Annotated in this window: 211 protein-coding genes, 1 pseudogene and 1 riboswitch (2 of these 213 cut by a window edge); of the genes and pseudogenes, 127 read left to right on the forward strand and 85 right to left on the reverse strand. The window is 68.1% G+C overall.

The features are described 5' to 3' along the window. On the forward strand, positions 1–688 hold the end of the coding sequence (locus tag ACQ1RG_RS10405) for a cytochrome P450 (RefSeq protein ID WP_131248385.1). It extends 2,381 nt beyond the left edge of the window; 688 of the gene's 3,069 nt are visible here — the last part of the coding sequence; the start codon falls outside the window, past its left edge; it ends in the stop codon at positions 686–688. 115 nt (positions 689–803) lie between these two features. Beyond that, positions 804–2,153, forward strand: a complete 1,350-nt coding sequence (locus ACQ1RG_RS10410) for an MFS transporter (RefSeq protein WP_430600096.1) — start codon at positions 804–806, stop codon at positions 2,151–2,153. Between the two features lie 181 nt (positions 2,154–2,334). Here the strand turns inward: ACQ1RG_RS10410 and ACQ1RG_RS10415 are convergent, their stop codons facing one another. Beyond that, positions 2,335–3,027, reverse strand: a complete 693-nt coding sequence (locus tag ACQ1RG_RS10415) for a response regulator transcription factor (protein WP_009374749.1) — start codon at positions 3,025–3,027, stop codon at positions 2,335–2,337. A gap of 67 nt (positions 3,028–3,094) precedes the next feature. After that, a complete protein-coding gene (locus ACQ1RG_RS10420) occupies positions 3,095–4,654 on the reverse strand; it encodes a sensor histidine kinase (protein WP_430600097.1) in 1,560 nt (519 codons plus the stop codon). A 310-nt stretch (positions 4,655–4,964) separates the two neighbouring features. On the opposite strand from ACQ1RG_RS10420, the gene ACQ1RG_RS10425 reads away from it, so the two are divergent. Continuing rightward, on the forward strand, positions 4,965–5,843 hold the full coding sequence (locus ACQ1RG_RS10425; RefSeq protein ID WP_227007308.1) for a DUF4352 domain-containing protein: 879 nt from the start codon (positions 4,965–4,967) through the stop codon (positions 5,841–5,843). A 119-nt stretch (positions 5,844–5,962) separates the two neighbouring features. On the opposite strand, the gene ACQ1RG_RS10430 is transcribed toward ACQ1RG_RS10425, so the two are convergent. Then, complete coding sequence (locus ACQ1RG_RS10430; protein ID WP_430600099.1) at positions 5,963–6,751, reverse strand: fructosamine kinase family protein; 789 nt, start codon at positions 6,749–6,751, stop codon at positions 5,963–5,965. Positions 6,752–6,809: 58 nt separating this feature from the next. Here ACQ1RG_RS10430 and ACQ1RG_RS10435 point away from each other — a divergent pair, with 58 nt between their 5' ends. After that, complete coding sequence (locus tag ACQ1RG_RS10435; protein ID WP_009374753.1) at positions 6,810–7,529, forward strand: DUF429 domain-containing protein; 720 nt, start codon at positions 6,810–6,812, stop codon at positions 7,527–7,529. Between the two features lie 21 nt (positions 7,530–7,550). Here ACQ1RG_RS10435 and ACQ1RG_RS10440 read toward each other — a convergent pair whose 3' ends face one another. After that, the gene (locus ACQ1RG_RS10440; protein ID WP_009374754.1) at positions 7,551–8,456 is read right to left on the reverse strand and encodes a macrolide 2'-phosphotransferase; all 906 of its coding nucleotides are present in this window, start codon (positions 8,454–8,456) and stop codon (positions 7,551–7,553) included. Positions 8,457–8,658: 202 nt separating this feature from the next. Between ACQ1RG_RS10440 and ACQ1RG_RS10445 the strand changes: the two genes are divergently transcribed. Together ACQ1RG_RS10445 and ACQ1RG_RS10450 are read left to right on the forward strand one after the other, a co-directional pair. Further along, the gene (locus tag ACQ1RG_RS10445) at positions 8,659–9,870 is read left to right on the forward strand and encodes a hypothetical protein (protein WP_144658367.1); all 1,212 of its coding nucleotides are present in this window, start codon (positions 8,659–8,661) and stop codon (positions 9,868–9,870) included. A 33-nt stretch (positions 9,871–9,903) separates the two neighbouring features. Beyond that, positions 9,904–10,050 (forward strand): GPGG-motif small membrane protein, encoded by a 147-nt coding sequence (locus ACQ1RG_RS10450; RefSeq protein WP_009374756.1) that lies wholly within the window; start codon positions 9,904–9,906, stop codon positions 10,048–10,050. Between the two features lie 13 nt (positions 10,051–10,063). Here ACQ1RG_RS10450 and ACQ1RG_RS10455 read toward each other — a convergent pair whose 3' ends face one another. Together ACQ1RG_RS10455 and ACQ1RG_RS10460 are read right to left on the reverse strand one after the other, a co-directional pair. After that, a complete protein-coding gene (locus ACQ1RG_RS10455; RefSeq protein WP_205772075.1) occupies positions 10,064–10,771 on the reverse strand; it encodes a DUF998 domain-containing protein in 708 nt (235 codons plus the stop codon). A 30-nt stretch (positions 10,772–10,801) separates the two neighbouring features. Then, positions 10,802–12,652, reverse strand: coding sequence for an FAD-dependent oxidoreductase (locus ACQ1RG_RS10460; protein ID WP_009374758.1), 1,851 nt, complete (start codon positions 12,650–12,652; stop codon positions 10,802–10,804). A 190-nt stretch (positions 12,653–12,842) separates the two neighbouring features. On the opposite strand from ACQ1RG_RS10460, the gene ACQ1RG_RS10465 reads away from it, so the two are divergent. From ACQ1RG_RS10465 to ACQ1RG_RS10485, 5 genes are all read left to right on the forward strand, one after another. Beyond that, complete coding sequence (locus ACQ1RG_RS10465; RefSeq protein ID WP_009374762.1) at positions 12,843–13,532, forward strand: FadR/GntR family transcriptional regulator; 690 nt, start codon at positions 12,843–12,845, stop codon at positions 13,530–13,532. Positions 13,533–13,633: 101 nt separating this feature from the next. Beyond that, positions 13,634–15,139, forward strand: a complete 1,506-nt coding sequence (locus ACQ1RG_RS10470) for an acetyl-CoA hydrolase/transferase family protein (protein ID WP_144587946.1) — start codon at positions 13,634–13,636, stop codon at positions 15,137–15,139. Positions 15,140–15,338: 199 nt separating this feature from the next. Then, positions 15,339–15,968, forward strand: coding sequence for a YybH family protein (locus ACQ1RG_RS10475; RefSeq protein WP_144587944.1), 630 nt, complete (start codon positions 15,339–15,341; stop codon positions 15,966–15,968). Beyond that, on the forward strand, positions 15,965–17,314 hold the full coding sequence (locus ACQ1RG_RS10480; protein WP_144587942.1) for a purine-cytosine permease family protein: 1,350 nt from the start codon (positions 15,965–15,967) through the stop codon (positions 17,312–17,314). Before ACQ1RG_RS10475 ends, ACQ1RG_RS10480 begins: the two co-directional genes overlap by 4 nt. A gap of 737 nt (positions 17,315–18,051) precedes the next feature. Further along, a complete protein-coding gene (locus ACQ1RG_RS10485; protein ID WP_201671332.1) occupies positions 18,052–20,919 on the forward strand; it encodes an HNH endonuclease signature motif containing protein in 2,868 nt (955 codons plus the stop codon). 82 nt (positions 20,920–21,001) lie between these two features. On the opposite strand, the gene ACQ1RG_RS10490 is transcribed toward ACQ1RG_RS10485, so the two are convergent. Further along, on the reverse strand, positions 21,002–21,979 hold the full coding sequence (locus tag ACQ1RG_RS10490) for a hydrolase (protein WP_430600100.1): 978 nt from the start codon (positions 21,977–21,979) through the stop codon (positions 21,002–21,004). A gap of 217 nt (positions 21,980–22,196) precedes the next feature. Between ACQ1RG_RS10490 and ACQ1RG_RS10495 the strand changes: the two genes are divergently transcribed. The 3 genes from ACQ1RG_RS10495 (at position 22,197) to ACQ1RG_RS10505 (ending at position 25,435) form a co-directional block, all read left to right on the forward strand. Then, the gene (locus ACQ1RG_RS10495; RefSeq protein WP_119296569.1) at positions 22,197–22,817 is read left to right on the forward strand and encodes a TetR-like C-terminal domain-containing protein; all 621 of its coding nucleotides are present in this window, start codon (positions 22,197–22,199) and stop codon (positions 22,815–22,817) included. A gap of 51 nt (positions 22,818–22,868) precedes the next feature. Beyond that, positions 22,869–24,170, forward strand: coding sequence for a metal-dependent hydrolase family protein (locus ACQ1RG_RS10500; RefSeq protein ID WP_186372580.1), 1,302 nt, complete (start codon positions 22,869–22,871; stop codon positions 24,168–24,170). 74 nt (positions 24,171–24,244) lie between these two features. Then, positions 24,245–25,435, forward strand: a complete 1,191-nt coding sequence (locus ACQ1RG_RS10505; protein WP_082834997.1) for a M20 metallopeptidase family protein — start codon at positions 24,245–24,247, stop codon at positions 25,433–25,435. Between the two features lie 24 nt (positions 25,436–25,459). Here the strand turns inward: ACQ1RG_RS10505 and ACQ1RG_RS10510 are convergent, their stop codons facing one another. From ACQ1RG_RS10510 to ACQ1RG_RS10525, 4 genes are all read right to left on the reverse strand, one after another. Next, complete coding sequence (locus ACQ1RG_RS10510; protein ID WP_009374787.1) at positions 25,460–26,197, reverse strand: MgtC/SapB family protein; 738 nt, start codon at positions 26,195–26,197, stop codon at positions 25,460–25,462. 146 nt (positions 26,198–26,343) lie between these two features. After that, the gene (locus ACQ1RG_RS10515) at positions 26,344–26,916 is read right to left on the reverse strand and encodes an NADPH-dependent FMN reductase (protein ID WP_144587940.1); all 573 of its coding nucleotides are present in this window, start codon (positions 26,914–26,916) and stop codon (positions 26,344–26,346) included. A 73-nt stretch (positions 26,917–26,989) separates the two neighbouring features. Then, positions 26,990–27,727 (reverse strand): DsbA family oxidoreductase, encoded by a 738-nt coding sequence (locus ACQ1RG_RS10520; RefSeq protein WP_095375678.1) that lies wholly within the window; start codon positions 27,725–27,727, stop codon positions 26,990–26,992. Positions 27,728–27,874: 147 nt separating this feature from the next. Further along, a complete protein-coding gene (locus tag ACQ1RG_RS10525; RefSeq protein WP_186372579.1) occupies positions 27,875–28,927 on the reverse strand; it encodes an Rv2578c family radical SAM protein in 1,053 nt (350 codons plus the stop codon). A 344-nt stretch (positions 28,928–29,271) separates the two neighbouring features. Between ACQ1RG_RS10525 and ACQ1RG_RS10530 the strand changes: the two genes are divergently transcribed. After that, positions 29,272–30,789, forward strand: a complete 1,518-nt coding sequence (locus ACQ1RG_RS10530; protein ID WP_101624552.1) for an NCS1 family nucleobase:cation symporter-1 — start codon at positions 29,272–29,274, stop codon at positions 30,787–30,789. A 32-nt stretch (positions 30,790–30,821) separates the two neighbouring features. Continuing rightward, the gene (locus ACQ1RG_RS10535) at positions 30,822–31,682 is read left to right on the forward strand and encodes an aspartate/glutamate racemase family protein (RefSeq protein ID WP_119296564.1); all 861 of its coding nucleotides are present in this window, start codon (positions 30,822–30,824) and stop codon (positions 31,680–31,682) included. A 14-nt stretch (positions 31,683–31,696) separates the two neighbouring features. On the opposite strand, the gene ACQ1RG_RS10540 is transcribed toward ACQ1RG_RS10535, so the two are convergent. Next, positions 31,697–32,389 carry a GntR family transcriptional regulator gene (locus ACQ1RG_RS10540; RefSeq protein WP_063249452.1) on the reverse strand — a complete coding sequence of 231 codons (693 nt, stop codon included), beginning with the start codon at positions 32,387–32,389 and terminating at the stop codon, positions 31,697–31,699. 98 nt (positions 32,390–32,487) lie between these two features. Beyond that, complete coding sequence (locus tag ACQ1RG_RS10545) at positions 32,488–34,167, reverse strand: DUF885 domain-containing protein (RefSeq protein WP_119296563.1); 1,680 nt, start codon at positions 34,165–34,167, stop codon at positions 32,488–32,490. A 175-nt stretch (positions 34,168–34,342) separates the two neighbouring features. Between ACQ1RG_RS10545 and ACQ1RG_RS10550 the strand changes: the two genes are divergently transcribed. The 3 genes from ACQ1RG_RS10550 (at position 34,343) to ACQ1RG_RS10560 (ending at position 37,327) form a co-directional block, all read left to right on the forward strand. Further along, complete coding sequence (locus ACQ1RG_RS10550) at positions 34,343–35,539, forward strand: MFS transporter (RefSeq protein WP_063249449.1); 1,197 nt, start codon at positions 34,343–34,345, stop codon at positions 35,537–35,539. Between the two features lie 131 nt (positions 35,540–35,670). Continuing rightward, on the forward strand, positions 35,671–36,468 hold the full coding sequence (locus ACQ1RG_RS10555; RefSeq protein WP_119296562.1) for a carbon-nitrogen hydrolase family protein: 798 nt from the start codon (positions 35,671–35,673) through the stop codon (positions 36,466–36,468). Between the two features lie 64 nt (positions 36,469–36,532). Further along, the gene (locus tag ACQ1RG_RS10560; RefSeq protein WP_119296561.1) at positions 36,533–37,327 is read left to right on the forward strand and encodes a TetR/AcrR family transcriptional regulator; all 795 of its coding nucleotides are present in this window, start codon (positions 36,533–36,535) and stop codon (positions 37,325–37,327) included. A gap of 17 nt (positions 37,328–37,344) precedes the next feature. On the opposite strand, the gene ACQ1RG_RS10565 is transcribed toward ACQ1RG_RS10560, so the two are convergent. Both ACQ1RG_RS10565 and ACQ1RG_RS10570 read right to left on the reverse strand, forming a co-directional pair. Then, entirely contained in the window at positions 37,345–37,680 is a 336-nt protein-coding gene (locus ACQ1RG_RS10565) for a hypothetical protein (protein WP_009374804.1), read from the reverse strand. Then, entirely contained in the window at positions 37,677–39,257 is a 1,581-nt protein-coding gene (locus ACQ1RG_RS10570) for an acyl-CoA carboxylase subunit beta (protein ID WP_009374805.1), read from the reverse strand. The genes ACQ1RG_RS10565 and ACQ1RG_RS10570 overlap by 4 nt, the downstream gene beginning before the upstream one ends. Positions 39,258–39,324: 67 nt before the next feature. Here ACQ1RG_RS10570 and ACQ1RG_RS10575 point away from each other — a divergent pair, with 67 nt between their 5' ends. Then, positions 39,325–40,278 (forward strand): biotin--[acetyl-CoA-carboxylase] ligase, encoded by a 954-nt coding sequence (locus ACQ1RG_RS10575; protein WP_119296560.1) that lies wholly within the window; start codon positions 39,325–39,327, stop codon positions 40,276–40,278. Positions 40,279–40,697: 419 nt separating this feature from the next. Beyond that, positions 40,698–42,101 (forward strand): adenylate/guanylate cyclase domain-containing protein, encoded by a 1,404-nt coding sequence (locus tag ACQ1RG_RS10580; protein WP_430600103.1) that lies wholly within the window; start codon positions 40,698–40,700, stop codon positions 42,099–42,101. 443 nt (positions 42,102–42,544) lie between these two features. Here ACQ1RG_RS10580 and ACQ1RG_RS10585 read toward each other — a convergent pair whose 3' ends face one another. From ACQ1RG_RS10585 to ACQ1RG_RS10595, 3 genes are all read right to left on the reverse strand, one after another. After that, complete coding sequence (locus ACQ1RG_RS10585) at positions 42,545–45,280, reverse strand: DNA gyrase/topoisomerase IV subunit A (protein WP_144587937.1); 2,736 nt, start codon at positions 45,278–45,280, stop codon at positions 42,545–42,547. Positions 45,281–45,435: 155 nt separating this feature from the next. After that, positions 45,436–45,987, reverse strand: coding sequence for a TetR/AcrR family transcriptional regulator (locus tag ACQ1RG_RS10590; protein ID WP_009374809.1), 552 nt, complete (start codon positions 45,985–45,987; stop codon positions 45,436–45,438). A gap of 380 nt (positions 45,988–46,367) precedes the next feature. Continuing rightward, entirely contained in the window at positions 46,368–49,040 is a 2,673-nt protein-coding gene (locus ACQ1RG_RS10595; protein WP_430600104.1) for a GNAT family N-acetyltransferase, read from the reverse strand. Positions 49,041–49,101: 61 nt separating this feature from the next. Between ACQ1RG_RS10595 and ACQ1RG_RS10600 the strand changes: the two genes are divergently transcribed. Both ACQ1RG_RS10600 and ACQ1RG_RS10605 read left to right on the forward strand, forming a co-directional pair. Continuing rightward, positions 49,102–49,689: a DUF5998 family protein gene (locus ACQ1RG_RS10600; RefSeq protein WP_119296556.1), complete on the forward strand. Its 588-nt coding sequence runs from the start codon at positions 49,102–49,104 to the stop codon at positions 49,687–49,689. Further along, positions 49,689–50,867, forward strand: coding sequence for an alkaline phosphatase family protein (locus ACQ1RG_RS10605; RefSeq protein ID WP_009374812.1), 1,179 nt, complete (start codon positions 49,689–49,691; stop codon positions 50,865–50,867). The genes ACQ1RG_RS10600 and ACQ1RG_RS10605 overlap by 1 nt, the downstream gene beginning before the upstream one ends. 42 nt (positions 50,868–50,909) lie before the next feature. Here ACQ1RG_RS10605 and ACQ1RG_RS10610 read toward each other — a convergent pair whose 3' ends face one another. Then, positions 50,910–51,404 carry a GtrA family protein gene (locus ACQ1RG_RS10610; protein ID WP_430600106.1) on the reverse strand — a complete coding sequence of 165 codons (495 nt, stop codon included), beginning with the start codon at positions 51,402–51,404 and terminating at the stop codon, positions 50,910–50,912. 143 nt (positions 51,405–51,547) lie between these two features. On the opposite strand from ACQ1RG_RS10610, the gene ACQ1RG_RS10615 reads away from it, so the two are divergent. The 6 genes from ACQ1RG_RS10615 (at position 51,548) to manA (ending at position 60,943) form a co-directional block, all read left to right on the forward strand. Continuing rightward, complete coding sequence (locus tag ACQ1RG_RS10615; RefSeq protein WP_430600868.1) at positions 51,548–52,717, forward strand: 5-(carboxyamino)imidazole ribonucleotide synthase; 1,170 nt, start codon at positions 51,548–51,550, stop codon at positions 52,715–52,717. 1 nt (position 52,718) lies between these two features. Continuing rightward, a complete protein-coding gene (gene purE, locus ACQ1RG_RS10620) occupies positions 52,719–53,258 on the forward strand; it encodes a 5-(carboxyamino)imidazole ribonucleotide mutase (RefSeq protein WP_430600107.1) in 540 nt (179 codons plus the stop codon). 36 nt (positions 53,259–53,294) lie between these two features. After that, entirely contained in the window at positions 53,295–54,443 is a 1,149-nt protein-coding gene (locus ACQ1RG_RS10625) for an acyl-CoA dehydrogenase family protein (RefSeq protein WP_430600108.1), read from the forward strand. 297 nt (positions 54,444–54,740) lie between these two features. Continuing rightward, on the forward strand, positions 54,741–56,240 hold the full coding sequence (locus tag ACQ1RG_RS10630; RefSeq protein ID WP_095375693.1) for an LCP family protein: 1,500 nt from the start codon (positions 54,741–54,743) through the stop codon (positions 56,238–56,240). Positions 56,241–56,599: 359 nt separating this feature from the next. Further along, entirely contained in the window at positions 56,600–59,197 is a 2,598-nt protein-coding gene (locus ACQ1RG_RS10635) for an NlpC/P60 family protein (protein WP_430600109.1), read from the forward strand. A gap of 429 nt (positions 59,198–59,626) precedes the next feature. Then, positions 59,627–60,943 (forward strand): mannose-6-phosphate isomerase, class I, encoded by a 1,317-nt coding sequence (gene manA, locus ACQ1RG_RS10640; RefSeq protein WP_095375695.1) that lies wholly within the window; start codon positions 59,627–59,629, stop codon positions 60,941–60,943. A gap of 450 nt (positions 60,944–61,393) precedes the next feature. Here the strand turns inward: manA and ACQ1RG_RS10645 are convergent, their stop codons facing one another. From ACQ1RG_RS10645 to ACQ1RG_RS10660, 4 genes are all read right to left on the reverse strand, one after another. Continuing rightward, complete coding sequence (locus ACQ1RG_RS10645; RefSeq protein WP_009374820.1) at positions 61,394–62,059, reverse strand: CoA transferase subunit B; 666 nt, start codon at positions 62,057–62,059, stop codon at positions 61,394–61,396. Between the two features lie 11 nt (positions 62,060–62,070). Next, positions 62,071–62,853: a CoA transferase subunit A gene (locus ACQ1RG_RS10650; protein ID WP_040340918.1), complete on the reverse strand. Its 783-nt coding sequence runs from the start codon at positions 62,851–62,853 to the stop codon at positions 62,071–62,073. Then, on the reverse strand, positions 62,841–63,395 hold the full coding sequence (locus ACQ1RG_RS10655; protein ID WP_232252567.1) for a hypothetical protein: 555 nt from the start codon (positions 63,393–63,395) through the stop codon (positions 62,841–62,843). The genes ACQ1RG_RS10650 and ACQ1RG_RS10655 overlap by 13 nt, the downstream gene beginning before the upstream one ends. Before the next feature lie 271 nt (positions 63,396–63,666). Then, positions 63,667–64,794 (reverse strand): coenzyme F420-0:L-glutamate ligase, encoded by a 1,128-nt coding sequence (locus ACQ1RG_RS10660; protein WP_040340920.1) that lies wholly within the window; start codon positions 64,792–64,794, stop codon positions 63,667–63,669. 318 nt (positions 64,795–65,112) lie between these two features. Here ACQ1RG_RS10660 and ACQ1RG_RS10665 point away from each other — a divergent pair, with 318 nt between their 5' ends. Genes ACQ1RG_RS10665 through ACQ1RG_RS10675 form a run of 3 tightly spaced genes read left to right on the forward strand, consistent with a single transcriptional unit; the run spans position 65,113 to position 70,270 of the window. Continuing rightward, on the forward strand, positions 65,113–65,553 hold the full coding sequence (locus ACQ1RG_RS10665; protein WP_269447355.1) for a WhiB family transcriptional regulator: 441 nt from the start codon (positions 65,113–65,115) through the stop codon (positions 65,551–65,553). Beyond that, positions 65,550–68,816 (forward strand): glycosyl transferase family 2, encoded by a 3,267-nt coding sequence (locus tag ACQ1RG_RS10670; protein WP_009374825.1) that lies wholly within the window; start codon positions 65,550–65,552, stop codon positions 68,814–68,816. The genes ACQ1RG_RS10665 and ACQ1RG_RS10670 overlap by 4 nt, the downstream gene beginning before the upstream one ends. Further along, positions 68,813–70,270: a DUF5719 family protein gene (locus tag ACQ1RG_RS10675; protein ID WP_259824206.1), complete on the forward strand. Its 1,458-nt coding sequence runs from the start codon at positions 68,813–68,815 to the stop codon at positions 70,268–70,270. The genes ACQ1RG_RS10670 and ACQ1RG_RS10675 overlap by 4 nt, the downstream gene beginning before the upstream one ends. Positions 70,271–70,280: 10 nt before the next feature. Here the strand turns inward: ACQ1RG_RS10675 and ACQ1RG_RS10680 are convergent, their stop codons facing one another. Beyond that, the gene (locus ACQ1RG_RS10680; protein ID WP_009374829.1) at positions 70,281–70,643 is read right to left on the reverse strand and encodes a metallopeptidase family protein; all 363 of its coding nucleotides are present in this window, start codon (positions 70,641–70,643) and stop codon (positions 70,281–70,283) included. Positions 70,644–70,790: 147 nt separating this feature from the next. On the opposite strand from ACQ1RG_RS10680, the gene ACQ1RG_RS10685 reads away from it, so the two are divergent. Genes ACQ1RG_RS10685 through ahcY form a run of 3 tightly spaced genes read left to right on the forward strand, consistent with a single transcriptional unit; the run spans position 70,791 to position 74,068 of the window. Then, entirely contained in the window at positions 70,791–71,096 is a 306-nt protein-coding gene (locus tag ACQ1RG_RS10685) for a DUF3499 family protein (RefSeq protein WP_197907842.1), read from the forward strand. A gap of 30 nt (positions 71,097–71,126) precedes the next feature. Continuing rightward, positions 71,127–72,569, forward strand: coding sequence for a phosphomannomutase/phosphoglucomutase (manB, locus tag ACQ1RG_RS10690; protein ID WP_101624564.1), 1,443 nt, complete (start codon positions 71,127–71,129; stop codon positions 72,567–72,569). Between the two features lie 38 nt (positions 72,570–72,607). Continuing rightward, on the forward strand, positions 72,608–74,068 hold the full coding sequence (gene ahcY, locus ACQ1RG_RS10695; protein ID WP_101624565.1) for an adenosylhomocysteinase: 1,461 nt from the start codon (positions 72,608–72,610) through the stop codon (positions 74,066–74,068). A 6-nt stretch (positions 74,069–74,074) separates the two neighbouring features. Here the strand turns inward: ahcY and ACQ1RG_RS10700 are convergent, their stop codons facing one another. Continuing rightward, the gene (locus tag ACQ1RG_RS10700; RefSeq protein ID WP_063249429.1) at positions 74,075–74,908 is read right to left on the reverse strand and encodes an RDD family protein; all 834 of its coding nucleotides are present in this window, start codon (positions 74,906–74,908) and stop codon (positions 74,075–74,077) included. 67 nt (positions 74,909–74,975) lie between these two features. On the opposite strand from ACQ1RG_RS10700, the gene ACQ1RG_RS10705 reads away from it, so the two are divergent. Next, positions 74,976–75,974, forward strand: a complete 999-nt coding sequence (locus tag ACQ1RG_RS10705) for a stage II sporulation protein M (protein WP_063249427.1) — start codon at positions 74,976–74,978, stop codon at positions 75,972–75,974. Between the two features lie 2 nt (positions 75,975–75,976). Here the strand turns inward: ACQ1RG_RS10705 and ACQ1RG_RS10710 are convergent, their stop codons facing one another. From ACQ1RG_RS10710 to ACQ1RG_RS10730, 5 genes are read right to left on the reverse strand one after another with little or no spacing between them, the layout of a single operon-like run. Further along, positions 75,977–77,263, reverse strand: a complete 1,287-nt coding sequence (locus tag ACQ1RG_RS10710; protein WP_430600111.1) for a DUF58 domain-containing protein — start codon at positions 77,261–77,263, stop codon at positions 75,977–75,979. Further along, positions 77,264–78,337, reverse strand: coding sequence for an AAA family ATPase (locus tag ACQ1RG_RS10715; protein WP_009374843.1), 1,074 nt, complete (start codon positions 78,335–78,337; stop codon positions 77,264–77,266). Continuing rightward, entirely contained in the window at positions 78,334–79,554 is a 1,221-nt protein-coding gene (locus ACQ1RG_RS10720) for a DUF4350 domain-containing protein (protein ID WP_009374845.1), read from the reverse strand. The genes ACQ1RG_RS10715 and ACQ1RG_RS10720 overlap by 4 nt, the downstream gene beginning before the upstream one ends. After that, positions 79,551–80,219: a DUF4129 domain-containing protein gene (locus tag ACQ1RG_RS10725; RefSeq protein ID WP_009374847.1), complete on the reverse strand. Its 669-nt coding sequence runs from the start codon at positions 80,217–80,219 to the stop codon at positions 79,551–79,553. The genes ACQ1RG_RS10720 and ACQ1RG_RS10725 overlap by 4 nt, the downstream gene beginning before the upstream one ends. Continuing rightward, on the reverse strand, positions 80,216–81,271 hold the full coding sequence (locus ACQ1RG_RS10730; RefSeq protein WP_131248369.1) for a hypothetical protein: 1,056 nt from the start codon (positions 81,269–81,271) through the stop codon (positions 80,216–80,218). The genes ACQ1RG_RS10725 and ACQ1RG_RS10730 overlap by 4 nt, the downstream gene beginning before the upstream one ends. A 79-nt stretch (positions 81,272–81,350) precedes the next feature. Here ACQ1RG_RS10730 and mtrA point away from each other — a divergent pair, with 79 nt between their 5' ends. The 5 genes from mtrA to hpf all read left to right on the forward strand — a co-directional run bounded on the left by mtrA (position 81,351) and on the right by hpf (position 87,074). Beyond that, positions 81,351–82,031 (forward strand): MtrAB system response regulator MtrA, encoded by a 681-nt coding sequence (mtrA, locus tag ACQ1RG_RS10735; protein WP_009374854.1) that lies wholly within the window; start codon positions 81,351–81,353, stop codon positions 82,029–82,031. Next, the gene (mtrB, locus tag ACQ1RG_RS10740) at positions 82,028–83,905 is read left to right on the forward strand and encodes an MtrAB system histidine kinase MtrB (RefSeq protein ID WP_131248368.1); all 1,878 of its coding nucleotides are present in this window, start codon (positions 82,028–82,030) and stop codon (positions 83,903–83,905) included. The genes mtrA and mtrB overlap by 4 nt, the downstream gene beginning before the upstream one ends. Beyond that, entirely contained in the window at positions 83,902–85,626 is a 1,725-nt protein-coding gene (locus tag ACQ1RG_RS10745) for an LpqB family beta-propeller domain-containing protein (protein ID WP_009374856.1), read from the forward strand. Before mtrB ends, ACQ1RG_RS10745 begins: the two co-directional genes overlap by 4 nt. Positions 85,627–85,634: 8 nt before the next feature. Next, a complete protein-coding gene (locus ACQ1RG_RS10750; RefSeq protein ID WP_095375709.1) occupies positions 85,635–86,333 on the forward strand; it encodes a ComF family protein in 699 nt (232 codons plus the stop codon). A 66-nt stretch (positions 86,334–86,399) separates the two neighbouring features. After that, complete coding sequence (gene hpf / locus ACQ1RG_RS10755; protein WP_009374858.1) at positions 86,400–87,074, forward strand: ribosome hibernation-promoting factor, HPF/YfiA family; 675 nt, start codon at positions 86,400–86,402, stop codon at positions 87,072–87,074. Positions 87,075–87,170: 96 nt separating this feature from the next. Here the strand turns inward: hpf and ACQ1RG_RS10760 are convergent, their stop codons facing one another. From ACQ1RG_RS10760 to ACQ1RG_RS10775, 4 genes are read right to left on the reverse strand one after another with little or no spacing between them, the layout of a single operon-like run. Further along, positions 87,171–88,220, reverse strand: a complete 1,050-nt coding sequence (locus ACQ1RG_RS10760) for a DUF418 domain-containing protein (RefSeq protein ID WP_259824210.1) — start codon at positions 88,218–88,220, stop codon at positions 87,171–87,173. A gap of 57 nt (positions 88,221–88,277) precedes the next feature. After that, positions 88,278–88,919, reverse strand: coding sequence for a response regulator (locus ACQ1RG_RS10765; RefSeq protein ID WP_095375711.1), 642 nt, complete (start codon positions 88,917–88,919; stop codon positions 88,278–88,280). After that, positions 88,916–90,115, reverse strand: a complete 1,200-nt coding sequence (locus ACQ1RG_RS10770) for a sensor histidine kinase (RefSeq protein WP_162909067.1) — start codon at positions 90,113–90,115, stop codon at positions 88,916–88,918. Before ACQ1RG_RS10770 ends, ACQ1RG_RS10765 begins: the two co-directional genes overlap by 4 nt. A gap of 29 nt (positions 90,116–90,144) precedes the next feature. Continuing rightward, positions 90,145–90,744: a hypothetical protein gene (locus ACQ1RG_RS10775; protein WP_119296551.1), complete on the reverse strand. Its 600-nt coding sequence runs from the start codon at positions 90,742–90,744 to the stop codon at positions 90,145–90,147. Between the two features lie 381 nt (positions 90,745–91,125). Here ACQ1RG_RS10775 and ACQ1RG_RS10780 point away from each other — a divergent pair, with 381 nt between their 5' ends. Both ACQ1RG_RS10780 and secA read left to right on the forward strand, forming a co-directional pair. Continuing rightward, entirely contained in the window at positions 91,126–92,154 is a 1,029-nt protein-coding gene (locus ACQ1RG_RS10780) for a DNA glycosylase AlkZ-like family protein (protein WP_430600113.1), read from the forward strand. A 55-nt stretch (positions 92,155–92,209) separates the two neighbouring features. After that, positions 92,210–94,906, forward strand: coding sequence for a preprotein translocase subunit SecA (secA, locus tag ACQ1RG_RS10785; protein WP_009374864.1), 2,697 nt, complete (start codon positions 92,210–92,212; stop codon positions 94,904–94,906). A gap of 49 nt (positions 94,907–94,955) precedes the next feature. Here secA and ACQ1RG_RS10790 read toward each other — a convergent pair whose 3' ends face one another. After that, positions 94,956–95,399 (reverse strand): Rv3235 family protein, encoded by a 444-nt coding sequence (locus ACQ1RG_RS10790; RefSeq protein WP_119296548.1) that lies wholly within the window; start codon positions 95,397–95,399, stop codon positions 94,956–94,958. Next, entirely contained in the window at positions 95,396–96,142 is a 747-nt protein-coding gene (locus ACQ1RG_RS10795) for a LysM peptidoglycan-binding domain-containing protein (protein ID WP_119296547.1), read from the reverse strand. The genes ACQ1RG_RS10790 and ACQ1RG_RS10795 overlap by 4 nt, the downstream gene beginning before the upstream one ends. A gap of 140 nt (positions 96,143–96,282) precedes the next feature. On the opposite strand from ACQ1RG_RS10795, the gene ACQ1RG_RS10800 reads away from it, so the two are divergent. Then, positions 96,283–96,798 (forward strand): hypothetical protein, encoded by a 516-nt coding sequence (locus ACQ1RG_RS10800; RefSeq protein WP_009374867.1) that lies wholly within the window; start codon positions 96,283–96,285, stop codon positions 96,796–96,798. A 121-nt stretch (positions 96,799–96,919) separates the two neighbouring features. Here the strand turns inward: ACQ1RG_RS10800 and ACQ1RG_RS10805 are convergent, their stop codons facing one another. After that, entirely contained in the window at positions 96,920–97,141 is a 222-nt protein-coding gene (locus ACQ1RG_RS10805; RefSeq protein WP_430600870.1) for a helix-turn-helix domain-containing protein, read from the reverse strand. A gap of 128 nt (positions 97,142–97,269) precedes the next feature. Here ACQ1RG_RS10805 and ACQ1RG_RS10810 point away from each other — a divergent pair, with 128 nt between their 5' ends. Genes ACQ1RG_RS10810 through ACQ1RG_RS10820 form a run of 3 tightly spaced genes read left to right on the forward strand, consistent with a single transcriptional unit; the run spans position 97,270 to position 99,569 of the window. After that, a complete protein-coding gene (locus ACQ1RG_RS10810; RefSeq protein ID WP_009374869.1) occupies positions 97,270–97,908 on the forward strand; it encodes a hypothetical protein in 639 nt (212 codons plus the stop codon). Then, complete coding sequence (locus tag ACQ1RG_RS10815) at positions 97,905–99,116, forward strand: AAA family ATPase (RefSeq protein ID WP_009374870.1); 1,212 nt, start codon at positions 97,905–97,907, stop codon at positions 99,114–99,116. Before ACQ1RG_RS10810 ends, ACQ1RG_RS10815 begins: the two co-directional genes overlap by 4 nt. A gap of 9 nt (positions 99,117–99,125) precedes the next feature. After that, positions 99,126–99,569: a DUF6912 family protein gene (locus ACQ1RG_RS10820; protein WP_009374871.1), complete on the forward strand. Its 444-nt coding sequence runs from the start codon at positions 99,126–99,128 to the stop codon at positions 99,567–99,569. 26 nt (positions 99,570–99,595) lie between these two features. On the opposite strand, the gene ACQ1RG_RS10825 is transcribed toward ACQ1RG_RS10820, so the two are convergent. Then, positions 99,596–100,060 (reverse strand): DUF2505 domain-containing protein, encoded by a 465-nt coding sequence (locus ACQ1RG_RS10825; protein WP_009374872.1) that lies wholly within the window; start codon positions 100,058–100,060, stop codon positions 99,596–99,598. 143 nt (positions 100,061–100,203) lie between these two features. On the opposite strand from ACQ1RG_RS10825, the gene ACQ1RG_RS10830 reads away from it, so the two are divergent. Together ACQ1RG_RS10830 and ACQ1RG_RS10835 are read left to right on the forward strand one after the other, a co-directional pair. Continuing rightward, positions 100,204–105,090 carry an NAD-glutamate dehydrogenase gene (locus ACQ1RG_RS10830; RefSeq protein ID WP_342474327.1) on the forward strand — a complete coding sequence of 1,629 codons (4,887 nt, stop codon included), beginning with the start codon at positions 100,204–100,206 and terminating at the stop codon, positions 105,088–105,090. A 91-nt stretch (positions 105,091–105,181) separates the two neighbouring features. After that, the gene (locus ACQ1RG_RS10835) at positions 105,182–106,696 is read left to right on the forward strand and encodes a sensor histidine kinase (RefSeq protein ID WP_009374874.1); all 1,515 of its coding nucleotides are present in this window, start codon (positions 105,182–105,184) and stop codon (positions 106,694–106,696) included. Positions 106,697–107,041: 345 nt separating this feature from the next. On the opposite strand, the gene ACQ1RG_RS10840 is transcribed toward ACQ1RG_RS10835, so the two are convergent. Beyond that, entirely contained in the window at positions 107,042–107,290 is a 249-nt protein-coding gene (locus ACQ1RG_RS10840; RefSeq protein ID WP_009374875.1) for a WhiB family transcriptional regulator, read from the reverse strand. A gap of 471 nt (positions 107,291–107,761) precedes the next feature. Here ACQ1RG_RS10840 and ACQ1RG_RS10845 point away from each other — a divergent pair, with 471 nt between their 5' ends. The 4 genes from ACQ1RG_RS10845 (at position 107,762) to ACQ1RG_RS10860 (ending at position 111,618) form a co-directional block, all read left to right on the forward strand. Continuing rightward, positions 107,762–108,370 (forward strand): gamma carbonic anhydrase family protein, encoded by a 609-nt coding sequence (locus tag ACQ1RG_RS10845; RefSeq protein WP_063249416.1) that lies wholly within the window; start codon positions 107,762–107,764, stop codon positions 108,368–108,370. Between the two features lie 89 nt (positions 108,371–108,459). Continuing rightward, on the forward strand, positions 108,460–109,893 hold the full coding sequence (locus tag ACQ1RG_RS10850) for an NAD(P)H-quinone dehydrogenase (RefSeq protein ID WP_009374877.1): 1,434 nt from the start codon (positions 108,460–108,462) through the stop codon (positions 109,891–109,893). A 118-nt stretch (positions 109,894–110,011) separates the two neighbouring features. Next, positions 110,012–110,341 (forward strand): YciI family protein, encoded by a 330-nt coding sequence (locus tag ACQ1RG_RS10855; RefSeq protein WP_009374878.1) that lies wholly within the window; start codon positions 110,012–110,014, stop codon positions 110,339–110,341. Then, positions 110,341–111,618, forward strand: coding sequence for an RNA polymerase sigma factor (locus ACQ1RG_RS10860; protein WP_430600115.1), 1,278 nt, complete (start codon positions 110,341–110,343; stop codon positions 111,616–111,618). The genes ACQ1RG_RS10855 and ACQ1RG_RS10860 overlap by 1 nt, the downstream gene beginning before the upstream one ends. A gap of 27 nt (positions 111,619–111,645) precedes the next feature. Here ACQ1RG_RS10860 and ACQ1RG_RS10865 read toward each other — a convergent pair whose 3' ends face one another. The 3 genes from ACQ1RG_RS10865 to ACQ1RG_RS10875 all read right to left on the reverse strand — a co-directional run bounded on the left by ACQ1RG_RS10865 (position 111,646) and on the right by ACQ1RG_RS10875 (position 115,257). Continuing rightward, a complete protein-coding gene (locus ACQ1RG_RS10865) occupies positions 111,646–113,454 on the reverse strand; it encodes an acetyl/propionyl/methylcrotonyl-CoA carboxylase subunit alpha (protein ID WP_009374880.1) in 1,809 nt (602 codons plus the stop codon). Between the two features lie 124 nt (positions 113,455–113,578). Continuing rightward, entirely contained in the window at positions 113,579–114,256 is a 678-nt protein-coding gene (locus tag ACQ1RG_RS10870) for a Maf family protein (protein WP_009374881.1), read from the reverse strand. Further along, on the reverse strand, positions 114,253–115,257 hold the full coding sequence (locus ACQ1RG_RS10875) for an SGNH/GDSL hydrolase family protein (protein WP_430600117.1): 1,005 nt from the start codon (positions 115,255–115,257) through the stop codon (positions 114,253–114,255). The genes ACQ1RG_RS10870 and ACQ1RG_RS10875 overlap by 4 nt, the downstream gene beginning before the upstream one ends. A 58-nt stretch (positions 115,258–115,315) precedes the next feature. Between ACQ1RG_RS10875 and ACQ1RG_RS10880 the strand changes: the two genes are divergently transcribed. Further along, complete coding sequence (locus tag ACQ1RG_RS10880) at positions 115,316–116,749, forward strand: AI-2E family transporter (RefSeq protein ID WP_063249414.1); 1,434 nt, start codon at positions 115,316–115,318, stop codon at positions 116,747–116,749. A 222-nt stretch (positions 116,750–116,971) separates the two neighbouring features. On the opposite strand, the gene greA is transcribed toward ACQ1RG_RS10880, so the two are convergent. Together greA and ACQ1RG_RS10890 are read right to left on the reverse strand one after the other, a co-directional pair. Then, positions 116,972–117,466, reverse strand: a complete 495-nt coding sequence (gene greA, locus ACQ1RG_RS10885) for a transcription elongation factor GreA (RefSeq protein WP_009374884.1) — start codon at positions 117,464–117,466, stop codon at positions 116,972–116,974. Positions 117,467–117,792: 326 nt separating this feature from the next. After that, entirely contained in the window at positions 117,793–118,215 is a 423-nt protein-coding gene (locus ACQ1RG_RS10890; protein WP_009374885.1) for a DUF4307 domain-containing protein, read from the reverse strand. A 125-nt stretch (positions 118,216–118,340) separates the two neighbouring features. Here ACQ1RG_RS10890 and mca point away from each other — a divergent pair, with 125 nt between their 5' ends. Next, positions 118,341–119,324 (forward strand): mycothiol conjugate amidase Mca, encoded by a 984-nt coding sequence (gene mca, locus ACQ1RG_RS10895; protein WP_095375728.1) that lies wholly within the window; start codon positions 118,341–118,343, stop codon positions 119,322–119,324. Next, the gene (locus ACQ1RG_RS10900; RefSeq protein ID WP_009374887.1) at positions 119,321–119,746 is read left to right on the forward strand and encodes a hypothetical protein; all 426 of its coding nucleotides are present in this window, start codon (positions 119,321–119,323) and stop codon (positions 119,744–119,746) included. The genes mca and ACQ1RG_RS10900 overlap by 4 nt, the downstream gene beginning before the upstream one ends. A 107-nt stretch (positions 119,747–119,853) precedes the next feature. Here the strand turns inward: ACQ1RG_RS10900 and trhA are convergent, their stop codons facing one another. Further along, positions 119,854–120,615 (reverse strand): PAQR family membrane homeostasis protein TrhA, encoded by a 762-nt coding sequence (gene trhA, locus ACQ1RG_RS10905; protein WP_009374888.1) that lies wholly within the window; start codon positions 120,613–120,615, stop codon positions 119,854–119,856. 163 nt (positions 120,616–120,778) lie between these two features. On the opposite strand from trhA, the gene ACQ1RG_RS10910 reads away from it, so the two are divergent. Next, entirely contained in the window at positions 120,779–121,540 is a 762-nt protein-coding gene (locus ACQ1RG_RS10910; RefSeq protein ID WP_009374889.1) for an isoprenyl transferase, read from the forward strand. A 73-nt stretch (positions 121,541–121,613) separates the two neighbouring features. Here the strand turns inward: ACQ1RG_RS10910 and ACQ1RG_RS10915 are convergent, their stop codons facing one another. After that, on the reverse strand, positions 121,614–122,342 hold the full coding sequence (locus ACQ1RG_RS10915; protein WP_259864616.1) for a class I SAM-dependent methyltransferase: 729 nt from the start codon (positions 122,340–122,342) through the stop codon (positions 121,614–121,616). 201 nt (positions 122,343–122,543) lie between these two features. Between ACQ1RG_RS10915 and ACQ1RG_RS10920 the strand changes: the two genes are divergently transcribed. Beyond that, positions 122,544–123,851, forward strand: coding sequence for a PhoH family protein (locus ACQ1RG_RS10920; protein WP_009374891.1), 1,308 nt, complete (start codon positions 122,544–122,546; stop codon positions 123,849–123,851). 197 nt (positions 123,852–124,048) lie between these two features. On the opposite strand, the gene ACQ1RG_RS10925 is transcribed toward ACQ1RG_RS10920, so the two are convergent. From ACQ1RG_RS10925 to glpX, 3 genes are all read right to left on the reverse strand, one after another. After that, positions 124,049–125,452, reverse strand: coding sequence for a class II fumarate hydratase (locus ACQ1RG_RS10925; RefSeq protein ID WP_095375731.1), 1,404 nt, complete (start codon positions 125,450–125,452; stop codon positions 124,049–124,051). A 75-nt stretch (positions 125,453–125,527) separates the two neighbouring features. After that, entirely contained in the window at positions 125,528–126,154 is a 627-nt protein-coding gene (locus ACQ1RG_RS10930; RefSeq protein ID WP_095375732.1) for a carbonic anhydrase, read from the reverse strand. Between the two features lie 41 nt (positions 126,155–126,195). After that, positions 126,196–127,320: a class II fructose-bisphosphatase gene (glpX, locus tag ACQ1RG_RS10935; RefSeq protein ID WP_063249405.1), complete on the reverse strand. Its 1,125-nt coding sequence runs from the start codon at positions 127,318–127,320 to the stop codon at positions 126,196–126,198. Between the two features lie 201 nt (positions 127,321–127,521). Between glpX and ACQ1RG_RS10940 the strand changes: the two genes are divergently transcribed. Further along, entirely contained in the window at positions 127,522–128,091 is a 570-nt protein-coding gene (locus ACQ1RG_RS10940; protein WP_144587906.1) for a DUF4245 domain-containing protein, read from the forward strand. 7 nt (positions 128,092–128,098) lie between these two features. Here ACQ1RG_RS10940 and ACQ1RG_RS10945 read toward each other — a convergent pair whose 3' ends face one another. Further along, positions 128,099–128,335 carry an exodeoxyribonuclease VII small subunit gene (locus tag ACQ1RG_RS10945; RefSeq protein WP_063249403.1) on the reverse strand — a complete coding sequence of 79 codons (237 nt, stop codon included), beginning with the start codon at positions 128,333–128,335 and terminating at the stop codon, positions 128,099–128,101. Between the two features lie 2 nt (positions 128,336–128,337). After that, positions 128,338–129,639, reverse strand: a complete 1,302-nt coding sequence (gene xseA / locus ACQ1RG_RS10950; protein WP_144587904.1) for an exodeoxyribonuclease VII large subunit — start codon at positions 129,637–129,639, stop codon at positions 128,338–128,340. A gap of 154 nt (positions 129,640–129,793) precedes the next feature. Here xseA and ACQ1RG_RS10955 point away from each other — a divergent pair, with 154 nt between their 5' ends. Further along, on the forward strand, positions 129,794–130,852 hold the full coding sequence (locus ACQ1RG_RS10955; protein ID WP_430600871.1) for a 4-hydroxy-3-methylbut-2-enyl diphosphate reductase: 1,059 nt from the start codon (positions 129,794–129,796) through the stop codon (positions 130,850–130,852). A 10-nt stretch (positions 130,853–130,862) separates the two neighbouring features. Here ACQ1RG_RS10955 and ACQ1RG_RS10960 read toward each other — a convergent pair whose 3' ends face one another. After that, on the reverse strand, positions 130,863–132,026 hold the full coding sequence (locus tag ACQ1RG_RS10960; protein WP_430600119.1) for a DNA recombination protein RmuC: 1,164 nt from the start codon (positions 132,024–132,026) through the stop codon (positions 130,863–130,865). A gap of 73 nt (positions 132,027–132,099) precedes the next feature. Between ACQ1RG_RS10960 and ychF the strand changes: the two genes are divergently transcribed. The 4 genes from ychF to ACQ1RG_RS10980 all read left to right on the forward strand — a co-directional run bounded on the left by ychF (position 132,100) and on the right by ACQ1RG_RS10980 (position 138,836). Then, complete coding sequence (ychF, locus tag ACQ1RG_RS10965; RefSeq protein ID WP_063249398.1) at positions 132,100–133,185, forward strand: redox-regulated ATPase YchF; 1,086 nt, start codon at positions 132,100–132,102, stop codon at positions 133,183–133,185. A 109-nt stretch (positions 133,186–133,294) separates the two neighbouring features. Then, positions 133,295–135,406, forward strand: coding sequence for a site-specific DNA-methyltransferase (locus ACQ1RG_RS10970; protein ID WP_009374919.1), 2,112 nt, complete (start codon positions 133,295–133,297; stop codon positions 135,404–135,406). Next, a complete protein-coding gene (locus ACQ1RG_RS10975) occupies positions 135,406–137,961 on the forward strand; it encodes a DEAD/DEAH box helicase family protein (RefSeq protein WP_063249396.1) in 2,556 nt (851 codons plus the stop codon). Before ACQ1RG_RS10970 ends, ACQ1RG_RS10975 begins: the two co-directional genes overlap by 1 nt. Before the next feature lie 65 nt (positions 137,962–138,026). Continuing rightward, positions 138,027–138,836, forward strand: coding sequence for a hypothetical protein (locus tag ACQ1RG_RS10980; protein ID WP_009374923.1), 810 nt, complete (start codon positions 138,027–138,029; stop codon positions 138,834–138,836). A 170-nt stretch (positions 138,837–139,006) separates the two neighbouring features. Here the strand turns inward: ACQ1RG_RS10980 and ACQ1RG_RS10985 are convergent, their stop codons facing one another. Then, entirely contained in the window at positions 139,007–139,216 is a 210-nt protein-coding gene (locus ACQ1RG_RS10985; RefSeq protein WP_040340933.1) for a hypothetical protein, read from the reverse strand. A 117-nt stretch (positions 139,217–139,333) separates the two neighbouring features. Here ACQ1RG_RS10985 and ACQ1RG_RS10990 point away from each other — a divergent pair, with 117 nt between their 5' ends. From ACQ1RG_RS10990 to ACQ1RG_RS11010, 5 genes are all read left to right on the forward strand, one after another. After that, complete coding sequence (locus ACQ1RG_RS10990; protein ID WP_009374925.1) at positions 139,334–139,615, forward strand: type II toxin-antitoxin system RelE/ParE family toxin; 282 nt, start codon at positions 139,334–139,336, stop codon at positions 139,613–139,615. Further along, positions 139,602–139,904 (forward strand): HigA family addiction module antitoxin, encoded by a 303-nt coding sequence (locus tag ACQ1RG_RS10995; protein ID WP_009374927.1) that lies wholly within the window; start codon positions 139,602–139,604, stop codon positions 139,902–139,904. The genes ACQ1RG_RS10990 and ACQ1RG_RS10995 overlap by 14 nt, the downstream gene beginning before the upstream one ends. 3 nt (positions 139,905–139,907) lie before the next feature. Further along, positions 139,908–140,351 (forward strand): GNAT family N-acetyltransferase, encoded by a 444-nt coding sequence (locus tag ACQ1RG_RS11000; protein WP_009374929.1) that lies wholly within the window; start codon positions 139,908–139,910, stop codon positions 140,349–140,351. 168 nt (positions 140,352–140,519) lie between these two features. After that, entirely contained in the window at positions 140,520–141,026 is a 507-nt protein-coding gene (locus tag ACQ1RG_RS11005; RefSeq protein WP_009374931.1) for a DUF6998 domain-containing protein, read from the forward strand. A 236-nt stretch (positions 141,027–141,262) separates the two neighbouring features. Further along, positions 141,263–141,559 carry a hypothetical protein gene (locus tag ACQ1RG_RS11010; RefSeq protein ID WP_009374933.1) on the forward strand — a complete coding sequence of 99 codons (297 nt, stop codon included), beginning with the start codon at positions 141,263–141,265 and terminating at the stop codon, positions 141,557–141,559. Between the two features lie 59 nt (positions 141,560–141,618). Here ACQ1RG_RS11010 and ACQ1RG_RS11015 read toward each other — a convergent pair whose 3' ends face one another. Together ACQ1RG_RS11015 and ACQ1RG_RS11020 are read right to left on the reverse strand one after the other, a co-directional pair. Next, the gene (locus ACQ1RG_RS11015) at positions 141,619–141,888 is read right to left on the reverse strand and encodes a DUF3263 domain-containing protein (RefSeq protein WP_040340935.1); all 270 of its coding nucleotides are present in this window, start codon (positions 141,886–141,888) and stop codon (positions 141,619–141,621) included. 158 nt (positions 141,889–142,046) lie between these two features. Further along, positions 142,047–143,192 (reverse strand): glycerol dehydrogenase, encoded by a 1,146-nt coding sequence (locus tag ACQ1RG_RS11020; RefSeq protein WP_009374936.1) that lies wholly within the window; start codon positions 143,190–143,192, stop codon positions 142,047–142,049. Between the two features lie 335 nt (positions 143,193–143,527). Here ACQ1RG_RS11020 and ACQ1RG_RS11025 point away from each other — a divergent pair, with 335 nt between their 5' ends. Further along, a complete protein-coding gene (locus tag ACQ1RG_RS11025; RefSeq protein ID WP_223289849.1) occupies positions 143,528–144,748 on the forward strand; it encodes a low temperature requirement protein A in 1,221 nt (406 codons plus the stop codon). Between the two features lie 93 nt (positions 144,749–144,841). Here the strand turns inward: ACQ1RG_RS11025 and hchA are convergent, their stop codons facing one another. Continuing rightward, positions 144,842–145,720 (reverse strand): glyoxalase III HchA, encoded by an 879-nt coding sequence (gene hchA, locus ACQ1RG_RS11030; RefSeq protein WP_342474330.1) that lies wholly within the window; start codon positions 145,718–145,720, stop codon positions 144,842–144,844. A 162-nt stretch (positions 145,721–145,882) separates the two neighbouring features. Here hchA and ACQ1RG_RS11035 point away from each other — a divergent pair, with 162 nt between their 5' ends. The 4 genes from ACQ1RG_RS11035 to ACQ1RG_RS11050 all read left to right on the forward strand — a co-directional run bounded on the left by ACQ1RG_RS11035 (position 145,883) and on the right by ACQ1RG_RS11050 (position 149,698). Beyond that, complete coding sequence (locus ACQ1RG_RS11035) at positions 145,883–146,431, forward strand: GNAT family N-acetyltransferase (RefSeq protein ID WP_201670735.1); 549 nt, start codon at positions 145,883–145,885, stop codon at positions 146,429–146,431. 20 nt (positions 146,432–146,451) lie between these two features. Then, the gene (locus ACQ1RG_RS11040; protein ID WP_342474331.1) at positions 146,452–147,177 is read left to right on the forward strand and encodes a class I SAM-dependent methyltransferase; all 726 of its coding nucleotides are present in this window, start codon (positions 146,452–146,454) and stop codon (positions 147,175–147,177) included. Between the two features lie 143 nt (positions 147,178–147,320). Next, positions 147,321–149,216: a potassium transporter Kup gene (locus ACQ1RG_RS11045; RefSeq protein ID WP_342474332.1), complete on the forward strand. Its 1,896-nt coding sequence runs from the start codon at positions 147,321–147,323 to the stop codon at positions 149,214–149,216. A gap of 83 nt (positions 149,217–149,299) precedes the next feature. Beyond that, on the forward strand, positions 149,300–149,698 hold the full coding sequence (locus ACQ1RG_RS11050; protein ID WP_063251000.1) for a DoxX family protein: 399 nt from the start codon (positions 149,300–149,302) through the stop codon (positions 149,696–149,698). Positions 149,699–149,731: 33 nt separating this feature from the next. Here the strand turns inward: ACQ1RG_RS11050 and ACQ1RG_RS11055 are convergent, their stop codons facing one another. Then, the gene (locus ACQ1RG_RS11055) at positions 149,732–150,226 is read right to left on the reverse strand and encodes a mycothiol transferase (RefSeq protein ID WP_095375746.1); all 495 of its coding nucleotides are present in this window, start codon (positions 150,224–150,226) and stop codon (positions 149,732–149,734) included. A 184-nt stretch (positions 150,227–150,410) separates the two neighbouring features. On the opposite strand from ACQ1RG_RS11055, the gene ACQ1RG_RS11060 reads away from it, so the two are divergent. After that, the gene (locus ACQ1RG_RS11060; protein ID WP_201670737.1) at positions 150,411–151,097 is read left to right on the forward strand and encodes an SDR family oxidoreductase; all 687 of its coding nucleotides are present in this window, start codon (positions 150,411–150,413) and stop codon (positions 151,095–151,097) included. Here the strand turns inward: ACQ1RG_RS11060 and ACQ1RG_RS11065 are convergent. Next, a complete protein-coding gene (locus ACQ1RG_RS11065) occupies positions 151,090–151,731 on the reverse strand; it encodes a dihydrofolate reductase family protein (protein WP_119296574.1) in 642 nt (213 codons plus the stop codon). The two genes, ACQ1RG_RS11060 and ACQ1RG_RS11065, sit on opposite strands and share 8 nt — an antisense overlap. Positions 151,732–151,816: 85 nt before the next feature. Here ACQ1RG_RS11065 and ACQ1RG_RS11070 point away from each other — a divergent pair, with 85 nt between their 5' ends. Then, the gene (locus ACQ1RG_RS11070) at positions 151,817–152,305 is read left to right on the forward strand and encodes a winged helix-turn-helix transcriptional regulator (protein WP_201670739.1); all 489 of its coding nucleotides are present in this window, start codon (positions 151,817–151,819) and stop codon (positions 152,303–152,305) included. Between the two features lie 9 nt (positions 152,306–152,314). Here ACQ1RG_RS11070 and ACQ1RG_RS11075 read toward each other — a convergent pair whose 3' ends face one another. Then, complete coding sequence (locus ACQ1RG_RS11075) at positions 152,315–153,223, reverse strand: carbohydrate kinase family protein (RefSeq protein ID WP_201670741.1); 909 nt, start codon at positions 153,221–153,223, stop codon at positions 152,315–152,317. Positions 153,224–153,340: 117 nt separating this feature from the next. Between ACQ1RG_RS11075 and ACQ1RG_RS11080 the strand changes: the two are divergent. The 7 genes and pseudogenes from ACQ1RG_RS11080 to ACQ1RG_RS11110 form a co-directional block, all read left to right on the forward strand. Further along, positions 153,341–153,529: pseudogene (locus ACQ1RG_RS11080) on the forward strand (DUF2695 domain-containing protein); the annotation flags it as partial. Positions 153,530–153,577: 48 nt separating this feature from the next. Then, positions 153,578–153,805 carry a hypothetical protein gene (locus ACQ1RG_RS11085; protein ID WP_236586846.1) on the forward strand — a complete coding sequence of 76 codons (228 nt, stop codon included), beginning with the start codon at positions 153,578–153,580 and terminating at the stop codon, positions 153,803–153,805. A 64-nt stretch (positions 153,806–153,869) separates the two neighbouring features. Beyond that, positions 153,870–155,009 (forward strand): nucleoside hydrolase, encoded by a 1,140-nt coding sequence (locus ACQ1RG_RS11090; protein ID WP_201670743.1) that lies wholly within the window; start codon positions 153,870–153,872, stop codon positions 155,007–155,009. Continuing rightward, the gene (locus ACQ1RG_RS11095) at positions 154,984–155,835 is read left to right on the forward strand and encodes a hypothetical protein (RefSeq protein WP_009374999.1); all 852 of its coding nucleotides are present in this window, start codon (positions 154,984–154,986) and stop codon (positions 155,833–155,835) included. The genes ACQ1RG_RS11090 and ACQ1RG_RS11095 overlap by 26 nt, the downstream gene beginning before the upstream one ends. Next, complete coding sequence (locus tag ACQ1RG_RS11100; protein ID WP_430600121.1) at positions 155,836–156,648, forward strand: energy-coupling factor transporter transmembrane component T family protein; 813 nt, start codon at positions 155,836–155,838, stop codon at positions 156,646–156,648. Further along, the gene (locus tag ACQ1RG_RS11105) at positions 156,645–158,180 is read left to right on the forward strand and encodes an ATP-binding cassette domain-containing protein (RefSeq protein ID WP_063250991.1); all 1,536 of its coding nucleotides are present in this window, start codon (positions 156,645–156,647) and stop codon (positions 158,178–158,180) included. The genes ACQ1RG_RS11100 and ACQ1RG_RS11105 overlap by 4 nt, the downstream gene beginning before the upstream one ends. A 34-nt stretch (positions 158,181–158,214) precedes the next feature. Next, positions 158,215–158,667: an HXXEE domain-containing protein gene (locus ACQ1RG_RS11110; protein WP_430600122.1), complete on the forward strand. Its 453-nt coding sequence runs from the start codon at positions 158,215–158,217 to the stop codon at positions 158,665–158,667. Here the strand turns inward: ACQ1RG_RS11110 and ACQ1RG_RS11115 are convergent. Then, a complete protein-coding gene (locus ACQ1RG_RS11115; RefSeq protein WP_009375007.1) occupies positions 158,661–158,951 on the reverse strand; it encodes a YrhK family protein in 291 nt (96 codons plus the stop codon). The two genes, ACQ1RG_RS11110 and ACQ1RG_RS11115, sit on opposite strands and share 7 nt — an antisense overlap. A gap of 188 nt (positions 158,952–159,139) precedes the next feature. Between ACQ1RG_RS11115 and ACQ1RG_RS11120 the strand changes: the two genes are divergently transcribed. The 4 genes from ACQ1RG_RS11120 to ACQ1RG_RS11135 all read left to right on the forward strand — a co-directional run bounded on the left by ACQ1RG_RS11120 (position 159,140) and on the right by ACQ1RG_RS11135 (position 161,025). Then, positions 159,140–159,601: a VOC family protein gene (locus ACQ1RG_RS11120; RefSeq protein WP_009375009.1), complete on the forward strand. Its 462-nt coding sequence runs from the start codon at positions 159,140–159,142 to the stop codon at positions 159,599–159,601. Between the two features lie 155 nt (positions 159,602–159,756). Further along, a complete protein-coding gene (locus tag ACQ1RG_RS11125; protein WP_430600123.1) occupies positions 159,757–160,005 on the forward strand; it encodes a hypothetical protein in 249 nt (82 codons plus the stop codon). Further along, the gene (locus ACQ1RG_RS11130) at positions 160,002–160,409 is read left to right on the forward strand and encodes a PepSY domain-containing protein (protein ID WP_430600124.1); all 408 of its coding nucleotides are present in this window, start codon (positions 160,002–160,004) and stop codon (positions 160,407–160,409) included. The genes ACQ1RG_RS11125 and ACQ1RG_RS11130 overlap by 4 nt, the downstream gene beginning before the upstream one ends. A 19-nt stretch (positions 160,410–160,428) precedes the next feature. After that, positions 160,429–161,025: a thymidine kinase gene (locus ACQ1RG_RS11135; RefSeq protein ID WP_009375013.1), complete on the forward strand. Its 597-nt coding sequence runs from the start codon at positions 160,429–160,431 to the stop codon at positions 161,023–161,025. A 16-nt stretch (positions 161,026–161,041) separates the two neighbouring features. On the opposite strand, the gene ACQ1RG_RS11140 is transcribed toward ACQ1RG_RS11135, so the two are convergent. Continuing rightward, on the reverse strand, positions 161,042–161,683 hold the full coding sequence (locus tag ACQ1RG_RS11140; protein WP_009375015.1) for a mismatch-specific DNA-glycosylase: 642 nt from the start codon (positions 161,681–161,683) through the stop codon (positions 161,042–161,044). Positions 161,684–161,731: 48 nt separating this feature from the next. Here ACQ1RG_RS11140 and ACQ1RG_RS11145 point away from each other — a divergent pair, with 48 nt between their 5' ends. Next, positions 161,732–162,211: an SRPBCC family protein gene (locus ACQ1RG_RS11145; protein ID WP_009375017.1), complete on the forward strand. Its 480-nt coding sequence runs from the start codon at positions 161,732–161,734 to the stop codon at positions 162,209–162,211. Here ACQ1RG_RS11145 and moeB read toward each other — a convergent pair. From moeB to thiO, 4 genes are all read right to left on the reverse strand, one after another. Then, positions 162,195–163,361 (reverse strand): molybdopterin-synthase adenylyltransferase MoeB, encoded by a 1,167-nt coding sequence (moeB, locus tag ACQ1RG_RS11150; protein WP_101624926.1) that lies wholly within the window; start codon positions 163,359–163,361, stop codon positions 162,195–162,197. The genes ACQ1RG_RS11145 and moeB overlap by 17 nt on opposite strands. Beyond that, complete coding sequence (locus ACQ1RG_RS11155; RefSeq protein WP_009375022.1) at positions 163,358–164,143, reverse strand: thiazole synthase; 786 nt, start codon at positions 164,141–164,143, stop codon at positions 163,358–163,360. Before ACQ1RG_RS11155 ends, moeB begins: the two co-directional genes overlap by 4 nt. A 1-nt stretch (position 164,144) precedes the next feature. Next, positions 164,145–164,381, reverse strand: coding sequence for a sulfur carrier protein ThiS (gene thiS / locus ACQ1RG_RS11160; RefSeq protein ID WP_009375023.1), 237 nt, complete (start codon positions 164,379–164,381; stop codon positions 164,145–164,147). Then, positions 164,378–165,559, reverse strand: coding sequence for a glycine oxidase ThiO (thiO, locus tag ACQ1RG_RS11165; protein WP_430600126.1), 1,182 nt, complete (start codon positions 165,557–165,559; stop codon positions 164,378–164,380). Before thiO ends, thiS begins: the two co-directional genes overlap by 4 nt. Beyond that, positions 165,550–165,652: riboswitch (TPP riboswitch) on the reverse strand. It overlaps the preceding gene by 10 nt. A gap of 23 nt (positions 165,653–165,675) precedes the next feature. Between thiO and thiE the strand changes: the two genes are divergently transcribed. After that, on the forward strand, positions 165,676–166,353 hold the full coding sequence (thiE, locus tag ACQ1RG_RS11170) for a thiamine phosphate synthase (protein WP_095375756.1): 678 nt from the start codon (positions 165,676–165,678) through the stop codon (positions 166,351–166,353). After that, positions 166,350–167,264, forward strand: coding sequence for a ketopantoate reductase family protein (locus ACQ1RG_RS11175; protein WP_063250988.1), 915 nt, complete (start codon positions 166,350–166,352; stop codon positions 167,262–167,264). The genes thiE and ACQ1RG_RS11175 overlap by 4 nt, the downstream gene beginning before the upstream one ends. A gap of 125 nt (positions 167,265–167,389) precedes the next feature. Here the strand turns inward: ACQ1RG_RS11175 and arsM are convergent, their stop codons facing one another. Next, complete coding sequence (arsM, locus tag ACQ1RG_RS11180) at positions 167,390–168,160, reverse strand: arsenite methyltransferase (RefSeq protein WP_063250987.1); 771 nt, start codon at positions 168,158–168,160, stop codon at positions 167,390–167,392. 184 nt (positions 168,161–168,344) lie between these two features. On the opposite strand from arsM, the gene ACQ1RG_RS11185 reads away from it, so the two are divergent. Together ACQ1RG_RS11185 and ACQ1RG_RS11190 are read left to right on the forward strand one after the other, a co-directional pair. Further along, positions 168,345–169,826: an amino acid permease gene (locus ACQ1RG_RS11185; RefSeq protein ID WP_095375757.1), complete on the forward strand. Its 1,482-nt coding sequence runs from the start codon at positions 168,345–168,347 to the stop codon at positions 169,824–169,826. 94 nt (positions 169,827–169,920) lie between these two features. Further along, a complete protein-coding gene (locus tag ACQ1RG_RS11190; RefSeq protein WP_063250985.1) occupies positions 169,921–170,880 on the forward strand; it encodes an iron-siderophore ABC transporter substrate-binding protein in 960 nt (319 codons plus the stop codon). Positions 170,881–170,970: 90 nt separating this feature from the next. Here the strand turns inward: ACQ1RG_RS11190 and ACQ1RG_RS11195 are convergent, their stop codons facing one another. Beyond that, a complete protein-coding gene (locus tag ACQ1RG_RS11195; protein WP_063250984.1) occupies positions 170,971–171,429 on the reverse strand; it encodes an NUDIX hydrolase in 459 nt (152 codons plus the stop codon). Between the two features lie 61 nt (positions 171,430–171,490). On the opposite strand from ACQ1RG_RS11195, the gene ACQ1RG_RS11200 reads away from it, so the two are divergent. The 7 genes from ACQ1RG_RS11200 to ACQ1RG_RS11230 all read left to right on the forward strand — a co-directional run bounded on the left by ACQ1RG_RS11200 (position 171,491) and on the right by ACQ1RG_RS11230 (position 177,425). After that, the gene (locus ACQ1RG_RS11200) at positions 171,491–171,997 is read left to right on the forward strand and encodes an SRPBCC family protein (protein ID WP_009375039.1); all 507 of its coding nucleotides are present in this window, start codon (positions 171,491–171,493) and stop codon (positions 171,995–171,997) included. 16 nt (positions 171,998–172,013) lie between these two features. Further along, positions 172,014–172,838 (forward strand): alpha/beta fold hydrolase, encoded by an 825-nt coding sequence (locus tag ACQ1RG_RS11205; RefSeq protein ID WP_095375759.1) that lies wholly within the window; start codon positions 172,014–172,016, stop codon positions 172,836–172,838. 45 nt (positions 172,839–172,883) lie between these two features. Continuing rightward, positions 172,884–173,786 carry a sulfurtransferase gene (locus ACQ1RG_RS11210; RefSeq protein ID WP_063250982.1) on the forward strand — a complete coding sequence of 301 codons (903 nt, stop codon included), beginning with the start codon at positions 172,884–172,886 and terminating at the stop codon, positions 173,784–173,786. Further along, on the forward strand, positions 173,786–174,265 hold the full coding sequence (locus ACQ1RG_RS11215) for a SufE family protein (RefSeq protein WP_063250981.1): 480 nt from the start codon (positions 173,786–173,788) through the stop codon (positions 174,263–174,265). Before ACQ1RG_RS11210 ends, ACQ1RG_RS11215 begins: the two co-directional genes overlap by 1 nt. Positions 174,266–174,349: 84 nt before the next feature. Next, positions 174,350–175,435: an iron chelate uptake ABC transporter family permease subunit gene (locus ACQ1RG_RS11220; protein WP_082835041.1), complete on the forward strand. Its 1,086-nt coding sequence runs from the start codon at positions 174,350–174,352 to the stop codon at positions 175,433–175,435. Then, positions 175,432–176,526 carry a FecCD family ABC transporter permease gene (locus tag ACQ1RG_RS11225; RefSeq protein WP_082835040.1) on the forward strand — a complete coding sequence of 365 codons (1,095 nt, stop codon included), beginning with the start codon at positions 175,432–175,434 and terminating at the stop codon, positions 176,524–176,526. The genes ACQ1RG_RS11220 and ACQ1RG_RS11225 overlap by 4 nt, the downstream gene beginning before the upstream one ends. After that, the gene (locus ACQ1RG_RS11230) at positions 176,523–177,425 is read left to right on the forward strand and encodes an ABC transporter ATP-binding protein (RefSeq protein ID WP_095375760.1); all 903 of its coding nucleotides are present in this window, start codon (positions 176,523–176,525) and stop codon (positions 177,423–177,425) included. Before ACQ1RG_RS11225 ends, ACQ1RG_RS11230 begins: the two co-directional genes overlap by 4 nt. A gap of 119 nt (positions 177,426–177,544) precedes the next feature. On the opposite strand, the gene ACQ1RG_RS11235 is transcribed toward ACQ1RG_RS11230, so the two are convergent. Genes ACQ1RG_RS11235 through ACQ1RG_RS11245 form a run of 3 tightly spaced genes read right to left on the reverse strand, consistent with a single transcriptional unit; the run spans position 177,545 to position 179,460 of the window. Then, complete coding sequence (locus ACQ1RG_RS11235) at positions 177,545–178,705, reverse strand: DUF808 domain-containing protein (protein WP_063250980.1); 1,161 nt, start codon at positions 178,703–178,705, stop codon at positions 177,545–177,547. After that, positions 178,706–179,011 (reverse strand): META domain-containing protein, encoded by a 306-nt coding sequence (locus tag ACQ1RG_RS11240; RefSeq protein ID WP_063250979.1) that lies wholly within the window; start codon positions 179,009–179,011, stop codon positions 178,706–178,708. Then, positions 179,011–179,460, reverse strand: a complete 450-nt coding sequence (locus ACQ1RG_RS11245) for an META domain-containing protein (protein WP_063250978.1) — start codon at positions 179,458–179,460, stop codon at positions 179,011–179,013. Before ACQ1RG_RS11245 ends, ACQ1RG_RS11240 begins: the two co-directional genes overlap by 1 nt. 242 nt (positions 179,461–179,702) lie before the next feature. Here ACQ1RG_RS11245 and ACQ1RG_RS11250 point away from each other — a divergent pair, with 242 nt between their 5' ends. Both ACQ1RG_RS11250 and ACQ1RG_RS11255 read left to right on the forward strand, forming a co-directional pair. Further along, positions 179,703–181,598: a S1 family peptidase gene (locus tag ACQ1RG_RS11250; RefSeq protein WP_063250977.1), complete on the forward strand. Its 1,896-nt coding sequence runs from the start codon at positions 179,703–179,705 to the stop codon at positions 181,596–181,598. A 277-nt stretch (positions 181,599–181,875) separates the two neighbouring features. Further along, positions 181,876–184,173, forward strand: coding sequence for a S1 family peptidase (locus ACQ1RG_RS11255; protein ID WP_063250976.1), 2,298 nt, complete (start codon positions 181,876–181,878; stop codon positions 184,171–184,173). A gap of 70 nt (positions 184,174–184,243) precedes the next feature. Here ACQ1RG_RS11255 and ACQ1RG_RS11260 read toward each other — a convergent pair whose 3' ends face one another. After that, positions 184,244–184,792 (reverse strand): GNAT family N-acetyltransferase, encoded by a 549-nt coding sequence (locus ACQ1RG_RS11260; protein ID WP_063250975.1) that lies wholly within the window; start codon positions 184,790–184,792, stop codon positions 184,244–184,246. A 41-nt stretch (positions 184,793–184,833) separates the two neighbouring features. Between ACQ1RG_RS11260 and ACQ1RG_RS11265 the strand changes: the two genes are divergently transcribed. From ACQ1RG_RS11265 to tpx, 6 genes are all read left to right on the forward strand, one after another. Next, positions 184,834–185,052, forward strand: a complete 219-nt coding sequence (locus tag ACQ1RG_RS11265; protein ID WP_063250974.1) for a hypothetical protein — start codon at positions 184,834–184,836, stop codon at positions 185,050–185,052. A 36-nt stretch (positions 185,053–185,088) separates the two neighbouring features. Next, positions 185,089–185,907 (forward strand): thioesterase family protein, encoded by an 819-nt coding sequence (locus tag ACQ1RG_RS11270; protein WP_063250973.1) that lies wholly within the window; start codon positions 185,089–185,091, stop codon positions 185,905–185,907. 207 nt (positions 185,908–186,114) lie between these two features. After that, positions 186,115–186,486: a VOC family protein gene (locus tag ACQ1RG_RS11275; RefSeq protein ID WP_167559828.1), complete on the forward strand. Its 372-nt coding sequence runs from the start codon at positions 186,115–186,117 to the stop codon at positions 186,484–186,486. A 13-nt stretch (positions 186,487–186,499) separates the two neighbouring features. Continuing rightward, positions 186,500–187,015, forward strand: a complete 516-nt coding sequence (locus ACQ1RG_RS11280; protein WP_009375076.1) for a DinB family protein — start codon at positions 186,500–186,502, stop codon at positions 187,013–187,015. A 99-nt stretch (positions 187,016–187,114) separates the two neighbouring features. Beyond that, a complete protein-coding gene (locus tag ACQ1RG_RS11285; RefSeq protein WP_223289852.1) occupies positions 187,115–188,122 on the forward strand; it encodes a DUF368 domain-containing protein in 1,008 nt (335 codons plus the stop codon). Between the two features lie 51 nt (positions 188,123–188,173). Continuing rightward, complete coding sequence (gene tpx / locus ACQ1RG_RS11290; protein WP_009375080.1) at positions 188,174–188,674, forward strand: thiol peroxidase; 501 nt, start codon at positions 188,174–188,176, stop codon at positions 188,672–188,674. A gap of 195 nt (positions 188,675–188,869) precedes the next feature. Here the strand turns inward: tpx and ACQ1RG_RS11295 are convergent, their stop codons facing one another. Beyond that, positions 188,870–189,586, reverse strand: a complete 717-nt coding sequence (locus ACQ1RG_RS11295; RefSeq protein WP_009375083.1) for a PIG-L deacetylase family protein — start codon at positions 189,584–189,586, stop codon at positions 188,870–188,872. A 62-nt stretch (positions 189,587–189,648) separates the two neighbouring features. On the opposite strand from ACQ1RG_RS11295, the gene ACQ1RG_RS11300 reads away from it, so the two are divergent. Beyond that, positions 189,649–190,344, forward strand: coding sequence for a hypothetical protein (locus ACQ1RG_RS11300; protein WP_205772082.1), 696 nt, complete (start codon positions 189,649–189,651; stop codon positions 190,342–190,344). Here the strand turns inward: ACQ1RG_RS11300 and ACQ1RG_RS11305 are convergent. Further along, positions 190,319–191,662, reverse strand: coding sequence for an FAD-dependent oxidoreductase (locus ACQ1RG_RS11305; RefSeq protein WP_063250970.1), 1,344 nt, complete (start codon positions 191,660–191,662; stop codon positions 190,319–190,321). The genes ACQ1RG_RS11300 and ACQ1RG_RS11305 overlap by 26 nt on opposite strands. A gap of 76 nt (positions 191,663–191,738) precedes the next feature. On the opposite strand from ACQ1RG_RS11305, the gene ACQ1RG_RS11310 reads away from it, so the two are divergent. Continuing rightward, positions 191,739–193,313, forward strand: coding sequence for a DHA2 family efflux MFS transporter permease subunit (locus tag ACQ1RG_RS11310; RefSeq protein WP_131248597.1), 1,575 nt, complete (start codon positions 191,739–191,741; stop codon positions 193,311–193,313). Positions 193,314–193,380: 67 nt separating this feature from the next. Here ACQ1RG_RS11310 and ACQ1RG_RS11315 read toward each other — a convergent pair whose 3' ends face one another. The 3 genes from ACQ1RG_RS11315 to ACQ1RG_RS11325 form a co-directional block, all read right to left on the reverse strand. Then, positions 193,381–193,947, reverse strand: coding sequence for a hypothetical protein (locus tag ACQ1RG_RS11315; protein WP_009375091.1), 567 nt, complete (start codon positions 193,945–193,947; stop codon positions 193,381–193,383). A gap of 275 nt (positions 193,948–194,222) precedes the next feature. Then, the gene (locus tag ACQ1RG_RS11320; RefSeq protein WP_063250967.1) at positions 194,223–194,750 is read right to left on the reverse strand and encodes a hypothetical protein; all 528 of its coding nucleotides are present in this window, start codon (positions 194,748–194,750) and stop codon (positions 194,223–194,225) included. Positions 194,751–194,804: 54 nt separating this feature from the next. Beyond that, on the reverse strand, positions 194,805–195,839 hold the full coding sequence (locus tag ACQ1RG_RS11325) for an IS30 family transposase (protein WP_009381402.1): 1,035 nt from the start codon (positions 195,837–195,839) through the stop codon (positions 194,805–194,807). A gap of 465 nt (positions 195,840–196,304) precedes the next feature. Between ACQ1RG_RS11325 and ACQ1RG_RS11330 the strand changes: the two genes are divergently transcribed. Then, positions 196,305–197,258, forward strand: a complete 954-nt coding sequence (locus tag ACQ1RG_RS11330; RefSeq protein WP_009375094.1) for a cytochrome c oxidase assembly protein — start codon at positions 196,305–196,307, stop codon at positions 197,256–197,258. Between the two features lie 355 nt (positions 197,259–197,613). Beyond that, positions 197,614–200,148 (forward strand): DUF222 domain-containing protein, encoded by a 2,535-nt coding sequence (locus tag ACQ1RG_RS11335; protein ID WP_430600127.1) that lies wholly within the window; start codon positions 197,614–197,616, stop codon positions 200,146–200,148. 72 nt (positions 200,149–200,220) lie between these two features. On the opposite strand, the gene ACQ1RG_RS11340 is transcribed toward ACQ1RG_RS11335, so the two are convergent. After that, a complete protein-coding gene (locus tag ACQ1RG_RS11340) occupies positions 200,221–200,799 on the reverse strand; it encodes an HhH-GPD-type base excision DNA repair protein (protein ID WP_009375099.1) in 579 nt (192 codons plus the stop codon). Positions 200,800–201,016: 217 nt separating this feature from the next. Here ACQ1RG_RS11340 and ACQ1RG_RS11345 point away from each other — a divergent pair, with 217 nt between their 5' ends. The 11 genes from ACQ1RG_RS11345 to ACQ1RG_RS11395 all read left to right on the forward strand — a co-directional run bounded on the left by ACQ1RG_RS11345 (position 201,017) and on the right by ACQ1RG_RS11395 (position 210,636). Beyond that, positions 201,017–201,352, forward strand: a complete 336-nt coding sequence (locus ACQ1RG_RS11345) for a hypothetical protein (protein WP_009375101.1) — start codon at positions 201,017–201,019, stop codon at positions 201,350–201,352. Positions 201,353–201,441: 89 nt separating this feature from the next. Next, complete coding sequence (locus ACQ1RG_RS11350; RefSeq protein ID WP_144587878.1) at positions 201,442–201,750, forward strand: YchJ family protein; 309 nt, start codon at positions 201,442–201,444, stop codon at positions 201,748–201,750. A gap of 193 nt (positions 201,751–201,943) precedes the next feature. Beyond that, positions 201,944–202,414 (forward strand): DUF2087 domain-containing protein, encoded by a 471-nt coding sequence (locus ACQ1RG_RS11355; protein WP_119297227.1) that lies wholly within the window; start codon positions 201,944–201,946, stop codon positions 202,412–202,414. A 313-nt stretch (positions 202,415–202,727) separates the two neighbouring features. Further along, positions 202,728–203,237, forward strand: coding sequence for a phosphoribosyltransferase (locus ACQ1RG_RS11360; protein WP_167560804.1), 510 nt, complete (start codon positions 202,728–202,730; stop codon positions 203,235–203,237). Positions 203,238–203,247: 10 nt separating this feature from the next. Then, positions 203,248–204,558 carry a carboxylesterase family protein gene (locus tag ACQ1RG_RS11365; RefSeq protein ID WP_063250964.1) on the forward strand — a complete coding sequence of 437 codons (1,311 nt, stop codon included), beginning with the start codon at positions 203,248–203,250 and terminating at the stop codon, positions 204,556–204,558. A gap of 427 nt (positions 204,559–204,985) precedes the next feature. Next, complete coding sequence (locus ACQ1RG_RS11370) at positions 204,986–207,127, forward strand: DUF7507 domain-containing protein (RefSeq protein ID WP_430600128.1); 2,142 nt, start codon at positions 204,986–204,988, stop codon at positions 207,125–207,127. Between the two features lie 28 nt (positions 207,128–207,155). Next, the gene (locus tag ACQ1RG_RS11375; protein ID WP_430600129.1) at positions 207,156–207,758 is read left to right on the forward strand and encodes an alternate-type signal peptide domain-containing protein; all 603 of its coding nucleotides are present in this window, start codon (positions 207,156–207,158) and stop codon (positions 207,756–207,758) included. Positions 207,759–207,804: 46 nt separating this feature from the next. After that, positions 207,805–208,458 carry a signal peptidase I gene (locus ACQ1RG_RS11380; RefSeq protein WP_430600130.1) on the forward strand — a complete coding sequence of 218 codons (654 nt, stop codon included), beginning with the start codon at positions 207,805–207,807 and terminating at the stop codon, positions 208,456–208,458. Further along, a complete protein-coding gene (locus tag ACQ1RG_RS11385; RefSeq protein WP_009375118.1) occupies positions 208,455–209,060 on the forward strand; it encodes an alternate-type signal peptide domain-containing protein in 606 nt (201 codons plus the stop codon). Before ACQ1RG_RS11380 ends, ACQ1RG_RS11385 begins: the two co-directional genes overlap by 4 nt. Beyond that, the gene (locus ACQ1RG_RS11390; protein WP_430600131.1) at positions 209,057–209,752 is read left to right on the forward strand and encodes a SipW-dependent-type signal peptide-containing protein; all 696 of its coding nucleotides are present in this window, start codon (positions 209,057–209,059) and stop codon (positions 209,750–209,752) included. The genes ACQ1RG_RS11385 and ACQ1RG_RS11390 overlap by 4 nt, the downstream gene beginning before the upstream one ends. Beyond that, the gene (locus tag ACQ1RG_RS11395) at positions 209,749–210,636 is read left to right on the forward strand and encodes a hypothetical protein (protein WP_430600132.1); all 888 of its coding nucleotides are present in this window, start codon (positions 209,749–209,751) and stop codon (positions 210,634–210,636) included. Before ACQ1RG_RS11390 ends, ACQ1RG_RS11395 begins: the two co-directional genes overlap by 4 nt. A gap of 156 nt (positions 210,637–210,792) precedes the next feature. On the opposite strand, the gene ACQ1RG_RS11400 is transcribed toward ACQ1RG_RS11395, so the two are convergent. Further along, complete coding sequence (locus ACQ1RG_RS11400; protein ID WP_430600133.1) at positions 210,793–211,665, reverse strand: response regulator transcription factor; 873 nt, start codon at positions 211,663–211,665, stop codon at positions 210,793–210,795. After that, positions 211,666–213,570 carry a hypothetical protein gene (locus ACQ1RG_RS11405; RefSeq protein ID WP_430600134.1) on the reverse strand — a complete coding sequence of 635 codons (1,905 nt, stop codon included), beginning with the start codon at positions 213,568–213,570 and terminating at the stop codon, positions 211,666–211,668. Positions 213,571–213,771: 201 nt separating this feature from the next. Between ACQ1RG_RS11405 and ACQ1RG_RS11410 the strand changes: the two genes are divergently transcribed. Continuing rightward, positions 213,772–214,854 (forward strand): winged helix DNA-binding domain-containing protein, encoded by a 1,083-nt coding sequence (locus ACQ1RG_RS11410; protein ID WP_430600135.1) that lies wholly within the window; start codon positions 213,772–213,774, stop codon positions 214,852–214,854. Between the two features lie 50 nt (positions 214,855–214,904). Beyond that, the gene (locus ACQ1RG_RS11415) at positions 214,905–215,828 is read left to right on the forward strand and encodes a diacylglycerol/lipid kinase family protein (protein ID WP_009375129.1); all 924 of its coding nucleotides are present in this window, start codon (positions 214,905–214,907) and stop codon (positions 215,826–215,828) included. Between the two features lie 171 nt (positions 215,829–215,999). Here the strand turns inward: ACQ1RG_RS11415 and ACQ1RG_RS11420 are convergent, their stop codons facing one another. The 3 genes from ACQ1RG_RS11420 to pdxS are packed head-to-tail and all read right to left on the reverse strand — an operon-like array spanning position 216,000 to position 219,074. After that, on the reverse strand, positions 216,000–217,628 hold the full coding sequence (locus tag ACQ1RG_RS11420) for a helicase HerA-like domain-containing protein (RefSeq protein WP_009375131.1): 1,629 nt from the start codon (positions 217,626–217,628) through the stop codon (positions 216,000–216,002). Then, positions 217,618–218,199, reverse strand: coding sequence for a pyridoxal 5'-phosphate synthase glutaminase subunit PdxT (gene pdxT / locus ACQ1RG_RS11425; RefSeq protein ID WP_009375133.1), 582 nt, complete (start codon positions 218,197–218,199; stop codon positions 217,618–217,620). The genes ACQ1RG_RS11420 and pdxT overlap by 11 nt, the downstream gene beginning before the upstream one ends. Further along, positions 218,193–219,074, reverse strand: a complete 882-nt coding sequence (pdxS, locus tag ACQ1RG_RS11430) for a pyridoxal 5'-phosphate synthase lyase subunit PdxS (protein WP_009375135.1) — start codon at positions 219,072–219,074, stop codon at positions 218,193–218,195. The genes pdxT and pdxS overlap by 7 nt, the downstream gene beginning before the upstream one ends. 188 nt (positions 219,075–219,262) lie before the next feature. Between pdxS and ACQ1RG_RS11435 the strand changes: the two genes are divergently transcribed. Beyond that, positions 219,263–220,657 carry a PLP-dependent aminotransferase family protein gene (locus ACQ1RG_RS11435; RefSeq protein WP_259864158.1) on the forward strand — a complete coding sequence of 465 codons (1,395 nt, stop codon included), beginning with the start codon at positions 219,263–219,265 and terminating at the stop codon, positions 220,655–220,657. A 121-nt stretch (positions 220,658–220,778) separates the two neighbouring features. Further along, the gene (locus ACQ1RG_RS11440) at positions 220,779–221,156 is read left to right on the forward strand and encodes a hypothetical protein (RefSeq protein ID WP_009375140.1); all 378 of its coding nucleotides are present in this window, start codon (positions 220,779–220,781) and stop codon (positions 221,154–221,156) included. Positions 221,157–221,665: 509 nt separating this feature from the next. On the opposite strand, the gene ACQ1RG_RS11445 is transcribed toward ACQ1RG_RS11440, so the two are convergent. The 3 genes from ACQ1RG_RS11445 to ACQ1RG_RS11455 all read right to left on the reverse strand — a co-directional run bounded on the left by ACQ1RG_RS11445 (position 221,666) and on the right by ACQ1RG_RS11455 (position 225,104). Then, the gene (locus ACQ1RG_RS11445) at positions 221,666–222,313 is read right to left on the reverse strand and encodes a 4'-phosphopantetheinyl transferase family protein (protein ID WP_430600136.1); all 648 of its coding nucleotides are present in this window, start codon (positions 222,311–222,313) and stop codon (positions 221,666–221,668) included. A gap of 8 nt (positions 222,314–222,321) precedes the next feature. Further along, complete coding sequence (locus ACQ1RG_RS11450) at positions 222,322–222,783, reverse strand: LapA family protein (RefSeq protein ID WP_430600137.1); 462 nt, start codon at positions 222,781–222,783, stop codon at positions 222,322–222,324. 92 nt (positions 222,784–222,875) lie between these two features. Beyond that, a complete protein-coding gene (locus ACQ1RG_RS11455) occupies positions 222,876–225,104 on the reverse strand; it encodes an NADP-dependent isocitrate dehydrogenase (protein ID WP_144587864.1) in 2,229 nt (742 codons plus the stop codon). A 367-nt stretch (positions 225,105–225,471) separates the two neighbouring features. Between ACQ1RG_RS11455 and ACQ1RG_RS11460 the strand changes: the two genes are divergently transcribed. Next, positions 225,472–225,539: the 5' end (the start) of a thymidine kinase gene (locus tag ACQ1RG_RS11460; RefSeq protein ID WP_197932415.1), read on the forward strand. 565 nt of this gene lie beyond the right edge of the window; only the first 68 of its 633 coding nucleotides appear in the window; its start codon is at positions 225,472–225,474; the stop codon falls past the right edge of the window.

The following is a 225,539-nucleotide window of genomic DNA, read 5'->3' on the forward strand; positions in this document are numbered from 1 at the left end:
GACGATCTCGACCGGCGCTGCGGGGCTCGACCCCGGTGCGCAGTCCACGGACTTCGACGGCTGGCGTCGCATCGACCTCCGCGAGCGCCTCGGCGCGGGTGTCGGGCGCTGCCGGTCGAAGATCACCGACCGACAGGAACTGCTCTCCGCCGCGCGGGATGAGAGCCTCGACGCGCAGCTCGAGACCTCCTCGGGCAGCGTCGGCCACGACCTTGCCCCCGACGTTCCGCTGACGATCCTCTTCGGCACCGAGTCGGGCAATGCGGAGCTCGTCTCCGAGGAGCTAGGGGCGTTCATCGGAGAGCGCGACGACCTCGTCATCGCCGACCTCGCGACGCTCAGCCCCGCCGACCTCGACCCGAACCGCTTCCACCTCGTCGTGTGCTCGACCTACGGCGACGGGGAGGTCCCGAGCTCGGCGAGGGAGTTCTACGCCCAGCTGCAGGAGGGCGACGTCGACCTCACCGGGGTGCGGTTCGCGGTGTTCGGGATGGGCGATGCGAGCTATACGAAGACGTACTCGCGCGGCAGCGAGCTCCTCACCGAGGCCCTCGAGGCCCGAGGCGCGACTCGGGTGGGCGAGTACGGTCGCCACGATGCCAGCGGCACCGTCCCCGCGGGGGAGGCCGCATGCGAATGGGCGGAAGGAGTGCTCTCGAATCTGACGACAGAACACTCTCCTGCCTGACCCGCGCCACGGGCAGGGCTCACTCCACGACCGCGTTCCACGAGCCCTGCCCGCCGGCGCTGTGCTCCACTCCACGGCCACAGCACTGCAATCACGATCGAACAAGGACGTTCTCATGACTGTCACTCACGGAACCACGCCGCAGGCGAAGCGGACTCAGCGGAAGGTCGCCTTCGCCACCGTCATCGGCACGACGATCGAGTGGTACGACTACTTCACGTACTCGACCGCCGCTGCCCTCGTCTTCGCCCAGCTCTACTTCGCGCCCGCCGGCGAGGCGGGCGCCCAGATGCTCTCCTTCGCGACGATCGGCATCTCGTTCCTCTTCCGGCCCCTCGGCGCGTTCCTCGCCGGGCACTTCGGTGACCGGCTCGGGCGCCGTTTCATCCTCGTCGTCACGCTTGTGACGATGGGTGTGGCGACCGCGCTCATCGGCCTCATCCCCACCTATGCGGCCATCGGCGTCGCCGCTCCGATCATCCTCATCCTGCTCCGCATCATCCAGGGGCTGTCCGCGGGCGGCGAATGGGGCGGTGCCGCGCTGCTCGCCGTAGAACACGCCGAGGTGACCCGGCGCGGCCGAGCCGGGTGCTACCCGCAGCTCGGCGTGCCCTTGGGCATGCTGCTCTCCTCGGGCGTCATCGCGCTCATGACCGGCGTCATCTCGCCCGGGGATGCGTTCCTCGAATGGGGATGGAGGATTCCGTTCCTCCTCTCCGTCGTCCTCATCGGCGTCGGCTACTGGGTGCGCCGCACGGTCGAGGACACGCCGGTGTTCCAGGAGATCCAGGAGGAGTCGGCCAAGCGCAAGGCGCCGATCCTCGTCCTCTTCAAGAAGCACCTTCCCCTCGTCATCGTTGCGGCCCTCATCTTCGCCGGCAACAACGCGAGCGGCTACATGACGACCGGCGGCTTCGTCACGAAGTACGCGACCGACCCCGTCGGCTTCGCCCCCATCGATGTGCTCCTGGCGATCACCTTCGGGTCGTTCGTGTGGCTGCTCTCGACGGCCGTCTCGGGTTACCTCGCCGACGCCATCGGGCGGGTGAAGACCTACGTCTTGGGCTTCATCATCCTCATCGTCGCCGCGTTCCCGCTGTTCTGGCTCATCAACACCGGCAACCTCGGGCTCATGTACCTTGCGCTCGGTGTCTTCTCCATCGGGCTCGGCCTCTCGTACGGGCCGCAGGCGGCCCTCTACGTCGAGCTGTTCCCCGCCTCGATCCGCTTCAGCGGCGTCGCGATCTCCTATGCCCTCGGTGCGGTCATCGGCGGAGCGTTCGCCCCGACGATCGCTCAGGCTCTGCTCGAGGCGACCGGGACGACCGCTTCGGTGTCGCTCTACCTCGTCATCATGGCCGGCATCGCGCTGTTCGCCGTCTCCCTGGTCAAGGACCGGCGCGGCATCGATCTGTCAGTGAACAACGAAGACGCCCAGACTGTGGGGGTGTGGCGCCGGGGCTGACCTCGCCGAGGCGGCCGTCGGACATCGACGGTCGCCTCGCCGGTCAGTTCGGAGGCCTCGTCGGTGCCCTGGGCCGGTTGCTCGGGGCATCGATCCGTGCGCAGAATCAACGACTTGCGTGTCGCCAGTCGGGGGTCCGCGCCATGACGAGGAATCAGGGGCCTGCTGCCGGCGGAGGGGCTCAGCCGGTCGACGGCGGTCGCATCGCCGGCAGCTGAGCGCGTTCGACGATGACGGCGATGTGGACGCGGTTGCTCGTGTCGAGCTTGATGTTGATCCGATTGAGATGCGTCTTCACGGTCGCCTGACTCATGAACATCGTGTCGGCGATCTCCTGGTTCGACAGGCCCTGCGCGACGTAGACGGCGATCTCGAGCTCACGTTCGGTGAGGTCGGCGAGCAGCTCCTCGGCTTCGCGCTGCATCGTGCGCGCTGAGCGGGACGTGGCGTTTCCGATCAGTCGTCTGAGGGCGACAGGGGAGACGAACGGCTCATCGGCGTGGACTCTGCGGATCGCCTCGGCGAGGGCGGAGGGGCCGATGTCCTTGACGAGGTATCCGGCGGCTCCGGCCTCCAGAGCGCGATAGAGGTAATCGTCGCTGTCGAAGCTCGTGAGCGCGACGACCTTGGGCGGGCGGACGCTGTTGGTGAGCCGTTCGATCGCCTCGATCCCGCCGATGCCGGGCATCCGGATGTCCATGAGGACGATGTCGGGGAAGTGGAGGGCGACCTGGTCGAGGGCGTCCTCACCGCTGAGCGCCGACCCGACCGTCTCGATGTCGTCCGTCGTGCTGAGGATCCCCTTGATCCCGGTGACGACCATCGGGTCGTCGTCGACGACGATGACGCGGATGGGATCGGCGGTCTGGGTCATGGACGACAGACTACCGGAGGGTGATGACACCGGTGACGACTGCGGTATCAGGCCGGGTCGGTCGGTTTCAGCCTCGGCGGGGGAAGGGCGGGAGGATCACCTCGACGACGAAGTCGCCGTCACGAATACCGATGTGCGCCTCGCCGTCGAGCATGACGGCCCGCTCGCGGATGCCCTCGAGGCCGGATCCCGAACCGGACGTGGACAGTGGACGGCTCGCCGGGGCACCGCCGCGGGAGAACGGCGGGGCCGACGGCCGGGCAGGAAGCACCTCGGCGCCGGTGTCGCGATGGCCGTGACGCGGACTCGGCACAGGCGCGGGATTGACGATGATGAGATGGCCCCCGCGGTCGGCGGAGACCGAGACCTCGACCGTCACAGGCGCTCCGGGGGCGTGCTTCATCGCGTTCGTCAGGGACTCCTGGACGATCCGGTACACAGCTCGGTCGAAGCTCGTCGATGCGCTCTCGACGTCCTGGATGATGATCGAGGGGCGCACGATCGTGCCGGTGGCCTGCACCGACGTGATGAGCTGGGGGATCGAGCGCATCGAGGCCAGGCTCGGGGGAGTCGACTGCTCCTTGTGCGGGCCGGCGCCGGCCAGCGTGCCCTCACGGACTCCGCCGACGAGCTCGCGCAGATCCTCGAGGGAGGCGTGCGCCTCCTGCCGAAGCGCCGAGGCGGTCGACGCGACATCGGCGCCGTCCTTGCTGCCGAGTTCGAGGGCACCGCTGTGGAGGGAGATGACGGAGAGGCGGTGGGAGAGCGTGTCGTGGAGTTCGCGCGCGAGCAGTTCGCGTTCGGACTGGCGCGCGAGTTCGGCCGAGAGCGATTCGTTGCGCTGTGCCTCTCGATCCGCGCGGGCTTCGACCGCTCTCATCCGCTGGGTGCGCCGGATGAGATACCCCAGTCCGAGGCTGAGACCGAGAGCTATGGTGCCGATGCCGATGGTCACGACGTTGACGGCGAGGACGGTGTCTTCCGGAGGTGTGGGGAGCGCGGGATTGCCCGGCTGCACCGCTGAGGAGATGACGAAGAAGCTGAACGGATTGAGTGCCGTCGGGGAAAGGCAGTGTCGCACTATCGAACCGATGACGACGACGGAGCCGGTCACTGCGGCGATGACCGCACTGCGGCGGGACCCCCGGATGATGAGGTGGAACAGTCCGATGAGCATGAGGAGGCAGTCTCCCCACGCCAGTGCCGGGACGAGCCCGACGAGGAAGGGCACCCACGGCCATCTGCGGCGCATGAACACGGTGCCCCACATCGGCAGGAGCAGGATGACGAGGAGGACGCCGATGACGCTGAGAATGCCGTCGCCGAATGCCAGTGTGTTCGCCGTCAGAGCCATCATCGAGGTGAGATAGCCGGAGACGAAGATGACGATCCCGATGAGGATGCTCCCGGTGATCCGCAGCCAGCGCGGGGTCGAGCCGCGCCGACCCGACGCCGAGTGGGTCGCCGATCGGCCGTGCTCAGCCGCCGACCGACTGGTCACGTTGCCTGCAGGAGGCGACCACTGGAGCTGCTGTCCGCTCGTCGCCGCGGGACCGTGCCCCATGGGTGTCGACTGGACGGGATGGCGGGGAGGTCGCGGAGGGATGTTGAGCGCAGGTCGGCGCACGTCCGAACCGTGGCGGCCCGGGGGTGCGCCGTCGCGATCATGCGGCAGCATGCTGCCGGGGTGCTGAGGAGCGCGCGGAGCCCGGGCCGGCTGCGGCGACTGAGCCGGCTGCGGCCGGTGCTGCTCCGGCGGGGGTGGTTGACCTGACACGGATGAATCGTATCGGCAGGGTCTGACACGCGTAGTCCACCGATCGGGTGAAGAGCATCAACCGATCGGCTCGCCTGTTCGATCCGATGGGCGGACGCGCAATCCTGAGAATTCCCCGAGGCTGAACGGGTCAGAATTATTCGCCCCTGCAAGGAGCATCATGTCGAATCCGCCCGACCCATATCCCCAGCAGTCCGGTCCTCAGCAGAACTCTCCCCAGCCGCCCGGTCCCCAGCATCCGGCAGGTCCCCAGCCATCAGGTCAGACTCAGTGGTCGCCGCAGTACGCGGCACCGCAGTACGCCGGTCAGCCGCAGCCCGGTCAGCCTCAGCCCGGTCAGCCTCCCCAGTGGGGCCTGCAGCCGCCGGCCGGCCCCGGCGGCTATCCGGGAATGCACCCGGGGCAGAAGCCTCCGAAGCAGAAGAAGCCCCTGCTCAAGCGCTGGTGGTTCTGGCTCCTCGTCGTCCTCGTCGTCATCATCTTCTTCAGTGCGATCTCCGGAGGCGGCGGAGACGAGACCGAGGACACAGGCTCGACCTCGTCGCAGGGTGGCTCCGACGGTGGTGCGGCAGAGGAGCAGGACACCGGTGTGAAGCCTGCGGAGGACAAGCCCGCCGAAGAGAAGGCCGAGGCCGCCCCCGAGTACGGCATCGGCGATGCCGTCACCGCCGATGGGTGGGAGATCACCGTGAACAAGGTCGAGGACGGAGTCTCGAGCGTCGGTTCGGAGTATCTGAACACTGAGGCGCAGGGCCAGTTCGTCACGGTCTCCCTGTCGGTGAAGAACACTAAGAGCTCACCCGAGTACTTCTTCGAGGACAACATCAAACTCGGTGACGACAAGGGCAACACGTACTCCTCTGACTCGGAGGCGGGCATCTACGCCGACGAGGACTCGATCCTCTTCCTCGAGGAGATCAACCCGGGCAACACCGCTGAGGGCGTGCTCGTCTTCGACGTCCCTGAGGACGTCACCCCGGACCGACTCACCTTCGAAGGCGGCATCTTCTCCGATCCCGTGGAGATCTCGCTCAAGTAGTCAGGCGGATCGGCTGCCGTGGGAGCTCGCAGTGGTGCCCGGTCCGATCGGGCCGGGCACTGCTGTTCTCCGTCGGTTCTCAACGGTGACAATCTGACCCGTGGTGAGGGCAGCTGTGCTCACGCCCCCAGTTCCACGCCACGATCGGTGACCTCCCTGGCCGCCCCGAGTGTCTGACCGAGGAAGCCGCGGCCGAAGAGCCTGACATGGGCGAGCAGAGCGAAGAGGTTGTGGGCCGGAAGGTCCGCGCGCCACGATTCGGGCATCGGATGGACTGTTTCGTACCCGGCGAAGATCTCGTCGAGGAACGGAGTGCCGAAGAGCGCGAGCATCGCGAGATCCTCGAGACGGTGCCCACCGTGGGCCGCCGGGTCGATGAGCGTCCCGCCGGCCGGCGTCCACATGAGGTTGCCCGACCAGAGGTCGCCGTGGACTCGAGAGGGGGATTCCGCGCCGGAGCCGGCGATGCCGTCGAAGGCTCCTGTCCCGACTGCTGTGATCGCCGAGGCGACCGTGGCATTCTCCTCGGGCGTGAGCTGATCGGCGATGTCGTCGGCCACCGGCTGCAGGCGCTGGTCCACCCAGAAGTCGGAGAACGACGACGTCGGCTTCACCGGCACCTCGAAGGGGGAGTCCAGGGGTCCGAACCATGCGGGTTCCGCCGGTGCCCACCCGAACGCCGGTGCGCCGGAGTCATGGAGGTGGGCGAGTCTGCGTCCGAACTCCGCAGCAGCCTCGGGGCTGGGCGGGACGGAGGTGAGCCGTTCGAGCCGGAGGACGTCCTCACCGACGTCGATGACGTCGACGACAGGGATGACCTCGGGTGCGGAGAGCCACTTCAGGCCGGCCGCCTCGGCGGCGAAGAACCCGTGCGGGGCACCTGAACGCTGTTTGAGGAAATCACTCATGGCCCCAGGCTAACGGGACGTGCCGGACGACCTGCACGGGTCCGGGTAGTCTGGCTGAATGTCCTACGCTGGCATCGATCTGGCTGCCGATCCTCGGCGCACAGGCGTCGCCGTCATCAGCTCGGGATCGCCGATCCGCGTTGAGTCCGTGATCGTCGGCGCTGACGACGACGATGTTCTCCACGTCATCGACTCAGCCGAGAAGGCCGGGGTCGACGTGCCCGTAGGCTGGCCAGACCCCTTCGTGCAACTGATCAGCGACCATGCCGAGCACGGACTTACGGTACCGTCCTCGACGGGTCCCGACTGGCGTCGGAACCTCGCAATGAGGACGACCGACATCAAGGTTCGTGAGCGAACCGGCCGAGTTCCGCTGAGCGTGTCGACGGATCGCATCGCCTACCCGGCTCTTCGCTGGGTCGGAATCGAAGCACGCCTGCGCGCGGAGGGAGTCGACGCAGCCAGGGACGGCTCCGGTCGGGTCTGCGAAGTCTACCCGGCAGCAGCACTGAGCTGCTGGACCCTGCCGAGCAGAGGATACAAGGGGACGGGCAGTGAGCATCGTCGCACGGAGATCGTCGATCGACTTTCTGTGTTGTTTCCCGAACTCTCATGGAACGGCCACGACCATGAGTGCATCCGCGATGACAACGCCCTTGATGCCGTCGTGTCGGCCCTCATGGCACGAGCCGTCGCGACCGGCAAGGCTGTGGGGCCACCGGAGGGTATCAGCGAAATCGTCCGCCGAGAGGGCTGGATCTGGCTGCCGATGCCGTGACAGTCGTCCGGTACCGCGCTCTCATCCTCTCGGTCCGGTGCCCAACTGCTCCCGCGCCGCCGCCAGATGCTCCTCATCGTCCGTCTCGAGCGCGAAGAGTCCGAGGTCGACGGCCGCCGTCGAGAACAGGTGCGCGCAGTGTTCGGCGAGCTTCGGCCACACCTTCCCGCCGTTCTCGACGTAGCGGTCGACCGTGAGGTCGAAGGCCTCCGGCGACACGCTGGCCTGGTGGAAGGCGAAATCGCGGGCGGGGTCGCCGACGGCCGCCGTCGTCCAATCGAGGAGTCCGAGGATCGTCGGGCCCTCCATGACCTGGTGTGCGGGATAGATCTCACCGTGAGTCACGGTCGTCCACGTCGGCCAGTACCGGTCGTCGGCGAGCCAGGCCCTCCACCTGTCGAGGAGTTCTTGCGAGACCTCGAACTCGGCGGCGACGGCGGCGATCTCCTCGCGTTTGCGGGCCCTCACCTCGGCGGGGGATTCGATGGGGATGCCGGAATCGGCCACGATCTCCTCATCGACGGCGTGGAGTTCGGCGAGGACGTCGCCGAGGGAGCGTGCATAGTCCGCGGATTCGAGGTCGAAATGCCACCGAGGCTGTCCCGCGTCATCGATCGACAGCCCCGGAGAACCCGGGAGCAGGGGATAGGCGATGAGGTCATCGGTGTGGATCTTCCAATCCGGGACCGAGAAGCTCAGCTCAGGGCCGATGGCAGCGAGCAGGCGTCCTTCGACGCGGGCGCGGTCGGCGGCATCCGAACGGCGGGGGATCCGCATCACCCACGAACGGCCGTCGGCCGCCTCGGCGATGGCGACACGGAAGTCGAGGCCGAGTTCGCTGACGACGATCGTCGACGGGTCGATCTCGAGGCCGTGGGCGGCGGCCAGGTCGCTGATGGGGATGGTGGGGGCGGGGCTGGGGTGCATCCCACCACTGTCGCTGACCCGCGACACGAAGTACAGCAGACTGGCGGAAAGATGCCTGGCTGTGACGAAGTTGTGTCATACGGCAAGACATATTCGCAAATACACTTGCCGGTATGGAGGTGCCGTGCAACGATGAGAGGAGCACCGATGTAGTAGTCGAGCCGGCCGAAGAGGGTCGACCGCACTGAAAGGAATTGGGCGCATGAATGGATCCACCATCCTCTGGATCGTCGTCGCAGCTGTCGTCGTCATCGTCGCCATCATCGTCATCGTCGCGGTGAGCCGGAGGGCGGCGGCGAAGAAGCGCGAAGCTCAGCGTCAGGAGGCAGCGCAGATCCGCCAGAATGTCGCCGAGTCCAGCCCGCGCACCGAGGCCTACGAAGCTGAAGCCGGAACCGCCCGCTCCCGCGCCGACCAGGCATACGCGGAGGCCGAGGCGAAGGCGGCGGAGGCCCGTCAGCGCGAAGCCGAGGCACAGGAGGCCGCGGCCAAGGCCGAGCAGTACGACGTCTCGGCCAGCCACCTCGAACAGTCCGCAGAGAAGTCGCGGCTCGAGCAGGAGCGCGACCTCCGCCGCGCCGACGAGCTCGACCCCGATGTCGATGAGCGCACAGGAGAGCGCAGGACCGACCGCGACGCCGACGCTCGCGACTGGGACGTCGATGACCGCGATCAGGACGGTCGCAATCTCAATGACCGCGACGGCCGCGGCTGGGACGACCAGAGCACCCGTGACCGGGACGGCCGCGGCTGGGATGACCAGAGCACCCGTGACCGGGACGGCCGCGGCTGGGATGACCAGAGCACCCGTGACCGGGACGGCCGCGGCTGGGATGACCAGAGCACCCGTGACCGGGACGGCCGCGGCTGGGACGACCAGAGCACCCGTGACCGCGACGGCCGCGGCTGGGACGATCGTGATCAGGACGGCCGCGACGGACGCGGCTGGGGCGACCGCGATCGCGACGGCCGCGGCGTCGGAGCTGCCGGTGTGAGCGATCGCGACGACCAGTACGACCGCGACGCGGGCGGTGCCGGCAGGTACGACCGCAACGCCGGTTACGGCAGCACCGACGGCCTCGCCGCCGACGGCGTCGATGGTCGTGATCCCCGCGCAGCACAGGGCGTCGGATCCGATCGTTACGATGGCCGCGACCCGCGCGGTGCCGACCCGTACGAGTCGAACCGATACACCGGTGATCAGGACCCCGACCGCCGGTTCGCCCCGAATCAGGGCGATGTCAACGGAGACGGACGGTACGCCGGGCACCAGGGCGACCCGAACCAGGCCGACCCGTACGCGGCCGACCCGGACCAGGGCGACCTGAACGCAGTCGACCCGACCCGTCCGCGCCGTCTCGACCCGAATCAGCCCGACGTCGACGGCCGCAACCCGAACGCCCCCAGGCACTGAGACCCCCGCGCACCACAACGAAAGGAAGTCATCATGCTCGCCACAATCCTCTGGATCATCGCCGCGATCCTCGTCATCTCAGGAATCTTCGCCATCTTCCGGAAGCAGATCCTCTGGGGTGTCATCCTCATCGTCGTCGGACTCCTTGTCGGACCGGGTGGGGTGAGCATCTTCGCCTAGCCGGGCCCTCCGCTCACGGCGCCCCGATTCCCCTCGGATCGGGGCGCCGTGCTGTGAGCGCGACACCGATGAGCAGCTCCCACGCGATGATCGCGTAGAACCCGATCCGCTCCCACACCCCGTCGGCGAGGATCGTGCCCGCCACCACCCGCACGTCGATCTCGAGCATGACGATCCCGAGGAATCCGACGACTCCGAGCGCGATGCTCACCGCGCCGAGGCGGACGTCGGTGGAGGTCCGCCCGCGACGGCGGAGAAGTGCTGCGCCGGCGACGATCACCGCTGCCTGACCGCCGAGAAGCGCGAGCCCGGCGCCGAGGAGGTGGACCCACCCGAGCCCGGCCGCGATGGTCGCCTGACCGCCATGGACGGCGGCGATGACGACCATCCCGAGCCCATGGACGAGCGCGAAGACGACGAACACACGACCCAGCGGCTGTCGGGAACTGCGGACGGCGAGCACCGCCCCGAGCGCGAAGAGCACGCCCTGGACGCCGAAGCCGAGCGTCATCACCGGCCAGAGCGGGGAGTCGATGCGGCGACCGGCGAGGACCTCGACATCGGGGACGCCGAGGTCGCTGACGTAGTTGACCGCGTACGAATAGTTCGGGAAGGCCGACGCTGCGGCCGCCTCGGCGAGGAGATAGACCAGACCCGCCCCCGCCCAGCAGATTCCGGCGATCCGCAGTTGGCGTTCCGGCACAAGGAGACTTTCCCTCATGCCGACCATGGTAGACCTGCCGGCGCGCCCCTATCGTGTGGCTGCGGCCAGGGTCTCCGGATCCGCCGAGGCGGTCGGACGACTGCGCCCTGTCGCCGTCATCATCGCCGTCCGCAGGGCTGCCGCCGGATCCACCGGGCGGACTGCGCAGTTCCACGCGATGATCCGGTCGGGTCGGACGAGGAGGGCGCCGGAGTCCGTGAGGTCGCTGATCGCCGCCCACCGGTGGAGGACGTCGTTGCACTCACCGCCCATGCTCACCTGCGCGGTGCGCAGGGAGACTTCGAGCTCGCCGGCGACCGTCTCGGCAGCCTCTGCCCAGCCGGAGTCGTCGTGGCCGGTGATGAGCGTCCACCCGCCGGAGCCGACGAGATCGAGCGTCGAGAGCCGCTGCCGGTCGCGATCGACCCAGGCGTGGGGCAGCGGCGACCCGGGTCGGGTCGAGGGTACGTGGTCGAGGTCAGGGTCGGGAGCTGCGGCTGAGGAACGAGCCCCCGCCGAGGCGGTCGTTGGCTCGGAGTCGGACCGGCCCCGTTCATCGTCGTCGGCTTCGGCGGGCACGATGCCATCGGAGACGTAATACTGGCCGAGTTCGATGCCGAGGGCGTTGAACTGGTAGTTCTGCAGTTCGACGGCTTCGATGAGCTCGCGGCGCCGAGCCGGGTCGTCGAAAAGTCCGTTGAGGCTCGCCCACCCCTCCTCGGCGGTCTGACCCGGCGCGAAGCCGAGCGCCTGCGCGATCGGTCCCATGTCGACGACGCTCTTCATCGCCCGGTCGACGACGCGCCGCCCGACGGGCTGACGCTCCTGACTGTAGGTCTCGAGCAGTCCCATCTCGGCCTCCCCGCGCAGCTCCGCCGAGAGCTTCCACCCGAGGTTGTACGCGTCCTGGATCGAGGTGTTCGTTCCCAGGCCGTTGGCCGGCGGGTGCCGGTGGGCGGCGTCGCCGGCGAGGAAGGCCCGGCCCTTCCGGTACTCGTCGGCGACGACGTGGTTGATCTGCCACTTCGAGACCTGCTTGATGCTCACCTCGACGTCGGGGTCGCCGATCGTCGACTGGGCGAGCGCGACGAGCGCCTCGTCGCTCGTGTCAGGTTCGCCCTCGGCGGGGTCGTACATGCACAGGAGGACCCACTCGGTGAAGGGCCTGACGTTGATCCACGTCCCCGAGCCCACCCAGTAGTCGTTGCCCGGCTGCGCCATCCAGTAGAGGGTGCCGGGCCGGTAGTCGCAGTACTGCGTGAGGTCGGCGTCGAGCCAGATATTCAGCGCCGCGCCGAGCCCCGACTCCCCGGTGAAGGAGAAGTCGAACTCCTCGGCGACCGTCGAGCGACCGCCGTCGGCGCCGACGATGTACTGCGCGAGGATGAGCGACTCCTCCCCGGTGTCGCGGTTGCGCACGGTCGCCTCGACGCCCTCGGGCGTCTCGACCGCGGAGACGAGCTCCGTGGAGAACCGCAGGTCGGCCCCGAAACTGCGGGCCGCCTCGGCGATGACGGGTTCGAGGATGTGCTGAGGGATGTTGCACATCGCGCTGGGACTGGCGATCTCGTAGTCACCCGAGCGGGCGCTGCCGGTGCCCCACGTCTCGAGACGGGCGATCTCCTGCCCGGCGAAGCTCGTCGCCCAGACGTTGTTGCGCATGAACGCGTTCGGGGTGGCCACGGCGATGACGTCGTCCTCGATGCCGAGATCGCGGAAGACCTCCATCGTGCGCTGGTTGGTGATGTGCGCCCGGGGCGAGTGCGCGGTCGTCGGATAGCGGGTGATGGTGATCGCGTCGATGCCGTCGCGGGCGAGGATCGCCGCGAGCGTGAGTCCGGTCGGGCCGGCCCCGACGACGAGGACATCGGTGCGGGAGGGAGCGGGAGGAGGGGTCATTGCTCGTTCTCCTTCGGACGAGAATGCGGACGGGGCGACCGCCTCGGCGAGGGCGGGACACCGTCGCGCCGATTCGGTATAATTAATCATGATGAATTTGTGGCTTCAAGAGTGCCCGGTCAGGGACCGTGATGTCAAGCACGTCGGGTAACCTCGTGCCAGGCACTGTCGAGCAGAGGGGAGAAGGACGATGACGAGCGAGACCAGAGCCCTGACGACCTCGCCGGTGGACAGGGCCGTCGCGCTGGTCTCGGACCGCGCGAGTCGCCTCGAGCCGGGACAGCGACTGGGGACGAAGGGCGCCCTCCAGGTCGAGTGCGGCGTCTCGAAGGGGACATTCAACGAGGCCCTGCGCCTGCTCCAGCATCGGGGGATCATCACCCTGCGCCCCGGGCCCGGAGGCGGACTCTTCGCCGCCGAGCCGACGCCGATGGCCAGACTGGGCAACTCGCTGCTCGCCCTCGACGCCGACTCGACGACCGTCGAGGACGCGATGCGGGTGCGCGACTCGCTCGAACCCCTGCTCGCCTCAGATGCCGTCGACCACGGCTCGCTCAAGGACGTCCGGGATCTCTGGGAGCACATCGGGCAGATGCGCGCTGCCGTCGAGGCCGAGGACGCCAACCGGTTCCTCGAGGCGAACTGGGGACTGCACCGGCGCATCGCCGAGATCACTCCGAACCAGTTGCTGCGCTCGATCTACCTCAACCTCATGGCGATCATCGACGACCACACGCTCGACGTCCTGCCCGTCGCCGACACTCCGCTCGAGTCATTCATCGCCGAGCGCCTGCAGCTGCACATCGACATCGTCGAGGCCATCGAGGCCCGCGACCATGACCGAACCGCCGAGCTCATGCGGGTGCACGCGGGAGGCTGAGCGCCACCGCACCGGGCGCACCGGTCGCGACCGGGGCCGACCAGCGGTCCTGACCGGGGCTGAAGGCGGACCGGGACGGACCCCTCGATAGACTGGCTGGCATGTCGAGGATCTCCTGTCCGACCCTCTCCACTCGGGTCGTCACCGCCGCCGAGGCGGCCGCGTACATCACCGACGGCGACCGCGTCGCCATGAGCGGGTTCACCGGCTCCGGCTACCCCAAGGCCGTGCCCGGCGCGCTCGCCGAGCACGCGCGGGCCGAGCATGGCGCCGGGCGCGACTTCCGCGTCGAACTGTGGACCGGGGCATCGACGGCACCGGAGCTCGACGGGGTCCTCGCCGAGGCGGGGGCGGTGAGCAAGCGCCTTCCCTTCCAATCCGACCCGGCGATGCGGCAGTCGATCAACGACGGGAAGACCGAGTACATCGACACCCACCTCAGCCATTCCGCGCAGCAGGCGTGGTTCGGCTTCTACGGCAACCTCGACGTCGCCGTCGTCGAGGTCGCAGCGATCCTGCCCGGCGGTCTGCTCGTGCCCGGCAGCTCTGTGGGCAACTCGAAGACGTGGCTCGACCTCGCCGACAAGGTCATCCTCGAGGTCAACTCGTGGCACCCGCGTGCGTATGAGGGATTCCACGACGTCTACTACGGCACGAGGCGACCGCCCGAGCGCCTGCCGATCCAGCTGCTCGAGCCCATGCAGCGCATCGGCGATCCGTATCTGCGGGTCGACCCGGCCAAGGTCGTCGCCGTCGTCGAGACGCACAGCCCGGACCGGAACCTCCCGTTCAAGCCCGTCGACGAGGACTCGAAGGCGATCGCCGCCCACCTCGTCGACTTCCTCCGCCATGAGATCCGCGCCGACCGTCTGCCGCCCTCCCTGCTGCCGCTGCAGTCGGGGGTCGGCAATGTCGCCAACGCCGTCATGGCCGATCTCGCCGACAGCGAGTTCGAGGGGATGCGCGCCTACACCGAAGTGATCCAGGACGGGATGCTCGATCTCATCGACTCCGGCAAGCTCACCTCGGTCTCGGCGACGGCGTTCTCGCTCTCGGCCGAGCGGGCGGCGGACTTCAACGCGAACATCGAGGCGTACAAGGGACGGATCCTCCTGCGCACCCAGGAGATGTCGAACCATCCCGAAGCCGTCCGCCGCCTCGGCGTGGTGGCGATCAACGGGATGGTCGAGGCCGACATCTACGGCAACGTCAACTCGACCCACGTCATGGGGTCGTCGATCATCAACGGCATCGGCGGGTCCGGGGACTTCGCCCGGAACTCCTACCTCAACTTCTTCGTCTCGAACTCGCTGGCCAAGGGCGGGGCGATCTCCTCGATCGTGCCGTTCGCCAGCCACATCGACCACACCGAGCACGACACGCAGATCCTCGTCACCGAGCAGGGACTCGCGGACCTGCGCGGCATCTCCCCGGTGGCCAGGGCGAGGCGAATCATCGCGAACTGCGCCCACCCGGACTACCGCGACCGGCTCGAGGACTACCTCGAGCGGGCGATCGCAGCGAACCCGCACGGGAGGCACACGCCGCACCTCCTCGGCGAGGCCCTGTCGTGGCACGAGAGGTTCCAGGCGACCGGGCACATGTGAGTGCGCCTGGACGGGGATGCCGGGCGAGCGGGGTCGCCGTGTTTGGCATCGCCTCGGCGGGAGTCGCTTCGAAGGGGGACCGGGAACCCTCCACTCTGTAATACTGCGCCGCAAACCTGTCCACCATGGATAGTGCGGATGGGACGAGCGTCACTAGAGTGTCTGAGCAGGCCGGACCGAAGAAGGGTGCCTGAAGACCATGACAGAGAAGTCGAACCAGCCGGACTCCGCTTCCCGCGGAGCTGCTTCCGATCCCGCGACCCCGGCGAGCACCACCCCCTCGGTGAGTGCCACAATCTCGGCGGGCACCACCGCCGACCTCACAGATGAGGCCCTCACCCCGACGGTCGACGCCGTCACGCAGGCGGCCGTCGCAATCGTCGAGGCTTTCGCAGCGACCGACACCGATGCGTACTTCGCCGGTTTCGCCGAGGACGCCTCCTTCATCTTCCACCCCGAGGACCACCGCCTGAACTCCCGAGCCGAGTACGAAGAGACGTGGCAAGGCTGGCTCGCCGACGGTTGGTCGGTCGTCTCGTGCGCCTCGTCCGACCCGCTCGTCCAGACGTTCCCCGGCGGTGCGGTCTTCTCCCACACCGTCGATACGACAGTCGAGACCGGGAGCGGCCGGGAGTCGTATCGGGAACGGGAGAGCATCGTCTTCCGCCACCTCGGCGAGGGTCATCTCATCGCGATCCACGAGCACCTGTCCACGGTCCCGGGCGACGACGGATCGGCCTCCGCTGACTCGGTCACCTCCGACGGCCAGGGCAGGGCAGCCTCGGCGAGGTCGGGCGACGCACCCGGCACCGAGGCGGTCGGTCGATGAACTGGTACCGCAGACTCGAGGAGAAGGTCGGATCCGACACCGACAGTTCGCAGGTGGTGCGGGGGCGGCTGAGCACGGGTCGGATGTTCATGATCTGGCTGGCGGCGAACCTCGTGGTCACGACGATGCTCACGGGCACGCTCTTCGTCCCCGGCATCGACTACGGGACCGCGATCGTCGTCATCGTCGCGGGGACGGTGACGGGGACTGTCGTGCTCGTCCTCGTCGGCAACATCGGCACGCGTACGGGACTGGCGACGATGGCGATCACCAGGGGAGCGTTCGGCCCTACTGGCAGCTACCTGCCGGTCGCGGCGAACGTCGTCATCCTCATGGGATGGAGCTGGGTGCAGGCGATGCTTGCCGGCATCAGCGTCAACTACGTCGTCGAGCAGACGACGGGATTCTCGAACCCCATCCTCTTCTCCGTCCTCTGTCAGGCGCTCGTCGTCGGGCTCGCGATCCTCGGTCACGAGGGGATCGAGAAGGCCGAGCCGTGGTTCGCCCTCCTCATCCTCCTCGTCATGGCCTACGTCTTCGCCACGGCCTTCATCGGCCACGCGCCCAGTGAATACGTCTCCATCCCCGCAGATGAGAGCCTCGGATTCACCCCCGTGCTCGCACTCGACATCGTCATCGCCACGGCGATCTCGTGGACGGTGCTCTCCGGCGACCTCAACCGGCTCGCCGGCAGTCAGAGGGCCGGGATCGTCGGTTCCGGCCTCGGCTACATCACCTCGACCGTGCTCGCGATGCTGCTCGGGCTCACGGCGTTCAGCTTCATCATCCTCGATGGAGGCACCGCCGAGCCCTTCGACCCCACCGCACTCGCCGACCGCTTCGGCTGGCCGCTCGCGATCGTCATCTTCCTCTCTGTGATGGCGACGAACACGATGGTCGTCTACGGCATGGTCAACTCCGTGCTCGGCGCGAAGAGCGGGTCGCGGTTGCGCTTCCTGCCCGTCGCCCTCGTCCTCGGACTGATCTCGATCGTCGGATCGACGTGGCTCGCGCTGCTCGACCAGTACACCGACTTCCTCACGATGATCGGCGCGTTCTTCGTCCCCGTGTTCGCGATCCTCATCGCCGACCACTACATCATCAAGCGCGGCGTCTACACGAGCGACATCCTCCGCGACGATGGCGGGATCTACTCCTACGTCCGCGGAATCAACTGGGCAGCCGTCATCGTGTGGATCATCGGAGCGCTCGCCTCCTACCTTCTCACCTATGTGTGGCCGAGTCCGCTGGGAGCGACGATCCCGTCCTTCGTCATCTCGTTCCTCCTCTATCTCGGGCTGTCGTGGTCGACGCGTTCCCGTTTCGCCGAGGCGGCCGACCGCTGACATTCGGCGTGTGCCCGTCCGCGGGGTGGGGTTCCTTGGGCGGGTGGACGTGCGGCGGTGGAGTTCCGCTGGTGGGTGATGCGCCGAGGTAGGGGTTCGTGGGCGGACAATGTGTGGAGGTGGGGGTTCGTCGGCCGGCGATGGCCGAGGTGGGGGTTCGTCGGCCGGCGATGGCCGAGGTGGGGTTCCGTGGGTCGGCGATGGCCGTTGCTGCCGCTGGAGCATCAGTCGGGTGGAGGCGGATCCCGGTAGCCCTGTACTCGGCCGCCCTCGACCCCGGGAGCTTTCGACCCCGGGAGTGAGGCGGTGCTGCAGCGGGGTAGGGAGGCGGCGCTGGAGCGGTGCCCCGGCAGCCCTGAGCTTCGGTGACCGTGGTTCCCGGCAGTGGGGCGCTGTTCGGTGATGTGGCCCAGAACCCCAGCAGTGGGACAGTGCTGGGGCGGTGCAGTGACGCAGTGCTGGGGCGGTGCGTCCAGGCAGCCGTGAACTTCAGTGACCCGGCAGTGCCGGATCACGGCGGTGCGTGCTGAAACTGCGATGCTCGATCTTATGTCAGTGCCGACTGCAACAATGGGTGACATGGAACAGCAGCAGGGATCGGATGGACTGAAAATACTTGAGAGTATTTTTCAATCAGGTATTCACATTGTCTGTTCGAATCAGTTAGTATTGACGTACTAGGAAGTTCGATGCGATCAGCACTTCTCGACAAAGGCGTCCGAGGCAGGTGAACCACCGTGAAAGGCATCCCGTCAGGAAACGGGCAGTCTGCGAACAGCGCAGCGGCCTCACCTCGTGATGCCCGTCTCGGCAGCGGACCTGCCGGTGGTGACGAGGGCGCGGAGCACGGCTCGCACACCCGTTCTCAGACGACCGTCCGCCTCGATTCGAGCTCGAGTGCGCTCGCTGTGATCTCAGCGGAATCAGACCAGGTGCAGCTCAAGGTCCTCGAAGCGACCGCCGGCCTCACCCTTGAACGAGCTGTCCGTGCGTGGGGCAATGCCGTTCCCGACGGCGACTCGCCGTTCCGGATCGCGACCATCGCCGCCTCTGTCGCGCGCAGTCTCGAGCGTGACGGCCGCGGCGAGAGTGACAATGAGGATAGCGGTCAGGAAGACGGCAGCGTTGACGAGGGCATTGTCGGACCTGCAGTTATCGATCAGGGTGCTGACGGCGACTGTATCGACGGCGTGGGCAACTGTACCTCCCCACGCGATTCCCAGTGCGAGCCTGCTACAGGTGACCTTCTCAATTCGACTGTCGACACTGTGTCGACGTTCACCTTGTCGTCGAACCGCTTAGCCTCCTCATCGGACGGCGCTGCTTCCTCGTCGGACAGTGTTAGAGCGTCCTCGGACCGCTCCACTATGTCGTCGGGCCGTCCCCCTGTACCTGCCCCGCCTGATTCTCGCCGTGACCCTTTCGGCCCCTGCGCGGACCCCGAATGTCTGGTGTGTACAGGTAAGGCCTCCCCGCCTGCGGCATCCACCGAGCTTGTCATCATCCGTCAGTCGCCGACCGAGTTGCTCTCATTTGATGCCGACTTCAGCGCACAGTGGTCGCTGCTCGCATCGATGCAGACGGAGACGATCGCGAGCGCAGCCTGTGAGATGCAGGATGGTCGAGAATCGGATAGTCCTGGAGCATCGGCGGGCACTGACGCGGACGCCGAATGCGAGAGCGACGGTGAAGCCCAGACCGACAGTGATCGCCTCGACTTCCCGGACTTCGGCCTCGACACGGACATGTCGGTCTGGATCAGCGACAACGTGCCCGCCGAGGATGTCGCTGAGACCGCCTCGATCCTTGGCCTGTCTATCGCCAAGACCTACCGTCACTTGGGCATCGCGATGACGATCATCCACGGACTGCCGCGTTTCGCTGACCGCGTCCGGGCAGGCGAGTTCACCATGGCTCATGTCCAGGCGGCTGCCGACCTCTGCCGAACCGTAGCCTTCAGGTATCTTCCCCGGATCGACGAACATCTCGCCGAACGACGCGCAGACGTGACCTGCGACCGGCTGCGCACGGCGCTGCGCAAATTCATCACAGTGCTCCAGCCGGCCGAGGACCGGTCGAAGACGGCCGCCGAACGCCGCCGCGTCGACTTCCAGACTTACAAGAACGGATCGGCGTGCCTGTCACTCATCGGTCCCACGGATGAGCTCTACGCCTGCTACCGACGAGTCGAAGCAATGGCGCGGGCAGTGCGAGCACGTCGTGGGGCTGCATTCGACCTGCCACCTGGTGTGGAGATCGCCGATGAGCGTTCGATCCAGGCTCTCGAGTACGACATCCTGTCCCGGCCTCAGCCCAGACTCTGCATCCGAGTGCGATCGATCGATCCGGTCACCGGGGTGCAAACCGAACGCGAAGAGCCGCTCCTCGATGACGAGGGAAATCTGCTCTTCGACATCGACTCCGACGGAGCCATCGTCATGCACGACGGGCAGGTGGCCGCCATCGGCGCCGGAGGCGATGGGAGCCTCCGCGCCGCCGCATCTGGCGTCGCTGGGGATGCGGTCGGAACTGACGACTCACGGTGGGGGAGCGCATTCTCAGCCTCCCCGCTCAACGGTTCGCGGATCATCGACAGCAGGGTCGTCATCGCGATGCCCACGCATCACTGGTGGCTCTACTGGCAGGCCGGCGTGGTCGTCACCGTTCCGTTCCTCACCGTCTGCGGTGAGTCGGATCTTCCGGGCGTTCTCCCCGAAGGATCGCCGATTCCGGCTGAGACCGCTCGACGTATCGCCGGCTACAGCTCGACGATGACGAGGATCCTCACCGATCCCGCCACCGGCACTCCACTTGATGCGAAAGCGACGACGTACCGGATTCCGAACAACGTCCGCAGGACACTCATCTCCAAATGGGCAGTCTGCTCCGTTCCCGGGTGCACTCGCAAAGCGGTCACCTCGGAGATCGATCACATCATTCCGTTCTTCCACCTCGATCCGCTCAAAGGCGGGCTGACGAGGTTCGGCAACCTCCACCCACTGTGCAAACGCCACCACGCCATCAAGACGGCCGACCGGTTCCGCGTGCGCATGCTCGACACGGGAACCGTCGAATACGAGTTCCGACACGGAGTCACAACCCGATCCCGGGCACCAGACCAGCCGATCGATGTCGCCCACGCATTGGAGTTCAGTGAACTGTGCGGCCTCAGCCCCGGCGAAGTAACGATTCCCGAACATCTGATTCCACCAGCCAAGGACACGGTCGAAGTCCCACCTGATGAGGACGCCGTGCGTGAGCGGGATGACGCGATCCGTCGTGCTGAAGAGGCGGCGGAGCGTGACCGGCTCCTTGCAGAGTGCATCGCGCGATCGATCGAAGTTCGACGACGGAAGAGGCTGTCGGACTGCCTCGACTGGCCGAACGTCACTCACCAGGCGTGCCTGCCGCCCGGATCGGATCCGGTGACGATGAAGAGACTGATGCCTGGGAAACGGGAATCGGCATACTCCATCTGGCGGCGGAGGGACGAGGCCGGAGACGAGTGGACGGAGCCGCTCGACCCGTTCTGGGAAAGCTCGCGAGCATGGACGGCGGCCTGCGTGCAATGGGACCACGACGAAGACGACCCGCCGCCGTTCTGATACCTCGGGGGACCGGTTCTCTCACACATCTCGGGAACCGTTTCGGGTACACGGCCGCGACCTCACCTCAGTTCATCGACACTCACGTCAGATGATCGAACTCCCCGGAGACCCACCTGGCATACCGGTCCGCCGATGACTGCACTGCATCGTAAGCGCCGGCCGGGATGGTCTGCCCGAAGTTGCCGTACATCCTGTCGAAGTCGAGATCGGCCACCGAGGCGGCGATCCTCCTGACGACCGCGCCGGAGAGCGGAAGGTAGTTGGGGAAGCTCCGCATGAATGTCACCCACCCCGATCGCGCGACTGGGCCGATCGAATCGCCGCTGAGCATCACTCCGTGGCCGTCGTGACCGGGCCACAATGCGATTGCGCTGCCGGGGAAATGACCGCCGACTCTGCGCAGCAGGATCTCCGGGAGGGGAGTGGCATCGGCGTCGAAGTAGGTCATCGCCGGGCCATGCCGCTGTACCCACTCCGAATCTGCCTCGCAGACATAGACCGGGGCATCGTCGAACGCCGCACTCCACGCCAGCTGCATGCCGAACATGTGCGGATGACTCGGTGCGATCGCGGCGATCCCACCGAGTTCCCGAATCGCGGAGACCGCCTCGTCGTCGATGAAGGGCGGAACGTCGAAGAGCAAATTGCCGTGGTCGGTCGCAGCCAGATAGCACGTCTGGCCGATGCCCAAACGGGGCTCGATCCGCAGAGCATGAAGCCCCGGTTCGCGCTCCTCGATGACAACCCTGTGGCCCTCGTCCGCGAGGTGCGATCGGCTCACCCATTCCTGACCCGATGATGGCACCCATTGCCGTTCGTCATCGCAGATCGGGCATATCGGCGGGGGAGTGGGGCCGGTCTCCACGCCACAGTTGCGGCAGATCAGGACATCAGCGAGGCGGTGGTTGTCGCCTCCGGAATGGCCGCTGACTCCGTCCTGTCGGCTCCCGGCATCGCTGTGACGGCGCCCCTCACCGCTGCGAGGTCTCCTGGCATCGTCTCGACGAAAGGAGCGGTCGGCTCTGCTGCCGTTGGCGCTGTTCGGGGGAGTCGTCATCGTCATCCTTTCTCGCAACCCAGCCTACGACCTCTCCGCTTCGAGTCGACGGGAACTCAGGCAGCCGACGTCTGGAAATTCGTCAGCGTTGGGGAGCTTGTCGGCGTTTCGAGGCCTGCCCAGAGTCTTGAAGCCAGTCGGCTTCTGGGAATCTGCCACCGTCTCAAAACGAAACGTTGTGTTGCGTAAAGAGATTCGGACGTGAGAGGCTCCGATCATGACGCAGCCCACAACGAAGGGGCGGCCGCTCGACGCCGAGCTCACCGCCAGAGTGCTCGCCGCCGTGCGCGCGGAAGTCGAGGCGAACGGGCTGACGAACCTGCGCATCGAGCAGCTTGCCTCGACACTCGGGTGCGGCAAGACCGCGATCTACCGGCGTTGGCCGACCAAGCCCGAGCTCGTCGCCGCAGCGATCCTTGAGACGTTCGACCTCGGCGAGCAACCAGATACGGGAGACGTCGTCGAGGACCTCGTCGCTCACGCGTGGCAGAACGTCGAGAACGTCCGCCGCTCACACGATGCCCGCGCCCGCGGCAACGGACTCCTGCTCGCAATGTTCGACATGGACGTCATCCCGCTCATCTCAGAGGGCTTCATGGAGCGACGACACGCGATGGGCACGGCGATCCTCGACCGCGCAGTCGACCGCGGGGAGATCGGCCCCGACCTCGATCACGATCTCATCCTCGACGCTCTCGCCGGTATCACCCTCTTCCGGCTGACGCTCCGACCCGGCAGGCCACAGGGCACCGACGATGAGGTCAAGGACACCTACCGCACGTTGGTGAGATCGCTCGTCGGAGCCACCGGCGCGCGGGCCCGGACCACCGACCCCTGACCATCACGACTCGACCTGCGATCACGACTGCACGACCGACGAAAGGACACCATGGCCGCGGCACTCGTCCCACCCATTGTTCCCGGTGACGACCGACTCCTCCTGCGCAGAGCCACCCTCATCGACGGGACCGGGGGACCGCCGCTTCCCGACGCCGAGCTCGAGATCGCCGACGGGCGCATCGTCTACGCCGGTCCGCGCCGGGCCGACGACGAGCAGCGGCCTCCGGCCGCACGCATCATCGACCTCACAGGCAGGACGATCCTGCCCGGCTTCATCGACGCCCACGTCCACCTCGGGCTCTCGATCGAGGACCAGGCGGCCGATGCCGCACGCTTCGATTCCGAACGCACCCTGCGCACCGCGCTCAACGCCCGCCGGACGCTCATGGCGGGAGTGACGACGGCGCGCGACCTCGGCGGCATCGACCGCGGAATCCGCGATGCGATCAGCGCCGGGCTCATCCACGGGCCCCGTCTGCACATCGCCGTCTCAGCGCTCTCACCCACCGGCGGGCACACCGACTTCACCCTGCCCAACGGACGCGAAGTCCCGATGCCGATGCCCGTCCACCCGATCATCGACACCGACGACGACGTCCGCCGCACCGTACGCCTCCTCATCCGCGGGGGTGCCGATGTCATCAAGGTGTGCACGACGGGCGGCGTCTCGAGCCCCACGGACACTCCCGACGACCTCGGCGTCCCCGAGGAGCATGTCCGCCTCATCGTCGCCGAGACCGCCAAACGCGCGGGTCAGCCGGTGGCCGCTCACGCTCAAGGCCCGGAGGGGATCAAGGCGGCGATCCGCGGGGGAGTGCGCTCGGTCGAACACGGCTACGGCATCGACGACGAGGGCATCGACCTCATGCTCGAACACGGGACCTTCCTCGTCCCGACCCTGAGCAGCGCACTGCGCGTGCCCGACCCCGCCCTGGTGCCCGGCTACCTGTACGAGAAGAAGGTGACCTGGTCGGCGATCGCCCGGGAACGCCTCGCCGCCGCCTTCGCCGCCGGCGTCCGCGTGGCACTCGGCACCGACTCCGGTGTCTGCCCCCACGGTGAGAACCTCCGCGAACCCGTCCACGCCGTCGAACTCGGTCTCACTCCGATGGAGGCGATCGTCGCTGGCACGAAGAACGCGGCCGCGCTGCTCCGCCTCGACGACGACCTCGGCACAGTGGAGTCGGGCAAGCTCGCCGACCTCCTCGTCGTCGACTTCGATCCGCTCACGGACATCACCCCGCTCGCCGACCCTGACAACGTCACCGCCATCGTCCAGGGTGGTGCCGTCGTCAAGGACAGCGCCGGGTGGTTCGGCGACGAACCTTCCCGCCCGCTCCTCGCCGGATGACCGACGCACCCCGCCGACCGGCACCGAACAGAACCGATGACCACCCACATCACCGCAGAAGGGACCACGAAACCATGACGATCGACTTCACCACCGAAGCCGCCGCCCTGAGCACCGAGCTCATCGAGCTCCGCCGCGACCTCCACCGCAACCCCGAACTCGGACTCGACCTGCCCCGCACCCAGCGCGCCATCCTCGACGCACTCGACGGCCTGCCGCTCGAGATCACGACCGGAAAAGGGCTGAGCTCCGTCATCGCCGTCCTCCGCGGCGGACGGCCGGGCCCGACGATCCTGCTCCGCGGCGATATGGATGCCCTTCCCGTCGTCGAGACGACCGGCCTCGACTACGCCTCGACCAACGGGAACATGCACGCGTGCGGTCATGACCTCCACGTCTCCGGACTCGTCGGAGCCGCGAAGCTCCTGTCCGCCCACCAGGACGAGCTCGCCGGAACCGTCGCATTCATGTTCCAGCCCGGCGAGGAGGGCCTCGGCGGCGCAAAGGACATGATCGACGAGGGCATGTTCGACACCATCGGATCGACCCCCGACGCCGCCTACGCGATCCACGTCGCCCCCGGTGAGCCCGGCACCTTCGTCACCCGACCGGGCACGATCATGGCCGGAGCGAACACCTTCCACCTGACCATGCACGGCAAAGGCGGGCACAGTTCGCGTCCGCAGGACGCCGTCGACCCCATCCGGCCTCTCCTCGAGTTCGGGCAGGCCATCTATTCGATGGTCACCGGATCGTTCAGCGTCTTCGACCCCATCGTCGCCGAGGTGACCCAGCTCAACGCCGGATCCGCCGTCAACATCATCCCCGGGACCGCCTCCCTGGCGATGTCCGTGCGCACGCTCTCCGCCGAGACGACGAAGCGTTTTCCAGAGCTCGCCACGCGTCTGGCCGAATCGATCGCCGCCGCCCATCGCTGCACCGCCGAGGTGGTGTGGAACGAGCAGTACCCGGTGACCGTCAACGATGCTGCCGAGGCCGCTTTCACCGTTGAGACCCTGCAGAAGGCCTTCGGGCCCGACCGCGTGGTCGAAGCTCCCGATCCGGTCATGGGCTCGGAGGACTTCTCGTATGTCCTCGAGGAGGTGCCGGGTGCCTTCGTCTTCCTCTTCGTCACCCCCGACGGCGTCGACCCCGAGACGGCGGCGGTCAACCACTCGCCCGAGGTCCTCTTCGACGATGCCCACCTTCCCGACCAGGCAGCGGCTCTGGCGACGCTCGCGTGGGAACGGTCGCTGCGCGGCTGAGCAGTCCCTTGAGCCGGAGCCGGCTCAGAACGGGTCGCCGTCGGAATCGACGGAGTGGACACGGTCCTCGCGCATGCTCACCTTGTCCACCCCGTCGAGCTCCATGATCATCGGGATGAGCATGTGCAGGGGGCGCTTGCCGTCGAACCTCACATCGATGCGCACCATCGTCACCCCGTCCTCGTCCTCGAACCGCTGGGAGTCGAGGATCGTGTTCTTGAATCCCATCGAGCTCGCGACGGCGAGGATCTCTCGGAGGATCCCACCGCCGTCACGGTAGACGATGCGCAGGAGCTTCCCGTGATCACTGTCGGGGATCCTGCGGATGAGCGGCGCGACGACGAAGAGCGTGAGGAGGTGGAGTGCCGTGAGCATCGTCGCCAGCCCGAGCATTCCCGCCCCGCACGCCATGCCGACGGCAGCAGCCACCCAGATCGTCGCCGCCGTCGTCAGCCCGCGGACCATGTTCCGGCCTTTGAAGATCACGCCGGCGCCGAGGAAGCCGATGCCAGAGACGATCTGCGCGGCGATCCGCGAGGGGTCGAGCTGGACGTCGCTGTCGAGGACACCGGAGAAACCGTAGGCGGAGACGAGCGTGAACGCGCACGTGCCGATGCCGACGAGCACATGCGTCCGGTAGCCCGCGCTCTTCTGCCGGAACTGGCGTTCGAAGCCGATGAGCGAACAGAGCACGAAGCTCGCCAGCAGCAGCACTGCCTCGGTGAGCGCGGTCGGTCCCAGGAAATCGGTGTAGGAGCCCATGATGGAACTCACCTTAGTCCTGCACCGCTCGGTTCGGAACGCCGGACGAGCAGAGACGGCAGCCCGACCCCGCACTGCGCAGGATCGGGTTGCCGTCTTCGTGCCTCAGAGTTCCGGTGGCTCCTGAGCCCCGGCCAGCGCTTGGCTCAGGCCTGTGGGGCCAACGTCCGGTCGAGAGTCTTCGCCGCGGTCTCAAGCTTGTCAGCGTAGCCCTGGACGATCTCCGGGGCATCGACGAGGCGACCGTCTGCGCCGTACGACTCGCGGGGAAGGGTGATCTCGACGTTGTCGGCGACGAGGTCGACCCCGATGAATTCGAGAACCGAGCGCAGCTGCGCCCCGGACATCCCGCCCCCGTGCCCGCCATAGCTGACGATGAGTGCGGGCTTGTCCCGCCATTCGGCGAAGAGGTAGTCGATCGCGTTCGTCAGCGACGCCGGATAGCCGCCGTTGTACTGCGGGGTGACGAAGACGATTCCGTCCGCTTCGGAGACGATCTCGGCCCAGGCCTTCGTATGGGCGTTCTGGTAGTTCCCGAGAGCCGGCATCGCCGGCTCATCGAGCATCGGCAGCCTGAGGTCGGCGAGGTCGACGATCTCGACGCGGGCACCGGTCGCGTCGGCGATGACCTCGGACACGGCGGCCGCGATCTGGTCACCGACGCGGACCGGTCGCATGCTGCCGACGACGATTCGGATGAGTGGGGCGGAATCGTTCACTGTGGGGGTGTCCTTTCGGAGGGGGTGGAGGTGGTGCTCAGGGGGAGGGGCGAGGAGTCGGACCGTCGGACCCTCAGTCGCAGCCCTCAGGGCCGCACACAGCACCGCTGGGCGCATCGGCACCGTCGGACGCATCGGCGGCTGTGGAGCCGGCACCGGACAGGACGGTGAGCGTGGAGCTCTCCTCCCATGCAGTGTCGAGGGCGCGGGAGAACGTCTCCGACTGCTGGGCCCCGGAGATCCCGTACCTGCGGTCGATGACGAAGAACGGTACCCCGTTGGCGCCGAGCGCGCGGGCCTCGGCGATGTCGGCTTCGACGGCGCGGGTGTACTCATTGGATTCGAGGACCCGGCGGGTCTCGGCGGGATCGATTCCCAGACTCTCACCCACCTCGGCGAGGTAGTCGATGCTGCCGATGTCACGACCGGTCTCGAAGTGTCCGGACATGAGTGCCTCCTCGGCCTCGGCCATGACGTCGTGGGTCTGCGCGAAGTGGAGGAAGCGGTGTGCCGTGAAGCTGTTGGCGACGACGACGGAGTCGAAGTCGTAGGAGAGTCCTTCGCCAGAGGCCTGCTCGCTCACCTGCGCGAACATCTGCTTGACGGCCTCCGGGGGCATGCCCTTCGTCCGGCTGAGGTAGGCGGCCTCTGACTCCTCGACGTGATCGGGGAGCGAGGGGTCGAGCTGGAAGCTGCGCCACCGGACCTCGACCTCGTCCTTGTGGGCGAACCCCTCCAGCGCGGTCTCGAAGCGTCGCTTGCCGATGTAGCACCACGGACACGCGATGTCCGACCAGATCTCAATTTTCATGACACTTTCAACTACCGGTCAGCGCGCGTTATTCCCCGGACGAACAGCTGTGAGCGCGGTCGCCGCCGATCGGTCGGCGGCGCTCAGGTGTCGGGTGTGGTCAGCGGCCGGTTGGGGTCAGGGGCCGGTGGGATGGAAGTCCGGGGCTCAGAAGAGGGCGGCCTGAAGCTGCGGGAGGCCTTCCGCGCCGATGGCGATCGAGGACGTCCCGGTTGCGGACCGGTCACCCCTGGTGCCGAGCGCCCCGCGCTCGCCGTAGTCCTCGTCCCTCGACCCGCGCAGGCCGTAGCGGTCGATGAGCGGATCGATCCGTGCGCGCAGCCACGTCCGGTACTCCTTCGAGGCATACGGCGAGTTCGCATACATCCGTCGGTAGCGGGGGAGGAGCTCGGGATGTTCGCGCCCGAGCCACTCGAAGAACCACTCCCTGGCGCCGGGCCGCAGGTGCAGGGCACCGTAGACGACCCGGTGTGCCCCGGCCTCGCTGATCGCCCGCAGGGCCGCATCGAGGTGCTCGCGCGAGTCGGTGAGCTTCGGCAGGACGGGCATGATGAAGACCGTCACCCGGAAGCCGAGGTCGGCTGCCGTACGCACGGTCGCGAGCCTCGCCGTCGTCGTCGGCGTACCCGGCTCGATGGCCTGCTGCAGGGTGTCGTCGTGGACGGCGATCGACATGCCGATCTCGACGGGGACATCCTCGGCCGCCCGGGCGAGCAGCGGCAGATCCCGCCGGAGCAGGGTGCCCTTCGTGAGGATCGACAGCGGTGTCGCATGCTCGGCCAGCGCGGTGATGATGCCCGGCATGAGGCCGTAGCGACCCTCGGCCCGCTGGTAGGGGTCGGTGTTCGTCCCCAGCGCGACAAGCTCGCGCGACCACTTCGGCTTGGCCACCTCGGCGGCGAGGACCTCGGGTGTGTTCACCTTGACGATGACCTCGCGGTCGAAGTCCTCACCTGAATCGAGATCGAGGTAGCGGTGGGTGCTCCGCGCGAAGCAGTAGACGCACGCGTGAGAGCACCCGCGGTAGGGGTTGATCGTCCACGAAAAGGGCATTCCGCTCGACTTCGGCACCCGGTTGAGCGCCGACTTCGCGAGGACCTCGTGGAAGGTCATTCCCGCGAACTCCGGAGTGCGCACGCTGCGGACGAGCCCCTTGACTCCGAAGAGCCCGGCCACCTTCTCCTGCTCGTTCCACCGCATGCCAGCATTCGAACACGTGTTCGAGTCCGTGTCAAGAGTGCTGTCCGCCGGGGTGCTCGCCCGTGGGGGTGCGGGCGCGCCCACCTTGCGCCCTTCGCTCAGCATTCGGACAAATGGTATGCCAAAAATCCAGACTCGTCGCGAGCGTCGTGACGGCCATCTGCCCAGATGTGCACCGCCGCGAACGACGCTTGCAGTCTGATTTCTCGAAGACGAAAGCCCCTTTCCTCATTGCGGAAGAACTGTGACCCACGTTACGCTGAACCGGTCAGCAATCATCACCATGACCCTGTGGATCCTCGTTTGGTATTCCAGTGTTATGCCGTCTCGGATGCGAGTGCCCCATGGCGACGACAGTGACCTCCGACCAGCCGAATCCCGAGCGCCTCGGGCCGAGCCCCGAGCAACTGGCGGCCCACCGGATCAGCCCGCGGTTCTACAACGCCGACCTCGCTCCCTGTAAGAAGGAGGGCCGCAGCTGGACGGCCTACAGCGTCTTCTCCCTCTGGGCCAACGACGTCCACTCGCTCGGCAACTACGGCTTCGCGCTCGGACTCTTCGCCCTCGGCCTCGGCGCGTGGCAGATCCTCGTCGCCCTCCTCGTCGGCGCCGCCCTCCTCTTCATCCTCCTCACCCTCTCGGGGATCATGGGGCACAAGACCGGGGTGCCCTACCCGGTGATGAGCCGCATCGCCTTCGGCATCCACGGCGCCCAGCTCGCCGCCTCGGTGCGCGGAATCGTCGCGATCGCATGGTTCGGCATCCAGACCTACCTCGCCGCGAACGTCCTCAATGTCCTTCTGCTCACGTTCCTGCCGGGTCTGCAGTCATGGGCCGAGGTCGAATTCCTCGGACTCAGCGGCCTCGGCTGGTTCTCCTTCACCCTGCTCTGGATCGTCCAGGTCATCATCGTCAGCTACGGCATGGAGATGATCCGCAGGTACGAGGCGATCGCGGGACCGATCATCCTCCTCACCTTCGTCTCCCTGGCCGTGTGGATGCTCGTCCGCGTCGACTTCCGGATCTCGTGGTCGATCGACGATCCGCTCACCGGGTGGGAGATGTGGGTGCAGATCCTCGGCGGCGGTGCCCTGTGGGTGGCGATCTACGGCACCTTCGTCCTCAACTTCTCCGACTTCACCCGCTCGGCGAAGACCCGCGGCTCGATCGTCGTCGGCAACTTCTGGGGCATCCCCATCAACATGCTCGTCTTCGGCCTCGTCGTCATCTCGCTCGCCGGCGCGCAGTACACGATCGACGGCACCGTCATCACCTCACCCGCCGACATCGTCCAGGCGATCGGCAGTCCGATCCTCCTCGCGCTGGCCTCGCTGTCCCTGCTCATCCTCACCGTCGCAGTCAACCTCATGGCGAACTTCGTCGCCCCGACCTACGCCCTGACGAACCTCTTCCCGCGTCATCTCAACTTCCGCAGCGCCGCGATCATCTCGGCGATCATCGGCTTCGCCATCCTCCCGTGGAACCTCTACGACTCACCTGTCGTCATCGTCTACTTCCTCGGCGGCCTCGGTGCCCTGCTCGGACCGCTCTTCGGCATCATCATGGTCGACTACTGGCTCGTGCGGAAGACGAAGGTCAACGTCCCCCAGCTCTACACCGAGGCGAACGACGGCGAGTACTTCTACCACCACGGGGTCAACTGGCGGGCGATCGGCGCGTTCATCCCCGCGTCCCTCATCGCGCTCATCCTCGCCCTCGTGCCGGCCTTCTCCTCGGTCTCGGAGTTCTCGTGGTTCCTGGGCGCCGGGCTTGCCGCCGTCATCTACTTCGTCATCGCCCGCCGCGACTTCACCTTCCGCGAGGTCGACGGCGAGGAGATCGCCGTCCCGACCGCACACTGACCCGCACACACCCACCTGACCTGGAGAGACCCATGAGAATCCTCGTCGTCAACGTCAACACGACCGCGTCGATGACCGACGGGATCGCCCGAGCGGCACGGGAGGCCGCCTCGGCGGACACGGAGATCATCGGCCTGACCCCGAGCTTCGGCCCCGAATCCTGCGAAGGCAACGTCGAAAGCCACCTCGCGGCACTCGGCGTCATGGACGCCGTGCTCGGATACGACGGTGAGTACGACGCTGTCATCCAGGCCGGCTACGGCGAGCACGGCAGAGAAGCCCTGCAGGAGCTCCTCGACGTCCCCGTCGTCGACATCACCGAGGCGGGTGCGACGCTGGCGATGCTGCTGGGCCGCCGATACTCCGTCGTCACCACCCTCGACCGCACGGTCCCGCTCATCGAGGATCGGCTTCTGCTCGCCGGGCTCGACCGGCACTGCGCCTCCGTGCGCTCCTCGGGGATGGCCGTCCTCGACCTCGAGGCCGATCCCGACCGGGCCGTCGACGCGATCGCGGGTGAGGCCGCCGAGGCGGTCGATCGTGACCGTGCCGAGGTCATCGTCCTCGGGTGCGGGGGTATGGCCGACCTCGCCGAGGTGATCGTCGACCGCTGCTCGGTCCCCGTCGTCGACGGTGTCGCCGCCGCCGTCAGGCTCGCCGAGTCCCTCGTCGGCCTCGGACTCTCGACCTCGAAGGTGCGCACGTTCGCGCCGGCGCGACCGAAGCGGATGACCGGGTGGCCGTTCGCTCGGGGTGCGCAGGAGGCGAGTGCGGCGCAGGAGGCGAGTGCGGCGACAGACGCCGGGCCGCGGTCCGATGACGCAGGTTCAGCGGCGACGGACCGACCCGCGACGGCTGACCCGGCCGTCAGGACGCATCCGGCCGCCGGCTGAGCGCGTCGTCTCCCTCAGCCCTCGGCCTTCGCGTCCTCGGTTTCCGCCGTCTTGCCTTCGTGGGCGAGGCGCTCCCGGTGCTTGTCATGCTGCTGGCGGCTCGTGCTCAGATGGTGGGTCGCGAGCTCGCGGACCCGGTCGACGTCGCGGTGGGCGATCGCGTCGAAGAGCTCGGCATGTTCGGTGGCGACGACGTCGAGCTCGTCATGCTGGCTCAGCTGCCAGCGCATCCGCGAGTCGAGGAGCTGCCCGACCTCGACGAGGAGCCGGTTGCCGGAGAGCTCCGTGACGATCGAGTGGAAGGCGGCGGCGCTCCGGTGCGCACCGACCGCATCCCCGGCCTCGGCCTGCCGTCGACCCGCCTCCATCGTCGCCTCGAGTGAGGCGAGTCCCTCCCGCGTGTGCCGTTGGGCCGCGAGTTCGAAGGCGAGGAGATCGAAGGCCTGACGCACCTCGGCGAGGTCGGCGACATCGCTGGGAGAGAACTCGCGCACTGTCGCCCACGTGTTCGGACGGTGGGCGACGAGCCCCTCCGAGGCGAGCTGCTTGAGGGCTTCGCGGACCGGGACACGGCTGACTCCGAGTTCGGAGGCGAGATTGCGCTCGACGAGGCGGCTGCCGGGCGCGCGCACCCCGTCGATGATCTCGTCGCGGAGGATCTCCGTCACCCGCACGGTCTCCGACCTAGGGCTGTCATTGTTCTTCACGTCGTCATTCTCCCACTCCGAGCGCCGAGGCTGCAGGGCGCAGGTCGGCCGGCCAGGCCCGACCTGCGCAGACCCGGCCGGCGCAGATCTGACCCCGCTCAGCGGCGGATCGCCCGGCCGAGGGTGTCGAGGCCGACCGAGCCGAGGCCCAGGGCCTTCGTGTGGAAGGCCTTGAGGTCGAAGTCGTCGCCGGCCTCGGCCTTCGCCTCGTCGCGGAACTGCTCCCACAGGCGCTGCCCGATCTTGTAGCTCGGGGCCTGTCCCGGCCAGCCGAGGTAGCGGTCGAGTTCGAAGGCGAGGAAGCTGCGGTCCATCGCGACGTTGTCGGTGAGGAACTGCCACGCCTTCTCCCGGTCCCATGTGCCCCCGCCGAGGCTCTCCGGGGCTTCAAGGCCGAGGTGGAAGCCGATGTCGAGGACGACGCGGGCGGCCCGCAGGCGCTGCGAGTCGAGCATGCCCAGGTAGTCGGCCGGGTCGTCGAGGTAGCCGAGGTCGGCCATGAGCCGCTCCGCGTAGAGCGCCCAGCCCTCGCCGTGCCCGGACACCCAGCACATGAGCCGGCGCCAGCGGTTGAGGGTATCGGAGACGTAGGTGGCCTGCCCGACCTGGAGGTGATGGCCGGGGACGCCCTCGTGGTAGACGGTCGTCTTCTCCTGCCAGGTTGCGAACTCGGTGACGCCCTCGGGCACCGACCACCACATCCGACCGGGACGGGAGAAGTCGTCGGTGGGCCCCGTGTAGTAGATGCCGCCGGTCGACGACGGGGCGATCATCGCCTCGATCGTGCCCACGGGTTCGGGGATGTCGAAGTGGGTCTTCCCGAGCTCGGCGATCGCCTCGTCGGCGACCCCCTGCATCCATTCGCGCAGCGCGTCCTTGCCGTGCAGGGTGCGCTCCGGATCGGCGTCGAGCGCCTTCATCACGTCGAAGAGGTCGGTGCCGGGCATGATCTCCTCGGCGATCCGGCGCTGTTCGGCGTCGATGCGCTCGAGCTCCGCAAGTCCCCACCGGTAGGTCTCGTCGAAGTCGACCTCGGCGCCGAGGAAGTTCCGCGAGTGCAGGGCGTAGGCCTCCCTGCCGCATGCCTCGTTCTCCGGTGCCGCCGGCAGCAGCTCGGATCCGAGGAAATCGGCGAGGTCGGCGTACGCCTGTCGGACTCCATCGGCATGGGCGGCGAGGTCGTTGCGCAGCTGCGGGGACACCTCGGCGACATCATCGGCACCGGCGATGAGGGTGAGGAACGTCGAGTCGTCCCCGGCGAGATCGCGGGCCTGGTCGATGACCTTCTCAATCTGGATCCGGGCCGCCACCTGACCGCGGCTCTTGGCGAGCGCGAGTGACTCCTGGTATCCGGCCAGCGATGCGGGCACGGCGGCCAGGGTCGTGTCGATCGTCTCCCAGTCAGCCACCGTCGCGGTCGGCAGGAGGTCGAAGGTGTCGCGGACGTGCTGGACGGGGGAGGCGATGACGTTGAGGTCGGCGTGCTGGAAGCCCGCCTCGTAGTAGTCACGGGCGACGCCGAGGCGCTCGCGCATCGCATCGAGGGTGACCCGGTCGACGTCGTCGAGGTCGGCGCTCGCCTCCACCTCGTCGAGGCGGCGCAGCGTCTCGACATTGAGGTCGTTGAGCGCGGCGAGGCCGGCGGGGGAGAGGTCGTCGAAGCCCTTGCCTCCTTCGAGCCCGAGGTAGAGGGCGAGGGAGGGGGAGAGGGCGAGGGAGCGGTCGACGAAGTCCTCAGCGACGGCGTCGACGGCGGAAGGGGTTCTCTTTTCGGTCATGACCTCACCCTATATGAGCTGACGCACACCTCATGGCTCCGGTCACAGGCCATGAGGAGAGGCACATGGGCACAGTGCGGACATCGCATCCTGGGAGTTCGCTGAAGCTATAGCCTTGGATGGTCCCGCCGCCCGGCGGGACGCGGACGGCTGAGGGAAGAGAGACGGATCGGACGTGGCACGAGCACAGCTGTGGACCAAGGACTTCGTCGTCGGCGTCGGCCTCAACCTCGCGATGTCCATGGTCTTCTACCTGCTCATGACATCGATGGCCGGGTACGCGGTCGCCCGCTTCTCCGCCGGCCAGGCCGCCGCCGGATTCGCCTCGTCCGGTTTCATCGTCGGCGCCGTCATCGCCCGCATCCTCACCGGCAAGTACCTCGACTTCATCGGCCGCCGGACCCTGCTCGTCATCTCCATGGCCGTCTTCGTCCTCGCCTCGCTCGCGTACATCGCCGCCGACAGCCTCGTCCTCCTCATCGTCATCCGCCTCATCCACGGCGTCGCGTTCGGAGCCGGGAACACGGCGATCATGACGGCCATCCAGTCGATCATCCCCGCCTCCCGCCGAGGTGAGGGCACCGGCTACTTCGGCACGGCGACGACGGTGTCGACGGCCCTCGGGCCCTACCTCGGCGTCGTCCTGCCCCAGCGCTGGGACTTCGGGGTTCTCTTCCTCGCCTCGGCGCTCATGTCGCTCATCGCCCTCATCCTCTGCTTCCTCCTGCGCCTGCCGAAGCAGGAGCTCACTCCCGAGCAGCGGGCCGCCAAGTGGCACCTCCACCCCCGCACGCTCGTCGACCGCGACGGTCTGCGCATCGGGCTGATCATGCTCATCGCCGGCACCGCCTACGCCGCCGCCCTCGTCTTCCTCGCCGGGTACGCGGCCGAGAACGGAGTGCCCGCCGCCGCCTCGATGTTCTTCGTCGCCTTCGCCGCAGCCTCCCTCGTCGCCCGCCTCTTCGTCGGCCGGATCCAGGACGTCTACGGCGACAACGTCGTCATCTATCCGGTCCTCGCCCTCAACGCCGCCGGCAACCTCTTCATCGCCCTGTGGCCGACGATGACCGGCATCGTCATCGCCGGCGTCCTCGTCGGACTCGGCTTCGGCTCGCTCATGCCCAGCGCCCAGACGATCACAGTCAAGTCCGTCGAGATGGCCAGGGTGCCGGTGGCGACCTCGTCGTTCTTCCTCCTCCTCGACGTCGGATCCGGGATCGGGCCGATCATCCTCGGCGCCCTCATGCCGCTCACCGGCGGTCGGGGGATGTTCCTCCTCTGTGCCGGACTCGTCGTCGTCGCGATGGGCGTCTACTCCATCGTCCACGGCCGCGGCCGGGGCGGACGCCCGGGACGAGAATTCATCGGCTGACGGGCGCGCCTGCGCTCGGACGGGCGTCGGACCTCGGCCGCCAGACCGTGGTGCGGACGGCGGGTGACCCGAGGTCGGGACCCGAGTAGCCTGAGAAGAGCCCACCGACCGTCCGCCGCAGGAGGATCGCGATGAGACTCGCACTCGCCCAGATCAACACGACGACCGACGTCGCGGCCAACCTCGAGAAGGTCCGCGACTACACCCGCCGGGCCGCCGAGGCCGACGCTGACGTCGTCGTCTTCCCCGAGGCGACGATGTCCGCGTTCGGGCGCGGCCTGCGCGAGATCGCCGAGACCGAGGCGCAGGGCTGGCGCGAGGCGCTTACCGTGCTGGCCGCCGATGCCGATACCACCGTCATCGCCGGGGAGTTCGCCGTCTCCGGCGGCAAGGTCGTCAACCTGCTCGCCGTCTACGCCCCCGACGGCACCCGCACCGAGTATGCGAAGATCCACCTCTACGATGCCTTCGGGTTCAAGGAGTCCGACACCGTCGCAGCCGGTGAGGAACCGGCCGTCGTCGACCTGGGCGGAGAGGCCGTGGGGATCGCGATCTGCTACGACATCCGCTTCCCCAAGCTCTTCGCCGAACTCAGCCGCCGAGGCGCTCGCCTCGCCATCGTCTCCGCATCGTGGGGTGCGGGGCCGGGGAAGGTCGAGCAGTGGGAGCTGCTCGCTCGAGCCCGGGCGATCGACTCGAACATGTTCGTCGTCGCCCTCGGCCAGGCCGATCCCGAAGTCAGCGGGGTCGACGTGCCCCCGAAGGGCCCCACGGGAGTCGGCCACAGCCTCGTCGCCGACCCGTACGGGCACGTCGTCGTCTCCCTCGGCGGGGAGGAGACGCTCGAGATCGTCGAGATCGACCTCGGTCTCGCCGATGAGGCCGCCGAGGCGGTTCCCGTCCTCGTGAACGCGAAGCTCGGCTACTGACGTCAGTTGCCGCGGGGCTGAGACGGGATTGAGATGAAAATGCACGGAGTGCAATAATGTCGGCATGTCTTCAGCAGCCGACGTGACCGCAGCCGACCGGCCGGAGGGCCTGCGCGAGCGGAAGAAGCGCGAACGCGGGCGGGCGCTGCGCCGAGCCACGCTCGAGCTCACCCTCGAGAGCGGTTACGCCGATGTGACGATCGAGGCGATCTGCGAACGCGCAGGAGTCTCCCGGCGGACCTTCTTCAACTACTTCGCGAACAAAGAGGAGGCGCTGCTCGGGCGCTCCGACACCGTCTTCGACGACGAGGACCAGCCGGTCATCGCCGAGTTCGAGGCGGGCGGACCGACGGGGGACATGCTCAGCGACCTCGAGGGACTCCTCGCCGCAGTCGTCCGCAGCCGGCTGCGCCGCCGCGAGGAGATGCACCAGTACCACCGGGTCCTCCAGCAGGAGCCTCAGCTCATGCAGCTGCAGATGTCGCGGATGGGCAACAACGAGCGCCTGTTCCGCGAGATGATCCAGCGCCGCCTCGACGCGACGGCAGCCGACGGGTCGGCAGAGTCTGACGTCACGGGCACGCGCGACTCAGCGACCGCCTCGGCGACGGAAGGGGCGAGTGCCGCGGTCGACTCAGCCGGGGACCCAACGACCGCCTCGGCGGGGGAGGGGACCCCGAACGGCTGCCCCGAGGACTGGCCTGCGGTCTCCTACCGGGCCGAGGTGCTCGCGGCGGTGGCGATGATGGCGATCAAGGCGACGTTCATGCGGCTGCGCCGCGACGAGGGCGAACCGGACCCCATCATTGACGAGCTCTTCGCGGAATTGCGGGCGATCTTCACCGCCGGTACCGACTGAGCGCCCGCCGACCGGCCTCAGCGACCGAGCGGCTGCGTCCAGGTCTGGGGCAGGCGACGGCGGACGTTGCGCCGGGGCGCATTGAACCCGGCGCGGTCGTGCTTCGTCGTCTCGACCTGGGCGAGCGCTTCGGCCTGGTGGGCGGCGTAGGCGAGAGCGACCTGGCGGATCGCGACGACCGCGGCGACCGCGGCCGCACTGGCCATCTCATCGCTGACCGGCTGACCGTCGTCGGCGCGGACCACGGCGCGGTCCTCGACCGAAGTCACCGGCGTCCCAGTGCTCGCCTCGGACACGGCACCGTCGCTCGGTGCCGTGCTCTGCTCGGCGGTCTGCGTCGAATCCTCGCTCATAGGGGGATGTTACCGTGCTTGCGCGCGGGAGCGTCGACGTGCTTGTTCTTCAGCGCCCGCAGCGAGCGGACGATGCGGGCCCGCGTCTCGCTCGGCTTGATGACCGCGTCGATGTAGCCCTCCTCGGCGGCGAGGTACGGGTTGAGCAGAGCGTCCTCGTAGTCCTGGATGAGCTCGTCGCGCAGCGCATCGACGTCCTCACCGGCCTCCTCGGCGGCCTTGAGCTTGCGCCGGTAGACGATGTTCGCCGCCCCCTGGGCACCCATGACGGCGATCTGCGCCGAGGGCCACGCGAGGTTGATGTCCGCACCGAGCTGCTTCGACCCCATGACGCAGTACGCTCCGCCGTAGGCCTTGCGGGTGATGAGCGTGATGAGGGGGACGGTCGCCTCGCCGTAGGCGTAGATGAGCTTCGCGCCGCGGCGGATGATGCCGCCGAGCTCCTGGTCGGTGCCCGGCAGGAAGCCGGGGACGTCGACGAAGGTGAGGATCGGGATGTTGAAGGCGTCGCAGAGGCGGACGAAGCGGGCGGCCTTCTCGGACGCGTCGATGTCCAGGGTGCCGGCGAGCTGCATCGGCTGGTTGGCGATGACGCCGACGCTCACGCCCTCGACACGACCGAATCCGGTGACGACGTTGGGGGCGAAGAGCTCGGAGACCTGGAGGAACTCGCCGTCGTCGAGGACCGTGGTGACGACGTCGAGGATGTCGTAGGGCTGGGAGGGCGAATCCGGCATGAGCGCATCGAGCGCTTCGTCCTCGGGGGTGAGCTCGAGGTCGGATTCGAAGACGTCGGCGTCGGCCGGGTCGAGGTTGTTCTGCGGGAGGAACGACAGCAGGTCGTGGACGTAGTTGAGGGCGTCCTCCTCGTCGCTGGCGAGGTAGTGGGCGTTGCCCGAGACCGTGTTGTTCGTCCGGCCGCCGCCGAGCTCTTCGTGGCCGACCTCCTCACCGGTGACGGTCCTGATGACGTCCGGGCCGGTGATGTACATGTGGCTGATCTTGTCGACCATGATCGTCACGTCGGTGAGCGCCGGCGAGTAGACGGCGCCGCCGGCCGAGGGGCCCATGATGAGCGAGATCTGCGGGATGACTCCCGAGGAGGCGACGTTGAGGCGGAAGATCTCGGCGAAGAGCGCGATCGAACCGACGCCCTCCTGGATGCGGGCGCCGCCGGAGTCGTTGATGCCGATGATCGGGCAGCCGAGTTTGAGCGCGAGCTTCTGGACCTTGACGATCTTGCGGCCGTTCGCCTCGGCCAGCGACCCGCCGAGCACCGTGAAGTCGTGGGCGAAGACGGCGACGGTCTTCCCGTCGATCGTGCCCAGACCGCAGACCACGCCGTCACCGTCAGGGCGGTTCGCACTCATCCCGAACTGGGTGTTGTGGTGGCGGGCGAACTCGTCGATCTCCTGGAACGATCCCTCGTCGAGGAGCTGGTCGATGCGCTCCCGGGCGGTCTGCTTGCCGCGCTTGTGCTGGTTCTCCACCGACTTCTCGTTGCCGGTGTGGGCGGCGTCGCGACGCTCGAGGAAGGCGTCGATGCGCTCGGCGGTGGTGCGTGGGGTTTCCGTCATGCCCCCACCTTATCGAGGGCGCACGAGTTCATTGTGCACTCCCACCAAAAGAATCTAGAGTGGACTGGTGACCAGCCAACACGCGCCTTTCCTCGTCGACGTCCGCTCGCTGCGCGCCCGCGCCGAGGCCGCCGGGCTCGACCTTCCCCTCGTCGTCTGGGACGAGTCCTGTTCGTCGACGAACGACGAACTCGCCGCCCTGGTCCGCAAGCCCGAGCACCTCGATCCCCACCCCGCCGAGGCGGTCGGCCATCCCGTCCGCGACGTCGCCGGCGCTGTCGTCGGCAGCGGCGCGGACCGGTCCGAGCTGCCGGTGTTCACCGTCCTCGGCACCGACTTTCAGAGCGCCGGCCATGGTCGACTCGGACGGACGTGGACGGTGCCGCCGCGGAAGTCGCTGACGTTCTCGATCCTCCTCGCGCCCCGCACCGGGGTTGAGTCCTGGGGCTGGATTCCGCTGCTCACCGGGGAGGCCGTTCGCCGGGCCGTCGCCGAGGCGGGGGTTCCCGCCGTCCTCAAGTGGCCCAACGACGTCCTCACGGCAGACGGGAAGAAGCTGTGCGGGATCCTCGCGCGCATCGAGATGATCGACTCGGGTCCGCGCATCGTCCTGGGAATGGGGATCAACACCCGGCTCGCGGCTGAAGACCTCGTGCGGGAAGACGCGAGTTCGCTGGCGATCGAGCTCGGTCAGCCGGATTCAGAGATCGATCATGAAGCGTTGCTAATGTCGATCCTCAGCACGCTCATTCCTGCCCTGAGGGAGATCGACGAGTATGGTGACGAGGACTTCAGCCGGAGCCGGACCGCGGAGAAGGTGCGCGAGGGAATGGTGACGCTGGGGACACGGGTCAAGGTCGAACGGCCCGACGGCAGCCACCTCATCGGGACGGCCACCGGGCTCGACCCGTCCGGGGACCTCATCATCGACGACCGGACCACCGTGAGCGCCGGCGACGTCCACCATCTGCGACCGGCCCCTGGGACCGACACCTCTGCTGCCGGGACGACCGCGAGATGATGAGTGAGGACACCCGGCAGGCCGCCGTGTCCGCGGACGATGTCGAGCACCGTCGGAACGACGAGAGTGCGCGAGAGCGCGCCTCGCGAGACGCTGCGGGACAGGACGCACCGGTCAACCGTGGTCCGGCGGACAGCGCTGCCGGGGGCAGTGCCACGGCGGGCAACGACGCGGAGGGCTGGCCGACACAGGACACGTCGACGGGTGCTCCCGCGCAGGGTGCGGTTGCACGGGCCGGCTCGGCAGACGGTGCCTCCGCGGGCACGAGTGATGAGGACGCCTCGGGGCATCCCGCTCCAGTGCACTCAGCCCCAGGACACGGCGCGTCGAGGGCTGAGGGCGTCAACCACGACGGACCGCAGGACGTCGACTCTGCACACAGCGGATCAGCACACAGCGGATCAGCGCGCAGCGGATCGGTGCACGGGGGCCCGGGTGACGCCAGCGCAGACGACGCCACCGGCGCCGATATCGCCGACGCCGGTTCCGGCGACAGTGCCGCCTCCCGATCTGATGACACCGCCTCCCGTTCTGATGACACCGTCTCACGCGGCACTGACACGACCCGCCGGCGGGCGAGGATCGATGACAGCGAACTGCCGGCCACCTCGGCGATGCCGGTCATCACCGCGAACATGCTCAACGGACACCCGGCATCCGTCGACGACGGTGCCTCGGGCAGGACCGACCGGGCCGACGACTTCTCCGAGGGACTGCACGAGGACCCGCGCACCTCGGCGATCGACATCGTCGACGATGACGACGACGATCCGGTCTACGAGACGCGGACGGCGGCCGAGCGGCTCGAGGAGATCCTCCTCGACGGCAAGCGCGTGCTCGATCGCCGGGAGGCGGCGAAGCTCGGCGGGATCTCGACGGTGTCGGCGCGGAAGATGTGGCGGGCGCTGGGGATGGCGCAGACGGATGCGCACGACAAGGCGTACACGGTCAGCGATGCGCACGCGCTGCGGATGTGGGCGAAGCCCGTCGCGGACGGACTCATCGACCAGGAGACCGCGCTGTCGCTGGCGCGTGCGATCGGGCAGACGACGGACCGCCTCGTCGTGTGGCAGATGGAGACGATCGTCGAATACCTCACCGAGGAGAAGGGCCTGAGCGAACCCGAGGCCCGGCGAGAGGCACTCGAGGTCATCGAGGACCTCATCGACCCGCTGCAGAAGATGCTCACGTACTCGTGGCGGCGCAACCTCGCCGAGGTGATGGGGCGGCTCAACGTCAACGTCTCCGACGGGCTGGCGATGGACAACCGGCAGGGCTGGTACGACTCGTCGATGCCGCTGGCCCGGGCCGTCGGCTTCATCGACCTCGTCTCGTACACGCGGCTGTCGCAGAAGATGGAGCCGAGGCAGCTGGCGAACATGGTCCAGGAGTTCCAGGGCATCTGCTACAACATCGTCGCCACCGGCGGCGGGCGCATCATCAAGACCGTCGGCGACGAGGTGTTCTTCGCGGCCGAGACCCCGCTGGCCGGCGCGGAGATCGCGATGTCGCTCATGGAGCGCGTCACCGCGGCCGCCGATCTGCCGCAGGCACGGGTCGGGTTCGTGTGGGGGCGGGTGCTCTCGCGCCTCGGCGACATCTTCGGCTCGAGCGTCAACCTGGCAGCGCGGCTGACCGCCGTCGCCGAGCCGGGAACGATCTTCACCGACGAGGAGACCGCGCGGGTGCTCTCGACCTCCGACGCCTACGTCTTCGAACCGCGCGGCTCGCTCACTCTCCAGGGACTCGGCGAGACCGGCATCTGCCAGATGGAGCGCGGCACCGCGGCACGGATGAAGCTCGACCTCGACGACGAATCGTAGGTTCGGCGGCGCGGCGGCGCGGCGGCCCGGCGCGGCGAGGAGCGGGACGGATGCTGCGGCTTTCGCACCTCGCACCCTTGGCGCCGGAGCCTCCCCTTGGCGGAGAGCAATTCGCACCCCGCATCCATAGCGCCAAAACCTCCCGTTGCACGGGGTGGATTAGGCGCCGCGGGTGCGGGTTGCGGAGCGATCGGGATGACGTGGCGTCCGGGGTGCGACATGATGCTACGGGTAGGACATGCTGCTGCGAGTATGCGGCCGAGCGCCGCAATTCGCATCCCGCCCTCTTAGCCCCAAAACCTCCCGTTGCACGGGGTGGATTAGGCGCCGCGGGTGCGGGTTGCGGAGCGATCGGGGCGAAGTGGCATCCGGGGTACGACGTGTTGCTACGGGTAGGACGTGCTGCTGCGGGAACGTACGCGCGTTCCCGCACGTGTCCGCCGTCAGAACAGCGCTGAGTCGTCGCCGTCGTCCTCATCGTCTTCGTCGTGGGAGACGATGACGCCGTTGTCCGTGTCGATGCGGGCGCGCGAGATCGCCTCGCGGGCGTCGTCGGCATCGAGGTCGAGACCGTCGAGGCTCGTCGCGAGACCGCCGGAACCGGCCGCCTGAGGCGAACCGCTGCCCGAAGCACCGCTGTCGCCCCGAACGCTTTCGCCGGAGCGTCCGCTGCCCGCCGACGAGTCCCCGGAGCCATCGGCCTCCGCACCATCGGTGCCACCGCCGCCGGTGACGTCCTCGCCCGGTTCGCCGAGGCGGGGGAGCGTGCCGATGACGTCGATCTTGGACTCGAGCGGGGACCCCGTCCCGTCACGGCGCGACATCTCACCGGGCAGCGTGCGTGCGCCTCCGGCCTGCGCCGCCGCCTGTGGGGAGTCGCCGACCCAGGCGAGCGAGAGCTCGGTCTCGCCTTTGAGGAACTTGTGGGCGCGCACACCCGAGGTGGCCCGTCCCTTCGTGGGGAACTCGACGAACTCGCTCACCTTGATCGACGAGGACGGCGCACCGTAGAAATTTTCGCCGCTGGCGATCGTCACGACCGACAGTGACATTTCCTCATCGGGTTCGCGGGGGACGGCCCCGAAGAAGATCGCCTTCGCCTCGGCGCCGAGCTTGATGCCGGCGACCCCCGAGGCGTTCCATCCCTGGGCCCGCAGGCCTGCGGCGTCGAAGGCGAGCAGCTGCGCGGCCGAGGTGACGAAGACGGCGAGCGAGGCGTCGATGTCGCGGGGCTGGGCGACGCCGATGACGGTGTCCTTGCCCTTGAGGGCGATCGCGTCCCACTCCGACTTGTTCGGACGGCCCGCCACGGACACGCGCTTGACGACGCCCTCGGCTGTGCCGAGGAGGAACTCGCGCTCGAGGTCGATGAGCCCGATGACCTTCTCGTTCTTCTCGAGCGCCGCGTACTCGGCGACCTTCACTCCGCCGGCGACGTTGGGCCGCGAGGCACCGGGCGGCAGCGCGGGAAGGTCGACGACGTCGATGAGGTGGAGGGTGCCGGTCGAGGTCAGCGCCCCGACCTTGCCCTGAGTCGTCGCGACCACCTCGGAGACGAGGGCGTCGTGGCTCGCGCGTTTGCCCGAGCGGGCGAGCACCGCGGCATCCGAGGTGCGGGCGATCCGACCGGAGGTCGAGAGGAGCACGCGGGTCGGTGCATCGGCGATCCGCAGGTTCTCCGGGGCCTTCTTCCCCTTCGCCGTGAGCTCCTTCATCGCCCCTTCGATGAGGACGGTCCGGCGGGGCGTGCCGATGATCTCCGCGGTCGCCTCGAGTTCGGAGGCGACGAGCTCGCGCAGCTTCGCCTCGTCGGCGAGGAGGCTCTCGAGGTAGTCGATGCGCTCCTTGAGCTCGTCGCGCTCGGCCTCGAGTTCGAGACGCGAGAACTTCGTCAGCCGCCGCAGCTGCAGGTCGAGGATGTAGGTGGCCTGGAGCTCCGAGAGGTCGAAGACGTCCATGAGCCTCGTCCGCGCGGTCGCGGCGTCATCGGAGGAGCGGATGAGCTGGATGACCTCATCGATGTCGAGGATCGCGATGAGCAGACCCTCGACGAGGTGGAGACGGTCCTTGGCCTTGCGCAGCTGGAAGACCGTGCGCCGGCGCACGACGTCGATGCGGTGGGTGAGGTAGACGGTGAGGAGCTCGCGCAGCCCGAGGGTGCGCGGCTGGCCCTCGACGAGGCAGACGTTGTTGATCCCGAAGGACTCCTCGAGCGGGGTCTGCCGGTAGAGCTCGGCGAGGACCGCCTCCGGGTTGAAGCCGTTCTTGATCCCGATGACGAGCCGCAGGCCGTTCTTCCGGTCCGAGTAGTCGTCGATCGAGGCGATGCCGGTGAGCTTCTTCGCCCCGACGGCGTCCTTGACCTTCGCGACGACCTTCTCCGGTCCCACGAGGTAGGGCAGCTCGGTGACGACGATGCCCTTGCGCCTGGCGTTGATGTTCTCGATCGAGACCGTCGCCCGGGTCCGGAAGGTTCCGCGTCCGGTCTCGTAGGCCTCCCGGACGCCGTCGAGGCCGATGATCCGCCCGCCTGTGGGCAGGTCGGGTCCCGGGATGAAGCGCATGAGCTCGGCGAGGTCGGCGTCGGGATTGCGGATGAGGTGGCTGCACGCGGCGATGACCTCGCCCGGGTTGTGCGGGGCCATGTTCGTCGCCATGCCCACGGCGATGCCCGAGGCCCCGTTGATGAGGAGGTTGGGGAACGCGGCGGGCAGGACGTCGGGCTGGGTGAGCGTGTTGTCGTAGTTGGGGACGAAGTCGACGACCTCTTCGTCGAGGCCGGCGATCATCTGCATCGACGCCGTCGTCAGCCTCGCCTCGGTGTAGCGGGGTGCGGCGGGTCCGTCGTCGAGGGAGCCGAAGTTGCCGTGGCCGTCGACGAGGGGGACCCGCATGATGAAGTCCTGGCTGAGCCGCACGAGCGCGTCGTAGATCGCGGAGTCGCCGTGCGGGTGGAGCTTGCCCATGACGTCACCGACGATGCGCGAGGACTTGACGTGGCCGCGGTCGGGTCGCAGTCCCATGTCGCCCATCTGGTAGACGATGCGCCTCTGCACCGGCTTGAGGCCGTCACGGGCGTCGGGCAGAGCTCTCGAATAGATGACCGAGTAGGCGTACTCGAGGTAGGAACTCTCCATCTCCGCCGAGACGTCGACATCGATGACTCTGCCTTCGGTCATGGAACTCCTGTCACACACTCGCGTCCGCTGTCCCTCAGCGGCGGCACCCGTCGATTCTAGCGTTCGAATCGTGTTCCCAGGCCCACCTCGTGGTCTCGTGTCGCTTCCGCCCCGCCGAGGCGGTGGTCAGGGGCACCGTGGACGGGAGAGTCCTGCTACGAGCGCGGGAGGTCGTTCATCCACTTCGAGAGTTCGCCGATGTAGGCCTCGACGTGCTCACGGGAGGGCGAACCGGACATGAGCTCGGCGATCATCATGCCGAGCACCGAGCTGGTGATGCGGCGGGCGAGGTCGGCGTCGATGCCGCAGAGGTTCATGACGAACGAGTCGACGGTCGCCATGTTCGACCGCTTCGCCGCGAGCGCCTCCGCCGGCAGCGCGGGGTCGAGGCTGAGCATGACGGAGGTGTAGAAGCGGTCGCGGTCGGTGGTGAGCAGATCGAAGCACAGCCCGACGGCGGCATCGGCGAGCGGCGTGCCGCCGGCCGCCGTGTTCTCGACGAGCCGGTCGAACTGACGGGCGTTGAGTTCGCCGATCCGTTCGAGGATCCCGGTGACGAGGGCGTCGCGGGTGCGGTAGACGTTGGATGTCGAGCCCACCGGCAGCTCTGCCATGGCGTCGACGGCGCGGTGCGTGAGCCCGCGGACTCCCTGCTCGGCGACGACGGCGATCGCGGAATCCGTGACGACATCTTTGCGTGAGATCAATGCTCTCTGCCTCGCTCTCGTGGGCGCTCCTGCAGCGCAGGAGTGCCTGCTGACGGTGAATGACCACTGGGGGTCACAGACAGCGACCGGGTCCGGCCGCGGGGTTTTGGGCACAAATGCATAACTATTCATGCTCGAACGGATACAGACACTACATGTTCGCTCGGGGGATTGGTATATGACTCGCCAAACTGCCAGTCGGTTCCCACCAATCGGGTCGCCCGCGCCCATGAGCAGGCGTTTCGACCCGAACAGCGGCACTGTCGTCGCACCGGACGATCCCTGTCGGCCAGGTGGCGGCCCGGCGGTCCGACGCGGACCCCTGCACCTCCGACGATACCCGAGGTGCGCCGCAGACGTCGGATGTCTCGGCGGAGCCCTCAGCTGAGCAGGCGCCGCGTCGTGTCGATCCGGGTGGCGTCGGCGAGCAGGGAGATGCGGACGTCGAGGATGAAGCTCGTCGTCTCGGTCGCGACGATCGGATGCATCTCGATGTCGAGGAGCTGCGGGTGGCGCTCGACGAGGACGGAGAGGCGTTCGAGGACGTCGATGAGGGGGTCGATGTCGACCGGCGGCAGCCCGCGATAGCCGAACAGCCTCGGCGAGGACTTGATCGCACGGATCATCTCCCCGGCGTCCTTGTCGGTCAGCGGTGCGACCCGGTGCTCGACGTCGCCGAGGAGCTCGGTCGTGTCCCCGGCCAGGGAGAACGAGAGCATCGGGCCGAGCAGGCGGTCCTCGCCGGCGCGGATGACGCAGGGCACGCCGGGTGGGGCCATGGCCTGGACGTCGATGAGCGGCTCCTCGTCCGAGGGCAGGGAGGCGATGAGGTCCTGGATCGCGGTGAAGTCCTCGGTGAGCTCCTCGGGGGTGTCGATGTTCAGCCGCACACCGCCGAGCTCCATCCGATGGCGCAGCGACTTCGTCACGGCCTTGAGCGCGACCGGGTAGCCGATCGTCTCCGCGGCCTGCAGTCCTTCGGCGACCGAGGCGGCCGTGATGTACGGGACGGTCTCGATCCCGTAGCAGGCCAGCAGCTCCCGCGCGCGCTCTCGGGAGAGGACGACGGGACAGCCGGGGGCGGCGCCGGTGAGCGCCTCATCGACGATCTCGCGCACGCCCTTGTCGTCGAGGTCCTCGATCTCGAGGAAGCGGCCGTGGTCGGCAGAGCGCCAGCGGGCGTAGTCGGTGGCGCGCGCGAGCGCCCACACTGCGTCCTCGGGTCCCAAGTAGCTCGGCACCGTGTGGGTGACGCGTCTGCCCTCGGAGTCGGTGAGGAAGCTCGTGAGCTCGTCCTGGACGCCGTGGATGCCGAGGAAGCACGCGACGGTCGTCTTCGCGGACCGTGCGGCGGCCTCGGCGAGACGGGCGGCGATCTCGTTCTCCTCGGCCCCGGCCGAAGGGGTGAAGGTGACGATGACGGAGTCGATGTCGTCGCGGTCGTACATCGCCTCGAGCGCCTCCCCGAAGGTCTCGGCATCGACCTCGGGATGGAGGGAGACGACGGCGGATTCGACGGTGAGCCCCTCGGCCCGGGCGCGCTGGACGATGAGCGTCGACAGCGCCGCCGAGTTGCCGATGACACCCACCCGGCGCCCGGCCGGCAGCGGCTGGGTCGAGAAGACCTGGGCTAAGTCGAAGAGCTGGTGGACGGTGTCGGCACGGACCACGCCCGCCTGACCGAGCACCTGGTCGAGGGCGTGCGGGGCGAGCGAGGAGGTGCGCACGACGTGCCCGGGCGGCAGCTCGCGCCCCGTGACATCGGACTTGACGACGATGACGGGTTTGACCCGGGAGACGCGGCGGGCGATGCGGGAGAACTTCCGCGGATTGCCGATCGATTCGAGGTAGAGGCCCACGGTGTGCGTGGCCGGGTCCTCCTCCCAGTACTGGAGGAGGTCGTTGCCGGAGAGGTCGGCGCGGTTGCCCGCGGAGACGAACGTCGAGATGCCCAGGCCCCGGTTCTTCGCCGTCGCGAGCAGCGCGGTGCCGAGCGCCCCCGACTGGCTGAAGAGCCCGAGCGTGCCCGGTTCGGGGAGGAACGGGGCGAGCGAGGCGTTGAGCCGGACATCGGGGGCCTCGTTGACGATCCCGAACGAGTTCGGTCCGATGAGCCGCATCCCGTACGCCCGGGAGGTCGCGACGACCTGCCGCTGCAGCTCGGCGCCGGCGCGTCCGGTCTCGGCGAAGCCCGAGGAGATGACGAGGACGGCCTTGGCGCCGTGGGCTGCGCACTCCTGGACCACCTCGGTGACGGAGTCGGCGGGCACCGCGATGACGGCGAGGTCGGCGGTGCCCGGCAGATCGCCGAGGCTGGGGTACGCGGGCACGCCCGCGACCTGGTCCGCTTCGGGGTGGACGACCCAGAGCTCGCCGGTGAAATGGGCTGAGACGATGTTGCGGATGAGGAGGTTGCCCGTCGAGTTCCGCTTTCGGCTCGCCCCGATGACGACGACCGAGGAGGGATGGAGGACGGTGCGCACGCTCTTCGCCTCGGCGCGGTGCTCGCGGGTGGCCTGGACCTCGATCGACCGCGCCGTCGGGTCGATGTCGAAGGTCACGGCGACGACCCCGTCGTCGAAGCCGCGACTGACCTCGTAGCCGGCGGCCTGGAAGACCTGGAGCATCGAGCGGTTCTGGGGGAGCACCTCGGCGGTGAACTTCCGCAGGCCCGACTCCCGAGCGGCCGCGGCGAGGTGCTCGAGGAGGATCGAGCCGATCCCGCGCCCCTGGTGGGCGTCGGCGATGTTGAACGCGACCTCTGCCGAGGTGGGGGAGATCCTGTCGTAGCGACCGACCCCGATGATGTCGTCGCCGATCGTCATCACGAGCGCCACCCGGTCGTGATGGTCGACGTTGACGAAGCGGTCGAGGTCGCGCTGGGGCAGCTTGGGCAGGGGCGCGAAGAAGCGCAGATAGATCGACTCCGGCGACTGCGCCTCGTGCATGCGCGCGAGCGCATCGGCGTCGGAGGGCACGATCGGGCGCAGATGGGCGGTGCCGCCGTCACGGAGGACGACATCGGCTTCCCACCCGGCAGGATAGTCTTCCATGCCTCAAGCATAGGCGGGCCGCGGACTCGGCACAGGCGGCGAGTACGGCACAATGGAGTCCATGGCATTACCCGAAGTCCTCGTCCGCGACCTCCAGTCGGCCGGATACTATCCGCAGCTCACCCAGGGCATCCTCGCCGACTCCCTCTTCGGCGAGCCGGTGCTCAGCCACTTCGTCCACATCGACACGCACGTCGACATCGAGTCGATCCACCGTCATGTCACCGCCTTCGTCCTCACGGAGACGAGGCTGCTGCTCGCCCACGTCGACGACGACCCGGCAGCGGCTCCCGGCGGCAGGGCCAGGGCGGTGACGAGCAGCGAGGACATCGAACTCGAACGCCTCGGCACCGTCATGGTCGGGCGCACCTTCACCGACCCCGCCTCCTACACTCCCGGCGATGCTCCCGTCGAGGTCTCGCTCACCCTCTCGTGGGGTGCCGCCCGCCGCATCGAGGCCTTCCCCGAGACGTGCGGGGACCCCGACTGCATGGGCGATCACGGCTACGGCGGGTCGACGTTCGCCGAGGACGTCGTCCTCCGCGTCTCCGCCGAAGCCGAAGGGCAGGCGGCCGTCGACCGGATCGCGGCCTTCGCCGACCGGCTGCGTCAGGCCGTCTTCCACGCCCGCCTCCGAGCGCGTCGCTGATGACCACCCCCGACACCGACGGCGTCGACCTCTCGACCCTGCTCGGTCCTCCCGACTATGCGGGGCCGCTGCTCTCCGACGTCGTCCCCGCCGCGTCGCTCGCCCTCGGTGCCGGTCACATCCTCGATGAGACCGCCGGCAGGCGGGCCGAGGGGCTCGGCCTCGACCGGGAGGCGCGCACCGTCGTCGTCGTCCTCGTCGACGGGCTCGGCGAGGAGCTGCTCAGCCGCAACAGCGGCTACACCCCCTTCTTCCGGTCGCTCGCCTCGACCAGGCGGCCGATCTCGACGGGATTCCCATCGACGACGGCGAACTCCCTGTCCTCGCTCGCCACCGGTCGTCTGCCCGGAGCCCACGGAGTCGTCGGCTATCGTCTGCTCGACCCCGCCCGCGACGCCGTGTTCAACCAGCTCACGTGGGATCTCGACGTCGACCCGCTCACGTGGGTGCCCGATGCGACGCTCTTCGAACGCCTCGAGGGCGCCGGCGTCGACGTCGTCAGCCTCGGCGAGGCGAAGTTCGCCGGGCGCGGCCTCAACCGCGCCTCCCTGCGCGGGGGACGCTTCCGTGCGTCGAAGACGCTCGAGGAGCGCACCGCGCAGGCGCTGGCCGAAGTCAGGGCGCCGGGCACCCGGCTCGTCTACCTCTACTGGGGCAACCTCGACAAGACCGGGCACGTGAGCGGATCGAACTCGGCGAACTGGAGCGAGGAGCTCGAACGCATCGACGGCGCGCTCTCCCGCCTCGCCCAGGACCTGCCCCACGACTCGGCGCTCGTCGTCACCGCCGACCACGGCATGGTCGACATCGACCATGATCGTCGCCTCGACCTCGTCGACGCCCCCGACCTCAAGGCGGGGCTGCGCCACCTCGGCGGGGAGCCCAGGGCCCTCCATCTCTACGCGCAGCTCGGAGCCGAGGCCGACGTCGCGGCCGCCTGGACCGAGACCCTGGGCGACCGGGCCCTCGTCCTCCCGCGCGCCGAGGCGATCGCCCGCGGCTACTTCGGCCCCGTCGATCCGCGGGTGCTCGGCCGCATCGGCGACGTCATCGCCGTGTGCACCGACGGCTTCGCCGTCGTCGACTCGCAGACCGAGTCCGCCTCGGCGCTCGCCCTCATCGGACACCACGGAGCGACGACGGACGCCGAACTGCGGATCCCGCTCCTCGTGGTGTGAGCGCTGCCTTCCGGGGGAGTGCGACCGCGACGGTCACCGCTGTCACCGTCGGGCGGGGACGTCGACGCACGGCTCGTCGACCGAGGACCCGCCGACGACGACCTCCCGCCTCGGCGAGGATGTGCCGGGGACGCGGAAGAGCACGCGGGAGTACATGACGTAACGGAAGACGTTGCCCAGCAGCACGCCGACGACGTTGCCGGAGATGTTGTCGGCCAGCGGCGAGGTCAGGCCCATGACGTAGTGGCTGATGATCAGGCACAGTCCGGCGATGCCGAGGCCTGCGGCGTTGACGGCGAAGAAGCCGATGGCCTCGCGCCACGGTCGGCTCGTGCGGCCGTCGCGGAACGTCCAGTGCCTCGAACCCAGCCAGCTCACCGTCGTCGCCGCGGCGACCGAGACGACCTTGGGGATGAGCGGGCCGATGTCGGTGGTGAAGAGGATGAGGTTGAAGACGGCGAGGTCGACGAGGAACGCGAGGGCCCCGACGGCGGTGAACTTCGCGAGGCGGGAGAGCTCGGCGCGGGTGCGGCCCACGGTGCCCTCCTGTCCCCTGACGCGCGGCTTCGACGAAGTCCATCGTACGACAGCGCCGATGTGGCCCGGCTGGGAGCCGCCGCTAGGATGGGTGCGTGACTTTTCCAACCATCGGCGTCATCGGCGGAGGCCAGCTGGCCCGCATGCTCGCCCCCGCAGCAGAGGCCCTCGGAGTCCGCTTCGCCGTCCTCGCAGAGACCGCCGACTCCCCGGCGGCCCAGGTCATCCACGACGTCGTCGTCGGCGACTACACGGACTTCGCGACGCTCAAGGCCTTCGCCGAGACCGTCGACGTCCTCACCTTCGACCACGAGCACGTCCCGCCCGAGCACCTCGAGGCCCTCGTCGCCGCCGGACACGCGGTCCGGCCGGGCCCGCAGGCCCTCATCTTCGCCCAGGACAAGATCCTTATGCGCCGGCGCATGGACGAGCTCGGACTGCCCAACCCGCGGTGGGCGGAGATCACCTCGACCGCCGATGCCGAGGCCTTCGCCGCCGAGGTCGGGTATCCGTTCATCGCCAAGACCCCGCGCGGGGGCTACGACGGCAAGGGCGTGCGTGTCATCACCGATTCCGCCGAGGTGGCCGATTGGCTGAGCGATGTCCCCGTCCTCCTCGCCGAGGAGAAGGTCGACTTCACCCGGGAGCTCGCCGTCATGGTCGGACGGTCCCCGATGGGCCAGACCGCCGTGTGGCCCGTCGTCGAGACCTGGCAGCAGGACGGGGTGTGCAAGGAGGCCATCGCCCCGGCCCCGGGACTGCCGGAGGAGAAGGCGCGCGCCATCACCGAGGCGGTCCTCACCGTCGCCGGCGCCCTCGACGTCACCGGGGTGATGGCGATGGAGATGTTCGAGACCCCTGAGGGCTTCCTCATCAACGAATTCGCCATGCGCCCGCACAACACCGGTCACTGGACCCAGGACGGGTCGGTGACCAGCCAGTTCGAGCAGCACCTGCGCGCCGTCCTCGACCTGCCCCTCGGCAGCCCCGCGGCCCGAGAGGACGTCTCGGTCATGGTCAACATCCTCGGGGCCGAGCACGAGGACCTCTACCAGCCCTATCTCCACGTCATGGCCCACGATCCCGCGGTCAAGGTCCACCTCTACGGCAAGGGCGTGCGTCCGGGCCGCAAGGTCGGCCACGTCAACGCGTACGGCTCCGATCGCGAGCTCGTCCTCGCCCGGGCCCGGCATGCCGCGGACTTCATCGCCGGCGTCGACCCGAACCCCCATCCGGAGATGCCCGCGCCCGCGGGAGTCCCCGCGACCGCACCCGCACGCTCCGGCGCTGCGGACCCCGACGAAAGGGCCTGACATGGCAGCTGCAGAAGAGACGAGCACCGGGGCAGCCGCCTCGGCGAGCCCCCCGGTCGGGATCGTCATGGGATCCGACTCGGACTGGCCGACGATGCGGGAGGCCGCTGAGGCGCTGAGCGAACTCAGCATCGACTCCTCCGCCGAGGTGGTCTCTGCCCACCGGATGCCCGAGGACATGGTCGAGTGGGCGAAGACCGCCGCCGACCGGGGACTGCGGGTGATCATCGCCGGGGCCGGGGGAGCGGCCCACCTGCCGGGCATGATCGCCTCGATGACGTCCCTGCCGGTCATCGGCGTGCCCGTGCCGCTGAAGTACCTCGACGGGATGGACTCTCTGCTCTCGATCGTCCAGATGCCCGGCGGCGTGCCCGTGGCCACGGTCTCGATCGGCGGAGCGAAGAACGCGGGCCTGCTCGCCGCCCGCATCCTCGGCGCCGGAACCGACGAGGAGTCCGCGCGGATCCGCTCCCGCCTCGACGAGCATCGGGCCCGCCTGCGTCAGGTCGCCCTCGACAAAGGGGCGGCACTCGGGCAATAATTGTTGACTGAACGATCGATCAGTCAAAGGAGCACGATGTTCGACCTCTACCAGCCCAGTGAAGAGCACGAAGAGATCCGCCAGGCGGTGCGTGACGTCGTCGAGAAGCGGATCACCCCCTTCGCCGCCGAGGTCGACGCCGAATCCCGGTACCCCCAGGAAGCCCACGACGCGCTCGTCGAGACCGACTTCTTCGCCGCGCACATCCCCGAGGAGTACGGGGGAGTCGGGGCCGACGCCCTGGCCGTGGCGATCATCATCGAGGAGGTCGCCCGCGGCTGTGCGTCCTCCTCCCTCATCCCGGCCGTCAACAAGCTCGGGAGCATGCCCGTCCAGCTCGGGGGAGACGCGGCGATCAGGGAGAAGTACCTCGCCCCCGTCGCCCGCGGAGAGGCCGGCTTCTCCTACGGGCTCTCCGAACGCGAAGCCGGCTCCGACACCGCGTCGATGAAGACCCGCGCGACCCGTGACGGGGACGACTGGATCCTCAACGGGGTGAAGACCTGGATCACGAACGCCGGGGTCTCCGAGTACTACACGGTCATGGCCGTCACCGACCCCGATGGGGCTAGGGGCCGCAACATCTCCGCCTTCGTCGTCGAGAAGTCCGACGAGGGGTTCACCTTCGGGGAGAAGGAGCGCAAGCTCGGCATCAAGGGATCGCCCACGCGCGAGCTCCTCTTCGACAACGTCCGCCTGCCCGGGGACCGGATCGTCGGCGAACCCGGCGAGGGTCTCAAGATCGCGCTGCGCACCCTCGACCACACGCGTGTGACGATCGCCGCGCAGGCCGTCGGCATCGCGCAGGGGGCGCTTGACTACGCGCTGAACTACGTCAGGGAGCGCCAGCAGTTCGGCAAGCGCATCGCCGACTTCCAGGCCATCCAGTTCATGCTCGCCGACATGGGCATGAAGCTCGAGGCCGCCCGCCAGCTCACCTACACCGCGGCGGCGAAGAGCGAACGCGGTGACGCCGACCTCACGTACTTCGGAGCCGCGGCGAAGGCCTTCGCCTCCGATGCCGCGATGGAGATCACCACCGACGCCGTCCAGCTCCTCGGCGGTGCCGGCTACGTCGTCGACCACCCCGTCGAGCGGATGATGCGCGATGCGAAGATCACGCAGATCTACGAGGGCACGAACCAGATCCAGCGCCTCGTCATGGGCCGCCAGCTGCTCGGCTGAGGCCTCCGGCGACTCCACGGCCGTTCCCGCCGCGCACGCAGCGGGAACGGCCGTCTGCGTGCCCGCGGGCGGCGGTGCCGGGGAGGGCCGGGCGGCGGTGCGCGGAGAATCAGGCGGCGGTGTGGGGGAGAACACGGTGTGATCGGCGACATGCGAGGCGCGCAGGTGCGGGCTTCGGCCCCTGCCACGCGCCACAATGGAGGGACACAGAGGACTCGGACGTTGGTTTGGCACGATTGATGCCTGGGCGTCGGTGCGCCCGAAGTCAGTCAGCGAGCAAGAGGCAGAGGTGAGGCAGTGGCCGAGACGAAGTACATCGACCCGATCCGCTTCCCGTCGTACGCCTCACAGCCGACCAGGGACCTGCGGGCGTGGCTGCTGCTCCTCGTCTCCGTCCTCCTTCCCGGTGGCGTCCAGCTGCTCTTCCGTGCCCGCCGGTGGGCGAAGATCTCGCTGTCGATCACGGCGATCAGCTGGCTGCTCGTCATCATCGCCGTCGTCGCCATCCTCATCAATCGCACATTCGCGTTCACGATCGGCACGAACCCCTACATCCTCACCTTCCTCACCATCTGGGTGCCGGTCGTCGGGCTCAACTGGGTCGTCTGCCTCTTCGACACCGTCCGCCGCATCCGCCTGGTCACCCTGTCGAAGAAGGCGCGCACTCGATTCCTCGGCGCGTTCTGCGCCCTCCTCCTCGTCGTCGTCGGACCGCTGGCGTGGGGCACGAACATCCTCAACAGCCAGCGCGGGCTCGTCAGCGACCTCTTCGCCTCGGGCAAGGCCGCGAAACCCGTCGACGGGCGCTACAACATCCTTCTCCTCGGCTCGGACGCCGGCAAGGGCCGCACGGGCATCCGACCCGATTCGCTCTCCCTCGTCTCGATCGACGCCGAGACCGGCAAGACCGTCATCATCGGACTGCCGCGCAACATGCAGAACGTCCCCTTCCCCGAGGATTCGCCGCTCAACGCGGTCTACCCGCAGGGCTTCAACTGCGGCAGCGAATGCCTCCTCAATGCCGTGTTCCAGCAGGGGGAGAAGTACAAGGAGAAGTTCCCCGACCCGAAGCGCGCCGGGGAGCAGGCGACGATGGACGCCGTCTCAGCGGTCACCGGCCTCGAGGTCCAGTACTACGCCATGGTCAACCTCAAGGGCTTCGAGAACCTCATCGACTCCCTCGGTGGGATCACCCTGGTCTCGGGCAAGCGGGTGCCGATCTCCTCGAAGGTGAACAAGGCCACGGGCAAGCACGGCCCGGTCAAGGGCTGGATCGAACCGGGCAAGCAGAAGCTCGACGGCTACCACGCGCTCTGGTTCGCCCGCTCCCGCGAGTTCTCCAGCGACTACGAGCGGATGATCCGCCAGCGCTGCGTCCAGGAGGCCATGGTCAAGCAGCTCGACCCGGCGACCGTGCTCACGCGGTACCAGGACATCGCCGCGGCCACCCCCGGAGCGGTGTCGACGGACATCCCGTCCTCACAGGTCGACATGTTCGTCGACCTTGCCCTCAAGGTGAAGAGTCAGAAGATCGAGTCGCTTGACCTCACTCCGCCGCGCGTGACACCATCACAACCGGACTTCGCCGAGGCGCGACGCCTCGTTGCGAACGCGATCGAGAAAGCCTCCACGGACGCTGAGAAGCAGGACAGCGCCCTCTCGGCGCCGACGGGTGTCGCTGCGGGCGTCTCCGCCGGCATTGACGTCGACGCCTCCGCCGGTCGCGAACTCGCCGCCTCAGCCAGCCCTGACAAGGGCGGAGACGAGGACGCGCGGGCCATCTGCTACGTCCCGTAAAGGGTGCGGACGAGCGGCTGATCCCCGGTCGAGGATGACCGGAGAAGGACCCCGCGAAAAAACTTTCGCTCGGTGTGTCGCCTGAGAACACTGGGAACCACACCGGTGTAATTATGTTCATTCGTTATTTGGCTAGTCTGACACGCCGGAAATGTGTAACAATTTTGAGATGTTGGGGTTGCCCACCGTACTGCCGACGGTGAAGCCGACCCCGAGGCCTGAACTTCCCTGACTTCCTCGAAAAGGCTGTAACGATGAAATACATACTGCCCACTGTCGCGGGCTGCGCTTCAGTCGCTCTCGTCGGCACCTTAGCGGTCACGGCTCCGACTGCCTTTGCTGCAACCGTCGAGCCGGAAGTGACCCAACAGGCGCTCAAGGTGAGCGAGGACGGACTCAACGTCCCCGGCGCACGCGACTCCAGCGATTCCGCTGCCTCCGTCGCCAATCAGAGCGCGTCGAGCAACCTTCCCAACGTCTTCAAGTCGCAGACGGCACTCGCCGCCACCCAGGTGCCCGCCACGGTCGGCACCGGTGCGCAGGCGGCGACGGCAGCCGTCACCCCCACCTCGGCGGGGCTGACCTCACCTGAGGGCTCGAGCGAAACCCCGGCCCCGGCCGAGGCCGAGCAGGGCGAGAAGACCGAGGAGACGGCACCTGCCGAGGGCACGGCCCCCACCGACGGGTCGACCCCGACGGAGAAGGCCGACGACGACGGCGACATCTCCGGGTCGGTCCGTCAGCAGACCGAGGACGGCGTCAACATCGCCCTCATCTCCGATGTCCTCGACGTTCCGTCGAAGAACCCCAGCCTCGTCGGGGTCACCTTCTCGAACGCACCGTCGAGCATCCGCATCCAGGTCCGCGTCAAGAGCGACTCCGGTTGGGGGAACTGGCAGACGCTCGACGAGGAGAAGCAGGAGGAGGCGAAGAACGAGGGCTCCGAACCCTTCACGGTCAACCGTGCGGCAGGCGTCCAGATGCGCATCCTCGGCGAGAAGGCTCCCAGCGATGCCGAACTCGTCCTCGTCGACCCGAAGCGCTCGTCCGCGGACGCCGAGGCGGTCGCCGAGAACGCACCCGTCCAGATCGACCCGCAGAGCGCGCAGCCGGCCACCGACGGTGACTCCGCTGCGACCGAGACCGGTGCGGGCAGCGCCGGCGACGCCGCCGAGGCGACGACCGTCTCCGCCGGCGGAGCGGCGACCGTGACGACGCAGAACTACGTCCCCGGCTCGTCCTCGGTGTCCACCGTCGCGAAGTCGGCGAAGGTCCCGCGGCCCGACATCGCCTCCCGCAAGTCGTGGGGCGCCAAGCCCTACAAGGGCAGCCCTGACTACGCGAGCGGCATCAAGCAGGCCGTCGTCCACCACACCTCGGGATCGAACAGCTACTCCGCCGAGGACGTGCCGGCGATCATCCGCGGCATCCAGTCCTTCCACCAGAAGGGACGCGGCTGGTCCGACATCGGATACAACGTCGTCGCCGACAAGTACGGCCGCCTGTGGCAGGCCCGCGACGGCAAGCTCGAGAAGGCCGTCATCGGCGCCCACGTCGCCGGACACAACTCCGGCACGTTCGGCATCTCGGTCCTCGGCACGTACAACGGCTCGGCCCCGCCGAAGAAGACCCGTGACGCTGTGGCCGCCGCCATCGCGTGGAAGTTCTCGCTCAACGGGCTGACCGCGAGCAAGTCGACCCTCGTCGGCCACCGCGACCTCGGCAGCACTGACTGCCCGGGAGATGCGTTCTACGCGAAGCTCGGAGAGATCCGTGGCACCGTCAACTCGATCCTCAAGTCCGGCGACCTGCCCTCGGACGAGAAGACCGAGTCGCCCAAGCCCAAGCCGAAGCCGAAGACCGCGATCGAGGACTACGCGGAGAAGAACAACCTCGGCAAGCCCACGAGCGGTGAGTTCGATGTCAAGGGCATCGCAGGCGCCAAGGGACGCAACTACGAGAAGGGCGTCGTCTACTGGTCCAAGAAGACCGGCGCCTACCACGTCAAGGGCGCCATCCGGGGAGCGTTCAGCGGCGATGTCGTCCAGACGATCGGACTGCCGACGGGCAACGAGCGCGGCGGGCTGAAGAACGGGGGAGCGTACCAGACCTTCTCCAAGGGCTCGATCCACTGGTCGCCCAAGACCGGGGCGAGGTACACGACCGGCGTGCTCCAGGGCTACTGGAAGGCCAAGGGGTACGAGCGCGGGCACCTCGGCTACCCGAAGTCGAACCCCACCTACAAGGACGGCCGCGGGGAGCAGCTGTTCGAAGGGGCGAAGCTCGTCTGGGCCGAGGGCTACGGCACGACGGAGTTCTCTCCCAACGGGACCATCTCGGGTGGAGTCGTCGATGAGAATGCCTCGGGCGACAGCTCGCCTCCGGGGGACAGCGCCGCCGATGGCGGTTCGGGTGCAGACTCCGGGGAAGGTGCTGCAGCCGGCAACGACGACAAGGATTCGAAGGACAACAAGGACTCGAAGGACTCCAAGGACGACAAGGGATCGAAGGATTCCAAGGACTCCAAGGATTCCAAGGACGACAAGGGATCGAAGGACTCCAAGGACGGCAAGAAGGACAAGCCGTCCAAGGAGGAGAAGATCCAGGCGCAGCGCAACGCCATCATCAAGGACGCGAAGTCCTACCTCGGGGTCAAGTATGTCTGGGGCGGCACCACGCCGAAGGGATGGGACTGCTCGGGCTTCACCCAGTACGTCTACGGCAAGAACGGCATCAAGCTGCCGCGCACGACGAGTCAGCAGCGCAACGCCGGCAAGGTCATCTCGATCAAGGACGCCAAGCCCGGCGACCTCATCTGGATCCCCGGTCACATCGGAATCATCTCCGAGACCAAGGGCCAGATGTACGATGCCGGCTCGACCCGGACGAACACCGCCAAGCGCAGCTACGAGTGGATGCTCGGCCGCGGCGCCAAGGTCATCCGCGTCGTCGGCTGAGGCTCAGCCGCCGGGAAGTCAGTGAAGCGGGCCCCGCAGCACGATCGTGCTGCGGGGCCCGCTCGCATCCGCCCACGGTGACTCTCGTCAACTGCGCTCCGGCACCTCACGACTGCTCGGGCCAAGATGAGGCAGTCCGACGGCTGGGGCGGCCGACCACCTCGGCGGGGCCACGGGGCCACCTCGGCGGGGCGAGGGTGACGGGGCCGCGTCGGCGGGGCGAAGGTGGCGGGTCGACCATCTCGGCGGGGAACTGCCACAGCACCTGAGGCGAACCCCCTTGCCGGCAACCTGTCCTGTGGTGAACTCTTGATGTACAGGACTGAACAGGAGATGAAGTCACAGCGTCTTCGCCGGAAAGCGGGGCGGGCGCACGCTACGGTTGAGTGATAGGCACCAGCGGGCGAGAGAGAGAAAGGGGCGGAGCCTGTGCGACGGCTGACCAACACGGTGAAGAACTTCGACTGGGGAACCCCGGACGCGATCCCCGCGATCCTCGGCACCGTCCCGGACGGAACGCCGTGCGCGGAGCTGTGGCTCGGTGCGCATCCGCTCAGCCCGTCCCGCCTCGAACTCGCCGCCGGCAGCGGTCGGCACGCATCGTCGGGCTACGGGCGGGTCGGCTCGAGTTCGTCGGTCGACGTTCGGGCGGAAGGGCGGACCGACCTCGGACCCAACCTCATCGAATACATCGCCGGCGATCCCGAAGGCCTGCTGGGACGGGACTCGCTCGAGACCTTCGGCCCGCGCCTGCCGTTCCTCCTCAAGGTCCTCTCGGCCGAGCGTGCGCTCTCGATCCAGGTCCACCCCACCCCTGCCCAGGCCGCAGAGGGCTTCGCGCGCGAAGAGGAGACGGGTCCCGACCTCGACGCGCCCGACCGCAACTACAAGGACGCCTCTGCCAAGCCCGAGCTCATCTACGCGCTCACCGAATTCCACGCCCTCTCCGGGTTCCGTCCCCGCAAAGCTGTGCGGGCGACGTTCGAACGCTTCCTCTCGCTGTCGCTGAGCGTCTCCGCGCTCGACTTCCTCGGGGAGATCCTCTCCTCCCTCAAGGGACTGAGCGAGACCAAAGCGTTTGCCCGGACGGTCGAGCGTCTCCTCGGCGACGGGCGGGCGCCGCAGCTCGTCACCGAGATCGCCGACCAGGACTTCGCGACGCCGCCGCGCGGCCACGCCTCGCAGATCGGCACCGCCGTCGACCCGATGCAGACGTTCCGCGAACTCGTCGCCGACTACCCTGGCGACCCCGGGGTGCTCGTGGCCCTCATGCTCTGCCGCGTCCACCTCCAGCCCGGAGAGGCGCTGGCCATGGACTCGGGAATCCTCCACGCCTACCTCGGCGGCACCGGCATCGAGATCATGGCCTCGAGTGACAACGTGCTCCGTGGGGGACTGACGACCAAGCACGTCGACATCCCCGAGCTCACGCGCATCGCCTCGTTCGCTGCGAGCGCACCGACGCTGCTCGAACCCGACCGCGACGGCGTGCTCACCGGCGCGACCGAGGACTTCGCCCTCCAGGCGCTGCGCTGCCCCCGACTCAAGCGCATCGAGCGCCGAGGCGCGGCGATCGCCCTGTGCACCTCCGGCACCATCACCCTGACCTCGGTCGGCGCGTCGACGACGCTGACCCGCGGCCAGAGCGTGTTCATCGGCGCGAACGAGCCCGCGGTCACCGCCGACGGGCACGGCGACCTCTTCGTCGCGACCACAGGCCTCGACCCGGCGCTGCCCTTCGCCTGAGCAGCGTCCCTCTCGTCTGAGCATTGTTCGCTCAGCGCCCCAGCGGTTCGCGGCCGGTCCAGCGCGCATCCCTCACCCCAAGCGTCTCGTCCTACGTGTGCGAGGGGAGGATCTGCGGCTGCGAGTGCGGTGTATGCGACTGCCGGTTGTCTGTGACGCTCCCGGGATGCGTCGCGCCTTCGGGTGAGGATTGCGCGTGCGGGGATGAATTGCGCGCGTGGGGATGATGATCGCCCAAAGGTAGGAATTGCGCGCAGGTGGATGTTTCGCGCCTACAGGGATGTCTCGCGGCACCACCCGAGCTGAGCCTCTGCACAGAAACGAGTCGAGGACGCTCAGTGTCGATTCTGCAATCAGAAATCGACACTGAGCGTCCTCGAAACGGCGTAGGGGACCAGCGCCGCTCAGCCGCAGCGCCGCTCAGCCGCAGCGCCGCTCAGCCGCGCGGGCTCAGACGTTGGGGACGTCGACGGTGGGGATCTCGCCGTCGACGATCACCTCGGCGCCGGTCTTCTCCTTGACCTCCTCGACGGTGACTCCGGGGGCGAGCTCGACGAGGGTGAAGGCGTTCCCGCTGACGTCGAGCACGGCGAGGTCGGTGATGATGCGCTCGACGACGCCTTTGCCGGTCAGCGGCAGGTCGCAGACCTCGAGGAGCTTGTGGGAGCCGTCCTTGGCGACGTGGTCCATGACGACGATGACGCGCTTGGCACCGTGGACCAAGTCCATCGCCCCGCCCATGCCCTTGACCATCTTGCCCGGGATCATCCAGTTGGCGATGTCGCCGTTGACGGCGACCTGCATCGCGCCGAGGATCGCCGCGTCGATCTTGCCGCCGCGGATCATCCCGAAGCTCGCCGCCGAATCGAAGTACGAGGCGCCGGGCAGCATCGTCACGGTCTCCTTGCCCGCGTTGATGAGATCGGGGTCGACTTCGTCCTCGGTCGGGTAGGGTCCGACGCCGAGGAGGCCGTTCTCCGACTGGAGGACGAGGTGGACGTCGTCGGGAACGTAGTTCGGCACAAGTGTGGGCATGCCGATGCCGAGGTTGACGTAGCTGCCGTCGGCGAGCTCCTGCGCCGCACGCGCGGCCATCTGGTTGCGGGTCAGTGACATAGGGGCTCTCCTCAGGCGCTTTCAGGGGTGGGGCGCAGGGTGCGCTTCTCGATCGGCTTGTCGGCGACCTGCTCGGGGGTGAGCGGGACGACCCGGTGGACGAAGACGCCGGGGACGTGGACCTGGTCCGGGTCGATCTCACCGGGTTCGACGAGCTTCTCGACCTCGGCGATCGTGATCCGTCCCGCCTGCGCGGCCGGGGGATTGAAGTTGCGGGCCGAGGAGTGGAAGACGAGATTGCCGTGCCGATCGCCGATCGCCGCCCGCACGAGTGCGTAGTCGGGGGCGAGCGACTCCTCGAGGACGTACTGCTGCTCCTCCCCGAACGTGTCGAAGACGCGCGTGTCCTTGGCCGGGGACTCCTTGATGACGTTGCCCTCGGAGTCGTACTTCCACGGCATGCCGCCCTCGGCGACCTGGGTGCCGGCGCCGGTGACCGTGTAGAAGGCGGGGATCCCCGCGCCCCCGGCCCGCAGCTTCTCCGCGAGCGTGCCCTGCGGGGTGAGCTCGACCTCGAGCTCACCGGAGAGGTACTGCCGGGCGAACTCCTTGTTCTCCCCGACGTAGGAGGCGATGATCCGGCGCAGCCGGTGATCGGCGAGGAGGACGCCGAGTCCGCGGCCGTCGACGCCCGCGTTGTTGGAGATCACCTCGAGGTCGGTCGTTCCCTGGTCCCGGATCGCGCGGATGAGGAATTCGGGGACTCCGACGACCCCGAAACCGCCCACGGCGATCGACGATCCATCGGCAATATCGGCCACCGCTTCTGCGGGCGTGTCAACTACTTTGTCCATGAGCCCAGTCTGCCACGGACCTCCCCGAGGGTTCCCGCGAGGTCCGTGATGTGGGCCTCATCCACGCCTGTGGCCAGGAGCGTCTCACCCCCGCCGAGGAGGTGGCCGAGGAACTCCGGCCACTGCCCGGCCAGCGGGGTCGAGTGGGAGACGAGGATCCCCGCGGGCCGACCGGTCCCCGCCTCCTCGGCCTCGGCCCAGGCGACCTCCGTCGGCTCGGCACCGGGGCCGGCGACGACGAGGACGCCGGAGCGGTCGAGCCGCCCCGAGGTCACGTCGGGGTAGGCGCGGATCGCGGAGTTGACGTCGATGAGATCGGCGTCGACGGGGGTGCTCAGGGCCAGCGCGGGAGGGTTGAAGACGAAGATCTCCTCCGCCGAGGCGATCGCCGGGTCCGATTCGACGCCCGCGGCGACGAAGGCGTGGAAGTCCCCATCGGGCACGATCGCCGGGTCGATCGCCGGCGGTCCCTCGGCGGCCTCCTGGTTGCCGGCTGCCTGGCCGGGCCCGCCGAGGACGACACGGCCGCCGCCGAGGAGCACGCTGAGGATCGCGACGAGCTCACGCCAGTGGAGACCGGCCGGCGAGGGGACGAAAAGCGTGAAGTCGGGACCGAGGTCGTAGTCGCCGAAGAGGCCGACTCCCTTGTGGACCCAGTTGGCGATGACCGGGCCGGTGAGGTCGAGGCGGTCGTATTCGGGGCCGCGCCAGAGGAGGACGGGACCGCCGGTGCGGCTGAGGCGGGAGAGGACCAGGGAACCTGCTTTCGTCGCTGGGAGGGACTGTGTCGCTGGGAGGGACTGTGTCGGGGGCTCAGGGAGTGAGGAGTCCGATGTCGATGATCACGCCGCGGGGGAAGGCTCCGAGCTCCCCGTCGGCCCACTGCCACTTCGTCGTCGCCGAGAGGTCCTCGGCGAAGAGCGCGGTGTGCATCCGTTCGACGAGGGAGCCGAGTCCGACCATCGCCTCGAGGATCGGCGGCCCGTCGGCCTGCGTCACCGCCGGGGAGTCCGAGGGGCTCATGACGATCCGCGACCCCGAGCCCTCGATGCGCATCCGCCACGCCGCGTGTCCAGGCGTCCGGGAGATCCCGCCGCGGACGACGCGCACGGCCCGTGAGACCCGCTCGAGGATGTCGTCGCCGCCGTCGCCGGCCGCTGGGCGCCCGGGCACGGTCTCGACCCCGAGACCCCGTTGGATCGCCTCGACGTGGCCGTAGCGGAACCAGTCCTCGGCGCGGTCGCGGCACAGTGCGCTCGCACCGTCGCCGCCGTTGTCGAGATAGCCGCCGGCTCCGCGCACGAGCGCCATCGGCAGACCCCTGGCCGCCCCCTTGACGAGGTCGGCGGCCGCGGCGATCTCGTCGGCGACGGCGCGCACGGTCACCGACTGCAGCCGTCCGTCGTCATCGGGCAGACCGCGCTGGTCGTCGAGGCCCGAGAAGCCGGAGAGGCCGAGCGCGATGTCGCCGACGCCCACCCGCCACGGCCGCGAGGTCGTGTCGGAGACGACGACCCCGATGCGCACGGCGAAGGCCTCCTCGACACGCGAGCGCAGCTCGTCGGCCGAGCGGTCGGCATCGAGCGGGTGGAGGACGACGTCGCCTCCGGAGTTCGACTGGTCGAGGCCGGCAGCGGCCTGGACGGTGCCCGCTCGGGTCCGCACCACCTGGACGGTCGTGCCCGAGGCGTAGCTGCGCTCGGCGACGAGGTGGGTCGAGGAGCGGGCGACGAGCTCCTCGAACTCGGTGCGGTCGGCCACGCTCGCCAGCCGTCCGGCCGCCTTCGAGACGACCTTCGAGGCGATGACGAGGATGTCACCGTCCTTGAGGTCGATGCGGTTGCGGCGCAGGCTGGTGACGAGGATCGCCGCGAGGTCCGATCCCGGGCGGATGTCCTCGTCGACCGGCGGGGCGTAGACCGTGAGCAGTCTGTCGTTCATGCCCGCCCTCGCTCCGGTTCCGTGGCTCATCCCTCCATATTCCCATCCCTGCCGAACGAATCCGAAATTCTCACAGAATCCCCGTCGCGACACCACGGATAGTGGGGCGGGGGCCTCACCGCACCATATGTTGTGTCGGGGGCGCGTGTGCATGTGAAGGTGTGTTCGAATACGGTCACCGGGGCCGCCCCGATACTCCAAGAGGGCTTGACTCGACAGTAATGACACGCGTGTAATTTATACCTAAGGGGAACGCGCTTAGCACGAATTCTCGGATTCGGAAGGCACAACACGCTGAGCGTGAGAAAGGGGAACATCGTGCAGAGCGCACAGAGAAAGAGGCTCGAACAGGAGGAGCACTCCGCGATACCGGGAGTGACCTCCCGCAGCGCCGGCGACTGGTTCGTCGAACCCGGCGCCAGGACACCGGACACGCTGCCGGACCCGCTGGCCATCGACCCGAACGATCTCACACCGCTTCCCGTCGACGATACCGCAGTGTCACCGCTGTCTCTGCTCCTCGGCGCCGCCGGAGACGGAGAGCTCTCGTGGCAGGACCAGGCGCTGTGCGCCCAGACCGATCCCGAGGCCTTCTTCCCGGAGAAGGGCGGCTCGACACGTGAGGCCAAGCGGGTCTGCGAGTCCTGCGAGGTCCGCTCCGAATGCCTCGAGTACGCCCTGGCCAACGACGAACGGTTCGGGATCTGGGGCGGCATGTCCGAGCGCGAACGCCGCCGACTCAAGAAGCGAGTCGTGTGAGGCCTGCTGTCACTGTCGTCGTCTCCGGCGACGACTCCCGCCGTGCCGAGCTCGAGACGGCTCTGCACCGGATCCACCCCGAGATCCCCGTCGTCGATCTCGGGGGGCTCACCGTCACCGAGGCGCTCGCCCTGCCGGCCGTCTCGGGCAGCGAGTACCTGTGGTTCCTCACTCCTGACTCCCGGCCCGAGCCGGGCTGCCTCGACGAACTCGTCGAGGCGATCAGCGCCACCGAATCGATCGCCGCCGTCGGCCCCAAGCTCATGGCGTCGGACCGGATCGTCTCCGCGGGCGTGACGACCACCTCGGCGGGGGAGCGGGTCAACCCCGTGGGCACCGGCGAGGTCGACCAGGGCCAGCGCGACGGCGTCGGCGAGACCCTCGCCCTCGACCTGCCCGGCATGCTCATCGCCACCGCCGAACTCTCCCGGGTCGGGGCGCCGAGTCGGGTGCTCGGCCCCGCCTACCGCGGGATCGAATTCTCGCGCCGCTTCCGCGACCTCGGCAAACGCGTCGTCGTCGCCCCCCGTGCCCGGCTCGAGGTCTCCGCCGCCGAGGCGGCCCAACTCGGGTCCTCTGCCCGCCCGCCGCGCTCGTCGGGCCAGATCCGCTCCGAACAGCGGTACCGTCTCAGCCTCGCTCGTCCCGGTCTGCCGGCGCTCGTCCTCGGCCTCGCGCTCACCCGGATCGGCCGTGCCCTCCTCGCCCTCCTCGGCAACGACCCGCGCACCGCCCGCTGGCACTTCTCCGCGCTCCTCGGCCTGCCCTCCGATGTCCGCGCGACCGGACGTCTGCGGAGGGCGAACGGCAAGCGCGGTCGCCTCGGCAGGCGGGCGAACAGCGCGCACCTCTCGGCGCTCTACGCCGACTCCGACGAGCTCGCCGTCCAACGCCGCAGCATGGTCGAGGGCACCGCCTCCGGCGTCGGCGTCGACGACGTGCGCGACGAGGCCGATCTCCACCAGGTCGGCGACACCGAAGAGGCCATCGACTCGTTCTCCCGCCTCGAGGTGAGCGGGGGAGCCGGCATCTTCACCCACCCGCTCACGTACCTCATCCTCGTCTCCGGCGTGCTCTCCGGCATCGTCTCGCACCGCCTCTTCGGTCCCGGCCACCTCGTCGGCGGCGCGCTCGGCTCGACCGACGTCGGCTACGGCGAGCTCATCGCCCGCCTCCTCGGAGGCAGGCTCGACGTCGGCACCGGGACAGACGTCCCCGCCGATCCGCTCCAGCTCGTCCTCGCCGTCCTCGGTCTGCCCTTCCTCGGCGACCTCGACCTCACGGTCCGCGTGCTCATCCTGCTCGCCCCCGTCGGCGCCGCGATCGCCGCCTACGCCGCAGCCGGAATGCTCGTCCACGGTCGCTGGGTGCGGGGACTCGCAGGTCTCCTCTGGGTCACAGCCCCGCTCTTCCTCACCGGACTGTCCGCCGGTCGCCTCGGCGTCATCGTCGTCTGGATCGCCGCCCCGCTCTTCGTCATCGCTCTCACCCGCAGCCTGCGCACCGGGTCGGTCTCCGCCGCCGCAGGAGCCGGGCTCCTCCTCTTCGTCCTCATCGCCGGCAGCCCGCTCCTGCTCGTCATCGGCCTCGTGCTCACCGTCGTCCTCCTCGCCACCCGGCAGGGGCTGCGCCACCTCTGGCTGCTCGCCCCCACGCTCGTGCTCGCATGGCCGTGGCTCCTCGGCGTCATCACCGAGCCGGGCACCCTGCTCGTCACGCCGGGCCAGACGCTCGCCCCGGGCGCGCCACCGACCTACCTGCTCGCCGTCGGCTTCCCCGCCCCGCTCGACCTGGGCTGGCTCGGTGCCGCGGCCGACGCCCTCGGCCTCAGCTCGGCTGCTGCGGCGACCGTGGGTCTGTGGGCTCCGGCTGTCGTCGTGCCCATGCTCGTCCTCGCCTTCCTCACGCTCATCGAGGCCCGCATCCCCCTGCCGGTCCTCACGTGGACGGTCGGGCTCTACCTCGCCGGGCTCGCCCTGGCCACCCTTCAGGTCCACCTCCCCGCGCAGGTCGGGCCCTTCGCCCTCATCGGGTCCTACCCTGCGGCCGGTCTGACGCTGACGAGCCTCGGGGCCATCGCTCTGCTCGCCCTCGGCGCCGACCGTCTCGCCGCCGGCTCCCGGGGGCGGTCACGGGCGCCGATGCGCGTGCTCACCGGACTCGTCGTCCTCGCCGCCCTCGGCTTCGCGATGCTCGGCGTCGGACCCGCCTTCACCTCGAACGACACCGTCGCCACCGCCGAGCACGGGACCGTCCCGGCCCTGGCCGCCGACCGCGGGGCCGGAGACACCGAGGCGCGCACCCTGCGCCTCGACGCCGTCGACGGCGAGGTCATCGCCACCCTCATCTCAACCGCGGACGGCACCGCTCTCGGCACCTCGACGGTGCTCTCCGCCGAGGCGGTCGGCGGCCCTCCGGGGCAGCGTCGCCCGCTGCCGATCGGCGAGGACAAGGTCCTCATCGCCCAGGCCGCGGCCGCCCTGTCCGCCGACGACGCCGGTGACGTCCGCGACCTCCTCGGCCGCCTCGGCGTCGACTTCGTCCTCGTCGGTTCGGGAGAGGACGGACTGCGCAGCTCCGTGGCCGCAGCCACCGGACTCGTCGAGGTCGGTCCGACCGAGACGGGCACCCTCTGGCAGGTCGACAAGCCCTACAGCGGACGCTTCCTCATCGCCGAGCCCGATGGGACGCTGTCCACGGCACCGATCGTCGACGGACGGATCGAAGTCCCGGCGGGCGCCGAGGGACGCACGCTCATCGTCGCTGAGAACGCCCCCGACCTCGAGGCCGCCATCGGCGATCAGACCCTGCCGCGGCCGGCCGAGCCGAGCGCGGCATGGGATGCGGAGTTCTCGCTGCCCGCCGCCGGGGGCACCGTCGACCTCGACGAGGGATCCCCACTGGTCAGCGCCGGTGTCATCGCCGGATGGGTGCTCGGTCTCGTCTGCCTCATCGTCGCCTTGCCGATCGGCACCCGCCGCACGGGAGGCCACCGCCCGCGGGCGGGCGGTCGAGGAGGCGAGGCCCGCTCCAGCGATCGGGACGGGCAGACGCGCGACGAAGAGACGCGCGACGAAGAGGCGCACGACGGAGGGACTCTGTCACAGGCGGAGACCGGCGGCACCGACACCGGCCGAGCAGGCGACCCCGACGCAGCCGAGACCGCGGACTCCTCGGACGCCGGGCGGCCCGCCGACTCGGAGGAGCGGCCGAACCGCAGCGCTGCCACCCACTCGCGGACACTGACGAGGGAGAGGCCATGAAGCTCAGCCGCAGCATCGTCACCTTCGCGGCGATCGCCGTTCCCGGCGTCATCGTCGCCACCACCTCGTTCCTCGCCCCGATCACCTCGGGCACCCTCGACCGCAGCCCGGAGCAGGTGCGGATGCCCACGGCCGACACCAGGGTGATCTGCCCGGGACCCCTGCTCACCGACAAAGCCGCCGAAGGCACCGATGCGGAGTTCGTCGACGACTCGAACGTGAGCACCCGCGTCCTCGCCGCCTCGGCGCCGATCAGCGCCGCCGACGGCTCGGTCTCGGCCGCCCGACTGCGGGTCGCCGACCTCGGGGGCGGCCCGGACTTCGACCAGCCCGCCTCGGCGGGATTCGTCTCCGGCGACGACCCGGTGGCGGGCACGAAGATCGTCACCGGCTTCGCACGCCCGGGAGCGCCCGCATTGACGACGGCTCTCGAGACCGTCGAAGGCACCTCGGGCGACCTCACGGGCCTGGCGACGCTCACGTGTGCGGAACCGGCCTCGAACTTCCGGATCCTCGCCGGCTCCGGCCAGCCGGGCTCGAACTCGCAGCTGCTGCTGAGCAACCCCGGCTCCGCGCCCGTCCAAGCCCGCGTGCAGATGATGACGGCCGCCGGCGCCCGGGGAGAGCCGACGGAGCTGAGCATCCGCGCCGGATCCCAGCGGGCCGTGCGCCTGGCCGGGCTCGCCGCCGGGGCCGAGGAGCTCGCCGTCGACGTCTCCGTCGACGGGGGAGTGCTCGCCGGCTCCGTCCAGGAGACGAAACTCGACGGCCTCACCCCGCAGGGCATCGACCTCGCCGCCGCAGGGGCCGGGGCGGACTCCGAACAGGTCCTCACCGGCATGAGCGGCAAGAGCGTGCGGGTGCGCGTGGCGAACCCGAGCGACGACCTCGCCGAGGTCGACCTCAAGGCCTACGGTCCCGACGGGGAGATCGACCTCCCGCGCTCCTCGCTCACCGTCGTCGCCCAGGGTGTGGCCGAAGCCGATCTCGGGGAGCTCGACGCCGCGAGCATCGTCGTCTCCTCGGACCGGACCGTCCAGGCCTCGGGGATCGTCGCGACGAACGACGACAGCGGCAAGGGGGACTTCGCGACGCTGAGCGCGACCGACGACCTCGCCGAGACCCAGCTCATGGCGCTGCCGCGCACCGGTTCGGCAGAGCTCTTCCTCTCACCCGGACAGGGTCAGGTGCAGGTGGCGGGGATGCGCGACGACGGCTCCCTCACCGACCCCCGCACCGTCGACCTCGAGGAGTCGACGACGACGAGACTCAACCCGGCCGAGATCTCCCCGGATGCCGTCCGCGCCCTCGTCATCGGGGCAGCGAACGCCTCCGGCACGGTGACCGGCGGTGTGCATGCGAGCCTCCTTGTCACCTCGGACACCGGGGTCTCGGCGGTCATGCCCGCGCCCGCCCCCGCCGGCGTCGCCTACCGCGACATCCGGCTCCGCTGACGCGGTCCGCTCACGCTCCGCGGAGCAGGTCGACCTGATCGGCGAGCACCTCGGCGATGAGGCTCTCCCTGCTGCCGCCGAGGCTGTGGTACTCGATCGGGCGACGGTAGAGGACGATGTGGGTCCGCCGGTGCGGGGTCGCAGGGAACACCCGCCCGAAGCTCGGCTCATCCGACCCCGCCGGAGGCACCGCGTCGACGGCGAGGACGACGTCGGCGAGCAGCTCAGGGTCCCTGGCCCGGTGCCGGGCGAACTCCTCGGCGGCGAGGCGGGCGAAGCTCTGCGCCCGCGTCTCGCGTGCGGGCACGTCGGCGCGGTGGAGCGGGGAGCGCAGTCCCCGGCCGTGGCGATCCCGTCTGCGGCGCGTGCTCATAGCCCGTCATTCTACCGAGGCGATCCCATCGGCTCGCACCCGGCGGCGCCTGCCCGGAACGGACGGGGCCAGCGTGTAGAGTTCAGTACTGTGTCAGCCTTGCGTACGTGCTCGAAAGTCAGCTGCTCGCGCAGCGCCACCGCGACCATGACCTATGTCCACGCGGACGCCTGCGTCGTCATCGGTCCCCTCGCCCGGCGCGCCGAACCCGGCGCCCACGACCTGTGCGCCGACCACGCCGCGAGGCTCACCCCGCCGGTGGACTGGCAGCTCATCCGCATCGGGACGGGTGAGGAACCGCCCGAGCGCACCCACGACGACCTCCTCGCGATCGCCGACGCCGTCCGCGAAGCGGCGGGAACGACGACACCGCGCCCCGACGGTCCGACCCCTGTCGACGAGCCCGCCCCCGCCGTTCGCAAGCACGGCCACCTGCGCATCATCGGCCCCTGAGCCTCTCCGCGCACGAACCGAAGGACCCCCATGTCAGGTGAGACCCTCTCCGCCTCCCGTTCCCGCGCCCTCGACACCGCCGTCGGCGCCTACGACATCCGGGGACGGATCCCCGACCAGCTCGACGACGACGTCCTCTTCGCCCTCGGCTGGGCGACCGCCTCGGCGATGGGCGAGATCCACGGCAGCGGCGAGGTCGTCATCGGACACGACATGCGCCCGAGCTCCCCGGGCTTCGCCCGCTCCTTCGCCGCCGGAGTCGAGGCCGCGGGATCGCGGGCCGTGCTGTTGGGCCTGTGCTCGACCGACCAGCTCTACTTCGCCTCCGGGATCTTCGACCTGCCCGGGGCGATGATCACCGCGAGCCACAACCCCGCCGACTACAACGGGATCAAGATCTGCGCCCCCGGCGCCGGCGGGGTGAGCCTCGAGACCGGACTCGGCCGCATCTGCGACCTCGCCCCGAACGCCCCCGACCCTGCGGTGGGGACCCCGGCGGTCTCCGTCGACGAATCCGCGGCCGCCTCGGTGCGCACCCGGTACGCGCAGCGCATCCGCGAGCTCACCCGCCTCGACGAGGTCGCGGACCTCACCGTCGTCGTCGACGCCGGAAACGGCATGGCCGGGCGCCTCATCGGCGAGGTCTTCGGCACCGACGCCGGGCTGCCGGCGACCCGACTCGAGATCATCGGGCTCTACACGGAACTCGACGGGACGTTCCCCAACCACGAGGCCAACCCGCTCAAGCCGGAGAACCTCGTCGACGTCCAGGCCGCCGTGCGCGAGCACGGCGCCGACCTGGGGCTCGCCTTCGACGGCGACGCCGACCGCTGCTTCTTCATCGATGAGACCGGGGCGACGATGTCGGCCTCGGCGGTCGGCGCCCTCGTCTCCGAACGGGAGATCGCCCGCGCCCGAGCGGCGGGTCGCGACGAACCCACGGTCATCCACAACCTCATCACCTCCCGCAGCGTGCCCGAGGCGATCACCGCCGCCGGGGGCCGCGCGGTGCGCTCGAAGGTGGGCCACTCGGGGATCAAGACCCTCATGCGCGAGGAGGGTGCGGTCTTCGCGTGCGAGCACTCCGCGCACTTCTACTTCGAGGAGTTCTACGGCGCGGACTCCGGCATGCTCGCCGCATGCCACCTCATCGCCGCCCTCGCCGAGGCCGACGGGCTCGCCTCCCGTCTCGTCGCCGCCTACGACACCTACCGGCAGTCCGGGGAGATCAACTTCACCGTCGCCGACCCCGACGCCGTGCTCGAAGCCTTTGCCGCCGCCGCGCCCCGGTTCGCCCCTGAGCTCGTCGAGGACCTCGACGGGATCAGCCTGCAGGGCCGCGACTGGTGGGTCAACCTGCGCAAGTCGAACACCGAACCCCTGGTCCGGCTCAACGTCGAGGCCCCCGACGACGCCCGGATGCGCGAGCTCACCGCCCGCGCCACCGACATCGTCGAAGGCCGCGTCGCCTGACCGCTGCCCCCAACGTCCCGAAATCCCAAGGAGGACCCGTGCTCGCACCCACCGACTTCAAGGTCGCCGATCTCTCCCTCGCCGAGGCGGGACGCCATCAGATCCGGCTCGCCGAACGCGAGATGCCCGGCCTCATGGCGCTGCGCGAGGAGTACTCCGCCTCCGCCCCGCTGGCCGGGGCGAGGATCTCAGGCAGCCTCCACATGACCGTGCAGACGGCCGTGCTCATCGAGACCCTCGTGGCCCTCGGCGCCGAGGTCCGCTGGGCCAGCTGCAACATCTTCTCCACCCAGGATGAGGCCGCGGCCGCCGTCGTCGTCGGCGACGGCACCCCGGAGGCGCCGTCCGGGGTCCCGGTCTTCGCATGGAAGGGCGAGAGCCTCGAGGAGTACTGGTGGGCGGCCGACCGGATCTTCGACTTCGCCGAAGGACCCACCCTCATCCTCGACGACGGCGGGGATGCGACGATGTACGTCCTCGAAGGTGCGGCCGCCGAAGCCGCCGGCCGCGTCCCCACCGCCGGGGAGGACGCCCCCGAGGAGTATCGGGCCTTCCTCGCCCAGCTCGAGACGGCGATGACCGCGGCTCCCGGCCGCTTCACCCGCCTGGCCGAGGGCATCCAGGGCGTGAGCGAGGAGACGACGACAGGTGTCAACCGCCTCTACCGCCTCGCCGAGGCGGGACGCCTGCCGTTCCCCGCGATCAACGTCAACGACTCGGTGACGAAGTCGAAGTTCGACAACCGCTACGGCATCCGCCATTCCCTGCCCGACGGCCTCAACCGGGCCACCGACGTCCTCATCGGCGGCAAGATCGCCGTCGTCGTCGGCTACGGGGACGTCGGCAAGGGCGCGGCCGAAGCGCTGCGCGGTCAGGGGGCGCGCGTCATCGTCACCGAGATCGACCCGATCTGCGCACTCCAGGCGACGATGGACGGCTACCAGGTGGCTCTCCTGCCCGACGTCGCCGAGGTCGCCGACATCGTCATCACGACGACCGGCAACACCCGCGTCGTCGACGTCGACGTCCTCCGCAGCCTCAAACCGGGAGCGATCGTCGGCAACGTCGGCCACTTCGACGACGAGATCGACCTTGCCGGCCTGCGTCGCGTCGACGGGGTGAGCGTCGTCGAGATCAAACCGCAGGTCCACGAATGGACCATCCCCGTGCCGACGGAGGCCGGACTCGGACGGGAAACGACGCAGATCCTCGTCCTTTCCGAGGGTCGGCTGCTCAACCTCGGCAACGCCACCGGGCATCCCTCGTTCGTCATGAGCGCCTCGTTCTCCAACCAGGTCCTCGCTCAGATCGAGCTGTGGACCCGAGGGTCGGACTACGACGATGCGGTGCACCGGCTGTCGAAGGAGCTCGACGAAAAGGTCGCCCGGCTCCATCTGCCCGCGCTCGGGGCGCAGCTGAGCGAGCTGACGAAGGAGCAGGCCGAGTACATCGGCGTCGACGTCGCCGGGCCGTACAAGCCCGACCACTACCGGTACTGAGCGCCGCTACCGCTGCCGGTCGGCGCTCAGCCGCAGGCCGTGCGGCAGCCGGTCGACCCCGGCGCGGAAGGACTCGGCCTGCGCACCTCGGCGGTGGGCCCTGTCCCGGTCGGTCACGCGCTGGCGGGCGACGACGGCGGCGAGGAACTGCTCGGGCAGCGTCCCTTCGGGTGGAGCCGGGGCGACGTAGGGGTTAAGCTCGGTCGCGAGCTCGATCGCCCGCTGCCAGCGTGACTCGTGGCCGAGCCCGGGGGCGACGGCGAGGAACTGGACGATCCGGCGGCGCAGGCCGGCCGGCACCGCGGAGACGTCGGTCTCCGCAAGCCAGGGGACGAGCTGCGGGGCGACGTGCGTGTGCACCGGAGGAGGGGGAGTCGCGCGTTCGCTCACCGCGATGGTGCCGGCCATGTAGTCGCCGAGGCGCTTCGTCTGCGGGGACACGAGTCCCGAGAGTGCGGCGATCCCACCGCCGGTCCCGATGACCTCGAACTGCCAGAGCAGGGCGCGGACGAAGGAGTGCCGGAGGCGGACCGCCCCACCGTCGTCACGGACGATCCGCAGGCCGAGGATGAGCTTGCCGAGCGACCTCCCGCGGGTGAGGACCTCGACGAGGAGGGGGAGGAGGACGAAGACGGCGACCGTCATCATCGTCATCACCGCGGTGAGGAGCAGCCCGTTGAGCGACCGGAGCTGGAGGAGCAGCCAGAACGTCGCGACGAGCAGTCCGATGTTGACCAGCGTGTAGGCGACGGCGTCGATGAGGCAGCTGAGCGCGCGGGCGGCCAGCGCCGCGGGCTGGACGCTGAGTTCGACGGCCTCGCCTGTCACCAGAGTGCTCACACCACCATCCTGGCACACCTGCTCCACGGCGGCCCGATGCCGGGGCGGCATCGTCTAGGGTGGAGGCATGGATCCCAACCTGCTCGCCGAGATGCACGGGGACCAGTGGAGGGAGCTGTCGGCCCTGGCCAAGCGCAACCGGCTCGATCCGGCGCAGGCTGAGCGGTTCCTCGTCCTCTACCGGGCGGCGTCGAAGGACCTCTCGCAGATCATGACGGTGGCCCCGGACTCCCTCGAGGCCGCGCGGCTCTCGACGATCGTCCACCGGGCGCGCACCCACCTCTCCTCCGTCCCCGCCGGCGGGCTCTCGGGACTCAGCCGCTTCTTCGTCGTCGCCCTGCCGCTGTCGCTCTACCGGCTGCGCTGGGACTTCGTCGCCGTCGCGGTCTTCTTCCTCTCGGTCTCCGTGCTCTCCGGGGTATGGGCGGGCACTCACCCCGAAGTGCTCGAGACCTTCGGCGACCGCGCCTCCCGGCAGCAGTTCGCCGAACACGACTTCGTCGAGTACTACAAGGAGAACCCGAACGGCTTCTTCGCCGTGGGCGTGTGGACGAACAACGCGTGGATCGCCGTCCAGTTCGTCCTCCTCGGCGTCACCGGCGTCTTCGTCGTCCAGGGGCTCGTCCTCAACGCCGTCAACGTCGGCTTCTCGGCAGCGATGATGTTCGAGTTCGATCGGGGAGCGGACTTCTTCCTCTACATCCTCCCGCACGGCATCCCGGAGATCAGCTGCATCCTGCTCGCCGCGGCCGCCGGTCTCCGGCTCTTCTTCGCGTGGGTGATCCCGGGCCCGCAGCTGCGGCGGACGAAGCTCGCAACCGAGGCCCGCTCCCTGCTCGTCGTCGCCGGCGGACTCGTCATCATGCTCTTCCTCTCCGGCCTCATCGAGGGCTTCGTCACCCCGAACCCGCTCCCACCGCTGGTCAAGATCGCCATCGGCATCGCCTACACGGCCGCCGTCGTCGTCTACGCTGCCGTCCTCGGCAGGCGGTCCTCCCGCGCACAGCTGTCGGCCGACCTCGACGCCCACGAAGCCGGTTACCAGATCGTCGCGACCGACCGCTGAGCTCAGAGCCTCCCGCTCGTCTTCAGCCGGATGTAGAGGTCGGCCAGGGCCCCGGGGAGATCGTCGGGGACCGCGGCCACGGAGTCGACGCCGAGGCCGCGCAGTCGCGAGCGCACAGCCCGGACGGTGAGGATCTCGGTGGCGGCGGCCGCGGCGGTGTAGACCTCGCTCGCATCGCCGCGACGGGCGCTGAGATCGTCGAGCTCGGGATCGCTCACGGCGGCGACGACGACCCGGTGCCGGGCCATGAGGGCGGGCAGCACGGGCAGGATCTCCTCGGCCACGGTCGCCTCGTCGAGGGCGGTGACGAGGACGACGAGCGCACGCTGCCGGGTCGATGAGAGCACGGCCGAGGCGATCTGCTCCCAGTCGGCGTCATAGAGCTCAGGGTCGACGGGGGTGAGCGCCACGGAGAGGTCGTGGACGGGATCGTGGGCGCGGTGGCTCGACGCTGTGGCCCGCACCCGAGCGTCGACGACGATGACGTCGACGCGATCACCGGCCCCGGCGGCAAGCGCCGTGAGCAGCAGGGCCGATTCGAGGGCGGCGTCGAAGACCGTGCCCTCTCCACTGCGCCTGGCCGCGAGCCGCGAGGAGTCGACGACGATGACGACGCGGCGATCGCGCTCGGGTCGCCACGTCTTGACGACGAGGTCCTGGGCGCGGGCGCTGGCCCGCCAGTCGATCGAGCGGACGTCGTCGCCGTCGACGTAGTCGCGCAGCGAATCGAACTCGGTGCCCATGCCGCGGATCATCACCGCCGAGCGGCCGTCGAGCTCGCGCAGCTTCTGCTGCTTCGAGGGCAGCTCCCGGCGGGAGACGAAGGGCGGGAGGACGCGGACCGTCGCCGGGACGTCGACGCTCCTCTGCCGGGCGATGAGCCCGAGGACGCTCGTCGTGCGCAGGGTGACCCGGTCGGCTGCCAGAGCCCCGCGCCGCCTCGGCGAGAGCACCGTGGTGATCTCACGGGTCCCGTGCGGGGGCAGGGTGAGGCGGGTCCTCGTCTCGTGCGCACCCGCACTCGGGGGCCACGCATCGCGCACGCGCAGCCGGATCGGCCGATCGGAGTCGTTGACGAGGGTGAGCGTCGACCGGGTGTCGTCGCCGAGGCGGACCATCGGACCCGGGGTCCGCTGCAGGCGCACGAGCGCCGGCGAGGGCGCTGCGAACCGGTCGATGACGGCGAGGACGACGATGACACCGGCGGTGATCGCCAGGCTCTGCCAGCCGGGGGCGAGCATGACCGGGACGATCCCTGAGACCGTGAGGAGGAGCAGGCGCGGGGTCATTCAGCGGGGCACATCGGTCGTCGCGACGATCGAGTCGAGGACGTGGGAGACGCTCAGGCCGTCCATCTGCGCCTCGGGACGGAGGATGACCCGGTGGCCGAGCGTCATCGGGACGAGGAACTTCACATCGTCGGGGGTGACGTAGTCGCGCCCGCCCAGCCACGCGAACGCCCGGGCGGCGGCGAGCATCCGCGTCGCCCCGCGCGGGGAGACGCCGAGGGCCAGCGACGGCGCCTCCCGGGTGGCCCGGGCGAGGTCGACGATGTAGGAGATGATCTCCGGGGCGATGTGGACGCCGGCGATCGCCGAGCGGGCCCGGGCGATCATCGCGGCGTCGAGGACGGGCCTCAGCCCTGCGGCCGTGAGCTGGGAGGCGTCGAAGCCGCGGGCATGGCGGTCGAGGATCTCGTACTCGAAGTCGCGATCGGGCAGGGTGAGGACGAGCTTGAAGAGGAACCGGTCGAGCTGGGCTTCGGGCAGCGGGTACGTGCCCTCGTACTCGAGCGGGTTCTGTGTGGCGGCGACGAGGAACGGCTCGGGAAGGCTGCGGGAGCGCCCGCCGACGGAGACCTGGTGCTCCTCCATCGCCTCGAGCAGTGCCGACTGCGTCTTCGGCGGGGTGCGGTTGATCTCGTCGGCGATGAGGACGTTGGTGAACACTGGGCCGGGACGGAACTCGAAGTCGGACGCCGAGGCATCCCAGACGAGGGAGCCGGTGACGTCGGAGGGCATGAGGTCGGGGGTGAACTGGATGCGGGTGTGGTCGAGGTCGACAGCAGTGGCGAAGCTGCGCACGAGGAGGGTCTTCGCGACGCCGGGCACACCTTCGAGGAGGACGTGGCCCTGGCACAGGAGCGCGAGGAGCAGTCCGGTGACCGCATCGTCCTGCCCGACGACGGCCTTCCCGATCTCCGCGCGCACAGCGGCGAAGGCCGCCCGCAGCGGGTCGGGGTCGCCGCCCTGCCCGGGAGCTGCGTCTCCGGCGGGGGAACGCGGGGTCGCCTCGGCGGGAGGCATCGGAGGCCGGGCGGGTGCCGGGGGAGCCTGGTCGTGCGGGTGAGGGCCTGTGGTCATGGGATCTCGCTTTCGATGGTGCTGATGAGGTCGACGAGGGCGGTGAGCTCGCGGTCGTCGGCAGGGACCGCGGTGACGAACACCGTTCTCAGCTGCGTGGGGTCGCGTCCGGTGGTCGCGCTCATCCGGGCGAGGATCTCCTCCCGCCCGGCCTCCGAGCTCAGTGCCAGTCGGCGCGCGATGCGCAGCAGGGCGGCGGTGCGCAGGGCGTGGAGGGCGCCGAGGCGGTCGCCGCTGCGTTCGGCCAGTGCGGCACGACCGTGGACGGTCTCGACGGCGGGGACGACGACGGGGAGGCGTTCGACGGCGAGCGGGCCGAAGCGGCGGCCGGCGACGAGGAGGACGACGATGAGGCAGGGCAGCATCCATACGGTGCCGGCGATGAACCAGTCCGGCACGTAGTCGAGCGTCGACGGCGGAGCGTCCCCGGAGGCGTCCGGGCGCGGGTAGTAGACGACGAGGCGGTCGGTCTGCGAGAGCGTCGAGAGGGCAAGCGCCGCGTTGCCGTCCTCGGTGATCGTCCCGTTGCTCACCCATGCGGGGTTGCCGAGGACAGTGACGGGGAACCGGCCGCCGTCGTCGACGACGAGCTGACCCGCAGGACTCGTCTGCTCGTCGACGCCCGGACCGGTGAAGGGATAGCACACGGTGGCGCCGTCGACCGGCTCGTAGCGGGTCTGCCCGGTGCTCACCTCGCCGGCGGCACGGGCCGCGGGCAGCGGGCAGTCGGGCGGGGAGGTCGCATCGGGCTGGGCGAGCGGGTCGGAGTCGGCGTCGGCGGCGAGGCGCGCGGTGAAGCGTGCGACCGCGACGCCTGGGTCGACGAGAACGAGCCGGTTGCCCTGGGAGGCCAGCGCCGAGGTGAGGCCGTCGACGTCGCCCCGGGAGAGTCCCTCGGCGCCGGTGAGGATGAGCAGCGTCGTACCCGGCACGGCGCTGGCCTCCCGGGCCTCCTGGGCGTCCTCTGTCGTGCTCACCTGCGTGCCGTGGTCGCGCAGCGTCTCGATGAGCGCCTTCGTGCCGTCGCGCTGCGTCGAATCGAAGTGGAGGGGGTCGGCTGGCTGTCCGTCGTCGCCGAGGAGCATCGTGACGATGACGGTGAGGAGGACGACGGCGACGCCGACGATCCACACCCCGGCCGAGCGCATCCGGGTCCGCAGACCCACGGTGGGGGCGTTGTGGGTGCCGCGGGCGGCGACGTCGAGGGAGGCGCTCATCGCAGCGCTCCCGTCTGTGGGCCCGCGGGGAGGCGGGAGAGAGCGGCGTCGAGGCTGACGAACTGTGCGAAGAGCGCGCGCAGTTCGTCGTCCGAACGCTGCGGTGCCGACTCCTCGCCGAAGACGAGGTCGTTGAAGACCTCGGCGACCCGGTCGAGGTCCTCCGCACGGGAGGGGACGGCCCGGCCTGCGGTGCGGGCGAGTTCGCTCGCGGTGGCCGCGTCGTCGAGGTCGACGACGCCGCGCAGCGCAAGGACGGCGAAGATCGCGCGTGCCTGGTCGGCGACGGCGGTGCGGAGGTCCCCGCGGTCCGCTGCGGCCTGCGCGCTCTGTCGCCACGGCTGCGGCTGCGGGGCGGCGACGACGGCGTCGAAGGCGCTCACGGGCACCTGCACCCGGCGCAGGCCGAGGCGCCGGACCCGCCAGACGATGAGGACGACGATCGCTGCGAGGGCGAGGACGACGAGGAGGAGGAGCCACGGGGAGTTCCCGCTAAGAGCGGCGGAGACGAGCCCGGAGAGCATGTCGTCGACCCAGCGGCCGAGTCGTTCGAGCGGGGTGAGGTCGGTCGCGGAGTACTCGTCGCGGCGCAGCTCCTCCTCGAGCCACCTCCGCCCGGTGTCGCGGTCGACGGGGGCGGCGGCGAGGACGGCGGCAGTGTTCATGCGCTGCGCTCCTCCTCACCGCGGATGAGGACGAGGTCGTAGCCCTCGCCGCGCATCCTGGCATCGAAGTAGCACGCGCACACGAGGCACGAGAAGTAGCCGAAGAGGACAGCCGAGGAGATCGTCGTCAGGGCGAGCACGACTGCCCCGACGACGATGCCGATCGCGGTCATCACCGCGACGTCGCCCTCGGCGGCGGCGAGGCCGATGACGGCGAGGGTGGTGACGACGAGGAGGAACGGGCTGAGGATGAGCTGGATGAGCTGGTTGGAGAGGACGTAGCCGAGACCGAGCTGACCGAGCAGGCGCCAGAGGCCGCGACCGGTGAGCCGCCATGACCGGGCCACGGCCGCGGGCACGCGCAGCCCCTCGGCGCCGATGGCCGTGCCGACGAGTGCGAGGCGGAGGTTGACCCAGACGACCGCGCAGACCCAGAGGAGGAGGGAGAGGACGCCGACGACGACGGCGGGCACGGTCGCCTCGGCGAGGCTGAGCAGGGTCGCGGGGACGAGGAGGACGAGGAGGAGTCCGAGGTCGATGCCGGTGATGAGTCCGGCGGCGAGGACGAGACGCCACCGCCGGCCGCGCAGCGCCCGCCATGATTCGGCCAACCCCATCCGCCTCGCCCCGAAGGAGGCCTCAGCGGCGGGGACGGTGAGCCCGGCGAGGAAGTGGACGAGGCCGAGGCTGAGGAGGCTGAAGACGAACGACCCGAGCTGGGCGAGGAGGGAGAACCCGGAGAGCGCCTCGTCGTTGCCCATGAGGTCGCGGAGGAAGGGGAGGAAGGTGAGGGCGAGACCGGTGCCGACTGCGGTGAGCAGGAGGGTCCAGAGGCTGAGCACGATGAGCGGGGCGCCGATCGCCGGTCCGGGGGCGAAGCGGAGCAGGCGGAAGCCGGAGTCGAGGACCTCGAAGAACGTCAGGGGCCGCTTCGCGAGGATCCCTCGCCTCAGCGGCGGTGACCACGGCTGCGGACCGGGAGCGGGACCGCGGGTCTGCCACCGGCCCGTATGCCAGTTGACCTGCGAAGTCCATGCGTTCGTGCGTCCCATCACCCTCAATCCTGCCATGGAAGTCAGGGGGAGAGTGTCATGGTCGAAACTTCACCGGACTTTGGGCGACAATAGGGGTATGAACGCGCGTATCCTCGTAGTTGATGATGACACGGCCCTGGCCGAGATGATCGGAATCGTGCTCAAGAGCGAGGGCTTCGAGCCCTTCTTCTGCGCGACCGGCGACCAGGCCTTCGACGAGTTCCAGAAGGTGGGACCCGATCTCGTCCTCCTCGACCTCATGCTCCCGGGCAAGGACGGACTCGAAGTGTGCCGTGAGATCCGCGAGGTCTCGTCCGTCCCCATCATCATGCTCACCGCGAAGTCCGACACCGTCGACGTCGTCCTCGGACTCGAATCCGGTGCCGACGACTACGTGCCCAAGCCGTTCAAGCCCAAGGAGCTCATCGCACGCGTGCGCGCGCGCCTGCGGATCTCCGAACCCCAGGCCCCCGAACTGCTCACCGTCGGCGATGTCGTCGTCGACGTCGCCGGCCACACCGTGACCAAGGGCGGGGCGCCGATCTCGCTCACCCCGCTCGAGTTCGACCTCCTCGTCGCGCTCGCTCGCAAGCCGTGGCAGGTGTTCTCCCGGGAGACCCTGCTCGAGGAGGTCTGGGGATACCGGCACGCGGCGGACACCCGCCTCGTCAACGTCCACGTGCAGCGTCTGCGCTCGAAGATCGAACGTGACCCGGAGAAGCCGGACATCATCGTCACGGTGCGCGGCGTCGGATACAAGGCAGGCCGAGCCGCGTGAAACCCTCCTCCGCCGTGCGCGGAGCCCTCCGCACCACCGCTGAGAGTCTGAAGACGTTCTGGGAGTTCGTCCGCAGGTCCTTCAGCTATTCCCTCCAGGTCCGCATCGTCGTCCTCACCATCATCCTCACCTCGGTGGCGATCTTCGGCGTCGGGACGTACATGTCCCAGCAGATCTCCCGCGGACTCTTCGACACCCGACTCGACTCGCTCTCCGGGCAGGCGTCGAACATCGTCTCCGAGCTGCGCAGCGTCGCCCCCGCCGACGGGCAGGCGATCACCCAGGAGAACCTCTCAGCGCAGCTGTCGTCGATCTACAACCGGTCGACCGGGTCCGTCTACGCGCTCTCGCTCGAGCCGAAGGACCCGAACTCCGCGTTCTCGACGATCAGCGCGGGCATGGACTCCTCCGCAGGCTCCGTGTCGGCGATGCCCGTCAGCGACGATCTCCAGGCGGCCATCGGACAGGCCCCTACCGATGACATGCTCTACCAGTCGGTGAGTCTGCCCGGCGATGCGGGACCGGGCCTGCTCATCACCCAGGAGCTGACGATCCCCGGTGCGGGGCAGTTCCAGCTCTACTACCTGGGCGACCTCCGCGAGCAGCAGAACACGCTCGACTTCGTCCAGCGCTCGATGCTCGTCGCCGCCCTCGTCCTCGTCGTCCTCGTCGGCGCGGTCGCGTGGATCGTCACCCGGCTCGTCGTCACCCCCGTGCGCACCGGCGCCGAGGTGGCCAGGCTCATCGCCGACGGCGACCTCGACGAGCGGATGCCCGTCCACGGCAACGACGAGATCGCCGTGCTCGGGGAGAGCTTCAACGACATGGCCGACACCCTCCAGCACCAGATCCAGCAGATGGAACGGCTGTCCGTGCTTCAGCGGCAGTTCGTCTCCGACGTCTCCCACGAGCTGCGCACGCCGCTCGCGACGATCCGCGCGGCCGCGGACCTCATCTACGATGCCCGCGACGACCTCGACCCGGTCACCGCCCGCAGCGCCGAGCTGCTCAACTCGCAGGCCGAGCGCTTCGACAGCCTGCTCTCGGACCTGCTCGAGATCTCCCGCTACGATGCCGGCGCCGCCGCCCTCGTCGCCAAACCCGTCGACGTCTGCGCGATCGTCACCTCGGTCATCGAGAACGTCTCGATGGTCGCCGACCAGATGTCGACGCACATCGTCGTCCACGCCCCCTCGTCGCCGGTGATGGCCGAGATCGACCGCGTGCGCATCACCCGGATCATCCGCAACCTCGTCGTCAACGCCATCGAGCACGGCGAGGGCAAGCCGATCGACGTCTACGTCGCCTCGAACGCCGAGGCGGTGGCGGTGAGCGTGCGCGACCACGGCGTGGGCATGAACGAGGAGCAGGTCGAGCACGTCTTCGACCGGTTCTGGCGGGCCGACCCCGCGCGCAAGCGGACCCTGGGCGGTTCGGGCCTCGGCCTGGCGATCTCGCTCGAGGACGCGCACCTCCACAACGGCTGGCTCCAGGTGTGGGGCAACCCGGGGGAGGGGTCGTGCTTCCGGCTGACGATCCCCCGGCGACCGGACCAGGAGATCACCTCCTCGCCGCTGCCTCTGCCGCCGCGCGACGCCCAGATCCGCGGTGCCGCGCTCGTCGCCGGGCCGCTGTCATCCGACGGTTCGGTGCGGATCCAGACCGGATCGATCCCGATCGTCGTCGAGACCGAACCCGACGCGGACGCTGCGCCGGAGAGGTCGGGCGGTCGCACCGCGCAGGCAGCGCCCGCTGCCGCCGCAACCGCCCCGGAGCAGTCGGGGGCACGGCACGCGGCGGCACAGCAGCCGGCGACGGCAGCGACCGGCACGGTCGAGGAACCGCCCGCGGAGACACAGGAGGGACGCCCATGACGACGACCGGACACCTGCGGCGACTCGCCGCCATCGTCCTCGCTGTGCTGCTCGGGCTCGTGCTCTCGGCGTGCTCGTCGATCCCGACGAGCTCACCCGTCGGGCACCTCGAGGCCCGATCGAACGACCCCGGCGCCGACAGCGCGCGCATCCCCGACGGGCCGAAACCCGGCGACAGCGTCGGTGAGATCGTCCGCGGCTTCCTCGCCGCGGGTGCCGGAACCGGCAACAACTTCGCCGTCGCGAAGTCGTTCCTCACCGAGGCCGAGGCCCAGGAGTGGAATCCGCTCGCCTCCGTCTCCGTGCTCCCCGGCGACACGGACATCGACTCCCTCAACTACGAGGTGACCTCGGATCAGAAGACGCTGACGATGTCCGCCCCCGTCGTCGGCATCGTCGATTCCTCAGGGGTCTTCTCCTCGGCGACGCCGAACACGCGGTCGAACCTCGAGTTCTCCCTCCGGCAGGAGAACGGGGAGTGGCGGATCTCCTCGGCGCCCAACGGACTCCTCGTCTCCCGCACGACGTTCCGCACGATCTTCCTCAACTACTCGCTCGAGTTCTTCACCTCCGACTTCTCCTATCTCGTGCCCGACTCGCGGTGGTTCCTCCGCTCCTCGTCGACGCCGACGGCGATCATCAACGAACTCCTCGCCGGTCCCGCCCCCTACCTCGCCGGCGCCGTCGTCACAGCGGCTCCCGACGGGGCGAAGCTCGCCGACTCGAACGTCGTGACCATCGAGAGCGGAGTCGCCCGAGTCTCGCTCGGCAACCTCACCCCGGCACCGACGGACAGGGAGAAGGGGCTCATCCGCCAGCAGATCTCCTCCACCCTCAAAGCGATCCCCTCGATCTCGAGCGTCGAGCTGAGCATCGGCGGTCAGGTCGTCTCGGAGAGCCTGCAGCCGAAGACCGACTCCTCGGTCCAGGTCGACGGACCGCCGGTCGTCATCGCCGAGAACCGGATCTCCCGGATCTCGGGCACGACCGTGGCGAGGGTGGAGAACAGTCCGGACCTCAAGGGCGCCGAGGCGAGCGACCCGGCCGTGTCCTTCGACGACTCGATCTACTCCTACCTCTCCGAGGGCGGGAAGAACCTCCGCCGTCTCAAAGCCGATTCGTCCGAAGCGCGCACCGTGCTCAGCGGTGAGTCGCTCGAGGGCCCGAGCATCGACCGCTTCAACACGATCTGGACGGGGGAGCGGAAGAACAAGGGCGAGATCATCGCCGTCGGCCGCGACGACGAGGTCTACCGGGTGTCCGCGGACTTCCTCTCCGGTCGGGACCTGCTCGACCTCGAGGTCTCCCGCGACGGCACACGGCTCGCGGTGCTCAGCCGGCAGGGCAGCGAGCCCGCGCGCATCGACGTCGTCGGCATTCCCCGCGACCGGGCGGGCAACCCGTCGTCCGCGCTCGCCGACGCCCCGCTCCAGGTCGGCTCGTACTTCACGGAGATCAGGGACATCTCCTGGGCGGGCTCGACCTCGCTCGCCGCACTCGCCCAGCTGCCGGGGGAGACCGTCCAGCCCTACCGCGTCGGCGTCTCCGGACCACCCGAGCAGCTCGGACAGCTGCCCGGCGGCGGGGACCGCATCGCCGCCGGAGAGGACGGTCGATCGATCCTCGTCACGAGCAGCGCGGGGGAGATCTACTCGTACAACTCCAACGCGTGGCAGAAGCTCATCGACGTCACCGCCAAGGATCCCGCCTACCCCGGCTGAGGACGGACATGGGTCTGCTCAGCGAGCTCTCCGAACTCTTCCTGCCGCGGCGCTGCGCGGGATGCGGGCGGGAGACCGTCTCGCTGTGCACGACGTGCCTCCAGCTCCTCGGCGGGATCCCGCGGGCGATGGAGACGCGGTACGCCACGTTGCCCGTCGTCGGGGTCTCGGAATACAATTCGCGCCTGTCCCACATGGTGGTCAATTTCAAGGACAATGGGCGGCGCGACATCCTCGACCCCCTCGCGCTCGGCCTCGCCCGTTCGATCGTCGCGGCCCTCGACCTCGTCGGCCACTCCGGCGGCCCGGTGCGCGTCGTGCCCGCCCCGAGCTCGGAGCAGGCGAAGCGGCGTCGCGGCGGGTCGCACACCGCAGTCCTCGCGCGCCGCGCGGCAGCGCTCTCACCGGAGCTCTCGCTCGTCGTCGCCGACGTCCTCGTCGCGAGGCGACGACACGATCAGGTCGGACTCGGCGCCCACGCCCGGGCGGAGAATGCCCGGCAGTCGCAATTCCTCATTCCCGACTACGCCGCCGAGATCGGCCGGGAAATGCCGACGACGCTGCTCGTCGACGATTTCTCGACCACCGGCGCAACCTTGGCCGAAAGCACACGCGTCTTGACATCGGTGCAGGTCAGGCCCACTGCAGCCGCGGTCATCGGGCTCGGCCGTGGGGGCACTCGATTTGTCTCTCCCTTTACTGTATAACGGTGTTTACCCATCCAAGGGAATGGGATCGGATTCCTCCGAAGAACGAGTCGCTAAGGACCCATCATGGACATTGTTGTCACCGGACGCCAACTGACCATCTCCGACAGCTTTCGCGCGCACATCGAAGACAAGATCGCCAAGGTCGAGCAGCTCGCACCGAGGGCGCAGCGTGTCGAGGTCCACGTCGCTCACGACAAGAACACGCGGCAGCCGGAGACGAGTGAGCGGGTCGAGCTCACCGTCGTGGCGAAGGGTCCGGTGATCCGCGCCGAGGCGATGGCCAGTGACAAGTACGCCGCCCTCGACCTCGCCTGGGCGAAGCTCGTCGAACGACTCCGACGGGCCAGAGACCGGAACAAGGTGTCCCGTGCCGGCCATCACCGCAAGGAGTCGACCGCTGAGGCGCTCGCGAAGATGCCCGTGGCCGACCCGATCGTCCCCACAGACGGTGGGACGGAGTCCGCCGAGACCGACGCGGCCGCAGGCCCCGATCGGACGAACGGACGGATCAAGGCCGAGGGCGACTCCCCGGTCGTCCTTCGTGAGAAGTCGTTCGCTGCCGCCCCGATCGGCATCGAGGAGGCGCTCAACCGGATGGAGCTCGTCGGACACGACTTCTACCTCTTCATCGACGAGGCCTCGCAGAAGCCCTCGGTCGTCTACCGCCGCAAGGGCTGGAGCTACGGCGTCATCGCCCTCGATGAGGAGCTCGCCCCGGAAGAGGCGCTGACGGACTGAGACGTCGAGCCTGCGCGCTCGGGCGCGCCGGCACCGACTGCGAGTCGGCGCACGGACAGGGCGGCCGTCCCCACGGGGATGGCCGCCCTTCGGTTGTCAGTGCGCGGACGCGGGAGCGCTCTCGGTCCTGCCGCGACCCCACGTGACGAGGCGCCAGAGGCGCTCGAGCGGGCCCTGCGAGAAGACGCGCAGCCACAGCGCGGAGACGACGATCTGGAGGGCGAGGATCCCGGCGCAGACGACGAGTCCGGCGAGGTAGCCGCCCTGGTCGTCGAACGCGGCGAGGTCGGGGACGAGGAAGCGGACGCCGACGAGGAGGAGGGTTGCGCCGATGTAGTTGCTCAGCGCCATCCGACCCAGCGGGGCGAGCACGGGGGTGAGCACCGCCTCGGCGGGGGTGCGCATGAGGAGCATGATGCCGGTGACGAAGCTCAGAGCCATCGTCATGCCGAGTGAGGCGTTGATCCACTGGTCGATCTGCCGGGTCTGGAAGTCCGTGAGGAGGAAGCCTGCGACCGTGACGGCGGCGGCCAGGCCCCCGGTGAGGGCGAGGAGACCGGGGCGCGCCAGGCTGCGGCGGACGAGGTCGGTGCAGCCGGTGGCGAAGCCGACGAGGAAGAGTCCCGGGATGATGGCCATACCGCCGCCGGTCGCGACGCCGGCGAGAAGGAGGAGCGCACCGACGGAGGCCGTCACCGGCGCGAGCAGGCGGGAGGGGATCCACGTCGAGGGCAGGAGGACGACGAGCGCGGCGATCGCATAGGGCAGGAGCGCTTCGCCGGGCTGCAGGAGCATGTGGAGGGCGCCGAGGACGCCGAGGAAGAGGAATCGGCGCAGCAGCGCGAGGCGAGGGCGGGGGCTGCGACGGCTGGCCGAGAGCCACATGATGCCGAAGCCGATGCCGAAGAGGAACGAGAAGATCGGGAAGAAGCGGTTCTGGACGAGGTCCTGACTGAGTGCGTAGAGGGGGAGGACCTCGCCCTCGGCGGTGACGGAGCTGAGCCCGAAGAGCGGCGGCAGGTTGACGAGGATGATCCCGCACAGGGCGAAGCCGCGCAGGACATCGAGGGCGGCGATGCGGCGGGGGCGCCGCGTCGGGGCGGCAGTGACGTCGTGGGATGAGAGTGTCATCGGTTCTGAGTTCATGGGATCCATCCTCGTCGGCGCCGAGGCGGATTCGATCGGCCGCGTGGCCGGAGGCACTCAGCCGTTCGGCTGATTCATCGCTCCCGACTCCCACATCGCAGCGGCGACCTCGACCCGGTTGCGCGCCCCCAGCTGCGCCTGGATGTTCGCCAGATGCGTCTTGACGGTGCCCAGGGAGATGAAGAGCTCGGCCCCGATCTCCTGATTCGTCCGTCCGGTCGCGACGAGGCGGGCGACCTCGGCCTCGCGGTCGCTCAGCCGCGCGACCCGGTCGTCGTGGGCAGGGGCCGACCCCGTGCGACGGCTGAGCAGGTCGAGGGTGAGCGAGGGGGAGATGAGGGCGTCGCCGGCGGCCGCGGCACGGACCCCGGCGAGCAGCAGGTCGGGGCCGGCGTCCTTGAGGAGGAAGCCGCTGGCTCCGCCGGCGAGTGCGGAGTCGACGTAGTCCTCGTCGTCGAAGGTCGTCACCATGATGACCTTCGCCAGCGGGGTGAGCCGGGGGAGGGCTGCGAGTCCGTCGAGGCGGGGCATGCGGATGTCGAGGAGGATGACATCGGGATCCTCGGACTTCGCCAGACCGATCGCCTCGACCCCGTCGGCGGCCTGGCCGACGACGGTCATCTCAGGATCGGCGTCGAGGATGAGCGTGAAGCCCATCCGCACCATCTCCTGGTCGTCGACGACGAGGACTCTGATCATGGGCGGTCTCCGCTCTCGGGGGTGTGGGGGCGGGCATGTGCGGACGGGGCGCCGCCGGGCGACGGGGCGTCGCCGGGCGAGAGGGTGCCGCCGGACGGAGGGGCTGCGGCGAGCGGGAGTCGGGCGCGCAGCCGCCAGGAACCGTCGATCAGGCCGGCAGCGAAGTCCCCGCCGAGGTCCTCGACCCGGGTCCGCAGACCGTGCAGACCGGTCCCGCCGCCGCGGCCGATGCCGCCGAGGCCTCCGGTGCTCTCAACGGTGAGGGCGACGGCGTCGGGAGAGCTCGCGATCGTCATGGACACGTGCGCCCCCGGGCCCGCGTGCCGACGGACGTTCGTCAGAGCCTCGACGAGGACGCGGTCGAGCGTCGCCCACACGGCGGTCGGCACGGGCTCTGGGAGGTCGATGCCGCTCTGCGTCGAGGCGTCGTCGCTGGCGCCGAACTCCTCGAGGCGCCGCTCGAGCGCCTCGGGTCCCGCAGCGGTCGGCGCGGTCGGTGCCGTCGGTGCCGCGGCGGCGGTGCCGGCCGGGGAGGCGACGAGGGAGCGGATCTCCTCGAGGGCACGCGACCCCGATTCCTCGATGCGCCCGAGCGCTGCCCGCAGCACGGACGGATCCTCTGCGCGCGAGGCGGCCTGGGCGAGGACGACGATCCCGGTGACCTCGTGGGCGACGAGGTCGTGGAGGTCGGTGGCCATGCGACGGCGCTCCGCCTCGGCGGCGGTGGCCTGGCGCTGATGGAGGGAACGGTCGAACATCCGCATGAGCAGACCCAGAGCCAGTGCCGCGACGACGAGCGTCGAGGCACCGAAGGCGAAGGTGAGGCCGTCGCCGGGGATGAGACCGGGAACGACGACCGCGGTGAGGGCGAGGACGGTGAGGAGGCCCACCGACAGCGGGTCGGTGAAGCGGCGGGAGAGGTGTGCGAGGGCGACGAGCGAGAGCCAGAGCACTGTGAGGCTGAGCAGCTGGGAGACGGCGACGACGCCGGCTGCGACGATGAGTGCTGCGGCAGCGAGGCGGAGGAAGGCGGGACGCGGTGCGGCGGCGCGCTGCCCGAGCCAGAGCGCGGGCAGCGCGACCGTGACGGCGACGAGGTTGCCGACGAGGATCGGCCAGCCTCCGTCCGATGTGACATCGAGGAGGAGGGTGAGCGGCAGCGGCGCGATCCACAGCCAGGGCAGGACGGTCTTCATCGCGTCCCAGTCTAGTCGCCGCGGCTGACTCATCCGCAGAGGTTCGCGGCGTATTCGAGCTCGGCGGCGACCCCGGCCTCGTTGGCGAACACGCCCCGGAGTGCGACGTCGCGCGGGAGCCTGAGCTCACCCATGGGTCGGCCGTCGGCGAAGACCGTGAGCGTGCCGTCGGCGGCGGTTCCCGAGAACGTCACCGGGGTGCCGTCGATGCGCGCGCGATCCGAGAAGGACCCGTCCGATTCGGTGATCGGGGCGGCATCCTGCGAGGGGTAGGCGAAGGTGACGAAGCGGCGGACGCGCTCGGCGCTGCCGTCCTTGAGCTCCTGGATGAGCAGCTGGTCCTTCGTCATGCCCGGCTGCGGGGCGATGTCGACGTAGGTGAGCTCCGCCCGGTCCGACATCGCGGAGAGGATGTAGGGGCGGCCGCGGACGTCCATCGCCGTCGGGGAGAGATCGCAGGCGCCGAGGTAGTCCTCGACCTGTGCCTCGAGCTGGGCCTTCGACCGGTACTCCCAGAGGAAGAGCGCGCCGATGCCGACGGCGAAGACGGAGAGGGTGGCGTGAGGGCGATGACGACCTTCTTCATGGTGATGTCCTGTTCTGTGCAGTTGTCCGCTTGGGTCTCCCATCCTTCCCGGCAGGAAGCCCTCCCACCTCGGCCGTTCGGCCGATCCGCCTCAGCCGTTCGGTCATCGCTCGTCCCCGGCTCTCGATGCCCGCCGGACCGGCGCGCTCACAAGAGTGCCGAGACCGCCGTGTCGGTGCCGTGGCCTAGGGTGGGCCCATGCAGCGAATGTCTCTCGCAGCGGCGCGGAGGACCGCGATCGCCGCCACCGGCCTCGACCGCCCGCGACCGGAGCAGGTCACCGCTCGTCATCTCAAGGCGACGTTCGCCCGGATGGGGCTGGCGCAGATCGACTCCGTCGCCCGGGTCGTGCGCTCCCACTACCTTCCCTTCTGCTCCCGGCTCGGACCCTACGAGCGCGCCCGTCTCGACCGTCTGCTCTACCGTGCGCCGCGGATGGGCGTGGAGTATTGGGCGCACGCCGCGGCGTTCGTCCCCCCCCCCCCCCCCGGAGACCTGGCGGCACTTCGACCGCAGCCGCGCCGAATGGTGGCGCAACGACTACGGGCAGCGCGACCCGCAGACCGGAGAGGAGTTCCGCCGCCTGCAGTCAGCACTCCTCGACGCACTGGCAGCGGGTCCGCAGACCGCGCGCACCGCCGCCGAGCTCGTCGACCACGAGATCCCCGAACGCCACCGCGGCCACTGGGGCTGGAATCCGAGTCAGGTGAAGATGGCGCTCGAGGCCCTGTTCGCGGCGGGAGCAGTGAGCGCGGCCGGACGCAACGACCACTTCGAACGCCTCTACGCCCTGCCCCGCGACGTCAGCCCCCTGCTCGGGGAGACTCCGCTGTCCTACGGCACGGACGCCGACCCCGAGCTCGGTCTGCGCACATCGGACGCGGCGCGCCGACGGGGGATCTCGGGCAAGGACAACGACGTCCTCGCGCTCACCCGGATCGCCGCCCGCGCCCTCGGGGTCGCCCGACCCGACTGTCTGGCCGACTACTTCCGCCAGCTGCAGGCCCCGACCGATGCGGCCATCGAGGTCCTCCTCGCCACGGGGGAGCTCGTCGAGGTCGACGTCGAGGGCACTCCGGCGCTCAAGTGGCACGCGGCGAGGACTCCGCGCACCGTCGCGGCGCGGGCGCTGCTCGCCCCCTTCGACCCCCTCGTCTTCTACCGACGGCGCATCGAATGGCTCTTCGGCTTCCACTACCGGATCGAGATCTACACCCCGGCCGCGAAGCGGGTCCACGGATACTACGTCCTGCCCTTCCTCCTCGGCGATCGACTCGTCGGACGCGTCGACCTCCACCGCGATCGGGCGGCCGGGGTCCTCCGCGCCCACCGGGTGACCTGGGAGCCCGGCGAGGAGCACTGCGACGAGCTCGTGGCGGAGCTTTCGGCGATGGGGAGGTGGCTCGGGGCGGACGCACTGGATGTGGCGGGCACTCACGTGCCATTAAGCTAGGGACTATACAGTCGTTCGAGTTGTCGTCAGGCGTCCAGCGCCGTTTAGGAGAGAAGTGGCTAATATCCTCGAGAAGCTTCTGCGCACCGGTGAGGGCCGCACGCTCAAGAAGCTCCGCCGGTACACGGACGCGATCAATGCGCTGTCCGACGAGTTCGGCGAGATGTCCGACGCCGAGCTGCGCGAGGAGACCGACCGCTTCCGCAAGCGCGTTGAGGACGGCGAATCACTCGACTCGCTGCTGCCGGAGGCCTTCGCCGCGGTGCGCGAGGCCTCGGGCCGGACACTGGGCATGCGGCACTTCGACGTCCAGCTCATGGGCGGAGCCGCACTCCACCTCGGCAACATCGCCGAGATGAAGACCGGTGAGGGCAAAACGCTCGTGGCCACGGCCCCCGCCTACCTCAACGCGCTCACCGGCGGCGGCGTCCACATCATCACCGTCAACGACTACCTCGCGACCTACCAGTCGGAGCTCATGGGCCGCGTCTTCCGCTTCCTCGGGATGGAGACGGGCTGCATCCAGGCGAACATGCCCGCCGACGAGCGACGGAAGCAGTACGCCGCGGACATCACCTACGGCACGAACAACGAGTTCGGCTTCGATTACCTCCGCGACAACATGGCGTGGTCGGCCGAGGAGCTCGTCCAGCGCGGCCATTCCTTCGCCATCGTCGATGAGGTCGACTCGATCCTCATCGACGAGGCCCGCACCCCGCTCATCATCTCCGGCCCCGCCGAGGGCGACGCGAACCGATGGTATGAGGAGTTCGCCAAGGTCGTCGGCCGCCTCAAGGCCGACCGGGACTACGAGGTCGACGAGAAGAAGCGCACCGTCGGCGTCCTCGAACCCGGCATCGAGCGCGTCGAGGACTACCTCGGCATCGGCAACCTCTACGACGCGGAGAACACTCCGCTCATCAGCTTCCTCAACAACGCCATCCGCGCCAAGGAGCTGTTCAAGAAGGACAAGGACTACGTCCTCCTCGACGGCGAGGTCCTCATCGTCGACGAGCACACCGGACGTGTGCTCAAGGGGCGGCGCTACAACGAGGGCCTGCACCAGGCGATCGAGGCCAAGGAGAAGGTCAAGGTCCAGGCCGAGAACCAGACCCTGGCGACGATCACGCTGCAGAACTACTTCCGGCTCTACGACAAGCTCTCGGGCATGACCGGCACCGCCGAGACCGAGGCCGCGGAGTTCATGTCGACCTACAAGCTCGGCGTCGTCCCCATCCCGACGAACAAGCCGATGCAGCGCGTCGACCAGCCGGACTTCGTCTACAAGAACGAAGTCGCGAAGTTCGACGCCGTCGTCGACGACATCGTCCAACGCCATGAGACCGGTCAGCCGGTGCTCGTGGGCACGACGAGCGTCGAGAAGAGCGAGTACCTCTCGAAGCACCTCGCCAAGCGCGGGGTGCGCCACGAGGTCCTCAACGCCAAGAACCACGCGCGTGAGGCGGCGATCGTCGCGCTGGCCGGCCGGAAGGGCGCGGTCACTGTGGCGACGAACATGGCTGGCCGCGGCACCGACATCATGCTCGGCGGCAACGCCGAGTTCATCGCCGTGTCCGAGATGGAGAAGCGCGGGCTCGACCCCGTCGACGACGCCGAGGAGTACGAGGCGCAGTGGCAGGAGGTCCTCGCCGAGGCGGAGGAGAAGGTCGAGGCGGAGGCCGCAGAGGTCGTCGAACTCGGCGGACTCTACGTCCTCGGCACCGAACGCCACGAGTCGCGGCGCATCGACAACCAGCTGCGCGGCCGTTCGGGACGCCAGGGGGATCCGGGCGAGAGCCGGTTCTACCTCTCGCTCACCGACGACCTCATGCGCCTGTTCGGTTCGGGAGCGGCGGAGCGGATCATGGCCACGGCCAATGTCCCCGATGACGTTCCGCTCGAATCGAAGATGGTCACCCGCGCCATCCTCTCGGCCCAGACGCAGATCGAGCAGCGCAACGCCGAACAGCGCAAGAACGTGCTCAAGTACGACGACGTCCTCAACCGGCAGCGCACCGTCATCTACGACGAGCGGCGGAAGGTGCTCGACGGTGAGGATCTCGCCGACCAGGTCGCGAGCTTCCGCGAGCAGGTCATCGACGCCTACGTCCAGGCGGCGACGACCGGACCCGTCGAGGAGTGGAAGGTCGACGAGCTCTTCGAGGCCCTCGGCAAGATCTACACCCCCTCGATCACCGAGGAGGACCTCGCCGAGGAGGTCGGAGGACTGGGCAACCTCACGAAGAACCGCCTGAATGCGGAGATCCAGTCCGACATCGAGGTCTTCTACGCCCAGCGGGAGGAGGAGCTCGGCGAGGAGGCGACCCGTGAACTCGAGCGCCGCGTCGTCCTCTCGGTCATCGACCGTCGCTGGCGCGAGCACCTCTACGAGATGGACTACCTCAAGAACGGCATCGGGCTGCGGGCGATGGCCCAGCGCGATCCCCTCGTCGAATACCAGCGCGAGGGCTTCGAGATGTTCACGACCATGCAGGACGGGATCAAGGAGGACGTCGTCCGCCTCACCGACACCCTGCAGGTGACCGTCAACCGCCAGGAAGGCAGCGGCGGGGAGGACGACGAGGTCGAGGTCGATGCGGCGGAGCTGCGCCACACGACCCCGAAGATGCAGCTCTCGGCGCCTTCCGAGGACGGCGGCACCGCGGTCTCCGAGGACTCCTCCGATTCCGACGAAACACCGCAGCCGGCCAACCGCGCGCAGCGCCGGGCGAAGAAGAAGGCCAAGCGCTGAGACTGCGCTGAGTCCGATGATCGCCCCGAGAGCCGTCTCGGGGCGATCGTCACATCGTCTCCAGAGCCGTCATCGTCCACCGGTTCGCGATGAGCTCGAGGCGGACCGCGACAGCCCGGAACCGAGACTGGGTGCGGACCATGACCGTCGCTTCGGCGACGGTCGCGTGGACGCGGCAGACCCGCACCCGTTCCGCCTGCAGTGTGCGTGCGGCGCCGTGGTCGCGGACCGTGGAGACCGGGGCGATCTCCGCACGCAGCCGCGCGCGCCGGTCGATCTTCGCGAGCAGTTCCGCATCGACCCAGCGGCCGATCGACTCGCTCCTCCGCACTCCGGCGAAGATCTCGAGACAGGCGACGGCCAGCGACGTCGCCGTTGCGGCGATGCGGTCGGCGTCGTCGGCGATCGGTTCGACGGGTGTCGTCGGCGGTCGCGGGACGGATGCCCTGTGCGCGGCGCGGCGAGGACGGCTGAGGACGAGAGGGGCGGTCATGAGCGGATGACCAATCGCTGTCCGGGCATGATGAGATCGGGGTCGGGCCCGATCGCCTCCCGGTTGTCCGCGTAGATGTCAGCGACGAGTTCGGCCTGCGAGTCGCCCGCCCCGATGAGCCCGCCCGCGATCGACCACAGGCTCTCACCGGCAGTGACGACGTGCGTGCGCGGGGAATCGGATCCATCGCGGTCATCGGCCTCGTCCGCATCGTCAGCGGTCCCGTCGCCGTCGGAGGCCTCGGGCCCGTCGGGTGGGTCCGTCGGGGGTGGGGGATCGCCGAGGCGATCGTCATCGTCCGGGCCGGTCGTCGGCCATCCCGGATCCCGCGGGTCCGCGGGGATCGTCGGCCACCCCGGATCGGGTGCTCGGTCGGGGTCGAGGGCTGCGGTCGCAGACACCGCCTCGGCGCTCGGATCACGGACCCGGTCGGCAGCGGAGCCGGTCACCGCGGTGCCGGTGACTGCGACGGCGGCGAGGATGGTCGATCCGAGCAGGCGCGGCGCCCAGCGCAGTGCGAGCGCCGAGACCCACGAGCGCACTCGGCCGTGCGGGAGGATCCGCAGCGCGAGACCGAGCAGGGAGATGAGGCCGAGCCGGGCGAACGCAGCGGCGGCCGTGGTGACGAGCACGAGGATGACGAGGTCGCTCGCTCCGAGCGGCCGCTCGAGCAGGACCCACAGGGACACCGACGACCCGAGCAGAGCGAGCCAGGTGATGGCACAGAGCGCAAGAAGAAACATGTCGAACATCCTTGATAGGTGATGTTCGACTATATTGACGTTTGATGAAGTTTGATGTCAACAGTCCCGGGATAACTACTCCGCTGTAGTTTCGTCGTCGGCTCTTGCGCGGTGCGACCGCCTCGGGCAAGCTTCACCGTATGGATGAGCGCATCGATGCCTTCCTCGACGACCTCGAAGCCATGCACGCATGGCAGCAGCGTCACGCCCGTCGGGGCGAACTCGCCGATGAGCTCGCCTCCCATGCCGCCGAGCGCACGCTCCTCGAGCGTCTGCGCGGAGCGCTCGGACACGAGATCCGGGTCTCGACCGACAGCCGCGAGATCACGGGGAGGCTGACGTCCCTCGGGGCGGGGATCATCGTCCTCACCGCCGCTGAGACGACGATCGTCTCACTGGCCGGCGTGTTCGAACTCCGAGTCGGCACCCGCAGGCATCGTCGGGATGAGGACGTCCTCGAGCGCCTCGGCATGGCCTCGGCTCTGCGTCGGCTCGCGGCGATGCACGAGGAGATCGCCATCGAACTCAGGGCCTCCCGCGGAACGGTCCGCGGGCACCTCGAGATGGTCGCCGCCGACTACGCCGAGATCGCCGGGCGGATCGTCCCGCTCGCACGCATCGCGGCGGTGCAGACGAAGGTGAACCCCTTTGCCTAGCGCGCGGCGGACGGGATCGATGAGCAGGCGGCCGAGCGGTCTGCGCGACGCGCGTGCGGCAGAGGCGCGGCGGAGCCCGGTGGGCCGTCTGACCGCACGGTCACTCGGAGCCGACCGACGGTCAGTCGTCGATGAGGCCGGCCTTGATCTCGTGCTCGGTCCTCTCGTACATCCGCTGGATGTAGGCCTCGATCTCGGCCTTCTCGACGCGCCACTGCCCGCGGCCGCCGACCTTGATGGCGCGGAGATCGCCGGTGCGCACGAGGGCACGGGCCTGAGCGATCGAGACATTGAGCAGCTCGGCCACATCGGTGAGCGGCAGGAAGCGGTTTTCGATGACCATGAGGGTTCTCCCAAGTTCCACGCGACGACTGATTTTACCGAAATCATTGCTTTGACCTCGTTTGGTGTTCGATACTATCACTCACAAGCAGTTCCTGTCATGGAAAATTCTGCCGAATCGGAGATGCAATGGAGCTCTCGAGACGCTTTCGCCCTCCCCGCTGGACCGATGCGCGCCTGCTCGTCGGTGCCGTCCTCGTCATCGCGGCGATCGTCGCGACCTATCTCCTCGTCGGGGCTGCGACGGCGACGACCAGGGTCTGGGCGAGTGCGGCGGCACTCGTCCCCGGTCAGGCGGTGAGCGCCGACGACCTCGTCGTCGCCGAGGTCAACCTCGCCGACGTCGGGGAGAAGTACCTTTCAGCAGAGACCGCGCTGCCTGCGGATACGAGCGTGCGCACGGTCATCGCCCCCGGCGAACTCGTCCCGGCCTCGGCGGTGGCGCCGATGGCCGAACTCGAGGGTCGGATCGTCGCGATCGACGTGCCCGGCTCGGTGCCCTCCGTCGTCGACACCGGCAGCCTCGTCGATGTGTGGGCACAGCCCGACTCCTCAGGGCTCGATGAGGCCGAGGCCGAACCGGAACAGCTCGTCAGCGCGGCCCCGGTCGCCCACATCACCCGAGACGTCGGCAGCTTCGGAGTCGGCGACGGGGCGCGGATCGAGGTGTTCGTCCCCACCGAGGCGCTGGCGCAGGTGCTGGCCGCACTCGACGGCGGCAGCGTCCTCTCCGTGGTCGGGGCGCCCGGAGCGGTGGGAGCGCCATGACCCAGGTGCTCCTCGCCGTCGACTTCGAATTCGACCTCATCCTCTTCGAACTCCTCAGCGACCTCGACGACGTCGACGTCGTCGCCCGACCCGCCGACGAGATCGAACTCCTCGCCCTGTGCCGCACCGGTGCCGCCGACATCGCGATCGTCGGGGAGTACTTCCCGGGTCTCGACGCGGAGGTCGTCGCCCAGATCGCTGCGACGGGCACGAAGGTGCTCGGCGTCGGCGCGGACACGGCAGCGCTCGGGCGTCTCGGCATCACCGCCTCCGTGCCGGCGACCGCCGATGAGGCCACCGTCGCCCGCGCGCTCGACGACGTCACCCGCAGCGCCATCGTCCCTCCCCGGCCGACGACTCCGCCGGGTCGGGCCCGGGCTGCCGGTCGGATCGTCACCGTGTGGGGGACCGGGTCGTCTCCCGGACGCACCCTCACGGCCGTCAACCTCGGCGATCATGCGGCCCGACGCGGGCACCGCTGCGTCATCGTCGATGCCGACACGGTGGGCGCGATGGTGGCGACGACGCTGGGCCTGACCGAGGAGTCCTCCCACCTGGCGAGCCTGTGCCGACTCACCGCGGAGAAGTCGCCGCCCACCGAGGTCGCAGCGGTGCCGCACGCCGTCGTCCGCGATGACCTCCACGTCGTCACGGGACTCACGCGACCCGAGCGCTGGCCGGAGGTGCGCGGTGCCGTGCTCCGGTCCGTCCTCACCGACCTCGCGGGACTCTACGACCTCGTCATCGTCGACGTCTCCGATCGGATCGACCCCGACGACGAGTTCGCCGATCCCTTCTACGACCGCCACTGCGCGACCCGGGCCGCCCTCGAGGCCGCCGACACCGTCGTCGTCCTCGCCGCAGGAGACCCCATCGGTCTGCAGAAGCTCGTGCGCCTCCTCGGCACCGACCGGGCCGAGGAGGTGCGGGAGCGGATGCGGATCGGAATCACGAAGGTGCGTGCCTCGGCGGTCGGGGCGCCCGCCCAGCGGCGGATCAGCGAAGCACTCGAACGGTTCGCCGGGCGGGCTCCCGACTTCGTCCTCAGCGACGACCGGGCGACGGTCGACGCCGCCCTGCTGGCGGGGCGGACGCTGCTCGAGGCGAATCCGCGGTCGGTGCTCTCCCGGGAGATCGGGGAGGCCGCCGCACTCCTGCTGCCGGCCCGCAGGCGGGTGCGCAGGCGCGAGCGTCTGCGCACACCCTAGGATGGGGGCATGGCCGTTCGCTGCTACATTCCCACGACCCTGGCCGCACTCGGCGCAGGTCTCACGGCGACGATCGCCGTCGCCCCGGATGCGACGGTCTCCGGGCTGCGCGCCGACGACATCGAGGAACGCGAGTTCGCCGCGATGGGCATCGCCGCCGCCCTGGCTGCCGTCGACGCACTCGGCGCCCAGCCGCCATCGCCGCGCGTCGTCGTCGCCTACGACGCGCCCGCCGCGGCGGCTCGTCAGCCGCTCGCCGAGGGCTTCGACCTCCTCACCCTCGAGGGAGTCGACATGGATGCGGTGGCGAGCTTCCACCTCGACGAGGCCGAGGTCTGGGACGAGGCACTGAGTGCCGGTGACATCGGGTCAGCCGAGGACCGCCTCGGCGAGTCCGATCTCCTCTGGTACGACCGCAGCGAACTCGACGACCTCCTGGGCGCCCGCGGCTGAGCCCACACAGCTGCGGGCGGGGCGCCTCAGCGCTCGGCGAGCCGCTCGAGCCGCTCCCTGAGCCGGGCCTCGAGGATGGGGACGAGGGCCTGCTCGATCATCGGACCGAAGAGCGGAACCGAGGAGCTGATCTCCGCCCGGATCGTCAGCGCCGTCCCCGTGCCCTGCGCGGTCAGGGAGATGAGGGCGTCGATCTCGACGGGCACGCCGGCCGCCCGGGCGGTCATCCTCACCTCAGCCGCGTCCCCGATGACGTCGCCGGGGACCATGTAGATCTCGACGAGCTCCGCTCCCGAGGGCAGCTGTGCGGCCAGCGTCGGCGGCAGCTCCCCTGCCGGAACCGCAGTCCGCACCGTCACCTCGGTGTCGGGATCGACCCGCTTGGTGCTCGCCTCCGAGCCGAGCGCCTCCCACGTCGCGGCATCGGCGAGGAGGGCGAGGAAATCGGTGAGTCCGATCGTGTAGTCGTGGCTGAGTGTGAGAGTTCGCATGGTCCCAGTCTGCCAGCAGGTCAGGCTCCCATCACGGCACGCTGACCGGCGTGCCTTTGTCGCCGATTGGGCATAGTGTTGGGGATGCCGGCCCGCAGACGAGCCGGCGACAATAATTGTGCGCTGATCGTAGAGGTGTAAAGGTGTCTCAGGTCTCATATTCGGACATTGCTGGAGAGTGGAGGAAGCAGAAGGGGCAGGGCGCCCCCGAGAATTTCATCGAAGCGTACTACCCCCGGTTCGAGCCGGGCACCGCCGAGGCTGGGGCGGAGGCTCTCGCGGCGGCGGCAGCGACCCACTACGCACTCGGCATCGACTATGACGGCACCACTCCCGCCATTCGGATCTACAACCCGTCGGTCGACTCACCGGAGTTCCTCGACAACCACACCGTGATCGCCATGGTGCTGCCCGACATGCCGCACCTCGTCTCGTCGATCGTCTCCGACCTCGCCGCGAGCGGGCGTGCCATCCGCCTCGTCCACCACCCGATCATCGCCGTCGACGGCCGCGGAGGCGACCTCACCGTGCTCTCACCCGCCGAGGCGCCCGCCGTCTCCGCGGACACCGCAGGCCTGCCGGTCATCAGCGAGGACGCCGCCGAGGCGGACGCCGACCACCCCGAACAGCAGTCGTGGATCCGGCTCGAGATCGACCGTCTCCCCGAGGAGGACTTCGCGGCCCTCGAGGATCAGCTGCGCAGCGTCCTCGACTACGTCGCCGCCGCCGCGCAGGACGCCACCGCGATGGCCGAGAAGGCGAAGTCGATCGCCGCCGAACTCCATGCCAAGCCGCCGCGTCCGGAGCTCGCCTCCGAGGCCGAAGCCGCCGCCGAGCTGCTCACCTGGCTCGACGGCCACTTCACGTTCCTCGGCTACCGCGAGTACGACTACCGCCACGACGCGGAGGCAAGCAGCCTCGAACCGATCGAGCACACGTCTCTGGGGATCTCGGCCCTGCGTCCGCTCGCGAAGTCCCCGCTGTCGAACGCCGTGGCCGAGAAGGCGCTCGAACCGCACGTCCTCGTGCTCACGAAGGCGAACTCGCGCTCCCGCGTCATCCGCGGATCGTTCATGGACTACATCGGGGTGAAGACCTTCGACGAGACCGGCGAGATCGTCGGCGAACGCCGCTTCGTCGGCGTGTTCAAGCCCGAGTTCTACAACGACAGCGTCCTCAACATCCCGGTCATCAACCGCAAGGTGCGCAAGATCCTCTCCGCGAGCGGGTTCCCCACCGGCTCGCACTCGGCCAACGAACTCCTCGGCATCCTCGAGACCTACCCGCGCGATGACCTCATGCACGAGGACACGCAGGACATCTTCGACGTCGTCATGCAGATCGTCGACATGCAGGAGCGCCGCCAGTCGCGCGTCTTCGTCCGCACCGACCCCTACCAGCGCTTCGTCTCCGTCATCCTCTACATGCCCCGCGACCTCTACGACACCGCGGCACGCGTGCGCGTCCAGGAGGTCCTGCGCCAGTTCTACAACGCCGAGAGCGTCGACTTCGACGTCCTCCTCACCGAGTCGGCGCTGGCCCGCATCCACTTCGTCGCCCGCGTCGCCCGCGACGCCGAACTGCCCCAGATCGATCCGGAGACCGTCGAGAAGCGCATCGTCGCCGCGGTGCGCTCGTGGTCCGAGGACGTCCACGCGTTCCTCGCTCCCGCCGAACGCGGGGACAGCGGGACGGCCCTGGCCCGTGCCGACCTGTGGTCGCGCTCCTTCCCGCCTGGATACGGGGAGTACCACACACCCGCCGACGCCGTCGCCGACGTCGCCCGCTTCGAGGCGATCGAATCCGGTGAGGGTCCGGCGGTGCGCCTCTACCGCCCCAACGACGTCGACGACGCGCCGATCCGCCTCGCCCTCTACCGCGACGGACGCGTGGGCCTGTCCGAGGTGCTGCCCTACCTCACGGCCTTCGGCGCGACCGTGCTCGACGAGCGGCCCTACGAGCTCGACCTCGCCGACGGCACCCATCGCTACATCTACGACTTCGGTCTGCGGTTCGACCGCGACCTCGACGACGCTGACTTCGACCGGGTCGCCGAGGCCTTCATCGCCGGGTGGGAGGGCCGCAAGGAGGCCGGAGTCTTCGACCGCCTCGTCGTCGCGGGACTCGACTGGCAGCACGTGACGATCATCCGGGCGCTGGGGAAGTACCTGCGCCAGGCCGGGTTCACCTACTCCGACGCCTATGTCGGCGAGGTCTACAGCGACAACCCGGAGATCTCCCGCCTCCTCGTCGACTACTTCTTCGCGAAGTTCGATCCGGACGCCGACGACGCCGGGCGCGACGCGGAGATGGCGAGGCTCGACGAAGCGATCGAGACCGCTCTCGGCGACGTCGCGAGCCTCGACGCCGACCGTGTGCTGCGGTCCTCCCTCGAGCTCCTGCGGGCCACCCTGCGGACGAACTACTTCCAGAACGCCTCGGGCGAGCTGCCGACGGCGCTCGTGCTCAAGATCCGTCCGACCGAGCTCAGCTTCGTCCCGAAGCCGAAGCCGGCGCTGGAGATGTGGGTGTACTCCCCGCAGGTCGAGGGCGTGCACCTGCGCTTCGGCACCGTCGCCCGCGGCGGCCTGCGCTGGTCGGACCGGCGAGACGACTTCCGCACCGAGGTCCTCGGCCTCGTCAAGGCACAGATGGTCAAGAACGCCCTCATCGTGCCCACGGGCGCCAAGGGCGGATTCTTCCCCAAGCAGCTGCCTCCGATGAGCGACAGGGATGCCTGGATGGCCGCAGGCCAGGCCGCCTACGAGGTCTTCATCGAAAGCCTCCTCGAAGTCGCCGACAACCTCGTCTACGCCTCCGACGGCACCCAGCAGGTCGTCCATCCCGACCGCCTCGTGCGCCATGACGGTGACGACTACTACCTCGTCGTCGCCGCCGACAAGGGCACCGCCCGCTTCTCCGACGTCGCCAACGCGATCGCCGAGCGCCGCGGCTTCTGGCTCGGCGATGCCTTCGCCTCCGGCGGTTCGGTCGGCTACGACCACAAGAAGATGGCGATCACCTCCCGCGGTGCGTGGAAGTCCGTCGAACGCCACTTCCGCGAGCTCGGCGTCAACACCGACGTCGACGACTTCACCGTCGTCGGCATCGGCGATATGAGCGGGGACGTCTTCGGCAACGGCATGCTCCGCAGCGAGCACATCCGCATCGTCGCCGCCTTCGACCACCGCGACATCTTCATCGACCCGAACCCGGACGCCGCAGCGAGCTTCGTCGAGCGCCGTCGCCTCTTCGACCTGCCGCGCTCGAGCTGGCAGGATTACGACCGCGATCTCATCTCCGCAGGCGGCGGGGTCTACTCGCGGTCGGCGAAGTCGATCGACCTCAGCCCCGAGGCCGCCGCCGCCATCGGCGTCGAGCCCGGCAAGCGGAGCCCTGCCGAGCTCATGTCCGAGATCCTCGCCGCGCCGGTCGACCTGCTCTACAACGGCGGCATCGGCACGTACATCAAGTCCTCGGACGAGAGCCACGCCGACGTCGGCGACAAGTCGAACGACGCCATCCGGATCAACGGCGACGAGGTCAGGGCACGGGTCATCGGCGAGGGCGGCAACCTCGGCGTGACCCAGCTCGGACGCGTCGAAGCGGCACTGAACGGGGTCGCGATCAACACCGACGCCGTCGACAACTCCGCCGGCGTCGACAGCTCCGACCACGAGGTCAACATCAAGCTGCTGCTGCGCACCCTCCTGCAGAAGGGGGCGTTCGCCGCCGAGGACCGCGAGAAGGTGCTGCTCTCCTTCACCGACGACGTCGCCGAACGGGTGCTCGCGAACAACTACTCGCAGAACGTCCTCCTCGGCGAGGCCAGGTCGCAGACGGAGGCGATGTCGGGCACCTACGGCCGCATGCTCGCCTACCTCGAGAAGCACGCCGACCTCGACCGCCAGGTCGAGTTCCTGCCCAATGCCGAGGAGCTTGCGAAGCGCGAGTTCAGCTCGTACGTCTCCCCGGAGCTCGCGGTGCTGCTCGCGTACGCGAAGATGCACGCCGCCGATGAGATCCTCGACAGCGTCGTGCCCGATGAGGCCTGGATGCAGCGGGAGCTCGCAGGCTACTTCCCCGACGCTCTCGTCGAGCAGTACGGGGAGCTCATCCCCGAGCACCCGCTGCATCGGGAGATCGCCACGGCGAAGCTCGTCAACCGCATGGTCGACCGCGGCGGACTCACCTACGTCTACCGGATGCTCGAGGAGACTCCTGCCTCGGTGCCGCAGATCGCACGCGTCTTCGTCGTCGTCTCCGAGATCTTCGGCCTCGACGACTTCTTCGACGCGATCACCGCGCTCGACAACCAGGTGCCGACCGAGGTCCAGGTCCGGCTCCAGCACGACTACGTGCGGCTGCTCGACCGGTCCTCGCGCTGGCTCGTCCAGCAGGCCCCGGACACCCTCGACGTCGATTCGGGCATCGAGAACTACGGCAAGGTCGTCGCCGCCCTGCGCTCGCGTGTGCCCGACCTCGTCGACGGCTTCGACGCCGAGGCGATGCAGGCCAAGGCACAGGGCTACATCGACGACGGTGTGCCCGAGGAGCTCGCATGGCGCGCGGCTGCTCTGCTCGACGAGTTCGCCCTCCTCGACATCACCCAGCTCGCAGCGCGGACCAACGAGTCCGCCGAGGATGTCGCCGAGGTGTACTACGCCGTCAACGACATGTTCTCGGGTTCGCAGGTGCTCGCGCTCATCGGAGACCTCGACCGCTCCGACCGCTGGTCGGCGCTGGCCCGCGGTTCCCTGCGCGACGACTTCTACTCCGCGATCCTCTCGGTCGCCGGCTCCGTCATCGCGGCCACGGACTCGCCGATCTCGGGCAGCCCCGACGAACGTGCGAAGCAGCGGCTGAGCGAATGGCTCGAACGCAACGAGACGGTCGCCGCCCGCGTGCTCGAGACCATCGAGACCGTCCTCGCGCTGGAGACCGTCACGCAGGCGCCCCTGTCGGTGCTCCTGCGCATGATGCGCGGTGTGGTGCGGTCCTCGGCCTGGGAGTCCGAGCACAGCGCCTGATGATAGCGTTCGTCTCAGCGGGCTCGGGGTCGGACCCCGAGCCCGCTGACGATTCGCCGGACCGCTGACGAGGACCACCGAGAGGGACACCGTGCTCAACGAACAGCTCGCCGCCGAAGGCATCACCGACGAGGCCGATGTCGAGTACCTCCACCTCCTCGTGGGGGACTGGCAACTCATCGCCGATCTCTCCTTCGCCGACCTCGTGCTCTGGGTACCCTCGGCATCCGGGGCGTACACGGTCGTCGCGCATGCGCGGCCGACCACGGGCCCGACGCTGTTCAACCGGGACCTCCTCGGTGCTCGGGCGACGGGTCTGGAGAAGGACCTCCTCGGCGCCGCGGTGCGGTCGGGGGAGCTCGTGACCGAGGTCGCACCGGCGAAGTGCCTCGGCGTGGGCGTGGGCACCGAGGAGACCGAGGTGTGTGCGGAGGCGGTGCCGCTGGTCCGCCACGGGGAGACGATCGCGATCCTCGTCCGCTACTCGGAAGATCTGCGCCGGCGGGGTTCGTCACGTCTGGAGAAGCACTACCGTGAGGCAGCGATGGCTCTGCTCACGATGATCGCGCAGGGGGCGTTCCCCGACCGTGAGGCGCCGAGCGGAGTCCGCCACGGCGAACCGCGGGTCGGTGACGGCATCTTCGTCCTCGACCGTGACTCACGCGTCCAGTACGCCTCCCCGAACGCGGTCTCGCTCATGCACCGTCTCGGGCACGGGGGCGAGATCGAGGGCGCTTACCTCGCCGAGGTGGTCTCGACTCTGAGCACGGAGCTCCGACAGGTCGACGAGACGCTGCCGCTCGTGCTCACCGGCCGCGCGCCCTGGCGCACCGAGCTCGAGGTCGGGCGCACAAGCGTGTCGCTGCGGGCGATCCCGCTCACCGACGACGGGCAGCGGACCGGGGCGATCGTGCTCGCCCGCGACGTCTCGGAGATCAGGCGGCGCAAGCGCGAGCTGCTCTCCCGCGACGCGATGATCAAGGAGATGCACCATCGGGTGAAGAACAACCTGCAGACGGTCTCCGCGCTGCTGCGCCTGCAGACGAGGCGCATCGACAACCCTGCCGCGAAGGCTGCGCTGTCGGAGGCGATGCGGAGGGTCTCGATCATCGCCGTCGTCCACGATGTGCTCAGTCAGGGAGTGGAATCGGAGGTCGACTTCGACGAGGTCGTCGACAAGGGGCTTCGGCTCACCCCGGAGCTGACGAGTCCGCTCGTCCAGGTCAGCCTCCAGCGACGCGGCAGCTTCGGGACGATCTCCTCAGCCGATGCGACCTCCCTGGCGCTGGCCATCACCGAGCTCATCACCAACGCCATCGAGCATGGCTTCCCGCTCGAGAAGCAGGAGAGCCTCGGACCGGGGGAGACCCTCGAAGGGCACGTGTGGGTCATCCCCGAACGCGACGGGGACCACCTCCATGTCACGATCGCCGACGACGGGGTCGGACTCGGTGACGCGCAGAGCCCGGGCAACGGTCTGGGCACGCAGATCGTGCGGACTCTCGTCTCCGCGGACCTCGCCGGTTCGATCCAGTGGCGGGAGCGCGACGGCGGCGGCACCGAGGCGATCCTCGACGTGCCGCTGCGTCCCGACTCGTACGACTGAGCACGCGCAGGCCCGAATCATCCACTCATGGGCCGTCCTGCACCGAGCGCCCGCTGCGCCATCCCGCACCCGTAGCGCAGAATCATCCACGTGCACGGGGAGGTTGTGTCGCTGCGCCGCTGAGGTGCTGGGCTGCGCGTGCGGTGTGGCGCTGCGGGTATGTCGTGGCGCCACGCGTGCGATGTGCAGACGCGCGTGCGGTGTGGCGCGAAGAGTGCGGTGTGCTCGGGCGGTTGTGCCGTCGCGGCAGGCGTGCGGACATGACAGAGTCCCCAGCTCCGATCACGGTGATCGCGGTCGAAGCAGGGGACTCTGACGAAGAATGGGGGTGCGGGTTCCGCGCGGTCAGCCTGCGCGACGTGCCCGGGCGGCCCGGCGCTTGAGCGCGCGGCGCTCGTCTTCACTCAGTCCGCCCCAGACGCCCGCATCCTGTCCGGATTCGAGTGCCCACTGGAGGCAGGTCTCGGCCACTTCGCAGCGACGGCACACAGTCTTGGCCTCTTCGATCTGAAGCAGGGCTGGTCCCGTGTTCCCGATGGGGAAGAACAGTTCCGGATCCTCATTGAGGCACGCTGCACGGTGTCGCCAATCCATGGTGACCTTTCGACGGAGATGGGTGAAACCTGGTGTGCGCGCACGTCAACAGAGGCGCGCTCACTCTCACAGTCAAGGTTCACATAACCGTTTTGGGCACACAAGAGTCTGGCAGTGTGAAGTTTCTGACAAATATTCTGCCCATTCTCCTGCTATGGGGTCCTCGACGCAAATCCGTCCATCGCGCGTCTCACTCTGCAGAAGCCGGGTGTCCTCGAAGTGAATGGCACCCGCCGCAGACATGAAGTCGAGGACCCGCGTGACGCGCGCGGTGCGGCCGGGAATCCGACCGCCGGGACGCCGCCGACGGGGTGGGTAGACTGACAGCGGTGACGGTCCCATCCCGTGGTCCGGCACCGCGCCGAGTGAGCCGGTGCGCACGACGTCGTGCGCTCTCGCCGACGAGGCCCGGCACCCGAGAGCGCGAGCACAGAACACTCACACGAGGACGAGAGAACCGATGGAGGACTCATGACGGATTCGCAGGCACGCATCATCTCGGTCGGAGGGCACACCCCGCAGATCGATCCCGGAGCATTCGTCGCAGCCGGAGCCACCCTTGTCGGCGACGTCCACGTGAAGCGGGGCGCCGGCATCTTCTACGGCTGCGTGCTCCGGGCCGAGAAGGCGCCGATCACGATCGGCGAGGACTCGAACGTCCAGGACAACACCGTCATGCACACCGACGAGGGCAAACCCGTCGTCATCGGCAAGCGGGTGTCGATCGGCCACCAGGCCCTCGTCCACGGCGCGAGAGTCGACGACGACGTCCTCATCGGCATGCACGCGACCGTCCTCAACGACGCCCACATCGGAACCGAATCCCTCATCGCCGCCGGCACCGTCGTGCTCGAGGGCACCGACATCCCACCTCGCTCGCTCGTCGCCGGCGTCCCCGGCAAGGTGCGCCGGGCGATGAGCGACGACGCGGTCGAGAAGGTCCGGGCGAACGCACAGTCCTACGTCACCCTCTCCGCCCTCCACCGCGACACCGCCGAGGTTGTCGATTTCGCCGAGGCGACCGCCGCCGGTGCGGGATCGGCCGCCGGGTCCGACGCCGCCGAGGGGACCGAGGCCTGAGCCTCACCGCGAGGGTGCTCGTCGGCACCGCCCAGGAGCACCCGGAGTGCTCATTCGCCCAGGCCCCGGCGATTTGAGAGGATTGAGCCGTGAACGAAGAATTTGAATCCGCAGCAGATCGCGTCGTCGTCATCGGCGGAGGCCCCGGCGGCTACGAAGCCGCTCTCGCCGCCGCCCAGCTCGGCGCCGACGTCATGCTCATCGAACGCAATCGCTGCGGCGGTGCCGCCGTCGTCACCGACGTCGTGCCCTCGAAGTCCCTCATCGCCACGGCGGAGATGATGGATGAGATCACGCGCTCGGCGAGCCTCGGCATCCGGATCACCGCCGCCGACGACGACCACGAGGAGACCCCCGACCACGACCGGGTGGTCGCGGACCTCAAAGCCGTCAATGAGCGCATCCTCTCCCTCGCCGACGCTCAGGCCGACGACATCCACGACGGGCTCATCCGCGCCGGCGTCAAGGTCATCAAGGGCAGCGCGAAGCTCGTCGACCGCGACCGGGTGGAAGTCGTCGAGAAGAACGGGACCGAGTACACGCTGCGCGCCTCGACGATCCTGCTCGCCGTCGGCGCCCACCCCCGCGAACTCGACACCGCGAAGCCCGACGGCGAGCGGATCCTCTCGTGGACGCAGCTCTACGAACTCGAAGAGCTGCCCGAACACCTCATCGTCGTCGGCTCCGGTGTCACGGGTGCCGAGTTCGCCTCGGCGTATCGCGCGCTCGGAGCGAACGTCACCCTCGTCTCCTCGCGCGAGAAGGTCCTGCCAGGGCAGGACGAGGACGCCGCAGACGTCCTCGAGTCCGTCTTCCGCGCCAAGGGCATGAACGTTCTCTCCCGCTCCCGTGCCGAATCGGTCAAGCGCACCGAGAACGGGGTCGAAGTCACTCTCGCCGACGGCCGCCGGGTCGAAGGTTCGCACTGCCTCATGGCCGTCGGCTCGATCCCCAATACCGCCGACCTCGGACTCGAAGCCGCCGGGGTCAAGGTCAGCGAGTCGGGACACATCGTCGTCGACGGCGTCTCCCGCACCTCGCGTCCGGGCATCTATGCCGCGGGCGACTGCACCGGCGTCCTCCCGCTCGCCTCGGTCGCGGCGATGCAGGGCCGGATCGCGATGTCGCACGCTCTCGGCGATGCCGTGCAGCCGCTCAAGCTGCGCAATGTCGCCTCGAACGTCTTCACCGCTCCAGAGATCGCGACCGTCGGCTTCACACAGCAGAACTACCGCGAGAACCCCACGGACATCGACACCGTCATGCTCCCGCTCGACACGAACCCGAGGGCGAAGATGCTCGGCATCGAGGACGGCTTCGTCAAGATCTTCGCCCGGCGCGGCTCCGGATCGATCCTCGGCGGCGTCGTCGTCGGCCCGCGCGCCAGTGAACTCATCCTCCCCATCACCATAGCCGTGGAGAACCGCCTCACTGTCGACCAGCTCTCGGCCTCCTTCGTCGTCTATCCCTCGCTCAGCGGCTCGCTGACCGAGGCATCGCGCCGACTCCACCGGCACCTCTAGGGAATTTCCCTCCCGCAGCTGTCGATTTCGCCCTCCCCGATACGTCAGAGTGGTGTCAGGCACCTCCGCCCGACATCGATAGGCTCCCGCCAGGAGCCTCGGACCAAGGGAGAGAGACATGAAGTACGCACTGCTGCTCATGGGCAACGTCACCGACGCCGACTGCGGCGAGGACGGCGGTCCCGACCCGGCCGAGTTCATGGCCTTCGACAAGGAGATCACCGACGCGGGCATCGTCGTCGGCGGCTTCGCCCTCGACGGACCCGAACACGGGGTGCGGGTCAGCGACTCCGTCGTCACCTCCGGGCCGTTCGCCGAATCCGGCGAATTCGTCGGCGGCAGCTACGTCATCGAGGTCCCGACGATCGACGACGCGATCGCCTGGGCGAAGCGGAGCCCCGGATCGCGCGCCGGGCACATCGAGATCGGGCCGGTCGCCGACTACTGATGGACACCGCCGGGACGGACGCCGCCCTGGTGCTCACCGCCATCGGGCGCGAGGACCACGGGCGGCTGCTCGCCGCTCTCGCGACGAAGTTCCACGACCTCGACCTCGCAGAGGAGGCTCTGGCCGATGCCATGGTCCGTGCCGTCGAGTCCTGGCCGGCCCGCGGCGTCCCACAGCGTCCACAGGCGTGGCTGATGACGACGGCGAAGAACCGCGCGATCGACCTCATCCGCACCGATGCGACCCGCGCACGCAGCCTTGCCCGCCTCCGGATCGAGGACGAGACCCAGCCGGGGGACCACGAGGACCACGCCGACCGCCTCGGCGAGGCCCTGAGCTCAGTCGACATCCCCGACGAACGGCTGGGGCTCTTCTTCACGTGCGCCCATCCCACTCTGCGCGAGGGCGAGAGGATCGTGCTCATCCTTCGCTTCCTCGCCGGCTGGACCACCGCCGAGGTGGCGGCGGCCTTCCTCGTCGACACGACGGCGATGCAGCAGCGGATCGTGCGCGCGAAGAAGCGGATCACGGCGACGGGCATCCCCTTCGGACGGCCCGGCCCCACCGAACTCGAGGAGCGGCTGCCCGGCGTACTCCGCGCCGTCTACCTCGTCTTCACCCAGGGATTCACCGCCTCGGCGGGCCCCGCCCACGCCCGCGTCAACGTCCAGGAGGAGGCGATCGTGCTCAGCCGCCTCCTCGTGCGACTCCTGCCCGATTCGACGGAGGCGCTCGGGCTCCTCGCCCTGCTCCTCCTCACCCGAGCGCGGGCGGCGGCGCGGCTCACCGCCGACGGTTCGCCGATCCCGCTGTCCGAGCAGGATCGGGCCGACTGGGACTCCACCCTCATCGCCGAGGGGCTCGGTCTCGCGCGGACCGCGGCCGGTCGCCCGGGGGCCGGGCCGTACGCGGTGCAGGCGGCGATCGCCGCCCTCCACGCCGAGGCTGCCGCCTACGAAGACACCGACTGGGCCCAGATCCTCGCCCTCTACCGGATGCTGCAGCGGCTCGACCCCTCCCCGGTCGTCGCCCTCAACCTCGCCGTGGTCCGCGGGCGGGTCGACGGTCCCGCGGCGGCGCTGACCGCCCTCGACGCCCTCGCCTCAGAACCCCGGCTGCGCCGTCACCGGCCGTTCCACATCGCACGGGCGATCACTCTGCGCGAGCTCGGTCGCGACGCCGACGCCGAAGAGGCATTCAACGAGGCCCTCGAGTGCCCGGGCAACGACGCCGAGTCCGAATACATCGGTGCCCGGATCACCGACCTCCGTCGGTGATCCGGGCAGCGGGGCAGAGACCGGGTCTCAGGCGGCGAAGCGGATGATCGGCTCACCCGACTTCACAGCGGTGCCCGCGTCGACGAGGACCTCGGAGACCGTGCCCGAGTGGCCGGCCTTGAGAGGCTGTTCCATCTTCATCGCCTCGATGACAGCGAGCGTGTCACCGGCTTCGACGACGTCGCCGGCGGACACGGCGACCGAGACGATCGTGCCCTGCATCGGGGCGTTGAGCGCATTCGACTCGTCGGCGAGCTGAGCGCCCTTGCGGCGGAGGTTGCGCTTGCGGCGCGGCACGCTCGGGCTCGGCACATGTCCGAGGTCGGAGATGACGTCCTTGGGAACCGAGACCGTCATCCGTCGACCGTCGACCTCGACGACGACACTGAAGCTGTCAGCAGAGGTGCTCATGTGATCTCCTGTGTTCGGTGTGGCGAGCGGGTTGACGAACGCGGTTTCAAGCCAGTTGGTCCACACGTCGAAGTCCCCGGCGAAGGCCGGTTCGGAGACGAGGACGCGGTGCAGCGGCAGCAGCGTCGAGACGCCGTCGATGCGGTATTCGGCAAGCGCCCGCCGGGACCGGGCCAGTGCCTGATCGCGATCGGCGCCGGTGATGATGAGCTTCGCGAGCATCGGGTCGAAGTCGGTGCCGACGACGCTGCCCTCGCCGATGCCCGAATCGAGCCGCACACCGGGTCCGGCCGGTGCCCGGTAGTTCTTCACGGTGCCGGTGGCGGGGAAGAAGGTCGTGGGATCCTCGGCGTTGATGCGGAACTGGATGGAGTGTCCGCGGACGGCGGGGAAGGCATCGGGCAGGCGTTCGCCCGAGGCGATGCGTAGCTGCCAGCCGACGAGATCGACTCCCGTGACCTCCTCGGTGACGGTGTGCTCGACCTGGATGCGGGCGTTGGCCTCCATGAAGATGATCGTGCCGTCGGTGCCGAGGAGGAACTCGCAGGTGGCGGCACCCACGTAGCCGACGTGGGCGAGGACGCGGATCGAGGCCTCGGTGACGATGCGCTCCTGCTCCTCGGTGAGGAACGGGGCCGGCGCCTCTTCGACGATCTTCTGGTTGCGGCGCTGGAGCGTGCAGTCACGGGTCGAGAGGACGCGGACATTGCCGAACGAGTCGGCCAGGCACTGGGTCTCGATGTGGCGCGGGTGGACGATCTGCTTCTCGATGAGGCATTCGCCGCGACCGAAGGCGGCGAGTGCCTCCCGGGTCGCGGCCGCGTAGGCGGTCTCGAGGTCGTCAGCGCTTGCGCAGGCGCGGAAGCCGCGGCCGCCGCCGCCGTGGACGGCCTTGATGACGACGGGGTAGCCGATGCGCTCGGCGACCTCGGCGGCTTCGGCGAGATCGGCGACGGCGCCGTCGGAGCCGGGTGCGACCGGGGCGGAGACCGCCTCGGCGACCTCACGGGCACCGGACTTGTCGCCGAGGAGTTCGATGGCAGCCGGGGGAGGCCCGACCCAGGTGAGCCCGGCGTCGATGACGGCCTGGGCGAAGAGGGCGTTCTCGGCGAGGTAGCCGTAGCCGGGGTGGATGGCGTCGGCCCCGGAGCGCTTGGCAAGGGCGAGGATCTTGTCGATGTCGAGGTAGGTCTCCCCAGCGCCGGTGCCCTCGAGCAGCCAGGCGTCATCGGCGAGCGAGACGAACTCGGCGTCCGCATCGGCTCGGGTGTAGACGGCGATCGCCTTGAGTCCCAGATCGTGGGCCGCCCGGATGATGCGCAGGGCGATCTCACCGCGATTGGCGATGAGGATGCGGCGCACTGGGGCCGTGGGGACGTGCGTGGACAGCGATGCGGTCGTCTCGTCGGGGAGGACTGTGGTCATGGCGCTCCTTTTGTATGATCACAGATCAATTTAGGGATTGCCGCCAACTCTTTGTAGGCCACCGATAAAAACCTGAGCGCAAAACTTCAAGGTGTTCGGGCGTGTCCGCTCGACCTGTCCGAGTCTAACCCCGGGAGGACCAGAGATCGGGCCAGAAGAGGCCCATGTCCTGCGCGAGTTCCCTCACAACGGGCAGGCTGAGCCCGAGCACGGTGAGATGGTCGCCGTCGAGCCGCTCGACGAACGCTCCGCCGTACCCGTCGATCGTCAGTGCCCCGGCGACGTGGAACGGCTCTTCGGTGGCGATGTAGGCCTCGAGCTCGGCAGGGGTGGGGGTGCCGATGAGCACGGCGGTCGACGAGCGGCGCGAGCGCAGGTCGCGGGCCGCGAAGCGCTCAGCGGTCGTTGCCCGCTCGAGCAGGGCGAGCGTGTGCCCGGAGTGCAGCGTCGTCCACGCCCCCGCCATGTCCGCCCAGATCTCGCGGGTGCGTTCGGCAGTGCCCGGCTTCCCGATCGCCTGGCCGTTGTGCTCGAGGAGTGAATCGCCGGCGATGACGACGGCCGTGGCCGCCTCGCGCAGGGACTCGGGGAGATCGTCGGGCTCCATGCCTTCGATGCGGTCGAGAACGGCCTGCGCCTTGGCCGCGGAGAGCGCGGTGGTGAGGTCGCCGACGGACCCGGTGAACGTCTCCTCGATCGCGTGCTCATCGACCTCGGAGACGATGACGGTGGGATCGATGCCCGAGGCCGTGAGGATCTCGCGCCTCGACGGTGACTGCGAGGCGAGGACGACGGGGATCACCGGTCGGTCCCTCCCGCCTCGGCGGGGCTCGCTTGGGCGGGTGTCGCGGCGTCGGCAGCCTCGGCGTCCGCGGACTCTGCAGCCTCGGCGTCCGTGGGCGCCTCGCGCGTGTCATCGGGGATGTCATGGGTGCGGTCGACGGCGATGCGGGCGTCGATGCGTTCGGCGATGGCCGCGAGCACGGTCGAGGCGAGCTGCGCATATCCGAGTGCGCTGGGGAAGCGCCCGGATTCGTTGAGCAGCGATTTCCGGGTCGTTCCGGTCAGTGACCCGGTCGCCTGCAGCGGCACCGCCCGCGCCGCGAGCGCGGCGAGCCACTGCGATCCTGCGAGGACCCGGGAAGACCGGCGGAGCACCGTTTTCAGCGGGTCGCGCAGACCCGGCAGCCCGCCGAGGTTGGGGCAGACGAGGACGAAGACTGTGTACCGACCTTCGCGCTGGAGGCGGTTGATCGCCTGGTTGAGGGCCGGGATGCCGATGGGTCCGTGGATGGGGTGGATGACGTCGCCGGTGCCGATCGAGATGATCGCGAACCGACGCCGATCGGACCGTGGCGAGTCGGACCCCTGGCGGGAGAGACGAGTCGAGCGCAGGATCTCGTCGACCTGTGCCGCGAGATCGTCGGAGAGCGCCGACGGCCGCGCCGTCGACTCGACGCGCACCGAGGTGCCGAGCAGTCGCGCGAGCCCGCGGGCGATGAGCATGGCCGGGGCGTCGTGGGGATCGTCGATGCCGATCCCGCACACCCACGAATCGCCGATGACGGCCAGGGTCGCCGGATCATCGTCACCGGTGGCCGGACCGGCGTCGGCTGCGGTGCCGGCGGGTGGGGGCACCACCTCGGCGATGGAGGGGAAGGGACGGTCGGTGTCGTCGTCGAACCCCCGTCGCAGGGACGAGGCCTGGTGCCGGAGCAGGCCTGCCGCCGACGCTCCGATTCCGACAGCTGTGCCTGTCATGGTGGCGACGGCGTAGAGCATGCGCTTTCCCACAAGAATCACCCTCCCTCTCCGGTCATCATTCCACCTGCGGTGCGTGGAGACCAACTATTGTTGGAGCATGTCAGAGAACGAGAACACGCCATCACAGTACCGGCTGCGCGGCGCCTGGACGTCGAAGCGACGGGGCGAGAGCGCAGGCCGACCCGACCGCGATGAAGGCCACGCGGGAGAGATCAGCCCCGAGGCGATCGCCCATTCCCGCGTCGAGGCCGGATCCGAGCCCTACGTCTCCCCGGGACTGCGCGTCGCCGCAGCCTGGTCGTGGCGTTCGATCGTCGTCCTCATCGGGATCGGCGTCGGATTCTGGCTGCTCTCGAAGGTCTGGCATGTCCTCCTGCCCGTCCTCATCGCCCTTCTCCTCGCCGCCCTCCTCGGCCCGCTGACCGGATGGTTCGTGAAGAAGGGGATGCCGCGGGTGCTCGCGACGATCATCGCCTTCTTCGGGTTCATCATCCTCGTCGCCGGGCTCTTCACCCTCGTCGGCCAGCAGATCTACTCGGGGATGCCCGACCTCGTCACGCAGGTCATGGCCGGCTTCTCGAGCATCAGCGACTGGCTCTCGCAGAACCCGTTCGGCATCGACTCGCGGACGATCTCGGGCTACATCAACGACGGCATCGAATCGGCGACGCAGTTCCTCCAGTCCAACAGCTCGGAGCTGCTCGGCGGTGCGCTGCAGGCGACCTCCTCGGTCGGATCCTTCCTCGCCGGCCTGCTCCTGTGCCTGTTCACGACGTTCTTCTTCCTCTACGACGGCAAGCGGATCTTCCGCTGGGTGATGAACCTCCTCCCGCTGCCCGCCCAGCCCGTGGCGATCGGTGCCGCTCAGCGCGGATGGACGACGCTCACGCAGTACGTGCGGGTGCAGATCCTCGTCGCCGGCGTCGACGCGATCGGCATCGGCATCGGTGCGGCGATCCTCGGGATCCCGCTCGTCCTCCCGCTCACCCTGCTCGTCTTCCTCTCCTCGTTCATCCCGATCGTCGGTGCCATCGCCTCGGGTGTCGTCGCCGTCGTCGTCGCGCTCGTCTCCAACGGGCCGGTCGCCGCGATCATCATGCTCGCCGTCGTCATCGGCGTCCAGCAGCTCGAAGGTCACGTCCTCCAGCCGTTCCTCATGGGCAAGGCCGTCTCCGTCCACCCGCTCGCCGTCGTCCTCGCCGTCGCTGCCGGCGGCTTCCTCTTCGGCATCGTCGGTGCGCTCTTCGCGGTTCCGGCGATCGCGGTGCTCAACACGGTCGTCACCTACATCGTCCACGCGAACGGCCCTCGCGGCGGATCCGCGCCGCCGGAGGCCACGGAGGCGGACACGGAGGCGGGAGCGGTCCTCGACGAAGCGGAGGACAGGCTCGCCGAGGCGATCCACGACTCCGCGCAGGAGCGCGGTTCCGCGTCGGGCCCCGGAGAGGGCGCCGCTGACAGTGACCCCTCGAGTGGCGCGGTCGATGGCGGCCGCGATTCGGGCGACCAGCCGCGCCCGCGGCGGTCCTGACCGACCTCGACGAGGCAACCGCTCGGTTCTGATCCGTGCGCGCTGGATCGGACCAGCGCGTACGGTCTCAGACCGAGCGGTTGTCGTTCAGTTCTGCGGACAGGAACAGAGACCGCGCACTGCGACCACTGCGCGCAGAGAGAAGACCGGAGGGCGGGTGCAGTGTGCACCCGCCCTCCGGTCTGTGTGCGTCGGGGTCGGCACCCGACTGCTGAGGTCGACTCAGCCCGAGAACGCCTCGATCTTCGTCACCTCGACGGCGATCTCCTTGCCGTTGGGAGCTTCGTAGCTCGTCTTGTCCCCGACGGAGGTGCCGAGCACGGCCGCGCCGAGCGGCGACTTCTCCGAGAACACGTCGATGTCGGAGTCGCCGGCAATCTCACGGCTGCCGAGCAGGAAGCGCATCTCGTTGCCCGCGACCTTCGCCGTGACGACGGATCCGGGGGAGACGGTCTTGCCGTCGCTCTCGCTCGATCCGACCTTCGCCGAGCGCAGGAGCTGTTCGAGCTGGCGGATGCGAACCTCCTGCTTGCCCTGCTCCTCGCGTGCCGCGTGGTAGCCGCCGTTCTCCTTCAAGTCACCCTCGTCGCGGGCGGCTTCGATTTTCTCAGCAATCTCTGCACGTCCCGGTCCGGAGAGGTGTTCAAGTTCCTTCGACAGGCGGTCGAAGGCTTCCTGGGTCAACCATGTCTCTTCCTGGGTGACATCCTCGGTCATGACTTCTCCTTCTTCGGTTCGGTGCACTGACGGCATGTCAGGCAACGAAAAACCGGGCGTGGGGTACGCCCGGGTGGTGAATGAAACTACATTCTAACCCATCTGGGCAGGATTTCGATGATCTGGGTCACGATTCGGACAGCGGTTCGCTGTTCTGCACACACCGGTCGCCGTCTGGGAGGACGCGCGCCGTCCGCGCCAGGGGCTCGAAAAGGCACCTTGCGCGGACGCGGCAGTCGGTCGGGTGCCGAGGAGGCAAGCGGATTTGCATTCTGCCGGGGTGTGCCTCGGGCGGGGTGTGCCTCACGCAGGTGAGGGCACCCGCCTCACTCGAACCAGCAGGCGTCGGCGTGCCCCGAGGCGGCGAGCTGTGTGGTCGCGACCTCGACGGTGAGTCCCTGGGCCGAAGTGGGGTCGGCCTGTGGGTCGGCGGGGAGGCTGACCTCCGTGAAGCCGACGATCGCCTCGTTGCTGTTGGTGGCCTGGACGATGCAGTGGACGCTGCGCTCACGGTCGGGGTAGATCCCCACGCTCACCGTCGTGCTCGCCGAGTCGTTGACCGTGTAGCCGAGCGTCTTGGGGTCGGTCGGAGTCGTCGACGGCTGGAACGCGAAGATGCCGATGACGACGACGGTGACGGCGATGGCGGCTGCGGCGAGGTAAGTCGCCCTGCGGCTGAGGCGGCGTCGCGGGGTGCGGGCGCGCCCGTATCGGTCGCCCTGCGGTTCTGCGGCTGTAACCTCAGTCATTGAATTCCTCATCTGTCGCCTTCGCGCACTAATCTAGAGTAGTCGATCCGTGTGCGGCGATCCTGCTCAGGCACGGACAGAGTGAGGAACGGCTCACAGCCGAACCGAGAGGGGACCATCGAGACATGTCTGCGCTTCCATACGATGGGCTGCGACTGCTGGCCGTCCACGCGCACCCTGACGACGAGTCGTCGAAGGGCGCGGCCACGAGTGCGAAGTACGCTGACCTCGGCGCGCGGGTCCTCATCGCCACGATGACCGGCGGCGAGGCCGGAGACATCCTCAACCCGGCTCTCCTCCAGTCTCCGAAGGCCTCCCGGGACATCGCCGGCCTCCGCCGTGAGGAGATGGCTGCGGCGGCCTCGGCGCTCGGGGCCGAGCACGTCTGGGTCGGTCACGTCGACTCGGGTCTGCCGGAAGGCGACTTCGACGAGGAGATCCCCGCCGGATGCTTCTACCGGGTGCCGACCGAGATCGCGATGCTCCCACTCGTCCACATCATCCGCCAGTTCCGTCCGCAGGTCGTGACCACCTACGACGAACTCGGCGGTTACCCTCACCCCGATCACATCAAGAACCACGCCGTGACCATGGCAGCCGTCGCCGCAGCCGCCGATCCCGACGCGCATCCCGAACTCGGCGCCCCGTGGTCGGTGCAGAAGGTCTACTACAACCAGGATCTGTCGGCGAAGAAGTGGATCACGATCCACGAGAAGATGCTCGAGGCCGGCCTCGAGTCTCCGTTCGCCGAGCACATCGACGACTTCCGCAAGCGCGCCGCCGAACGCCCCAACTGGCTCTCGACCCGCATCGACTGCCGCGGGTACTTCGACGCCCGCGATCGCGCGCTCCTCTCGCATGCGACGCAGATCGATCCCGAAGGCGGGTTCTTCTCCGCGTCCCGGCAGGCGGCGCGCACGTACTGGCCGACCGAGGAGTTCGAACTCGCGGTCGACGACACCGACCGTGAGCCGCTGAGACCGGGGGAGGACTTCCAGGAGTCCGATCTCTTCGCCGGCGTCCGCTTCGACGACGGTCGCCAGGTTCCTGCCGAGGGGATGCTGCCGTCCGCCTCGGACGCCGACGACCGTGAGGAGGAGAGCGCATGAGCCTCTCTGCCGTATCCGTGACGACCCTGCCGGCCCCCCTCTCGGTCCTCGCCGCGACGGAGACGCCGAGCGGGGGACCTGATCCCGACCTCGTCACCCCGGGAACGATCGGCTTCCTCACGACGTTCGCGATCGTCGTCGTGGCGATCTTCCTCATCCGCGACGCACTCAAGCGGGTGCGGCGGGTGCGTGCGCGCTCGCGCGCCAGCGACGCCTACCCGATTCCGCTGCGCAAGTATGCCGTGCCCAACCAGTCGACGCTCTCCGGGGCTAACGCGCCGGAGGCCGTACGCGATGACGAGCCGGACACGGGGGCCGACCGTGGAGAGTCGCCCGCCGAGGCAGCCGACCGTGACAGCGCCGACGACGGTGAGAGGCCGGCGGGGGAGACCCCACGTCCTGAGGGCACCGACCGCAGCTGAATCCGCCGAAGCCCCGAGCGAGTGAGCTCGGCGGCGCTCTCAGAGCCGCAGCCGGGACAGTCCGCTTCGTCTCGTCTCAGGTCGCGCCCTGTCCAGGGTGCGCCGTCTCAGTACGCGGCGACCGCCGCGACGAGCAGGGCTGCGAGATGGCAGCCGTAGCCGGCGATCGTGAGGATGTGGAAGATCTCGTGGAACCCGAGCCATTTCGGTGAGGGGTTCGGCCGTTTGATGCCGTAGATGACGGCTCCGGCGATGTAGCAGACTCCGCCGGCGACGACGAGGATGCCGACCGCGGGCAGAGTCGCCCAGATCTGCGGGATGTAGCCGACTCCGGCGATGCCGAAGCCGACGTAGATGGGAACGAAGAGCCACCTCGGCGCGGTGGTGAAGATCGTCCGGAACGCCACCCCGAGGGCTGCGGCACCCCAGAGGACGGACAGGAGCACGATCGCCTGCTGCGTGTCGAGCATGAGCACGGCCAGCGGAGTGTACGTGCCCGCGGTGATGAGGAAGATGTTCGCGTGGTCGAGACGGCGGAGGATGAGGCGAGCCTTGGTCCGCCAGCGGCCGCGGTGGTAGACCGCCGAGGTGCCGAAGAGGAGCATGCCGGTGACCGCGAAGATCGAGGCTGCCAGCCGCGATTCGATCGTCGGGGAGATGATGACGAGGGCGAAGCCGCCGATCATCGCCAGCGGGAACGCACCGGCATGGAACCATCCCCGCAGCTTGGGTTTGACCTGCCCGGCGAGCTTGCCGAGCTCGCTGCGCAGCGCCGAGCGGCGGCGGGCGACGCGGAGGGGATAGCGGGGCTCCCGCGGCGGATTCGCAGGCTGATCGAGCGCGGGCGGGTCCGTGACGGGAGCATTCATGACCCCAATCTATCCGGGTCTCCTGGCAGCCGGGCCAACGGCTCATGTGGTGGTCATGTGCGTTCCGTGTCCGCGCCTTCGCGGCAGCCGCAGGTCAGCGCGCTCGGGGATAGTACTCTGTATGGTGTTCGACCGACCGGCGAGGAATGGGAATGAGGACGTCGTGGCACGACCGGTGAGCCTGCTCTACCGTCTCTACGAGCGGAGACTGCTGCGCGAGCTCGAGACCTCGGTGCCCGTCCCCAGGCATGTCGGTGTCATCACCGACGGCAACCGGCGGTGGGCGAAGGAGTTCGGAGCGACCACCGCCGACGGGCACCGTGCGGGAGCGGACAAGATCGTCGAGTTCCTCGGCTGGTGCCAGGAGGTCGACGTCGAGATCGTCACCCTCTATGTCCTCTCGAAGGAGAACCTCGCCCGCTCCGCCGACGAGGTCGCCGTGCTCATCGAGATCATCTCCGACATGGTCGAGCGGATCGCGAAGCTCGACGGCGTGTGGGTCCAGCTCGTCGGGGACCTCGAGATCCTCCCACCCGACCTGCGGCAGCGCCTGGAAGCGGCGAGCTGTTCGGGGGAGGGCGGAATGCGCGTCAACGTCGCCGTCGGCTACGGGGGGCGACAGGAGATCGTCAACGCGGTCAAATCGCTGCTGCGCACCCGGCAGGACGAGGGCACGGACCTCGAGACGATCATCGCCGAACTCTCACCCGAGCAGATCGGCGCCCACCTCTACACGAAGGGCCAGCCGGACCCCGACCTCATCATCCGCTCCTCAGGCGAGCAGCGACTCTCCGGGTTCCTCATGTGGCAGTCGGCGTACTCGGAGTTCTACTTCTGCGAAACGTACTGGCCCGACTTCCGACGCACGGACTTCCTCCGGGCAGTGCGCGACTACGGCCTGCGCCAGCGCCGTTTCGGACGGTAGCCGCGCTATCCCGCGAGGCGGTGGATCCGCGCTGCGTCTCTGAGTCCGATGCTCATGCGCGGCGGTGGGATCGTCACAGTCTCTCGGCGAGGAAGACCCATTCCCGTCCGATCCGGTCCGGTGCGTCCCTGATCTCGCGTACGGCGAAGCCCGCCTGCTCCAGCGCCGAGGTGATCTCCGCCTTCCCGTGGAACCGCAGTCGGGAGCGGGATCCGATGGTGTCGCCGGTGGCGGCGAAGCGGTAGAGGTGGGTGAAGGAGACGAAGGGCAGGTCGACCTGTCCGAGGACGAACGTCTCGGTGACCTCGCCGATGCCTTCGACCTCCAGGGTCTTCGGCTGCCGGTCCGCCCAGTCCGTCCACGGCTTCGTCTCGGGGATCCGGGACTCGAAGGCGAGGTGGCCGCCCCGTCGCAGCCCGCGGGCGCAGTCGGCGAAGACGCCGCGCAGCTCATCGAGGCCGAGGAAGACCTGGGCGACGTTGCCCGTCATCGTCACGAGGTCGGCGTCGATCGCGGGGATGTCGGCCGAGGTGCCCGACCGGAAGTCGACGGACAGGGACTCCTTCGCGGCGACCGCCTCGGCGAAGTCGATCGAGGCCTGGGCGGGATCGATCCCGATTACTCGGATCCCGGTCCGGGCCAGCCTGCGGGCGAAGACCCCGGTTCCGCACCCGAGGTCGATGACCGTGCCGGCACCGAGTTCCGCGGCGATCGCCTCATAAAGGTCGAGGTCGTCACGGGGGCCGTCGAAGGCATCGTAGACCGCGACGAGCTGGGGGTTGTCGAAGATCGCATCCGGCATACCGCGAAGCTAACACACGCGGTCACGTTCGGACCGCGGCCATTCATGCGAAGTTCACGACGCGACTTGCCCGAATGCGCGTGCCGCTGCGTGCCCACGGTGTGATCGGGGATAGGTTGGCAGTAGTTGGTCGACACCAACCCGGGGTCCGGGTGATGTCAGGACTCGGACCTCGGCGCTACGTACGCCACAGGGGTCCCCATGGCCGAAAAGGTCCACACATACGTCCTCGACACCTCGGTGCTTCTCTCGGATCCGGGAGCACTGCTGAGATTCGCCGAGCACAACATCGTCATCCCTCTCGTCGTGGTCTCCGAGCTGGAGGCCAAACGGCACCATCCTGAGCTCGGCTTCACCGCCCGCAAGGCACTGCACATCCTCGACGATTTCCGATCCGACTTCGACCGCCTCGACGAACCGATCCCCGTCGGCGAGGCAGGGGGCACGCTGCGGGTCGAACTCAACCACGTCGACGCGTCGACGATGCCCGTCGGGTTCGACCGGTCGGAGAACGACACCCGCATCCTCGCCGTCGCCCGCAACCTCGCGGCCGAGGGCCACGACGTCGTCGTCGTGACGAAGGACGTGCCGATGCGCGTCAAGGCCTCGGCGCTCGGCCTCCAGGCCGAGGAGTACCTCGCCGAGCTCGCGACTGATTCGGGGTTCACGGGGATGAGCGAACTCGCGCTCGGGGACGAGGAGATGTCGGAGTTCTACGATTCCGGGCGGATCACCACCGATGCCGTCGCCGACGAGGTCGTCAACACCGGGGTCGTCATCACCTCGCCGCGCGGGTCGGCCCTCGGGCGGGTGCGGGCGAACAACCAGGTCACACTCGTGCGGGGGGATCGTGACATCTTCGGAGTCCACGGTCGCTCGGCCGAACAGCGGGTGGCCATCGACATGCTCCTCGACGACGATCTCGGCATCGTCTCGCTGGGAGGTCGAGCCGGAACGGGGAAGTCCGCGCTCGCTCTCATGGCGGGACTGCAGAAGGTCCTCGAGGAGAACAAGCACTCGAAGATCATGGTCTTCCGCCCGCTCTACGCCGTCGGCGGCCAGAACCTCGGCTACCTGCCCGGCAGCGAGGGCGAGAAGATGAACCCGTGGGCGGAGGCGGTGTTCGACACGCTCAGCGCGCTCGTGAGCAAGAACGTCATCGACGAAGTGACCAACCGCGGCCTCCTCGAGGTGCTGCCGCTCACGCACATCCGCGGCCGCTCCCTCCACGATGCCTTCGTCATCGTCGACGAGGCGCAGTCGCTCGAGCGCAACGTCCTGCTCACGGTGCTCTCGCGCATCGGCATGAACTCGAAGGTCGTCCTCACCCACGACGTCGCCCAGCGCGACAACCTCCGCGTGGGACGCCACGACGGGATCGCCGCGGTGATCGAGAAGCTCAAGGGCCACGACCTCTTCTCGCATGTGACCCTGACCCGCTCGGAGCGCTCGGAGATCGCGGCGCTGGTCACCGACGTGCTCGAGGAGTTCGACCCCTTCCGGTCGTAAGGCCCGGCGGCCCCAGGGCTGGGCGGTCCTGGGGCCAGCCGGCCCAGCCCACTCCAGACGCAGAAAGTGGTCACAGAACCGAGGAGATCTCGCCGAAACGGGCGAAATCCCTCGGTTCTGTGACCACATCTGTATGCGCCGACGCCGCAGAGGCGGAGGAGCCCCGCCGAGGCGGAGGGAGCTCCCGGGCGCGGGTCCTACTTGTAGGAGCCGATCATCGTCGTGACGTCGAGGGCCTTGTCGAGGTCGGCCTCGGTGATCGAGCCGTTCTCGACGAAGCCGAGGTCGATCGTCGCCTCCTTGACCGTCATCTTGTTTGCGACCGCGTGCTTGGCGATCTTCGCCGCCGCTTCGTAGCCGATGACCTTGTTCAGAGGCGTGACGATCGAGGGGCTCGCCTCGGCGAGGAAGCGGGCGCGCTCGACGTTCGCGGTGAGTCCGTCGATCATCTTCTCTGCCATCACCGTCGAGGCGTTGGCGAGCAGGCGGATCGACTCGAGGAGGTTCGAGGCCATGACGGGGATGCCGACGTTGAGTTCGAACGCGCCGTTCGTCGACGACAGCGCGACCGTGGTGTCGTTGCCGATGACCTGGGCTGCGACCTGGATCGTCGCCTCGCAGATGACCGGGTTGACCTTGCCGGGCATGATCGAGGAGCCGGGCTGGAGGTCGGGGATGGCGATCTCGCCGAGGCCGGTGTTCGGTCCCGACCCCATCCACCGCAGGTCGTTGCAGATCTTCATGTAGCCGTAGGCGATCGTCCGCAGCTGGCCCGAGGCCTCGATGAGGCCGTCGCGGTTGGCCTGCGCCTCGAAGTGGTTGCGGGCCTCGGTGATCGGCAGGCCGGTCTCCTCGGCGAGGAGTTCGACGACGCGGGCGGAGAAGCCGTCAGGGGTGTTGATGCCCGTGCCGACGGCGGTGCCGCCCTGCGGAACCTCGGCGACGCGGGGGAGTGCCGACTCGATGCGCTCGATGCCGTAGCGGACCTGCGCGGCGTATCCGCCGAACTCCTGGCCGAGTGTGACCGGAGTGGCGTCCATGAGGTGCGTGCGACCGGACTTGACGACCGAGGCGAACTCCTCGGCCTTCTTCTCCAGCGAGGTCGCCAGGGTGCCCATGGCCGGAATGAGCGTGTCCACGAGTGCCTTCGTCACCGCGACGTGGACCGAGGTGGGGAAGACGTCGTTCGACGACTGCGAGGCGTTGACGTGGTCGTTGGGGTGGACGCTGATGCCCTTGTCGGCGAGGGCCTTCGTCGCGAGCGAGGCGAGGACCTCGTTGGTGTTCATGTTCGACGAGGTGCCCGACCCGGTCTGGAAGACGTCGATCGGGAAGTCGGCATCGTACTTGCCGGCGATGACCTCGTCGGCGGCGTTCTGGATCGCTTCGGCACGGTCGGCGTCGAGGACGCCGAGTTCGAGGTTGGCCTTCGCCGCGGCCTTCTTCACCTGCGCGAGGGCGTGGATGTGGGCCGGTTCGAGGGTCTTGCCGGAGATCGGGAAGTTCTCGACGGCACGCTGCGTCTGCGCGCTGTAGAGGGCGTCCTTGGGGACCTTCACCTCTCCCATCGTGTCGTGTTCGATGCGAAACTCTTCGCTCATGCGTTGAACAGTCCTTTCGGTGATGAGTGTGCCCGCGTCTTCCGGCGAGTCCTCCCGCCGGATGCGCGGAACGGGTCAGGAGGCAAAAGGCGAGACCGCGGCCTCGTCGCCTCCGTACTGGGCGACGACGGTCGTATGACCGTCGTGGAGCTGGTAGGTCATGCCGACGATGATGAGTCGGCCCTCCTCGACGGCGCGTGAGATCAGCGTCGAGAGCTGCATGATCTTCTCCACCGTGTCGATGGTGTTCTGGACGACGGTCTCGTTGACGGTGGTGCGGTTGTTCTTCCTGGCACGGGCGACCGTGGGCAGGATGCGGGCGACGACGTCGGAGATGAACCCGGGCGGGGTGTCGCCGGTGTCATAGGCGTTGTAGGCCGCCGTGACCGCACCGCAGCTGTCGTGGCCGAGGACGACGAGCAGAGGGGTGCCGAGGACCTCGACACCGTACTCGAGCGAACCCAGGGTGACGGGGTCGACGACCTGTCCGGCGTTGCGGACGACGAACATGTCGCCGAGGCCGACGTCGAAGATCATCTCGGCGGCGACGCGGGAGTCGGCGCAGCCGAAGAGGGAGACGAACGGAGTCTGGTCGGCACTGACCGCCTCACGGCGGGCAGTGTCCTGGTTGGGGTGTTGGGGCTCATCGCTGACGAAGCGGCGATTGCCCTCCTGCAAGCGCTTCCAAGCCTGGTTGGGCATTGCGTCCTGACCTGCTTCCGGTGGTGGATGGGGCGTCGTGCTCAGACGAGTCCGCGGCGGGCCGCCTCTTCGGCGGCCTCGACGTAGGAGTGGGTCTTCGCGGCCTGGTGCTCGGCGAAGACCGAACGGACCGTGCCGGACTTCGAGCGCATGACCAGCGAATGCGTGGTCACGTGCCCGCCCTGGAACTTCACGCCGTTGAGCAGGTCGCCCTGCGTGATGCCGGTGGCGACGAAGTAGCAGTTGTCGCCGGTGACGAGGTCGTCGGTGCCGAGCACCTGGTCGACGTCGAGTCCGGCCTTGGCCGCGGCGTCACGTTCGCTGTCGTCCTGGGGCCACAGCCGGCCCTGGATGACTCCGCCGAGCGCCTTGATCGCACAGGCGGTGATGATGCCCTCGGGGGTACCGCCGATGCCCATGAGCATGTCGACCCCGGTGTCGGGGCGGCAGGCGGCGATCGCGCCGGCGACGTCGCCGTCGGTGATGAGGCGGATGCGGGCTCCGGCGGCGCGGATCGCGGCGATCGTCTCCTCGTGGCGGGGGCGGTCGAGGATCATCACGGTCACCGAGGCGGGATCCTTCGTTCCCTTGGCCTTGGCGACGCGGCGGATGTTCTCGGCGATCGGCAGGCGCAGGTCGACGGCGTCGGCGGCATCGGGGCCGGTGACGAGCTTCTCCATGTAGAACACGGCGGACGGATCGTACATTGCGCCGTCTTCGGTGACGGCCATGACGGAGATCGCGTTGGGCATGCCGAGGGCGGTCAGGCGGGTGCCGTCGATGGGATCGACGGCGACGTCGCAGCGGGCACCGCCGCCGTCGCCGACCTGTTCGCCGTTGAAGAGCATCGGCGCTTCGTCCTTCTCGCCCTCGCCGATGACGACGGTGCCGGCCATGCGGACGGAGGAGATGACATTGCGCATCGCGGCCACGGCTGCCCCGTCGGCGGCGTTCTTGTCACCGCGGCCGACCCAGGGGGCGGCGGCGATGGCTGCGGCTTCGGTGACGCGAACGAGTTCGAGGGCGAGGTTGCGGTCCGGTGCGCCGGCTCCCACCTGGGCCTGCTGGGACCATTCGTCGGTCACTGCGACCGGTGGCGCATCGGCGTCCACTCGGCCCCGGTCATGATGCGATTTCACGTCAACTGCGTCCTGGGAGTCACTCATGCCTCCAATTGTGCCACCCTCGCCGGGGCCGGACGGACAGCGGAGCGGGTGAGCGGAACTGCCGGAGCCGGCGCTCCTGCTGTGATCGTGAGCACGAGAGAGGAGTACGGATTGGCTCACGGGCGCTCGCGCGAGGACAATGGGGGAGTGAATGTCCGCAGCATCGACGAAGCGGCGCCAGCCGCTGTCAAGGGAGTTTCCATGTCCGACCAGTCCGGAGTCGTCCTTCCCGGGTCCCGGGAGGAGATGCGCCTGCTGCGGAAGAAGTCGAACTGGGTGAACATGACCGTGGCGATCGCTGCGTGCATGGCCCTCGTCGTCGTCGTCCTCCTCATGGCGCCGCAGCCGGAGGTCGATTCCGAGCGGGTCGTCGACTACAAGGCGATCGCCGAGCAGTCGCAGGAGAACAGCGACTTCGATCTCATCGTCCCCGACGTCCCCACCGGGTGGACGTCGAACGAGGCGAACCTCGATGCGATCAAGGGTTCGGACTCGTCGTCCTGGTACCTCTCGTTCCTCGGTCCCGACGACCAGTGGGTGAGCCTCGAGCAGGCTCGTGCCTCGGAGAAGTGGGCTGAAGGCAAGGTCGAGGGCGCCACGGCCGCAGAGACCGTCGAGGTCAGCGGCAGCACCTTCCAGGTCTATCGCACGGAGGATGCCAAGGAGTACTGGGTGACGTCGAAGGGCGACATGTTCGTCGTCCTCAAGGCCATCGCCGCACCGGACACGATCAACTCCTTCGCCGATCAGGTCGCCGCTCAGCTCGGTTGAGCCGGCCTCAGTCCTCGTCGCCTGCGTCCTCGCGCGCCTTCTCGAGTCGTTCGCGAGCCCCGTCGAGCCAGGCCTGGCACCGATCGGCGAGTGATTCGCCGCGCTCCCACAGTCGCAGGGACTCCTCGAGAGGGAGGTTGCCCGCTTCCAGCCTGCGCACGGTGGCCACGAGCTCTTCACGGGCCTGTTCGTAGCTGAGCGTGCTGATGTCGGCTTCGTCCTGTCCGGTCACCGGTTCGGTCATGGTCAGTTCCTCGTTTCTTCGGTCTGTTCGTCGATCTTCGTTACGTCGGCATCGAACCGTCCCCGGGCCACCCTGACGTGGACGGGAGAGCCGACCTCGACCTCGGCGGCATCGCGCACGGCGACGCCCTCGGCGGTCTGGACGACGGCATAGCCGCGTTCGAGTGTGCGCAGCGGCGAGAGCGACCGCGCCTGCGAACGGAGGTGGGTGATCTCGTTCTGCGCATTGCCCACCAGGCCGATCGTCGCCTGCAGGCTGCGACGGCGGATGACGCGCAGTTCGTCCTCACGGGCGTCGACCATCGTCTGCGGTTCGGCGAGCACCGGTCGTGAGCGGACGGCGGTAAGCATCTCCTGTTCGCGGTCGACGATGCGGTTGACGGCGGCGTCGAGGAGGGCACGGGCGTTGAGGATGCCGAGTGCCTCCTCGGCGACATCGGGGACGATGCGCTTCGCCGCATCGGTCGGGGTCGAGGCGCGCAGGTCGGCGACCTCGTCGAGGATCGGGCGGTCGGCCTCGTGCCCGATCGCGGAGACGACCGGGGTCGTCGCATTTGAGACCGCGCGGACGAGCGCTTCGTTCGAGAAGGGCAGCAGATCCTCCATGCTGCCGCCGCCGCGGGCGATGACGATGATGTCGATCTCCGGGTCGGCGTCGAGTTCGGCGAGGTTCTTCATCACCCCGGGCACCGCATCGGGACCCTGGACGGCAGTGTTGCGGATCTCGAACTCGGCGGCGGGCCAGCGGATGTGGACGTTGCGCACGACGTCCTTCTGCGCATCTGAGTCCCGGCCGGTGATGAGCCCGATCCGGTTGGGCAGGAACGGCAGGCGCTTCTTCCTGGCGGGGTCGAAGAGGCCTTCGGCGGCGAGCTGCTTCTTCAGCCGCTCGAGCCTGGCGAGGAGCTCGCCGAGGCCGACGGCGCGGATGTCGTTGGCCCGCATCGTCAGGCGCCCGGTCTTCGTCCAGAAGTCCGCCTTGAGATTCGCGACGACGTGGCTGCCCTCGGACAGCTCCGCGCCCGTGCGGTCGAGGACGTTCTTCCAGATCTGGACGGGCAGGGACATCTCGACGTCGGTGTCGCGCAGGGTGAGGTAGCTCGCCTTGCCGCGATGATTGAGTTCGACGACCTGGCCCTCGACCCACACGCTCGACATCCGGTCGATGTAGGTCTTCATCTTGTTCGAGAGCAGGCTGAGCGGCCACGGGTTCTCCGCCGTGGTCTCGGCGGCGGTGGCCGGCAGCTCCTGCGGGTCGACCGACTCGCCGAGCGTCCCGGGTGTTCCCGATATGCGTTGCGCCATCACTTCTCCTTGTCCCGGCCCAGCCTAGCGAACGGTGCAGACATGAGGGGACTGCCCGCCTGTGCGTGTGGCCTGCGTGTGGAATGGTTCACCTTTGTGGCCGACGTTCAGACAGGAGACCTAGACTGGGACCGTGACTGCCGTATCTGTTCCCATGCCCACGATCCCGCGCAAGCGCATCGCCCCGGAGGACATCCGGACGCCTGCCGGCAGCGACCAGAAGGTGCTGCTCGCCGCTCCGCGCGGGTACTGCGCCGGAGTCGACCGCGCTGTCATCGCGGTTGAGCGAGCCCTCGAGCACTACGGCGCACCCGTCTACGTGCGCAAGGAGATCGTCCACAACCGCCATGTCGTCGAGACGCTGTCCGAGCGCGGTGCCGTGTTCGTCAACGAGACCGACGAGGTGCCCAAGGGTGCCCGTGTCGTGTTCTCTGCCCATGGCGTCTCCCCAGCTGTCCACGCCGAGGCGGCCGCCCGTGATCTTGCGACGATCGACGCGACCTGTCCGCTGGTGACGAAGGTCCACCGGGAGGCCGTGCGCTTCGCCCGTGACGGGTACCAGATCCTCCTCGTCGGCCATGCCGGCCACGAAGAGGTCGAGGGCACGATGGGCGAGGCTCCCGAGCACATCACGCTCATCCAGAATCCCGAGGAAGCGAAGACCGTCGAGGTCGAGAACACGGACAAGCTCGTGTGGATCTCGCAGACGACGCTGAGCGTCGACGAGACGATGGCGACCGTCGACATCCTCCGGCAGCGCTTCCCCCAGCTCCAGGATCCGCCGAGCGATGACATCTGCTACGCGACCCAGAACCGTCAGGTCGCGGTGAAGAAGATCGCTCCGCAGGCCGACCTCGTCCTCGTCGTCGGTTCCGCGAACTCCTCGAACTCCGTGCGTCTCGTCGAGGTCGCCCTCGAACACGGGGCGAAGGCCGCTCACCGCATCGACTTCGCCCGCGAGGTCGACGAGACCTGGTTCCACGACGTCGCCACCGTCGGCGTCACCTCGGGTGCGAGCGTGCCCGACGGGCTCGTGCAGGATCTGCTCGGGCTCCTCGCCGACTACGGCTTCGCCTCGGTCGAGGAAATCGTCACCGCGGAGGAGGATCTCATGTTCTCCCTGCCGCGTGAACTCCGCAAGGATCTCAAGGCCGCGGGCAAGAAGACCTCGAACAAGCGCGATGGCGCTGACCGTCAGCACGACATCATCTGAGAGCGCCCGGTCATTGCGTGCCGGTACGCGGCCTCCTCAGCTCGGTCGGATCATCGCCAAAGCGCGGACGTGAGAGTTCAGCGGCGCTGATCCCTCGACTGTGCGCATCGAGTTCGGCCACCGTGTCGAGTTCGTCGACGACGATGCCTGTCGACGGGAACTTCCTCGCCGTGACGAGGAACCGCGATTCGAACGACGAGACGAACCGGTTGTAGTCCTCGACCGAACGATCGAGACTCGATCCCATCTTCGACAGGTGCGAGACAAGGGTGCCGACCCGTTCGTAGAGTTCGGTGCCGAGTTTGAGCACCTCCGCGGCCGAGGTGCTCATGTCCGCCTGTTGCCAGTTAAGGGCGACGGTCTTGAGGAGGACGAGGAGGGTAGCCGGGGAGGCGAGGACGACGTTCTTGCCCAGGGCGTGGTCGATCATCTTCGGATATGTCGCCGCAGCGGCGGAGAGCAGCCCGTCGGTGGGGACGAAGCAGACGACGAAGTCCGGTGCCGTGTCGAAGGCCTTCCAGTACTCCTTCGACGCGAGGGAGTCGACGTGGCGCAGCAGGGCACGTGCATGGTTGCCGTCGATCTCGCCGTCCTCGTCCATCCGGGCTGAGAGCGGGGTCTTCGCGTCGATGACGATCGTGCCGCCGCCGGGCAGGTGGACGATCATGTCGGGTCGGTGCCGCTGTCCATCCTTCTCGGCGCTGACCTGGGTGTCGAAGTCGACGTGGGGGAGGAGTCCCGCGTATTCGACGATGCGGCGCAGCTGCACTTCTCCCCAGTCTCCGCGCTTGGTCGTCGAGTTCAGGGCGTTTGCAAGCGACCCGGTCGACTCCTGCAGGCGGAGGTTCTGCTGGCTGAGGTGGGAGATCTGCGCATTGAGGCGGGTGATCTGCTCGAGCTGCGCCCGGTCCTGGGTCTGCACGCTCTCGTGGAGGTGCCTCACACTGGCCGCGAGCGGGCCGATGGCGGCGGTGAGCTCACCGGCCATCTGCGCATCGGCTTCGAGGTCCTCGGTCCGGTTCGTCAGGATCTGCGAGGTCGTTTCCGCCCGGGTGAGCCGCTCGACGTAGCGGGCGCGGGTGAGGGCGCGGCCGAGGAGGAAGCCGAGCGCGGCTGCGAGGACGATTGCCAGGAAGAAGGCGGCGATGACGCCGCCGGCAGGGATTGCGTTCATGGGTTCAGCGTGACAGACGGCACGGACACGGGAATTCGGGGACCGCCTCGGCGCCGGGATAGACTTGACTACCGTGGCACTGACAATCGGAATCGTGGGACTGCCCAATGTCGGCAAGTCGACCATGTTTAATGCACTGACCAAGAACCAGGTTCTCGCGGCGAACTACCCGTTCGCGACGATCGAGCCGAATGTGGGCGTCGTCCCCCTGCCGGATGCGCGGCTGACCCGTCTGGCGGAGATCTTCGGCTCGGAGCGGATCCTCAACGCCACCGTCGACTTCGTCGACATCGCCGGCATCGTCCGCGGTGCCTCGGAGGGGGAGGGTCTGGGCAACCAGTTCCTCGCAAACATCCGTGAGGCGGATGCGATCTGCCAGGTCATCCGCGGTTTCGTCGATGACGACGTCGTCCACGTCGACGGCAAGATCAGCCCTGCCGATGACATCGACACGATCAACACCGAGCTCATCCTCGCCGACCTGCAGACGCTGGAGAAGGCGCGCCCACGCATCGAGAAGGACGTCAAGGGTAAGCGCGCCCCTGCCGAGCTGCTCACCGCGATGGACGCTGCGACCGAGATCCTCGAGGGCGGGCGGACGCTCTACCAGGCGATGCAGGCGGACAAATTCGACGTCACGCCGCTGCGCGAGCTGCAGCTGATGACGACGAAGCCGTTCCTCTATGTCTTCAACGTCGATGACGAGGTGCTCGGCGATGAGGCGAAGAAGGAGGAGATGCGCGCGCTCGTCGCTCCGGTCGAGGCGATCTTCCTCGATGCGAAGTTCGAATCCGAGCTCGCCGAGCTCGATGAGGACGAGGCACGCGAGATGCTCGAGTCCACGGGCCAGGAGGAGAGCGGCCTCGATCAGCTCGCTCGCGTCGGCTTCGACACGCTCGGCCTGCAGACCTACCTCACCGCGGGGCCGAAGGAATCGCGGGCGTGGACGATCCCGAAGGGTGCCACCGCCCCCGAGGCGGCCGGAGTGATCCACACCGACTTCCAGAAGGGCTTCATCAAGGCCGAGGTCGTGTCCTTCGATGATCTCGACGCCAACGGGTCGATGGCTGCCGCGAAGTCGGCCGGCAAGGTCCGGATGGAGGGCAAGGACTACGTCATGGTCGACGGCGACGTCGTGGAGTTCCGGTTTAACGTGTGATATCCCTGCGACCAGGGGTTTTACCCACGTCTACCGCTACAAAACGGCGAAGCGCAGGCAGTTTGTTGCGGGTTTTGTAGCGCTACAGGTCACAACTAAGAGGAGAGACATGTCACGGCTGACCGACCTGCTCCGTGCCGCCAAGCAGCTCGACCCCCGCCTGGGCGAAGATCTTGAAGCGGAGATTCGTCCGTTTCAGAAGCGGCTCCCGTTCGGCCTCAACTTCGAGCGCCATGCACCCGAAGCCGTCGAACTCGCCGGGCACAAGGTCCGCAAGGGCAGCAAGGTCCGAGTCCTGCCCCCGCGTGGCTCGACCGAGCGCGGCGATCAGCGCCTCTGGCGCGTCGACGCCATCACCGGTGACGCCGCGCAGGTGTCCCTCCACGATGGTTCCTCCGAAGAGCCTGAGCCCGTCGCCCTCGACGACCTCATCCTCGTCGCTGAGTTCCGCGACCGGATCTACCCCGGCCTGCGCCCCGATGGCACCGTCGAGCGCGGCGGAGACAAGCCCTTCCACACCGTCATCAATGGCGAGAACTTCCACGTTCTCGAACAGCTTACCTTTACGCACGCAGGCTCCGTCGACGCGATCTACATCGATCCGCCGTACAACAGCGGCGCGCGAGACTGGAAGTACAACAACGATTACGTCGAAGGTGACGACCTCTACCGCCACTCGAAGTGGCTCGCTTTCATGGAGCGGCGACTCAAACTTGCCAAGCGGCTTCTCAATCCCTATGACTCCGTCCTTATTGTCACTATCGACGAAAAGGAATATCTGCGGCTCGGTCTACTCCTGGAGCAGACCTTCCCGGAGGCGCAGATCCAGATGGTGACGAGCGTGATAGCACCCCAGGGTAGCGCGCGGGGTAGATTCTTCAAGCGCTCCGAAGAGTATGTGTACTGCGTCTACCTTGGAGAAGCCGCCGTTGCACCCCTTCCGCTTGGAAAGGAGTGGGGAGGGACCTCCACGGCCACAGTACGCGGTTCTATACACTGGGCCAGCCTCAAGCGCACGGGCACAGGTGCTCGACGCGTCGATCGAGAAGGCATGTTCTATCCTGTCTTCCTAAACTCCGACGCAACACGTTTTATGGGTGTCGGCAACCCGCCTGGTGCCGGTGCATCTCGTTTTGAGGTGCCAGTTCCAAGCGGGTGCGTTGCCGTCTGGCCGACGCGTCGAGATGGCAGTGAAGGTCGTTGGCAGGTCGGACCTGACTCACTCAGATCTTTAATCGAATCAGGGTATGCGCGGCTCGGGCTACCGAAAGGTGCGGACACAGCAATCTCCTACCTGAAGTCTGGGGAGCAGAAGAAGATCGGCTCTGACTATAAGGTGATCGCGCGCGCGGACGACGGCTCGATCATCACCGACGATGGTGATATTCAAGAGGCGGCCTTCCGTCCAACCACCGTTTGGACTTTGGCTCGCCATAGCGCTGGGCACCACGGTAGTAATCTGCTTCGGAATCTGATCCCAGAGCGTTCGTTTCCGTTTCCAAAGAGCCTGTATGCCGTTGAAGACGTCCTCCGGTTCTTTGTTGCCAATAAGCCTGATGCCACGGTTCTCGACTTTTTTGCAGGGTCAGGGACTACTGCGCACGCAGTCATGCGTCTCAACAAGCAGGACCTTGGGCGGCGCCAGTGCATCTCAGTGACGAACAATGAAGTTTCCTCGGCGGAGCAGGTCAAGCTTCGCAAGAATGGCCTGCGTCCGGGCGATTCGGAGTGGGAGAAGTTTGGTATATGCGATTATGTAACCAAGCCGCGAATTAAGGCTGCCATTACCGGTCTGACCCCGGAGGGTGCGCCAATTAAAGGTGACTACAAATTCACCGACGAGTTCCCAATGTCCGACGGGTTTGATGAGAATGTCGCATTCTTTACGCTCACGTATGAGTCGCCGTGGCGAGTTGGTACTGACCGTGCGTTCGCGGCGATCGCTCCCATGTTGTGGCTGCGCGCCGGTGCCGTGGGGCGTCGCATCGATTCGATCTCCAACGGATGGGACGTAGCTGACAGCTACGGCATTATCAACGACCTCGACCAGGTTGCCGACTTCATTGCCGCGCTTGAACGCGTTGACGGTGTCCGGATCGCCTATATCGTCACCGACGACGAGGGTCGCTACCAGCAGATCGCCAACGAGATCCCTTACCTGGAAACGGTTCGGCTCTACGAGGACTACCTGCGCAACTGCGAAAGTGTAGGTGACTTCTGATGCGCTACACACTCAAGGACTACCAAGCAGACGCTGTCGGGGACACGCTGCGCGAGCTTGCTGCTGCGCGCGACTTCTTCCGCAGTGCCAGTAAGCGCGTCAGCTCCGTCGCCCTCGCCGCGACAACCGGTGCGGGCAAGACCGTCATGGCCGCTGCTGTCATCGAAGCGCTGTTCTGGGGGAGCGACGACTACGACGTCGTACCCGACTCCGATGCTGTCGTGCTGTGGTTCAGTGACGACCCAGCGCTCAACCAGCAGACGAAGCACCGGCTGGAACAGGCCTCAGACCGGCTCCGCAACCGGCTCATCACCGTCGAGCATCCGTTCCGGTACTCGAAGCTGCAGCCCGGGAACGTGTACTTCCTCAACACCTCGAAGCTCTCGCGCAACAGTCTCCTCGTGCGCGGAGCTGACAACACCGAGACGCTGCCCGGCTTCGACACGAACCCCGACACCGTCCCCTTCACCTTCTGGGACACGCTGCGCAACACGATCGAGGACCCCAACTCGACGCTCTACATGGTCCTCGATGAGGCACACCGTGGGATGGGTCGGAAGTCTTCCACGGACACGCCGACCATCGTCAAGCGGCTCATCAACGGCAACAACGGCGTCCCGCCGATGCCGATCGTCTGGGGAATTTCGGCCACCGTTCAGCGCTTCGAGCAGGCTATGGACGAGGCCCAGGTCCAGGAGAGCCGCGTTCACCTGCGCACGATCACCGTCGACTCGGTGCGGATCCAAGAATCGGGCCTGCTCAAGGATGACATCGTCCTCGACTTCCCGGCAGAGGCCGGGGACTTCAACACGGTGCTGCTGCGTCGCGGGGTCCGGAAGATCAAGGACATGAGCGCAGCCTGGGCGCAGTACGCGTCGGAACAGAGCGACCAGGAACCCGTCAACCCGCTCCTCGTGCTGCAGGTGCCCAACAAACCATCGCCGACCGAGATGGCCGCGGCCATCGACACGATCCGCGACGAATGGCCCGAATTGGGGCATGACGCGATCGCGCACGTGTTCGGCGACCACAAGGTGCACAGGTTCGGACCGTACAGCGTCCCCTACATCTCGCCCGAGCGAGTGCAGGACGCGGACTACATTCGTGTGCTACTGGCCAAAGACGCGATCAGTACGGGCTGGGACTGCCCCCGGGCCGAAGTTATGGTGTCGTTCCGTCCCGCGAAGGACGAAACCCACATCGCGCAGTTGCTCGGCCGCATGATCCGGACGCCGCTCGCGCGACGCGTCGAAGGCGACGACCTTCTCAACAGCGTCGAGTGCATCCTGCCGCGCTTCAACAAGGCCACCGCCAGCCTCGTGCTCGAAAAAATCATGGGCAGCGAAGTCCTCGACGGCGACGGCGGCACAGGTCAGCGAGTCCTCATCGACCCGGTGCTCATGACGCCGAATCCTGCCATCCCGGATGAAGTCTGGGAGCTGTTCTCAGCGCTGCCTGCAGAGACACTGCCGCGCAAGCACGCGAACCCCATCAAGCGCCTCACCTCGCTGGCGCACGCTCTCGCAGCTGATGGGATCGTGAAGGACGCGGGACGTATCTCGCACGAGCGCCTCCACGGCGTCCTCAACGGGCTCGCTGCTCAGTACGCGAAAGAACTCGCGAAGGCCGAGAGTGACGTCCTCACGGTCACCGGCGGGACGGTGCGAGGATACCGCGGGCTCCGTACCGACGACACCTGGACCGAGGAAGCTGACGACCGCGCCATCCAGGAGGCTTACCGGCAGGGAGCTCGCACGATCACCCCTGACATCGCGCGAACCTACATCGATCACCTCGCAGCAGATGCTGACGACGAGGAAGTTCTGCGCGATGCGCACGTGCGAGTCGCAGCGGTCGCGCTGTTGCCGCAGACGCGTCCCGCGCTCGACGACGCAGCCGACAATCTCGCGTCCGAGTGGCTCGGCAAGCACCGCGTCGATATCAAGGGCCTCACGGAGTCCAGGCAGAGCCTCTACGCCGAGATCACGGCCATGAGCACGGATCCTCAGCTTCTCTCGATGGCGCTACCGAAGAACCGGCAAGAAGAAACGAAGCGGTCGGTGGGGGAGTCCACGCAGCTGCTCGAACGTCGTCCGCTGCACCTCCTTGCTGATGAGGAAGGCATTTTCCCGGTCGGAAAGCTGAACCCGGACGAGATCGAGGTCCTTGACAAGGAAGCCGAACGTGGCGACCAGCTTGGCTGGTACCGCAACCCGACCGGCGGCCGTGACTCGATGAGCCTCGCTTACCAGGACCGACACGGCGAGTGGCGGACACTGCGACCCGACTTCTTGTTCTTCATCGACAGTGCACGTGGCGTCAAGGCCAACATCGTCGACCCTCACGGCGCATGGCTGCCCGACGCGCTCGCGAAGCTTCGGGGTATGGCCCGATTCGCCGAGGTCTACGGCGACAGCTTCCACCGCATCGAGTCCATCTCCCGCGTGGACGGGAAGCTCCGGGTCCTGGACTTCACACTCCCCGAGGTGCGCGCCGCGGTGCGAGAGGCGATCGACGCAGACTCGGTCTACAGGGGATGCTCTGTGGAGTACTGAACGATACGGTGGTCGGAGCGACTCGACTACGACTGCTCGTCTTCGGGCGAGTATGAGCGGGACCCATGGCAAACGGATATCTGCCGCGGATCGGAGAGAACCTGCCTCCCGGAGAGGTCAGCGATCATCTCGCGTTTGAGTACCTGCTGGAGATGGCGGGCCTTTACGAGATGCCTCGCCAAGGTTCGCCCGCGGTTGTGCCGAAGATTGTAGAGGGTGAGGCGGGCGCCGCTGCGGGCATGTACGCGGGCGCGACCGTGTCTGCGACGCTTGAAGCGGCTCTCAAGGTCGAACGGCGGAAAACCGCGCGCGCTGCGATCTTGACGAACATCCATCTGCAGTGGGGAACCGAAGCGGTTCAGGCATTGAACAGCGTCAGCGACGCCATATTGGCGAAGGCGCTGCAGGCAACTGGGTGTTTGTCGGTTCCTGCCTACGCGAACGATCGCCCCGAGCTGGCTGAGCGCGTGCGGGGACTGGCAACGGCTCACAAACAAATGGTGCTGCGCGCTGGTAGAGAGCGACACGAACGAGGATTGCCATGGTTCGATTTTCGTGAAGCCTTCGGCAGCGAAGCGGGTGCCGAAGCGAACAGACTCCAAGAGGTTAGAGGCGGATTCGAAACTCTAAATGAGGAACTGGAAGAACTCGCCAAGGAACGTGCCCTTCTGGGCGATCATCCCTTGGTACGTGACATGCTTGAGCTACGCGAAGACTGGGATGACCGGCCATGCCCGATCACTGAAGAGGTCAGTGCGGCGTTCTGGCAGGGCCTCGGCGACGACGTATACACCTGGCGGATTGCGCTTGACATGCTCTGGTCATGGGACGGAACTCTCTCAGAGCTGGTTGAGACAGTCCAAGCTACGGCGTAGTCTCCGTCGGCTTGATCAGCGAACTGAGATCGTTGCGCAAGTCGGGCAGGACCATGCCTCCCCGCTCTCAAACGCCGTCTGCTCCATGCGAGTGAGGCACTCTGGGCAATTCGGGGTGTCGAAGTCCGAGTCCGCGAGTCGGCGGCGTTCGCGCGCCCGCTCCAGGTCGTTCAACGTGCCTCGAGCAGCAGGTTCGAGTCGTCGACGATCAGCCTGATCGGATCCACGTTCATCTGCTTTGCCAACTCCTCCAGCCGGTCGAGGCTGAGGTTACGTTTGGTGGAGTTCGGGTATAGCGTGTAGTAGGTCGCGTGGTCTGATGAGGTCTTGGAGCTCGACACATCTGCTCGTACTCCGGGCGAGATCGCGGAGACGCTCATCGCGCTCCTCGAACAGCGATCAGGCGATGTCTCGCTGATGGTTCTCCGTGCGGGAACGTGGTCGAGTTCCGGTTTAACGTCTAGCGTTAATGACGCGTCGCGTCATATACTGATCCTGTGATCAGATCGTTCGGCAGCAAGGAGACCGAGCGGCTGTGGCGTCGTGAGCACGTGCCCTCCCTGGACCCGCGGATCCAGCGTGTAGCATTGCGCAAGCTTCGTCAGGTGGGCTCAGCTGAGGTACTCGAGGACCTCAGCGTTCCGCCAGGCAACCGGCTCGAAGCGCTCAAGGGTGACCGAGCCGGTCAGCACAGCATCAGAATCAACGACCAGTGGCGGATCTGCTTCGTGTGGACCGACGCCGGACCAGAGGAGGTGGAGATCGTTGACTACCACTGACAAGATTGAGCCGATCCACCCGGGCGAGGTTCTTATGAAGGACTTCATCGAAGGCTTCGGCATCACGCAGAATAAGCTTGCTGTGGCCATCGGTGTACCGCCGCGGCGGATCAACGAGATCGTCCACGGAAATCGGGGAATCTCAGCGGACACTGCGCTGCGTCTCGCGAAGTACTTCGGAACCTCGGCAGAGTTCTGGATCAACCTGCAGAGCCATTACGAACTTGACCGCGCGGAGGATCTGGCAGGGGAGCAGATCGCGGCGATCACTCCGTTGCAGGTTGCGTAACGCGTGCCGGACATTGCGATCAATGTCATCGCGCACGCCGAGCTGACTGCGAGGAACTTCGTAGGGCTGCGCCGACTCTTCGACGCCGAGTACCTGGACGACTTCGGCGAGTGGGATCCCGACATGCCTTACGGGTATGCGCCGCATTCTGTTCCTGTCATCGCGCAGAGCAACTGCGAAATAGTCGATCATGTCGGCTTGTCAAGACGGAGGGTAGGTGTCGGCGACGGCGAGGTCGAGATAGCTGGTGTCGGGGGTGTGCTGATCTCGGATGCTGTGAGGCGTGAGCGCGTCGGGAGTCGGCTCATGGCCAATGCTGCGCAGTCGATGAAGACGGCCCGCGGCATCGCTTTCGGTTATCTCGGCTGTCGCGAAGAAGTGGTCTCGTTCTACAACTCGTGCGGCTGGACCCGGATTTCTGCTGCCGAGCGTTCGATCGATAGATAAGGCCGGCCGAGCGAAGACCCGCCCGGGCAGCCCTTGCTGATCCTCCCGGTCGAGGTCGCCGCGTGGCCGGTGGGTGCGTTCGACCTGCGCGGTCGCGCATGGTGAGCAATCACGAGAGTTTGGTATGTATCGGGACGCGGTCGATTTTAGGTCCCATAGGGTGTGAGAATGAGCAGCCAGTCAGAAGATCCGGAGATCGACCTCACCCGGATGGGGGTGCGATCACTTCTCAGGCTCGAGGCTGGTATCGTTGCCGAACTCAAACGGCGAGGCCTTGTCCGCACGAGTAACAAACCTTTGGGTGACGTAGCGGAACAGATCGTTCTTCGCGCTCGCGGCGGTGTGCTTGAGCCGAACTCGACCAAGTCGCACGACGTCACGACACCTACCGGCGTGCGTATCCAGGTCAAGGCAATGGGCTCGCGATTGGCCGGTGCCTCGGCAAAGTTCAGTCCATTCCGGAGTTTCGACTTCGATACAGCCATCTTCCTGATATTCGCGGCGGGGTCGTTTGACCTCATGCTCGGTCGCGAGGTCGCCGCCGCCAACGTTGACGCCATTGCCCGGTACAGCGCGCACACCAACGGGAAGCAGCCGTCGTTGTCGCAGATTCGCACTCTCGGTGACGATGTCACTGACGAAATGCGGACCGCATATCTGGCGCTCGACCTATGACGATTGGGTGGGAGTCAGAGTCAGCCATGCGAATTTCCACCGTCTGAAGCGTGTAAAGAAGTAAGCACTACGGCTAGCAATAGTGCGCGTCCTTCCAGATTGCTTCTGCGGAAGACTGAACTCGATCCGCATCCACCACCCGCAAGGAGCCGCTCACGTCCGACAGCGCGACCGCACTCATCCGTGCCGTCACCGACAATCTGCAGCAGGCGTCCGAGGAGTGGACGTCGCTGTCAATGGTCCTCGGCTTCGACAACGAGAAGGTCAACAGCGCATTCGGATTCGTCTACGATGCGGAGGGCATCGACACCTGGGTGACCGCATCACCGTTTGAGCTCAGGTCGGCAGTCAAGGAGTTCACGGACGGCAGGTATCGGGCAGGGGACGCGTTGCCCGTCGGTCTGCTCCTGCAGTTCGACCGAGAATCGGGCAAGTTTGAGGTGACGTTCGAAGACACCAACCGTGACCGATGGAAGGTCACACCGGCCAACTTCGACTCGATCGCCGACGATCTCCGGCCGACGTTCGACTGATCCGCTGATGGGGCCGACGGGTCGGGCCCTCGGGCGATCCGGCTGCAGGCGGGCCCCGGCTACGGCAGGAACGACCTCCACCGGCACTTCTGCCGCTCGAACGCGAACCGCTCCGCCCGGAGGCGCCGGATCCGATCGACGACGGCAGGGGCGTAGCAGTACGCGGCGTCCGTGTCGGCGAGTCCCTCGAGCACCGCAGGGTAACGCTCGACAGGAAGGTCGATGTGCTGGCACAGTCTCAGGCGTGCCGCCGTCGACGGCTGCGAGCGCTCGGAGTCGAGGATCATCCGATCGTGCGCGGAGAGTTCGTTGACAGTGCCGGGTACCACGCGCCCCAGTCTCGCAGGACCGGTGGCTGGGCCGCCAACCCTGCAGGCCAAGGGCCCGACGCCGCATCAGCTACGACCCCGGGCCCGACCAACCAGCCCTGACCGACCGGACCCCGCCGACCGGCCGAACCACCCAGCCGGCCAACCGCCTCAGCCCCTCAGTGCCCCTTCGCCTCGTACTTCTTCGGCTCGGGCAGTCCGCGCTCGGCACGGACCCTGCGCGACACGGCTTCCACCGCGCGCAACGCATCGACGACCATCTCCGGGGTCACCGGGAACGGCATGTTGTGGATCGTCTCCTCGGGCACCGTCGCGGCCTTCGCCACCGCCTGCAGCTCCTTCTCGTCATCGGGGGAGAGCCCCACCTCGGTGAGGGTGTTGGGCAGACCGACACGGGTCGTGAACTCGATGAAGTCCTCGATCTCGTCGCTGTCGGCGCCTTCCATGATCAGCTGCGCGAGGGTGCCGACGTTGACCTTCTGCCCGTGCGCGAGGCCATGCGTCTGCGGAACCGCGGTGAGCCCGTCGTGGATCGCATGCGCCGCAGCGAGCCCACCGGCCTCGAAGCCGAGACCCGAGAGCAGGGTGTTGGCTTCGACGACGGCTTCGAGCGCCGGCGTCACGGTCTTCGCATCGACCGCGTCGAGGGCGGCAAAGGCGTTCTCGTGGAGGATCTCCCAGCTCAGGTGGGCCAGCGCTGTCCCGGCCTGGGTCGGCCGTCCGCCGGACATCGTCTCGCCGGTTCCGCGTGCCGTCGCCCTCGCCTCGACCCACGTGGCCAGCGCATCGCCGATGCCGGCGACGAGGAAGTTCACCGGGGCGTTGGCGACGAGCTGGGTGTCGATGAGGACGAGGTCGGGATTCTTGTGGAAGAACCGGTACTCGAGGAACTCGCCGTCCGCGGTGTAGACGACCGACAGGCCGGACGTCGGTGCGTCCGAGGAAGCGGCCGTGGGAATCGATGCCCATTTGATGCCGGCCTTGTGCCCGGCCGCTTTGGCCGAGTCGATCGCCGACCCTCCGCCGAGTCCGACGATGACGTCATGGCCGCCCGACTCGATCGTCGAGACGAGGCCGTCGATGGTCTCCGGGGTCGCGAATCCGCTGAACGATTCGCGGACGACATCGAGTCCCGCCTCGGCGAAGCTCGATTCGATCGTCCCATCGACGAGTCCCCACACCGTGTCATCGGCGATGAGCAGCGGCTTCGTGCCCAGCGGTTCGAGGTAGGTGGGAAGTTCGGCGAGGGCGTTCTTGCCCTGGACGTAACGTGATGGGCTGGAGAATGCGTACTGGGTCGACATGGCTCGGATCCTTCCGTCGTCTGACCGACCGGCGGGAACGGCGACCAGAGCAAGGTGTCTGCTCACCGACACCGGCATCGGTCGCTCCGTTCCCGGAGCGCACCGCCAGTCTATTACGAGTTCAAAGGGCAACTCCAATTGGCAGGGATGCTTCCCGCGCGCCCCTCGCCGAGGCGGCAGTCGACCTTCCCTGCCACAGCGAGCGTACCGTGGGCGGGAAGACTGCGGAGACCTCACCCTACAGCCTCGACCCCGACCGCTGGTGGGATCGCCCAATATATCGATATTCGGCGATACTGTAACAAAACTAACCCCGTGGGGTTATGATCGTCGCCATGACCGCCACCCCGCCTCCGCCGACGCGCTCCCGCCTTATTCCGATGCGTCCGCGCGACCCCAACGAACCCCACCGCTCCGCCTCGACGCTCGAGCTGTTCTTCGACCTCGTCTTCGTCGTCGCCGTCTCCATCGCCTCCGTCCAGTTGGCCGAACAGCTCACCGAGGGGCACATCGGCGACGGCATCACCAGCTACCTCATCATCTTCTTCGGCATCTGGTGGGCATGGATGAACTTCACGTGGTTCGCGACGTCCTTCGATACCGACGACTGGCTCTACCGTCTGCTCACGGTCGTGCAGATGGGCGGCGTGCTCGTCATCGCCTCAGGTATCCGGCCGGTGTTCGAAGAGCGCGACTTCACGCTGGTCATCATCGGCTACGTCGTCATGCGCCTGGCCCTCGTCGCGCAGTGGGTCCGTGCGGCGGGCACGGCGCATTCGTCGCGTTCGGCCTGCTGGATCTACGCCGTGGGAGTGAGCATCGTTCAGCTCCTGTGGCTCTCGACCCTGCTGCTGCCGGAAGGAGGTTTCTCCTTTGCTCTGCCCGTGCTCATCCTCGCCGAGGTGGCCGTCCCCATCATCGCCGAACGCACCGGGAACACGCCGTGGAACCCTCACCACATCACGGAACGGTACGGCCTCTTCACGCTCATCCTCCTCGGCGAGAGCCTCCTTGCCTCGTCGAACGCCATCATCGAAGCCATCCACGACGCCGACACCCTCGCACCCCTCATCTCCATCGCCGTGCTCACCCTGGTCGCCACAGCGGCCCTCTGGTGGATCTACTTCTGGCCACCGCACCACGATGTCATCGGTGGGTTGGCGAGCTCACTCGCCTACGGCTACGGGCACTATTTCATCTTCGCAGCCGCGGGAGCCTTCTCCGCTGGCATCGAAGTCGAGATCGCCGTGATCACCGGTGAGAGCGAACTCCAGCAGCCGTATGCGTCGTTCGCCTACACGATCCCCATCGCCGTCTTCATCCTCGGCATCTGGGTGCTCGCGATCCGGCCCAACGCGGACCGGATCGTCAACATTGCGGTGCCGCTGGGCGGCATCCTCGTGCTCATCGACCCGCTCCTGCCCGTGCCGTTCGCACTCAGCGCGGTCATCCTCGTCGGCATCGTTGTCGTCCTCGTGTGGCGCCCGCCGCTCGGGGACAAGAAGAGCGACGGTAATGAGCAGCTCGCGGAGAATGCCGGGCCGACCCCGTCCTGACCGCGGCAACCCGGCCCGAACCCTCTGACGGCCCGGACCAGCATCTTGTGCCGATCCGGGCCGGTGCCGATCACAGAGTGAACCGCCGCGCCCTCAGCTCCCGAACTTCTCGAGCAGCGCCTGCACGGAATCCTTGCCCAACTGGTTGGCCGCGAGCGGGCTGTCGCCGGTGAGGAGGTTCCGGTCGCGGGTCGTCGCGCCCGTCATCTCCGTGTTCTCGACGACGATGCCCGCCTTCTCCAGGGCTTCGCCGAGCGCCCACGGCATCTTCCCCGGCAGGTATCCGATGTCGATGTTCGCGCCCTGATCGAGCGAATCGGGGAACGCGACGATGCGGTACCCGGAGAACGGGTTCTCATCCCGCCCGACTCCGGAGGCGAGGAGTCCTGCCGGTCCGTGGCAGAGGGTGATGATGAGCCGGTCGTTGTCGAGGAAGTAGTCGAGCGCCTCACCGAGGACGGCGCTGTCGGGGATCCCGTTCATCGCCCCGTGGCCGCCGGGGATGAAGATCGCGGCGTAGTCGTCGAGTCCCTGCTCGATGACCTCGGCGAGCCTCTTCGGGTCCTTGAACTGCTCCTTCGTCGCCTCCCACGCTGAGCCCACCGCTTCGTCGTCCTTGGGATAGGCCCACCATTCGAACTTCCCGGGCTCACCGCTGACGGTGGCGATGTCGATGCCGTAGCCCGCCTCGGCGATGTGGTGGAGGGGCAGCAGGGTCTCGACGGGATGGTTGCCGGTGGAGAAGAACGTCTCGTTCTGCATGAGCATGTAGCGTTCGTCGGTCGCGATGACGAGGACCTTCCACCGCCCGCCCGTGTACTTCTCATCAGTGCTCAGCCCATCGAAGTCCGTGCGGTCCGCCGTGTACTGGGACAGCGAGTACGGGGAGGGGAAGTAGGCGTTGTTCTCCGCCGGGTCCGGTTTCGGCTGGCGGTCGTCGTCGGAGGTGGTGGTCTGCGTCGAATCGGACATCTCGTTCCTTCCGTCGCCGGTGCCGATGCACCGGACTTCTCGCCGAGGTGGCCCTCGGCCTGATCATGCAAGCTCGCTTGCCGTGGTGGTGCCGCCCAACCTATGCTAGGCGGCGGCAATGCACAAGGGCGGTCGCCTGGAGGTGTGTGGCACGATGAGGTCATGCCTGTGCTGACACCGACGTTGGTGACCGAACGCCTGCGCCTGCGCCCCTTCACTCGTGACGATTCCGACGACCTGTTCGCGCTTCAGTCCGATGCGCGGGTCCTCGAATTCTGGGATTCGCCGCCGTGGAGGGACCGGACGATGATCGACCGGTTCCTGGCCGGCTGTCAGACGATGGCCGATGAGGGCACCGGTGCACGTGTGGCCGTCGAGCGTGCCGAGGACTCATCGTTCATCGGCTGGTGCACCTTCGACAGCTTCAACCCTGACTTCCGCAGCGGATCGCTCGGCTACTGCTTCACCGAGGAGTCCTGGGGGCACGGATACGCGACCGAAGCAGCCAGAGCGGTGCTGAGCTGGGCCTTCGAAGCCTTCGACCTCAATCGAGTGCAGGCGGAAGCCGACACCCGCAATGCCGCCTCGGCGCGGGTGCTCGAGAAGCTCGGCTTCCGGAGGGAGGGAACCCTGCGCGAGGACTGCATCGTCGACGGCGTCGTCTCCGACTCGTGGGTGTTCGGTCTGCTCAGGCGGGAGTGGAAGGGATGAGCGAGGACGGCGGTGCTGGGATGAGCGGAGACTATCACCCATGGATCGTCGAACTCTACGACGACGACAACCCTGCAGGCCGCGACCATAGGTACTATCGCGGACTCGCCGACCGGCTCGGCGCGCTGTCTATCATCGATCTCGGCTGCGGAACGGGACTGCTCACCCGTACCCTGGCGCGGAAGGACCGCCAGGTCGTCGGCATCGACCCCTCACAGACGATGATCGATGCCGCTCGCCGGAGCGACCCTGTTCGCTCTGTCACCTGGATCGTCGGGGACTCGTCGGCGATCGATATGCACGACGTCGACCTCGTCGTCATGACCGGCAACGTCGCGCAGCACATCCCCGACCCTGACTGGGAGCGCACGCTGAGTGACCTTCACCGGGCGATGCGGCCAGGTGCCGTGCTCGCCTTCGAATCCCGAAACCCGGCAGCACAAGCATGGCTCGACTGGCATCAATCCGAACCCTCCCGCAGGTCGACCGCCCACGGCGTTCTGGAGGAATGGTCGGAAGTCGTCGATCGCGGCAGCGGGATCATCGAGGCTAGCTTCTTCAATCGCTTCGTCGAGATGAACGAACTCATCGTCGAACACGAGACTTTCGTGTTCCGAACGCAGTCGGCGATCACTGATCAGCTTGACCGCGCGGGCTTTGCCGTCGACGCTGTCCACGGCGACTGGCAGCGCACACCCTTCGACGGAACACAGGGGCTCTTCGTCATCGAAGCCCGCGCACTATGACGAAGACAGCACAGTCGGGTTGCAGTGCGGGTCCGAACGTGACCAACCATTGAAAACCGCGGGGGAGAGTGCAAGGATCTCTCCTCGTGGGAGGCGATTCCGGAGGGGACCCCGCGAGTCCTCGAGCGCAGGCTCTGCCCGATATGGAGGAGCCGCGTGATCACCCGCGCCATACGACGCCTCTGCCCTTGCTCATGCTCGGCGCGCTCGGCATCGTCTTCGGCGACATCGGCACCTCACCGCTCTATGCCTTGCAGACGGTCTTCAGCATCCACCACAACGAGGTGGCCCCGACCGAGCAGGACGTCCTCGGCGTCGTCTCCATGGTCTTCTGGTGCCTCACCCTCATCGTCACCGTCGCCTACCTCGGCTTCATCCTCCGCGCCGACAACAACGGCGAGGGCGGGATTCTCTCACTCGCCGCCCTCATCAAACGCAAGCTCGGGTCGACGTCGTCGCGGGTGAAGGTCGCGATGGTCCTCGCGATCATCGGCGCCGCCCTCTTCTACGGCGACTCGGTCATCACGCCGGCCGTGTCCGTGCTCAGCGCGGTCGAGGGACTCCACGTCGTCAACAGCGACCTCGGGCCGTGGGTGGTGCCGATCTCCGTCGTCATCCTCGCCAGCCTCTTCGCCGTGCAGCGCTGGGGGACCGGGTCCATCGGCCGGGCGTTCGGGCCGATCATGCTCGTCTGGTTCGTCGTCCTCGCCCTCCTCGGGACACCGCAGATCATCGCCAACCCGACGATCCTCCGAGCCCTCTCCCCGACATACGCCGTCGACCGACCGTTCATCGCCTTCATCGCCGCCGGAGCCGTCGTCCTCGCCGTCACCGGCGTCGAGGCGCTCTACGCCGACATGGGCCACTTCGGCCGTCGCCCCATCGTCATCGCCTGGCTGAGCATCATCTTCCCCGCCCTCTGCCTCAACTACTTCGGGCAGGGCGCGATGATCCTCGTCGATCCCACGACGATCGAGAACCCGTTCTACCGACTCGCCCCCGGTTGGGCGCAGATGCCGCTCGTCGTCCTCGCCACGTGTGCGACGATCATCGCCTCCCAGGCCGTGATCTCCGGAGCGTTCTCCGTCTCCCGCCAGGCGACGCGGCTCTCCCTGCTGCCCCGGCTCAAGGTCATCCAGACCTCCAAGCAGGAGAGCGGCCAGATCTACGTCCCCGCGATCAACGCGATCCTCTTCGTCGGTGTGCTCGCGCTCGTCCTCGCCTTCCGGTCCTCCCAGGCGCTCGCCTCCGCGTACGGCCTCGCCGTCACGGCGACCCTCCTCCTCGAGCTCTCCCTTTTCCTCCTCCTCGCCCTCGAGGTCTGGAAGTGGAGACTGCCGTGGGTCATCCTCACCGGCCTGACCATCGGCGGCGTCGAATTCGCGCTCTTCTCCGCCAACGTCGTCAAGATCGCCGCCGGCGGGTGGCTGCCGCTCGCCATCGCCGCCGTCCTCGTCACGATCATGCTCACGTGGAAGAAGGGCTCGGCGCTGATGTTCGGCCGGCGAGCCGAGATGGAGGGACCCATCGAGGACTTCGTCGACGAGATCGGCCGCGCGCCGGTCCTCCGCGTGCCCGGGGTGGCCGTCTACCCGCACGGCAACCCCGGCACCGCCCCGCTGGCGCTGCGCTCCAACGTCGACTGCAACCACGTCCTCCACGAACACGTCGTCATCGTCACGATCAGGAACCTCGGCGTCCCGCACGTCCCCCACGATCAGCGCGTCCTCGTCTCGGACCTCGGCCGTCCCGACGACGGGATCGTCCACATCCTCTACAGCATCGGATTCAACGACTCCCAGGACGTCCCGAGCGCCCTGCGGCAGGCGGTCGGCAGGACACCGGAACTCGACTTCGATCCCAAGGCGGCGATGTACGTCATCTCCGTCTTCCGCATCGAACCCGGCGGCGAATCGGGGATGCCGCGCTGGCAGAAGAGTCTCTTCCGCGCCCTCGAGAAGGCCTCGGCCAACCGCACCCAGGTCCTCCACCTGCCCCCGGATCGGACGACGGTGATGGGCGAGACCGCCGAGCTCTGAGGACGCCCGTTCGGCGCCCGAGGGCACGAGTACACTCGGTCGGGTCAGCCCAGGAAGAGTCCAGAGCAGAAAGGCACCTTCCCATGATCGAAGTCCCGGCACTGGTCGTCGGTGTCGTTCTCCTCCTCGTCCGCGCAGTGCTCGCCTTCACCTTCTTCCACGAGTCCCTGCTCAAGCTCAAGGACGTCAGAGCGTTTGCGAAGAACGACGGACTCCCGCTCCCGCTCGCCTGGTTCGTGCCGATGGCCGAATTCGCCGCAGCGCTCTCCTTCGCCACCGGTGTGCTCGCGCAGTGGGCGGGCATCGGCGTCGTCGTCCTCATGCTCATCACCATCACGATGCAGAACTTCCGGTGGCACAGCAGGTACTGGGCCGCCGACAACGGGTGGGAGTACGACCTCTTCCTGCTCACCATGGCTTCGGTCATCGCCGTCTTCGGAGCCGGACCGATCGCGATTCCCACCCTCTTCGGCATGGGCTGAGCCGCCATGGGCTGAGCCGGCAGCCGACCGTCGTCAGTGGAGCTGGCCGGCGGCGTACGCCGCCTGACCGATGTGCTGAGCCGCGTCGTCGACGATCGAGACGAGCCGCACCCCGCGCGTCACCGGCGGATTCCAGCTGTCGTCGATGACGACGTCGAAGTCGTCCGCCGAGAGTCCGTTGGCATAGTCGATGAGTGCACGCAGGGCGGCACTGAGGTAGTCGACGAGCAGACCCTGATCGTTGACGACGATCTCCGCCGCCTGCCCCGGAGTGTGCCCGTAGCCGACCGTGTCACCGATCTTTCCGAGGTCGAATCGGTCGCGGTAGTGCTCCCAGACCTGCGGGTTCCCCGTGAGGTCGGAGAGCTGAGCGTCGACCTCGCGGCCGATGTGCCAGAGCAGCCAGGCGACCGAGTTGGGGTGGGAGCCCGGATGGGCGTTGAGCTCTTCGGGCGTGAGGGTCGGGAGGCCCTTGGCCGCATCGATGGGACGCTGGGCGAAATCGGCGAACAGCTCGTTGATGGTCATGGTCCCATTGTGCTCTGCCGACACGCGGTTGTCAGGGTCGAATCGCCCCGAACCGGGCGTACGCAGCCGACGGACCATCGGACCGCGCGAGCCACGGACCGGTCCTGCCGCCTCGGCGAGGGAATAAATCAACGCCGCTTGCGGCTGTTGTGGGCATCACCGATCGTCAACGAAGGAGAAGCACATGTCGGATCCAGATCGCGTCGTCATCCTCGGCGGACACGGCAAGGTCGCCCTGCTCGCAGCCCCGAAGCTCACCGCCGCGGGCTTCGCCGTCGACTCCGTCATCCGCAACCCCGACCAGGCCGCCGACGTCGAAGCCGCCGACGCCCATCCGGTCGTCCTCGACATCGAGACCGCCGACGTCGATGCCCTCGCCGAGGTGTTCGCCGGGGCCAAGGCCATCGTCTTCTCCGCGGGCGCCGGGGGAGGAAGCCCCGAACGGACGAAGGCCGTCGACTATGAGGCGGCGAAACGGGCCGTCGACGCCGCCGAGAAGTCCGGAGTCAAGCGCTTCGTCATGGTCTCCTACGCCACCGTCGGCATCGACCTCGACCGCATCGACCCGTCGAACTCCTTCTACCCGTACGTCGAGGCCAAGCACGGCGCCGACGCGTACCTGCGGGACAGCTCCCTCGACTACACGATCCTCGGTCCCGGCCGGCTCACGCTCGACCCGTCGGCGGGCGAGATCGTTCGCGCCGATGAGCGCGGCGACATCGACGGTCGGGCTCCGGCCGAAGGGCAGGGCGTGACCTCCCGCGAACTCGTCGCCGACGTCATCACCTTCGTCATCGCCGAGGACGCCGCCGTGCGCGAGACGGTGAACTTCTACGACGGATCGGTTCCCGTCGCCGAGGCGCTCAGCTGATCCGATTCCACAGCCGGTGGGTGAGCCCGCTCTCCGTGCTCACCGATTCGAGACTGAACCGGTTGTCCAGCACCTCGGGGTTCTCCCATAACCGCACACCCGTGCCGAGGACGACCGGCACGGTCACGGTGTGGATGAAGTCGATGAGGTCGGCGTCGAGGAATTCTTTGACCGAGGTCGGACCGCCGCCGAGCCGGACATCGAGTCCCTCGGCGGCGGTCTTCGCCATCTCGAGCGCCTCGGCGGGGGAGGCGTCGACGAAGTGGAATACGGTGCCGTTGGCGAACTCCATCGGCTCCCGAGGGTAGTGGGTGAGGATGAAGCAGGGCGTGCGGAAGGGCGGTTCCTCGCCCCACCAGCCGCGCCATCCGTCGTCGGGCCACGGTCCCGTCTGCGGTCCGAACTTCCTCCGGCCCATGATCTCGGCCCCGATGCCCTGACCCCACATGCTGAACAGGGCCCGGTCGACGGTCACCGGCGCGTCGGGTGCGCCTTGGACGCCGTCGATGACTCGCCCATCGAAGCGGGAGAAGAGCGCCCGGGCCCCGCCGATCGGCTCGTCGAAGGTCACATAATCACCGGCGGCAAAGCCGTCGAGTGAGACGAAGAGATTGTGCACGCGTGTACGGACCATCATTGCTCCTCAAGCGGTTGGCGGGGGTGGCGGGTCCAGCGTAGGATGATGCACTTGCAAAGTGCAATCACCTGAGGGAGGGGAAGTGGCCAGGGAACCGCGGTCGGGGTGTGCGATCAATGCCGCCGTCGAGGTGCTCGGCGACGCGTGGAGCCTCATCGTCCTCCGCGACATCGTCTTCGGCGATCGGCGGCACTTCCGCGAGCTGCTCACGCAGAACGAGGAGGGCATCGCCTCGAACATCCTCGCCGACCGGCTCCGGCGCCTCGTCGCCGAAGGACTGCTCACCCGCAGCGACGCTCCCCGCGGGCAGCGCGTCACCTACACCCTCACCGAGGCGGGGATCCAGACCGCGCCCGTCATGGTAGCCCTCGGCTCGTGGGGGATGAGCCACCGGGAGACGAGCCCCGAGCTGACGATCCGCGCGCGCATCCTCGCAGACTCGCCCGACCTCGTCGCCGACCTCATCGACGAGCTGCGCGAGGTCCATCTCGGCACGCCGCGCCCTGATCCGGCGCGGCCGCGTGCCTCCGAAGTCCTCCAGCGTGCGTACGAGACCGCGGTGGGGGAGTGAGGCGGAGGCTCAGTCCGACTCGCCGCCCCGCCGGTCCTCGACCTCTCGCTTCCACGGCAGATCCGCGCCCGCACGGCTGACCGTGATCGCCGCGAGGCCCACCGCGTTCTCGCCGAGGCGGGTGAGCTCCTCGCGGTCGAGTTCAGCCGGCGCGCCCGTCGCCCTGCAGAGATCGTGGAGGAGGGAGACCATGAACGTGTCCCCGGCCCCGATCGTGTCGACGACGTCGGCCCGCCGCGCGGGGACGTGCACCGTCGCCGAGGCGGTCGCGAGGATCGCCTCGTCCCCGCCGCGAGTGAGGGCGACGAGCCCCGCCCCGAGCTCGAGGATGCGTGCGATCCTCTCCTCGTGGGTGCGGCCCGGGTAGAGCCATTCGGCGTCGACGTCGCTGAGCTTGACGACATCGACTCTGGCGGCGAGCTCCTCGAACCGGGGCAGGGCCGCTGCCCGGTCGCCGATGATGGAGGGGCGGATGTTCGGGTCGAAGGTGATCAGCGCCGTCTCGTCCCCGCGGTCGTCGAGGAGGCTGTCGATCCTTGCGGCGCCCGGCTGGAGGAAGGCCGCGATCGACCCGATGTGGACGGCGCCCCAGGCCCCGCCGGTGATCGGCGTGGGGTCAGGCGCCCAGCGCAGATGGAAATCGTACTCGGCTGATCCGTCGGCCGAGAGCACGGCCCGTGCCGTCGACGTCGCCCCGCGTGGAGTGGCGTGGACCGTGACGTTCGAGGCGCGCAGATGCGCGAGGACGAAGCCGCCGTGGAAGTCGTCCCCGACGTCGGTGAGCAGGGCGACCTCGTCGCCGAGGCGGCCGAGGCCGAGGGCGACGTTCGCCGGCGCCCCTCCCGGGGCGTACCGGTCGGCGGCATCCGGGGTGGTGACGATGTCGATGAGGGCTTCGCCGATGACGAGGATGGTCATCCGTCCATTGTATTCACCGAGGTGATCGCACATTTCTGCGGATGGAATCGGAGGTCGCTCGAAGATCGGTGTGATCTGCGTCTCGCTCGTGTCAGTGCCGAGTGGCACTGTGAGTGCATGGACAACGACACCCTTGAAACAGACGTCAGAGCAATCATCGACACGGCAACCGCCAGACTCCTCGCGCCTCGACCCGGAGAGTGTCTGGCCTGCTATGTCTTCCGACAGTTGGGAGAGTTCGGATGCGACGGTACGCATCGATTCGCCACGCGATTCCGAGATGAGACAGCGCCGCGCGCCACGGCTCTGCTCACCCGTCTAAGCAGCATGGGCGCGTGCTGCTGTGACTGCGAGATGTTCCTCAACGCCTACGAGTTCGCACCGCGGCCCTGGGTGGCGCGGTCCTTCCTCGGAGCGGCGATCGGCACGCCGATCGACACGGAGATGCTCATCGATACCGGCGTCCTCGCCGACGGCAGTGCTCCCCCAAAGGAGACGTTCTATCTCTGCTGTCAGATGGTTCGTCGCGGATCGACGCAGCCGTGTGCGGACTGGCAGCGGCAGAACCGCTACCGGTGGTGAAGAACGGCCGTTCGCCAGCGTGATACTCCTCGGAGAGTGAGGGTTCCTCCGGCAGAATGGACGCATGACACTGCCGCTCTTCCTCGACTGTGACCCCGGCATCGACGATGCGATCGCCCTCGGCTACCTGCTCTGTCAGGACGACGTCGACATCACAGGCATCGCCGCCTCGGGAGGCAACGTCGCCACCGCGCAGGTCGTGACCAACACCCTCGGATGGCTCGAGCTCGCCGGTCGTTCCGACATCCCCGTCCATGCTGGGCACACCCTGCCACTCGTCCGGCACGCTGGCGATGCCCGCGCGACTGCCGCCCAGGAGGTCGGAGGCGAAGAGTGCGCTGCTGAGAGCGCGAACCTCGAAACGCCGAGCGCAGGGGAGGCTGGCATCGAGTACGCCGACCTCACACACGGCCAGTCCGGTGCCGGGTATGCGACGCTGCCGACGGCGACGACCGACGTCAGCGACGTCTCCGCGGCCCAGGCCTGGGTCGATGCCGCGCGCGCCCACCCCGGGCGGCTCATCGGCGTCGTCATCGGCCCCTCGACGAACCTCGCGCTCGCCCTCGCGATCGAACCCCGCCTGCCCCACCTGCTCCGGCGACTGTTCATCATGGGCGGCGCCTTCAACTACCGCGGCAACACGCACCCGACGACCGAATGGAACGTCACCTTCGACCCCGAAGCGCTGGCGACAGTCCTCGCCTCGTTCGACCGTGCCCGCAGCGAGGACCCCGACCTGGCGCTGCCCGTCATCGCCCCGATCGAAGCGACCGAAGCCGTGGCGATGACCCCCGAGCGCCTCGCCGGCATCCTCGACACCGATGCCGACCCGATCTGGCAGACGTGGCTGGAGCAGATGAGCGAGGCTCTGCGGTTCTACTTCGAGTTCCACGACTGGGACGGACTCGGCTACCTCGCCCATATCCACGACCCCTTCGTCCTCGCGTGCGCCCTCGCGTGGGCACGCACCCCCGACCAGCCGGCAGACAACATGCCCTGGGCCACGACAGCGACGGCGCCGGTCGACGTCGAACTCACCGGTACACTCACACGAGGCGAAACCGTCGCCGATTGGCTGGGACGGTGGGGGAGGGACCCGAACGTCGAGATCATCCGCACGATCGATGCCGACGCCTTCCTCGACCACCTCGGCGCCACCCTCAAGGAAGGACCGCACCATGATCGACCACAGCCCAACACGTAGCCTCTCTGGGCAGGGGCCAGCCGCACCGACTGGTCCCGGACAAACCCGCATCCCCGCACTCGCGCTCACCCTCACGCTCCTCGGCACGCTCGTCATCGTCACGACCTACCTCGCCGTACTCCTCACCCAGCCTGCGAACCTCGGCATCGATCTCGGCCACACCACTCTCTGGGTCATGGTCGGCTACCTCGTCGGCGGCGGCCTCCTCGCGGCAGGCACCCTGCCGCTCATACCCCGCAGCACCCTCGCACTCATCCCCGTCGCGATCGCCCTCAACATCGTCATCGGCCAGATCGTCGGCACGATGACCACGATCCCGCTCTACCTCGACTCCATCGGCACCGTGATGATCGGCGTCCTCGCCGGTCCTGCCGCAGGGGCCTTCACCGGGATCCTCTCGAACCTCATCTGGGGAGTCACCCTCAACCCCAGCGTCATCGCCTTCACCACCGGAGCCGCCTTCATCGGTGCCGCCGCCGGATGGGCCGCCCGGCTCGGCGCCTTCCGCACCCCATGGTTCGCCGTCCTGGCCGGAGCGATCGCCGGTGTGCCCACCGCGGCCCTCGCCGCCCCGGTCGCCGCCTACGTCTTCGGCGGCGGACTCGGGACGGGCACGGGGAGCGTCGTCGCCATCCTCCAGGCCACGGGCCAGGAGATGCTCGCCGCGACCATCGCCCAGAGCCTCTTCTCCGATGTGCTCGACAAGGCGATCATCTTCGCTCTCGCCTACGTCATCGTCCGTTCCCTGCCCAGGCGGATCCTCGACCGCTATCCCTTCACCGGCCACAGCCTCTCACGCCGTGCCCGCGCCGCTGACCAGCGCTGAATGAGCTCGTCGGCTCTCACTGAGACGGGATCCCGGCGCCTGCACCCGGCCACCGAGATCATCGTCCTCGGATGCGCGCTCGTGCTGGTGTTCGGGATTCCGTCCCCGGTCATCCCGCTCATCGTCCTCGTCGGGTCCGCTGTCGCGGCAGTGGCCTCGCCGACCGTGAAAGTCACGACGTGGGCGGCGACTGTCGCCGTCCTGTGCGTGCCGATGCTCATCGTCGTCGGCCTCGTCCAGGGCCTGTTCTACCCTGGCGCCGAGGTCCATGTGCTCTGGCAGGCCGGACCCGTGCGGTTGAGTGTCGAAGGGCTCGCGATCGCCGTCCAACTCTGGCTGCGGGTGACGGCGCTTGTCGCCCTGTGCGCGGTCATCGGCCTCGGCAGCGATGCGGCGAGACTCTTCGACGGTCTCATCGCCCTGGGCCTGCCGGCGTCGATCGCCTACGTGTGCGCGTCCTCGCTCAACCTCATCCCTCTCGTTCGTGGCCGGGTCCGAACGGTCCTCGACGCCCGCGCTGCCCGCGGCTGGGCTGTCGACCGCTGGTCCGTGCGCGTCCGCCTGCTGCCCGGCATCGTCACCGGACTGTTCACGTCCCTCCTCGTCACCGTCGACCAACGACACGAGGTCCTCGACCAGCGCGGATTCGCGGCCTCCGACCATTCCGTGTCCCTCCAGGACCATTCGGACAGTCATTGGCAACGCCTCCTTCGCCGAGGCGGTCCCGTCCTCACGCTCATCCTCATCGTCCTCTCCGTGATCGGTCTGCTTCCCCTTCCAGGTGCCGAAGAGATGCTCGGAGGACTGCGATGAACGTGCTCGACCTCAGCGGAGTCGACGTCACCTGCCGCGGCGTCGACCGTCCGGTCCTGGCAGGTCTCGACCTGCGCCTCGGCCCCGGTGAGATGCATGCGGTGCTCGGCCCACAGAACTCCGGAACGTCGACACTGTGTCGGCTGGCCGTCGGGCTGCTCGCCGACCGGGGCACGGTCCACGGTGAGGCACGCGCCGTCGAAGACGCCGTCATGCTCGGCGACGACCCCGAGGCGCAGCTGAGCGGGATGGCCAGCCGGGTCGGGGACGAGGTCCAACTGCCGAGCCGCCTGCGCGGACGTGACCCGGCGACAGCACGGGCTGCCGCGCAACGGGCACTGGTGTCGCTCGGTGTCGGCGCGCTGTGGGACCGTCGACTCGAGACGCTCTCTGGAGGGCAGCGACAGCTCGTCGCCCTGGCCGGTCTTCTCGCCCTGGAACCGGCGCTCCTCGTCCTCGACCAGCCGGGGCTCTCCCTCGACCCCATGATGCGGGCCGGTCTCGTCTCGGCGCTGGAGGACCATCGCGCCAGCGGCGGCACCGTGCTTGTCACCGGCCACCAGTTCGACGAGGTGGTCGCCGCCTGCAAGGCGATCAGCCTCCTCAGCAACGGACGCATCGCAGCGACGCTCGAGCCGACAGAAGTGACCCCGCATGCGCTGGCTTCTCACGGCGTCTGGAGCGCTCTCCCCACGATCACACCAGCTGGTGGGTCGACGAATCCAGAGCGGGTCGAGCCGGAGCCGGCTGGGTCCGCGCAGGCGAAGCCATGGCCGAATGAGACAGATACGGCAGAGGCAGTACCGGTGGAACCGGGAGCGACCATCCGGCCTGTGCTCTCGGTCAGCGGACTCCGGGTCGAGCGCAGAGGCGGTTCGGTGCTCGACGGTCTCGACTTCGACCTCCATCCCGGAGAGTTCGTCGCCCTCATGGGCGCCAACGGCGCAGGCAAGTCGACGATGCTCAGGGCGCTGCTCGGTCTGCTCGAACCCGGGGCAGCGGTCACGGGCGCGATGACGGAGCACCACTTCGGCGAGGACATCGCGCTCACGGAACTGCCGACGCATATGAGGGCCGCCCATCTCGGGTGGGTCGGCCAGGACCCGGGAGCCCAGCTGTCGGGTGCCACCGTGCGCGATGAACTTCTGCGAGCGGCTCCGCTGCCACCGCACCGACGCCGCGACCGGGAGGCGGTGCGCAGGCAACGGGAGGAGGCGGTCGCCTCGGCGCTGGAGTCCACCGGACTCGCCGGCGTTGCCGGGACCCACCCCTTCGACCTGGGGACTGCCCGACGCAAGGACGTCGTCATTGCGTCATTGCTCGTCACGGCCCCGCCGATCCTTCTCCTCGACGAGCCCACCCAGGGCAGGGATGATGGGGACATGAGCAGGCTCACCGGTCTCATCGCGGGCTTCCTTCGTGGGGGAGGCGCTGTGCTGGCTGCGACCCACGACGAACGGTGGGCGGGAACGGCGCACCGGGTCGTACGCCTCGAAGCGGGCAGACTCACCGAGCGGCGAAACCGGCCATGAGCATGGTGGTTCCGCTGTGAGAGCACGAGGTCCCGTGACACTCTTCGCGGCGTGGGCGATCCACGACCTCGAAGAGCTCATCGCGTTACCCGTGACGACCTCCCGCTTGGCCGAGGAGCCGGGAGCGGATTGGCTGCGCACCTCCGCACGGCAGTCGGCGGTGGCGATCGGGCTCATGGGCACCGTCGTCGCGACTGCGTGTGTGCGGGGCGCGGTGACGAACGGGCGTTCGCGCTTCTATCGGCGAACACTCGCCGGGCTCGACCTCCACGTATGGTCGCATGTGGCGGCCTCGGTGGTGCTGAGGCGGTACACGGCGGGAGTCGTCACCGCGGTCCCCGTTATGCTTCCCGGGGCGCGGTTCGCCGAGCGCGAGCTGGCAGCGACCGGTCACGCCCTCTCCCACGCCGACAGGGCGGTGGGGGCACCGATGATGGTGGTCGCGGCGCTCGCCTGCCATGGTGTGGCGAGAGCCTGGGTTCAGTAGTCGAACGACGAGTCGGTGGCGAGCGAGCCGGGGCCGCGGTACTTCTGCAGGTGGATGTGACGGGCGAAGCGGATGACCGGGCGGATGAGCATCTCGATGCTGCCGAGGACGAAGAGGCATGTGCCGGCGAACATGAGCTCGTCGGAGAAGAACATGAAGCTGCCGATGAGGAACCAGAGGCCGATGAGCACGTCGTTGGTGATGCTGAGCATCTGGTAGCGCTGACGGATGACGATCTCGTCGTGTCCGATGTGCATGGTCAGTTCACGGTCCTGCGTGTGCACGCATTCCTCCAGTCAGTCGATGGCGACGGCCTCTGCGATGGTACGCAGAAGCAAGTGGAGTTGGCCATCCGCCGAGGTGGTGGTCCTGACGAGCGGATGCCCCCCCGCACCCGTGTCAGGGTCGTCGTCTAGCCTCGGAGGTGATGGCACGCGAGAGGCGTGCCGCCCGATCTCGATGAGGAGAGACGATGAGCCGTTCCGTGCAGATCACCGTCGACAGCCATGATCCGATCCTGCTCGCCCGGTTCTGGGCCGAGGTGCTCGGGTACGTCATTCCCGGCCCGCCCGGAGTCACCCTTGCCGACGGCGATGATCCCTTCGCCGCGTGGAAGACCTTCCTCGACTCACTCGGCGTGGAGATGCGACCCGAAGACATGCGCGCGGCGATCGAGGATCCCGCCGGGCGCGGACCGCGCGTCTTCTTCCAGACGGTGCCCGAGGACAAGACGGTGAAGAACCGCGTCCACCTCGATGTCCGTGCCGCTCCGGGACTCCAGGGCAGCGAGCGGATGGAAGCGCTCGAAGCCGAATGCGCTCGCCTCGAGCGACTCGGTGCGACTCGGCTCGAGCGGTTCGACCCGGCCCCGCCGATGGAGACCGGCTTCATCGTCATGGCCGACCCCGAAGGCAATGAGTTCTGCCTTGACTGACTGGCGCTGACTGATCCCGCAGGACGGTGCCCGGGCCCGATCTTCACCCGGCGCCTGGGAGACCTGCTGGTCAGCCGGGTCGTCCCTGGCCAACGGCGATGATAATTCTCTTAGAGTCATGTCCTCGACGAGCCCGCGTTGCTACCGTGGCAGGTATGAACACCGTCTCACCCGTCCCGTTCACAGCCGCTGTCGCCCTCACCCTCAGCCTCACCCTCGCCGGCTGTTCGAACAGCGGAGACGAGACCGAGCAGGCGCCGACGAGCGGTGACCCGGTGCCCACGCAGTCCGAGGACTCCGGGTCCGCGGGCTCGAGCCCCGACGACACCACTGCGCAGTCGGCTCCGACCGGCGCCTCCGACCTGCCGGAGGACGCCGACCTCAGCTCCGGCCCCCGCAGGTGACCCCCGACGAGGCGATCGCCGTCGCGCAGAAGGAGGCCGGCAACGGCACCGTCCATGCGATCGAACTCGACTGCGACCGCCGCGACGGCGCGTGGCAGTACGAGGTGAAGATCCTCAAGGACAGGACCGACTTCGACATCGACGTCGACGCTCAGTCGGGAAAGATCGCCAAGACCGAACAGGACACGACCGACGACTCCGAGCAGGCCATCGACCTCACCGACCCGTTGCCCTTCGACGAGGCCCTCAACCGCGCCTCCGAACAGGGCAAGGGCCGACTGACGAGCTGGAAGCTCGAATCCGACGACGACCGCATCGAGTACCAGTTCGACTACGACGACGCGGGCACGGAGTCCGAGGTCACCGTCGACGTCGAGACGAAGAAGGTCACCGTCGACGGGTGAGCCGACGTAGTCTGGTGTCATGCACGCACCAGCCGGCTCCTGTGGTCGCCTCGAGGTCATCACCGGCCCGATGTTCTCCGGCAAGTCCGAAGAGCTCATGCGCCGGGTCCGTCGCGCCCGCATCGCCGGTGTCGAAGCGCTGGTCATCAGCCATTCCCTCGACACCAGGGCGGAGCTCTCCGCCGTCACCTCCCACATCGGGGTGACCGTGCCCGCCGTTCCCGTCGGAGACGTCGCCTCCCTCGCCGAGGCGGCCCGAGCCGAGGACGTCGACCTCGTCGCCATCGATGAGGCCCAGTTCTTCGGCCCCGACCTCGTGCCCGCGGTCGAGAAGCTCCTCTCCCGCGGCATCGATGTCATCGTCGAGGGACTGTGCGTGACCTTCGACGGTGATCCGTTCGAACCACTGCCGACGTTCATGGCACTTGCCGAGGACGTCACGAAGCTCACGGCAGTGTGCACGGTGTGCGGGCGCGACGCCGTCTTCCACGAGCGCATCGCCGCTGCACCCGCCGGGTCGGCCACCGACATCGACGCCAGCCACATCGGCGGCCTCGACTCGTACGTCGCCCGCTGCCGAGAGCACTTCGGACACGGCACCGCAACGGAGCCCTGACCCATACGCTCTGCGGTCAGTCGGCGATGTCGGCCCACACCTGTCGCCAGATCTCGGCGAGAGCGGCGATGTTGTAGTGCGCGTTGAGACCGCTCGGCTGCGGGACGACCCGCAGCTCGATGTCCGCAGGCCAGCCGGGAATGAGGGACGTGTCCTGGACCCCGAGTGTGGCCTTCGGCTGGGAGAAGGCGATGCGGAACGAGGTGATGCCGGCGATCGCCACCGCCTTCGGGCGGATCTCCGAGAGGCGCTCGACGAGCCTCGCCCCTCCGTCGCGCAACTCCTCGTTCCTCAGCTCATCGGCTCTCGCGGTGGCCCGACCGACGAGGTTGGTGATGCCGATGCCGCGGGAGAGCAGATGCTCCTCATCCTCGATCGAGAGGCCGAGAGACGCATCCACGAGGTGGTCGGTGAGCCCCGCCTGGTGGAGCGAGGGCCAGAAGCGGTTGCCGGGGCGGGCGAACGGGGCGTTGACCGCCGCCGTCCACAGACCCGGATTGATGCCGACGATCAGGAGGGAGAGCTGCCCGGAACCCGCGGGCAGCACATCGTCGATCGCATCGGGATCGTCGGTGGCGAAGCGGGCGAGATCGTCCTTGGTCGGTTTCCGTCCCGCCAGCGGGGACGGTCTGCGGGAGCTGCGGCTTTCCTCGGACACGTCCCCCAGACTACCGTCGAAGGACGACGAGCCGAACGGAGGTCCGGCATGAGCCACGCACACACCCGAGCGGAATCAGGCGAGTCCGCTCCGTTCCACTTCGAGACGACCTGGCGCGTCGCCGAAGCGGTCGAGCCGGTGTGGGACGTGCTCTCCGCCATCGACGACTGGCCTGGTTGGTGGCCGGGACTGGCGTGGGTGCACGCTGTCGACGGAACGCTCGCCGAAGGCTCCAGGGCGCAGATCGGTGTGCGCAGCCCCCTCGGCCTCTCCCTGTCGATGATGCTGCGCATCGAAGCGATCGACCCGCCCCGGCAGGTCGTGCTCAGCGCCGAGGGGGACCTGCGCGGTACCGGGGTGTGGACGCTGCGCCGGTCGGGACCGCTCACCGTCATCGATGCCGTGTGGTGCGTGACGACGACGCGTCTGGCCCCACGCCTGCTGCGCCCCCTGTCGGCCAGGATGCATGCCGCGGTCATGGCCGCAGGCGAGACCGGCCTGCGCCGTCGCCTCAGCGCGCGGGCGTAGGGGAGTCCGCGGCGGACCAGGCCTCGATCCCGCCGGCCAGCGAGCGCAGGCGCACTCCCTCCGGAGTGCCGGGAGCCGCGGCCGCCACGGCCTTCGCCGACCGGACTCCCGACCGGCAGTGGACGACGATGTCGGTGGCGGGGCCGACCACCTCGGCGAGGGCCGGCCACCCCCGGTCGACGACGACGTCGAGGGGCACATGGACGGTGCCGGGGATGGACTGGACCTGCCGCTCCCACTCCTCGCGGACATCGACGATGACCGCGTCGGCCCCCAACGCACGAGCCTCGGCGACGGTGACCTCGTCGACGGCGGGCGCCGAAGCTGCCGGGGGAGCCGCACACGCGACGGCGACCTCGGTGAGGTCGGTCACGGCAGGCCGATCCGGGTCGGCGGAGAAACGCAGCGTCGTGAAGGTCGTCCCCAGCACATCCGTGCGCAGGAGCCTGCCGATGAGGGGGTCCCCGATGCCGCAGATGAGCTTGACGGCCTCGGCGGCCATCGTCGATCCGACGAGACCGCAGAGGACGCCGAGGACTCCTCCCTCGGCACAGGTGGGCACCGAATCGGCGTCGGGGATGTCGGGGAAGAGGTCGCGCAGCATCGGTCCGTGACCGGGCACGAAGGTGCTCACCTGGCCCTCGAAGCGGAAGATCGTCCCCCACACGAGCGGGGTGCCGGTGAGCTCGGCGGCATCGTTGGACAGATACCGGGTCGCGAAGTTGTCCGCACCGTCGATGACGAGATCGTGGGCGGCGAAGAGCTCGAGTGCATTGTCCGGGCTCAGGCGTTCCGCGAGGGCGGTCACGGACAGATGCGGGTCGAGGCGCAGCAGCGCATCCCTGGCCGAGTCTGCCTTGGGGCGGCCGACGTCGGCATCGCGATGGAGGATCTGGCGCTGAAGGTTCGAGACCTCGACGCGGTCGTCGTCGATGACGGTGAGGAGTCCGATCCCCGCCGCCCCGAGGTACTGGAGCACCGGGGCTCCGAGGCCGCCGGCGCCGACGACGAGGACCCGCGCGGCCCGCAGCCGCCGCTGGCCGAGATCTCCGACCTCTGGGAGGCTGAGATGCCGCGCGTACCGGGCGAGCTCATCGGGCGTGAGCGCGTCGACGGGCTCGACGAGCGGGCGCAGAGGTGTCCCGCTCATGGCCCCATCACCAGGTTCTCCGTGGTGACCCTGCCCTCGTGAGGTGAGGAGGCGAGTGCCAGCGGACGCTTGGGGATCCGTCCCGCGCCCCGAGCCAGGCGGCCCGCCTCGACGGCGAGCGCCATCGCCCGAGCCATCGCCGGTGCGTCATGGGCGCGGGTGACCGCCGAGGCGAGCAGCACGGCCGTGCACCCGAGCTCCATCGCCAGCGCCGCATCCGAGGCCGTGCCCACGCCGGCATCGAGGATGACGGGCACCTGCGCACGGGCGACGATCGTCTCGATGTTGTGGGGGTTGAGGATGCCCAGACCCGAGCCGATCGGGGCCCCTGCCGGCATGACCGCGGCGACCCCGGCGTCCTCGAGGCGCTTCGCGAGCGCCGGATCGTCGTTGGTGTAGGCGAAGACCGTGAACCCGTCGAGGACGAGCTCCTCGGCCGCCCGGAAGAGCTCGACCGGGTCGGGCAGGAGGGTATCCTCGTCAGCGATGACCTCGAGTTTGACCCACGAGGTCTCGAGCGCCTCCCGGGCGAGCTTGGCCGTGAGCACAGCGTCCCGGGCGGTATAGCAGCCCGCGGTGTTCGGCAGGGAGCGGATGCCGAGGCGTTCGAGGAGGGCGAAGACCGAGTCCCTGGCGTCAGCGTCGAAACGGCGGATCGCCACGGTCGTCAGCTCCGTCGCCGAGGCGGTCAGTGCGTTCTCGAGGATGCTCAGGGTGCTCGCCCCTCCGGTGCCCATGACGAGGTGGGAGTCGAAGGTCGCTCCGTCGATCGTCCAGCTCATCTCAGCCTCCCTGCACAGCGGTGACGATGTCGACGGTCTGGCCGTCGACGATGGCGAACTCGGCCCAGAGTCCACGGCGGATGACCTCACCGTCGACGGCGAGGGCCACCCCGAGACGGCCTCCGTCGACGGGAGTCCCGTCCGTCGCGAGCTGCCTGCCGGTGACGTGCTCGACGAGCGAGCGGGCCGTGGTGCCTGAGGCGAGCTCGCTGCTCTCCCCGTTGAGTGTGATGGTCATGGTTCCTTCCTTGCTGTGGTCATCGCCGCCACGAGGCGCGGAGACGGGCTCTCGTTCGACTGTGCGGCTTCGGAGAAGCGGCGGGGAGCAAGGGCCGCGGGCGCCCCTGCGGGCAGCCACGGGGAGTCCGAGCCGCAGACGAGGTCGGCGCCGAAGCGGGCCCCGAGCGGGGTGAGGAGGACCCCGTGGCGGAAGTACCCAGTGGAGACGACGCAGCCGGGATCCGTGCGCCCGACGAACGGGAGATCGTCGGGGGAACCAGGCCGGGCACGGGCAGTGATCTCGGTGACCTCCGCGTCGAGGATCCCGGGCACGAGCCTTTCGGCGTCGTGGAGGAGACGGTGGACGCCCTCGGCGAGCACCCCGGGGCGACCGTCCTCCCGGGACGTGGCGCCGAGGACGAGCTCCCCGTCGGGACGGGGGACGATGTAGACGGGCCGACCGGCGACGAGTCCGCGGATGGTGCGGGTGAGCAGCGGTGGCGCGCTCGGGTCGGTGCGCAGCCGGATGATGTCGCCGTGGACGGCGCGCAGCGGCAGGTCGGGGGTGCCTGCGATCGATCCCGCCGCTTCTCCGGCGGCGAGGACGATCTGGTCGGCCGCGAGGCTGCGCCCATCGGCGAGGGTGACACCGATTGTTCGGCCGCTGACGCGGACGAGTCCGGTCGCCTCCTCACGGACGATGTCGTCGTCGAGGAGCGAGAGCAGGGCGCCGGTGATCCGTCGTGGGTCGATCGCATGGTCGCCGGGGATGCGCACCGCCCCGCTCACCCCCGGCGAGAGCGCAGGCTCGAGATCACGGGCCCGCGACCCGGTGATGAGCTCTACCTCGGACCCCGCCTCGGTCTGCAGAGCGCGCAGGTCCCGCAGGGTCGCGAGGTCCGCCCTGTCTCCGGCGCACACGAGGGTCTCGGTTCTCGTCTCGCCGAGGTCGTGCCCGGTCTCGGCGGTGAGTCGCGAGGCGAAGTCGGGGTAGAGATCGGCAGAGGTGCGCATGAGGGGGAAGAGCGGGGACTGGCCCCATGCGATCTCCGCGGCCGGGGCGATCATGCCGGCGGCGGCATACGAGGCCCCTTCGCCGGGTGCGGGGTCGATGAGCGTGACCGACGCTCCCCGGCCACGCAGTTCCCATGCTGTGGCGAGCCCGATGATCCCGGCCCCGACGACGATGACGTGCACTGTATTCTCCCTCCGGCGGCATGACCCGCATCAGGTGCGGCGGTCGGCACGAAGCCCTCTCAGCCTCCCAGCGAGGCTCCCGCGAACTCCTCTACTCTAGGAGCATGGTTCCCGCGATGACAACGTCCTCCGCCCAGCGAGACACGCAGACCACGACTCGAACCGCGCGTCGGCGCTCGCTCGAGGAGGCCCGCCTCTACCTCTGCACCGATGCCAGAACCAAGCAGGGCGATCTCGCCGCGTTCCTCGACGCCGCATACGCCGGGGGCGTCGACATCATCCAGCTGCGCGACAAGAGCCTGGAGGCACGAGAGGAGATCGCCGCCCTCGAGGTCCTCCGGGACGCCGCCCGCCGCCATGGCAGGCTCTTCTCCGTCAACGACCGTGCCGACGTCGCCCTCCTCGTCGGCGCCGACGTCTTCCACGTCGGACAGGGTGACCTCACGAGCGGCCAGGCCCGTGCCGTGCTCGGACCCGACGTCCTCCTCGGCCGCTCGACCCACTCGATCGACCAGGCGCTCGCCGCCGACGCCGACCCCGACATCGACTACCTCTGCCTCGGGCCCGTGTGGGAGACCCCGACGAAACCCGGGCGACCGGCCGTCGGCCTCGAGCCCCTGCGGGAGATCACCGGACGGGTGAACACCCCCTGGTTCGCGATCGGCGGCATCGCCGCCGGTGAGCGGCTCGACGCGGTGCGCGAAGCCGGAGCCGAGCGCATCGTCGTCGTCCGCGCCGTCACCGAGGCCGATGATCCCGCCGCAGCGGCAGCGACCCTGAAGGGAGAGCTGTGAGGATCCTCATCGCCGGAGCCGGGGCCACCGGGGGAGCGTTCGGCACCCGCCTCGTCGAAGCCGGACGTGACGTCACCTTCCTCGTCCGACCCGAGCGCGCCGAGGCGCTGCGCGCATCGGGGCTGCGCTTCATCGGCCCCGACGAGGACAGGACGAACCCGGTGGCCGTGACGACCGCCGAGGAGCTCGCAGCGAACCCGATCCCTGCGGACCTCGTCCTCATCGCCGTCAAGGCCGGCGGCCTCGACCAGGTCATCGACGACATTCGCCCGGCGATCGGGCCGGACACGCTCATCATTCCGTTCCTCAACGGCATGGCCCATATCGACCGCCTGGACAGGGAGTTCCCCGGGCAGGTGCTCGGGGGCCTCGTGAAGATCATCGGCACGATGCGCGGATACGACGTTGTGCAGATGACGGACATGGCGACGATGACGATCGGCCGCCTCGGCGGGGGAGAGGTGCCTTCCGGGATCGTCGAGGCCCTCGACGTCCCCGGCTTCCGCCTCCAGGTCATCGATGCCATCGATGACGCACTCTGGGAGAAGTGGGTCTTCATCGCCGCAGCCGGCGTGGTCACGTGCCTCTTCCGGGCGCCCGTCGGGGCGATCATGGCCGCCGGCGGCGAACCCCACGTCGTCGCGATCGTCGACGAGCTCGAAGCCGTGGCGATGGGCGCCGGACACCCGATCTCGGCGCGCTCCCGCGCGGTGACGCTCTCGATGCTCACCGCCGAGGGCTCCTCATTCACCTCATCGCTCTATCGCGACGTCACCGCCGGACTGCCCAACGAGACCGAGCACATCCTCGGCAGCCTCGCGGCGACCGCGGCGGGACTCGGGGTCGCGACCCCGCTGCTCGACCTCACTCTCGTGCAGCTGCGAGCAGGCGAGATCGACCGGGCGGGATGACCGGAGAGGGGTCTGCAGCCTGGCCACGGTTTCGGAAGCCCGCGCGCACCGGCCGCCGCCTGCGCGGAGACGATGGGCCGCCTCGGCGAGACCGGAGAGCACGAGGGCGAGCGATGTTTCCAGGCTCAGCCGGCCGGCTTGACCGCCCGCACGATCGCCGAGTGCATGCCGTCGGCGACCTCACGCGTGAAGTCGACCGCGACGTCGACGAATCCGACAGCGCGAAGACCGTCGACATACTCCGTTCGTGACAGGGCCCCGGCGATGCAGCCGACATGCGACCCGCGCTCACTGCGCTCCTGCGGGCTGAGACGGTCTTCGGAGACGACATCGGAGACTCCTATGCGCCCGCCCGGAGCGAGCACGCGGAACATCTCGCTGAGCACGGAGTGCTTGTCCGTGGAGAGGTTGATAACGCAGTTGGAGATGACGACGTCGACGGCGGCGTCCGGGAGCGGGACGGCTTCGATCGTGCCTTTGAGGAACTCGACGTTCGTCAGGCCCGACTTCGCCCGGTTCTCCTCGGCGAGAGCGAGCATCTCATCGGTCATGTCCACCCCGTAGGCGAATCCGGTGGCACCGACCCGGCGGGCGGAGAGGAGGACGTCGAGACCACCGCCCGAACCGAGATCGAGCACCCGTTCGCCATCCCTGAGCTCGGCGACGTCGGTGGGGTTGCCGCAGCCGAGACTCGCCTCGACGGCGCCGACGGGCATGCCCCCGACCGTCGTCGCGTCATAGAGTCCGGCACCGAATCCGCGCGGGGATTCGGGACAGCAGTCCGCGCTGCCGTCCTCGCGGAGCAGCTCATCGTTGCCCACTCCGGATGCGGAGGCCGTCGCCGCCTCCGCATAACGCGCCCGCACTGCTTCGCGGACCTGGTCGTCGTCAGCCATAGCGCTTCCTCTCCGTCGCTTCCTCGTCACCGGTGTGAGATCGATCCTGGTCGTCTCCCCAGCACGTGTCAACGCCGCTGTCCGCCCCCAGCCGTTTCGGCTGCGGCACCCTCGTCGCCGACGGCATGTGAGTAGAATGGCCGGGGCCTGCAACCGGGTCCGACAGCAACGAGCAGGGGACAGGATGACTCAGGCGGACACCTCGGCGACGGAGACCCGCGAACTCAAGCGGGGACTGCACACGAGGCACCTGCAGATGATCGCGATCGGTGGTGCCATCGGCACCGGCCTCTTCCTCGGTTCGGGCGGAACGATCTCTCAGGCCGGTCCCGGAGGCGCGCTGCTCGCCTACGCCGCGATCGGCGTCATGGTCCTCTTCGTCATGCAGTCCCTCGGGGAGCTCTCCACCCACCTGCCCGTCGCGGGTTCCTTCCACACGTACGGGTCGAAGTACATCAGCCCCTCCTTCGGCTTCGCCATGGGGTGGAACTACTGGTTCAACTGGGCGATCACGCTCGCCGCCGAGCTCGTCGCCGCCGGGGTGATCATGTCGTTCTGGCTGCCCGACGTGCCCTCGTGGATCTGGGCCGCGGTCTTCCTCGCCCTGCTCACCGGGCTCAACTTCCTCTCCGCCCGTGCCTTCGGCGAGGGCGAGTTCTGGTTCTCCGCGATCAAGGTCACCGCCGTCCTCGTCTTCCTCGTCCTCGGCGTGCTCATGATCGCAGGCATCCTCGGCGGACCCTCCCCGGGCTTCTCGAACTGGACGACCGGCGAGGCTCCGTTCGCGGGGGGATGGATGTCGATCATCGCCGTGTTCATGATCGCCGGCTTCTCCTTCCAGGGCACCGAACTCGTCGGCGTCGCCGCCGGAGAGTCGAAGGATCCGCGCCGGGACATGCCGCGAGCGATCCGCACGGTGTTCTGGCGGATCATGCTCTTCTACATCGGCGCGATCGTCGTCATCGGGTTCCTCCTGCCCTACACCGACCCGTCCCTGCTCGCCTCGGCCGACAATGAGGACATCACCGCCTCACCCTTCACCCTCGTCTTCGAACGTGCAGGCATCGCCGTGGCCGCAAGCGTGATGAACGCCGTCATCCTCACCGCGATCCTCTCTGCCGGCAACTCCGGTCTCTACGCGTCGACCCGCATGCTCTACGCGATGGCGAAGGAGGGCACCGCACCGAGGCTGTTCGCCCGCCTCAACGAGCGCGGGGTGCCTGTCATGGCGCTCTTCGCGACCGCCTTCGTCGGACTCTTCGGATTCCTCACCGAGGTGATGGGCGACGGGGCGGCGTACACGTGGCTCATCAACGTCTCCGGGCTCTCCGGATTCATCGTCTGGATCGGCATCGCGTGGTGCCACTTCCGCTTCCGCCGCGCCTACGTCCACCAGGGGCACGATGTCGAGAACCTTCCGTACCGGGCGCCCCTGTTCCCGATCGGGCCGATCATCGCCCTCGTCATGCTCATCGTCGTCGTCGCCGGACAGAACATCGAAGCCGTCGCCGACGGCCGTGTCCTCGAAGTCGCCTCGGCGTACATCGGGCTGCCGATCTTCCTCCTCGTCTGGGGACTCCACCGCCTCATCACCGGCCCCAGATCCCGATTCATCAGCCTCAAGGACGTCGACGTCGACGGACTCGAGATCACTCCGAAGGCCTGATCGCGCGCCTGCCGCGCGCACGATTCTGGGAACCCGCCCTCCTCGATTAAGCTAGGCTCACCTAAGACCAAGCTCGGCTGTGAGAAAGAGACCCATGCGCAGATTCCTCGCCCCCATCCTTGCCTCGGCACTGCTGCTGACCGCCTGCTCGGGCGGCGGCAGCACCCCGGAGGAGACCGCCGGCGGTGCCACGGTGGACACGAAGTTCGGCGCGGTCGAGGTCCCGGCCGACCCGCAGCGCGTCGTCGCTCTCGGGTGGGGCGACGCGGAGACCGCTCTTGCCCTCGGCGTCCAGCCGGTCGGTGCCTCCGACTGGGTCGAGTTCGGCGGGTCGGGAGTCGGCCCGTGGGCGGCCGACCTCTACACCACGCCCCCGGAGATCATCGCCACCATGGAACCCGACTACGAGGCGATCGCGGCACTCGACCCCGACGTCATCCTCGACGTCAAGAGCTCAGGGGAGCAGGAGCGCTACGACCGCCTCTCCGAGATCGCTCCGACCGTGGGCCCGCCCGAGGGCGGGGACAACTACCTCACCTCGATGGACGAGCAGGTGACGATGATCTCCGAGGCACTCGGCAAGGAGGACGAGGGGAAGAAGCAGCTCGAGGACCTCGAGGCGCAGTTCGCCGCCGCACGTGAGGCCAACCCCGAGTACGAAGGCAAGACCGTAACCGTGGCGGCGAAGACCTCGGAGGGCTGGGGCGCCTATGTCAAGGGCACCGAGCGCGTCCAGTTCATGGAGAACCTCGGCTTCGAGCAGTCACCGAAGATCGACGCGCTCAAGGCCGAGGGGTTCAGCGCTCCCGTCTCGGAGGAGAAGCTCGACGAACTCGATGCCGATCTCCTCATCGCCTTCCCCATCTACGTCCCCGACACGGAGATCACCGACGATCCCGGCTTCCAGCGGATCCCCGCGGTCGCGGACGGACGCTCCGTGGTCCTCACCGAGAAGGACGACGACCTGCGCAAGGCGTTCTCGCTCAACTCCGTGCTCTCGGCCCGATATGCAGTCGAGAAGATGCCCGAGCTCATCGCACCGGCCGTCAAGTAGCCGGCGGCCGCAGCGCCGGACTCAGCCGGGTTCGGCGCTCACCGCTGGGTTTCCGCTCACCGCTGCGCTGCGCTGAGCGGCGCACAGCGCTCACCGCTGCGCTGCGCGTTCGGCCCGCCACGCGTCGAGTCCGACGTCGATGATCCGGGCGTGCCGGATGCGCGGCAGCGCGGCGATCGAGATCCACTCCGCCCGGTCCGTCGTCCCGTCGATCTCCAGGGTTCCCAGGGTCCCGCCGACCACCTCGGCGAGGTAGACGACCCGCACCCCCTTGAACGGCCGCCCGCTGCCGCGGCGCTTCTCGGTGAAGCTGTGGGTGGTCAGCGGGCGGATGAGTTCGGCGTCGAACCCGGTCTCCTCGCGGATCTCGCGGACCGTGCCCTCCTCGATGCTCTCGTCGTAGTCGATGCCTCCGCCGGGCAGAGTCCACAGCGCCCGCCCCGGCTCGCCGCCTCCGTTGAACCAGCTGAGCAGGATCTCATTGTCGTCATTGACGATCACCGCGTAGCCGGCCAGGCGCGTGTCGTACTCGGAGAAGTGCAAGTCCATGCCCACACCCTACCCATGTGGCCGACTTCACATTCGCTCACCCCGTGCCTAGGCTGGGACCATGGCCGAATCCTCTGGGCGCAACGCCGACTATCCCGACGACAAGATGTCCCACACGCGCGTCATCGCCGCCCCAGCGGAGGAGATCTTCGCCGTTCTCTCCGACCCCAACCGTCACCAGGACACCGAGCCCGGCGACTGGGTGCGCTCGTCGATCACGACAGAGCCCATCACCCGCACGGGGCAGGTCTTCTCGATGAACATGTTCCTCGAGCAGGCGGGAGGTGCCTACCGGATGGACAACGTCGTCACGACCTTCGAGCCGGACACGGCGATCGCCTGGGACCCGGGTCAGGCCGACGCCGTCGGCGAGGTGAGGACCGGAGGGTGGCGCTGGCGCTACGATCTCCATCCGGTCGAGGCCGGCACCGAGGTGACCCTGACCTACGACTGGTCGGACACGACTCAGGACGTCCGCGACCAGTTCGGCGGGTTCCCGGTCGTCCCGCCTGCGTTTCTCGCCGCCTCCCTCGCCTCCCTCGACAGGACGGTCACCGGCCGCCGGTGAAGGGTAGTCTGGAGGCGTGAATGAGATCGCCAGCAGACGCATCGGTGACAGCGGGAGACTCATCGTCTTCCTCCACGGCCTCTTCGGCCGGGGCAAGAACTTCGCGACCGTTGCGAAGGCCCTGACCCCGGAGTTCTCGAGCCTCCTCGTCGACCTCCCCGACCACGGGGATTCGGCATGGACGGACGAGTTCAGCTACGTCGCCACGGCCGACGCCGTCGCCTCCGCCATCGCCGAGGCGGTCGATCCCTCCCAGCTCCCCGTCCACCTCGTCGGCCACTCCCTCGGGGGCAAGGTCGCCATGGTCCTCGCCCTGCGCCACCCCGAGCTCGTCGACCGCCTCGTCGTCGTCGACATCGCTCCCAGCGGGGGAGGGGATGTGGGAACGTTCAACCATCTCCTCACCAGTCTCGCCGAACTCGACCTCGACACCGTCTCGTCGCGCTCCGAGGCTGACCAGGCCCTGCAGGCGCAGATCCCCGACCCGGTGGTCCGGGGGTTCCTGCTCCAGAACCTGCGTCCGAGTGCGGGCGGATACTCCTGGCAGCCGAACCTCACCCTGCTCCGGGAGAGCCTGCCGACGATCGGGTGCTTCCCGGATCCGGGAGAACTCGTCGCGCTCGAGACCGGAGCGACGACATTCGACCGGCCCGTGCTCTGGGTGGCCGGCTCGGAATCGGACTACATCGACCGGGAGCAGCTGCCGCTCATGCGCTCGTTCTTCCCTCGCACGACCCTGCTCACCGTCAAGGGCTCAGGACACTGGGTCCACTCGGAGAAGCCCGAGGCCTTCGTGACGGCCGTGCGGACGTTCCTCACGCGACCGGAATATGCTGGTTGAGCACACTGTTGAGCAATACGAGTACCGACATCCCAGGAGGACCGAGTGAGCACACCGACTGACCCGACGCCCAAGTTCGCCGACTACGCCGACGGAGCCCGGCTGGTGAGCACCGACTGGGTGGCCGAGCACGGGGCCGACCCGGGTGTCGTCGTCATTGAAAGCGACGAGGATGTGCTCCTCTACGAGACCGGTCACATCCCCGGCGCGGTCAAGGTCGACTGGCACACCGAACTCAACGACCCCGTCACCCGTGACTACGTCGACGGCGAGGGCTTCGCGAAGCTCCTCTCCGCCAAGGGCATCTCACGTGAGGACACGATCGTCTTCTACGGCGACAAGTCCAACTGGTGGGCCGCGTACGCCCTCTGGGTGTTCTCCCTCTTCGGGCACCCCGATGTCCGCCTCATGGACGGCGGTCGCGCGAAGTGGGAGTCAGAGGGCCGCGAGATGACGACGGACAGGCCCGAGCGCACGCCCACCGACTACCCGGTCATCGACCGCGACGACTCGACGCTGCGTGCCTTCCTCCCCGAAGTCCGGGACAGCCTCGGCACTCGACCGCTCATCGACGTCCGCAGCCCCGAGGAGTACAGCGGCGAACGCACCCACATGCCCGCCTACCCGGAAGAGGGTGCGCTGCGCGGGGGACACATCCCCGGCGCCCAGTCGGTGCCGTGGGCGAAGGCGGCGAACGAGGACGGAACATTCAAGACCGCCGACGAGCTGCGTGCGATCTACACCGACGGCGCGGGCCTCGGCACCTCGGATGACATCATCGCGTACTGCCGCATCGGAGAGCGCTCGAGCCACACCTGGTTCGTCCTCCACCATCTCCTCGGCTACGACAATGTCCGCAACTACGACGGGTCCTGGACGGAGTGGGGCAACGCCGTGCGCGTCCCCATCGCCACCGGAACCGAACCCGGTGAGGTGCGTCCGTCCTGATGAGTGAGGACATCGTCACCTCAGATCTCCCCGAGTCGCTGGCCGAGATCGTCACCGACTTCGCCGAGACCGAGCCCTCCGAGCGGCTGCAGCTCCTCCTCGAGTTCTCCTCCGAGCTTCCGGGGCTGCCGGCTCGCTTCGCCGACCATCCGGAGCTTCTCGAGCCCGTCCCCGAGTGCCAGTCGCCGATCTTCCTCGTCACCGAGGTCGACGACCCGGAGCAGGGGGAGCAGGCGACCGTGCGTCTGCACTTCTCCGCCCCGCCCGAGGCTCCGACGACGCGGGGGTTCGCCGGCATCCTCTCGGAAGGGCTCGACGGTCAGTCCGCCGAGGCGGTCCTCTCCGTCCCCGCGGACCTGCCGCTGCGCCTCTCGCTCACCGAGGCGGTGAGTCCGCTGCGACTGCGCGGAATGAGCGGAATGCTCTCGCGCATCCAGCGTCAGGTGTCCGAGAGGATCGGCAAGATCACATCCGCATAGTCCCACGCGCGGTTGGCTGAGTGAGTGAAGTGGGCTAGATTGTGGTTAGCCTGCCCTTATCAGCCATGTCGAAGGACCCTCCCGATGACCGGTTTCGCCACCCCCGCCTCGGCGACACCCCCATCATCGACAGTCCAGGCTCCGGTGACAGGACAGGCGACGTCGACGGCGCTCAAGGTCAGGCGCGCAGTCGGCCTCATCGTCTCACTCGTCGTGCTCGTCCTCATCGTCCTCGCCTCGCTGGCGATCGGCACCAGGGACATGCCCCTGTCGGAGGTCGTCGGTGCATTCTTCGCCCCGACAGGCAGCGACGACCAGCTCGTCGTCCTCGAGCTGCGCTACCCGCGGACCGTGCTCGGCCTCCTCGTCGGGATGGGCCTCGGACTGGCCGGCGGACTCATCCAAGCGCTCACGCGCAATCCGCTCGCCGATCCCGGCATCCTCGGAGTCAACGCCGGTGCGTCGTTCGCGGTGACCATCGGCATCGGATTCTTCGGCATCACCTCGGTCAGCGGGTACATCTGGTTCGCCTTCGTCGGCGCCCTGCTCGCGACGACCGGCGTGTACATCATCGGCTCCGCGGGTCGCACCCGCACCGTCGATCCGATCCGCCTGACCCTGGCGGGGGTCGCGGTGGCCGCGGTGCTCACCGGTCTGACGAAGGGCATCCTGCTCACCAACGAACGCGCCTTCGACGCCTTCCGCGCGTGGGACGTCGGCGCGATCGCGGGACGCGGCTTCGACACGGTCTTCGCCGTCCTCCCGTTCATCGCCGTCGGCGTCGCCCTCGCCCTCGCCCTGTCCCACTCGCTCAACGCTGTGGCCCTCGGCGATGATCTCGCGGCGAGCCTCGGCACCTCGGTCCATCGCACGCGCGTCCTCTCGATCATCGCCGTCACCTTACTGGCCGGTGCGGCGACCGCGGCGGCGGGTCCGATCGGCTTCATCGGTCTGATGATCCCGCATATCGCGCGGTGGATCGTCGGACCTGATCAGCGATGGATCCTCAGTTATTCGCTCATCCTCTCGCCGATCCTCCTGCTCGGCTCCGACATCATCGGCCGTGTCGTCATGAAGCCGGGGGAGCTGCAGGTCGGTGTCGTCACCGCCTTCGTCGGAGCTCCCGTGCTCATCGCCCTGGTCCGCCGGAAGAAGGCGAGCGGCCTGTGAAGTCCTCAGACAGCTCCACTGCACTCGTCCCCGGCGGCGCGGTCGCCCCCGGGGAGACGATCGACTTCGGGCGCCCGATGGCGCGCGTCTTCGGGCTGCGCGTCGACGTCCGCGTCGTCGTCACCGCCGCCATCGTCACCCTCCTGGCTCTCATCTGCGGGTTCGCCGGGCTCCTCCTCGGCAAGTTCACCCTCACCCCCGCCGAGGTGGTCGAAGGGCTCTTCGGCGTCGCCGACAAACGCATCGTCAACACCGTGGTGGGGGAGTGGCGGGCCCCGAGGATCCTCGCGGGCATCGTCCTCGGTGCGGGACTCGGCGTCTCCGGGGCCGTCTTCCAGTCGCTCACCCGCAATCCGCTCGGCAGCCCCGACATCATCGGCTTCTCGACCGGCGCCTACACCGGCGGCATCGTCACGATCATCGTCTTCGGCACGAGCTTCGTCTCCACGGCCGCCGGTGCCATCATCGGCGGCATGCTCACCGCCCTCCTCGTCTACCTCCTCACCTGGAAGGGCGGAGTGCAGGGCTTCCGCCTCATCATCGTCGGCATCGCGCTCACGGCTATGCTGGGTGCCTTCAACACGTGGCTGATCATGCGTGCGGACCTCGACCTTGCGATGGCCGCGGCGACGTGGGGCGCCGGCTCCCTCAACGGCATGGGCTGGTCGACGATTCTCCCGGCGGCCATCGCCGTGGTCGTCCTCAGCCTCGGGTGCGGCCTCTTCTCCCGTGACCTCGGAACCCTCGAACTCGGCGACGACACGGCCAAAGCGCTCGGCGTCCGCAACGAACCCGTGCGCGCTGCGCTCATCCTCATCGCCGTCGCCCTCGTCGCCGTCGTCACCGCGGCGGCCGGGCCGATCGCCTTCGTGGCGCTGGCAGCCCCGCAGATCGGGCGGCGCCTCGCGAAGTCGCAGGGCACAAGCCTGCTCATGGCCGCCGCCGTCGGCGCTCTGCTCCTCGTCGCGGCCGATCTCATCGCCCAGCATGCCCTGGGCGAGACCCAACTCCCCGTCGGCGTCGTCACCGTGTGCATCGGCGGCGTCTACCTGATCTGGCTCCTCATCCAAGAAGCGCGGAGGGCACAATGAGCGCTCACACCATCGCAGGGGACACACCGGCCATCGGTGCGGCGGCGGAGGGTCCCACCGGCAGCGGCGCGGACCTCGGTCCCAGCCCGCTCGCGGCGGAGAACCTCGACCTCGCCTACGACCAGCGGCAGATCGTCACCGATCTCGATGTGCAGATCCCGGCCGGTCAGTTCACGGTCATCGTCGGGCCCAATGCGTGCGGGAAGTCGACGCTGCTGCGGGCTCTGGCACGGCTGCTGCCTCCGGCGAAGGGCACGGTGCTCCTCGACGGCAGCGACATCTCGACGATGAAGACCAAGCAGATCGCCAAGCGCCTCGGCCTGCTGCCGCAGAGCTCGATCGCTCCCGAGGGGATCACGGTCGGTGAGCTCGTTGCCCGTGGGCGCCACCCGCACCAGTCGTTCCTCAAGCAGTGGACGGAGGCGGACGAGGTCGCCGTGCTCTCGGCGCTTCGCGCGACGAACACCGAGGAGCTCTCCTCCCGCCTCGTCGACGAGCTCTCCGGTGGTCAGCGCCAACGTGTGTGGGTGGCGATGGTGCTCGCCCAGGAGACGCCGCTGCTCCTCCTCGACGAGCCGACGACGTTCCTCGACGTCGCCTTCCAGATCGAGCTGCTCGACCTCTTCGCCCAGCTCAACCACGAGCACGGGCACACACTGGTCGCCGTCCTCCACGACCTCAATCAGGCATGCCGCTACGCCGATGAGATCATCGCGATGAAATCCGGTGAGATCGTCGCGCAGGGAGCGCCCGCGGACATCGTCACCGCCGAACTCGTCCACGACGTCTTCGGCATCGACTGCAGCGTCATCGACGACCCTGTCACCGGCGCCCCGATGATCGTCCCGGGGCCGCCGAAGAAGACCTTCGCACAGCGTCAGAGCGCCGAGGCGGTCTGATCAGCAGCCGGGCGGCCGCCGGTGGCACAGCGACAACGACACAGTGACGGCCGGTCCCGTTCGGGACCGGCCGTCACTGTGAGCTCTGCAGTCTCTCGGTTCGGTGCCGACCGCCTGATTCACCGCGCGGGCGGTTGGTGTCCCCGTCGTTCGGCAGGACCCTCACCGTCGGCGGCCGACGGACCGTTGTCGACCGGAGTGCCGTCGTCCTTGGGTGCCTTCCGTTCACCGTCCGCGACCTGATCCGACGGCTTCCGGTCGGCCTCGGAGCCGGTGGCCGACGTCGCCGCAGTGCCCTGCGCGGCCGGTGCCGTCGTCGCAGCGTGGCCCGAGTCGGCACCCGGCTTCTTGAGCAGCTTCTGGATGCCGATGGCGATCGCGGCGACGATCCCACCCCAGATCGCCCCGAGGATGAGGGAGAAGAAGGTGTTGACGAGCCAACCGAGGATGCCCGCCACCTCGGCGGCAGGAGCCTCCAGGCTGTGGACGAAGTCGTAGATGGCGGTGAAGCCGAGCTCGTCGGTGCCGACGAGGATGATGTGCCCGCCGACCCAGAGCATCGCGAGAGTGCCGACGACCGAGAGCCCGGCCAAGAGCTTCGGCATGGCCTGGACGAGCGAGCGTCCGAACTTCTGCGAGCCTGGGTTCTCCTTCTGAGCCATGTGGAGGCCGATGTCGTCCATCTTGACGATGAGGGCGACGAGTCCGTAGACGCCGACCGTGATGGCGAGGGCGACGACGACGAGGATGACTGCGCGCGAGAGCAGGCTTTCGTCGGCCACCTCGTTGAGGGCGATGACCATGATCTCGCAGCTGAGCACGAAGTCGGTCGTGATCGCCGAGCGGACGATCTTCTTCTCCCGATCGGCCTCACTGACCTCGCTGGCCTGCGGATCCTCCTGCGCCGGGCCGTGGTGTTCGATCCATCCGAGCTTCTCCAGGACCTTCTCGGCACCCTCGAAGCAGAGATAGGTGCCGCCGATCATCAGCAGCGGAGTGAGGAGCCAGGGAAGGAACTGGCTGAGGAGGAGGATGATCGGCAGGATGATGACGATCTTATTGAAGAGCGAGCCGATGGCGATGCGCTTGATGATCGGCAGCTCTCGCTTCGGGTCGACGCCTTCGACGAACTTCGGCGTCACCGCGGCATCGTCGACGACGACGCCGATGGTCTTCGCGCCGGCGCGCGAGGCACCGGCGGCGACATCGTCGAGGCTCGCCGCAGAGAGTTTGACGAGGGCGGCGACGTCGTCGAGGAGTGCGAAGAGACCGCCGGCCATCTACTGTTCCTCCTGTGAGCTGCGGGTCATCTCGCCGAGGCGGTTGCCGGCATGGTCGAACACGATGAGGGTGTCGCCGTCGACCTTGGCTGCGCGGGCCCGACCGACCCACATCTTCATGCCCGGGGCGGCCATTTGGGTGGTGAGGAACTGAGAGATCGTCGCGCTGCCGTCTCCGCCGGCCTCCCACGACGTGACGATGCGGTTGGCGCCGTCGCTGCCGGTGAGCGCGCCGTCCTCACCGAAGTCGAGGAACGCCTTCGATCCCGCCTCCGGCGTCCACCTGCCGTTGATGCTCTGAGTCATCACTGCTTCTCCAATCCGCCGATGACCGATCCCTGTCCGTCCTTGACCGTCATGACGTCTCCTTCGATCGTCGCTGCGGCGGCCTTGGACAGCCACGAGTCGACTCCCGCGCACGCCTTCTGCGTGCTGGTGAAGGGTTCGATGGTGATCGTGTCTCCGTCGAGAGTCCAGCTCGACTTGATCGCATTGCAGCCGTCGGAGCCTTCAACGCTGCCGTCTTCCTTCAACTCGAGGAACGGTTCGCCGGCTTCGGGAGAGGTCCACTTGCCGACCGGGTCGACGGTCGCGGACTCCGTCTCACTCGGAGTGCTCGGATCGCTCGCCGAGGAGGAGGCCGGTTCCGAGGGCTCGGCTCCGTTCGCACACGCGGCCAGCGGCAATGTCGCCGCGAGGGCGACCGCGCCGAGCAGAAGTCGGAGGGACGGGCGATGCTGTGTGGCAATGTCCATGTCCCGATCATAACGGGCAGGCCGCCTGGCCACCTGGGTGTCGCGGATGAGACCGGAGAATCCAGGTTTTGTTCGTTTTGTTCACGAGCAACACGCATTGTTCTTGCTCGTCGTCGTTGCCGATCCGTAACCTTGCGGGTGGTTGAACAGCTGTTCTCGTGACCCGAGCGTGATCTTCGGATGACGCGCGCACGAGGACATCGAGCAATCATCAATGAATCCGACCAAGGGAATCGAAGAGTATGCAGAAGAGACTTGTGCAGAGTTCACTCGCCCTGACCGCCGCTACGGCGCTCAGCCTCGGCAGCGCGTTCTTCGCGTCGCCCGCGATGGCCGCGGAAGCGCAGACGCTCGACGTGCAGAGCGACAAGCAGATCCAGAAGGCTCTCTCCGACATCGAAGGCGTCAACGCCTACGGTGAGCGCAACGGCAAGCTCAGCCTCGGCGTGGAGAAGAAGACTGCTGAGATCAAAGAGCTTGAGAAGAAGTTCACGAACATCAAGGTCACCGAAGGCATCAAGGAACTCAAGCCCTACGCGAAGAACGATGTCGTCGGCGGTGCGGGCTACCTCGCCAACACCCCCGCGGGTGCTGGCGTGTGCTCGACCGGATTCTCCGGGTGGGATGATGCGGGCAAGCCCGTCATCCTCACTGCGGGACACTGCTCGAAGGACTACAACGCGGACACCGGCGAGATCAAGGGCGACTCGGTCGTCGGTGAGACCGAGCAGCCGAGCTCCGCTGAGGCCAACGGCGGAGAGGGCTTCGTCAAGTCCGGTCTGGGAGTCCTCGGCACGTGGGGCTACACGAGCTACGGCAGCGGAGATCTGCTCGATCCGAACGATCCGAACCCGCCGCTTCCCAAGGAAGGCGACATCGACTTCGCCGTCATCAACGTCGACGAGTCGAAGTACACCGTGAAGAACGGCGTGACGGACTGGTCGACCGCGGATTCCGACGATCTGTCGGCGAAGCTCGCTACCAACATCGCCAAGGTCGGCTCGCACACCGAGGGCAAGGTCCAGAAGTCGGGCCGGACGACCGGTCTCACCGAAGGTCAGGTCATCCCGCGGTCCGAGTACGACTTCGACTACACGAATGTCGGCGGCTACTGGGTGCACGGCTTCGGCGTCACCTCGCCGGGTGACAAGCCGTTCTCACAGCCGGGCGATTCCGGTGGCGCAGTGTTCCAGGGAGACACCGCTGTCGGTGTCATCTCCGGTGGAGGTCCTCTCTCGGACGGAACCCAGTTCGGCTGGGTCGCTGACCTCGACTACTCGCTGGAGCAGTCCGGACAGTCGTTCAACATCGAGAAGCCGGGCACCGAGACGCCTGAGGCACCGGCCGCCCCGAAGGCCGAGGACCAGACGATCAAGCCCAAGGGCGAGGTCAAGGGCAAGGCCGCTGCCGACGCCGAGGTCAAGCTCGAGTGGAAGCCCGCGTCGAAGGCCGGTGCCAACGGCACCCAGGCCGCGTCGGAAGGGTCGAAGACCGTCAAGGCAGATGCTGATGGCAACTTCGCACTCGAAGGACCCGAGGCTCCGGGCAAGTACGACTACTCGGCCGTGGCCGTCGTCGACGGACAGCAGTCCGAAGCGACGACCTTCACCGTAACGGTGGAGGAGGAGAAGACCGAGACTCCGGCTCCGGTCGAACGCGACATCACCGTTGACCCCAAGGAGATCGCCGCCTCCGACTTCGTCAAGAAGGACAAGGCGGTCACGATCTCCGTCAAGGGCTTCGATGAGGGCGAGAAGGTCTCGCTCAAGCTCGTCTCCGGTCCTGAGAACGTCAAGGGCATCGAGCTCGACGAAACGGCGAACGCCGATGGCGAGGCGCGATTCTCGATCTACGGAACGAGCGCGTCCGATCCCTCGGTCTACGTCGGCAAGTACGACGTCTCCGTCACCGGTGCGAACGACACCGAGGATGAGTCGGCTCTGTCCGGTTCGTTCAAGGTCGTCGCAGATGACCAGGGCAATGGCGGCGGCAGCGACGACGGCAAGGACGGTGGCGACGGTGGTTCGGACCTGCCGCGCACCGGTGCTGAGCTGACTGGCCTCGCCGCAGGTGCGGGTCTGCTGCTCGTCGGCGGAGCTGCTGTGGTGCTGACGATGCGTCGGGTCAAGAAGAACTGAGGTCTCTGACAGTCACCGTGTGACTGTGTGAGGGTTCGTGAGGGGCGTTTCCGGTGGTGACACCGGGAGCGCCCCTCCTTCATGTCCGAGGACGCAGTCAAGGACGCTTGTTCCCTGTGTTGGCGGCGATCTCGGAGGGTGAGTTGTTTCGTTCATTTAGTTCACAGCTCAGGGGCCCGATTCTTGGTGGTTGCTGGACGCGGACCGTAACCTGTTTGTGACTAAGGTCATCACTTTGTGACATTAGCAACTCCCCCTGAGAAGAGAGACGGAAAGTATGCAGAAGAAGCTCGTGCAGAGCTCGCTTGCTCTGACCGCCGCTGCGGCGCTTGGTCTGGGCAGCGCGTTCTTCGCCTCGCCTGCGATGGCGGACGGCCCGCAGAAGATCGACGTGCAGAGCGACAAGCAGGTCGAGAAGGCTCTGGCAGAGATCGATCCCGGCAACGTCAACGCCTACGGTGTGAAGAATGGGAAGCTCAACCTCGGCGTCGAGAAGAAGACCGACGAAATCAAGGACCTCGAGAAGAGGTTCGACAATGTCGACGTCATCGAAGGCGTCGGCGAGCTCAAGCCCTACGCGGCCAACGACATCGTCGGTGGAGCGGGCTACCTCGTGACGTCTCCCTCCGGCGGTGGAGCCTGCTCGACCGGCTTCTCCGGCTGGGACGGGGCGGGAAACCCGATCGTCCTCACCGCGGGACACTGTGCGAAGGACTACAACGAGGACACCGGTGTCATTTCGGGGCCGTCCACGGTCGACCAGACTGAGCAGCCGTCGACAGCTCCTGCTGCCGGGGGTGACGGATTCAATCGATCCGGACTCGGTGTCATCGGCACCTGGGGATTCTCGAGCTACGGCAGTGGCGACTACCTGGTCGGTGATGACCCGAACGGCTGGCCGCAGCCGAAGTCCACTGACATCGACTTCGCTGTCATCAATGTCGACGAGACCAAGTACGACGTCAAGAACGGCGTGACCGATTGGACGAGCGCGTCGACCAACGATCTGTCGACGAAACTCGCGACTGATATCAAGCAGGTCGGCTCTGAGCAGCCTGGCACGGTGCAGAAGTCCGGTCGCACTACCGGAGTCACCGAAGGCGAAGTCTGGACTGAATACAACGAGGCGTTCGACTACGCGAACATCGGCGGATACTGGGTCCACGGATTCGGCGTCCGGTCGGACGTCGATGACCCGTTCTCGCAGCCCGGCGACTCGGGTGGCGCCGTCTTCCAGGGAGACACCGCCGTCGGCGTGATCTCGGGTGGCGGACCTGCTGAGTCGAATGGAACTACGTTCCAGTTCGGCTGGGTCGCCGACCTCGACTACTCTCTCCAGCAGTCCGGCACCGACTTCCGTCTCACCCCGCCGGACAACGGTGGTGGCGACGATGCGAACGCTGATGCGGGTGCCGATGGTGCCGACAGCGACGCCGGTGCTGACGGTGCGGCTGCCAACGCTGATGCGGGTGCCGATGGCGCTGGTGCCAACGCTGATGCGGGTGCCGATGGCGCGGACAGCGACGCTGGTGCCGACGGCGCTGGTGCCAACGCTGACGCGGGTGCCGATGGTGCCGACGCGGATGCCTCCGACGATGGCAACCCTGAGAAGCCGGAAGCGCCGAAGGCTGAGAACCAGACGATCAAGCCCAACGGGCAGGTCACCGGTACAGCCACACCGAACACCCAGGTCGAAGTTTCTTGGGCGCCGGCAGGTACCGGCCCGCAGGCCGCTCCGGCGGAGGGTTCGAAGACCGTCACGTCTGACGCAGAGGGCAACTTCACCCTCGAAGGCCCCGAAGCCGAAGGCGATTACGCCTACAAGGCGCAGACCGTCGTCGACGGACAGAAGTCCGACGTCACATCGTTCACCGTGACGGTCCAGGCCGCGGATGATGCGACTGCTGACGCCGCTGCTGAAGGCGACGACGCGAACGCTGATGCTGCCGCTGAGGGCGACGACTCGAACGCGAACGCTGACGCGGGTGCCGACGCCAAGGACGCCAACGCTGATGCGGCTGCGGACTCGAAGGACTCCAACGCTGACGCCGATGACTCGAAGGATGGCGAGGCTCCTGCCGAGCGTGCCATCGCGATCGAGCCGAAGGAGATCGCTGCCTCCGAGTTCGTCAAGGAGGACAAGGGCGTGAAGATCACGGTCAAGGGCTTCGACGAGGGCGAGAAGGTCACTCTCGAGGTGATGGCCGGTCCGGAGAACGTCAAGGGCATCGAGCTGACCGAGACGGCGAACGCCGACGGTGTGGCCAGGTTCTCGATCTACGGAACGAGCGCTTCGAACCCCTCGGTCTACGTCGGCAAGTACGACGTCTCCGTCACGGGTGCCAATGACACCGATGACGAGTCGCCTCTGACCGGTTCGTTCAAGGTCGTCGCTGATGACCAGGGCAACGGCGGCGGTGGCTCCGATGACGGCAAGGACGGTGGCAACGGCGGCGGTGGTTCGGATCTGCCGCGTACCGGTGCTGAGCTGACCGGTCTTGCTGCTGGTGCGGGTCTGCTGCTTGTCGGTGGTGCTGCTGTGGTGCTGACGATGCGTCGGGTGAAGAAGAACTGAGTTCTCTGACAGTCACCATGTGACTGTGTGAGATCTCGCGAGGGGCGTTCCCACTGGGAGCGCCCCTCCTTCACGCCCGAAAGTCGTCCCACCGCACCGGAACCGAGTTCCCCGTCTCCCATTCCTCCCGGAGGATCGCGTACCCCACCGCATCCCGGACTTCGCCGTCTCCGACCGGCCACGCTCGGCGATGGTGCGCTTCCTTCGACCAGCCGGCCCGGACGAACACCGTCCTCATCGCGATGTTGTCCTCGCGGGTCTGCCCTTCGAACCGATTCGCCGAGGTGGTCGTGAAGAGATGATCGGTCACCGCCCTGAGCGTCGGCACCCCCAGACCCCGCCCGCGGTGCCGTTCATCCAGCCGCAGATCGAACATCGGAGTGTCATCGCCGAGGTCGTCGAACCGGACGACACCGACCCGGCCACACTCCGGGTCGACGACCCAGAACGCGGCGCCGCCGTCGCCGACGAACCCGGCGGAATCGACGAACGCAGCGGCCTGCTCGGGCGTGCGGGTTCCGGAGTTCGCATGGAACGGGAACGCATTCTCTGAGAAGAACTCGATGAGTCGGTCGCGATCGCTCGCACGCGGGTCGATCGGCTCGAGGACTATGCTCATGGAGACAACCGTACTGCGACGACGCAGACAGGGAAGTGGGAATGAGCCTCGACGACGATCCGTTCGTCTACCGCATCACGAAGTCCGGCATGATCATCATCGGCCGCGGCGGTCGCACCGTGATGGAACTCGGCGGCAAGCAGGCTGCGGCGCTCATTCCCAAGCTCGGGGCAGGCGATGCCGCCGACCAGCAGCTCCTTGCCCGCGTCACGGGCAACTATCGCCGTGGCAGCGAACGCCAGTCCGCCCGCCGGACATGACTTGTCGAACGTTCAGTCAGTGGTAACGTGGATCACATGACGAGCCAAACCCTCAGCGACTTCGCCCGTGCGACCTCCGTGACGCCGACGTCCGAGTCCACCTTCGCCGCCGATCTCGATGGAAGCTGGAAGGTTGCCGGCGCGATCAACGGCGGCTACCTCCTCGGCGTGATGGGCCGAGCGCTCTCCGAGACCGTTCCCGACCTTCCGGACCCTCTCGTCATCTCCGCGTACTATCTCGGTCCCGGTGATGCCGGTCCCGCCGAGGTGGCCGTACGGACCATCCGGACGGGACGCTCGAGTGCGACGCTGGGAGCCGAGCTCACCCAGGACGGACGACCGACGATGACGGCCCTGGCCACGTACGGCAGCCTCGGTGGACTGCCGGGCGATGTCGCCACCTCGGCGAGTCCACCGGACCTCCCCGCGCCCGAGGACTGCATGCCCATGGCCGACGGACCCCGGGAATTCCTCGACGCCGCACCGATCGTCTCCCAATACGACATGCGCCTCGACCCCGCCACGGCGGGCTTCGCGGCCGGGAAGCCGAGCGGGCGCGGTCTGCTCCAGGGCTGGATCCGGCTCGGAGACGGTGCCGATGCCGACCCCCTCGCCCTCCTCGCCTTCCTCGACGCCTTCCCGCCGGTGATGTTCGACCTCGGACGGTTCGGCTGGTCACCGACGATGGAGCTCACCGCGCACGTCCGCGCCCTCCCGGCGCCGGGCTGGATCGCGGTGAAGGTCGAGACGCGCAACATCGCCGGCGGCATGTTCGAAGAGGACTGCGAGCTGTGGGACTCGACCGGGCGCCTCGTCGCCCAGTCCCGGCAGCTCGCCCGACAGCCTCGCAGCTGACCGCTCCGACGCGGGGAGGGGAAGTGCGACCCTCGGACGTCTCTCGGGACTGTCGTGCGCGCGTCATGTGACGGCCGACTGCGGTTCGTGACCGAGCGGGGCGGTCGTGTCAGTGGCGAAGGCTAGGGTGAGTTCACCACCGCCGATCATGCGTCGCCGATCATCGCACCACAGCAGAGAGAACCGACCCGGAAGGAACCCGAAGGCATGGCTTCACTTCACTCCCTGAGCATCACCTTCGACTGCCTCGACGTCGAAACCCAGTCGCTGTTCTGGGCCGAGCTCCTCGGCGCAGAGATCGACGACGGGGCCAATGAGTTCGTTGCGAGCATCGGCGGCATCCACTCCGGAGACTCGCCGACCCCGGGCATGCTCTTCCTCAAGGTCGACGACCACGTCGAAACGAAGAACCCGCTGCACATCGACCTCGACGATCCGCACTATCCGGCTGACGTCGACCGGGCGATCGCCCTCGGGGCGACGAAGGTCGGCTCGTTCGACGAGTTCGGCATCGAATGGACGACCCTCAGGGACCCCGAGGGCTACGTCTTCGACATCGGCCGTCGGAAGCAGAACTGAGGAAGGAACCCCGATGAGTCTTCCACTCGACGATCCGAGACCCGCACCGAGTGAGCGCGACGGTCTCGTCGACTACCTCGAGTACTACCGACAGGTGCTCAGACGCAAGGTCGACGGCCTGAGCTCTGCGGACCTCAACCGCACGGTCGGTGCGTCGACGCTGACGCTCGGCGGGATCATCAAGCACCTCAGCCTCGTCGAGTACTCGTGGTTCCTCGAGGACATCCTCGGTGAGGATCTGCCCGAACCGTTCGCGACCATCGACTGGCGAGCTGACCCCGACTGGGACTTCCACAGCGCCGCCGACGACTCCCTTCAGGATCTCCTCGACCTCCACGAGACGGCGTGCACAGCTGCCCGAAGGGTCCTCGACGGAGTCGACGATCTCGATCAGGAGCTGGTACGACGACGTCACGGCCACGTGCACAATGTGCGCTGGGTGCTCATCCACATGATCGAGGAGTACGCACGGCATGCCGGTCACGCTGATCTCATCCGGGAGAGCATCGACGGCAGCGTCGGCGACTGACATCACGCTCCAGAGACCGCTGTGAACAGGCGGACGGGACGGTGCATATGAGACCCTGGAAGGAGACGTTCTTTCCCTGCCCCCTGACGAAGGCGATCCTTGACCTCACCTGCCCCTGACACCACGAGTGCTTCCGACAACCCCGTGCCGCGTTCGAAGGCGTGGATCCCACTCGACCTCGTCCGCGGTTTCCTCATCGGCTCCGCCGAGCTCGTCCCGGGAGTCTCCGGCGGTACGGTCGCCCTGGTCACCGGAGTCTACGATGAGCTCATCGATTCCGCTGCGCACGTCGTCAAGGCCGCGAAGACGCTGGTGACGGGGCCGAACCGGGTCAGAGGCATGCTCGACGAGCTGCGTCGCACCGACTGGTTCCTCATCATCCCCGTCCTCCTCGGAATGGCGACCGCCGTCTTCAGCATCGCCGGCGTCATGGCCGGGTTCGTCACGAACAACCCCGAGCTCGCCCGCGGACTCTTCTTCGGTCTCGTCGCGGCGAGCATCGTCGTCCCGCTGCGGATGCTGCCGGCCAGGACGCCCCGCCAACCGATCCTGCTCGGCATCCTCGCCTTCCTCGCCGCGGCGGCGCTGGCCTTCTGGATGACGGGGCTGGCCGGGGGAGCGGAGGTCGAGAACCCGCCGCTCATCCTCGTCTTCCTCGTCGCCTCGATCGCCATCTGCGCTCTCGTCGTCCCCGGCGTCTCGGGATCGTTCTTCCTCCTCGCCGTCGGCATGTACACGACGACGCTGCAGGCCGTCGACAGCCGCAACCTCGTCTACATCGCGGTCTTCGGGCTCGGTGCCGTGGTCGGACTCGCGGTGTTCGTCAACATCCTCCGCTACTTCCTCCACAACCACCGCTGGTGGACGCTGCTCATCATGGCCGGACTCATGCTCGGCTCCCTCCGCGCCCTGTGGCCGTGGCAGTCCGCCGCCGAGGTGGGCTCCGACGGGGAGCCGCACGGTGCGGGCGGCCTGCTGGCCCCCTACGATCCGGTGCTCGGACCGATCCTCCTCGCAGCCGTCGGTGCCGTCGTCGTCCTCATCCTCATCGTCATCGAGTCGCGTTTCGCCGGGAAGCGGAACGAGGAGTCAAGCCAGGGAGTTTGACGTAGAGTGAGCTTCGACCGCATCTGCCTCACGTGAAGGAATGATCGAAGCATGGCGACCACAGCACTCGAAGGCAACCCCGTCCACACCGTCGGCGATCTGCCCGCCGTCGGCACCCAGGCTCCCGCGTACACGCTCGTCGGCAACGACCTCGGCGAGGTCAACTCCTCGGAATTCGCCGACAGCAGGGTCGTGCTCAACATCTTCCCGAGCGTCGACACCGGAGTGTGCGCCGCCTCGGTCCGCAAGTTCAATGAACTCGCCGCCGGCCTCGAGAACACTACAGTCGTGTGCGTCTCGAACGACCTGCCGTTCGCGCAGGCCCGCTTCTGCGGTGCTGAGAACATCGAGAACGTCATCACCGCCTCCGGATTCCGCAGCGCCTTCGGCAAGGAATACGGTGTGACCATGGTCGACGGACCCTTGGCCGGACTGCTCGCCCGCTCCGTCGTCGTCCTCGACGCCAACGGCACCGTGGTCTACGAACAGCTCGTCGACGAGATCACCACCGAACCCGACTACGACGCAGCGGTGGCCGCACTCGGCGAGTGAGGCACCACCTGCACCGTCCGCCGGGGACACTGCCGGCCGTCCACTGGGGCTCAGCGAATCCGTTCGCTGAGCCCCAGCGGCGTCTGCGGTGGACGTTCATCTCCACGGTCGAGGAACCACGGCCGAGGATCCGCGGTCGAGGATCGGCCGCCCAGGGGATCCGCGGTCGAGGGGGCAGCGCACGGCGCCGGGTCCTCACATGTCGATGACCTGCACCGGCAGCGCATACTCGACTCCGGCCTCTTCACCTGCGCTCGTGCAGATGTCAGTGATCATCTTCTCGGGCTCCGGATGATCCGACAGGGCTTCGAGGTAGACGGTGTGGGCTTCGAGGGAGGCGACGCCCTTGGCGACGTCCTCGGAGCTGAGCTCGATCGCGTTCGTCGGCTCGGAGCCGGTGACGAGGAGACGGGTCGCCTTCCACGCGGCGAGACCGGCAGCCGCAAGGTCGGTGAACAGCCACGGATTGTCCGCGTCTCGGATCGCATCGATCGTCGCAATCCCCGTTGCGCGGTGGTCGACATGATTGAGGCCCCACGGGACTTCGAGGCGCCAGTTGGTCATCATCACGGCGTCGGGACGGAATTCGCGGATCCTCTTCGCGATCGCGTGCCGGAGCGCCTGATCGGGTTCGAGCAGTCCGTCGGGGAAGTCGAGGATCTCGAGGTCGTCGACGCCGACGATGCGACAGGCATTCGCCTGTTCCTCGGCGCGCAACGGGCCGACTTCGACAGGCGGGAGGTTCCTGATGCCCGCCTCGCCGTGTGTGAGGAGAAGATAGGCAACGGTCTTGCCCTCACCCGTCCACTTCGCGACGGCCGCGGATGCGCCGTACTCCATGTCATCAGGGTGGGCGACGATGCAGAGGATGCGCGAGAGTTCGGAATCATCGAGGAGCGGGAGATCGGTCATGACCTGAGCCTATGCCTCCCCGGAGACTCGCGCCAGGATCGCAGCGGACTCTGTGCCGTACGATGTCTGTGACGACGACGGAAGGCCTGCTGATGATCCCTCGGCTGCTGCTCGGCGGAATGCTGAGCCTGAGCCTGTTCGTGACAGGGTGCTCGGCGCTCAGGGTGAGCACGTCGGAACAGAATTCGAAGCCGGTCGAAGTCGGGCTGAGAGACAGTGCGGAGGCCACACCGGAACCGACCGAGAAGGCGATCCCGGACGGGATGGAGGAGGTCGCAGTCACGCTCGGTGAGGAGTGCCCGATCTCCGTCGAGTTCGCAATGGATCGCCGATGGGGCGATGGGGTGGGCTATTCCGGCTACTGGCTGTACTCGAACGGCGATGCGCGCCTCATCAGCGTCAACTGCTACGCGTGGGGCGGGACGCAGCCTCAGGATGTCACCGACGAGGCCATGGACGTGACGTTCTCGGAATCGGGTTCTCGCGTTGTCTCCGAGAAGGTGGGCGAGACCCCGGGCGGAGTCTTCTGGACGGTCCAGGGTGTGCTGGGGCCGTCGGAGGTGCGTTCGATCGCGAGCACGGAGTCGGTGCTCTACGGGGCAGTGGCCGGGATTCGCGACGACGGCCGGCTGTACAAGGTCAGTGTCGAGATGGTGGCGAAGTCCGATGACGCCGAGGCGGCTGCCGTCTACGCGCAGATGCTTCCGACGGTGCGCTTCGCCGGAAATGCGCTCACTCCGCCGCCGGGGCTGAACTGACCGTCGCCTCCTCCGCTCGCCGAGCCCGGGTGTGTTCCGTGCCGCTCGCGACAGCTGCGTCCGCTGCGCCGCCGGACGTCCGACGCGCCGCTGCCTCATTGCTGTCCATCGCGGGGGCGGAGTCGAGGGTGTCGAGCCGTTTGAGGAGTTCACGGGCGGCGATGCGCCCGGCGCGCGTCGCCCCCACCGTGGAACTGGCCGAACCATAGCCGACGAGGAAGATGCGGTGATCGTTCTTCACCGCCACCTCGGTGTCCATGGCGATTCCGCCTTCTCGGGAGCGCAGGTGCAGGGGAGCGAGGTGGTTGAGCGCGGCTCGGAAGCCCGTGTTCCAGAAGATGACGTCGACGTCTTCGACCCGTTCTTCGGGGAAGGGCTGCCAGGATTGGGGGAGGGCGAGGCGGTCGCTCCGGGAGGGTCCGAGTCCTTCGGATGAGGCGGTCGCCTCGGCGGGGCGGGCGGGGAAGTGGACGCCGTGGGGGAGGATCTCGTCGAACATCCCATGGGAGACGAGGATCCCGGCCTCGACACCGTCGAGGAACTCGCGTCGCAGCGGAAGACCGGTGGTGCGGACGACGCTGGCCGGCGGCAGACCCGCGAGGGTGCGGGAGCGCACCGCCCGTTCGACTTCGAGACCCCAGTTGCCGTCGAACTCTCTGGCGGTGAAGTTCGGGGGACGTCGGGTGGCCCAGAGGGTATCGGTCACCTCGGCGAGCTGGAGGAGGAACTGGGTGGCGGAGATACCGCCGCCGACGACGAGGGTGCGCAGTCCGCGGAAGTCCTCGACGCCGCGGAACTGGGCGGTGTGGAGCTGCAGGCCCTCGAACTCGGCGATGCTGGGGACGAAGGGGACGTAGGGATGCGTCCACGTGCCGGTGGCGTTGATGATGAAATCGCTGGTGAGGTGGACGCGTTCGCCGTCGAGGCGGACGGTGATCTGCAGTGGTCCGGTGCCGGGGTCGGCCGAGGTCACGTTCGCCACCTCGGCGGGGCGGACGACGCAGAGTTCGAGTTCGTCCTCGAAGCGGGAGTAGTAGTCGGTGACGATCGCCGAGGCGGGGACCGAGGGATCGGGGGTGCCCAACGGGAAGCCGGGGAGGTCGGCGATGTGGTTCGTCGACCCCAGGGTGAGTGATTCCCAACGCTGTCGCCAAGCGCCGCCAGGACCGTCGGCGGCATCGAGGACGATGAAGTCCCGGCCCGGCTTCAGACCGTCGCGCCATAGGTAATGGGCGGCGGAAAGACCCGCTTGACCTGCGCCGATGATGACGACTGGCCAGTGGGAATCGGGGAGCAGCTCGGTGAGTCGACAGACCATGGCGACAGTCTGACAGGTTCTGTTGGGTTTTCCTGTGTGAGTTGACTGAGAATATGGACGGGTTGAGGATGAGGCAGTGAACAACTCAGCAGCTTCCTCCGAGCCGTCGAGCTCGTCTCAACCGGCGAATCCGTGGCGAGCACTCTGGGCACTGTGCGTCGGCTTCTTCATGATCCTCGTCGATTCGACGATCGTCTCCGTTGCGATGCCCGACATCATGGCGTCGCTCGGCGCCGACATCAACGCGGTCGTGTGGGTGACGTCGGCGTACCTGCTCGCCTATGTCGTACCGTTGCTCATCACGGGTCGACTCGGTGACAAGTACGGCCCGAAGAGGGTCTACCTCGTCGGTCTCGTCGTGTTCACCCTGGCGTCGCTGTGGTGCGGGCTGACGGCCAGTGTCGGAGCGCTCATCGCCGCCCGCGTCGTCCAGGGACTCGGAGCTGCGGCGATGACGCCGCAGACGATGGCCGTGATCACGCGCGTCTTCCCGCCGGACCGGCGCGGTCCCGCGATGGGACTGTGGGGTGCCGTGGCGGGCATCGCCACGCTGCTCGGGCCGATCATCGGGGGACTGCTCGTCGATGGTTTCGGCTGGGAGTGGATCTTCTTCGTCAACGTGCCCGTGGGGCTCATCGGCCTCGTGCTCGCGTGGCGTCTGGTCCCGCGCCTGCAGACGCATCCGCACAGCTTCGACTGGCTCGGTGTCGTCCTCTCCGCGTGCGGGATGTTCCTCCTCGTCTACGGAATTCAGCAGGCGCACGCGGTCGAATGGGGTCCGCTCATCGGGCCGATCACCGTGCCGTTCGTCATCGGGGGCGGGTTGGCCTTCCTCGTGGCGTTCGTGCTGTGGCAGAAGCACACCACCGCCGAGGTGCTCGTCCCCCTCTCGCTGTTCCGTGACCGGAACTTCTCGCTCGCCTGCGTCGCCATGACGACCGTCGGATTCGGTGTCACGTCGATGGCGTTCCCGTTCATGCTGTGGGCGCAGAACGTCCTCGGGTACACCCCGACCCAGGCGGCGCTGTTGCTTGCGCCCATGGCCGTCGTTTCGACGCTGCTCGCCCCGTTCGTGGGCCGGATGGTGGACACGGGCAATCCGCGGCTGCTGGCGGGGATCGGGCTGGCGGCGTTCTCTGTGGGACTGTTCTGGTTGGGCGCACTCCTCGATGCGAACTCGTCGCCGTGGAGGGTGGTGCCGGCGATCGTGCTGCTGGGCGTGGCCAACGGTTTCATGTGGGCACCGATCAGTTCGACAGCGACGCGGAATCTGCCGCTGCACTACGCGGGCGCTGGGTCAGGTGTGTACAACACGGTGCGTCAGGTCGGGGCGGTGCTCGGCAGTGCGGCGATCGCTGTGGCGATGGAGGCCCGGCTTGAGGCCAACATCGGTGATGCCGGCGGCATGGCCGGCGGTGGTGATGCCGGTGTGGGAGGTTCCGGTGGGGCGGGGGCTTCCGGTGGGGCTGGAGCTGGCGCGGGTGGTGCCGGCGGTGGGGTTGGACCTGACGGATCCGGGATGCCCGAAGCGATAGCCTCAGGTTTCGCGGATGCGATGGGGCAGGCGCTGTGGGTCCCGGCTGCGGTCGTCGTCATCGGCTTCATCGCTGTGATGTTCTTCGAGCGGAGGAAGCCCCGTGTGGAGAGGTGACTCGGTTGGGGCGGTGGTTGTGCCTGGGGCGGGGCACGCGTAGCTAACGCGGGGAAGGCCGCCGAAGTCACTGACAGTCGGGGCCGTCGGGATTCGTCGCGCAGTCCTCGTCGACGAGATAACGGTGGAATCGGTAGACATCGATCGCCAGCTCGTTGCTCGCCACGTAGGCATAGCCGTCGATGGGAATCCACGGGCCGCCGTCGACCGAGAACTCACCGCTGAAGGTCGTCGTCATGCTGACAGTCGTCGGGCCGACCTTCTGGAAGTCGTGGCCGATGACCGGGTCGTCGCCGGGTTTCGGCTTCGATCCCTTCTTGGTCGTCGTCGCGCCGGTGCCGTCGCCGAAGTCCCAGTTGTACTTTTCGGGTGTGACTTTGACCGTGACGGCGTAACCGAGGAGAGTCATGTCGATGTAACTGACATCGGCGTCGGTCCAGAACGCCGCGGGTTTGCCGATGACCGCCCAGTCCTTGGGCCATGCACTGATCTTGGGTGCAGGGATGTCGAACGTTTGGAACTGTGATTCGGGGATCTCGGTCGGCGGTTCCGGCCGAGCAGGACCCCCGCCTCCACCGCCGCCACCTGGCGGATCGGGAAGGTCCGCGCAGATGTAGCCGAGCTCTTCGTACACGCAGTCCGGCGGTCCGCTGCCGCCCCCACCGGAGCCCCCTCCGCCGCCAGAGCCGCCGCCTCCGCCTGAGCCGCCGCCACCTGAGCCGCCCCCGCCACCACCCCCGGAGCCGCCGCCGTCTCCCGGGCCGGGAGGGGCAGGGGGAGCAGGAGGCTCAACAACACTGCAATCTCGACCTACCATCGATCCACAATCGGGACCAGATGCTAGTGCTGCGGCTTGCGACGTCGTGACTACTACCACGATCAAGCACCAACCGAGAAAGAGTTTGAGACTCAGCCCTTTTTGCATTCCTTGCTCCGCAAGTACTGGTTGGCGATCTTCCACGTGCCGTCTTGATTGTCTGCAATATGTTGCATCGTCAATGCCTTAGGTTCCAACGAGGGAAGCGGGTCGCCTTTGTTGACGACACTCCACTCCGAATCGCGATTGCAAAAGAGGATGCTGACTTTAGTTGGCGTGTCAACGTCTTCAGGAATCGTCACGCTTTCTATCTGTACGTCGTAAAATCCATACTTTCCTGCCATGTATTGGTTATTTGATCGCATCTCCTCCGCATCCGTTTTCAATGACTCCAACGACCCGCCTCTTGCGAACTTCTCGGCTTGACCGAGATTCTCTCCACCCGATGCAAACACCTCGTTGATGGTCTCTATGTACCCATCGAACGCCACCAGCGCCCCTTCCACCGCTTCTTTCTCCTCGTCGGTGAGGTCGAGGTCGGTGGTGTACTCGGGAACGGATGGCGAACTGGCCGATTCGGACGGTTGTGGCGCTGGGAGCGTCGACGTGGGCGCGCTCACCGGAGAATTGTCAGCACATGCCGTTGTGAACGCGCTCAGGGCGACGAGGCGATGTCAAGGCGTCGAAGCAACATGGGGCTCGCCGGCGAGCAGTCGAGCGAATGCCTCGGTGGGCGTGAGATAGCCCAGTCGGCGGCGGGGTCGATTGTTGATCTCCTCGGCGATGGTGGTGAGGTAGGGCTGGTGATCGGGGATCACCGTGCCCTTGGGCAGATACTCCCGGTAGAGCCGGTTCGTGTTCTCGTTGCTGGGCCTCTGCCAGGGCGAGTGGGGATCGGCGAAGTAGACCGGCATCGCCGTGGCCAGGGAGACCTTCGCGTGCTGGGCCATCTCGCTGCCCTGGTCCCACGCCAACGATGCCTTCATCATCTCGGGCAGGTCGTTGAAAAACTCGATGACCGCGTCAGCGGTTGGCTCGGCGTGTTTCGAGGGCAGGGCCAGCAGCCCGGTGAACCCGCTCATCCGCTCCACCAGCGTCGCCGCGCACGAGGTGCCGTTCTTCCCGATGATCAGGTCACCCTCCCAGTGCCCCGGCACCCGACGCTGGGCGGCGTCCTCACCTCGCTCCGCGATCGGGACCATACCTACGATTGGGCCACCGCGCGTCCGCCCGGTCGTACGTGGTCGGCGCTTGGTCCGCTTGGACTGCAGGAAGATGCCCTTGCGGGCGAGCTCACCCTTCGGGATTGCGTAGATGTACTGGTAGATAGCCTCACCGGAGACGGTTCGGCCGCGTGCGTCAGGAGAGTTCGCCATGCGTTCAACGGTCGGGTCTGTCGCCTCCAGACGCAACCGGCCCGCTATCTCGTTCGGCGTCCAGGACGCGGCCAGGTCGGCGTCCACCCTCGCCTGCAGCACCGGATCCCCCGCGACCTTCCGCTGCTGCGGGCGAGCTCGCCGACGCTGCGCTCTGACGTCTGCGGTCACGGCCTGGTAGCCGCGGGTCTTCGTCGAGTTCCGGTGAAGCTCCCGCGAGATCACCGACGGGCAACGCCCCAGGTGACGGGCGATCCTCCGCACCGACCAGCCCGCTTTCGAGGCCGCCGAGATCTCCGACCTGTCGCTGAACGACAACCCCACCCGCGCCATCTGCACACTCCACCGATCAGACCCCCGCCGACCGGGAGTGTTGCTTCGACGCTATGACACCACCCGATCCCAGCGATTGCAATCGACGCCCGACTGCGGCGTATTCCACGCGCGCGAGGTAACCAGGGTCGACGAACGGGTGTAGCGAATCCGGTTCTCATTCCACGCCTCTGTGGTCCGTGATTCCGGCACCGTCACTGTCCGGGTGCCCGGGAGCACCACATTATGCGAGTTCCCGCCGATTGAGAACAGATGAAGTTGAATCTGTGGATAACCCGCGCACGAGTCGAAGGGGCCCAACCGCCCGTTGCACCTCCCACCGATATGGCAGGCGCACGACGCCTCGCGACAAGAGCACGCGGCGACGCGCACAGCTCCGGGGAGTAATCTTGACCGAGGACATGGCCGCTGTGCGAGCGTCACGAGCGTGCGCACAATCCCTGCAAGATTGGTATCACCTGAACAATGACCGACCTGACGTGGATCCCGACTGAAGCCCCTTCGCTGAGCGCATTCCTCGGCTTCGACCTACAGCCCATTCCCGTCATCCCCGTCATCGCCGGGCTTGTCGCCCTCGCCTATACCTTTGGCTGGATCCGCCTGGCTGTGCAGGGTCGGCCGTGGCCGGCATGGAGGGGAATCCTCTTCCTCCTCGGGTGTGCGCTGCTCGCCGCGACGATGGGCCTTGCGATCGAGGGCTACGGCCAGGTCATGTTCTCAGTCTTCATGTTCCAACAGATGACGCTGATGATGGCGGTGCCGCCGCTGCTCCTCCTCGGCGCTCCAGGTACGCTGCTCCTGCGGTCGACGCCGCGCAATCTTCCCGGCCGGATGGTGCTCAAGACGGCGATCTTCGGACTGCGGTCATGGCCGGGCAAGGTGATCGTCCATCCGCTGTTCTCGATTCCGCTCTTCCTTGTCCTCTTCTACGGCCTCTACCTCTCGAACGCGGCGAGCTGGGTCTTCAACCAGGGGATCGGCGTGCACATCGCGCTCGAGCTCGTCTTCCTCTTCACGGGAATCGTCTTCAACGCGACCCTCATCCCCGCCGATCCGCTGCCAGTTCCCGAATCCCACGTCGTCCGCATCTTCCACTCCTTCATGGAGGCAGGCCTCCATGCGTTCTTCGGCGTCATCGTCATGATGGCGACCCTTCCGTTGGTCGATCGTTTCGCCCAACTCCCGCCGAGGTGGGGGATCGACCCGATGGAAGACCAGAAGCTCGCCGGTGGGATCGCGTGGGCCTACGGCGAAGGCCCTGCCGTTCTCATCCTCCTCATCATCCTCATCACCTGGTTCCGGCAGGAGTCGAAGAACAACGAGATCCGCGACCGCTCAGTTGCGGAGCACGGTGACAAGGAGCTCGACGCCTACAACGAGTACCTCAAAGGACTCGCGCGTGGAGAAGAGCGGGGCTGAGGCTCCGCTGGTCGTGTTTTGCCCCGGTGTCATCACCGGCGCGTAAGATCACCCCCAACCAGGCCGAACCCGCCGCGTCGATCAGCTGCAACCAAGCCGAACCGACCGCGTCGATCGGCCTCACGCCCCAGCCGACCGGGGACCACTGCTAAGGCGTTCGGAGAGTCACCGCGCACATTCGCCCCTGATCAGAAGCGCAGACCATCACACACCCAGCAAAGTTGAGAACAAGAAGAGTTGACGAGGGATTCGAAGCGCATAGAACAGTAGTCAAATAGTCGAACAAAAAACAAAGAAAACCATTGACAACGCCGAAATAGGTGTATAATAGGAGCATCAACACCGACGTTGATGAATGGACCAGGAGGCCATGACTCTCACCCCGGACCGCACCCCGAAGAAGCCGAAGCGACACGCTCCGACTCCCTCGCAGAATGCGCCCGGGCCCGATGAGACGTCGACGAACTCCCGCAGGACACCCGCGGCTGATGGTCCACGTGACGAGGCGATCAGCGAAGAACTCCAGTCACTGCGCGACCAACTCGCCCAGGCCGGATTCGACCTCACCGGACACCCCCTCGCCGACGACTTCGACGCCCTCGACCCCGTCACCACCAACACCCCGGTCCCCGAGGACCCCGCATTCGACTACTTCTCCACGATCGATGACTCCGATATCGACCTCTTCGGACCTCGCCGAGACAACGGCGGAGAAGAGACGGGGGAGTGGCCCGGCGATGCTCCCTCACAGGACCCCGAACACCCGATCCCAGACGACACCGCCCATCCCGGCGACCTGCCCGCGACCGCCCGCAATGGCCAGTCACAGCGGGTGCCGTCGACTCCCGCGAACTCAACCAACACCCCTGGGCCCCTCCCGTCCGGCTCATTGATCCCGCAGTCTCCTGATGACTCCAAAACGTCGGTTCCCGTCGACACCCCCACCACGGACACCCCGGAGACTGTCGGCACAGGCACCGTCGAGACGGCTGATGCTCCTGGGTGGGTGAGTCGCCACCCTCTGCTCACTGACACCGCGTGGGCGGACCTGTCGGGGTTCGCTCCGGAAGTCACGACCAGCATCACCACGCTCATGGACTTCAGCACCGGGTTGCGCTCCTTCGACCGGCCCATGGGCCCGGATGAGGCTCTCCTGCTCATCGATGGCACCGAGGCCCTGTCCCGGATCACCGAGGCGCTTTCCACCCTGGCCCTGTCGGTCTACGAACGTGTCGGAACACCAACGGACACAGGTGCCAAGGACACGAAATCCCTCATCCGCGACCGGCTCAACCTCACCCCGACCGAGGCGAACCGGCGGGCCGAGTTGGCGAAGAACCTCGGGGGCAGGGTCGATACCACCGGGCAAGCCCTGCAACCGTTGTGTCCGGAAGTCGCCGATGGCCTCCATGCGGGCATGCTCTCGGCAGGGCAGGCGAAAGCCATCGATGACTGCCTTGATGACCTGCCCGCCTGGGTGTCAGCCGAGCAGCGGGCCGATGTGGAGAAACGCCTCGTCGACTATGCACCCCAGGTGCGGGTGAAGGATCTGCGGGGGATCTTCGATCGGATGCTTGCCTATATCGACCCCGACGGGGCCAAACCTTGTGAGGAGACCCCGCGTACGGACTATTCGGTGACGGTTCGGCCCAAGCGCAATGGGGACTGGGTGCTCGGGGGACTGCTCGACCCGGTGTCCGGGGCGGCATTGAACGGGTTGCTCACCTCCCGCATCCACTCAGTCACCCTCGACGGTACCGCCGGCGGTGCCGGTGTCGGTCACAGCAACGCTGACGCAGACCAGGGCGACGCGCCTCTGGCAGGAGAGGATGCTTCGAAGACCGCGCCCCCCGGGTGCTCCGGCGCATCGACAGACGGCAGTAGTGCTGCTGGGGGCCAAGATGCGCTCTTCGAGATCGTCGATCAGGTCCTCCATGGGGACCTCCACGATGCGCCCCTGTCGATCCCGCAGGCACCCCCAGACTGGGCAGTCCCGCCTGCCACCGACGACGCCCACATGCTCGGCAACGGTGACGGCGACGGCATCCCGGGCGGCACGGGTTCTGCCACTTCGGCCGGAATCACCGATCCGACCAACACCACAGGCGGCGTGGCTTCCGGTTTCCCGGTTGGTGTTGGGGTGCGTGAGGACGGTACCCCGGTCGACCTCACCGGGCAGCGGCCTTCGGCGCGGGCGTGGATCTATGAACGCTTCGCCACCCTGATCTCTCGGATCAGCATGGACCAGGCCGGTACCGGGTCGCCTTACGCTCTCGTGGTGACCGCGACCGCTGAGGACCTCGCTCATCGGACTGGGGAGGGCACGACCGGGGTCGAGACCCCGATCCCGATCGACGAACTGGCCACGAACGGGCTCAACGGGGACGTGTTCTTCCACCTCATGAGTGAGACCGCGCACACGATGCAGGTGATGACGGAGAAACGGTTCGCGAACAAGAAACAGGTCGCGGTCATCACCGCCCGTGACAAGGGGTGTACGTTCCCCGGGTGTGATGCGCCCCCGGGGTGGTGTGAGGCCAATCATGTGGTGCCCTGGGCCAGGGGTGGGAAGACGACGATCAACAATCTGGCTCTGGCCTGCAGTGCCCACCATCACCTGTTGGATCGCTGCGACTGGGAGATGCTCATGCTTCTGGATGGGCGTCCGGCGTGGAGACCACCGGCGTCGGTGGATCCTGCCCGACGACCACTGTTGCATCCGCGGTTCCTGGCCGAGGAGATCATCGCGTCTCTCTTCGACGACCACCCTGACGAGTCCGGGCCCAGCATGGAGAACTCCGACGGTCTCGCGGCGGAGTCCGTGGATGAGCGCAACAGGGCTGACGGGGACGAGGCCGGCAGTAAAGACTGGCCGGACGCGGCTGGGTGAGAGGGCACAGCCCTGCCTGCAGTCGATTCTGGGCACAGCCCGGTCCCCAGGGGAGTGCCGGTCAGTGTCGAACTATTTCTTCGCTGCTTTCGCTGCGGCCTTGGCCTGCTTCTTGAACGCCCGGACCTCCTGGAGGGTGTCCTCGTCGACAACATCAGCGATCGAGCGGCGACTGCCCTCGGTGCCGTAGTCACCAGCGGCCTCACGCCACCCCGACGCCTGCAGACCGAACTGCTTGCCGAGGAGAGCGAGGAAGATCTTCGCCTTCTGCTCCCCGAATCCCGGGAGCTTCTTCAGCCGCTTGAGCACCTCGGCACCCGTCGGATCCCCGCTCGTCCAGATCGCTGAGGTATCGCCGTCGTAATCATCGACGATCGCCTCGGCGAGCTTCTGCACTCGCGCCGCCATCGACTTTGGGAACCGATGCACAGCCGGCTTCTCGGCGAACTTCTCGAGGAACTCATCCGGGTTCATCTCAGCGATCTCATGCACATCGAGCTTGCCGAGTCGGTCGGCGAGCTTCGCCGGACCTGCGAAGGCGACCTCCATCGGCACCTGCTGGTCAAGGAGCATTCCGGTGAGCAGGGCGAAGGGGTCATCAGCGAGGAGTTCGTCGGACTTCGGATCACCTGAGAGAAAGACGGTAGTCATCTCCCCATATTCGCATGTCCCGTGGCGACCCGCCATTGTCCGATTCGCAACATGGGCAGCCGGCGGCCGTGACCGCGGGTCTGGCAGATCGCGATTCGATCGAGCTCGACTTTTTTGGGAGGACAACCTCGACTTTCCCTGCGAAGAGAACTCTGCCGCTTCCGGCCGAAGAGGCATAAGGTGGACTCGCAACCGACGCGAGAGAGGGCGGCGTGACATGAGTGAAGCGGTCGAGTACTTCGAAAGCGAACAGAACGACAACCGTGTCAGCACAGGGGTCTACAGGCTCAGGCTCGAGGTGCGAGAGGACGAGGACTTCGCCCAGAAGGGCATGGTCGAGATGACCGAGGACGGCACAGAGCTCATGCCGCGAGAATTCGTCGTCCACTATGAGACTCGCGAAGATGCCGACGATGCCTACAGCCGGATCGCCGAGGTGCTCGGCGACGACGAGACCATCCACTTGGAGAAGCGCAACGGCACCGGGCAGTTCACTGAGTGGATCCAGCTCGAGCCCGAAGACTTCTATGTCGACCCCGGTTCGGACAGTTGAGGTAAGACGCGTTGATGATCTGCCCGTGCTCGGGAATGCCCCCAGGAGCCAGCTTCGAAGACTGCTGCCGGCCCGCCCTTGATGGTCAAGTGTGGCCCACCACCGCCGAGGCGCTCATGCGTTCGCGCTTCACCGCCTTCAGCCTGAAGAACGCCGACCACCTGTTCCGCACGTGGCACCCTCGCACGCGACCGACCGATCTCGGAGTCGACGACCTGGTGACATGGACCCGACTCGAGGTTCTCGGCACGACCGCCGGCGGCGAAGACGACGGCACGGGAACGGTCCACTTCCGTGCCCACTATCGAGACAGCCTCGGCGAACACGTGCTCGAGGAGAACTCGTCGTTCGCCCGTCGCGCGGGCCGTTGGCTCTACCTCGGACCCGCCGACGGGTGAACGACGCTCCAAGCGCTGGCGCAGCCGCTATACTCGGACCCAGTGGCGCATCCGACGCCCAGCCGCGGTCTGACACCCCAGCCTGCAGACCATTCGGCGAAGGGGAGCGAATCCTCGGATCGTCCTGTCAGTGGTGAATTCCTGACCGGGCATCGAGCTGGGGCGAAGCTCGGTCGAGCAAGGATCGACCACGATGACCAAGAACAGCGACTTCAAGAGCCTCATCCGCGCCCGCATGGCCGAGACGGGGGACAACTACACGTCCGCTCGCGCGGCACTGCTCACCGAGAACCTCGTGAGGCAGACGGAAGCGCCGGACCTCGAAGCCCAAGCCGCCCTCGAGCGCTACAAGAACAAGGTCCGCGCGACCTTCGTCAAGGACGGTGCGTTCACCGCCATTCCCACCAAGCGCCGTGCCCTCGTCGTCCTCCTCCTCGACATCCGCGCGAGCCTCGACGCGGACCGGGTCTATACGGAGAAGGAACTCAATGCGCACCTGGGTCGGTTCCACCCGGACTTCGCCCGCCTCCGACGCGAACTCATCGACTACCGGTACCTCGAACGCAACGCCCACACCGGGGAGTACTGGATTGCCGCGGAGCTGCCGGAGAGGCGCGGGTTCATGATCGAGGAGGCAGGAGTACTGGAGGACTCCGTTCGCTGATGCGCGGGCACAGCTGGGGCACCAGTGGGCTCGGATGGCGCGGCTGAACCGCCGTCATGCGTCCCTGGTGAGGGAAGGGTTCCCTCCTGCACTGTCTGAGTCGATCCGGTGAAACGGTGCCGCCGATTCGGATGGCAGTCCGGCCGCTTGGACGCGTATCCTTGGAATCCCGACGGCCCGAATCCCGATGGATCGATCCCCGAGGGACGGAGCCCGTCGGACAGAATCCCGACGGGACGAACCCCGCGGGACCGAACTTCGACGGATCGATCCCCCGCTGGACCGCGAGCCGCTGACCTTAGAAGGAGATCCCATGAGCCAGGCCTACCACGCCGATTCGTCCGACCTCACCGACAAGGAGATCCTCACCTGGGACACCTTCGGACAGTCGGCCAGGGAGCTCGCCCAGACCATCGCCGACTCCGACTACGATCCCGAGATCGTCATCGCGATCGCCCGCGGCGGACTCCTTCCCGCCGGTGCACTGGCCTATGCCCTGGGGCTGAAGCTCTCCGACGCCATCAACGTCGAGTTCTACACCGACGTCGAAGAGACTCTGCCCGACCCGATCCTGCTTGCCCCGATGCTCGACATCGACGCGATCAAAGGCAAGAAGCTCCTCGTCGTCGACGACGTCGCCGACTCGGGTCGCACGCTCGCCCTCGTCCTCGAACTTCTCAAGAAGAACGGCGCCGAGGCCCAGTCCGCGGTCATCTACGCGAAGTCCGCCTCCATCGTCGACCCGGACTTCGTCTGGAAGCGCACCGACCAGTGGATCGTCTTCCCCTGGTCTGCCGAACCCCCGGTTCAGCCCTCGCACTGACCCGCCGAGGATGAGCGCACCCTTCGACATCCCCGCTCCCTGCGGACGGGTACGTGCGACGGTCGACGGCACCGTCGTCCGCGCCCGCGGCATCCGCTATGCGCGGGCCGAACGGTTCGCCCACCCCGTCGACGAACCCGCCGTCGACGTCATCGACGCCACGAGGCCAGGTCCCGCGAGCCCCCAGCACCGGGTCGATCCCAACGCCGACATCAGCTTCGATCAGATCGGCGGACTGAGCACCAGCGAAGACTGCCTGCGGCTGAGTGTGACGATGCCGATCGACACGCCGCTGACCGGAGACGGTCCAAGACTGCCCGTGCTCGTATGGATCCACGGCGGGGCGTACGTCACCGGGGCAGGCGACGCCGAGATCTACGACCCGCACACCCTCGTCGACGAACAGCACATCATCGTCGTCTCCGTCACCTACCGCCTCGGCGTGCTCGGCTACCTGGGCCAGGGCAGACCCGAGCACTCCAATCTCGGACTGCTCGACCAGATCTCCGCGCTTCGGTGGGTGCAGCGCAACATCGCCGCCTTCGGAGGCGACCCAGACAACGTCACCCTCGCCGGTCAGAGTGCCGGTGCCGACGCGTGCGCCCATCTCATGATCGCCGAGGCGACCGACGGCCTGTTCTCGCGCGTGATCATGGCCTCCGCCCCCTTGGGGCTCTCCGGCGGCACCGACTCGATGAACTGGGCCATGGCGAAGGTCGCAGCCCGCATCCCCGACGGCGCGACCGTCTCCGAGATCCTCGCCGCTCAGGACGAGGTGCACAAGGCCGCTCTCGTCGGAGGACTCCACGCCGGCATGTGCTTCGGCGTCCACTACGGCGACTACCCCCTGCCGTCCCGCTCCGAGGCGGCAGCGGCATGGGCGCGGGAGGCGCCGAAGTACGACGTGCTCATGACCCGCACCGAACGCGAGATCGCATTCTTCGCCGGCTTCGTTCCCGCCTTCCACCGCCTCCACGACCGCAGGCTCACCTCGCCGATGCTCGAATCCCTCATCTCGGGCATCACCTCGGCGGTCTACACCCGAGCGGCCAAGGAATTCTACGACCGCCACCGGATGGCCGGCGGTCAGGGTGCCCGCCTTCTCATCGTCTCCCGCGGCGACGGCAGCTTCTTCGACGCCGCCCACTCCGGAGACCTGCCGCTGCTCTTCCCCGGTCCGGTCTGGGACTCGAGCTTCCTCAACTACGGTGTCGCCGCCGAGGTGGCCGGCCCTGAGCTGCGGAGGATCTGGGGCCGTTTCGCGACCTCGGGATCCCTTCCGAGGATCGCGGTTCCAGGACTCATCGACATCCTCGGGTGAATGACAGACGCACAAGTTGAGGTCCCCGGACGATGAGGGATCGTTTGTCGACATCCTCGGGGGAGTGGCAGCGTCAGGACGACACAGCTGAAGTGTTGAGCCGAACAGAAGAGAGCGCGTGATCGTGGCGACTTCACTCTGAGCGCCGTGTACTCTGAGGTGTCGCACGTGGAAAGACGGCTTGCCCGACCACAGACGCTGAGCTGATCGTCTCGCGAAAGGGTGCCCTTCTCACTCAGTCGCAGTTGGGCGGACACCGGCATTGAATGCGGGCATGAGACAACCGGTCCCCGGGGACCGTACCCAACGCCGCACCCAACGCCGAACCCAACACTTTCCCAACGCCGAACCCATCCATTCGGCCAGGGTCGAAACGTCCGCAGATTCCTAGACTCGAACCGTTGCTTCATGCTGTTCGAGGAGATCGTTGAGAAACCCGCAGAAGAACCGGCTCACCCGGGCCGGGATCACCATCGCCGCCGTCCTGATCACCGTATTCTCCATCGTCCCCGCAGCACAGGCGACATCCCCCTCCGAGGCCCCCATCCCCGCTGAGGCCCCCACCTCGGCACAGAACCTCGCCCAGGCAGAGCCGCCTGCGACCGGCGATGTCCCGTCGAACAAGGACAGCGCGCCGACCGACGGCGAGACCCCGGCGAAGGACGATGCTCCGGCGAAGGGCGATGCTCCCGCGAAGAGCGACGCGTCAGAGGGGAAGGACTCTCCGGAGAGCGGCAGACGCGCCACATCCCCGAAGTCCGTCGCGCCTCAATCGGTTCCCAGCGCCTCCGGCGACAACGCCGTCATCACCGTCAAGGTCGGCGGTGACCGGACCAGCGAGACCACCGTCAACGGACTCCAGGGCGTGAAGCTGCGCCTCTACTCTGACCGCTCAGGAAGCATCGGCAGCCCGCTCAGCGAGACCTGGGCGTCATGCACCTCCGACCGCGACGGCGACTGCTCGTTCACCGTTCCCCAGACCAACCGGAAATGGGTCTGCTCGCTCCTCGTCTTCTGTGGGTGGGAGAACCAGGCCAACCGCGACAAGCGATTCTGGGTCGTCCAGGAATCCGCTCCCGAAGGGTGGAGCGCCAACGACCGCCTCATCGTCGGCACCTCATCGAACCACTCGAGCGAACGCTACGCCTTCCGCACCGGAACAGAGCTGCGCAATGGACAGACATACCGCTCGGGTGACCAGTTCATGAACACCGGCCGCCGCAACATCACGACGAATTCGACGGGCACCTGGCAGAACACCCGCCGCAACCCCGCCCTGCAGGTCTCATGCTCGGCCGGCCTCCGTGTCGCCCTCGTCCTCGACCTCTCAGGTTCCGTGTCGAACTCCGGCGCCCTGGGCACCCTCAAGGACGCGTCGAAGGGTATGGTCGACGCGCTCAAGGGCACGAGCTCGTCGATGGCCCTCTACACCTTCTCCAATGACTCGCCGCGCAGCAACACCGACGACGGCCGCAACTGGCCGTCGATGTCGATCGACCCAGGCAGCAACGCCGAGACGATCAAGTCCCGCATCGACGCCTACGCCACAGGCGGCGGCACGAACTGGGACAGCGCGATGTGGGAGGTCGCCAACACCGCAGACCCCTACGACCTCGTCGTGGTCGTCACCGACGGCATGCCGACCTACTCGATCAACAACACGAGCAACGCCGACTCCAACGGCTCGACCACCAGTTTCGACGAGATCGAATCAGCAGTCTTCTCCGCCAACGCCGTCAAGGCCAAGGGCAGCCGTGTCATGGCCGTCGGCGTCGGTGAGGGAGTCTCGAGCGGCGGAGCCAACCTCGCAGCGATCTCCGGCGGCACGAAGTACACCACCGGCGAGTCGATCAACGACGCCGACTACTTCCAAGCCGGGTGGGAGGAGCTCGCCGACCTCATGGCGAGCATGGCCAAGGGAGCGACGTGCCGTGCCGACATCGAGATCGATAAGAAGACCCTCGCCTACGGAGCCGCAAGCCCGAGCCCCGGCGGTGCGGGATGGACCTTCTCAGCCACCGCCTCGGCGCCGGGAACCCTCGCCCCGGCCCGGCAGCAGACGACCGGGGACACGTCGACGGTCGACTACCAGGTGAAGTTCTCCACCCCGAAGCCCGCAAGCGCCTCGAAGGTGACCATCGAGGAGCTCCTCAGCGACAAGCAGACCGCTGAGGGGTGGAAGCTCGACGGCGCCGAATGCCGCATCAACGGGAAGAAGATCTCCGTGACCGCGGACAGCATCGGCTTCGACGTCACCGCCGGCGACACGGTCAAATGCACCGTGACGAACAAGCAGACGCTCGTACCCGGCATCTCGATCGAGAAGAAGGCGTGGGACACCCCGACCGCAGCGGGACTCGACGGGGCGAAGGAGATCCCTGCCGGTGACTCGGTCCCAGACGGCACGACCGTGACCTGGACCTACCTCGTGACGAACACGGGCAAGACCCCCCTCGACGGCATCACCGTCGTCGACGACAGACTTCCCACTTCCTCGGTGAAGTGCCCGAAGACCCGCCTGAACCCAGGCGAATCAATGACCTGCTCCGCCTCTGGCGCAGTGAAGTAGAACCGAAACACGACAACAGGAGAGAATCGTGAAGAAGCAGACCCTCGGAATCATCGCCGGAGCAGCCGGAGCAGCCCTGCTCCTCGGTGGCGGAACCTTCGCCCTCTGGTCCGACAGCGCCGATGCCGACGGCGGTCAGATCACCGCCGGTAACCTCGACGTCAACGTCACCGAGTCGAAGTGGCAGGACATCTCGGCCGACCGCCCCGACAACCCGCACGACATCGACCTCAAGACCTTCAAGATCATCCCGGGCCACACCGTCCAGGGCACGTACGGCGTCGACGTCGGACTCGAAGGCGACAACATGGTCGCGAAGCTCAAGCTCGCCGGAGGCGGCCAGCTCGAAGGCGCTCTCGCCGAGGGTCTGAGCCTCAAGTACAGCGTTCAGGACGCCGCGGGCAAGGAGATCGCGACCGGTGACAACGCCGGTGTCGAGGTCTCCCTCGTCTCGTCCGACAACACCGCTCCCGGTGGCACCCAGGTGGCAGCGGGCACGGTCGTCGACGGCACCGCCGACTTCAACGTCGTCGTCACCGCCGAATTCGCCAAGGACACCCCGAACCGCGAGCTCGTCCAGCAGCAGGCTGCTCTGGCCGGCTCGAACATCCAGCTCCAGCAGGACCGCTGAGCAGACTGAACACCGCCGAGGCGGCTGAGACACGAGGTTGATGAGAATGGCGCGGCACTCCCGGACTTCAGGATTCGCACGCGGACTGCGGTCCGGGGTGTTCGCCATCCTCCTCCTCGGTCTCCTCGGCCTCGTCGTCGCCGTGGGCGTCGTGCCCAAGGTGATGAACGGTGCGGCCCTGACCGTGCTCACCGGGTCGATGGAGCCGACGTACGAACCCGGCGACATCGTCGTCTCGGTGCCGCAGGAGCAGTACCGCATCGGCGATCCGGTGACCTTCCAACCCCGGTCAGGCGACCCGATGCTCATCACCCACCGAATCGTCGCCGTCACCGACACCGACGAGGGCCGGACCTTCGTCACCCGCGGAGACGCCAACGGCAGCGACGACGCCCCCATCGTCGAAGCCCAGGTGATGGGCAAGGTCCTCTACTCGATCCCCAAACTCGGCTACGTCCAGCAGGCCGTCGGGGGCAACAAGGGACTGCTGGTGGCCGGCATCGGCGTTCTTCTCATCGCCTACGCCGCTTTTGCGTTCGTCTCCGCGGCCGTGGACCGGCGCCGGAAGACGACGGCTTCCCAGGCATGCGCGGCAGGCGATGATGCGGCGCCCGCGATGAGCAGCGCTGCCGTGGGATCCGCGGGCAGCAGCGCTGAGACACACAGTACCGAGGCATCCGAGACGGAGGCGAGATCATGACGACGAGGACCAGCTGGCGCCTGCCGCTCCTGGCCACCGCAGTCCTCATCGCGGGCACGGCCGCCGGCGGCGGCACCATGGCCATGTGGAAGACCGCAGGCAACACGGCGCCGGCAGCGATCATCGCCGGCGACCTCGACGTCACTGCGGGGGAGACCACGTGGACGGAGACGTCGAGCGATGTCGCGAACTCCGGCCGGACGATCGACCCGGAGACCTTTCTCGTCCGCCAAGGCGACACCGTGGAGATGACCCAGGACTTCACCACGCGCATCGAAGGCGACAACATGTCCGCCCGGATCGCCGTCGACTGGGCCGAACCCGCTGAGCTGCCCGAGGGTGTCACCGCGGACTACACAGTTCTCGACTCGACGGGCACCCGCCTCGGCGAGCCCACCCCCGTCGGCTCGGATCTCGTCCTCGACGAGAACCGTCTGGTGACCGGCAACGACGGACGCACCGATGACTTCTCCGTGGCCGTCACCCTCGACTTCGCCGATATGAGCGACCGCGTCGGGGCCGAGAGTCCCGTCCAGGTGGCCGACCTCGGCCGCTTCACCTTCACCCTCGACCAGGTGCGGGAGCCGGGAGTGCGCCCGTGAAGTCGAACATCTCACTCAAGAACACCCTCATCCTCAGTCTCGCGGCAGTGCTCGGCATCCTCCTCGGCATCGGCGGCGGCACACTCGCCCTGTGGAGCGACAACGCCTCCGGGACCGGTGAGATCTCCAGCGGCTACGAGTACTTCGCCGCGGGTCGAGTCGATGACACGCAGGCGGCAAAGGACAAGAAGGCCTCCGTCAGCCTCGGCGCCGCCGAAGCCGAGACGCTGCTCAAGGACGGCGAGGTCGCTGTTGCGCTGCAGACGGACTCGCTCAGCCAGGGCAACAAGGGCCTGCGGTACGAACTCACCCCACCGGATTGGTCCGGAGGCATCTTCGGTGCCTCCGATGTCAGCGTCTTCCGGGTGAGAGCACCGAGCGGGTGCACGGTCGCGAACACCCCGACCACAGCGCAGGACCTCCGGTCGACCCCGGTGAGCGCTGAGTACTCCGAGACCACCGATCCGACGATCGAGTACTGGTGCGTGAGCGCGAAGCTGAAGAACAACGGCGAGGTCGGCCAGTACGAGAACACTGCGACCGTCACCGCAGAGGATCCCGCCGGGACGAAGGTCGAGGCAAAGGACTCGTGGAACGCGAAGATTCGCCTCGGGCTCGACCCGAAGCAGGAGCCGAACCGGGACATCGTCTTCAAGTACGAGACCTTCCGTCCGGGAGGTGTCGGCCGGTGAGACTCGTCCGCACCCTTCTCGTCGCCCTCCTCGCCGTCCTGATCCCCGGGGCTCCGGCCCTCGCGGCAGACAGCAGCAGAGCCATCCAGATGTCCTGGGACGGCAGTGCCTACAGCGACACGACGACCGAGAGCTTCGTCGGGTTCCCCGTCACCGTCCCCGGTGACTCCACGTCGCGCACTCTCACGGTCCGCAACGATGGCCCTACCGGCGGCACTCTGCGGGTGAGCATCGTCAACGTCGACCTCCTCGAGACTCCGATCGCCGATGAGTTCTACGACGACCTCCGCATCACCTGGAACCGGGGCTCCTCCTCGATCAGGGAGCTCGATTCCGCCGGTACGACGCAGGTCATGGAGATCCCGCTGGCCAAGGGTGCGACGACTCCGGTGACCATCGGCTACGACTTCCCGGTCGAGGCGACATCGGGCAACAGGTCGAATGTGGGTCTCCGGCAGGGAAGCTTCGATGTGCTCCTCGAACTCGGCGGTGATGACGCCGAGGCGGACGACAGCCCCGACTCGAACGCCGGGTCGGACGCGGAGGATGATTCGAGCACGGACTCGAGCGCGACGGCTGATTCGGACGCGACTGCGGAGTCGGACGCGACGGCGGGCTCTGACTCGACAGCCGATGCTGCCTCCTCCGACGCGTCAGCGGATACCGACGGCGCCTCCGGTTCGAGCTCTGCCTCCGCAGGAGCGAGCGCTGACGTCGATGCCGCAGCGAACGAAGAGTCGTCGGCGAACGGCTCTGCCGTGGTCGGTGACGGCGGGGGTGACCTGCCGCGCACCGGTGGTGCGATGTGGTGGCTCGCCGTCGTCGGTGCGATCCTCGCCGGCGTCGGTGCGGCACTCGTGCGCACCGTCTGCCGCCGCGACTGAGGCACCCGCCGCGACTGCGGCACTCGTGCGCACCGTCCGCCGTCGCGACTGAGGCACTCGCCGCGACTGAGGCACCCGCCGCGACTCAGGCACCGGGCCGCGACCACGTCACCCGGTCCAGCCTCCCGCATACCGCCTGCCCCGCGCGGCGCCTGGTCAGTCCCCGACGGCGATGCCCGATTCGTGGAACACGGCGGCGACCTGGCTGCGTCTGCTCAGCTCGAGTTTCCGGAGCACGTTCGAGACGTGATAGCGGACCGTGGCAGGGGCGACGAAGAGCTCGGCGGCGATCTCCTGATTGCTCCGCCCCTGTGCGAGGAGACGACTGATCTCCCGCTCGCGCGCGGTGAGCGAGGAGAGGAGATCCCGCTCCGCCTGCGACACCGAGCCGAGGACGTCGCGGATGCTCGGCAGATAGGCCGCCGCGCCGATCCGCCGCACCGTCGCCAGGGATCGCTCGAGCATCGTCCGCGCCCGCGCCCGCTGGCCCTCGGCGATGAGGAACGTTCCGTAGTCACGGAGGGTGAGCGCGTGGGGGAGTGGGAAACGGTCGTCCCCGACCGCCTCGTCGAAGAGTCGGGCCACTTCCTCCGCGCCGATCCGATCGGGGGAGAGGCCCGCCCGCTCGACACCTGCCCGTGCCTCCTCGCTCCCGGCCCCGGCGGTGCCGAGGAACCCGGAGAGCAACCTGGCTTGCGCCCATTCGAGTGATCCCCAGTACGGCTGCCACCCCCGGCCCCGCTTGTCGATGAGGGTGCCGATGAGCTCGGCAGCCTCGCCGAGGCGTTCGAGGTCGATGAGCGCATGAGTCCGATAGTTGAGGAACCCCCGCTGGGTGCCGACGAGCGAGCGCACCCTGTGCGGGGCCGAGGCGTCGATGACGCCCTGCGGATCGCCGGCGGCCCGCGCCCGCTCGCACTCGGCGTTGACGATCATGTCAGCGGCGTACGGCTGCCAAGCCAGACTCGTCTGCCGGTCCGTCTGCGCGTCGAGGTCGATGAAGTCGGGCACCCCGCGGACCGCGTTCACCTACGCCTGCAGTCCGCTCAGCGGCAGCCTCGTCTCGACGTCGATCGTGCTTCCGCTCGACTCCGTGGCGAGTTCGACGAGCTCGGCCGCCTCATCGAGCGATCCGAGCAGCGAGGTCGTGTGCGCGTGGATGAGCCGGACCGTGCCCTCTCCCCATGTGCGTCCCACCTGCTCGAGGAGGTCGACGGCGGTCGCCGCCAGCGAACGGGACCGGTTGATCTCACCGATCATCATCGCCACGATCGCGAGCGGCGTGAGCGCATCCACCTTGTGCGGCGACGGCGGGAGGGCGAGGACCTGCGGCACAAGGTCATCGAGCATGCCGGAGACGGTGACGGCATCGGAGACGACGACGGACTGGAGCATCGTCAGGGTGTCCAGGAGCACGAGGACCGGTCCGGGGGCGACCATCCACGCGAGAGCGGGATCGCTCACCTCCTCCGGTGTCTCCGGTCCGCGGGCGATGATCGCCTTGGCCTCGGCGACGACAGCCGGCAGGTGGTCGTAGTCCTGACTGCGGATGACCTCGACGACGGAGAGGAAGCCGGCATAGGCCTGCAGGGTGCGCACATCGGCATCCGTGTGCTCGAGCGCGAGGAACTTCGCCAACCGCGCCCGGGGGAACTCCTGGTCCTTGCGGTAGGCCATGATCGTGAGCATGATGCACTCCCTCACCGGTGTCTCCGGCAGGGCTTCGAACTCGGGGGCGAGGTCGAAGAGCGAGTACACGGTCTTGTTCTCCATATTGAAGAGGCCGAGCCGGATGAGGAGCGCATCCCGGTCGCTGCCGGTCGCCAAGTCAAGGCTTCGCCGGAGCACATCGTTGATCGTCGCATAGCTGCGTCTGACCACGGCGTCGTCGATGAATTCCCGCACCGCCTCGGCGAGCTCCGGACTCCATTCGGCGGCCCCGCTGAGCGAATACCACATCCTCCGGAATCCCTGCGCGCTCGGTGCCAGGGCCCGGTAGATCGCCTGGGCCCGAGCGCGGGGGAGCATCTGCCGCACCGCGTGGGCGATGAGCGAATGCCGTGGGGACACCGTCGAACCGAACCCGGACTCCGTGAGCACGGAGGCGGCGACAGCGGGACCGATCTCGACGTCCTCGCCGAGGCGGTCGGCCACTTCGGCGACGGTCGTCGGTCTGGTCTCCGGACCCGCACAGCAGACGATCTCCACGGCCGCCCTCGCGGCGGGCGGCAGCGTGTGGAACGGTCCGAGAAGCGGGTTGCGCGCCGGTTCGACGCCGCGGATGGGGATGTCCCAGAGGAGGTGGAGCTTGTTGCGCTCCTGCGGGGTGATGCGGCGGAAGATGCTGTCGATGCCGAGGAACGACCCACCCGTCGAATTGCGCAGCGTCTCGGCGGTGAACGGGGAGATCGACGCCCCGAGCACGTCGACGGCCAGGGCCCGGATCTCCTCGACGCTGAGCGGTTCGAGGACCTTCGTGATCCCTCCAGGGGTCGATTCGGCGAGATCGGCGAAGAACGTCATCGCGGTCGAATCCATGTCGGGCAGTCGTCCGGCGACGACGATGAAGAGTCCCTGTCGCATCACGCGCGGCACGATGTAGCGGAGCGCCAGCCGGGATTCGATGTCGATCCACTGGGCGTCGTCGACGATGATCGTCCGCAGTCGGTCGTCGCCCTTGTCCATGAGCCCGAGCAGGATCTCCCGGGCGATCTCCATCGGCGGACGCGTCGGATCGATGATCGGGAAGGGAGCGGCGCAGGTGCTCAGGAGCCGTTCGATGAAGCTGTACGGGATCTCCTTCTCGAACTCGTCGGCGGTGGCGAAGCAGACCGTCGACGCTGTGATCATCCGCTCGCCGATCGCGCGCAGCAGCCAGGTCTTGCCGGTCCCCGCGTAGCCGGAGACCATGAAGAGCAGGCCGTGCTCGGTCACGGCCCGTGTGCAGGTGTCGTCGACCAGGCGGTCGCGTGCTCTGATGGGGCTCAAAGTCACTTCGGGATTCCTTTGTGGGTGGGGAGTGCTGCCCCTCCATGATCGGACATCGTTCACAACAGATGCTGTCAGTCATGTTGTGAGGCGCAACTCGTTATTCGACCGTAATAGATGGTGAGGTCCGCGCGTTACGCTGAGTCCATGGACTCAGCCCAGATCTCGGCGGCTCGCATGATCTCCTCAGGTCTCGTCGGGTCCGATGCCCCCACCCCCGCCGAGGCGGTCCGTCGGCTCGCGTGCGTGCAGGCCCAGGCGCTCGGCGGGGCGCTCGTCTCCGTGGCGCTGCGCACGCAGACCCGGGACCTCGCCGAGGTTCGCGCGGAGATCGAGTCCGGATCGATCGTGCGCACGTGGACCCAGCGCGGCACGGTCCACCTCACGACTGCCGAGGACGTCGGGTGGATCCTCCGCCTCACCGCGCCGCGGCGGTGGAAGGCCGAAGCCACCCGTCGGGCCCACTTCGGCGTCGACGAACTGCTGCTCGAGACCGCCGCCGCCCTCGTCGAAGCGGCCATCGCCGACCGCGGCCCGCTCAGCCGGGAGGACCTCGTCGCCAGCCTCTCCCCGCTGATGACAGGAATCTCCAAGGACGAGGAGTACGGACGACAGCGGCACCTCATCACCAACCTCTCGATGCAGGGTCTGCTCATCCAGTCCGGGTTCGTGCCCGGGCGCGACGAACTCGCCTTCGCCCTGCGCGATCCCTCCGCCGACGCCGGAATCGACACCGAAGCCGCCCTGCGCGAATGGATGCGCCGCTACGTTCTCGGCCACGGACCGGTCACCGTTGACGACGCAACCCGGTGGACGGGTCTGCCGAAGACCCCGATCCGCGCCGCCCTGGCCTCACTCGTCGACTCGGGCGACATCGCGGCCGTGACGATCGACGACGTCGAGCACGTCCAGGCCCCCGACCTCGAGGACCGCCTGTCCGTCTGGGAGGATGCCGCCCACGCGCTCACCCTGCTGCCGGGCTTCGACGAGCTCATCCTCGGCTACAAGGACCGCAGCTGCACCCTCGATCCCGGCCACGAGCGCGCCGTCGTCCCCGGCGGCAACGGGATGTTCAAGAACACCGTCGTCGAGGGCACGCGCGTGCGCGGCACGTGGAAGCGCTCACCGAAGCAGAGCGGCCCGCGCGTCCTCGTCGATCCCTTCCCGGGGGAGACGATCGACGCGGAGCGGGTCGACGCCGTCGCGAGCACCCATCCGGCGTTCGTCTGAGAGTTCGTCCAAGAGTTCGTCCGAGAGTTCGTTCAAGGAGGAGCAGGCACATGCGCATCGGGATCATCGTCAACCCGGTCCACGCCCGGACGCACCGCGCCTACCATCGCCTCGTCGGTCTGCTCACCGCACTCGACATCCGATACCGCACCACCTCGACGACCCCGGAGGCCCCCGGGTCACGGCAGGCGCAGGACCTCGTCGACTGGGGCGCCGAGGCGGTCGTCCTCCTCGGCGGGGACGGCACCCTCCGATCCGCCGCCCCTATCCTCGCGACCGCAGGGGTCCCCGTCCTCGTCGTCCCCACGGGCACAGCCAATGTCTTCTCCCGCGGGTTCGGCCTCCACACGGCACGGTCAGGTCTGGCGCTGTGCGAGGACTTCCTCCACGGAGCCGCCGCCCGGGCCGGCGTCCCCGTCTCGGTCGCCGAGTTCCTCGACGCCTCTGGTGCGGTCCGTCACGAGCACTTCCTCTCGCTGGCGGGCATCGGCGGCGATGCCCGCGCCGTCGCCGCCCACGACCGCGCGTGGGGGCTGCTCGGCTATGCGAGAGGCGCGCTGCTCGCGCTCTTCGCCCCGCAGCTGCCAGCGCGCATCGACGGCGAGGAACTCGAGGTCTGGTCGGTCATGGCCGCGAAGACGCGGCGTCCCGCAGGTCCCGTTCCGGTCTTCCCCGGCGCCGAGGCGGTGAGCGAAGACCTCGAATTCCTCGCCGTCGTCCTCGGGCCCGGTGCGGCGGCCCGTCGCCTCGGCGAGTGGGTCGGCATCGGTGCCGCCTGCCTGCGCGGGCACCCCGAACGGGACCCGGCGATGCGCTACTGGACGGCACGGCGGTCGACGATCACCGTCTCCGAGCCTGCGCCGATCCAGCTCGACGGCGACCACCTCGGCGAGGCGGTCGCCGTCGAGATCGACACCGGGGAGCTCATCCTCGACGTCATCGTCCCCGCCGAATCGAGGTCGCGCCGACGCTAACCGGTCTCCCGGGCGCCGCGACGGCTCAGCGGCGCCGGCGCGATAGACCGGCGGCGGGTTCAGCGGCGACGGCTCAGCGGCGTTGGCGACGCCGGCCCAGCGGAGGCCCAGCGTCGGCCCGGCGACAACTCAGCCGCGCCGCCTCAGCGGCGACAGCTCAGCCGCGATTGTTCAGCGGCGGCGGCGCGAGGTGCCGAAGATGCCGCGGGCGATCTCCCTGGCCGCAGTCCGGGTGAACTGCTTGAACGCGGAGGAGTTGACGACCTGCGAGAAGAGGTTCTCCTCCTCCTTCTTCTCGGGAGCCTTCGACTGCGACCGCGGTGCCGGATCCTCGGGGAACGGGACCTTGTCTGCCGAGCCTGCGGCCCCCGACTCGGCGCCTGCTGACCCCGACTCGGCGCCTGCTGTGCCCTGCCCGGCGGCCTTGTCCTCGGCCTCCTTCGCTGCGGCTCCGCCTTCGAGACGGGCGGTGAGGATCTCACGGGCGGACTCGTTGTCGATCGCAGTGCCGTACTTCTTCTGCTGCGGGGAGGCGGCCACGGCGGCACGGACCTCGTCCTCGCTCATCGGGCCGATCTTCGACTCCGGGGCGCGCATCCGGGTCGGGGCAACGGGAGTCGGGGCGCCGTCGGGATCCATGACGGTGACGACGGCCTCGCCGATGCCGAGCGAGGTGAGCAGCTCCTCGAGGTCGTAGCCGGACTTCGGGAAGGTCTGCACCGTGGCCTTGAGCGCCTTCTGGTCATTGGGTGTGTGCGCTCGCAGCTGGTGCTGGATGCGCGAGCCGAGCTGGGCGAGCACGTCCTCGGGGACGTCCTTCGGTGTCTGCGTGACGAAGAAGACGCCGACGCCCTTCGAGCGGATGAGCCGCACGGTCTGGGTCACCGACTCGAGGAACGCCTTCGACGCGTCGGCGAAGAGGAGGTGGGCCTCGTCGAAGAAGAAGACGAGGGAGGGCTTGTCCGCATCGCCGACCTCGGGCAGATCCTGGAAGAGGTCCGCGAGCAGCCACATGAGGAACGTCGAGAAGAGCGCGGGGGACTGGCTGAGCTTCTGCAGCTCGAGCACGGAGACGATGCCCGCGCCGTTCTCGTCGACGCGGAGCAGGTCGGCGGTGTCGAACTCGGGTTCGCCGAAGAAGACGTCGCCGCCCTGCGCGGAGAGTTCGGCGATCTTGCGGAGGATGACGCCGACGGTCGCCTTCGATGCCCCGCCGATGCCCTCGAGCTCCGCCTTGCCCTCGTCCGAGGTGAGGTAGGTGAGCACCGCCCGGAGGTCGGAGAGGTCGAGGAGCGCGAGACCGGCCTTGTCCGCGTAGTGGAAGACGAGGGAGAGGACCGATTCCTGGGTGTCGTTGAGTTCGAGGACCTTCGAGAGCAGGATGGGCCCGAACGAGGTCACGGTCGCCCGGATCGGAGTCCCGAGTCCGGAGTCGCCGAGGGTGTAGAACTCCGTCGGGTTCGCCTTCGGGTCCCACTCCTGACCGGCGGCCTCGAGGCGCTTGGTGAGCTTGTCCGAGGGCACCCCGGGCGCCCCGATGCCCGAGAGGTCGCCCTTGATGTCGGAGGCGAAGACGGGAACGCCCGCGCGGGAGAGCTGCTCGGCGAGGACCTGGAGGGTGACGGTCTTGCCGGTGCCGGTGGCCCCGGCGACGAGTCCGTGTCGGTTGAGCATCGAGAGTGGAATCGAGATGGGTACGTCCGGTGCCGGGGTCTCCCCGTCGAGCGCCACCCCCAGGTCGAGGGTGGCGCCGTCGAAGGTGTATCCGGTCTTGAGCGTGTCGATCGCCTCAGTCGTCATGGCCCAATCTTCGCACGAACTCCGCGTGGAGTCTCGTGTCCGGACCCAACTCCGGATGGAAGCTCGCACCCCAGACATCTCCCTGCCTAACGAGGACCGCGGTCCCGTCGTGACGGGCGAGCACCTCGGCGCTTCCGGTGTCGACGATCTGCGGGGCACGGATGAACGTGCCGTCGAAATCCGGGGTCATCCCGGTGATTGTCAGGGGAGCGACGAACGACTCCCGCTGGCGACCGTAGGCGTTGCGGGCGACCGTGATGTCGAGCCCGCCGAGGCGGTCGAAGCCTGCCAGCGAATCATCGGTGAGGCGGTCGGCGAGGAGGATGAGTCCGGCACAGGTGCCGAAGACCGGCAGGCCGTCCCGGATCCTCTCGCCGAGGCGGCCGAAGAGTCCCGTGGGAGCGGCGAGCCTGACCATGGCGCTCGACTCCCCGCCGGGCAGGACGATCCCGTCGAGCCCGTCGAGGTGCTCGGGGCGGGTGACCTTGCGGGTCCCGACCCCCAGGGCGCCGAGCACGCTCAGGTGCTCGCGGAACGCTCCCTGGAGGGCGAGGACGCCGACCGTCACCATCCGCGCTCGGCGAGGCGGTGCGGGGCGGGGACGTCGGCGACGTTGATGCCGACCATGGCGTCGCCGAGACCGCGGGAGGCGGCGGCGACGGCGGCGGGATCGTCAAAGTGGGTCGTCGCCTCGACGATGGCCTTGGCGCGGGCCTCGGGGTTGCCGGACTTGAAGATGCCGGAGCCGACGAAGACGCCGTCGGCGCCGAGCTGCATCATCATCGCGGCATCGGCCGGGGTGGCGATGCCGCCGGCGACGAAGGTGACGACGGGGAGGCGGCCGAGGCTGGCGACCTGCTTGACGAGCTGGTACGGGGCGGCGATCTCCTTCGCTGCGACGTAGAGCTCGTCCTCGCTCTTGGCGCCGAGTGCCCGGATCTCGGAGTTGATCGTGCGCAGGTGGCGCATCGCCTCGGAGACGTCGCCGGTGCCGGCCTCACCCTTCGAGCGGATCATCGATGCGCCCTCCTGGATGCGGCGCAGCGCCTCGCCGAGGTTGGTCGCCCCGCAGACGAAGGGGACGGTGAAGACGGACTTGTCGATGTGGTTGACGTAGTCGGCGGGGGAGAGGACCTCGGACTCGTCGATGTAGTCGACCCCGAGGCTCTCGAGGATCTGCGCCTCGACGAAGTGGCCGATGCGGGCCTTGGCCATGACGGGGATGGAGACGGCGTTGACGATCGAGTCGATGAGGTCGGGGTCGGACATCCGAGCGACACCGCCCTGGGCGCGGATGTCGGCGGGGACCCGCTCGAGGGCCATGACGGCGGAGGCACCGGCGGCCTCGGCGATGCGGGCCTGCTCCTCGTTGACGACGTCCATGATGACGCCGCCCTTGAGCATCTGGGCGAGTCCGGTGTTGAGCAGGGTCTGTGTCTCGGTCATTGCTGTGCCTTCGCTTCACTTCTGTCACCCGGATGCCCAGGGGGACGGGCACCCGTGGATGGGTGGGACAAGGGTTTGTCTGCACGTCGGTCGCCGACGTGTCCCCTCCAGGCTAGAGCTCAATGTGGCCCATCGAGAGAGCCAGAATCCATTGAGAACTTTGGGCCAGTAGTGGGTAGCATAGAGCCATGCCCGCACTTCCGCGCTCGACCCGTGAGTCCCTCGGCATCGCACTCGACCACGACTCGCCGCTGCCCGACCAGATCGTCACCGGGATCCGGGACCTCGTCGCGCGCGGGGAGCTGCGGCCGGGAGAGCCCGTGCCTGCGAGTCGGAAGCTCGCCGGCCACCTCGGCGTCTCCCGCGGGACGGTCGAGACCGCGTATGCCCAGCTCGCGGTCGAGGGCTACCTCCTCACGCGGGAACGGTCGGCGACGATCGTCGACCCCGACCTCCCGGCGGCGCTGCTGCGGCGGGCGCAGGCCCCCGCACCGCCCACGGTGCCCCGGCGACCGCCTCGGCGACTCATCGATCTGCGGCCCGGTCACGGCGGCGACGACCCCTTGCGCGATCCCGCGTTCCGCAGGGCCTGGCGGGATGCTCTCGACGTCGACCCGGGCACGACCGATCCGCTCGGACAGCCGGGTGCCCGCTGGGCGATCGCCGATCATCTCCGTCTGCTCCGGGGGATGAGCGTCGACCCGCACGACCTCATCGTCACCAGCGGCTCGCGCGACGGACTGCGGCTGCTCTTCGCCTCGGGTCTGACCGGCCCGATCGGGGTGGAGAACCCCGGCTTCCCCGGGCTGCGACTGGCGATGTCCGATCGCGAGCTCATCCCCTTCGACGTCTCCACCGGACTCGACATCGGGCGGCTCTCGGACCTCGAGGGCCGGGCCGCGGCGATCGTCGTCACCCCGAACCACCAGTTCCCACATGGCACGACGATGCCGGTGAGCACGCGCATCGCGCTGCTGACGTGGGCGGCAGAGGCGGGGATCGTCGTCATCGAGGACGACTACGACAGTGAGGCACGGTTCCAGCGCACCGCGGTGCCCACGCTCTTCGATCTGGCCGGGTCGATGGAGCTCGACGTCGACCTCGTCCACATCGGCACCTTCTCGACCCTGCTGACCACCGCTGTCTCGACCGGGTACGTCGTCGCCCGCGGCGGGCGGTTCGGGACGGCGATGGCCGAGGTGCGTACGTCGTGGGGACCGGCGATCGCACCCGTGCTCCAGTCCGCGGTGGCCGGCTACCTCGAGTCGGGTGGCCTGCGGCGGCGCATCGCCCGGGGGCGTCGTCGTCTGCGGGCCGCCGAGGCGGTCGTCGCCGAGGTCGGAACTCTGCCCGGACTCGTCCACGAAGGCAGGACGCTCGTCATCGAGACGAGCGCGCGGGAGGCGAGGAGGCTGCAGAGTGAGCTGCTCGAACGCGGTATCCGGGTGGCATCGCTCGCCGACGGCTGGAGCGGTGACAGCGCGGTCCGTCACGGCATCGTCCTCGCGCACTCGAACGTCGAGGCGAGCGTCCTGCGGCGGGTGCTCGGGGAGATCAGGGAGCTCGGCGACGGCGGTGCGTGACATGAGACCGGCGACGCTGCGCGGGTGGGCGGCGAGACCGGTCGGGTGGAGGCCGGGGCGAGTGATCGCGTGGACCTGCGGCGCTCTGAGGAGTCCGCCGCAGAGCCGATAGGATCGAAGCATGATCAAGCCCGTGTACGTCGTCGACGGAATCGTCAAGCTCCTCGCCGCGGTAGCCCTGCTCGTCTTCATGCCCGGGCTCCGGGACTTCTTCCTAGCCCCGACGTGGATTGTCATCACCGCGGCGGTCCTGCTCTTCCTCAGTTCGGCCACGGAGATCTCGTATGGCGTGAGCAAGGGTGCGAGAACCTACTTCTTGCACGTCATGCTCGCCGACTCGGCAGTCATCGTCGCTGTCGTCGTCGGAATCATCCTCGCCGCCGCGGAGAATCCAGCCGGCGGCTACATCCTCTTCGGCGTCCTCGCCCTCGTGTCGCTCGCGATCGCGATCGTCTTCACCACCGGCGCCAACGGCCCCGACTTCGCCGACGAGGCCTGAGCCCGCGCGCCTGTCTTACCCCAGACGCTCGGTCACTCAAGCCCGTCGCGCACCCGAGGCCGTCGCCCACCCCGCTCACTCAAGGCGCAGCGCAGATCGCAGGGGTTCCTCGGCCGGCGATCCGCGCTCCGCCTTGACCGAGCGGCAGTGGCGGCTGGGCGCGCGGCTATCCGCGCTCCGGCTTGACCGAGATTGCGCGGCTATCCGCGCTCCGGCTTGACCGAGATTGCGCGGCTATCCGCGCTCCGGCTTGACCGAGATTGCGCGGCACGGTGGTGGCCTGCGATGAGTGGCAGCCCTCGGAGATCGCTCGCGCACATCCCTCACTCAAGGCGCAGTGCAGATCGCGGGGGTTCCTCGGCCGGCGATCCGCGCTGCGCCTTGACCGAGCGGCGGTGGCGGCTGCCCGCGCGGCTATCCGCGCTGCGGCTTGACCGAGCGGCGGTGGCGGCTGCCCGCGCGGCTATCCGCGCTCCGGCTTGACCGAGGCGCGGTCGGCGCCCTGAGAATCAGCGGTTGAAGGCGATCGCGGCCCGGTAGCCGGCGGGAACGCCCTCGACGAGGTCGTGGATGTCGACGTCGGGGTGCGGTGACTGCGGCGTCTCACCCGAGCCGATGTAGTCCATGCCGGGATCCCGGGCGAGACCGGTGCTCAGCGCCTTGAGGAATGCCTCCTTGCGCGCCCACACGCGCACGAACGCCTCGGGCAGCTCAGCCTCGGCGAGCGATTCGAGCTCTTCGCGTTCCCGCGGATGGAGGAGAGCGAGCGCCTCGGCGGCGACGGCGAGTTCGGGCACGGCTTCGAGGTCGACGCCGACAGGGTCCTCGGAGACCGCGATGAGGACGAGCCGGTGCGCGCGCGTGACGGAGAACTCGCCGTCGTCGATCCGCGGTTTGCCCGCCGAGTCGAGGCGGATCTCGATCTCCGCGGGGTCCTGGTCGAGGACCGACCCGAGGACGTGGCGGAGGACGACGCGGCCGGCCGCCCAGGTCAGAGCCGCCTCGGCGTCGAACTCCTTGGCATAGTTCTGCTCCTGCTCGGTGAGCACTGAGGCGATCGCCTCCTCGGTGCGCGCCCATGCGGCGGCTCCGGCAGTGTCGGCGAGGACGAACGTAGCGGGAAGGTCGGTGGGAAGGACGGTGAAGTCGGGGTGCATCGGGCGGTTCAGCGGCCTGACCTCTCGATCTTCTTCAGGCGGCGGCTGAGCACGAAGATCCGCACCGAGCCGATGATGCCTGCCACGAAGATGCCGCCGATCGCGGCGAAGAGCATCGCGACGCCGAGCGGAAGCTGGAACTGCCAGCCGAAGTACTGGAAGTCGGCGGGCACGTTGTTCTGGAGGATGAAGATGAGCAGGAGGACGACGATGGCCGCGCCGAGGATGAGCGAGATCCACATGCCCGCGGACATACCTCCGCGCTGCTCCTTGGTGCCCGAGGTGCCCGTCGGCGACTGCCGGACAGGGCTCTGACCGGCAGGCGTCTCCTGCGTCGGCGCCTGTCCGTTCGGCACCTGGCCGGCCGGCGACTGCTCGGTCGGCGACTGGGACTGGCCGAGCAGGGCATCGGTCTCGGCGAGCAGCTCTTCGGGCGTCTGGGAGCGTCCACGCGGGTCTTGAGAACTCATGGGCCCATCATAGATGCTGATGGGCCCATGAGTCAGTGGTGCGACGCGAGTCGGTGGTGCGACGCGAGTCGCCGGTGTGCTGTGGTCTCGCGTCAGACCTTCTCGCTCAGCGTCGCGACGATCCGGTTGAGGGTCTCGGACGGACGCATCGCTGCTTCGGTCTTCGCATCGTCGGGGTTGTAGTACCCGCCGAGGTCGACAGGCGAGCCCTGGACGGCGAGCAGCTCGGAGGCGATCGTCTCGGCGTTCTCCTCGAGTTCGGCTGCGACCGGGGCGATCGCGGCGGCGAGCTCGGCGTCCTCGGTCTGTTTCGCCAGCTCCTGCGCCCAATAGAGGGCGAGGTAGAAGTGGCTGCCACGGTTGTCGATCTCGCCGACCTTGCGCGAGGGCGATTTGTTCTCCTCGAGGAAGCGTCCCGTCGCGGCGTCGAGGGTGTCGGCGAGCACGCCGGCGCGGGCATTGCCGTGGACGTTGAACTCGTGCCGGAACGACTCAGCGAGGGCGAGGAACTCACCGAGCGAGTCCCACCGCAGGTGGTTCTCCTCGACGAGCTGCTGGACGTGCTTGGGTGCGGAACCGCCCGCACCCGTCTCGAAGAGTCCGCCGCCGGCGATGAGCGGGACGACGGAGAGCATCTTCGCCGAGGTGCCGAGCTCGAGGATCGGGAAGAGGTCCGTGTTGTAGTCGCGCAGGACGTTGCCGGTCACGGAGATCGTGTCCTTGCCCTCACGGATCCGGTCGATCGAGAACTGGGTCGCATCGACGGGGTTGAGGATCCGGATGTCGAGGCCCTCGGTGTCGTGATCGCCGAGGTACTCCTCGACCTTCGCCTTGAGGTTGCGGTCATGCGCGCGGGTCTCATCGAGCCAGAACACGGCGGGGGTGTTCGACAGGCGGGCCCGGGTGACGGCGAGCTTGACCCAGTCGCGGACGGGGATGTCCTTCGTCTGGCACGCGCGCCAGATGTCACCGGGGGCCACCTCGGTGCTCATGAGGACATCACCGGCGGAGTTGCGGACCTCGACGACGCCGGCCTGCTCGATCTCGAAGGTCTTGTCGTGGCTGCCGTACTCCTCGGCCTTCTGGGCCATGAGGCCGACGTTGGGGACGGTGCCCATCGTCGTCGGGTCGTACGCGCCGTTGGCACGGCAGTCGTCGATGACGGTCTGGTAGATCCCGGCGTAGGAGGAGTCGGGGATGACGGCCAGCGTGTCCTGGGTCTGGTCGTCCTTGTCCCACATCTTCCCGCCCACGCGGATCATCGCCGGCATCGAGGCGTCGACGATGACGTCGGAGGGCACGTGGAGGTTGGTGATGCCCTTCGCGGAGTTGACCATGGCGAGTGCCGGACCCTCGGCGAGACCCTTCTCGATGCCTGCGCGGACACCCTCGGCCACCTCGGCGGGCAGCTCATCGAGGCCGGCGAGGATCGCGGCGAGGCCGTTGTCGGGGGTGAGCCCCGCCTCGGCGAGGGCGTCGCCGTACTCGGCGAAGACTTCGGGGAAGAACGCCTCGATGACGTGGCCGAAGAGGATGGGGTCGGAGACCTTCATCATCGTCGCCTTGAGGTGGACGGAGAAGAGGATCCCCTCGTCCTTGGCGCGCTGGATCTGCGCGCGGAGGAATTCGTCGAGGGCGGCGACGTTCATCTTCGTCGCATCGACGACCTCGCCGGCGAGCACGGGCAGGGAGTCCTTGAGGACGACCTCGTCGCCGGATTCGGGGACGAGCACGATGCTCAGCGTGTCATCGGCGTCCATGACGACGGACTGCTCGTTCGCGCGGAAGTCGTCGGCACTCATCGTCGCGACGTTCGTCTTCGAGTTCGGCGACCATTCGCCCATCGAGTGCGGGTGCTTCTTCGCGTAGTTCTTCACGGCCTCGGGTGCGCGGCGGTCGGAGTTGCCCTCGCGCAGCACCGGGTTGACGGCCGAACCCTTGACCTTGTCGTAGCGGGCCCTGACGTCCTTGTCCTCGTCCGTCTCGGGCTCCTCCGGGTAGTCGGGGAGGTCGTAGCCCTGGGACTGCAGCTCGGCGATCGTGGCCTTGAGCTGGGGGACGGAGGCGGAGATGTTGGGGAGCTTGATGATGTTCGCTGCCGGGGTCTTGGCGAGCTCGCCGAGCTCGGTCAGCGCGTCGGCGACCTGCTGGTCGGCGGGGAGACGATCGGCGAACTGGGCGAGCACACGGCCGGCCAGGGAGATGTCCCGGGTCTCGACGTCGACGCCCGCCGAGGTGGCGAAGGCTTCGATGATCGGCTTGAGTGAGTACGTCGCCAGCAGCGGCGCTTCATCGGTGCGCGTGTAAATGATTTTGGCCATGGTGATGGACTGCTCCGAATCGTCGTGGGGTTTGACCTCACCATCCTACCGTTTGGTCTCTTCGCCCCGTGCGGTCGTTCCGCCGAGGCGCTCGCGCCTGTGAGCGCGGTGACTCGCCCTCTCGCCGAGGTGGTCGGAGGCGTACGTGCGATCGTGTGGTCCCAGCCCGGCTGGGCCCCCTCGCCGAGGCGGTCGGGCCCGCAGTGCGATCGCGGCCTCCCGCCGGGGTGCGTGCGCGGCGGCGACGGTAGAGTGTCGTCGGCACGCACGCGCGGGACCGCGCGGCAGCACGCAGGAATACGGCAACACGCAGGAATACAGCACGCCGGGACTTGCGCGGCAGCAGACTCGACAGATGGGGGACCAGGTGGCCAAACTCTACTTCCGCTACGGGGCGATGAACTCGGGCAAGTCGACGGCGCTCCTCCAGGCCGC

The organism is Brevibacterium sp. K72, from assembly GCF_050562175.1.
Lineage (GTDB): Bacteria > Actinomycetota > Actinomycetes > Actinomycetales > Brevibacteriaceae > Brevibacterium > Brevibacterium casei.

Excerpts from the sequence above, each read along its gene's own strand:
- ACQ1RG_RS10410 (WP_430600096.1), top strand. The coding sequence starts at position 804 with ATGACTGTCACTCACGGAACCACGCCGCAGGCGAAGCGGACTCAGCGG.
- ACQ1RG_RS10415 (WP_009374749.1), bottom strand. The coding sequence starts at position 3,027 with ATGACCCAGACCGCCGATCCCATCCGCGTCATCGTCGTCGACGACGAC.
- ACQ1RG_RS10425 (WP_227007308.1), top strand. The coding sequence starts at position 4,965 with ATGTCGAATCCGCCCGACCCATATCCCCAGCAGTCCGGTCCTCAGCAG.
- ACQ1RG_RS10430 (WP_430600099.1), bottom strand. The coding sequence starts at position 6,751 with ATGAGTGATTTCCTCAAACAGCGTTCAGGTGCCCCGCACGGGTTCTTC.
- ACQ1RG_RS10435 (WP_009374753.1), top strand. The coding sequence starts at position 6,810 with ATGTCCTACGCTGGCATCGATCTGGCTGCCGATCCTCGGCGCACAGGC.
- ACQ1RG_RS10440 (WP_009374754.1), bottom strand. The coding sequence starts at position 8,456 with ATGCACCCCAGCCCCGCCCCCACCATCCCCATCAGCGACCTGGCCGCC.
- ACQ1RG_RS10445 (WP_144658367.1), top strand. The coding sequence starts at position 8,659 with ATGAATGGATCCACCATCCTCTGGATCGTCGTCGCAGCTGTCGTCGTC.
- ACQ1RG_RS10450 (WP_009374756.1), top strand. The coding sequence starts at position 9,904 with ATGCTCGCCACAATCCTCTGGATCATCGCCGCGATCCTCGTCATCTCA.
- ACQ1RG_RS10455 (WP_205772075.1), bottom strand. The coding sequence starts at position 10,771 with ATGAGGGAAAGTCTCCTTGTGCCGGAACGCCAACTGCGGATCGCCGGA.
- ACQ1RG_RS10460 (WP_009374758.1), bottom strand. The coding sequence starts at position 12,652 with ATGACCCCTCCTCCCGCTCCCTCCCGCACCGATGTCCTCGTCGTCGGG.
- ACQ1RG_RS10465 (WP_009374762.1), top strand. The coding sequence starts at position 12,843 with ATGACGAGCGAGACCAGAGCCCTGACGACCTCGCCGGTGGACAGGGCC.
- ACQ1RG_RS10470 (WP_144587946.1), top strand. The coding sequence starts at position 13,634 with ATGTCGAGGATCTCCTGTCCGACCCTCTCCACTCGGGTCGTCACCGCC.
- ACQ1RG_RS10475 (WP_144587944.1), top strand. The coding sequence starts at position 15,339 with ATGACAGAGAAGTCGAACCAGCCGGACTCCGCTTCCCGCGGAGCTGCT.
- ACQ1RG_RS10480 (WP_144587942.1), top strand. The coding sequence starts at position 15,965 with ATGAACTGGTACCGCAGACTCGAGGAGAAGGTCGGATCCGACACCGAC.
- ACQ1RG_RS10490 (WP_430600100.1), bottom strand. The coding sequence starts at position 21,979 with ATGACGACTCCCCCGAACAGCGCCAACGGCAGCAGAGCCGACCGCTCC.
- ACQ1RG_RS10495 (WP_119296569.1), top strand. The coding sequence starts at position 22,197 with ATGACGCAGCCCACAACGAAGGGGCGGCCGCTCGACGCCGAGCTCACC.
- ACQ1RG_RS10500 (WP_186372580.1), top strand. The coding sequence starts at position 22,869 with ATGGCCGCGGCACTCGTCCCACCCATTGTTCCCGGTGACGACCGACTC.
- ACQ1RG_RS10505 (WP_082834997.1), top strand. The coding sequence starts at position 24,245 with ATGACGATCGACTTCACCACCGAAGCCGCCGCCCTGAGCACCGAGCTC.
- ACQ1RG_RS10510 (WP_009374787.1), bottom strand. The coding sequence starts at position 26,197 with ATGGGCTCCTACACCGATTTCCTGGGACCGACCGCGCTCACCGAGGCA.
- ACQ1RG_RS10520 (WP_095375678.1), bottom strand. The coding sequence starts at position 27,727 with ATGAAAATTGAGATCTGGTCGGACATCGCGTGTCCGTGGTGCTACATC.
- ACQ1RG_RS10525 (WP_186372579.1), bottom strand. The coding sequence starts at position 28,927 with ATGCGGTGGAACGAGCAGGAGAAGGTGGCCGGGCTCTTCGGAGTCAAG.
- ACQ1RG_RS10530 (WP_101624552.1), top strand. The coding sequence starts at position 29,272 with ATGGCGACGACAGTGACCTCCGACCAGCCGAATCCCGAGCGCCTCGGG.
- ACQ1RG_RS10535 (WP_119296564.1), top strand. The coding sequence starts at position 30,822 with ATGAGAATCCTCGTCGTCAACGTCAACACGACCGCGTCGATGACCGAC.
- ACQ1RG_RS10545 (WP_119296563.1), bottom strand. The coding sequence starts at position 34,167 with ATGACCGAAAAGAGAACCCCTTCCGCCGTCGACGCCGTCGCTGAGGAC.
- ACQ1RG_RS10555 (WP_119296562.1), top strand. The coding sequence starts at position 35,671 with ATGAGACTCGCACTCGCCCAGATCAACACGACGACCGACGTCGCGGCC.
- ACQ1RG_RS10560 (WP_119296561.1), top strand. The coding sequence starts at position 36,533 with ATGTCTTCAGCAGCCGACGTGACCGCAGCCGACCGGCCGGAGGGCCTG.
- ACQ1RG_RS10565 (WP_009374804.1), bottom strand. The coding sequence starts at position 37,680 with ATGAGCGAGGATTCGACGCAGACCGCCGAGCAGAGCACGGCACCGAGC.
- ACQ1RG_RS10570 (WP_009374805.1), bottom strand. The coding sequence starts at position 39,257 with ATGACGGAAACCCCACGCACCACCGCCGAGCGCATCGACGCCTTCCTC.
- ACQ1RG_RS10585 (WP_144587937.1), bottom strand. The coding sequence starts at position 45,280 with ATGACCGAAGGCAGAGTCATCGATGTCGACGTCTCGGCGGAGATGGAG.
- ACQ1RG_RS10595 (WP_430600104.1), bottom strand. The coding sequence starts at position 49,040 with ATGGAAGACTATCCTGCCGGGTGGGAAGCCGATGTCGTCCTCCGTGAC.
- ACQ1RG_RS10600 (WP_119296556.1), top strand. The coding sequence starts at position 49,102 with ATGGCATTACCCGAAGTCCTCGTCCGCGACCTCCAGTCGGCCGGATAC.
- ACQ1RG_RS10605 (WP_009374812.1), top strand. The coding sequence starts at position 49,689 with ATGACCACCCCCGACACCGACGGCGTCGACCTCTCGACCCTGCTCGGT.
- ACQ1RG_RS10615 (WP_430600868.1), top strand. The coding sequence starts at position 51,548 with ATGCTCGCCCCCGCAGCAGAGGCCCTCGGAGTCCGCTTCGCCGTCCTC.
- purE (WP_430600107.1), top strand. The coding sequence starts at position 52,719 with ATGGCAGCTGCAGAAGAGACGAGCACCGGGGCAGCCGCCTCGGCGAGC.
- ACQ1RG_RS10625 (WP_430600108.1), top strand. The coding sequence starts at position 53,295 with ATGTTCGACCTCTACCAGCCCAGTGAAGAGCACGAAGAGATCCGCCAG.
- ACQ1RG_RS10645 (WP_009374820.1), bottom strand. The coding sequence starts at position 62,059 with ATGTCACTGACCCGCAACCAGATGGCCGCGCGTGCGGCGCAGGAGCTC.
- ACQ1RG_RS10650 (WP_040340918.1), bottom strand. The coding sequence starts at position 62,853 with ATGGACAAAGTAGTTGACACGCCCGCAGAAGCGGTGGCCGATATTGCC.
- ACQ1RG_RS10660 (WP_040340920.1), bottom strand. The coding sequence starts at position 64,794 with ATGAACGACAGACTGCTCACGGTCTACGCCCCGCCGGTCGACGAGGAC.
- ACQ1RG_RS10675 (WP_259824206.1), top strand. The coding sequence starts at position 68,813 with ATGAAGCTCAGCCGCAGCATCGTCACCTTCGCGGCGATCGCCGTTCCC.
- ACQ1RG_RS10680 (WP_009374829.1), bottom strand. The coding sequence starts at position 70,643 with ATGAGCACGCGCCGCAGACGGGATCGCCACGGCCGGGGACTGCGCTCC.
- ACQ1RG_RS10685 (WP_197907842.1), top strand. The coding sequence starts at position 70,791 with ATGACCTATGTCCACGCGGACGCCTGCGTCGTCATCGGTCCCCTCGCC.
- manB (WP_101624564.1), top strand. The coding sequence starts at position 71,127 with ATGTCAGGTGAGACCCTCTCCGCCTCCCGTTCCCGCGCCCTCGACACC.
- ACQ1RG_RS10705 (WP_063249427.1), top strand. The coding sequence starts at position 74,976 with ATGGATCCCAACCTGCTCGCCGAGATGCACGGGGACCAGTGGAGGGAG.
- ACQ1RG_RS10710 (WP_430600111.1), bottom strand. The coding sequence starts at position 77,263 with ATGACCCCGCGCCTGCTCCTCCTCACGGTCTCAGGGATCGTCCCGGTC.
- ACQ1RG_RS10715 (WP_009374843.1), bottom strand. The coding sequence starts at position 78,337 with ATGACCACAGGCCCTCACCCGCACGACCAGGCTCCCCCGGCACCCGCC.
- ACQ1RG_RS10720 (WP_009374845.1), bottom strand. The coding sequence starts at position 79,554 with ATGAGCGCCTCCCTCGACGTCGCCGCCCGCGGCACCCACAACGCCCCC.
- ACQ1RG_RS10725 (WP_009374847.1), bottom strand. The coding sequence starts at position 80,219 with ATGAACACTGCCGCCGTCCTCGCCGCCGCCCCCGTCGACCGCGACACC.
- ACQ1RG_RS10730 (WP_131248369.1), bottom strand. The coding sequence starts at position 81,271 with ATGGGACGCACGAACGCATGGACTTCGCAGGTCAACTGGCATACGGGC.
- mtrA (WP_009374854.1), top strand. The coding sequence starts at position 81,351 with ATGAACGCGCGTATCCTCGTAGTTGATGATGACACGGCCCTGGCCGAG.
- ACQ1RG_RS10745 (WP_009374856.1), top strand. The coding sequence starts at position 83,902 with ATGACGACGACCGGACACCTGCGGCGACTCGCCGCCATCGTCCTCGCT.
- ACQ1RG_RS10750 (WP_095375709.1), top strand. The coding sequence starts at position 85,635 with ATGGGTCTGCTCAGCGAGCTCTCCGAACTCTTCCTGCCGCGGCGCTGC.
- hpf (WP_009374858.1), top strand. The coding sequence starts at position 86,400 with ATGGACATTGTTGTCACCGGACGCCAACTGACCATCTCCGACAGCTTT.
- ACQ1RG_RS10760 (WP_259824210.1), bottom strand. The coding sequence starts at position 88,220 with ATGAACTCAGAACCGATGACACTCTCATCCCACGACGTCACTGCCGCC.
- ACQ1RG_RS10765 (WP_095375711.1), bottom strand. The coding sequence starts at position 88,919 with ATGATCAGAGTCCTCGTCGTCGACGACCAGGAGATGGTGCGGATGGGC.
- ACQ1RG_RS10770 (WP_162909067.1), bottom strand. The coding sequence starts at position 90,115 with ATGAAGACCGTCCTGCCCTGGCTGTGGATCGCGCCGCTGCCGCTCACC.
- ACQ1RG_RS10775 (WP_119296551.1), bottom strand. The coding sequence starts at position 90,744 with ATGGGAGACCCAAGCGGACAACTGCACAGAACAGGACATCACCATGAA.
- ACQ1RG_RS10790 (WP_119296548.1), bottom strand. The coding sequence starts at position 95,399 with ATGACCGCCCCTCTCGTCCTCAGCCGTCCTCGCCGCGCCGCGCACAGG.
- ACQ1RG_RS10795 (WP_119296547.1), bottom strand. The coding sequence starts at position 96,142 with ATGTTTCTTCTTGCGCTCTGTGCCATCACCTGGCTCGCTCTGCTCGGG.
- ACQ1RG_RS10800 (WP_009374867.1), top strand. The coding sequence starts at position 96,283 with ATGGATGAGCGCATCGATGCCTTCCTCGACGACCTCGAAGCCATGCAC.
- ACQ1RG_RS10805 (WP_430600870.1), bottom strand. The coding sequence starts at position 97,141 with ATGGTCATCGAAAACCGCTTCCTGCCGCTCACCGATGTGGCCGAGCTG.
- ACQ1RG_RS10810 (WP_009374869.1), top strand. The coding sequence starts at position 97,270 with ATGGAGCTCTCGAGACGCTTTCGCCCTCCCCGCTGGACCGATGCGCGC.
- ACQ1RG_RS10815 (WP_009374870.1), top strand. The coding sequence starts at position 97,905 with ATGACCCAGGTGCTCCTCGCCGTCGACTTCGAATTCGACCTCATCCTC.
- ACQ1RG_RS10820 (WP_009374871.1), top strand. The coding sequence starts at position 99,126 with ATGGCCGTTCGCTGCTACATTCCCACGACCCTGGCCGCACTCGGCGCA.
- ACQ1RG_RS10825 (WP_009374872.1), bottom strand. The coding sequence starts at position 100,060 with ATGCGAACTCTCACACTCAGCCACGACTACACGATCGGACTCACCGAT.
- ACQ1RG_RS10840 (WP_009374875.1), bottom strand. The coding sequence starts at position 107,290 with ATGGATTGGCGACACCGTGCAGCGTGCCTCAATGAGGATCCGGAACTG.
- ACQ1RG_RS10845 (WP_063249416.1), top strand. The coding sequence starts at position 107,762 with ATGACGGATTCGCAGGCACGCATCATCTCGGTCGGAGGGCACACCCCG.
- ACQ1RG_RS10855 (WP_009374878.1), top strand. The coding sequence starts at position 110,012 with ATGAAGTACGCACTGCTGCTCATGGGCAACGTCACCGACGCCGACTGC.
- ACQ1RG_RS10860 (WP_430600115.1), top strand. The coding sequence starts at position 110,341 with ATGGACACCGCCGGGACGGACGCCGCCCTGGTGCTCACCGCCATCGGG.
- ACQ1RG_RS10865 (WP_009374880.1), bottom strand. The coding sequence starts at position 113,454 with ATGACCACAGTCCTCCCCGACGAGACGACCGCATCGCTGTCCACGCAC.
- ACQ1RG_RS10880 (WP_063249414.1), top strand. The coding sequence starts at position 115,316 with ATGTCAGAGAACGAGAACACGCCATCACAGTACCGGCTGCGCGGCGCC.
- greA (WP_009374884.1), bottom strand. The coding sequence starts at position 117,466 with ATGACCGAGGATGTCACCCAGGAAGAGACATGGTTGACCCAGGAAGCC.
- ACQ1RG_RS10890 (WP_009374885.1), bottom strand. The coding sequence starts at position 118,215 with ATGACTGAGGTTACAGCCGCAGAACCGCAGGGCGACCGATACGGGCGC.
- mca (WP_095375728.1), top strand. The coding sequence starts at position 118,341 with ATGTCTGCGCTTCCATACGATGGGCTGCGACTGCTGGCCGTCCACGCG.
- ACQ1RG_RS10900 (WP_009374887.1), top strand. The coding sequence starts at position 119,321 with ATGAGCCTCTCTGCCGTATCCGTGACGACCCTGCCGGCCCCCCTCTCG.
- trhA (WP_009374888.1), bottom strand. The coding sequence starts at position 120,615 with ATGAATGCTCCCGTCACGGACCCGCCCGCGCTCGATCAGCCTGCGAAT.
- ACQ1RG_RS10915 (WP_259864616.1), bottom strand. The coding sequence starts at position 122,342 with ATGCCGGATGCGATCTTCGACAACCCCCAGCTCGTCGCGGTCTACGAT.
- ACQ1RG_RS10920 (WP_009374891.1), top strand. The coding sequence starts at position 122,544 with ATGGCCGAAAAGGTCCACACATACGTCCTCGACACCTCGGTGCTTCTC.
- ACQ1RG_RS10925 (WP_095375731.1), bottom strand. The coding sequence starts at position 125,452 with ATGAGCGAAGAGTTTCGCATCGAACACGACACGATGGGAGAGGTGAAG.
- ACQ1RG_RS10930 (WP_095375732.1), bottom strand. The coding sequence starts at position 126,154 with ATGCCCAACCAGGCTTGGAAGCGCTTGCAGGAGGGCAATCGCCGCTTC.
- glpX (WP_063249405.1), bottom strand. The coding sequence starts at position 127,320 with ATGAGTGACTCCCAGGACGCAGTTGACGTGAAATCGCATCATGACCGG.
- ACQ1RG_RS10940 (WP_144587906.1), top strand. The coding sequence starts at position 127,522 with ATGTCCGACCAGTCCGGAGTCGTCCTTCCCGGGTCCCGGGAGGAGATG.
- ACQ1RG_RS10945 (WP_063249403.1), bottom strand. The coding sequence starts at position 128,335 with ATGACCGAACCGGTGACCGGACAGGACGAAGCCGACATCAGCACGCTC.
- xseA (WP_144587904.1), bottom strand. The coding sequence starts at position 129,639 with ATGGCGCAACGCATATCGGGAACACCCGGGACGCTCGGCGAGTCGGTC.
- ACQ1RG_RS10955 (WP_430600871.1), top strand. The coding sequence starts at position 129,794 with ATGCCCACGATCCCGCGCAAGCGCATCGCCCCGGAGGACATCCGGACG.
- ACQ1RG_RS10960 (WP_430600119.1), bottom strand. The coding sequence starts at position 132,026 with ATGAACGCAATCCCTGCCGGCGGCGTCATCGCCGCCTTCTTCCTGGCA.
- ACQ1RG_RS10970 (WP_009374919.1), top strand. The coding sequence starts at position 133,295 with ATGTCACGGCTGACCGACCTGCTCCGTGCCGCCAAGCAGCTCGACCCC.
- ACQ1RG_RS10975 (WP_063249396.1), top strand. The coding sequence starts at position 135,406 with ATGCGCTACACACTCAAGGACTACCAAGCAGACGCTGTCGGGGACACG.
- ACQ1RG_RS10980 (WP_009374923.1), top strand. The coding sequence starts at position 138,027 with ATGGCAAACGGATATCTGCCGCGGATCGGAGAGAACCTGCCTCCCGGA.
- ACQ1RG_RS10985 (WP_040340933.1), bottom strand. The coding sequence starts at position 139,216 with ATGAGCGTCTCCGCGATCTCGCCCGGAGTACGAGCAGATGTGTCGAGC.
- ACQ1RG_RS11005 (WP_009374931.1), top strand. The coding sequence starts at position 140,520 with ATGAGCAGCCAGTCAGAAGATCCGGAGATCGACCTCACCCGGATGGGG.
- ACQ1RG_RS11010 (WP_009374933.1), top strand. The coding sequence starts at position 141,263 with ATGGTCCTCGGCTTCGACAACGAGAAGGTCAACAGCGCATTCGGATTC.
- ACQ1RG_RS11020 (WP_009374936.1), bottom strand. The coding sequence starts at position 143,192 with ATGTCGACCCAGTACGCATTCTCCAGCCCATCACGTTACGTCCAGGGC.
- ACQ1RG_RS11025 (WP_223289849.1), top strand. The coding sequence starts at position 143,528 with ATGACCGCCACCCCGCCTCCGCCGACGCGCTCCCGCCTTATTCCGATG.
- hchA (WP_342474330.1), bottom strand. The coding sequence starts at position 145,720 with ATGTCCGATTCGACGCAGACCACCACCTCCGACGACGACCGCCAGCCG.
- ACQ1RG_RS11035 (WP_201670735.1), top strand. The coding sequence starts at position 145,883 with ATGCCTGTGCTGACACCGACGTTGGTGACCGAACGCCTGCGCCTGCGC.
- ACQ1RG_RS11040 (WP_342474331.1), top strand. The coding sequence starts at position 146,452 with ATGAGCGGAGACTATCACCCATGGATCGTCGAACTCTACGACGACGAC.
- ACQ1RG_RS11045 (WP_342474332.1), top strand. The coding sequence starts at position 147,321 with ATGGAGGAGCCGCGTGATCACCCGCGCCATACGACGCCTCTGCCCTTG.
- ACQ1RG_RS11050 (WP_063251000.1), top strand. The coding sequence starts at position 149,300 with ATGATCGAAGTCCCGGCACTGGTCGTCGGTGTCGTTCTCCTCCTCGTC.
- ACQ1RG_RS11055 (WP_095375746.1), bottom strand. The coding sequence starts at position 150,226 with ATGACCATCAACGAGCTGTTCGCCGATTTCGCCCAGCGTCCCATCGAT.
- ACQ1RG_RS11060 (WP_201670737.1), top strand. The coding sequence starts at position 150,411 with ATGTCGGATCCAGATCGCGTCGTCATCCTCGGCGGACACGGCAAGGTC.
- ACQ1RG_RS11065 (WP_119296574.1), bottom strand. The coding sequence starts at position 151,731 with ATGGTCCGTACACGCGTGCACAATCTCTTCGTCTCACTCGACGGCTTT.
- ACQ1RG_RS11075 (WP_201670741.1), bottom strand. The coding sequence starts at position 153,223 with ATGACCATCCTCGTCATCGGCGAAGCCCTCATCGACATCGTCACCACC.
- ACQ1RG_RS11085 (WP_236586846.1), top strand. The coding sequence starts at position 153,578 with ATGTTCCTCAACGCCTACGAGTTCGCACCGCGGCCCTGGGTGGCGCGG.
- ACQ1RG_RS11090 (WP_201670743.1), top strand. The coding sequence starts at position 153,870 with ATGACACTGCCGCTCTTCCTCGACTGTGACCCCGGCATCGACGATGCG.
- ACQ1RG_RS11095 (WP_009374999.1), top strand. The coding sequence starts at position 154,984 with ATGATCGACCACAGCCCAACACGTAGCCTCTCTGGGCAGGGGCCAGCC.
- ACQ1RG_RS11100 (WP_430600121.1), top strand. The coding sequence starts at position 155,836 with ATGAGCTCGTCGGCTCTCACTGAGACGGGATCCCGGCGCCTGCACCCG.
- ACQ1RG_RS11105 (WP_063250991.1), top strand. The coding sequence starts at position 156,645 with ATGAACGTGCTCGACCTCAGCGGAGTCGACGTCACCTGCCGCGGCGTC.
- ACQ1RG_RS11120 (WP_009375009.1), top strand. The coding sequence starts at position 159,140 with ATGAGCCGTTCCGTGCAGATCACCGTCGACAGCCATGATCCGATCCTG.
- ACQ1RG_RS11125 (WP_430600123.1), top strand. The coding sequence starts at position 159,757 with ATGAACACCGTCTCACCCGTCCCGTTCACAGCCGCTGTCGCCCTCACC.
- ACQ1RG_RS11135 (WP_009375013.1), top strand. The coding sequence starts at position 160,429 with ATGCACGCACCAGCCGGCTCCTGTGGTCGCCTCGAGGTCATCACCGGC.
- ACQ1RG_RS11145 (WP_009375017.1), top strand. The coding sequence starts at position 161,732 with ATGAGCCACGCACACACCCGAGCGGAATCAGGCGAGTCCGCTCCGTTC.
- moeB (WP_101624926.1), bottom strand. The coding sequence starts at position 163,361 with ATGAGCGGGACACCTCTGCGCCCGCTCGTCGAGCCCGTCGACGCGCTC.
- ACQ1RG_RS11155 (WP_009375022.1), bottom strand. The coding sequence starts at position 164,143 with ATGAGCTGGACGATCGACGGAGCGACCTTCGACTCCCACCTCGTCATG.
- thiS (WP_009375023.1), bottom strand. The coding sequence starts at position 164,381 with ATGACCATCACACTCAACGGGGAGAGCAGCGAGCTCGCCTCAGGCACC.
- thiE (WP_095375756.1), top strand. The coding sequence starts at position 165,676 with ATGACAACGTCCTCCGCCCAGCGAGACACGCAGACCACGACTCGAACC.
- arsM (WP_063250987.1), bottom strand. The coding sequence starts at position 168,160 with ATGGCTGACGACGACCAGGTCCGCGAAGCAGTGCGGGCGCGTTATGCG.
- ACQ1RG_RS11185 (WP_095375757.1), top strand. The coding sequence starts at position 168,345 with ATGACTCAGGCGGACACCTCGGCGACGGAGACCCGCGAACTCAAGCGG.
- ACQ1RG_RS11190 (WP_063250985.1), top strand. The coding sequence starts at position 169,921 with ATGCGCAGATTCCTCGCCCCCATCCTTGCCTCGGCACTGCTGCTGACC.
- ACQ1RG_RS11195 (WP_063250984.1), bottom strand. The coding sequence starts at position 171,429 with ATGGACTTGCACTTCTCCGAGTACGACACGCGCCTGGCCGGCTACGCG.
- ACQ1RG_RS11200 (WP_009375039.1), top strand. The coding sequence starts at position 171,491 with ATGGCCGAATCCTCTGGGCGCAACGCCGACTATCCCGACGACAAGATG.
- ACQ1RG_RS11215 (WP_063250981.1), top strand. The coding sequence starts at position 173,786 with ATGAGTGAGGACATCGTCACCTCAGATCTCCCCGAGTCGCTGGCCGAG.
- ACQ1RG_RS11220 (WP_082835041.1), top strand. The coding sequence starts at position 174,350 with ATGACCGGTTTCGCCACCCCCGCCTCGGCGACACCCCCATCATCGACA.
- ACQ1RG_RS11230 (WP_095375760.1), top strand. The coding sequence starts at position 176,523 with ATGAGCGCTCACACCATCGCAGGGGACACACCGGCCATCGGTGCGGCG.
- ACQ1RG_RS11235 (WP_063250980.1), bottom strand. The coding sequence starts at position 178,705 with ATGGCCGGCGGTCTCTTCGCACTCCTCGACGACGTCGCCGCCCTCGTC.
- ACQ1RG_RS11240 (WP_063250979.1), bottom strand. The coding sequence starts at position 179,011 with ATGACTCAGAGCATCAACGGCAGGTGGACGCCGGAGGCGGGATCGAAG.
- ACQ1RG_RS11245 (WP_063250978.1), bottom strand. The coding sequence starts at position 179,460 with ATGGACATTGCCACACAGCATCGCCCGTCCCTCCGACTTCTGCTCGGC.
- ACQ1RG_RS11250 (WP_063250977.1), top strand. The coding sequence starts at position 179,703 with ATGCAGAAGAGACTTGTGCAGAGTTCACTCGCCCTGACCGCCGCTACG.
- ACQ1RG_RS11255 (WP_063250976.1), top strand. The coding sequence starts at position 181,876 with ATGCAGAAGAAGCTCGTGCAGAGCTCGCTTGCTCTGACCGCCGCTGCG.
- ACQ1RG_RS11260 (WP_063250975.1), bottom strand. The coding sequence starts at position 184,792 with ATGAGCATAGTCCTCGAGCCGATCGACCCGCGTGCGAGCGATCGCGAC.
- ACQ1RG_RS11265 (WP_063250974.1), top strand. The coding sequence starts at position 184,834 with ATGAGCCTCGACGACGATCCGTTCGTCTACCGCATCACGAAGTCCGGC.
- ACQ1RG_RS11270 (WP_063250973.1), top strand. The coding sequence starts at position 185,089 with ATGACGAGCCAAACCCTCAGCGACTTCGCCCGTGCGACCTCCGTGACG.
- ACQ1RG_RS11275 (WP_167559828.1), top strand. The coding sequence starts at position 186,115 with ATGGCTTCACTTCACTCCCTGAGCATCACCTTCGACTGCCTCGACGTC.
- ACQ1RG_RS11280 (WP_009375076.1), top strand. The coding sequence starts at position 186,500 with ATGAGTCTTCCACTCGACGATCCGAGACCCGCACCGAGTGAGCGCGAC.
- tpx (WP_009375080.1), top strand. The coding sequence starts at position 188,174 with ATGGCGACCACAGCACTCGAAGGCAACCCCGTCCACACCGTCGGCGAT.
- ACQ1RG_RS11295 (WP_009375083.1), bottom strand. The coding sequence starts at position 189,586 with ATGACCGATCTCCCGCTCCTCGATGATTCCGAACTCTCGCGCATCCTC.
- ACQ1RG_RS11300 (WP_205772082.1), top strand. The coding sequence starts at position 189,649 with ATGTCTGTGACGACGACGGAAGGCCTGCTGATGATCCCTCGGCTGCTG.
- ACQ1RG_RS11305 (WP_063250970.1), bottom strand. The coding sequence starts at position 191,662 with ATGGTCTGTCGACTCACCGAGCTGCTCCCCGATTCCCACTGGCCAGTC.
- ACQ1RG_RS11325 (WP_009381402.1), bottom strand. The coding sequence starts at position 195,839 with ATGGCGCGGGTGGGGTTGTCGTTCAGCGACAGGTCGGAGATCTCGGCG.
- ACQ1RG_RS11330 (WP_009375094.1), top strand. The coding sequence starts at position 196,305 with ATGACCGACCTGACGTGGATCCCGACTGAAGCCCCTTCGCTGAGCGCA.
- ACQ1RG_RS11335 (WP_430600127.1), top strand. The coding sequence starts at position 197,614 with ATGGACCAGGAGGCCATGACTCTCACCCCGGACCGCACCCCGAAGAAG.
- ACQ1RG_RS11340 (WP_009375099.1), bottom strand. The coding sequence starts at position 200,799 with ATGACTACCGTCTTTCTCTCAGGTGATCCGAAGTCCGACGAACTCCTC.
- ACQ1RG_RS11345 (WP_009375101.1), top strand. The coding sequence starts at position 201,017 with ATGAGTGAAGCGGTCGAGTACTTCGAAAGCGAACAGAACGACAACCGT.
- ACQ1RG_RS11355 (WP_119297227.1), top strand. The coding sequence starts at position 201,944 with ATGACCAAGAACAGCGACTTCAAGAGCCTCATCCGCGCCCGCATGGCC.
- ACQ1RG_RS11360 (WP_167560804.1), top strand. The coding sequence starts at position 202,728 with ATGAGCCAGGCCTACCACGCCGATTCGTCCGACCTCACCGACAAGGAG.
- ACQ1RG_RS11365 (WP_063250964.1), top strand. The coding sequence starts at position 203,248 with ATGAGCGCACCCTTCGACATCCCCGCTCCCTGCGGACGGGTACGTGCG.
- ACQ1RG_RS11380 (WP_430600130.1), top strand. The coding sequence starts at position 207,805 with ATGGCGCGGCACTCCCGGACTTCAGGATTCGCACGCGGACTGCGGTCC.
- ACQ1RG_RS11385 (WP_009375118.1), top strand. The coding sequence starts at position 208,455 with ATGACGACGAGGACCAGCTGGCGCCTGCCGCTCCTGGCCACCGCAGTC.
- ACQ1RG_RS11410 (WP_430600135.1), top strand. The coding sequence starts at position 213,772 with ATGGACTCAGCCCAGATCTCGGCGGCTCGCATGATCTCCTCAGGTCTC.
- ACQ1RG_RS11415 (WP_009375129.1), top strand. The coding sequence starts at position 214,905 with ATGCGCATCGGGATCATCGTCAACCCGGTCCACGCCCGGACGCACCGC.
- ACQ1RG_RS11420 (WP_009375131.1), bottom strand. The coding sequence starts at position 217,628 with ATGACGACTGAGGCGATCGACACGCTCAAGACCGGATACACCTTCGAC.
- pdxT (WP_009375133.1), bottom strand. The coding sequence starts at position 218,199 with ATGGTGACGGTCGGCGTCCTCGCCCTCCAGGGAGCGTTCCGCGAGCAC.
- pdxS (WP_009375135.1), bottom strand. The coding sequence starts at position 219,074 with ATGACCGAGACACAGACCCTGCTCAACACCGGACTCGCCCAGATGCTC.
- ACQ1RG_RS11435 (WP_259864158.1), top strand. The coding sequence starts at position 219,263 with ATGCCCGCACTTCCGCGCTCGACCCGTGAGTCCCTCGGCATCGCACTC.
- ACQ1RG_RS11440 (WP_009375140.1), top strand. The coding sequence starts at position 220,779 with ATGATCAAGCCCGTGTACGTCGTCGACGGAATCGTCAAGCTCCTCGCC.
- ACQ1RG_RS11445 (WP_430600136.1), bottom strand. The coding sequence starts at position 222,313 with ATGCACCCCGACTTCACCGTCCTTCCCACCGACCTTCCCGCTACGTTC.
- ACQ1RG_RS11450 (WP_430600137.1), bottom strand. The coding sequence starts at position 222,783 with ATGAGTTCTCAAGACCCGCGTGGACGCTCCCAGACGCCCGAAGAGCTG.
- ACQ1RG_RS11455 (WP_144587864.1), bottom strand. The coding sequence starts at position 225,104 with ATGGCCAAAATCATTTACACGCGCACCGATGAAGCGCCGCTGCTGGCG.